This window comes from Lactobacillus kimbladii (assembly GCF_014323605.1).
In the GTDB taxonomy this organism is placed as follows: Bacteria; Bacillota; Bacilli; order Lactobacillales; family Lactobacillaceae; genus Lactobacillus; species Lactobacillus kimbladii_B.
On the sequence record NZ_SCMB01000002.1, the window covers coordinates 1 to 230,686 of the forward strand.

Sequence of the window (230,686 nt, forward strand, 5' to 3'; positions counted from 1 at the left end):
TCTGCCTGATCTATATCTGCTATAGCTTGACTTAAAACTTCTTTAAGGTCATTTTGAACTGAAGAAGATAATTTATCGTATGCATTTTGTATTCGCTTCTTGGCCGCTTCAGCCATCGAACTAATATAAGCCTTTTGCGCAGTCTTATTAGCTTCTAAATCACCTGATCCTCCAGTAATTTCCAAGCCTTTTTCAACTGGTCGAACTCCAGAATCAATTGCATCTGGACTGTACCCTACAAAGTTAGCATTAGGAGTTAATTCAATTTTGTCTTCCTTACTTAGATTTGCTAAAACATCTGACGGGATTCTAACTTCAAAGGATCCGTCAGTATTAATTTTAGATGTAAATACACTTGGTAACTCTTTGATATTATCACCAACGTCACCACGAAAAGTATCATTAGTATTGACATAGGGCTTTAAAGTTTTATCCTCTTGAATTATTCCATTATATTTTGGATTACTAGAAATATACTTAGCAATTATATAACCATCTGTACCTTTTGAAAAGTACTTATAAAAAGCATTTTCTTTACTTGGTCCGTCGTCAGATCCGTTATAATTTTTGACTCTACCTTTAATGGATTTTGAGCCATCTTCATTTTGTACAACCACTAAGCTATCAGTGTCTATATCCAAATACCCACTTGGATTAGCAGGAACGAATTTAACATAATTGTAACTAGCTGAATCCTTGGTACTCAAAGCGGTTTCAAAAGCTGTTTTCATAATCTTATCAAGCAAATTATTTCCTGGACTTGCTACAGCAGCTTTTGCAGCATCCAGAAAAGCGCTAAATCTATCATCATTGAAAATTTCCTTTAATTCAGGGTCATTTTCAATTTCCGCTAATTGCTCTTTAGTCAATACTTTGCTACCATCAAGCATTTCCATATTGTTAACCGAAACGCCTGTACCTGATTTCTGCATTTGTAAAACATGAAATGGTGGTAGTGTAAACTTAGTTCCTGTGATAGTTTGTAGCTCTTGACGAACATTAGTAACAGTAATGCGATTATTACCTATAATACTTGTATCATAATTTTGATTATTATGAGCATCTAAAACAAATGAACTTGGATTATCAACTTTAAATGTGCCACCTTTAACATCTAGTAAAGTTATGGCACCACTACCTGCTTTTTTACCTAAACTAATATTAAAGCCACCATTTTCAACTTCAGCTGAACCGGTAATATAAACTAATGTTCCTGAATAATCACCCATATCATTACCAACAATATTCAGTTCAGCTTTTGGACTAATGGTAAGACTACCATTATTATAAAATAAATTCCCAGTTTTCCTATCAGTGATATTACCATTTGTATTAATATTTACTTGTCCATTTTGTAAAATATTAAATGTAGACGCTGGAGCACTTAAGTATATAGCTCTAGACTTACCGCTATTTCTTACACCTTGATACGGTCGAACAGCATCAATACCAATATTAATATTCAGTGTACCTGATACTGATACATTGCCATTACCCTCCATGTAAATTGCACTAAATGGATAACCCCATTCGCCAGTATCACTGTTACCATCATAATCTTGAACAGGGTTAAGTGTTACTGTAGCATTCCTATTAATCTTTACAGAGTTACCATTACCTTTCATTTCGATAATAGAACCACCGTACGTAGATCCAACAAAATTGCCATCTAAAAATTCTATACTATCATTAGTTCTCCCACTTGCAAATTCAAATAATTGTTGATCATGACGGTTTGGCCATTTAGCTGTATGTGCTTCATTATTTCCAGTGAAACGAATATGTGTATTACTTCCAGCATATATCATTTGTGAACCATTAAATATACAGTCTTTAAAGGTGATCGTAGACTGATATGATCCACTAATGTTTTCAGTACTCCAAACACCGTAATAGTCACCACTAATTAAATTCAAGTTTTGATAAACCACATTTGCATTTGTGCCTGATTTTTGTTTCGGTGAAAAGCCAGTGAAATTCAGGGTACATTTAGAGTTTCCATTAGATCTAATTATTAAGTCTCTTCCTGGAACATCGAATGTGTTGTTTCCATTATTAGATGGGGCACTAATATCATTCATTATAAGAATTTCATTGATATCTTTGTTATACAATGCATTTTGAAAATCATTCCAATTATAAGCTTTAAAAGATAAGCCGTTACTTGCATCCTTTACAAAACTACTTTTATCTTTTACATCTGTAATTTTATCAGCTTCAGTGGTTTGATTATCGCTAGAGACAGTACCATCAACCGGTTTAATCTCACTATCATGAGAACTTTCTGGCAACTTGCTATCATTTGAAGTATTAGTTTCTGAGGCAACGTTAGTATCATTAACATCTTCATTATTTGAATCGGTTTCTGAATGGTTAACAGAAACAGTTTGATCCGAGCCTTTCACAGCCTTTTTTGTCTGATCTTTGACTGTTTCAGAATCTTTTACATCATCCCTATCTTTCAAAAATGATGCCAAACCTGAGAAAGTAGACAATTTAGCGCTTTTTTCAGACTTTTTATTCTGTTTACCACTTTTATCAGATTCAGAAGTCAGCACTTTATTTCCTGATGTAGTTGTATTAGATTCCAAATCATTTGATCCAGATTTTGTTTTTGTCTCTACTTGTTGTGATGGCTCAACAACATCAGCCTTTACAGTCTTGCTGCCTAATCCGAAAAAAGTGAAACCTAACAGAACAGAAGCAGCACCAATAGACAATTTACGAATTGAGAATCGGTCATGTTTTGCCTGCATTTTCATTTTTCTTAGTTGTTCTTTATAGTTATTTTTACCTAGCATGAGTTTTCCTTCCTTGAAAATTTAATTACATTCTAAATTCTATAACTATAGTTATTTTTTGTCAATATAGCTTTGGAAACAAATTATTTTCTACAAATAAGTGTTATTTTAAAATTTAATTTTAAACTTAAAAGATAAAAATGTAAATTTGTATCTAATGCTTTTGATTTAGGATTAAAATAAAAACAACTCAATAGTTGTAAATTTAACTTTTTATTTTATAAATTAATATTTGTTATATTTATAATAAAATATAGTACTTGCTTTTAAAATTAAAATAACATAAAATTTAATAATAATATAAAACTGATATATTAATCTTATATTTTTAATGTTATTTAAAATGATATTTTCTAACAAAATCTATATTCGAATATTTTATTAATTTTATATATAAAAATAGTATCACCTAAATGACACTATTCATGAAATTTACTATTTAGTCCTTTTTTTGAGACTAAATTATCTAAAAGTTTCTCTCTTTATAAATCTCTAATTATCAATAGAGATCTGATTTGCATAGGTTTTGATACTTTATGTCCCTTCATTGTTTTTATATTTAAAAGATCTCCGATTCAGCTAAAGCTCAATATAATTTTGATAGATTGTAACTCTCAAATTTGATTTTTTTAAATTAGCTAATCAAACTAATGTCTTAATTAAAAATTTTAGGAGCAAAAAGACCTCAAATTTATTCTAAATTTGAGGTCTTCCGTGTTTTACCAACTAGTCAATTTTAAAGATTAACTACCTAAAAGTTTGCCTTCTTAATATATTTACCATTTGCTATGACATAGAATTTCTTATGACCAATTTTAATAGGATTACCATAAGTCTTAACAACTTTATGTTTACGCAAAACTCTTTTACCTAAACGATGACCATACTTATTGTATATATAGGCATTATGTTTCAGCTTTAATTTCTCGGCATCAATATTGCCGCTATTTACAAGCAATCCATCTGTTAAAACGTAATAGGTTTTACCACTAATAGTTTTCTTACCAACTGTTTTAATTTCTGAACCCGAGTTGATAATTAACTTATTAGCACGTTTACCACTTTCATCATATAGATAAGCATTATGCATTAGTTTCTTAGTCGTAGTCTCAACAGGTTGAACTGCAGTATTAATAGTTTCTGCAGCAACTTCTTCACCCGCTGATCCCATAGCAGTTACTAATTTTACATTTCCTGCTTTGACATAGCGGTTCTTCGCGATAGTGAAGTATCTTTTACCGCGAATCTTAACGACTCCACCGAATGTATTAAGCTGTTGACCCTTTTTGTAAACTCCTGTCTTCTTAACCCGCTTGCCAAGCTGGTTATAAACATACGCATTGTGAGTCAATTTTTGCTTAGTGGCCTGACCATTTGTTGCAGCAACATAATACTTTTTGTTATTATTATGTGTGTCAACTAGTACATAGTATTCACGTCCTGCAATAGTAACCGTACCGTAAGTTGAAAGAATTGAGCCGGCACCAAGTGTAACTTTGTTAGCACGTTTGCCAGAATCATCATATAGATAAGCATTATGCATTAAGGTTACATTAGTACTTTCGCCTAAATCGTTTGGCGCATCATTTGTGCCGTTTTCTTTATCAGTAGTTGGTTGCTCAGCTGGATTAACAGGGTTAGCAGGACTAGATGAAGTGCTACTGTTATCAGCGGAATTAGAATTGTCACCACCGCTATTCGAATTATCATTATTGCCATTGTTATTGTTGTTGGCACTATCTTTAATAATTTTATCAATGACAGCTGAATCTGAAGATGCCTTATTAATTGCTTCAATACCATCGTCACGCTTGCCGTCAATATCAGTTAAAGTATTATTTTGATTAATCTTTTCCTGAGCATCAGCTAAAATACGATCGATTTCAGTCTTAATCTTGGCTTTTTCATCGTCAGTATAATTATCACCGTTTTCATGCTTTACCCTATTATTATCAATTTTCTTCTTAGCATTAGTAGCAGCATCTGAGACAGCAGCTTTGGCAATTTCCCGTATTCCAGTTATTCTATTATTCGAAACTTCATCGTAAGAATTACCAGATATATATTTATACTTGTCATGCTCACTATTAGTTGCATAAATCCATGCAGAATCACCAAAGTATTTCTGGTTCTGGGCAACGGCTCCTTTGTATTCAGTCTCAATATCCATATTAGCAGAACTCTTAACTGTGTACAATGCTTGCTGCATTAACTGATCAATTGCCTGTCTCGTCATATCAATATCGTGGTTTATCTGATTGGCAATACTTTCATACGATGCATCGGCATGAGCATCCTGAGTAAGCACAGTATTGACACTTCCATGAATACCATCAAGTCTATTTTTGAAATGATCTCTATCTTGAGGAAGTAGACTATCTATATCATTAAGCGTATCCTTTGCTTTTTTGAACATATCATTAACTCGTTCTTTGCCCATCAGTTCATTATAAGCATTGATTCCGTTGCTATACGATTGAGTTGTAGAGTCGATATTAGTTGAATGCTTAATGGCAGCAATTGCTTCACGTATAGTTTGAATATTGCTTTGATAATCAGGATTAGCTTTTTGCTCTTCCGTTAGCCCATTATATCCGGCTTCTAATCCTGTTATTTCATTTCCAGCTCCATTTAAAGCATTTGCTTGATTATATTTGAACCAGTCAGACGTATTTTGATAAGTATCAGTTAGCTTAGTACCGATTTGATTTTCAGCAGTCGGAATTTTGGTGATATCAGTTTGTTGCTCTATGCTTGCTTTTTCAGTTGCATATAAATCATCAACTATCTTGTTTAATGTTTTCTTTTGAGCAGCAGTTAGTTGAGATGAGCCAATAATATTGTGAGTTGTTGAATATTTTCTTTGTAAAATATCCTCTGCCTTTGCTTTGACAGCAGCAAGATCAGTATCTTTTTCAACATCAGTAAATCCAGGAACGTGACTGCCAGAATCGCTATCAGAATATCCTTGGGTTGCATTGTTGACAATTTGATCAACGTCCTTTTTGATGTCATCAGTAGAACGATCATTTCCATTCTTATCCGTTGTTGGAACTGCGTTAATCTTTGCCTTGCTTTGATCGTAAATATCTTGAATCTTCTGCTTTTGCTTTTGTAAATCAGAGTTTACTAAACCAGAATCTTCAAGCTTTTTGTCAGCTTCGGCTTTTTGCTCAAGAAGATTATTAATAGCATTTTGCTTAATTTGATATATTTTTTCTTTATCTTTGGCAGTCTGGTATAGCTGGTCAATTCCAGTTTCACCTAAATTGATTGAGTGTCCTTCGCTATCGAGCCCCTTTTCAATGTTTTGCAGTTTTTGTTTAGCATTTTCGAGATCTGTTGTTGTCGGACTACTTGGTAAAGCAAGTTTACTAATTTCATCCTTGGTCTTTTGAAGCAACTGATTGAGTTGATCTTCTAAGTCAGCCTTTTGCTGATCAGTTAAATCGCTGGCAACTTGGCTAATACTGCCCTTATCTTTGACATACTTATCAATAGCCGCAATTTGCTTATTCTTTTCACTTAGTAAATTGGCTGGAATACCTGCTTGATCTATAGCGGCCTCACCAGCTTTTTCAACTTGACCTAAGTCTGCATTATCATCGGCACCATATAAGTCGCTAACAGCTTTTTGCATTGCATCACTTATTGCAGCTTCATTTTGGCTTATTTCGTTTGGATCAAGTCCTGAACTTGGCAATTTTGCCTTAGTAGCTTCAGCATATTCTTTCAGAGTATTAATTTGCTTGTTCTTTTCTTCGAATCGCTGAGTTAAGCCAGTAATTGCATCATTACCAGCTTGCGCTGCTTGATTCATTGCACTATTGGCGTCAGTCGCATTGTTTTGAGCAGCTTGAACATTTTGGGCAGCTTTATCACGTTCTGACTTAATACGCTCTCTCATCTGATCCGCCAGATTAGGATTATCCTTGGCAATCTTATCTGCAGCTTCATTTGCCTTATTAACTGCATCTTGCAATTTAGTTAACGCGTTATTGACTGACTCTGCCTTGACAATTTCATTATTAACTTTATCCAAATCAGCATTATTCTGACCTTTAACATCAGATAATTGATCCTGAGTGGTAGCAGAATTAATTCTGGTTTCACCAGACTGCCGAATTTGATCAATTTTATTCTTCAAATCATTATATTGGTCTTGACCTAATTTCTTATCAGCTAAGTCTTGATCAATTTGCTGTTGTAATTTATTAGTTGAATTATCAAAATCATTTTTAGCAGAAGTCTTAGCATTCGTGATTTTTTCATCATTTGCTGTATCAACAATTGCTTTAATCGCTTTATCACCCTCATCTTGAGCTTTTTGGACATCATCTTGATTTTGAGCTTTATCAATATTCTCTTTGGCCTTATCCCGCTCGCTCTCAATTGTAGATTTATCTTTAGCATCACCACCAATTGAAGTTTGGGCTTTATCATCTAAAGCAGATTTTGCCTTATTTTTAGCCGCCTGCAGTTTAGCATCAGCCAAAGCCTGGTAAATATTGCTTAGACCGGTATTCTTTTCTGTATCAATATTTTCAGATAGAGCGCCACTGACGTTTGCAACAGCATGATTATAAGCATCTTGTGCTTGTTGTTTAAACTTACCCAGCTGATCAGAGGTTAAATCACTTAAACCATTTATTTCTGGTAGAACACCGGTATCAGTTGAGCCTTTCCCAAGAGCTTTATCAAGTTCTTTAATTGCTTGATCTCTTTGGTTACGGATATCATCAGCATCACTCTTACTTGCATTAGTAACTACGTTACTAATTCCCTGTAAGGTATTATTTTTGATTTTCTCAACTGTAGCGCTATCATTAGCCGCGCCAATATCTTTAATGCCTAAATCAGCCACTGCAAAAACTGCATTTTGGTCTCGTGAATCACGTAGTTTAGCTCGAGCCGCGTATGCTGTATTTTTAATCAAATCGGTGGCAACAACTTTATCACTAGCTAACTTGGCAGCAGATTCAATGTTATTAATTTTATTTAATGCATCTTGATAAATTCCAGTTAGTTGTTCTTTATTTGTGGCTGCGTCAATTTTACTATTTGCATCCGTTGGGATTGACTCAAGCTGACTAATTGCATCATTAAATTGTTTCTTTACTTCATTTCTTTGGTCTTCCGACAATTTGCTATAAATGTCATTTAAGCGATTCTTGGCACTGATAGCAGCATTGGCAATACTATTTTTTGTATCAGTTTTAGATGTATTAAAACCATTACCTGCAGCTTCTGCAGCGTCAATAGCAGATTCACCATTTTTCTCAGCTGTATTAGCATCTGAAACTGCAGCTGTAGAATCAACTACGGATTTTGCATTATCACGTGCAGAAGTAATATTATTAATAGCTGTTGTCTTGGCATCGTTAGTGATATCTGACGAATTATTGATTCGGTCAATCGCTTTTTGAGCATAATCATCAAGCTTTTGTTTATTAAGGATCTTATTAACATTTATGTCACTAATCACATTGTCAATTAATGACTTACCATTCTGGACGATAGCATTAAGTTGCTCATTAGTAGTTGTGTTTTTATTATTGATACCAGTAACGCCAATATCATAAGTAGCATCTACTTTGGCACGCAAGTCAGCTTTGTTGGCACTTGTAATCTGGTCCATATTGCCAATTTGTTCTTTTACTTTATTGCGCTCATCCATTAGGGCTGCTAAAGCTTGGTCTTTTGCAGATTGCAAGTTTGCTGCAGTTTGAATGCTGGCTAAATCGTTTTGACCTTTAGTTAACGCTGCGTCTACATCATTTTTACTTGCGCCTTGAATAGCAGCTTGAGCTTGATTGAAAGCACTTGCAATCTGATTATAGTAGTCATTCTTTTCCGTTACGCCCAAATTAGGGTCATTAGTAATCTGACTATTTACAGAATCGCGCGCACCTCTTAATTTTTCGATTGCAGCTTGACGCTGTTTCGTTAAAGCCTGAGCCTCGAGATCAGGCGAAAGAGAATTAATAACAGAATTAATAGCATCAATTCCCTTCTGCGCATCAGCATTAATATCGGTTACTGTATGGTCATTATTAATAGCTTGGATTGCTTGATCATAACCGTCATCGATTTGATCTCGTTTAGCTTGTACTGTTGCCGGATCAAGTTGTTCATTTTTTTGCGCATTTGCAAGAACATCTTTAGCATTAGCTTTGGCCTGTTGCAATTTACTAATTGCTTGCGCTTTAGTAGCTGTAATTTGGGCAGCGCCTAAATCTTTAAGAATATTGTTTTGACCCTCTTGTTTGGCCGAAGTAATATCAGAAACATTTTGAGCCGAAGCAATTTTTGCCTTTGCAGCCTGGGCATCTTGATCAATTTGGTCTTCATAATACTTTTTATTTGAAGGACTGAGTTGACTATCAGCAATGCTTTCAATTTTAGCCTTTGCATCATTAACAGCTGTATCTACATCTTGAGTTGCATTTGTTCTAGCTTCTTCTACCTCCTTATTTGCAGTACCTTGGGCATCGCTAACAATATTGTCTATACTGTTTTTAGCGTTAGTTACAGTTTCAGCGATTTTAGAACTATCGACCTTGTTTAAAGTATCTATACTGTCAGTAACTACCTTGCTGATTTGATCATGATATGCTTTCTTTTGTTCAGCAGTCAGATTGCTTGTCTGGTCAATTTGTTTATCAGCATTAGTTTGCTCTTGTCTAATCTGCTTGATAGAATCAGCCAAGGAATTGTTACGCTCACCTTTAGCTTTAGCTGAAGCCAGTAAGTTGTTCAAGGCAGCAATACCATCATTACGCGCTGAATCAATTGCAGTTAAACTATCTGCTTGGTCAATGCGCTGGTTATAACCAAGAGGAGTTGTTGAATTATTGAGCAGTTTCTGTGCAGCCGCCACGCTATCATCAATATCATTTGCAGACAAGCCAGGCAAGCTACGCAGTTGGCTTTCAAGATCGTTTTCAGCTTTAGCAAGCTTGATCTTGGAAAGTTGTCTTAAAATTGACCGCTTGGTTGACTCCTCGGTTGTCGAAACAGCAGCAGAGTCACTGGCTTGATCAATATTAGTCAAACCATCAGCTACTGTTTTCTCAATTTCAGAGTTTGAAGGGATGCCTAGCGAATTTTCAGTAGTGGTTGCATAGCCCATAATTTCCGCTTTTGCCGCATTTTGATCAAAAATAGTTTGCGTAGCTGCTTCTCTTTGCTTGATGGCAGTGTTATCAGAAGTGCCGTAAATCGATTTTTGCTCATCATACTTAGCACTTCCTGGTTTAGCAGTTGCAACTTGGGCAGCCTGATCAATTGCGTCTAATAGAGGAACCTGCTGATCTGAACTAATGCCTGAGTTCTGCACTCGCTCTTTGGCAGCCGCAGCTGCAGCAATAATTTTACTTGCTTCTTGGTCAGCATTTATATCCTTAATAGACTCCTTACCCTTGGAACCATCGGGATCATCACCAGTGATAATATTGTGAACTGCTTTATTATAAGAATCCCTTATTTCTGCAGTCTTATCGGCATGGTTGTTAATTTCATCTTGAGCGACTGCCTGTAAGTCTTTCAATGCCTGAATTGTTTTGTTAACTTTATCAATTATATCTTGAGCTTCTTTTTGGTGCCCATCTACTGATACTTGGTCAAGGTCTCTTTCAATATCACCTTCCGGTTGAGCGATAGCCTGAGCGCGCGCCAGACGTTTAGGTAAATTAACTACTTCGTCCTTTTCTTCTTTACTCAAGTTAGGATCGCTTGAAAGCTTGTAAGCATCGACATAGACTTGATCAATTTTTTGTTTAAGATCAGTTTCAATGCTCTCCTTATAGCCATAAGCTGCTTGATCAATCGCATTAATACCATTCTTCTCTGCTTCTGAAATACCTTTATCAGTTTGAAAAGCTTTCACAGTATTTATAGCTTTATCACGTGCAGCATTAATTGCATCTACCATTGTAGGGAATCTCTTTGACTGCAATGTGGCTTCATTATTTAAATTCGTTATTGCGCTATCGCGAGACGACTCGATAGTTGAAGAATTTTGCGCCTGACTTACGATATTCTTAATTGCATCAAGGGCAGCATTCTTACGATTGTTAACCTCGGTTAAAGTATTTGCACTTGAAGCATAAACCGAAGTTTTTTCATTATCGGCATTAATTGTTTTGGATGCAGCAGACGCAACTTTATCTAACTGTTCATTAAAGTCTTTAACTTGAGCTTCAGATAGGTTATTAGGTCTATGAATTTTCGCATCACTAATTGCGTCAGTAATTGCCTTAGCAGCTTGATCTTGTGCATCAGACAAAGTTAAAATATCTAAGTTTTTAATTATTGGGCGACGTCCGATAGCTACACTAGACGGATCATAACTAACAAAATTAGCATTTGGAGTTAATTCTATAGAGTAGCCTTTATCAAATCTGATCGTTTGATCGGCTGGAATAGTAAAACTAAATGAACCATCATCATTTACAATTGCTGCAAATTGTGTTGGTAAAGGGCTCAAAGAACTGTTGCTTGAATCTCTTATGGTGTCTTTTGTTTGCAAATATGGGTTGTCAATTAAATTCTTGCCATTTTGATCCTTTGGTGTCCATGCAGTTTTTACACCCATACTATCAATTAAGTTGGCTATAATATATGCTTTAGTGGCAACTGGTAAAATCAAACTAAACGGATTTTTCAAATTTTCTGGATCTGAATCTGGTCCATCAGTAGCAGAATTATAATTAATTACGCTACCTGCCTCACCGGAAATTGTTTGCGAGCCATCATCATTTCTAGTGATTTTGACCTTACCAGGATCAATATCCAAAAAGCCGCTTGGATTGGCTGGAATGAAACTAATGTTGTTATACCCAAAATTATTGCTATTATTGAATGCTTTTTGAATAATATCCGAAAAGATTTGATCGTAAGTCCAACCGTTTTTAATACCATCAGCTAACGAATTTTGAACATCTGCTGGCAATTTATCAAGTGAAATATGAGCTTTTGCTGCCTGTGCTTTGATTTCTGCCAATTTATCTGCTGTTAGCTTTTTTTGACCATTAAGCAACTCAATATTATCGACTGCAATTGTATTGTCAGTTTTCCTAACAGTTAAAAGGTGAAATGGTGGCAATGTTACTTTACCAACCCCAGTTTGCGTTGAGCTCAAATCAAACTGCTGCCGCACATTTGTTAAGGTAATCGGCATGGTGCCGATAATACTCGTAGCAGGATTGGTATTGCCCTGGACATTCAAAATTAATGAGGTAGGATTATTAACAAATAACTTTCCGCCTTGCACATCTACCAAAAGTATTTGGCCATTACCGCCATCTACGTATCTACCATTTGGACCTGGCGTTCCAAGAATGATGTTAAAACCACCGTTTTCAATATTGGCCGTACCCCTAATTAGGACTAAAGTGCCAGAATAGTCGCCCATATTTGAGCCATTAATGTTTAACGATCCTCGCGGCAGAATGTTAAAATTACCACCATCATAAATCAGGTTTCTGTTGCCCCAGTTATTAGCTATATCACCATTAGTGGTAATATTGACTTTCGCATCACTATTAATATTAAAAACAGAGTTGCCATCATTAATCAGGATTGCACTGGATTGATCGTTGTCATTTGTACCATTATAGTGATCACTACCAACTATGATGTTTAATTCACCATTAACATTCACGGCTTCATTATTACCTAACATGGCGATAGCTAAAGGAAGCCCAGTATGTTCAGCAGCGTTAGAGCCTAAGTTATTATTAGGAACATAGATTCGAGGAACAAGTGTTACCTTGGCATCCTTGGCAATATTAACAACATTGTTGCTCCCAGCCATTTCTAATACGTTACCACCGACAGTTTTACCGGTAAAAGTACCGCTAAAATCAATTGAGTTGTTTGAACCTGTAAATTCAAATAGTTGTTGAACATCACCACTTGATATTGTAATGCCAGGGTATGGTGTATGAGTCACTTCACCATAGTTAGTTCCTGTAAAGTAAATTTTAGTATTGTTACCACAGTGAACCATTTGCGAACCATGGAAATTAACATTATTGAAAGTGATTTTTGAAAAATGACCATCTTGGTTGTAATCATCAGTCATAATGACGCCCCAGATATCGGCACTCCATAAGTCAAGGTTGTCGTACGTTATATCTAAATCCTGCGTACTGCCACTATTTAATTGGAGGTGGTTACCTTTCAAATCCACCTTAAATCTGGTATTACCATTGCCAGCGGATTTGATCAGCATTTTCCTGCCATAGAAGTAGTATGCTTGTGAGCCATTCTCTGGTCCGTCAGTAATATCGTTCATAACGTCAATTTCAGAAATACTATCATTTTGAAATGCAGCTATAAGTTCAGTATAGTTATGGACCTGTGCTACACCAGCATCCCTAGTATTTATTTCTGTGTTTTCAGCAGCATTTGAATCTTCATCTACTACAGCAGTTGAATCAACAGGCTTTGTTGTATCTTTTTTAGGAGATGAAACATCATTGGCTGGTTGATCCTGACTAGACTGTTGTTCCGAGCTATTTGTTGACTCAGAGGTTGTCTTTTCTGATTTTTTCTGACCAGTTGATAAACTGTGACTAGCTTTTGAGTCACTGCCACTATCTCTTAAAAACGAACTTAAGCCAGAAAAAGTGCTTAAATCGTGCTTTGTATTATCTTGACTTGACTGCTTTTCTGTAGTTGCAGTTTTTGCAGTATCCCCAGTTTGTTCTGTTTTAGTTGTTTCATTCTCATTTTTTTGAGAATTTACTTCTTCATTTACCGGATCAACTGTATTTGCTTTCACTGTTTGATTGTTTAAGCCAAAAAATGTAAAACCGAGCAAGACAGAAGCAGCACCAATTGTCAATTTACGAATTGAAAAGTGGTCTTGCTTTGCCTGCATTTCCATTTTACGTATTCTTTCCTTATTGTTATTTTTACCTAGCATAATAATCCTTCCTCAAAATTATGATTACATATTAATTGTAAATCCTGTTATTTTTACTGTCAATTTAGTAACACTATTATTCACAGTATAAATAACTTTTTTGAAATAACATATTTTTAACAAACCACTTTTAATACAGTATTCTTAAAGTTAAAAATAACAATAGCTATATTATTACAAAAAATATTTTATATCTTAATATTATATAAATATTTTTAATTTAATAGTTTTTTGAAATAATTATTTATGCTATACGAATACTAAATTAAAATTACAAATATATATTTAGTCATTTTTGAGATATACTTAAAAGATTTATTATCTAGGGTGAAAATCTGCAGTAATTACCTATAAGAATAATATTTTTAATATAAATAAAAAAACCACAAACTGTTATTTCAACAATTTGTGGCATTTCATTTAAGCTATTTCAATTTAAAAGTTAGCTTTTTTAACAAAACGTCCTTTTGCAGTAATGAAATATCTCTTGCCGTTTATCTTGACTGAATTACCATAAGTCTTAACTGACTTACGTTTCTTCAGTACTTTCTTGTTTGCACGATGACCATACTTGTTATAAACGTAGGCATTGTGCTTTAACTTCAACTTCTTGGCATCAATATTGCCGGCTGCAATAAACATACCATCTGGAAGTTCGTAGCAAACCTTTCCGTTGACAGTCTTCTTACCAACAGTTTCAACTTGAGAACCTGCTTGGAAGATTAACTTGTTAGCACGGGTACCGTTCTTATCATAGAGGTAAGCATTGTGCATTAAAGTCTTTTCTACAGTAACTTGAGGCTTTTCAGTAACTGCACTGGTTGGAACTACTTCAGCCTTTGCAGTACCTGCAGCTACGACACCTTTAGCAAAGTTGGCAGCTTTAACAAAGCGATTCTTGCCAATAATGTAGTACTTCTTGCCACGAATCTTGACAGCTGCACCATAGGTCTTAATAAGTTTGCCCTTCTTGTAAACACCAGTCTTCTTTACCCGTTTGCCAAATTGATTGTAAATATATGCGTTATGCTTCAGTTTACGAGTAACCGCAACAACGTTACCAACAGCAACATAATATTTCTTGTTCTTAGCACCTTTATCAACAAGGACGTAGTAGTCTCTACCATTGATGGTCTTAGTGCCATAAGTAGTTAGGACTGACCCAGCTCCAAGAGTAATCTTGTTAGCACGCTTGCCAGTTTCATCGTATAGGTAGGCATTGTGCATCAAAGTTACCTCTACAGAGTTGATATTATCATTGGTTCCGTCAGTTTTATCTTTGTCAGAGGTGTTAGTAGTTGGGTTCTTAGCCGGCGTTACTGGTTGAACTGGAGCAACTATTCCACCACCGTTATTATTATTGTTGTTATCACCATGAAGAATCTTATCGATTGTAGAAGTGTCAGAGCAATCTTGGTGGATTTGGTGGATACCGTTATCACGAATATTATCAATATCAGTTACTTTGTCAGCTTTATCGATATTATCCTTGGCATCTGTAGCATCCTTATCAATCTGCTCATTAATCTTATTCTTATCAGCATCAGTATAATCAGTGCCGTCTTCATGCTTCAGATGGTTGACTTTATCTTTAGCAATATCAACTGCATCGTCAATTGCGCCTTTAGAAATTTCCTTATCAGCGTTGGTCTTATCAGAGTTGATACCATCTTGCGATGAACTATGAACATGCTTATTCTTTTCGTAAGCATCATCAGTCTTAGGTGTCTTGCTGTCATCACCAAATTCATTGTGAATTGTATCTACCGCATCACTATGGTTCTGGGAAATTTCATTGTTGGCATCAACAGCATCTTGAGATTGGTCTTCAATACCAAAGTCGTTTTCAATGGTGGTAATATCGCTTTGAGCATCATGGGTAATCTGATCAATCTTGTCCTTGTTAGTTGAAGCGTTATCAACAGAAGAATCGATCTGGTTAAGCTTGTCCTTGGTGTCTTCAACAACTTTATCAACGTCACCTTTTAGACGATCTTTAGCTTTATCAGTTAAATCACTATTATCAATATTAGTTTTAGCCTTATTAGCATCAGTCTTAACCTGATCAAGGGCATTCAACTTGTTAAGTAACGTCATACCCTTGTCGTAAGCTGAACTTGCATCCTTAATGTTCTGAGCATTATTAATTGCTGTAATAGCATTATTAATGTCATTGAGGTAATCTTTGTAATCAGGATCGGCCTTTTGCATATCAGTTAATTTATCAAGACCAGCTTGTAAACCAGCTATACCATCTGTACCTGACAAAGCATTATCGTGTTCGTTATCGAACCATTCACTAGGTTTAGTCAAGATAGCGTCGATAGCTTTACCAATCTGATCTTCATCTTTTGGAACATCATTTATGTCGGTCTTACTATCAATATCAGACTTTTCGGTATTAAAGGCATCATCGATAGCTTTATTAGCTTTTTGCTTTTGATCTGCAGTTAATTGTGAGCCGTTAATAACGTCATGCGCTTGAGCACGTTTATTATTAAGAGTTTTTTCAGCTGTTGTCTTAGCACCATCAAGTTGAGCATTGTTAATAATATCGCTAATTCCAGGTACGTTGTTAACACCATTGTCTTGATCATCAAACCCATTAACAGTGTTGTTAATAATTGTATCAGCTTCGTCTTTTACCTGCTCAGGAGTCTTAACATGACCGTTATCATCTGTGTCAGAAATATTAATAATCTGATCCTTAGCTTTATCAACGAGCTTTTGTACTTGATCCTTCAAAGGTCCTTGATCAGAAGGAGACAAACCTGAATCTTTGATTTTATTATTTGCTTCTTCTTGTTTCTGCTCAAGTTCAGCAATTGCGTCATTTTTGGCCTTAACAACATCGGCTTTTTGTTGGGCAAGTGTTTTAACTTTATCAATTCCAGCTTCACCAAAGTCAACTGTTTCGTTACTTTCAGCAACACCTTTTTCAGCATTATCAACCTTGGCCTTAGCTTCGTTAAAGTCAGTTTGACTCGCACCTTCTGCTAAAGTAACATCATTAATCTTAGAAATAGCCTTATTCTTGGCCGCTTCAACTTGCGCCTTAAGTTCTGCGATAGTGTCTGCTGGCAGACCATTCTTATTCTGATCGGTTTGAGCAAATTTTTCAATATCACTTTCAGCAGCAGTAGCATACTGGTTGATAGCAGCAATCTGTTTGTTCTTTTCTGCGAGAAGTTTAGTTGGTAACTTCGCTAACTCAACCGCGACTTCAGCTTTTTGTTCCGCTGTTTTTGCATCATCTACAGAAGATGCTTGGTAAATATCGCTGATTCCAGTTTTCACAGCGTCGTCAATCTCAGCTTCACCTTGTGCAACATCACTTGCAGTAAGTACAGGGTTGCCATTTTCATCTGTCTTAAGTTTGTTAAGATCGTCCTTAGCTGCATCAGCTTTTTGTTTCAGAGTCTTAATCTGATCAACCTTATCGGTGTAATCATTAGTCAGACCGGTAATGGTATCAACACCTTTTTGACCAGCAGTCTTAATGGCATTTAATGGATCATCTGCTGCGTTTTGAGCATCTTTAATGTTCTTTGCCGCATCAGCACGCTGTTTTTCGATAGCATCCTTCATTTGTTTAGCAAGTTTTTGCTGCTCTTTCTCAGTCTTACCTACTTCTTTAGCAACCGCATCAGCAGCATCATTAGCTTTGTTAACCGCATCAGACAACTTACCTAAAGCGGTGTTAACTGCTTCTACTTTATCAATATCAGTATTAATTCCGCTTAAGGCACTTTCACCATCACTTTCAGCACCATTAATGTTTGATGTACCGTCAGCATTTGAAATGGCTCCGTTTGCTGCAGCAACAGCATTATCTACCTTGTCTTTCAGGTCTTGATATTGATTATAATCTAGCTTTCCACTATCCCTGTCATTCTTCAGACGGTCATAAATCTTATCAGCGGCAGCAGCAAGCTTATCTTTAGCAGTCTGTTTCTCTTTAGCTGATGAGGTACCATTATCAACGTGACCCTTGATTTCTCCTTCACCATCTTGTTTAGCATTATTAACTTTATCAGGTGTGTCGGCATTATCAATGTCTTCTTTAGTCTTGTCACGGTCTTTGTTGATATTATCGATGATATTTTGTTTATCATCTTTATTAATAGTATCGTCCTTATTAACTTGATCAATGGCATCATCAGCGGTCTTGTCAACATCTGCTTTAGCAACATTTTTAACAGCTTGCAGTTTAGCATCTGTTAGTGCTTTATCAATATTAGTCTTGCCAAGGCCTTTTTCAGAATCGATTTGATCCTCAGTAGCACCTTCAATTCTGATATGTGCTCTATCGTGAGCAGCCTGAGCTTGAGCTTTAAATTGCTTCTTTTGGTCGGCAGTTAAATCATTTAGTTTGTCAATAGCAGCGGTAGTATTAGCAAGTTCCTTAGCAAGATCCTCATTGGCCTTGTTCTTTTTAGCCCAAAGAGCGTCATCTTTATCTTTATCACCTGTATCAGAATCTTTAATATTGTTGATACTGTTAAGAGCATTATTCTTGATGGCAAGTATTGTTGAACTATTAGTGGCGGAATTAATATCAGCAATTCCTAAGTTTTCAATCTCTTCAACTGATTGTTTATCTCTATCCTTCGACAATTTAGCCTTAGCGGCATTAGCGGCATCCTTAATAGCTTGAACAGCTGAAATCTTAGTCATTGCAACATTAGCTGTATCACCAGTTGAGTTTATAGAATTGATGGCATCATTAGTTAAACCAGTAATTGTATCCTTGTCTAATGCAGTATCAATTGCTGCCTCAGCTTGGTCAGCAATTTCCGGAATAGCTTTAACAGCCTTGTCATATGCATTTTGAACTTGCTTCTTTTCAACATCAGTTAAAGCATCGTACACATCTTTTAAGTTGTTTAAAGCTGTCTCTCTAGCGTTATCAATTTTAGCTTTTGCTGCAGTTTTAGCCTTTTCTAAATCTGCATTATTAGCCATGGCTTCTGCTTTTTGAATATTGATTTCACCATCTTTTTCAGCTTGATTAGCATCTTCAACTGTTGTTTGCTTGCCAACTTCTGCTTTAGCAGTATCACGGGCTTTTTGAATATTGGTAATGGCTACACTCTTGTCAGTGTCTGTCATAGTTGAACCGTTAATACGGTCAGTTGCTTTTTGAGCAAAATCTTCCAGTTTTTGCTTATCATCAGCGATTGTCTGGTCGATACCCTTTGCTTTGCCCAGAATATTCTCCATAGTGGTAATGCCGTCATTACTTGCCGAATTAATCAATGCAACAGTATTAGAAGTCGGATCTTTAACCTTATTGACAGCATTGTCATAGGCGTTTTGAAGATCAGTCTTGATACCATCTTTACCAGCTGTACTAATATTACCTAATTTGTCAATAGCTGCACTATCAGCATTGAATTCATTTTGTAAATTAGTTAGAGCTTTGTCTCTAGCAGATTGCAAATCAGCATTATTTCTAATGTTGTTTAATTCTTCAATACCTGCATTGTGTGCTGATTTAACGTTATCTTTATCAGCAGCATTAACTGCTTGCTCTGCATTATTCAGAGCAGAAGCAATTTGCTCAAGGTAATCGCTTTTTTCACTGTTAGATAAATTAGGGTCTTCTTGAATATGACCACGCAGTTTTTGAGCTTGATCTCTTAAATCTGCGTTCGCTTTATTCTTAGCTTTTGCTAAGTCGGCCTTGTCTTTATCCTGAGAAATACTGTCAGCAACAGCTTTCATAGCACTGATACCCGTGTTCTTGTCAGTAACAATATCGGATGGAGTATAGTCATTAGATACAGCAGTTATTGCCGTAGTATAGGCATTGTCAATAGCATCGAGGTCTTTCTGCCAATCATCATCAGAAAGTGTGCCGTTCGTGTGGGCTTCATTAACAATTGATTTGTTATCGTTCTTTGCCTGATTCAATTCTGCAATTGCTTGTGATTTAGCAGCAGCAACTTGGGCTGAAACAAGATCTCCGTTTATGTTGTTTTCACCGTCTTTTTCAGCAGTATCGATAGCGTCTTTATTACCTGCTGAATTGATGGCATTAGTTGCTGAAGCAGCATGCTGATCAATCAAATTTTTGTAATATTGCTTGTTACTTGGGCTAAGATAATTGTCATTTATACTATCAATAACATTCTTAGCTTTCGTAGCAGCATCTTGTAAGGCTTTAAGTTGTGAACTCTTTTCATTCTGAAGATCTGCCAAATCTTTACTTGAAGCAGTACTCTTAACACTGTTAATCTTATCAATTGCAGTCTGTTTATCAGTTTTGATTAGATCAGGATCAGTTTCCTTATTGACCTTATCAACACCTTCAGTGGCATCGTCCTTAATAGTGTTAATTAGTAAAGTTCTGTCTTCATCAGTTAAGTTAGGATACTTAGTTTTATCATTAATTTCATTAATAGCATTATCCCGTGCTTGATTTATTTGTTTCTTAGCTGAATCTTTATAAGCAGCTAAAACGTTATCTTGTCCGGCAGTGATGTCACCTTTAATATCATCTAAACTAGTATGACCATCAATTGCAGTTTCAGCTTCTTCAACCGCTTTATCTATGCCTTCATCTGCGTCTACTCCAAGACTTTCTTTGGCTTTATTTGCACTTTCTTCTATCTTGGCTTTAGCGGCTGCTTTGAACTTGTCCTGAACCTTCTTCTTGCCTTCACCTAAGTTAGTATTAACTAAATCTATTGTTCCTGCTTGCTCAATTAGGCTATTTGCATTTTCTACTGCTTGATCAATATTTGGATCTGAATCTACTCCAAGTGCTTCCTTATCGGCTTGGGCTATTTCTGTAAGTTGCTTCTTGGCCGAATCTTTATAGGCAGCTAAAACGCTGTCTTGTCCGGCAGTGATGTCACCTTTAATATCATCTAAACTAGTATGACCATCAATTGCAGTTTCAGCTTCTTTAACCGCTTTATCTATGCCTTCATCTGCATCTACTCCAAGACTTTCTTTGGCTTTATTTGCGCTTTCTTCTATCTTGGTTTTGGCAGCTGCCTTCAACTTATCAAAAATATCTTTCTTGGCTGAATCCTCAGCTGCACCTATGTCAGTTGCTTTATCAATATTAGCTAGTTGGTTTGCCAAAGCTTCGTCAATTTCTGTATTAGGTGAAACTATACCTAAAGTAGTCTCACCTTTTTCAGTATAGCCAGCAACTTCAGCCTTAGCAGCTTCCTTATTAATCTTATCGCTAACTGATTTCTCTATGTTTGTAATATCAGCGGAGGCATTGTCAGGATTATAAATTGAATTCTTGTCAGTTGAAGGATTTTGTAAAGCAGTATCTTTAGCATTGTTAATAGCGTCAATATACTGCTTTTGCTTATCCTCTGACAATCCGGATGTCTTTACACGAGTAATTGCTTCTTGTGCAGCAGTACTGATTGCTTTATTGGCTGCAGCTTGTGCCTTTTTAACAGCACTAGCCTTGCTTGAAGCTTCTTGTGCTGTCTCGAATGCCTGCTCAAGCTTATCTAGAGCAGCCTTTTTACGGTCGTTAACTGTTGGAACGTCTTTAACATCACTAGCATAAACTGAGACCCCGTCACTACCTGGATTAGCAATGGCAGCTTTAGCGTCATTAAGGGCGTCAGTTAATTTTTGTTTTTCATCTGCTGTTAAATCAAGCTCTGCACCTTCAACTTCATTAATTTTATCTTGAATTGCTTTAGCTGCAGTATTTTGAGCTTGAGCTAATATGTTTTCTTTACCAGTGGCAACATCATTTTTAATATCATCTAAACTAGTATGACCGGCAATTGCAGTTTCAGCTTCTTCAACCGCTTTATCTATGCCTTCATCTGCGTCTACTCCAAGACTTTCTTTAGCAGCTTTACCATATTCTTGGATTTGTTTCTTAGCTGAATCTTTATAAGCAGTTAAAACTTCCCCTCGACCTGTAGTAAGATCACCTTTAATATCATCTAAACTAGTATGACCGGCAATTGCAGTTTCAGCTTTTTTAACCGCTTTATCTATGCCTTCATCTGTGTCTACTCCAAGATTTTGCTTAGCAGCTTTACCATATTCTTGGATTTGTTTCTTAGCTGAATCTTTATAAGCAGCTAAAACGTTATCTTGTCCGGCAGTGATGTCACCTTTAATATCATCTAAACTAGTATGACCATCAATTGCAGTTTCAGCTTCTTCAACCGCTTTATCTATGCCTTCATCTGCGTCTACTCCAAGACTTTCTTTGGCTTTATTTGCACTTTCTTCTATCTTGGCTTTAGCGGCTGCTTTGAACTTGTCCTGAACCTTCTTCTTGCCTTCACCTAAGTTAGTATTAACTAAATCTATTGTTCCTGCTTGCTCAATTAGGCTATTTGCATTTTCTACTGCTTGATCAATATTTGGATCTGAATCTACTCCAAGTGCTTCCTTATCGGCTTGGGCTATTTCTGTAAGTTGCTTCTTGGCCGAATCTTTATAAGCAGCTAAAACGCTGTCTTGTCCGGCAGTGATGTCACCTTTAATATCATCTAAACTAGTATGACCATCAATTGCAGTTTCAGCTTCTTTAACCGCTTTATCTATGCCTTCATCTGCATCTACTCCAAGACTTTCTTTGGCTTTATTTGCGCTTTCTTCTATCTTGGTTTTGGCAGCTGCCTTCAACTTATCAAAAATATCTTTCTTGGCTGAATCCTCAGCTGCACCTATGTCAGTTGCTTTATCAATATTAGCTAGTTGGTTTGCCAAAGCTTCGTCAATTTCTGTATTAGGTGAAACTATACCTAAAGTAGTCTCACCTTTTTCAGTATAGCCAGCAACTTCAGCCTTAGCAGCTTCCTTATTAATCTTATCGCTAACTGATTTCTCTATGTTTGTAATATCAGCGGAGGCATTGTCAGGATTATAAATTGAATTCTTGTCAGTTGAAGGATTTTGTAAAGCAGTATCTTTAGCATTGTTAATAGCGTCAATATACTGCTTTTGCTTATCCTCTGACAATCCGGATGTCTTTACACGAGTAATTGCTTCTTGTGCAGCAGTACTGATTGCTTTATTGGCTGCAGCTTGTGCCTTTTTAACAGCACTAGCCTTGCTTGAAGCTTCTTGTGCTGTCTCGAATGCCTGCTCAAGCTTATCTAGAGCAGCCTTTTTACGGTCGTTAACTGTTGGAACGTCTTTAACATCACTAGCATAAACTGAGACCCCGTCACTACCTGGATTAGCAATGGCAGCTTTAGCGTCATTAAGGGCGTCAGTTAATTTTTGTTTTTCATCTGCTGTTAAATCAAGCTCTGCACCTTCAACTTCATTAATTTTATCTTGAATTGCTTTAGCTGCAGTATTTTGAGCTAGAGCTAATATGTTTTTAACGATAGGTCGAAGATTAGTATCTGTAGGTGCTAATGAGAGGGACAGAGGATTGTATTCAACGAAATTAGCATCTGGATATAGTGCAATTGAAGATCCTTTTAATAGTTCACTCGTAGGAATAGTTATGGTAAACTTATATTCTTCAGTAATTTCATCGTAAACAGCTTTACCTGCAAAATGATGTTCTAAAGGGAGTATTTCGTCATCTGTATCCACATATGGATCTTCATTAAATCCTTTAGGAATCAAAGTAGTTTCTTTTCCAGATGAGTCCTTAATAACAATTTTAATATATGGGTCAGTTCCTCCTGGTAGATTAAGAATCGAGTTAAATATGCCACTTGTATCTGGTCCATCTAAACTGTTGTCATAATTTTTAATATAGCCGGTTATTACAGCCAAACTATTATCAGGATTTGATTCATCATCAATATAATCAATTGTAACATCATTTTTGTCTGTATCAATATCTAAAAATCCAGTTGGATTAGCAGGCTTAAAAGCTATATTATTATAACCTGGATATTTTGAATTGCTGAGAGCGATTTTCATCGCATCTGCAAAAATATTGTCAAAGGTTTGTCCTATATAAGAGCCTGAGTCTGGGTCCAACTTAACTGCAATATCAGGATATTCCTTTAATATAGCTTGAACCCCTTGGTCAGCTTTAAGTTGGGACGCCAACTCCTTACTCAAAGTTCTTTTTCCATTGAGCATTTCAACTTTACCAATCTCCATACCATTAGATGTATGTTTAACCTGCAAAACATGAAAAGGAGGTATAGTAAGTTTTTTATTTAAATCTTCTTTATCATAAGTTAAAACCTGCCGAACATTTGTAATGTTAACCTGATTATTACCAAAAATAGTTGTTCCTGGATTTTGGTTCAAATGTGCATCTAATATTAAAGAGGTGGGATTGTTTATAGTTAAATCTCCTGGTGCATCAATTAAAGTAATGGCTTCATTTCCAGCATCACCTTGCAGCTTTACATTAAGAGCACTGTTCTCAAAGTCTCCTTTACCTTTAATGGAAATTAATGTTCCCGAGTAGTCGCCCATATTTTCACCAGTAACATTTAAAGCGGCATTTGGTTTAACTATTAAATTGCCCAAATCGGTAATTAAATCATTTGAATCTTTTCTTGATATATTTCCGTTAGTCTTAACATCTACTATGCCGCCGGTCCGATCGACGTTACTATCTATTACCAAACTACTGTTTGAATCACCTAAATAAATAGCTTTAGCAACTTTGTTGTCACGTGTTCCCTTATAATCTGAACTACCTATGTTAATGGCTAGATGTCCTTTAACATTTACTGAACCACCGCCAATCATAATTCCATAAATCGTCCCATTTTGCCCAGAATCAGGACTAAAACTACCATCACTATTCCTAAGGGGGTTCAATGTTACTTTTGCACCTTTAGCTATATAAACATTGCAATTTTTACCTCTCATTTCAATAGCAGTACCATTTAAAGTATTACCTATAAATTCAGAGCCTTCATCAAAATAAAGTGAATTATCAGAATTGGTAAATTCAAAGATTTGTGAATTATTGACTGCACCATTAGCTTGAGAACCATCAACAGGACTATTGTATGGACTCTTTTTTTGATCAGCAATTACCTTATTTTTTATATGTATTTCGTTATGACTACCTACATATAGTAATTGATTACCATAGAATTCAACGTTATCAAATGTGATTAAAGCAGTATTATCTTTACTTGCATTATAACTATAGTGATCTGTTCTAACTACTCCATACCAGTCTGAGCTCCATATTTTCAAATTTTTAAAAGTTATGTCTAACTTAGAATTACCTACTAGATCAGGATGTCGACCCTTAAAATCAATAATATGTTTTTGATCATCTCCTGATTCAATGACAAGCTTATGTCCCGTAACTTTAAAGCTTTGTTCCGTTCCGGTGCTAGAAGAAACAATATTTTTCATAATACTTATTTTAGAGATATTTGTATCTTGAAATGCCTTCTCAAATTGATCCCAACTGTAGATTTGGGCGACACCGTTTTCAACCTTTAAATCATTACTTTCCTTTTTATCAATCTTGTTTTTGTCTGTTACTCCATTAGTATTATCTTTTGAAGTTGCATTATCAGAATTGTTATTATCCGAATTATCTTTGTCAATTGGATTCTTGTCAGCAGTATCGTCTTGACTTTCTTCTCCGGAGATAGTTGAAGAAATATTTTCATTATTATTATTGTTATCTACTGTTGTATCTTTATTGTCGCTGTCAATCTTATCTTCAGCAATCTGACTATTAGACTTGTTTTTATCATTGGCATTCTTGGGCTTGCTATCCTTAGTGTCTCTTAAAAAAGAACTCAAACCTGAAAAAGTTGACAAATTAGTCTCAGTATTTGAATGATCCTCGTTTGATTTCTCACTTATTTGCTGCACAGATTTAACCGTATCAGCTTTTACGCTTTGACTATTTAAGCCAAAAAATGTAAAACCTAGCAAGACAGAAGCTGCACCAATACTCAGTTTACGAATTGAAAAATGGTCTTGCTTATCTAGCAACTCCATTTTTCTTAATCTTTCATGATAATTATTTTTACCTAGCATATATATATCCTTCCTAAAAGTATGTATGATTATTATTTCCGAATACTATTCTAGGATTGAAAATTTTGATTGTCAATATAATATCTTAAAAAAATATTGTATTTATAAATAACGATTAATAAAAAATTGATAAATTTAAAAATCTTAAAAATACAATTAATGCTAATTATTTCATAAATCTAAAATAATATTTAAAAAAATAACATTATTAAATACAATAAAAACTTATATTTTTCAATTAATATTAAATCACAAAGAAAATCAAATTCATTAAGAAAATTATTAAACTATTTGTTTTTTTTATGTTTAGAGCACTTGCAAAACAAACCTTTTTTTGATTAATAGGTTATATTATTAAAGGTTACAAAGATTGAAAATTTTAGCTAACTGAACTAAGCTCAAAAAAAACAAGTAAAAATAATTCTCTCTCATGCATCTATAGATTTAATAACGTAATATAATTTTTATCTTCCCATCCTTAGCAATAAAAAACAGTTTATTATAACTTATTCGTATTATTTTAAAAGATAATAATAAATAATTAGATAACATTCAACAATAAATAATTATCATTTTTGATTAAAAAATAAAAAACTTTTCACTAAACCCGACAATATTTGCTCTTTCTTGACAAATATCAAAAAGCTTAGTAGTATAATAATTGATCTGAGTCGATCGAATAGCTTAATTGTATAAGGTTGACCGGTCAAACATAAGACATGCGAGATAGTAAATAACTTTCGAATCGGAAGACTATCTTTTGCGATAGGATCCACATTCGTTGCGATACATCTCATTTTTTGAACACTGCGGGTTCAACAAGCATTGTTTTGCTATGTTTCGATGACTCGGATTTCTTGAGAATATTAGGAAACGGTCTGCGGACCGTTTTTTTGTTTGGAGATTTTATGGCTATAAAAGTTGTTATCACTATATATCTTGCAATATTACTTTTGACTGCCTTTTATTTATGGCATAATCGTCACAGTCATTTTTTAATCTATGATAGTAAAAACATTTCTAACTTCAGTTCTATAATGTCCTGGACTGCGATTATCTTGGGTTTAGAAACTTTATTGGGTCTGGTTTTAGTATTTCAGGCAAATAAGTACCTTAATTTAATTACCCTAGCTCTCAGCAGCATCACGATTTTAATTTTTAGTCTTTTACTTAATCAAAAGGGTGATTAATTGCACTAAAATTTGGTAAAATAATGGTAAGAGAGGTGTTTTAAATGATGAAACAATATCACCGTATTCAAGTCGCAGTTGATGGCTCTAAGGAAGCCGACCTAGCTTTTAAAAAAGCTATCTCTGCAGCTAAACGGAATGATGCTGCATTGGAAATTCTGCATGTCATTGATACCAGATCTTTCCAAAATGTTTCCAGCTTTGATTCAGAGATGGTTGAGCAAGTATCAAACGATGCTAAGGAAAAATTGCAGAATTACTACAAGCAAGCTACGGAAGCTGGCGTCAAGGAAGTTCACTACTCAATTGAATTTGGAGCTCCCAAAGCAATCATTGCCCACCAGTTTCCTAAAAAGCACCAAGTTGATTTAATTGTATTAGGAGCTACTGGTCTGAACGCTGTTGAGCGCATACTAATCGGCAGTGTAACAGAATACGTTACCAGAACTGCTGATTGTGACGTCTTAGTCTGTCGTTCAAACGAAAACTTAGCCAAGTAAAAAAGAGCATTTCATTTTTGACGTGAAATGCTCTTTTTGTGTGTTATTAAATTTTTAGAAATCGCCTGCTTGGCTGAACATGTAGTCTTTATTATGAAACTTCATGGACAAGATCATCCCAATACCAATCATATTTCCAATCAGGGCTGAACCACCCTGGGAAATGAACGGCAATGGAATACCTGTAAGTGGCAAAAGATCAATACTCATGCCTATGTTTTCAAACACATGGAAAAGTATCATCATAATTACACCGGTTGAGACATAAGAATAAAATGCGTTTTTAGTATCAAATGTGATGCGTACCATCTGCACGATCAAGTACAAGTAAAGCAGAATGACGGCTACACTACCAACAAATCCGAATGATTCACCAATTACTGAATAAACCATGTCAGACCCTCGTACTGGTACGTAAACACTCAGTTTGCCAAAGCCATTGCCAAAAATTTGTCCAGAACCGATTGACTGCATACTTTGCCACAATTGATATGCGGCTTTAGAAGTATCAGTAGATGGGTTCAGCCATGACATAATACGTCTGAACTGGTATGGCTGGAAAAAGTGACTTAAAATTGATTGTCCCCCGGGTGTGGTAACCATGTAAATGACCACGACTCCCAGAACAAAGACTGCCGCAAACATCGGTGCAATTATTTTCCAGGAAATACCGGAAACTAATATAACACCCCCTACGATTGCAATAAAGACCAGCATCGTACCGAAGTCATTTTGCAACTTTAGCAATATGGCAATCGGTAAGAGCCAAACTAACATTTTGCCGATTAAAATCCAATCATTTTTGATAGTATGAGCAAACTTGTCATTATGCTCGCGCACAACCCGCGCCAGCATCAGTATAAAAGCGGGTTTCATGACCTCAGATGGCTGAAAAGAAATTGGCCCTAGCTTAAACCAGCTTTTGGCTCCAGCATCTGCAGCAATGCTGCGATTGTAAAAGAACAAAACCGCAATCAGGAGCAAGATACCAAGTCCATAAACATATGGCGCAATTCTGTATAGTTGTTCAGCGTCAAACTGAATTACAAAAACAACGATGGCCACTGAAATAATATACCAAAGTCCCTGCATTGCCACAGCTTTTACCGGGCTACCCATGTGACTGGGATCATCAACTGCCGCAAAATAAATGGAATAAAGGCCCACTGCTGCCAGCAATAGCACAGGGACAACAATATTCCAGGCAATCCGATCAAAAAGATTGGTTTTATTTTGTACTTTGACCATTAATTATCACAACCTATTACTTTTCATGTAAAGCAAAGTATGAAAGCAAACCATTAATGCTGCTTTCTAAGCTTTTTGCATACAAGATGCTATTGGTTTTGCCAGTTGTAGCCCGATAACGACCTGCAATTTTTTCAATTACACCAATAGATTTTTTCTGAGGAATTACAACTTCCCAGGTAGAGTTTTCTTTACCCTTGATTTCATTGATTTCAACGTTAATATTTTCTGATTTTTTTGACATAAATTCTCCTACTTTATATTTGGATGAAATTTTTTCGCTATAATTTCATCTTCATATCGTTCTGGATGATGATTGCGAAAAATAGTAAATTTATCTGGTACGGGATCAACTCCGCCGCGCACAAAAGGATTGCAACGCAATATCCGGCAAATCCCCATTATTAGTCCTAAAAATGGTCCAAATTTGGTTAATGCATCAACCATATAGGTTGAGCAAGTCGGATAATAACGGCAAGATTTTGGAAAAGCCGGAGAAATGAATCTCTGATAAATTTTAACTAAATAAATCAGTATTTTACGCAAATCGAGCCTCCAAAAATTAGTGGCGCTGATGCTTCTCGATGTTCTTGAGTAAAATTCCAGTACCAAGTGCTACCGCTTCAAGTGGATGATCAGCTGTAAGTACCGGCACTTTGAGGTAATATGAAATCAGCTTGTCAATATTTCTCAAAAGTGCCCCGCCACCAGTCAGCATGATGCCGCGGTCAATAATATCCGCGGAAAGCTCAGGCGGTGTTTTTTCTAAAACTTCTTTAGTAGCCGCAATAATGTTCATTAGACCGTCATGAAGTGCTTCTTGAATTTCAGGCGCTGTCACAGTAGCCTGCTTCGGCAAACCATCAACCACATCACGTCCACGAACCGAAATGCTTTTTTCTTTTTCTGGTTCATAAGCACTACCAATTTCAATCTTTATTTGTTCAGCCGTTCGGGAACCGATCAGCAAGTTATACTTATTTTTTATGTATGTAACTATAGCCTGATTTAAGTGGTCACCGGCAAAACGAAGAGATTGACTTGTCACTATTTCACCCATTGATAAAATTGCAATATCAGTAGTGCCACCACCAATATCAATCACGATGTTGCCTTGGGGTTTAAAAATATCAAGACCAGCCCCAACGGCAGCAACCTTAGGTTCAAAATCAAGATAGACCTTTCCCCCACCAGATTTTTCAGCAGCCTGAATAATTGCTTTTTGCTCGATCTGAGTTACCCCTGTAGGAGCACATATTAAAATATTTGGTTTGGACATAAAGCCTTTTACATTTAATTTTTCAATAAAATAGGATAGCATTGCTTCAGTAATATCAAAATCCGCAATAACTCCATTCTTTAAGGGACGAATCACGCGGATATTACCGGGAGTTCTTCCCACCATTTTGTAGGCTTCTGTTCCAACAGCTACCACTTTATTTGTACTTGTATTGACAGCAACAACTGAAGGCTCATTTAAAACAATTCCCTTGCCTGAAACGTTTATGAGCACATTCGCTGTTCCTAAATCTATTCCTATATCTCGTGCCACAATAATCCTCCATAATATTCAATTCATATTTTACCACAAATACTTTAAATTTGTAGGCAACTTATTAGTTTTAACAAGTCTTAAAAGAAATTGCTTAACTGCATGGATGTATCAATTAATGTGATTAAAAAATTACCAACAAGAAAACCTAAAGCAATCGCAGCAAAAATCAGCAGCAACTGTGCTTCAAAGACCCTGTTTTTACGAATTATTTTTTCAATGCGGACACTTTTCATAATCTGAAAGGACAAGCCGATCGTAATTAAATAAATTACTATACTAATTAAGGCATGGACGCCAAGTTGAAACATATTCTTTCTCACTTTTCTTAAGTCACAATAAAAGCGGACGCACAAAGCAGTGCATCCGCTTAAAACTTTAATTCTAATTGTCTGAATTGTAAACACTTATTCGATTGATGGCTCTTCTGAGTGCAACCTGTGCCCTCTCAAGTGATCGCTGGTCATGAGCAGCTTGAGCCTTTTTCAGTGCATTTTGCGCACGTTCTCTAGCTGCCTTAGCCCGAGATACATCAATATTGCTAGCTCGTTCAGCACTGTCAGCAATTATTGTAGCTACGTTATTGGAAAATTCAAAGTAGCCACCACTAACAGCAATGTGATTGACAACATTATTCATTTCGCGGCTTCTTTTAACCTTAATCTCACCTATCGCCAGTGGAGTTAAAATCGGCAAGTGATTATACATCACTGAACGTTGACCATCAATTGCCCGCATTTCCACAATACTGGAGTGATGAGAAAAAATCAGTCCATCTGGAGTTACAACATTTACCATAAAAAGTTTTTCTGGATCTGCCATTTGACATCACCTTACTTTTCTAATAATGCTTTAGCTTCTGGATCACTAGGAGTTACACCCATTTGCTCAGCCTTCTTTAAAACATCTTCAATTCGGCCTACACTACGGAATGCATCTTCAGGAAGATCATCTAAGTGACCATCCAAAATCATCTTAAAGCCTTTAATTGTTTCCTTAATTGGAACATAAGAACCAGGCACACCAGTAAATTGCTCTGCCACAAAGAAGTTTTGTGATAAGAAAAACTGTACTTTACGAGCACGGCTAACAATCACCTTTTCCTCGTCGGACAACTCATCCATTCCCAAAACTGAAATGATATCTTGCAATTCATGGTAACGTTGCAAAATGTGTTGCACCCCTGTTGCCACTTCATAATGTTCTTGACCAACAATTTCTGGGTCTAAAGCACTGGAAGTTGACTGCAACGGGTCAACGGCTGGGTAAATACCTTGCTCAACTAGGCTACGTTCCAAGTTGGTAGTAGCGTCAAGGTGGGCAAAAGTAGTAGCTGGAGCTGGGTCAGTATAGTCATCGGCCGGCACATAAACCGCCTGAATCGAAGTAATAGAACCCTTCTTAGTTGAAGTAATTCTTTCTTGAAGCTGACCCATTTCAGTAGCTAAAGTTGGCTGATAACCAACGGCACTAGGCATACGTCCTAACAGAGCGGAAACTTCGGAACCAGCCTGAGTAAACCGGAAAATGTTATCAATAAAGAGCAACACGTCTTGGCCTTCAACATCTCTGAAGTATTCAGCCAAAGTTAAACCAGTCAGAGCTACACGCATTCTGGCACCAGGCGGCTCATTCATTTGACCAAAGACCATGGCTGTTTTGCTTAAAACGCCAGATGCTTTCATTTCAAAGTAAAGGTCATTACCTTCACGTGTTCTTTCACCAACACCGGTAAAGACTGAGATACCACCATGTTCTTGGGCAATGTTGTGAATCAGTTCCTGAATAATCGTGGTCTTGCCGACCCCGGCACCTCCGAACAATCCAACTTTTCCGCCTCGAACATAAGGTTCAAGCAAATCAATAACTTTAATACCAGTTTCAAGAATTTCCTGACTAGTAGTTAGTTCATCATATTTAGGAGCATTCTTATGAATACTGTCACGAGCATGATCTTTGTCAAATTTAGGGCCATTATCGATAGGTTCCCCTAAAACGTTAAAGACACGACCCAAAGTATCATTACCAACAGGTACTGAAATAGGGCCACCTGTGTCTTCAACTTTCATGCCCCGTCTAAGGCCATTGGTAGATTCCATGGCAATTGTTCTTAAAATACCGTCGCCAAGCTCCAATGTAACTTCCAGAACAACAGATTCATCGTCCGACTTAACGACGCGCAAAGCATTGTCAATATCAGGCAGATTTTTGTCAAGCGGGAATTTGACATCGACAACTGGGCCGATTACTTGAACAACTTCACCTTCACTCAAAACATCTACCTCCTTTTCTTAATTATTTCAAAGCATTAGCACCACTGACAATTTCAGTAATTTCAGTAGTGATTTCTGCTTGTCTTGCACGGTTTAATTTAGTAGTTAAACTCGAAACCAAATCATCAACGTTGTCCGTAGCACTCTGCATTGCAGTCATTGAACTGGCATGCTCTGCAGTTTTGGCATCCAAAATAGCACCGTAAATTGTAGAGCGGGCATATTGAGGAATTAGTGTTGTTAAAACGGCATTAACATCAGGTTCGATATCGTATTCTAAGTCTTTATGAGCTTCAGCTTCTTTGACACCAATATCAATGTCAACGATCGGCAACATTTTTTCAACCCGAAATGCAGATGATAACGAATTAATATGGTGAGTATAACAAACATACAGCTCATCATAAACTCCGTTCAAATACATTTTGATCGCAGTTGAAACAATTGGTAAAACTTCATCAAAAGTAGGTACATCAGTAATACTGTCATTTTCATACACAACATTAAGATTGTTTTTCTTGAAGAAATCAGCACCTACTGACCCAACGGCTAAGACTTTAACATCTTTATGTTCCGCTTTTGAATCCTCAAACAGACCCATCATGTTTTTAATAACAGCACTGTTATAAGATCCGACTAGACCACGGTCACCGGTAATAACCAAATATCCGGTAGAGTTGATCTTTTTGCGTGCCTGGACCATATCGGAAACAATTCCCAGGCCAAAGACATTTTCATAGTCAATTTTGCCAATACTTTCTTCGTCAATTGCCACATGCTCTTTATGCAAGTGATTGACTACCTCAGCACTCATCAAACGTGATAAAGTTTGTCGCACATGATCATTATAAATTGTGTAACCTTTATCTCGCTTTTCAGTTTGGTTTAATTTTGATGCCGAAACCATTCTCATGGCCTCGGTAATTTTACCAGTTTGCTTAACTGAAGCTATTTTTTTCTTCAACGCAAGTAAAGATGCAGGCATATAACTACCTCCTATTTATTACTTGGTGAAAAACTATCCGCAAATTTAGAAATTGCTGCCTGTAATTTCTTTTCATCTGGCAGGTCACCAGTCTTGCGAATATGTTCTAGTAAATCTGCGTGATTAGTATCGAAGTTGTCGTATAACTCTTTTTCAAACTTGGCAATATCATCAACTGGAACAGAATCAAGATAGCCGTGAGTTAAAGCATAAAGAATGACAACTTGCTTTTCAACTGGAATTGGCGTATGCAAAGGCTGTTTCAAAACTTCAACAACTCTTCGGCCACGATTCAGTTTGGCTTGAGTTGCCTGATCCAAATCGCTGCCAAATTGAGCAAAGCTTTCCAGTTCATGGTAAGCTGCCAGGTCAGTACGAAGTGTACCAGCAACTTTCTTCATAGCCTTAATTTGAGCACTACCACCAACACGAGAAACTGAGTTACCAGCATCAATAGCAGGACGGGTACCTGCAAAGAATAAATCACTTTGCAAGAAAATTTGACCGTCAGTAATTGAAATTACGTTAGTTGGAATATATGCTGAAATGTCTCCTGCTTCAGTTTGAATAAACGGAATGGCAGTCATTGAGCCACCACCAAGTTTATCACTCAATTTTGCACTACGTTCTAGTAAACGAGAGTGCAGATAGAAGACATCACCAGGATAAGCTTCACGACCAGGCGGACGACGCAGAAGCAAAGAAAGTTCACGGTAAGCAACAGCTTGCTTTGACAGGTCATCGAAGACCACCAAGACATCCTTGCCATTGTACATGAATTCCTCACCCATAGCCGTTCCGGCATATGGTGCTATATACAGCATCGGTGCCGGTTCACTTGGGCCGGCTTCAACTACAATTGTATAATCCATTGCGCCAAAGCGCTTTAAAGTTTCTACTTGTGATCTGACAGTTGATTCCTTTTGACCAATAAAGACATAAATACAAATAACATCTTGTCCTTTTTGACTCAAAATTGTATCAATTGCCAAACTTGTTTTACCAGTCTTACGGTCACCAATAATTAACTCACGTTGACCTCGACCGATTGGCACCAAAGCATCAATGGCTTTGATACCTGTTTGCAGCGGCTGATTAACTGACTGGCGTTCCATAACACCCGGTGCCGAAGCCTCGATTGGACGAGTCTTTGACGTTTTTATTTCGCCAAGTCCATCAACTGGCTGACCTAGTGGGTTAACAACGCGACCAATTAGTGCATCTCCAACCGGCACACGCATAATTTCACCGGTTCTTTTGACTTGGTCACCTTCACGAATATCATCAAAATTGCCCAAAATAATGATACCAACATCATTTGATTCAAGGTTTTGTGCAATACCATAAGAACCATTGTCAAATTCCAATAGTTCGTTGGCCAAAACATTGTTCAATCCGTGAGCCCGGGCGATACCATCACCTATGTATGTAACAACTCCAACTTCATTAATGTCGAGCTTATCATCATAGTGTTCAAGCTGCTGCTTGATTAAAGAGCTAATCTCTTCTGCTTTTATGCTCAATGGTTTCACCTCTTTTAATTTTTATTAATTAACTGCGCACGAATTTTTTTCAGTTTGTTTTTGACTGACCCATCGATTACGCAATCGCCAACTTTTAAAATTACACCGCCAATAATACTTTGGTCAACCACATTAGTGAGAATGACTTTTTGCAAATTATATTTTTGGGCGTAACCAGCACCTAATTTTTGCAATTGCTCTTGATCTAGCGGCACTGCTGAAACAGCAACACCAGTTTCGATCTTTTGACTTTGATTATATAAGTCATTAAAACATTTTATTATTTCCGGCAGTTCCAAAAAATGATCATAGTCTAACAATAAATTCAAAAAATTCTGAACCTCTTTAGTCAGACCCTGCTCAATCGCAGAAAGCGACTTTGCTTTTTCAGCACTGTTAAAAATTGGATCGCTAAAAACTTTCAAAATTTGCGGATATTCTGAGATGGCTTGTGCCAGTTCCTGCAAATCTGCGTGAACTGAAGCCAAGGCATCCATATCTTCTGCATAATCAAATAGTGCAGTACCATAGCGTGCAGCAATTTCTGCTTTACTTAAGGCCATTATTTATTCAGCCCCTTAATAAATTGATCAACCAAATCTTTTTGGTCATCAGCAGATAAATTCTTAGAAATCACTTTTTCCGCAATCGTTACAGAAATATCTGCAACTTGTGCACGAGCTTCATCTAAGGCATCAGCTTTTGCCTGAGCAGCATCAGCTTTTGCTTTTTCATGAATAGAAGCCGCATTATCATTTGCTTCTGCCACAATTTGCGTACTGGTTTTCTCAGCACTTGCCTTTGCGTCAGTCAAAATTTGCGTTGCTTCTTGTCTTGAGTTCTTCAAGGCAGCTTCACGCTCATTAGCCAAAACCTCGGCCTTTTTGCGATTGCCTGCAGCTGAATCAAGATCACTGATTACCTTTTGGCGTCTTTTTTCCATCATGTCGGAAACAGGTCCCCAAGCATAATGTTTAACCAAAATAAGCAAAATTGCGAAAACAATTAAATACCAAAGAGTATTTCCAAGGTAAATGTGACCTGCTGAGGCTGCAAATAAAATTTGAAATGTCATTTACTGCCCTTCTCTCTTTTACCTAAATTATTTTAAATAAAATTAAAGGAAGAGAATCAGGAAAGCAACAACAATCGCCAAAATAGGAACGGCTTCAATCATACCAACACCAATGAACATTGTTGATTTTAAGTTACCAGCGCTTTCTGGTTGACGAGCCATGCTCTCAACTGTTTTAGTAATAACTTTACCGTTACCCCAAGAAGCTGCTAAAGCAGCGATACCAGCTACGATAGCTGCTGAGATATATTTAAAAGCTTGTGACATGTTTAAACCTCCAAAAAATTATTCTTTTGTAACCTTTTTTCCGACATAGACCATGGATAAAGTTACGAAAACATATGCCTGGATAGAGCCAATGAAGACAGAGAATCCTTGCCAGATCATAGCTAACGGTGCTGCTAAAACCAAAGTGATAACACCAAAGCTAGGAGCAAAGCTATTACCTATTAAAGTTAATAACACTTCACCTGCGTAGATATTACCATATAAACGCAAAGATAATGTCAAGAAGTTAGTGATCTCCTCAATCATATTGATTGGAAACAGGAAACTAACAGGTTCGGCATAATTGCGCCAATAGCCACCAGTACCGAATTTTTGCATTCCGAAAGTGAATGAAAGAAGCAAGGTCATCATTGCAAATGACATTGTCGTCACCGGATCTGCTGTGGGAGATTTAACAAAAATATTGTCCCCCGCTTTAACCTCTAGGAAGAGACCCAACTGGTTCATGAACCAAATGTAGATGAACAGAACAAAAGCATAAAGCGAAAGGTGCTTTCGCGCATCAACATCACTGACATTGTCTTTAACAATACCATCAGTGAAGTCTATCAAATATTCCATGATATTTTGCTTTTTATTCGGTTTCATCTCAACTTTTCGTGATAACCATATGCAGACAAACAATACTACAGCTGCCATTAAAGTTGAGCCGATGATCCCAGAAAGATCAAATGTCAAACCCAGAAATTTAAAAACAAATGATTGCTCCAATTCTTCGTGACCTCCCTTCTCGTGCCCAAATTATCGAACACTCATACAATATTAACACCATTCAATAATTTTGTGAAAAATGTAAGCGTATTTTGCGATTAATTTACCTAAAAATAGTTATTTAGTACCAAATAGTCTGTCGCCTGCATCTCCCAAACCTGGCGTAATATAGCCATTTGGCAGCAATTTTTCGTCTTCTGCGGCAGTATAGATATCAACGTCCGGATTTTCTTTTTGAATAGCCTTAACACCTTCAGGAGCAGCTACCAGTACAGCCAGTTTGATAACTTTGACGCCACGCTTTTTAAGCGCACCAATCGCCATATTAGCTGAACCACCAGTAGCAAGCATTGGATCAACTACCAAACATTCGCGTTCGGCAACATCTTTTGGCATTTTACAGAAATATTCATGTGGCGTAAGGGTTTCTTCATCCCGGTACATGCCAATTACTCCAACTTTAGCCGAAGGAATCATTTCCATAACACCATTAAGCATACCAATACCGGCACGTAAAATTGGCACAATAGTCAATTTTTTACCGGCAATTTCTTTTTGTGTGGTCTTGCCAATCGGTGTTTCAATTTCAACATCTTTTAGCGGCAAATCTCTGGTAATTTCATAAGTCATCAGTCCCCCGATTTCACCGACAATACGCCGAAACTCGTTGGAACTTGTCTCCTTACGCCTAATAATTGTTAACTTGTGTTGAATTAACGGATGATTCAAAACCGTAAATTTGCCCATCTTTTTCCTCCTATAAACATAATTACGTTTACGAGTATTTTAATAAAAAAAACAAAGGGTTTAAAGTCCTTTGCTAGTAAATTTTTATTTTGTCTGATAATGGTGGCCTGCAGCTGCCTTATTAAGCCGATTCATGTAGGCTAAAGTGTCCTCGCTGCCGTTAAATCCCTGCACAAAAATTTGTTTGATTTCGGGCTTATCGTCAAAATAACGCAAGCCTCCGAATAAATTATGATCGGCATCCGCCAAATTTTGACCTAGATTAAATTTGTTAGCTCCTGGCAACTTGATTTTTTTAAGCACAGTGACTAAAGCCATCACTCCTGTCGCACTCGTCAATTCTATATTGGCAAAATCCTGCGGATCATCTACAACGACTACAGGAGCACTGGGAGCATAATGGCGGTATTTCATCCCCGGAGCTTTTGGAACATCCTTATCAGAAACCTTGCCGCTGTTAATTAAAACTTTTTCCCCCAAGGCATTGCTCAACTCTTCAGGTGTGATTGCACCAGGACGTAAAACGACTGGAGTTGCAACGGAGAGGTCAATAATTGTTGATTCCAACCCCACTTCTGTAGGTCCGCCATCAATAATCCCTGCAATTTTACCTTTTAAGTCATGATAAACATGCTGGGCAGTAGTTGGACTGGGCTTAGTTGATGTGTTTGCAGAAGGCCCGACAATTGGATAACCCAATTTACTGATCAGTTCATGAGTCAGAGCATCATGAGGGCAACGAAAAGCCACGGTGTCAAGACCACCGGTGACAGCTTTAGGCAAACTGTCAGGTTTAACATATAGTAAGAGAGTTAGCGGACCGGGCCAAAATTTTTTGATTAATTTTTGAGCACGTTCTGGAACTTCTTTGGCATATTTAGACATCATTTGAGCATCAGTGACTGTCACAATTAAGGGATTGTCACTAGGACGACCTTTAGCTGCGTATACATTTTTAACGGCTTGCTCATTTGTAGCAATCGCACCTAAGCCATAAACGGTTTCAGTGGGAAAAGCAACTAACTCCCCTTCAGCAAGCAATTTTACTGCATCATCTATTTGATCTTGTGAAAAAATTTTTGTTTCCATCATTTATTCCACTTTCCCTTAACCATACGCGGTTTCCCGGCTAAATCTTTCTTAAATTCAATAGTAAAATCAGGCAATTCTTGAGCAAATAATTCAGCCAGCTGTTCTTTTTCGCTAAAGCCAAACTCCAGGAAAAATTCTCCGCCACTATTTAAGTGGTCGCGCACCTGTTTAACAAATTTTTGATAAAATTCAATGCCGTTTTTACCACCAAAAAGCGCTTCTTTCGGTTCATTTTGCAGAACATTTTGATCCATCACGTCTTTTTCTGTTTCCTTAATATAGGGTGGATTAGAAATTATTTTATCGAATTTTTCCAGTCCAATTAAGATATTGGCTTTACGGACTGTTACATCCACTTTATGAATCAAGAAGTTTTCTTCGCTTGTTCTTAAGGCGGCATCGGTAACATCGGAAGCGTATAAATCAAGATTCGTAATTTGCTTTTTCGCAGCTTCTTTAGCTAGGGCTACAGTAATGCACCCAGAACCTGTACCTAAATCAAGCACTTTGTCACCATTAGCTAGATCCTGCAGAGTCCATTCAACCAATTCTTCTGTTTCAAAGCGGGGTATTAAAACACCGCGTTTTACTAAAATCTTGTAGCCAAAAAACCAGGAATAACCCAAAATATACTGAGGTGATATTCCTTTAGCCAGCTGGCGGACATCATTTTGTGCCTGTTTAACCTGCTGAGGAGTTAGTTCCATATCTTGTTTTAATTGAAACTCACTTGGACTGAGTTGCAATCTTTCAGCCAGCAAAAAAGCGATGTCTTCCGGCCTTTCTTCTGGTGCCGTTTCCGCAGCCCAAATTCTCAGACTCTTTAAAGTGTCAATCTTAGACATTTTGTTCAGCCAGCTCCTCTAATTGCTTAGTTTGGTTATACAAAATCAAAGCATCAATTATTTCGTCAAGTTCACCGTTCATTACCCGGTCAAGTTTATTAAGCGTCAAGCCGATACGATGATCAGTCACACGGTTTTGCGGGTAGTTATAAGTTCTGATACGCTCTGACCTGTCACCGGTGCCGACAGCATTTTTACGTTTGGCATCATATTGATCCCGATTTTGACTTTCATAATAATCATAGACACGAGATTTTAAAATCTGCATCGCTTTTTCCCGGTTTTGTTGCTGACTACGTTGATCCTGCATTGCGACAACGATTCCTGTCGGCAAGTGAGTCATACGCACAGCACTCGATGTTTTGTTAATATGCTGACCGCCGGCACCACTAGAACGGTAGACATCAACTCTAATATCTTTGGGATCTAAATCAAGGTCAACCTGCTCGTATTCAGGCATTACGGCAACAGTTGCCGTTGAAGTATGAACACGACCTTGAGATTCAGTTACAGGAACGCGTTGCACGCGGTGCGCTCCGTTTTCATATTTAAGTTTTGAATAAACCTTATTGCCAGTAATCATAATGGCAACCCGTTTGTAACCGCCAACTTCGGTTGGCTCACTGTCGACAATAGAAACCTGCCAGTTTTGTCTTTCTGCATATTTTTCATACATTCTGAGCAAATCGCCAGCAAATAAGGAGGCTTCATCCCCACCAGCTGCTCCCCTGATTTCCATGATAATATCCTTATCATCATTAGGATCTTTGGGCAGCATTAAAATCTTGATTTCATCTTCAAGTTTAGCAATATCCTGCTCTAAATCATTATTTTCTTCTTTGGCCATTTCCACCAAATCAGAATCATTTTCATTAGCAATAATATCCTTATTATCAGAGATTTCTTTTTTATCAGCCTTATATTTGCGGTATTTTTCAACTACATCCCGCAAATCTGCTTCTTCTTTAGAAACCTCCATGTACCTTTTAGTATCATTGATAACTTCTGGGTCAGCCATCATCTCTTGTAATTCGTCATAATGAGCAACAAGACTTTCAAGCTGTGCCATAATCTTATCCATGTTGTTCTAATCCCTTCCTATCTTTCTTGCTCCGGGTGAAAATAATGAAACCGACAAACCGGGTAATAACTTTCATCCCCGCCAATTTGAACCTGTTCGCCTTCATAAACCGGTTTACCATTGTGTATCCGCTGATTCATTGTAGCCTTTCTACCGCAGTAGTGGCAAATCGTTTTGATCTCTTTTATTTTATCAGCAAAAATTAATAAATTCTTGGTTCCTTCAAATAAATTATTTTGGAAGTCGTTTTTTAAGCCAAATGTCATTACCGGAATACCTAAATCGTCCACTATTTGTGCGCATTCCACCACATGATGACGCTCCAAAAACTGAGCTTCATCAACAAACACGCAGGCAATCGCGCCATCTCCACGTGCTTTTTCCTGCTCATTCAACTTTTTTATATAAGCAAAAATATCAAAATCATGGTCAATCGGAACTGCATTTCTGTGAAGTCCAATTCTTGAGGCCACAGTTCCAACTCCGCTGCGATCATCAATCCCACTGGTTAACAAAGCGATTTTACGACCTTGAGCTTCATAGTTATGAGCATCCTTTAGTATCTCTAAAGTTTTGCCACTGCTCATCGTGCCATACTCAAAAAATAATTGTGCCATTTTTGCTCCTTTGTTTCATTTAAATTCACCTAACTAATCTAGTATAATGTAAAAATAAAATATGTGTAGTTAAATGGTTAAAAACTCGTTTTCAATTTGTGGCTATGCTATAGTTGATAGTGATTTTAAAGCGAGGGAAGAATATGAGTTTTAAGTCTGTAATAGCAAAAAGCGCGGGTAAATCAAGTTACTGGTTTTTACATAATATTTTAAAAGGCGGTACCAGTTTTCCCGGCAAGTTGGCAATGGACCTGGATCCTGAAATTTTAAAAACGCTGGCTGAAGGATATGAAACTGTAGTTGTTACCGGTACAAATGGCAAGACCATGACTACAGCTTTGATCGTGGCTGCACTAAGAGAAAAAAATGGAGACGTTTTGACCAATCCATCGGGTTCCAACATGCAACAAGGAATTGTGACGGCCTTTTTAGCACACAAAAAGAAAAAATCTTCAAGACCAATTGCAGTGTTAGAAGTTGACGAAGCAAATGTCAAAATGGTGACGGAACTGCTTCATCCCAGCGTTTTTGTTTTAACCAATATTTTTCGCGACCAAATGGATCGCTACGGTGAAATCTACACTACCTACGATAAAATTGTTGAAGGAATCAAACTGGCACCCGAGGCTATTATTATTGCCAATGGTGATGCCAGTATCTTTTCTTCAGTTGACTTACCTAATCCTAAAATTTTTTATGGCTTTAAACTGCCTAGAGATAAGCCGCAAAATGACAGCAAGGCTCCTGTCAACACGGATGGCATCTTATGCCCTAAGTGTGATCATATCTTACATTATCATGAACGTATTTATGCCAACCTGGGAGATTTTTTCTGTCCTAATTGCAACTATCACAGACCCGAATTAACCTATTCTGTTAACAAAATTATTGAGCAGTCACCAAATAAACTCAAATTTCAAATGGGCAAAAAAGACTACAGCATCAACATTGGCGGAACTTACAATATTTATAATGCTCTAGCTGCCTATTCTGTGGCACGTTATTTTGACCTGAGTGAAGAAGAAATTGCTCAGGCTTTTGCAAAAAACAAGCGGATTTTTGGCAGACAAGAATTAATTAAATATGAAGGAAAAGAAATTGACCTGATCTTAGTTAAAAATCCGGTTGGTCTAGATGAAGTGCTGCACATGCTTAACACTGAAAAAGATGATTATTCATTAGTAGCCTTGCTTAATGCCAATCACGCCGACGGAATTGACACTTCCTGGATTTGGGATGGTCAGTTTGAAGATCTCAACCATAAGCAAATTAAAAAGATTCTGGTTGGCGGCGAGCGCTGGCACGACATGGGCTTTCGTCTGGAAGTTGCCGGTTTTGACCCGGGTAAAATGGTTACCTGCAACGACAATGAGGAAGTAATTGCCAATATTGCTAACTTACCAACGAAAAAGGTTTACATTTTGTCTACCTATACTGCTATGCTCTCTTTACGCAAGACTATGGCTGAGAAAAAGATGATTAAGGCTGGGATGTAAAAAGTAGCAATAATATAAATTAAAAACCCGCAAAGTGTGCAATGAAACATTTTGCGGGTTATTTTTATTTTGTATTTTGTGCTAAGTTAAAGATCTTGACGTTGTTTTCTTGTGCTATTTTTTTGTTAAAGTTGTGAGCCACTTCAATAACAATTGAAGGCAGTTGGTAAACTAAGCGGTGTACTTCATCAGCATTTTGATGATCCAGGCTAGAGGTAATTTCATCTAGTAAAAAGATCTTCTTATGACGCAGAAGTCCTCTGGCAACAGCCAGTCTCTGCGCTTGTCCACCGGAAAGGTTTTTGCCTTGTTCCTTAATTTCAAAATCCAGTGCTTTGCTGCCTAGCTCTTTGTATAAACCTACCTTTTTCAAAGAAGCAACTAATTCTTCGTCTGTGAAATTTTGCAAAAGAGAAAGATTTTCCCGAATCGTTCCTGCAAATAACCAAATATTCTGTGAAATAAATACAAAATCTGAATATTTCAATTTGTGTCCGCCAAATTTCACATCACCCATTTCAATTGGAATGTATCCTGCTATGGCATTTAGCAAAGTTGATTTGCCAACTCCCGAAGGTCCTGTAATAATCATTTTGTCGTTTTCATTTAGACTTAAAGACAGGTTTTTAAAAATTTCTCGGTCACCATGTTTAACCGACAGGTTTTCAACAACCAGTTTATTGTCAGCGACTGGCTGAGCAATTTTTTGATCTGTTTTTGTTTCAGTCCAAGAAATCTTTCTAATTCCTTCTGTACTTTGAATTTGAGTTTCAAAATTAGTTAGCTGCCGAAAGCCACCAACCACGTGATCCGCAGTAAGAGTCAAGGTAAGAATCGTACTTACTGTGACCCCTAAGATGCTGTTTTTGGCCATCCAAAGCCCTATGAAAATCGGAGTTAAAGTTATTAATATGGCAAATAACCAGGAAATAAATTGCAGAACATATTGGAAAGCATTCAATTGGTAATATCTTTGTTCCTCATCGTGCAAAGAATGATCAAATTTCTGCATAAATAGTTTTTTAACTCCAAAATTCGTAATTTCAAAACGCCCTGCAAATAAGTCACGCGTAATCGCTAAAAAAATGGAATTAGAATGGCTCCACATGTCTGTCTTAATTTTCATCTTTTCTTTACCCATATAACTGGGAAGAAGCGACATGAAGGAAAGAGCCAAATAAATCAGACCTAAAACTGGATTAGTCATTAATACTACAACTGTAGAAGATATGACCGTCATCAAACTTTGAAAAAGCAATAAAAGCGGTTCAAAATACTTTTCTTCTATCTGTTTGGAAATACTAGTCATGTTGTTCAAAACTTCAGATGAATCCAAGTTAGGATTGTTAAATGAACTGGCAAAATTTGCCCTAAAATAAATGCCTTTTATCTTTTCATTTAAAGTCTGAATTGCTTTTTGCATTAACAGGCTAAATAAGAAAAGAGAAACATAAACGGTTAAATATGATAAAACTGCGGCTATGCCAAATGCGATCAAACTGTTTCCGTCTTTGACGTTAAGTCTGGGAATATAACCTAATATATAACCATTTAGTACTCCTTCAAAAGAACTGGTAACGCCAAAGATAAATAAACAAAGTATCATCCATGGATTAAGATTGCTCAAAACCCATTTTAGTGTGACATTTACCTCTTTTTTGTTCATGCTTTTACCTCATCTTAGCTTAAGTTATTTAGTTTGTAATTATAGCAAGATTAAAAACAAATGACTATCAGATGTGAGTAAGAGGCCGATTTTTTCAGCTAAGAGGCTTAAACAATAAATGGAAGTAGTATGAACATAAGTGCTAAATGCAGATGTTTTTAAACAAAGTACTCGTCAAGCAAGATTTTGCTATTGGCAAATCAAGCAACTAGTCAAAAGCAAGTGGCGAAAAAAGAGCTTATTGACCTAATTTTTGCAACTTAGTTTTTAAAATTTACAATTTATAAAAGCGCTTGCATAATTGAAAAACTTCTGCTATATTAACCTTGTTAATGATAGCGTATGTAACTGGTAATGCAGGCAAGACTACATTGATGACTAAAATTTAGTTTTAAATCTTAGTTATTATTGTTGTTTTTGTCTGCTTTTTTAGTGGCAAACAAAAATGAATAAAATAAAGAAAATACTTAACGTTAATGTTGTGGTTATTGAACAAGATGGTACAGAGTATATTGCTTTTGGGAAAGGAATAGGATATCATGCAAAAATCAATCAAGTTATACCCGATGAAAAAATAAGCCGTATTTATACTTCAGTAGACAATAGTAAGCAAAATGAGCTAATTCAATCTTTGAAAAAAATACCTGCAAATATTATTAAAACAACAGAAGAAATTGTTGAATTTGCGGAGAAGTTTTTAAATGAGAAGCTGGATGCAAGTATTTTCTATTCACTTTCAGATCACTTATATTTTGCCACTCAAAGATTAGAGCAAAATTTAACTCTGGGAAATAGAATATACTTAGAAATGAAAACCTATTTTAAAGATGAATTTAAAATAGGTATATTCTCGCTAAATATTATTGAAAAAAATTTAGGCATCAAAATGCCACAAGAAGAAGCAGCAAATATAGCTTTTCACATTATAAATGCATCAAGCAAAGATGAAAGCAGTAATGTCTTAGAAATTTCCAGAATGATTGATAACATTTTACAAACTTTACGAGTTATTAGTCACGGAAAGTTAAAGTATGAGGGAATAAATTACGATCGCTTTGTGACACATATAAAGTTTTTTGCAGAAAGATATATAAATGATCAAATGTTTGCGGATGACCCTACTTTACTCGAAAAGGTGTCTGATTTATATCCTGAAGCAAGTAAAATTGCTTTTAAACTGAAGCAAACTTTAGAAGTGATATATACCAAAAGAATTTCAAAGGAAGAATTAGCTTATCTTATTATTCATATTCACAGAGTAATGATGTATTAAAGGAGAATGTATATGAGAAGCAATAAAGAAGTGACTGATTTAATAGTTGAAAATATTGGAGGGGCAAATAATATTACAAGTATGTATCATTGTGCTACCCGCATTCGTTTTTACCTAAGAGATAAAACAAAATTTAACTATCAGTTTTTAAGAAAACAACCAGAAGTTTTAGGGGCGGTTCAGTCCGGGGAAGAGTCGCAAGTTATAATCGGTGCAAAAGTTGATGAATATTTTAGGCAAATTCAAAAAGATTACCATATTTCAAGTGAAGATGACAAGACTAATAAAACCGAAAAAAATAAAGTCGGCTGGTTTAGACGATTAATTAATGTTCTAGTGGGAATAATGGCTCCAATCATCACTGCTTTAATAGCTGGTGGTATGTTTAAAGTTATTATTTCTATTTTAACTACTTTTAATTTAATCTCACTAAAATCTCAAAGCTACGCCATTTTGAGTTTTATGGCCGATGCAGTATTTTACTTTTTACCCGTAATGCTGGCAGTAAGTGCTGCTGAATATTTTAAAACCAATAAGTTCTTGTCCATTGCAATTGCTGGTGTGCTATTGCATCCCAACTGGGCGGCTATGGTAGCTGCAGGCAAGCCTGTTGCACTTTTCGGCATTCCTGTTACTTTGGCTTCATATAGCAGCACTGTAATTCCAATAATTCTCTGCATTTGGATTCAGTCATATGTTGAAAAATTTGCAGAAAAAGTTTCACCAAATGTTATCAAAACTATGCTAAGGCCATTACTAATATTCTTAATTATGGCACCTCTTGCTTTAATTCTAATTGGACCAATTGGATCTTGGTTAGGTGATTTATTAGCACTTTTAGTTAACTCACTTAATAAATATGTACCTTGGCTAGTGCCAACTCTTATGGGTACCTTTACTCCACTTCTGGTTATGGTAGGTATGCATGTAGCCTTAACACCTTTAGCCTCTTTGGGATTTGCCAGTGCAGCAAGAAGTGAAAACGTGCAAGGACCTGGTATGCTTGCATCAAATATAGCTCAAGCTGGCTGTTCTTTTGCAATTGCGGTAAAAGACAAAACTCCTAGAAACAGACAAATTGCAACGTCTGCAGGAATTACTGCCCTTTCTGGTATTACCGAACCCGCACTTTATGGTGTCACCTTAAAATACAAGCGTGCTCTATATGCTGTTATGGCGGCTGGTGGAATTGCCGGTTTTTATGCTGGGATTACCAAAGTTGTTCGCTATTCTTTTGGCTCGCCTGGTATTTTCACTATCGTAAACTTTATTGGTAAGCCGGGGAATTTCGTTAATGCAATTATAACTGGGGTTTTAGGCTTTGTATTAGCTTTTGTTTTTACTTACCTATTTGTCAAAATCGATCAGCCTGTGACCAAAAGCAATTTAGAAAATAGCACAGGAAATATAATAACTAGTAACAATATTGATAATTCTGAAGAAGTTGTCAGTGCACCAGTTGATGGTAAAGTCGTTGCTCTAGATCAAGTGAATGATGAAGTCTTTTCTTCTGAATCTTTGGGTTCAGGAGTTGGAATTATTCCAATCAGTGATTTGATAGTCTCACCAGTAAACGGAAAGATCACAGTGGCATATAAAACAGGTCATGCCATTGGAATTACCACCCCTCTTGGTAATGAATATCTAATTCACATTGGCATAAATACTGTTAACCTTAAAGGAAAGCACTTCAAAGTTCTTACTAAAGAGGGACAAGAAGTCAAAAAAGGTGATCCTTTAGTTCAAGTTGATTTTGAAGCTATCAAAAAAGAGGGCTATGATCCAACAGTAATGGTCATTGCTTTAGACAAAAAGAATGATCAATTAACCTTCTTTTCTAAAGATAATGTCACAATTGACAATGAAATTTTCAAAATCAATTAAAATGTAATGTAACGAACACAAAAAAAGCATAATTCTTAGAAGTGAATTATGCTTTTTGATTATCTTAAAAGTTTGCTTTCTTAACAAATCTATTTTTATCTACAATGTAATATTTTTTATTTTTAATTTTGATGGGATCACCATATGTTTTTGCTGTTGAACCTTTTTTCAAAACTTTCTTATTTTGGCGATCACCATATTGATTATAAATGTATGCATTATGTTTTATTTTACGGACTATAGAATCAACATTACCGGCAGCAATGTAATAATTTATTTTGCTATTGCCTTTACCATTTAGAACGTAAAAATTGCGTCCGTTGATAGTCGTTTTACCATATGCCATTAGTTTCGAACCAATTTTTAAAATAATTTGGTTTGCACGAGTACCAGTATTGTCATAAAGATAAGCATTGTGCATCAACACTACAGTCTTTTCGCTACTTGAACCGTTATTATTGCTTTCGTCTTTGTCCTTATTTTCATCATTATTCTCCACTGGATTTGTTGGCTCAACCGGAACGGGATTAGGAGCAGGATAATTATTGTCGGTATCATCTGGTGGTGTTACTAGTTTTTTCCAAGTATAAGCGCCCGGCTTAAGAGATCCATCTTGACTTTTTTGAATTAATTCAGCAGTAGTTAGTTGAGGTTCGCTATTATTATTGGTCAATCGCCATTTGTTGATAAAATTTTCTTTATTCGGTGTTTTTTCAGGATTTGGTTGCCCCAAAGCCACATCGGTACTTAATTTTGTTTTTGTGCCTAAAACTAAAGTAGTTATACCTGGTGCGTATTGGTATACAACCTTGCCGTTCACAATAGTCCCCACTGGTAGAGTCAAATCATATGCCAGCATATTTTTCATATTGGGACTTTGGGTAGTATCTAACGAACTCAAATCCAAGTAGTTGAGGCTGATCAAATAACTAAGCATATCTGCCATGTTAGTCACTTTTTCAGTATTGAAAAGACTTAAATCAAGTTCAGTTAAATTATAATCACCATGAAACATATTTTTCATTGAAGTAACAGAACTGGTATTAAGATCTTTGACTCCATCAATTTTAGTAAGATTTGCACAACCATTAAACATAAAAGTCATATCTTTGACATTTTTTGCATTGGAAGCAAAATTACCGCCAATATTTAATGATCCGTCATCACTATCTATGAACATATCCGTAAACATGTAACTCATATCAGTAACTGCAGAAGTGTCCCAGCTTGATAAATCAAGAGACTTAATTTTACTGGCATAAAACATCCCTCTCATGCTAGTTACTTCTGAAGTATCAATGTTACTCAGACCACTAATCTCTGTGAGATTTATTAAACGCTCATCCTTTACATATCGAAACCAATAGCCAAAGTCGCCTACTAGTTTTAAATGCTGGTCAAATTGGATCCTCTTTACGTTTTTTAATATATCTGGGTCTGCAAATGCGCCCGCACCATTGTCTGCATCCTTAATTGTACCGGCACCCACTTTTAATGTGTTATTTGAAGGATCATAACTCCATTCAGGACCGTCAGCTCCCCATTTGCCAGACTTGACAACAGTTGATTCATCTTGAGTTTGTACAGAATTTTTTTGTATCTGAGAATCATCATCTACTCTTGTATCCAGTTCTTGATAACCAATTTTAGTAGATCCATCAATGCTCTTGCTGCTTCCTAATTGTATATGATTTTCATAATTTTTTAATCTATTAGCGCTAACAACGTTAACATTGACGATAATAAAAAGTGTAAAGGTTGCAACAGTTAAACTGCTTTTTTTAAGAGAATTTTTTAATGCTATATTCATATGTATTATTTTCCTTATATTAAACATTATACAAAGTTATTAACATTTACTATATAATATAAGATAATAACAGAGGAGTTTAATTTTACTTTTTATTCTGCTTGCTAACATGATTAATTTTACTGATATTTAAGTGTTATTTATCTAATAAACTAATAAGGGTATTGGAAATAAACCTCCAATACCCTTATTACCTCAGCATAGAGCATTATTTTTAAAAGCAAAATATCAATTACTTACGCAATTCTTACTCTTTAACTCTTTAATTATTTATATATTTTTTCAAGAACAACCCTTGATGTGATACTAGTTGATCAATCATCTTAAAAGAACTCTTGGAAAGATTTTTAAAATATGTATCATATCCATCTTCGATTACCATTATTGAAAACTGATTACCATCATCGAAAATTATATACAAAGCAGACCAATTTTCAATAATTATTTTTTTTATCAGTTTAGCTAATTTATCTAAACCAATTCGTCGTAAATCTTTATTTATCAGTTTTGGATAAAGTGGCTTCTCGTCAGTATCATCTAAAAAAACGTGTGAATCATAGTAGTAAAGAATTGTGAAAGCAATAAAAATAATTTTTTTAGCAAAATGAGGTTTAAAATCTTTGTTTAAATATTCTGATAGTTCAGAATAATCTTCATTGGGAAAAGTTATTGGTACAAAATCTATATAATAATAGTTTTTTGGATTTATTTCTGTATTTAATAATTTGTCTTTTATTTTATTGGCATTAGCCTTTTTTCGATTCATATTTTTATTTCTCTAATTTCTCAGGATTTTTCCATTAGCAGACAATATAGCTTGTCTGATTCCTTTTCTATTTTTGAGTTTCCATTTACCATGACCATGACCATTTTTGTCTATAATTATTCTCCAGCCCTTGTCTTCTTTATAACCATAACCCTCAGGACCTAACAGATTATCTATGATAACATGGGCTAATTCAGAGTTCATTTTCTTCCTCCCAATTTTTTTAGATTTGATTCCAATTTTAATTATTTATAAACTGATTCCTACTTAAAAATACCACTAATATTGCCTTACTTCAGTTTCGCTTTTATTTAATTTAGAAAACAAAGTCTGAATCAGAATAAGTGTTTTTCTTCAAAAACAGTCCTTGATGTTCTACTAATTTGTCAATTATTTCTAAACCTTTTCCAGTAAGATTGTAAAAATATGTACTATACTCATCTTCAATACTCATTAATGAAGTCTTACCATCATTCTTAAAAAGTATATTAATTCCTTTGCTATTTTCCATAACCATCATTTTAATCAAAGTAGCTATAGCATTTAAACCGACATGTCTTATATCTTTAAACACTAAATCTGGATAAATAGGTTTAGTATATTTATTCTTTTTTAAATAAGTTAATGATCGAGGATCAGTATCTTTATCCCATTTATCTATAAAAACTTGCGAATCATAATAATATAGAATAGTAAAAGCAATAAAGACTATTTTATTTGCAAAATCAGACTTATAATTTTTTTCTAAATAATCTGCCAGTTCTGAATAATCTTCATTGGGAAAAGTTATTGGTACAAAATCTATATAATAATCATCTTTATGGCTTGGCTTTGGACTTCCCAATTTTACAATTAACTCATAGGCTTTTTCGGGTTTCATTTTGATGACCTCATTTCTTTTTTATATTTGATCCCAATTTTAATTACTTAAAAGGGATTTTTACTTAAAATTACCAATAATATTGCCTTACTTCAGTTTTGCTTTTACTTAACTTAAAAAACTCAATCAGAATAAGTAACTCACTTCTAAAATAGTCCTTGATACTCTACTAAATTGTCAATCATTTTTAAGGCCTTTCCTGTAAGGCTGCAAAAAGAAATATTAGAATATTCAATGCACATTAACGAAGTCTTACCATTGTTTTTAAAAAGTACGTTAACTATTTTCCATAATCATTATTTTAATTAGAGTAGCTATAGCATTTAAACCAACATGTCTTATATCTTTAAATACTAAATCTGGGTAAATAGGTTTAGTATGTTTATTCTTTTTTAAATATGCAAATGACTGAGGAACATCATCTTTATCCCATTTATCTATAAAAACTTGCGAATCATAATAATATAGAATAGTAAAAGCAATAAGCACAATTTTATTTGCAAACTCATAATTTTTTTCTAAATAATCTGCTAATTCTGAATAATCCTCATTGGGAAAGTTATTGGTACAAAATCTATATAGTAATTATCACGCGACTTTTGACTTTGCAATTCTGCAATCAATTCATAGGCTTTTCAGGTTTCATTTTCATTCTTTACTTTCACACTATTTATTTCTATACACAACACAATTATAATAACATATGTTACTTTTAAATCAATATGAACTTGTAAAATTGTCTAATGGAATTATTTTTAATCCCTTTATACAAAAACTTAATTAAAATCTATCACTAGTAATGAGAAGAATAATAATTTACTCATCTTAGAGTTGAAGGAAGAGACAATGCAAGAATTATACTATCACTGAAAATTTAAATTTTCTTGTTTGTTTTATTTTTTCTCTTTCATTATAGTTGTCATTGATAAGCTTTATAATCTCCACCAGTTTGTTTTAGGATTATATGTTAATCTGAACTTACCAATAGTCATTTTATAGCCAGTAATCATTACAATTTAATTTTTCATAGAAAAAATGTAGAAAGAAAATAAATAGTTACCACTCCCAGAGGTAATTTATAATAGTAATTTTAATTCCAAACTCTTCTAATTTTGACAGATATATCAAAGATTACTCCGTCTTTACTTTACAAAAAATATGGCGTCTAAAATATGTCTTTCAGGTAATTTGGAAAAAATTCGATAAAACAAAAATGCCTTTATACCAGCGTTTAAGCAACCTGATATAAAGGCAAAAATGTAATTATTGGGATATCCGGGCTCGAACTATTAGACCCGTTATGCCTTTTATATCAGTATTTTAAACAGGTTGCTCGGAATATGAAGTCTGATATGAAGTCGATTTTAGCCTTCCATATACCTTTCAAATTCTGTCACGGTTTCCTGTTCGCTTTGTTTTGTTACATGAGTGTAAATATCCATTGTGGTTTTTATGGATGAATGCCCAAGCCTTTTTTGTACATCCTTCATTGATGCACCAGAATCAAATAGCAGGGATGCATGAGTATGCCTAAATCCATGAACTGTAATATGTCTAAGATGGCCATGCTCACAGATGCTATTATTCCATTGTGTAGGCTGTGTTGGTTGATTAAGCTTATTTTGCCAAGTCGGGAAAATCAAGTTATTTGTACTAATAAAATTATACCCCAGTTTCAGCATTTCTTTTTGTTGACGTGTTCTCCACTCTTTTAACATACCCATAGTCTGCTTGTCCATTTGAATGGTTCTCACACTACCACGTGTTTTTGGTGTAGAGATATAAAGTCTATTATTAATGCCCTTGCTTACCGATTTATCAACTTTTATTTTATTATGCATAAAATCTATCCTATCCCATTTTAAAGCCAATGCCTCGCCTTTACGCATCCCTGAATAGGCTAATAATCTAAAGAATACATAATACATAAAATTTCTTTTCTTAGCACAGCATAGAAATTGTTTTAATTCTTCCTTAGAATAAAAATTATCAAATTCCTTTGGTTGCTCAATATACTTTGGTCTTACAACTTTTTTCATTGGGTTCTTATCAATTAATTCAAGATCAACAGCATAGTCTAGCATGCGGGATGCATAACGTATATACCGCTTATAAGTTTTATGAGACACTTCAAACCATTTATTTACAGCACTTTGACACTGGAAAATGGTAAGCTTATCTATATAAATATTACCTAAGTCCTTAAGAATATGATTATCGAAAATTCTAAGTGCGGTAGCATACGTACTTTCCTTAACCGTAGTTTCATAGGTCTTAGACCATAATTTAAACAAGTCCTTCATGGTGTAGTGCCTTTTGGTAAGTGGTTCATATTCACCATTAAGGACTTTTATTTTGTATTCATAGTATGACTTTTCTGCTGCATCCCTGGTCTTAAAGCCTTGTTTTTTTATTTGAATCGTATGACCGGTCGTATCATTTTTACCTACATAAATATTAAATCCGTATCTACATTGACCACTAGGTGTGGTGTACTCTTTAATTTCATTATTCATGTTTAATTAATTCCCTTCTAAACATTAGAAGGCGTGCAAGTGAACTAATCTTAAATATTTAGCATGTGGTTATTATATTTATGCGGGTAACGTTTCGTGACGGCCTATCTAGGGATGCTATTTATTACCTATAATTTCATCTCTTTCTCTTATATATTCATCAGTATCAGTCGTATCTTCTCCTCGTTCTTTCTTATAGTTTCCATAAACTTCAATAAAATCCGAATTACTATGTTCAGCCATATAATTACGGCAATCTATATCACCTGCTTTAATTCTACTTATTAACTCATTTACAATCTTTTCAACAAGTTCATCAGAAGATAAATTCATCATGTAAACTTGATTTTTAATATCTTGAATAAGATCTTTATCATAATCATTTTGATTAAAGCTGTCTTTTTTAAAGCCGTTAACCTCATCTCTTAATTCATTTACCAGCTTTGCGTATTCATTAATGGCCTCTTTAGCAGACGACAAATCTAAATATTTTATTTTTTGTATGGTTTTATCATGCAGTTCATTTTCATTTTTAAATTTATCTTGATAGAGCTTCCCTAATAAAGTTAGCTTATATGGAGATTGAAACTTAGCTATATATTTTTCAACTTCACTATCAAAATAAACAATCACATCATCTTTATTACCCTTATTAATATCTTGTAGCCGTTGACTATCCAAAATATCTTTAAAATGATCTAGCCAATATTTCTTTACCTTTTTGGTTAAAGGAAAATCTTTAGTTTCTTTCTCGTATAAAGCTCTTGGTACGGGATCATAACTTGTAAGTCTAATATATAAATTTATATTCTTTACAAACTCATAATTGAAAGTACCTATTTGCTCTATTACATCCTTTTCAAAATAATATTCATGGACGATTTTAATTATTTCATCAGTGGTATAAGTGAAACCCTGTAAATATGGAACTGAAACTTTGAAGAAGTCTGCAAACTTTTGCCAAGTTTCTATTTTAGGTTCCCTATCTCCTCTTTCATATTTCGCCAATGCATCAGCGGTAACAAATAAGGATTCCTGTACTTTCATTTTTTTGACTGTATCTTTTAGAGTTAATCCTTGGCTTTTTCTTAATTCTCTTAGTCTATTCATGATTATGTCTCCTTATAGTTACAAATAATAACACTTTATTCCAAATAATTATACAAAATGTCTTGATTTTGTAAAATACATTTTGTATAATTATTTCTGTAAATCAAAAAATACATTTTGTATAAAAAGGAGAATAAGTTTATGACCGAGTACTTTTCATTAAAACAAGCAATGCACTACTTAGGATTTAATTCTTACAAATCTCTAAAAGAATTGACTAATGCTGGATTACCAATTATTCAAGTTGGAAAAACTAAAAAGATTAGCAAATCTGCAATTGATGAATTTATGAATGAGCATCAACAAACAGTTAATGATTAAGGAGAAAATCTATGGAAAGAAAAATCAAAGTAACTAGTGAATTCGACAATAAGTTTATTCAAATAGCAACAGAAAGCTTGGATATTTTTTATTGTCTGACTATCCTTTCAGACAAAATAACTGAAATAGAAAGTCCTAGCGACTTAACACTAAATCAGTTAAACGAAATATCTGCTTTAACAAATGTAATTAAGAGTTTTACTAAGCGTTACAGCGACTTAGTAAATAATTCATACACGCTAATTTATCGTGGAGAGGAATAAATCATGGAATTTAAATTAGACCAAGAACAAAAAACAGACCTGCAAAACTATGTTTGTGGTCTGATTAAAGACAGTATTAAAAAAGCAGCATCCCCTCAGCAGCCATATTTAAACCGTGTAGAGATTGCAAAGTACTTTGGTGTAGCTCCATCTACTATAACTTATTGGGCCTCTCTGGGCATGCCAGTGGCTATCATTGATGGTCGCAAACTATATGGTAAGCAATCCATCACTAAATGGATTCAGAGCAAAGAAAAAACCGTTTCTTAGACAACCACGAAAAAGAAAACGGTATTTAAGTAATTATAACATCTAGAAACGTGCAAGTGAATTAATCTTAGGTGTTTAACTGAAAAGGAAATAAATTATGAGTCAAGACAACGAAGAATTAATCAAATGTTTAAATGAAATAAACCAAAGTCTGAAAGATATAAATAGCTCACTTAAAAGTCTGAAAATTATAACAGCTTGTGTCGATTATTAATACAGTATTCTAGAAAGAGAGGTTTCAAATTTGTCTGATAATAAACCACGAGCAATTACCATAGACCCTAAGTTAAAGGAAAAATATGAACAATTAATCAACAAAACCGTTTGTTGGATAATAATTGATAAGGATGGCAAACCTAAAGTCAATATTTCTGAATTAGGTAATACTATTCTCAAAGCACACGATTGCATTATCGTTGAGAATGGCAATAAAGACGATTTTTACGAGTATAACAAAGCTAAAGGGTACTGGGAGCTTAGGAACATTAAAAGCATTAAGAGCGCCATTACAAAGCTTTTAAACAGTCATAACATGTGGACTGATCGAGTGGCCAGGGATGCTTTTCACTTTGTTAGTGACAGCATTAAACGAGTTAAATGGATAGATACATTTGGTAAAAAACAAGGTAACTACTTTAACTTTAAAAATGGTATTTGGAATTGGGATGATTTCAAATTGCAAGAGCATTCGCCTAAGTACTATTTCAAATCATGTGTTGATTATGACCTGGTGGTTGCTGATAAATATCCGAACGCACAAGCCGTTATAAATAGTTGGAAAAATAAAAATAGTTGGTTAGAAACAGAGAAATGGTTAGCACTTTCAGTAGGTGAAAACATGCAATCATTGATGGAATTCATAGGTTACATATTTTATCCAAGTTATGAACCAATTCAATTATTCGTTATCCTGTTAAGTCCAGGTGGTGACGGTAAAACCACCTTTATGAACCACCTAACCACCCTTGTAGGCAATGAAAATACTTCTTTTGTTTCTTTAATTGATTTAGCAGACAAGCGTCCTAATAATTTTAGTCATTCAGAATTATACAATAAGTATCTAAATGAATATGACGATATATCAAACGCGTACATCCCTGATACTACTGTTTTACAGAAGTTAACCGGTGGCAGTTCAATAACTGCACCAGTTAAAAATAGGCCAGGTATTACATTATTTAATTATGCTAAATTACTATTTGCATCTAATGACTTGCCTAGTTTTAGTAATACAACCAATGCATTCTTACGCCGAATTAATGTAATTAAGTTCTTTAAAATAAACAACTTTAAACAGACTATAGATATGAAAAAAGTTAACAAAGAACGTGGTGAGTTTGTTTACAAATGTATGGTCTTAGCCAGGGATGCAATGAAAAGAAAAGAAATCAAACAAACTGAGTCAATTATTGCACAGAGAAACAATTGGATAGAAGATAACGACCCCATAAAGCAATTTATTAATGAAGATTGTACCTCAGCTCCAACGGAAGAAGTTGATGAACATGATTTATACAGTGCCTATAAAGTTTGGTGTATTAAATATAATTTCAAACCAGTTAGCAAAACAAAATTCAAGAAAGAGCTTGAGAACAAAGGAATTTTTAGAAGTGTTGAAAACAAGCGTATTGATGGAGAAAAACGAAAAAGGCGGTATTTTTATAAAGGTATCAGCTTAAATTAAAGACAGGTACAAACCACAGACTTTCAATAAACCCTTATGAGAGTAGCCACGGTGCAAATGGAACTTTCAAGGTTCAGATAAAAAACATGCCTAACTCGTTGAGAGAGTAAGTAAGGTACTAGTGGTACACTCTTTTTTAAAATAAATAAAATAATATATATATATATATATTGGACTACATACCCCTATATACAATCTCTATCAAGCTCAAAAAAAGTGTACATTTTGTGCCAAGCATACAGGCTGTAGGTTAGAGGGGTATTTCCCGATTTGTACCAAATGTACCACGTCCGCCAAAAAGTTAGTATACAAAGGATTTGTTGAATCAGTTATTTGTGCCATGCCTTTGTACCATATCACACGTATTAAGCAAAGGAATTAAATTTATGTATTACTCACTTGAAGACTTAAACAACTTCGATAAATTAAATTTTGTTATGCAGATTGAAAGAAAGTCTGGTAAGCAAGCCGCAATTCATTTCTGTGATTGTATGACATTAATTTTAAATAAGGCAAAGCATAACAATTACTTTGATGAAATGAACGATAAGCTAAGTTGGTCAAGAATAGCCGTTGAACATGATGGTACCCCTACACTATTCTGTGGTTCCTTTTCAACTAAGACATTTTATATCTATACCATCAAAGATAATCAAGTTAAACGTGAGCTCAAGCTACTAGTAAATGACTAATTACAGCCGTTTATGTTAATAAATGGTAACGCTAATACATATCGTTTTTAGTTATCCTCATTTCAATATACTCACTTAAACTAAACTAGCTTTAATGGCTAGTTTTTTGTATTATTTTTTATGAGGTGAATGTAATGAAGAACTGGTTTAAAGAATATTGGGTGTATGTTGCCATAGCTATATTTGGAGGAATTATAGGTACTGCACTTAGTTTAACTATATGGCACCAAAATAACATAGGTACACTTGCAGATTGGTAAGTGGCATCGGATCTGTGGTAGCTATTGTATTTGCATATTGGCAAATTGATGAGCAAAGAAAAGAATATGAGGAAGATAGAAATTATGAAAAAGAAAAAGAAAAATTCAGCAATAGAGCATATTTCGGAATAACATACGGTAATTATGTTATTGAAGGAGAAGAAATTGTCTATAATTGGAATTATTGTATTTCAGAAAATTTTTTTGATTATAATTCTGATAGAAAAATCTTTTTTGTAAATGAGACAATGACGGGAAATAGTTTAATTATAGTTAAAAATTATAGTAGTGCTAATGCTATAAATTGCCTTTTAAAAGTTGAATACAATGATAATTCATCTGATACTTTTGATTTTGAAAATTTGCAACCAGGTGATAAAAAAACTATTATACCTAACAAATTAATAGATAAGCCTTCGTCACATATCCCACAACTAATAAATAGTATAGAAATTCATTTTGATTCTATTCGTAACGAACACTTCGTTCAGCGCTGGGATAAAAAAGGAATGAATAATATGCTGGATCTTTCTGATTCTGAAATTAATGATGCAGAAAAAGAAAATAATTTTCATAAAGGTTCATATTATTGTTTAACAGAGACTTAAATACCATGACGGCCTGCTAAAAAGATTATAGAGTTTAGTGCCATGTTGCTAAAACCAATTATGAATACCAGGTAAGATTGAAGACTAAACAAAGACACATAAATGTCGATATAAAGGACATAAATGTGTCTTTTTGTTTGCTCTTATTAATAAGATACTGATTGGCTTATTGTCTAGGATTTATATTTGTATTCGAAAGGGAGTTAGATAAACGTTTAATAATATTTGGAATGCACTATCAAATAGCGTGTGGCCATTCACGGTTGCAGTATTTAATCTCTGGGCAATTGGCAAGGTCGGTGGTTTCTTTATTTCTATAACTATCCGAGTTCTTGCTGATAGTTATCACGACATGCATCCCTTGGATTAGTGGTGATCCGTATACCACCGTTCTCTACCCTGATAATAATTGACCCCCGCCCCCAATATCGTTAGTCCAGGAGCCGCAACAAGTGGTGTTCGCTTGCGTGACAGACCTTTTTTTAATTTTTTTGAAAGGGGGGGTCTACTATGACAAAGGTTAATTTAACGGCATCTGAGGTGCCTGAAAGTGCATCAAAGGGGCTTAATAATTATGGGAAAAAGCAAAACCTTATTTAGAGAAAATAACTAAGTCCTTAACACTTTTATAGATAAGTGATTATGCTAACAAAAGCTAACCATATTTGTGATTTACTTACCTGTGTACCCAAAACAGGTATGCAGCTTATAGCATTGCAAAGAATGACAGACTTTTTCATACAATGAATAATACAAGTCATGAGTGTATTAGCTGCAAAATTTTCGTGTGCACTTTGCGCACCCTTTTTTTAATTGCATTAATCCCTATAAAACGGTCTTTGTAGCTATTATCTTTACACCCTAATTGTTGGAAAATGTTGGAATCTTTTATTTTCAACACTCGTGGCTAAGCGTGCAGCATTACCACTACCAGGGATGCAGAGGCACCGATTCAGTGCTGCAGCTATAATTTTATAGCCCCTCCTATTTTCGCCACAGAAGAGCCGCTACAGTGTCATTTCCTTGCATGATACAACAATTTTTCAAACTTTTTTAATAGGGGAGTCTAAGAACACTAAACATTAATATATCAAGCTTAAAAGCTTTTGTTTAACCATTGAAATACCTTAAGGATTACGGAAAGATATAGCTATTTAAACAAGTAATTAAAAAAGCCTCCCAGGCGGTGGCTTTCTAATTTATTATTGTATGAATAAGTTTAACTAGCTATTTTTTTGCTTACGGTATTGTTCGTACAAATAATTCTCTTTGCTAATAATATCTAATGTCATGATGTTAGCAATTTTGATTGGAGTGGATCTAACCTCGTCCAGCAAGCCATAGTCTTTACAATATTCTTTTTGATCAATTAGTACCTTTTGCGTGTCAACAGAAATTATTTTTACAGTTTCCTCATAGTCATCTTCAGATTCAGCTATAGTCACATAAAAACCGTGATCGCAACAATATTTTAATATAGTAATGATATCCTTTTGGGGAATGTCGTTATATGCTTTTTGTAAATTTAATCTATCAAATTCATCTTGCTTTTTTAAGTAGTCAATGTAGAAATCAAACATTCTTGTATGACTATCGTCACATACCAATTTTTCAATTTCTGTCTTCTTATATAAAACATAACTATCTAAACTACCAACATCGTCTACAACTTCAAAAATATAGTATTGTCCCAAATCAGCGATCATATAACCTAGTGCAAATATATAACTGTCTTGCGATTTCCCATAAATCTTGACTAACTCTTTCTTATTAAGATAGCTATTCCAATCTTTTCTTTTAATTATCATAATAGTCCCTCTCTATTTATAATGTTTCCAACTTTTTCTTAATGTTTTCTTTTCAGGCTTATATTTCCTAGCTTGTCCACGTTGATGTCTATTTTTATTCGACTTAGACCGGTGGGTTCTGTGATCTTTATTCCTTTTATTTGCTTTATATCTACCACTGTTTTTAGCAAATAATTGGACAACCTTTTTGTACAAAGCGGAGCCAGCTGCTAGGGCCACTCCGCCTATAAGGATAACACCACCTGCAGTAAGAACAGCTTCACCTACGCCCGGAATTGCCATAGCTGCTACTGCTGGAGCAATTCCCACTCTTCTGACTCCAGTTTTCTTGCTATGTTTAATTTTCTTGGACGGCTTTACTTTTCCACCTTGTTTTAAGGCCTTATCTATTTCTTCCCTATTGGCAAAATATACTACCTTGGCTTTATTCAGTCTACGTTCAAACTCTTTCATGGTCATCTTAATGCCATTAATCTTAACTATTTTACTCTTACCAGTCGCATAAACAGGTGTTGTTGTTGGCGTTACTGCTGCGCCTATTAAACTAGCAGAAATTATCACAAGCCCAATTTTTTTAATATTCAATTTCATTATTACCCCCTATATTAAAAAGTATCTAAGAATTATTATATAACTTTTTGCACCAAATCAATAATAAGAATTAAATTATTTAATAATATTAGATAAATGATTATAACCTAGCCGGTCGTGTTTCGCGACAAGCCTAATATATCAGAATTAATGCGTTAAGCATCCCCCGCCCCGTTGATCTGAAGAGAGAAACCACATAATGGTGTCTTCTCTTTCAAAAACTGAATTCGAAATACTTTAAGGGAGGGGGACTGTGGATAATTGCATTAAGAGATTTCAGTGCTTTAATTTTATAGGAAGTACGCACACGCACCCCCCAGTCTATTAAACTAAAGGGGTCTTTGAATTACCGACCCCTTGTCACAAAAATGACGCCCCAATTTAGGGCCCCCTTAACGACGTAGTTACAACTACACTCATTAAAAGAAATGCTCTAAGTGGCTCAGGCCCACTTAGAAAATCCGTTATGACTGTGACCCATTTCAAAATCGTTTCAATGCATCAGGTCAAATAATCACGATCAATCAAAACTTGGCCAAAGAGGGGGTCCATTTTGGACCTCCCTTAAGACTAAATAGAATTGAATCATCGAATTACAAAATTCACTAGAGCTGCATGATGTAACAATCATCATACTCTAAAGTATGCATATGCCCAATCCACATTTGGTTTGGGGTATAAAACAAGTTAAACAACCTATATTTTAGTTGTAATTATAAAATGTTAAAACACTAGGATAATCCAATTTTGGTTTTTCCTACTGATAAAAAGTGTGCAGTTTTCAAAATAGTGTGCATTGACATGATAGCTTATATATCAGCTTTCTTACCGATTTTTATCAAATAACCACCTTAGTAAATGCTAGTATTTGCTAGGATTCATTCCTTAAAAATAATCACCTAATATTAGGTTAAAACTTGAAAAAACCTGAACACTTTTCTTAAAGTTATTGTTAAAACCAATCTCTATTTTACTAGCTTGATAAAAGGTTCTATATCTATCTTCTTTTGATATATAGCAAAGTTCTCCATAAACTCATTCATAGCTATCTGTTTTAATTCCCAATACCTGGATTTACTATAACCCATTTCTTCCATGACCTCTTTATTCGTATGACCAAATAAATAAACGCCTGTAAGAATTTTCTTTGATTTAATAGAACATGCTTGAATAGCTTTGCCCACACACCAAGTCACGTTCTCGGCAAATGCTATTTCTTCAGTAACTATTGTCTTATCCATTGTAGTAAGGTTATCTACCTTATCAGCTGTTAAATCAGTTTTAAATCTGGCTGAGTGCGCCACAAGCATATTTAAGTCTTGTTTGAGAAATACTTTTAGATTTTCTGTTACTTCCATGGGATGCTTTCCTCCATACGTGCCCCGCTCTATATTAAGAGAGCCAATTTATTTCCGCTAATTGTAAGTACACTATTATTTTCTTACTCTATAAATAATGAAAAATTTTGTACCGATTTTAGCCGTTTCAAACAAAAAAAGAAAGTCCAAAATGGACTTTCTAAGGTAAATAAACTATAAATTATTAAATCTCTGAACACTTGATATTATAGCACTTTTCAGTACTTAACTATACCAATTTTAAGATATTTTGACTAATCCACCATTGCCAAAAAATTTGCACCGAATTTTGCACCTATTGGGCTAATTTCAGTTAATTTCAAAAAATGGCAAAAAATAAAAATGCCTTAGTACCAACACTTCAAGCGAGTTGAAACTAAGACAAATTACAAAAATTGGGATATCCGGGCTCGAACCGAAGAAAACTATAGTATTTTATAGAATTTTAAAAATATAAAACGCTGATTTAATAGGAAATAGCATTTTATAAATTTATAAAAACTATATCACTGATGGGCAAATTGATGGGCAAATTTTGGTTATGCTTTTATCTGAATATTATTGATATTACTAAGTTCCACGTCAATATTATTTATTATTATCTTATCACCATTGTATCCTTTTACCAGACCAACAATGTCAGGCTGTATTTTCTTGTCTATAGTTTTCTCTTTGAGCTGTACAGAAACTATTTTATTATTTGCGAATGCTTGTAGCAAAACCTGGCTGATCTCAACTTCAGACATAGAGTCTTTCTCGGAATATTCTTTAGCATTGTTTTCTTCGTCTTTATTAAGAGCAGCAATATGGTCACTAAGCATGAAACCTTGCCATTTTTTCATACCTCTGTCTTGATAATTTTTAAAAAAGTTGTTTACTGTATCGTTAAAATTATTTTCCATCTTTTCCACCAAACATTTGTTTGCAATTATTATAAAATGATGGTGCTGAGAGTGCAATTTTGAAGGCTTTAAACTTTTAAAAAATGATTAATTATTTTGCTTTAACTCTTTTCGTCTCATCTTTATGTATTCTAAAGTTTTATCTAGATCTTCTTCATCTGCATATTTAAGAATGAAATTTTTAGAATCTGATCTTCTCCTAATATAATTCATTCTTTTTTTATGCGCATCGTTCCACTTTTTATTTGCTCGCTTTTGAGCCTCAGTTAGTTTAGCCATTTGATCACTCCTGAAATTAAAATAATTGCCATAGCTAAAACTAATAATGTTTTACATATTGTTTTAGGTCTTAAGTCGATCTGTGTTTTAATTGTCAAATTTCCTTTTTTAGTTTCAAAGTTATAAATTTTACTCATTGTAATAGTTACCTTTCTATAATATAATGTTTTTATAAACAACAAAGAAGGGAAGTCCCTTCCCTGTTGTTCATCTTTTATAGATGATTTCGAAAGCTATTATTCCGAGACTCAGTTTGAAATGTATCTCGATAGTAGCTTTTTTCTTTTCCTTTTCCTTTTTTTCTTCATCTCCTCACCTCCTTATAATTATATAATACACCTACGGTTGTATATTGTCAACAATTTTTTGTATTTTTATCAAGGTTTCTTAAATATTTTTTGGACAAACAAATAACCACCCTAGCGGTTAACTAGAGCGGTTTTATATAGTTTTATTCTCTTTTTTAAAAATCTCGAGAAGATCTCTAGACTTAATCTTCTTTCTTAAAAAATTAGGATAAGTTTTTGCGACTTCTTTGTCAAAGTTCTCAATATCCATGTACTCAGGATTTCCTATTTCATCTGGATCGTTAACCGGGAAATAGTCAAAATAAATTTCTTGACCATTCTCCATTACCTTCCAGTATGCCCAAACTTCTGTATTGCCAAACTCGGCAATATCTTTTTCTAATTCATTAATTAAACTTGTTGAATCAAATGAGTAGTACATGGAAATTACCTGATAGCATCTGTGTATTCGTCAATTAGTGCTGATAGATTACTATCTTTTAGATTTAGGTCACGAGTCCAGAACTCGCTCATATCGAATTCTTGTGGCAAACCATCACCTTCAGTGTTCATCTTAAAGGTAACGTCAACACGCTGACCTGAAGGATAATCCTTAGAATCATCATCAAAAATGGTAATTACGTCACGCTGATCAGCATCGTTTAAGCCGTAATCAGCAACATACTCATTAATCTCGTCTGCATATTTCTTGCTAATTGTTCTTAATTCTGAATTTTTCATTTTAAAAGTTCCTTTCTTTATTCATTTACCTTACATATATTATAATATACGTTAAAACGTATAAAGTCAAGCATTTTTCTGCTTTTCTTCAATTAATTTTTGTAATTTTTCTAGATCTTCTTCGGTTGCAAGTTTGTTTACAAATCTTTTAGCTTGAGATCTGGCAACGATGTATTTTTTTCGCTCCTTATGTGCTTCATCCCATTTTTTACTAGCCTTTAATTGAGCCTCACTAACTTTGCTCATTAAGTCATCTCCTAATCCTTTGCAACTAAGACCAGATTATCTTCACTGATCATTTTTTGCTGATCTTTAGCAATTTCAAGTGCATCATCCCAGGTTAACATATCGCCCTGGCTTACCATGTCTTCAAATGGCTCTCTTGCATCAGCAACTTTGAAGTAATTTTTATCTAAAAGAATATAGGTGCCATAATAGCCTTCAAAGTATTGCCAGTTCTTTAAGAACATGCAGTGGTCACGATCAAGCTTAAGAACGTAGTTCCTCCAGCCATTGTTATAGTTAACGTAACTGAATACATTGTCACGGTTGACTCTGATAAGAGCCTTGCTTTCGTCATCATTAACTTGTTGCTCAAAGTCCCAGTACTTATGAGATTGATCTTGATATTTGAATCCTTTAAATCTGTATTCGTTAAAACTTGTAGTAGACATTTTAGAAGTTCCTTTCTTTCTTCATTCACCTTACATATATTATAATATACGTTTTAACGTATAATGTCAACTACTTTTTGCAATTTTTTCTAAAAAAAGTTAATATTAATTTAGAAGTTTCGATCAAACTTCTTTTACCTTATAGCTCCCAAAAGGGAGTTTTTTTATTGCACAAAAATAAGCCACCCCAGAGCAATGCTCCAGAGTGGCTTATTTGATATATTATTTAAATTGTCCCATTGCTTTACCGTACTTATCTTTGCCGACAATATAGCCGTAGCCATTAGCTCGTGGCTGCCTTAGCCACAAACGCTTAGGACCTTGCAGAACAGCATCATATTTAATTGCGCTGCCCTTTGGCAATTTAGCAATTGCAGGAGCGCTGATATGTGGTGAGGTATGCAGCTTGAGTGCTTTGCCTAAAACAAAAGTTCCTGGTTTCTTAACCCAATTAGATTTTTTGCCAGAACTCTTAGCTGGTGCTTTTGCTGCAGAAGCTTTACCGCCTATACCATGAGCAATGTCGTGTGCGAACTGCGCTTTGCTAATACCGATGCTTGAAAGATAGCCATAGGGATCGCTGTGGTCTGTATTGCCCAAATTATGCGTTACCCAGTTATGCGTCTTAACGCCACGTTTAGATCCAGTATCAAGCGTCAACGGAATACCGTACTTTTTAGCATACTCACGGATCAGACCGATATAGTTACGATAGGCTTTTAATGCACGTGTCTTATTACTGAACTCACAGAGTTCGATTTGCATAGGTGATAATTGATTACCATAATAGCCACAGCCCCAAGCGACATAGCCTAGGCCACCTACCAGGTAGCAATCTTTATCATCCACTACCAAATGGACATAGGTTTGTGCCGTGTTAATGCCAGCCTTCATGTTGTGGGCAATTGCCCAGGCTTCACCGTTTGTCGTGGCGGTTGAGTGAGCCACAATAATATCTCTTTTAGCAAGAGCAGAGGCACCCTCATTAGCCGCCAATGCATACTTCTTATTTAGTTTCATTTTTTGCTGCTCCTTCCTGGTAAGCTTTTTCGATCATGCCTTCAGCTGTTTCTTTCGTTATATTTGCTTTTGAAGCCTTGGCTTGCTCAAGCAATGCATCGGTAGCTGCCTGCTTTTTTTCTGCTCCAGTAGCATCGGTATGTGTTGCCTGTTGCGTGACAATATATTGGGCCACGTCATACAACCATTCCATTTTCTTTGCAAAATCAGGATTATGCACTTTTGCGTATTGATAGACAGCTACAATGCCGACTGCTAATAGAACAACGTATGGTAATAATGAATTAAATAGATTAATAATTTGAGTCATCTTAAAAATCCTCCAATAAAAAAAGAACACTATTTGGTGTTCTCTAACTTTTTCTTTAGTTTTTCGTATTTTTCTTCAATCTCTATGCGTCTTTTTCGCTCGTTTTCATAATCTTCTAAAAGATTATCTCGCTCTTGCTGGAGCGCTTTAAATTTATCTCCATAGTTTTCGTGGTGACTGGTATGAAGTGAAGCAAGTAGTGTAGTTACAGCTCCAATCAGGGCAGTTAATACAGTTATTGCGCTGACAAATATGTTCACCAAACCACCCCTTTAAATTTTCCAAGCTGCTCTAAGTATGAGGATAAAAATTGTTCCCTCGCTAATAACCGTATGTGCCATTTGCGTTTGACCGGCTAATTTAGCATGCCAGAGCTGGATAAACCATAACATACATATTACTGATCCACATAAGATTAAAAATATCTGTACCCAAGACTTATTTTTATTACCAGTAATTGCCATAATTAATAATCCCAAGCCTAGGACAGTGATAATAATATCTAATCGTTGATCATTCATGGCCTGAGTTAATTCAGGTGGCCAGAAAAAATACTTGCGATCAATCCAAAGTGAAATTCCGATCGCAACGACACCAATAGCAGCTGTAAACTGTTCAAAATTATTATCAATATTATGACAAAGTCGGCGCAACATAGTTATCACCCGTTATTTTTTGGTAATCTTTATCTGTTAACCAACCTAACTGCACAAAATAAGCCACATCAGCTTTACCATACATTTTAGCCTCATAAAACTGTGTGACTAGCGCTCTATAAATATCATTAAGCATTAGTAGTACCTCCATCCTGTTTGTTATCGGTAGTGGTTGGAGCCTTAGGACTAGTGGCACTGCCAATTAGTTTTAACATGTCCGCTTGTCCTTGAACAATAGTGTTAAGTTTATCCTTAATATCATCATTATCCTTAGTTACTTGTTCGTCAGTTTGCTTCAAAGTTTTGACAGCTTTTTCAACTTCATTTAAACGATAGCTATTATTAGTAGCATCCTGTTCAAACCATTGGTGAGTCCGCCAATCATATTTTGGGTTAGTAAATCCTGTTGGTTCACTAACAACAATTGGCCATACATCATGGTCATATTTTTTTGTTAACAACATAGGTTCACAATCGGCGCCATCTATGCCATCGCACGACTTGTAACCAACCTGCACCCACATGCTATCGTTATCAATACGTTTTTTTAAGTTATTTGCTACATCTTGCCAATTTTTATTTTCTGTAGTATTAGTTGTTTCGTCTGCCATAATTTTCTCCTTTTATAAAATACTTACATCACTATCTTTTACCCAAGTATCACGATGGGGATCTGTTGGTGAATAAGCCAACGGTACTATGAATAGATTATCTTTACATTTAGCTAAACAAATACATTCTTCGCCAACTTTAATTTCAGTTGCTGATTCTGAAACTACATAAATATTACCTTCACTATCTAAATGTCGATTTGTAAAAATGTTTTCCGAAATAATTTTTGCGTGGACCCCAAACCAGCTTTGATCAAATTGCTGACCTTTTAAAAATAAATGGTTAACTTCATTGTCATTGATTATCATTGCATCACTTCCTTATTTTGAGCCAACCAATACTTGTGGATTGCTTTCTGAATAGGTTTTGGCTTCGCTAATTGAGCTTGAATAGTGAAATGTTTCGCGAGCTTCAAGTGCTGTTATTTTGTTAAGGGCTAAATTAATGCTATTTTGCATTGTTGTTATTGGAAGATTATTAATTTTAGCGGTTAGCGTACTTTCTAAAGTTTCTGCATCAGCTTTAGTCTCATACTTTGACAAATCAGGATCAGGAACAGTTAGTTTAACCAGGCCATCATCATCTGGCTTAACTGAAGTTGCACCGTTAACGCTAATTTGCTTAACACGAGAATATATATCTTTTAGATTTATAAAAGTATAAGTATATGTCAGGCTACTACCTGTCTCGTAGGTAATTCTATGCCAAATTTCGTAATTACCAACATTAGGTTGAAAAGCAAATTGATGCCAATACGGTTTCCCAAGATATGACAATTCTCCAGCGATCTGTAAAAGATATGTTAGTTTACCAGCGACATATCCCTGGGGTGCCTTATAGGGCCCAAATGCTAAACCGTTTTTAGCAATATAAAAACCGGCCTTTGCTATTTTGTCAGGATCGACCGTATTGTCAATATCCACAGGGCTATTAATAGTATTAATATTAGCAATGACTTTGTTAAAATCTTCTTTTTTAACATATTGTGTAAAATCAACGTCTTTAATTTTACTAATTGCATTGTTGGCTGCATCTATTGCTTGTTGAATAGAATTCTGTGTTTCTTTATCATTTTTTAGCTCTTTCTGAAGCTTATCCAATTCGTCTTGAAAATCAGTAACAGTTGAATTTTTCCAGTTAACATAATCAGCCTGTATTTTATTAAATTTGTTTTGTAAATCTAAAGTTAAATCTAAAATTGCAGTCTGTTTATCGCTTTCAAGTTTAGCAAGGGCAGTATCAATAGCCTTCTTATTATCAGCTAATTGGGTATTAGCGTCTGTTTGAATTGCTTTCTTTTGTTTTTGATAATCCGAATTAATTTGATCAGTTTGTTTTTGCCAATCATTTTGCAAATCAGTTAAGTCTTGCTGTTCATTGCTTAATTCAGTTTTCCATTTAGCAATTAATTCATTAGCTGAATCAATGACTTTTTGAATATTATTATTACCATTATCAACAGCATCCTTGATTTGCTGATTAAATTTAGCTAATAACGCCGCATTATCGTCTTCTGTGCGCTGGATAATTGACTTATAGTGAGTTTCCAGAGCTGTAAGTGTGGACACATAGTTATCGTTATTAATATGGATAGTGGCGTCTTCAATGACGTCAATGTTAAAGCTCTTGGTTGTATCAATAACATCCCCTGACGGTGTGCTAATGCTAAACCATGCTTCGCCACTGGCCGCATAGACGGAATCCGCTAACTTATATCTGAACCGCCCAGCCGTATCGTTGAGTCGCTCGAAATTTTCCTTCGCACTGTCAACAACAATTTTTCCACCTACTTTATTTTCAGAAAAAGTGATTACTTTGTCTGTCAAATCGTAGCCAGAACTATCTGAGTCCGTGACGATAACTTCTAACGTTAAGCCTTTTTCGCCTTGACCTATTTTACGGACATGGTCGCTAACTGTACTTTCTGTCTTATTGGTTGGTAAGTTGATTACCGCTAGACTCATGCTTATGTACCTCCTTTCTTAGAGCCGTATTATCTTCTTGCAATTGAGAATTGCGTTTTTTTAATTCTATATTCTCAGCTTGTGCTTGTGCTAATTGAATATTTAAATTGCCGATTTGTACTGACATATTACTTGCCAGCTTACTTAATTGATTGTCCATTATGACTCCTTACATAAAGTCCCATTGAGAAGATTTGCCATTCCAATGTCTCCGCACCCAAGCTTGAATTGAGTAAATTCCCAAATCCTTTGTTTTTAAAAATCCACCATTAGCATCAAAAATATGACCATTACCGTCAAAAGATAATCCACTAATTAAACTCGTTCCCTCACTAGAAACACGACCATTAACTGTACCATCTCTTGCTAGCCAAAGTCCTTTACTATTGATAACGACCGCATCACTACCATTTGTAACAACTACTCCATAGGCTCCGGTAATTGATGAACTAATTGACGATGGTAAGCCATCATTTATTGCACCAACAGTTAAGGTAGTTCCACCAACATGTGTCACTAGAGAACCGTTAACTACTAAGTTTTCAGCATTTAGTGATCTAACAATTCCAGCATCAATTTCTTCAGCATTGATTTTTCCATCTGATCTAATAGCTGTTCTAGTGTTACCGTTTGGACTAAAAAAGCCCAAACCATGATTGTTGAATCTAAGTGATCCTTCGGAATTAACTGCTCTAATTTCAACAGGATTTTTATAAGTTTGATTTCCAGAAGCATCTACAAACTGTAAAACTGCAGAACCACCAGAAGCTATCCAAGCTTGTGCCTCTTGCATTTCAGCATTATACTGCTGTAAAGCTTGATCAAACTGATCAGCCTGTACTTCAAGTTTTCCAGTTCGATCACTAACTATACCGATTTGCTTACCAATCTCCAATTCTGCTTCTTCACGCTGCTTACCTTCAAGCTTTAACGCTTTGGCTACAGAATCTGTAAGGCCGTAGGCTTTTTTGATTTTTTGATTGGTTCGTTTAAATTTTTCGTTTGATTTATCTTCAATTGCTTGTTCCATTAGGTGCAGATAACTTTCCGGTGGCTGTCCCAGTTGTATCTGTTCATAATGGTGAGCTAAGCAATCATAAACTGTTCCGCAAACCTCAGCTGTTTCCTGTATATCGTAAGGTTGGAACCTAACATAAACACGATCGTACAAACTTAATTGTGTCCAGTCAGCATTAATGCCAGACATCTCGGCATAATCAACAGTAGTGGATACATCAACATGCCCATAACGATGTTCTTTTAAATAGTTATTGCCAAGTTGTGTTAATTGGTCGATATCCGCTTGTGTTGCAACAAAAGACCCATCAGGCTGTTGTCCTGATAGGTCTTGATCGTCATGTTTAAAATTGCTGCTTAAGTCAACTGTGTTAACCTTGTCAATATTAGGATCAATGCCAAAACCTTCTGCGTACAATGGTCCAACTTTAACAGTTACTTGTTTTTGCGATTCATCAACGCTGGCATCATAACTACTGCCATCATCTTCGCCATCACTATCTTCAGTATCATCAGGGGCGTGTAGAGTTGAATTAGTTAAATTATCCTCTGGTATCCAACCTGTGTGGCCCTTATAGGTAACTTCGACATAAGTTTTGCCATCGCCACCTTTGGCTTCATGGCCACCAATAGTAAAATCGCCATTAGCTGAACTAGCGCCTGAAGGTATCGACCAATTAGATGCATTTCTACTGTCAGGAGTATCATAAATCTCAACTTTAGAGTGGTCTTTCAGCTTTTGCTCTAGGATTTGATCCCAAGATTTAGGTTTAACACTACCGTCTTTGTGGTAGTCGATTGAGCCAGAAGCTATCCAGCCATATTTGGTGTGGTAATAAGTCTTACCACCTTGAACGATTGTTTTATCAATTTCAGCCATACCTGAATGTGCTTTAACTTTGACCTTCTTTTTCTTTTCTTCCCAATATGCCTTATTGGGAACCTTATGTCTATTTTTACCAGTACCTACCCAGCGATAAGGCTGTTTGCTGCTGCCGTGGGTATCAACTGTAGTGGTAGTCGGGATCATCTTATGGTTTTTAGCATCCCATTGGTATTTGATGGCACCATCTTTGATGTAACCGTAACCGTTGTTTGTGTAGGACTTATATGCTCCATCTTCTGTTAACGATAAATGTGGTCCGTAAAGCCATTGGTGGTCGCCTATGCGATACCATAAATCTCCATTTTGATTGCGTTCGACCATGTCATAGTGGACAATTGCACCGTTTTTATAGGTTTTTCCAGTTGGATAATGATCAGGACCAATTTCAGGGGAATAAAATACGCGAATTGAGCCACCAGGCTTATAGGCTACAACTGCTGTGCCTGATACGCTAACTCGTGAACCTGCACCGTCTTCGTCATAAACATTGCCAGCTTGAACAACACCATCGCCAGTAACCTTATTAACAAGGTAATCTCCGCTTTGATCAAAGTTAAGCCAGTTAGCGTCAATCCAGCCTCCACCTTTAATGGGATACCAGTCATCACCATTGACAGTATTAATTTGAAACTTGCCGTCTGGAGTAAAATCGCCGTCATGAACTGGGTTACCTAAGTTAATTTTGTTGCCATTTGTCAAAGTGTCAATTAATTTTTGGCCTTCAACTGGCGAATCATAAATGTTAACAGAACCACCAGCCATATAGACTGTGGCTACATTGGAATATTCTGTGTCCCAATTGTTCCAATCCGTATTATCTTCAGTCGCAATGGCTTGCCCAGGTTCATAAGTAACTACAAATACTGCACCAGTCCACATATTTTCAATGTTGCGTTCTTGAGAAAACGTTTTAATATTTTTCCCGTAATCAACAATTATGCCAGTGTCTGAGCCAGACTGCGTTGAATGGTGAATATCAAAATTATCAAATTCCAATTCTCCACCAAACAACCCTAATAATGACTGAACAGCAGCATCACCTTCCTGGTCAGGACTGATTAGGATAGTACCGGCTTGCTGGCCTTTATCAATATTAATGTTACTGACACTTAAGACATCACTATCAAAAGTGAAGCTTTTAGCAGGTTGCATTGTATTCAGCACTTGATTCATAAGATCCTGAGCAGAACCTGAAACAATTTGAATGGTATCAGAAACAGTAGCATCATTTAAGGTCGACGCTATATGGTTAGCATCTATAACTACCTGAGTACCTTCTTCTTGTGTATGGACGATTTTGAATAGCTGATGAACAAACTTGAAGTTAGTATCCGTTAATATATAAGTATTTTCTTTTAAACTGTTAACATGTAATCCATTTTTAGGATACATCATCTGCAGAGTTGGAAACTGATTATAGTTCCAAGATACTTTACAACTAGTTGCATCCCTTAAGGTTAGACCAGGAGTTGTAAAATCACTGTTAACGCTAGGATACCAATGTGGATAATCTAGCAGGTAATCATATTGTTCAAAATTTATCTCTGGTATTTTACCAATTGTAATTTTTGCCATTAAATTAACCGCCTCCATCTTGGCATATATTCGATTTGGGTAATTGTCCCTGCTTCTGCAGTAGCTGAAACATTATTATGACCTGGTGGCAATTCTGGTGGTAGTAAATTAGGAAAGTGAGTTTGATTGTTAAACAAAGTGCCACTGGCATCAGTAGTATCACCTGTATCGCCATTGAGCCAAAATTCGCCATTTAAATTGTCAAATTGATAGCTTAGATCATTAACAGTTAACATAAATGAGCCCTTTGTTACAAAATGCCAATTCGGTATGGCAATTCTAGATTCGGCATTATAAACATCACCATTTTTTGGCAAATCAATATAATTAATACCATCAACACGATATTCAAATGGCTCGCAGTAGAATGTTATTTGCCCAGTGCCTAAATTAGGTGTTTGTTGATCCCAACTAATTGTAGGTGGTGTCGTTACAATAGCGTTATAGGCATATTGCGGATCGATATCAAACTGTAAATATCTATACTGCCTTTGACCCTGCACTATAGGGCTTGCTAACCAGTCAATAAACTCACGCTCCCAGTCGAACTGCGTAACATCTAGCGGACGGTTAATAATGATATTGAATGTCTTAGTAACATTTTGATAAGAATTGTCGTCTTCAATAAAATCACCCGAGCGACCAGGTATATGTGTGGGATTAAGATCTGGTACTGCAAAGACAGGATCTGCAGGATATTGCACCATTATGCCTAGATCTGCCGAGTTTTTTCCCTGATAAATCAAACCTGAAAAATTACTAGTAGTTGCCACTTAATCCCCTCCTTTGTCTGACTTGATTAGAACGTTGGTTTTCTTTGAAAAATGGTTCAACAACTTGCCATAACGTACGTCCATCTGGTGTCGTTAAGGTGATATTTGCTGAACCATCTTTGTTTACTAATTGTTGCAGTAGTAATAATACTGCCTGTCTGAATTCGTGTTCTTCTTTCTTTTCTTTCTGATCAACTACAGGCTGCTGTGTATTAAAGCCAGTTTGGTTGGATAATATGCCAACTGCTTTGCCAATTAATTCCCAAGCACGGGTAGCTTTGGTTGGAACTAAAGGTATTGCCATTTCTGGACCTTTTTCGCCAAAGATTGCAGGCTTATCAGTAATTCCACCATTGGCAAACTTGATAGAAGGAGCTAATTGTTCAGCGCGAGCAATATGGCCAGCGTTATAGCCTCCACGTTCCCATTCAGCTGAGAATTTACCAGCAAGGGAAGCAACACTGCCTTTGCCCTCCAAAACTGACTTAAAAGTGGCTCTATCAGCTGGATCATCACCATGCAGGGCAAACTCTAATTGTGTTGCTGCATCTTGCCAACTTTTATGGTGCTTTTTAGCGTAAGCTTTTAAGGCAGTTTGACGACTGTCTAACCATTGACCCAAGCCACTTGCGCCACCATCTGGATTAACAGAACTTGGATCTAGAGTTGATTCAAGCGACCAATTACCTAAAATAGCTGTAATACCATTCTTGGTGGCGTGTGAATCGAGTTGCTTTAAAGCTTTGGCCAACACATTAGCACGCGTGCCAATATCACCAGTGATTTTGAATGAGCTGATAGTTTCACTAAGATGCTTTTTAATCCAGGCAATAGCCTTTGAACCAAGCTCTTTTTTCGCCAGTGCTAAAAGTTGTTTGGTTGGACCTTTATGCTTTTTGCTATTGGCGTTATGAAGTCCTTTTACCCGGTAGAAACCATAACCCATTGACTTATTGTCTGAGATACGAGATACACGTGCACTAGGTGTTGTCTCGTTGAACATTGTGTCCCGTTCAGGATCTTTAACAATACCAACGTGACCTGCTGCGCCGGCACCATGTCCAAAAATTACTAAGTCACCTGGTATCGTTTTAGCAATATCCTTGCCCAAATATTGGACACCTGCCGAGTTTTGCATTGCAACAGTTGTACGGCCAATGTCAAGACCGAAGTGTTTAAGTGCCTGTGAAACCATACCTGAGCAGTCACTGGCTGTTTTAGAAGCAGCACCCATAACATACTTAACACCTTTAAAAGTTTCTTCAGCGTAGCGTAAGAAGGCTTCTCGAGTGCCGCCTTTTCCGATACCATCTCCAATAGCATTTTCAATAACTGTCCAGATAGCCTGTGACCAGGGTTCACCATAATGAGTGCTTGAGCGCTTGCTCAAATTAGTAAAGTCTTTTTCGATGCCATGGCCTTTAGTATCAACGTTCTTTGTAAACATTGATTTAAAGGCCTGAGCGAAGTTTTTTAAACTCTTTTCAGCAAGCTTACGCAATGCACTGTGGCTGACGCCTGAACCTTTGGCAAAGTGTGGCAAACCTAAGCTATGTGCCAATTCTAGTGTTTGATCACCGTTAAGGACTTTATCGCCAGCTTGCAATTTAACAATCTGGTTGTCGTATTGTGGTAACAATACATCATTGCCACGGATAACAGCTTCTTGTTTTGGGCCATATTCGGCATCATTGACCATTGCTAAGGTATCGTGGGTTAAAGCACCATTGACAGTACCTCGTGCAAATTTAACTGGCTTAATGACCGCTGTATTTCCGCCAAATTGTGATAAGACTTTATTAATGCCCTTAATACCACGATTCAACTGGGAAATAGTGCCTTTCATATCAGTGCCGGCATAGCCAATCATCTTGTGCAAAGCGTTTTTAAAACCAGTAGCTGTGCTGGTGGCAAGCTTGACTACGCCATTGTGAATTTTCTTCATGGAAGCTTGAATTTTCTTTTCCATTGATTCAAATTCACTAGTGGCGCTCTTCTTCATGGACTTAATGTCCTTTTCGACATCTTTGACCATTTTATTGAATGTCTTAGAAAAGTCGCCTTTGCCTTTTAATGATTTGGTAGCTTTTTCGGCCTGTTTCGCAATCTCTTTGCCAAACTTATTCTTCTTAACTGCTTTTTCTAGCGAAGTAACACGCTTATGTGTGGTCGTGATACTCTTTTGCAGTTTCTTAAGATTAGACGTACCAGTTACTTTGACTTTGATCTTAGGCTTTTTGCCTTTGACCTTTTTAATAGCTTTAGTTAATTTTTTAACTGAAGCCTGACCACTAACTTTTGCGGTAACCTTTATAGTCTTAGATTTAAGCTTGCTCAAAGATTTGGCTAATGAACTAGTTGCTTTTGAATTAGTTTTTACTCTTGTGACAGCACTGCTAGTCCCCGTGCCTAAACTATAGCTAGAACTACTACTTCTACGTCTGGTAGTCGTTGTTTTGCGTCTGGTAGAAGTAGTCTTTTTCTTTTTGGCTTTCGGAGCTGTTGTCAGCTTTTTAAACAATGAATTACTGATCCATTGTGAGTGACCAATTCTATGGCTTGCGCCAGTTAACAATCCTTGATCAACTAATGTTTGACCAGCATGTTTCTTTGGCTTTTTAGCAGCCTTTTTGGAGGCAGAATACTTCTTGCTTAATTTATTGAATTCAGCAGTTAAATTTTTAGCACGATCTGCTTGCCCTTTTTTAAGAGCTTTAGAAATACGATCGCCAAGCTTATCCAGCTCTTTTTTCTGCGATTTAGCTCTAGCTTTGGCTTCAGCACGCTTTTTCTCAGCTGCTGAATCTTTTTTATCACGTCTCCTGTCTAATTTATCCCGATGATCTTTGGATTCCTGGTATCTGTGATCCCGTTTTTTGATTTCAGAATCAATTAATTTGATTAATTTGCTATTATCAGAACCAGCCTTAATGACACGCTTAGTACCATTAGCAAAGTGGTAGGCTTTGCCAAACATAGTGGCCATATCGTGAGCATTAATTACATCCTGCCATGGCATAAGCCTGCGTTTAACATTACGACCACTAACTACTTCAATAGTACCGTCAGGATTCAATACACCTTCACGATTGCCAGTTTCTGGGCTATCGTTACCATCGTTAAGGACAGCTGGTACGCCATAACGTTTATGCCAATCAGTCCCATTGGCAAAGTGGAATGCATCGGCAATATCTAAATTATCGGTAGCATTTTCAACAGCAGAGGTAATTTTAGCAATGCCCTTGTCTGCATAGTTAGGTATGTCAACTTCAAAAGTGTTTTTAAATACTTTTTCTAGGTATGATAGCCAAACATTGAAGTGTGAATTAAAGGTTTTAGCATTGCTTTCAAAATTATTAACTAGATCCTTAAAACCGCTATTTTGTTTGCTACGTGACTTTTTGAGTGAATTAGCAACCTTTTTCGGCAGGCCATTCCAAAGATTAGTCCAGTTTTTCTGGTACTGTTTTTTAAACTTACGCAGAGCACTCTCAGCACGTTTAAATTCTTTTTCAAGCTGTACAACAAAGTCATTCTTATCACGATTGGAGAAGGCTTTATCAGCTTTTTTAATCTGACTAGCAATTTGTTCACCAAACTTGTTTTTCTTGATCGTTTTGCTTAATTTTTTAATGCTTGAATCAAGCTGACTGATTGAACCTTTTTTACCTGATAGCTTGCTTAATGCTTTTACGAAACTGGAAATAGGTTTGATATGCTTGGCAATATTACTAATGTCCTTATTAACGTCATTAAGGGGCTTCCTGACCGACTTAATCTTATCGATCAAACCACTGCCCTTTTTGCCATTTAATGCCTTAGTAATCTTGTTTACATTTTTGGTAATTGCTTTAGTATCAGCCTTCAAAGTTTTATTAAACTTATCCAGACCTTTGGCCATGTTGGCAAATGGATTATTTTTCTTATTTGTAAACTGCTTGGTGACTTTGCCAATCTCTTTAAAATCTTTGGTGGTGTCATCTAGTTTTTTGTTTAAGTGATAGATTTTGGTATCAAGGTTATCAAATTGTTTAGCAACGTCTTTAACTTTGCTGTAAATACCATCTTTTTTACCGCCAAAGGCTTTATTCAGATCTTTTAAACCACTAACAATGCCTTTTTTGCTTTTATTTAAAGACTTTTCTAATTTAGGCAGGTCTTTAGTGAGAGCTTTAAACGCATCGACCTTAGCCATTGACTTGGCAAAGGTGGCTAAATATTTAAACGCATCCCCAATAGGCTTAATGTCTTTGCTTAGCTTTTTCCAAGTTCCCTCATGTTTAGAAAGGGCCTTGCTGACACTGTTTAATTCTTTTGATGGATCGTTCTTTTTAATCGTCTTTTTGACAGTGCCTAAGCTTTTAGCATATTCTTTTAAAGCCTTAGACATAGATTTGACGTTGCTAATGGACTTCTTTGATACGTCCATAGCAGAAGCCATAACCTTCTGGTCAGTAGCACTTAATTTAGACTTCTTAGGTTTTTTCTTTTTGGAGGCATTGTAATCGCTATTAAGCCAATTACCGATGCCTCCCCAAAAGTTATTCCAGCCTTTTTGAAGACCTTTAGCAGCTTTTTCCTGGTCTTTTTTACTTGTGCCTACATTATTCCAATAAGCGCCTAGTTGAGCCCACCAACTGCTAGAATTGGCGCCTTTGTGACCATTTGTAAAGCCACTGAACAAGTTCTGGGCATTTTTAACGAAACCATTCAAACCACTTTGTAATCCAGGAACAAAGCTTTTTTTCCAGTAATGAACAAAACCGTCTGCCTGGTGTCTTAAGCCAGCCCAAATTTTTGGAGTATAATCTGCAAATGCTTTGCCAAGAGAGGCTCCTAATGTTCCACCTGCTACAGTACCTATGCCTGGGACCACAGAACTAACAGCTGCACCTATTCCTGCTCCAATAGACATACCTGCTGCTTGTCCTTTAGCATGCTGTTGTTGTTTAGCTTTGTGAGAGCTTAAACCTCGAAAAATATCAATCGCATCAAATGCTGCTGTGGCTCCTAATGCTACTTTGCCAAAACCTTTAACCGTTATCGGTAAAAGCTTGCCAATTAAGCCTTTACCACTGGCTGCACCAACATCTTCTGCAGCTGTTGTTGCTGGATGAAATATACTCATCCATTTTGATTTGCCAAGAACTCGAGCATTACCTATTTTACCGACCAACTTGCGAGCCCAGCCAAGCCCTGAAACTGCACCTGCATCCTCAGCTGCTTTAGTTCCATATTTAAATAAGGCACTAAACTTAACTTTGCCTTTAGAATTTAGAATATTCTTAGAAACGCCAGAAACATACTTCTCTGCATCTTTTTTACCAGCGTTTTCTAGAACAGATTTTCCAAGCCCAAGTGATGAGGAACCACCATTTTCTGTTTTGTTTAAAACTTCTTGAGCAGCAATATTGTCCTTAATTAACTTCTTGGTAGCAATTAAAGCGGCGTTATACTGATCCTGATTCTTCTTTCCAACTAAGATTCCAGTGAACAAATCGGATAATGTACGTTTAACAGAAACAATACCTTTAAGTAGTTTCCAACCTGCAAAGGCTTCTAGTAAGTGTTTGCCAAGATTGGTAACTTTGGAAACGTTATTGCCTTTTCCAAGCCAGGTAATGAAATCAGCCACTTTATTGGCAACTTTTCCAATTCCAGCTGAAATTTCCTTTAATCCCTTGACCGTTTCAGGTTTATTAAAGGCTTTAACCAATGCTGTAGAAGCTTTAGATAAAGCTGGCATCATTGCACTACCAATGTCTATTCGTATTGCATCGACTGCTTCGTGGAACTGCTTCTCCTGGTTCTTAGTCGCCTTCATGTTCTTTTGAGCAAGTTTACCGACATAGTCGTTTTTGTAAGCACCAGCGACTTGTTTGTTAACTTCTCGAAGCTCTTTAGTATTTGTCGCTAAAATAGCAGCAGCATTCTGTCCGGTCGTTCCAAAAACATTATGAAAGAAATTAGAACGATCAGCCTTTGGCACAGCGTCTGCTATTTGCTTAAAAATAGTGGCAATAGGCTTTAGCTTGCCACTTTTATCTTTAAAATCGTTAACGGATAAGCCAAACTTTTTGAATGCTTCAGCACCACTTTTAGAAGGCGTTTGCAAACTAATTAAGATCTTACGCAGACCAGTACCAGCTTGTTGTGCTTCCAGACCTGAGTTAGAAAGCACACCCATTGCACTGGCCGTCTGTGTTAATGTGATACCCGCTGTCTTGGCAGAAGTACCAACATAGTTCATACCAATACCGAGTGACTTAAAGTCAGTGGCAGTCGCATCGGCAGCCATGGCTAACTTGTTAGCCACAATTCTGGTATTTTGCAGCATACCAGCTGTTGATTTGGTACGCATGCCGAAAGCTTCCAAAGTGGAAGTTGTAACTTGCATAGTATCGGCAAAGCTATCACCTGAAGCTTTAGACGCTTGCAGTATAGCCTTCATGGCGCCTAATGATTGACGGCCGGTATAACCACGCTTAATTAATTCCTGATAGCCGTTCGCAATGTTTTGTTGCGACTCTGCATATTGGATGGAGTATTTACGACCATCTTTCTGCATACCCGTTACTTCTTTAGTAACGTCTCTCAGTTTTTCGCCAGAAGTAACTAGTAGGTTAGTGTTTTCTGTGTATACTTTCTGCAGTGAACCTGCTTCTTTTGCACCATTAACTGCAAATACACCAAGTGAAGCTACAACAGCTGTGGCTCCCACAGCAGCCGTTTTTACCTTTGCTAAAGAAGACTTTAAAGCAGTGCTTAACTTGGAAGTACTCTGTCTAAGTCTAGTAATACCTTTATCTGCAACACTAATACCTGTTGGGTGAAACCTGTTAAACTCAGCACGGACCGCTTTCTGATTATTTTTTAAATCAGCAAGCGACTTTCCAGTCTTATTAACTCGGTTCTCTTGCTTTCTGTAAGCCTCGCTATTCTTACCTGACTCCTCAGCAACACGCTTTAGCTCAATTCTTTGCTTGGTTAATTGCTCATTTAGGTTAGTTAAAGAAGACTTATAGCTGCGCATCTGAACCTTGCTTGCCTGGAACTCATTGTGTTCAGCTTTTAGCCTAGCAACATAGTTTTTAGTGACTTCAGTTGTGCTTTTGTACTCTTTTTGTAAGGAGGCAAGCCCAGATTTGTAGTATTCTAAAGAGCTTTTAGCTTTGGTTTGCTGACTAGTTAAGGACGCTAAACGTGTTTCAGCACGTTGGATCTGACCTTCATTCTTAGCAATTTGTTCGCCATATTTGCCAAATTCTATTTTCCCGTCTTTGGTCGAACGGTCGACATTTTTTTGGGCTTCTACTAAGTGCTTTTGCTCTCTGGTAAGACCTGCAATATAGTCTTTTTGCTTATCAATAGATTTTTTCAAGCCATCATATTTAGCTTTAGCAATTTCCGCTGACTGACCTGAGGCTTTTAATTGAGCCACTTGAGCTTTTAAAGCCGTAGTTGAATTAGTTACCGCTTGGCGAAGTTCTTTCAACGTTCTAACTGGCTGGCTACCGTCTAGAGTAATATCGGTTTCCATACCTCCAACAGGAATTTTACCTGACATCTGGTTACCTCCTTCCTTGTTTGTCTAAATCTGCTGCAAAATCCCACAATGACTTAGGTCTGTCATCACGTGGACGAGCATTCATTATTTCTATTAATCTTGAGAAATCAGTGTTTTCCGCATCCTCAGGAGACATATGGCCAAAGACTAATAATTGTTGGATTGTGTAATCATAATCTTCGATCATTTGATCATATTCACTGACTGGATTCTGATCACTTAGTGTCTGTGCTTTTGCTAGAATCTAGTCCCAAAACTTTTGCTATTACTTCATTGGCAAGATCTACCACGTCCTTAAAATCGGAATCTTCCAATTTTTGTGTTTGTTCATCTGATAAATTTAAAATTGGCTGTAAAAATTTTGAATATGTATCAATTAACTTAATCTGAGCATCATAAAGGTCGATCAAGGTTTGGCTATCCAGTTCTTCGTCTTTTTTGAGAGCATCAACTTTTTTATTAAAAGCATCGAAACTTTCGTTTTCTTTTGCTAAATCACGCTGTGCCACAAGACACATACGCATATTCTTGCCACTAGTTGGTACCTCAAAGGTTGTTAAATGTAATTTCTTACCGTTAATCTTTACTGACATTGTTATTAATCCTTTCGAAAGAAAAAGAACGGCTGTCATACCGTTCTTTAATGTTTATATAATTTGCCTACCACTACCCACCCTGCTTATTTAATTATTCACCAGCTGTTGAACTGTTTCCTGAACCAGGTGTAACAGGATTACCATCAGCATCTGTTGGATTCTTGCTACCAGCTGTATTATCTGTCGTGGTTTGGCCACTAATGTATTTGAGCATATTTGCATAATCGAATTCTTTTTCGTTTGAATAGAATTTTTCATAAAGCAACAAATCTTGAGGTCTAGCCTGTGAATTTAAGGTTAATGTGTCATGGACCACTACTGGATTATCAGCATTGGTCCCCATATTAACTTCTCCCGTAATAAATACTCCGAGTGGAAACGCAAAATAGAGATCAATATCATAGTTAGTGTTGTGAGAGTGTGCGATAAGTCCACCTTGAGTTGGATTAGGTCTCCCTTTACGAGCATAGCCACCGTACTTATCTTTGGTTAAACCACTCAAAATATCATAAACAACATGTGGAATATCGTTTGCACCTAGAGCGATAGAAGGCTGCTCATTGCCGACTTCAACCTCAGCCACTTGGTTTGAGCCATATACTCTCGAAACAGAAGGAGCTAGACCAGTAATATTTGCTTGAGTAGCACCTTTTGAAGAGGCCAAATCAATTTTAAAAAAGCCTTTAAGCTCTTCTCCAGTAACTGGATCAAAAACTTTGCCTTGATTTCCGTTATAACTAAAGCCTCCTTTTTCAGGATCAGTATTAATTACGCCATCTTTACCATAAGGCCATACAACAATGTCGTCAATTCCTTTAATTTCCATTTAATTTTCTCCTTTAAAAAATAAATCGGTCTCTAATCTGCTCTGTTCATCGAGATAGTGACCGTTATCTGGCTGTCTGCGCCAATTTTTTTGCATTAAAAAAGACGCAATTGATTTTTCAAAATCATCTGCGTCAATTTGACAATTTGCTGGATAACAAATTTTAATTTGTATTTCTTTTTCAATCTCGGTATAAGTATTACTTCCGTATTCTGTGGGGAGTTGTGTGACCTCAGAAACGGCAATTAAAGCTTTGGTTTCTGAATTAAGAGAACTTGCTGGTATTAAGTAGGAATAGGCTCTCCCTAAACCATCTATGCCAGCTGAGTTCAGCGCATCAACTACCCGTTTTGCAACGGTCATAATCCCATCACTTCCTTCAGTGCTTTAGCTTCAGCTTTCAAAACTGGATCCCTTGCTTGCAACTGTGATTTTTCAATGAAATGCATGTTTCTGACTTCTTTAGGTGACATCCCAGCAGTACCGTTATTAACATATCTAGCTATCATTGCCTGGTATTTATTTTCAAAGCCCACTGTGGTGTCCCCAGCCATTACTTTTTCGCTAGTAAAGCCAGGTTTAAACGTGATTGAATCTCGCAAGTGCTTAGTTTTCCTAGGCCTAAGGCCATGTTTGGTATTAATATGGCCAACCGATCGACCTGTCCGATAATGCTCTGAACTAACTGGCGTGTTTCCTTTTAACACTTCAGCAAAAACTGCTGCTCCTGCTCCAGTTACCTTGCTTTTTTGAGCAGGTGTTAAGGTGTAGGCTTTAGCCACCTGTTGATACCAATCTTCAAGCTTTCTATCTAAATCATTGGTCATTGGCATCACCAACCTTCTTTAGGACAATCTGATCATAGGCTGTTGGATTGTTGTATGGATCTTGGTAGATATTTGCAACATTGTATTGTTCGCCACTCAGTTCTGCATGAGTAATGCCAGACCAGCTTTTTCGATGGTGAACGATAACAATAAAACTTTGCTTTTTATCCAAACCATCCATTTGAATGATCTGATTGGTTGTTAATTGCCAGTTACCACATAGAGTTGGTTTGCCTATTTGGACGAACTTTTCAACGGGAGAGCCGTTAATATCTTCCCCATCTTCAATCGTGCCAAACTTAATTACCTGGTTCAGTCGATCCGGATTCTGAAGTTGAACCATTTTGCTGCTCCTCCTCTTCGTACGAAGCAAATTTACCTCGCAACTGACCAATAATAGCCATTGCAGTTGTACTAGCCGTTGCAGATACAGGATGATTAAACCAATTAGCAGCTGTTGCATAGCATGCTAATTTGTATAACGCTTTAATCTCTTCTATTTGGTAAAATTTATCATCTTCGCCAATTGCATTCTGAACATAAAGTTCAGCACCAACTAGCAGGCTTTTAAGTCGTTCCTCTGATTGAGCATCGAAAGCTTCATCATCTGGCAAGAAGCCTAATGTACGTTTAAGCTCGGCATCGACTTCCAAAAAGGTTGCCATAATTACTTACCAGTCTTTGTATCAGTCGATTTTGAGCTAGTAGTAGATTTAGTATCAGCTTTGCCATCAGCACTTGCATCACTATCGTTTGTACTGTTTGCTGCTCCTGATCCACCAGTAATTACTCTTGATTCTTGGTCTTTAATTTTAGTAAACGTGGATATTACGTATGCTCCTTCATCAAGTAGTTCAACATCAAATCGATCAATAGCTCTAATTTTGGTTAAATCTTTTTCGAAAGCTCCACCACCAATATTAGTTGACACTAATGTCATTCGTTGATAGTCATACAAAGTAATAGCCATGTGGTAGTCACCAAAGTATAACGGGTGAGCACCGTCTATATCTGGTAAAAACTTATCTGTAATGACAGTTACATTATGACCCAAAATTTGCTTAACATCTGGAAGAGTTGGACTTGGTTGAATTAAGTATCTACCCTCAGCATCTTTAACTTTTGATAAAACATTATAGCCTGACTGATTGGTGATAAAACTTGAAGTAGCTTGGATTAAAGGATCAAGTGTATTATTTTCTAGATCCTTAATGCTATCGAAGTCAGCAATTGATACCTTAGTCGGTGTTTTTCCATCCTTACCATTATTCAATACTTTTAAAATTTCAGTATTGCGAGTAATAACATCTTTTCTGGCAATCCAGTCTTCAATCCAAGCTAAAATATTTTCAGCTGAATCTTTAAGCAGAGTATTGGTAATTGTAGAAATACCAGCGTAACGGTGAATGGCAAATCTAACAATAGTTAATTGTGGGCTGTCATTTTCGCCAATTTCAGCAGTTTCATCATCCAGATTGGTAAATGGTGTTACATCGCTTAATTTTTCATAAACACGTGAGCCAGATATCATAGATACATTTTCTATCTTTACCAAGTTTTCAAGTGAAGTAAATGAACGCTTGAGCTTATTAATAGCAGTTTGTACATCAACTGGAATAGTCAAGCCAGCATTAGGTCCTTCTTTGTCAGACCCTTCGGGCAAAACTTGTGAAGTAACCATATTTTTAAAATCGGATACGAATTTATCGCAAATTTCTTTTGATTTCTTGGCTGCTATTACTTTTTCAGATTCACCAGGGTGATCACTGCCGACCACTGGCTTTGGCGTTTTTAGATTTTTGCGTGCGTTGTCTAAAGCAGTTTGTGCAAAATCTCTCACTTTAATAGCTTTGCTTAGATCATTTTTAATTTTTGTAATGTCTTCATCTGAATATGCTTCAGGATCAGCTACTAACTGAATAGCAATTTGATTTTGCTTGTTTTCTAATTCTTCTACCCTGCTCCCTGCCGCATCACGTGCAGTAGCAAGTTCATTAATAGATTCCATTTAATTTCCTCCAAACAAAAGGCCAAGTTTGTGATTAACAAGCTTGGTCTTATCTAAGTTTTCAGTTTTACTTTTCGTTTTTGTATTTTCGTCTTTTACTTTTATTTTTTGCTTCTCAGCAATTAAGTTTTTGAATTCTAAGATTTTCTCTGCATTAAAGTGTGGTATAGCAACAGCTGCGTTCATCATTGGCTCTGCAATTTGATTTTGTTTAGCATTATCAAACTGCATAATGCCGTCTGCAAAGCCTTCCTGAACAGCAGTTTTTGCATTCATCCAGGTAGTTTTAGACATAAGATTATAAATATCTTGTTTATCCTTACCTGTCTTGGCTGCATAGGCATCGACAATATTTTGGTCAAGTTCATCTAAGGCTTGTTTCCCACTGGCAAAATCATCAGTATTGCCATCAGCAGAACTAATGGCTCTATGGATCATCATCATGGCCATTGGCGACATTAATACTTTGTCACCAGCCATTGCAACAATAGAAGCAGCTGAATCTGCCTCACCAACTATATGAACTTCTATATTTCCTTGATAGTTTTTTAAATCTGTATAAATTTCAGCAGCTGGAGCTGTATAGCCACCTGGACTATTAATTTCAACAACCACATCTTTTTGGTTACTATTTTCCAAATCATGCTTAACCTTGGCAGGATAGGCATAACTATTTTCACCAAAAAACGACATGAACTCACCGTTCATATCGTCAATTATCGGTCCTTTGATTTGTATTGTTGTCAATTATCTCACCTCCTTTACCGCCTATACTTGCTGCTTTAGGAAGCTTTTTGGGCAAATAACCAATTTGTTGCAAAATGTATGTGGCCTGATTACCTGCTAAAGCGTAATTCTTGGTCAAGCCCGCCAAAGTATCAGCATATGCATCCCCAGTGGCATCAATAGCTGGCCTAATATCAGCTGTAATTTTTGCATTCATTTTTTTGTTTAGTTCACTAACAATAGGATTAACAAACCTATTTAGAGCTTGCGCATATTGACTGCCCATCATTTTCAAACTCGATTGTTGATCACCCTGACCATTTAAATAACTGTCAGGAATACCATATACTTTGGCAATTTGCTTACTAGTCCAGTCTACCTGGTTTAGCAACTGAGCTATATTAGATTTTATTTCTAACGGCTGATAATCTTCTAGATCATCAATAACAGCTGGTCCGCCATCACTATGGTGTAATTGCCAAATAAATTTACGAGAACGTGCAGCTTTATCTTTTTCGTCTAATAAGGCACTTTTAGTAACTTTTAAAATACCAGGTGTAGTTACAGATTGTTTCAAAGCTGACATTGTCAGATCGTTAGAAGCATCTTTAATGTCTAGTTCATTAGTAAGAGCAGTTAACGGAGATATTCCAGTCATACCACCATTTTTAGACATTAAGCGAATATGGATCACGTCTACCTGTGGTACATTTTCAAAGGTTCCGTAAACAGGTTCATCAAAATTAATGTTATAGACTAGTCCTGAACCATCTTCTAAAAGCATAGGCTGCACCTGTGAAGGTCGTAAATATTCCCAATGCAAATCAACACCATTAATATTGCGCCAGCGGTATGCATAAGCATTACCATCTAGTAAAAGTTGGGCATACATGCTTTGCCAAAAAGAAGTTCCATTAGTTGTTGTACTTGGATTATTAATAAGTGACTGAACTCTTTCGCTACTAGCTTGCAATGAAACTAAGGCTAAATCTCCCGACAATTGCATAAGAAGTGAAAAAATATCAGAGTTGTGAAGAGCCTTATCGGCTGACACATATTTTTCAGACTTGGCTATTAAAAAGTTAATGTCATCCTCGTTATCATTTAATGAATATGCAGGCTTGGGTGCTGCCCTAGAATTTGTTGCTTTCCAGTTGAATATAGGCATTAATTATCACTTCCCTTCTTAGTGGCGAGAACTTCAGTTAAAAATGCTGTAACAAGAGTTATAATTCCTATGCTTATAAATCCCATGCTTTTATTAATTAAAAAGCAGCCATAGGCAATAGCTACTACACCAACGATATAAAGAATTACATCAATAAATTGCCATATAATTTTCAAAAGTTCTTTAACCATTTTTTCTCCTTTACGTTAATCCAGATTTTGGATTTCTAAACCAATCTCGTACTTGTTCTGCTGTCATTCGATCAACAACAGTTGATTTATCATTAGTCAATCCATATTCTTCAAAGTGATCCATCGCTCGATACATTGCATCAATAATTGCATCAACAACATCAATCTTAAAAGTTGCCTTGTCTTTTTCAATCTGTATCCCGATTTTATCTTCTTTAATAGTTGCATTTAGTAACGCTTTTTCCATAATTGGATCATTAAATCGTGTTATTTTCCCTGTAGCAAAGCTCTCTTGCAAAAATTTAGTGGGATTACCCAATTCACTAGTTCTTTGTGCAATATCTTGAATTAACCAGCCTTCACTACTACTCAAACTTTCGGTTATGTTTTTAACCTGAAAACTACCATAATGATCGTATCCCAAAAAAACAACTTGAAGCTCATTGTCTTCAACATATTGCACAAGCCATTTGTAAATTTGTTCCGGATTAATTATCCCTTCAGGAATTGAAGTGATAGTACAAAATTCAGGAAATTCACGATATGCTATTCCATCTAATTTTTCTTTTGCTTCAATAGAACCTGCTTGTTTAAAAGGAATAAAGCTATGCTGTGTAATATGCCAATGTGGTTTGCCTTGCTGATCACGATATGGAAAAATGAAAGCTATAGCCGTGTTATCTGAATACATGGAATAATCTAAACCAATGTAAACTTCTCGACCCTTGATTTTAAAACCATCATCAATTGCTGCTTCAACATCTTTTAAATTTAAGTAGCTAGAGGTAGATTGCTTTAGCCAAATGTTTAAATTTTTGTTTTGAAAATCATAAATATTTGCTGTTAGTAAATCATTATCTCTTTTATCTTTTAAACCAGATAGCAAATTTTCTTTTTGATCTTCTAAATTAAGTAATGGATTAGATTTGGACCATGTCTCTGGTTCGTAGGTTTCTTCTAAATCATCTTGTGTCCAAATCAATCCTAAATAAGAATCTGCTTCTCGTTTAAAATCTTGCTCCATGGCCTGAATTACCATTTTTTCATCTTCATGAAAGGGAACTGTAGGATCAGGATAGGCTGTTGAAATTTGAACAAACTGGTGATTTTTAACTTTAACCTGACCAGAAATTATTTTTGAAATTCTTTCTCGTGTAGTTACTTCACCAATTTCATCAAACACAGCAGTTCTAAAGTGATATGAGTCAAATTGTCCAGCTTCATGTGATATAGCTCGAAGAATATTATTAGTTTTCTTTTCTATAATTTGCTCTGATTGTAATTCTAGCTGTGCATCTTTAGCCAAATCTTTAAAAGGTTTAATCTCTATTATTTTGCGTAGCATTGACTTAATGTAGCCAAAGATCTTCATCGTTTGCTTGTAATTTATAGAAGCAACTAAATAATCTTGGTTCTGAAGATCTATAGATTCAACTAAAAAGCTAAATGCTACCAAGATCGCCATTAAGTAGGTCTTTCCTTGACCACGGGCAACACTGACAATGACTCTCGTAAACCTCTTTAAATTATCTGCATCACGCCAACCTATCATTTGGCAGAAAATGAATTTTTGCCAATCCATTAATTTTGTAGGCTCACCAGTATCAACATTTGGTGCAATTGCAGCAAATTTTAAAAGTATGTTAGCTGCTTCTATATCATAATGATATGGAAAATCCTTATTTCCTTGTCGTTGAAGGTCTCTAAGATGACGAAAGCAGGCTAACTTTATTAAGTAGCCTGCTTGTATTTTTTTATTTAATACATCAAAACAATAATTGGTGCCTGGATCTTTATATTTTTCTCTAATTTTTGACCAGTCAATAGCTTCATATGAGCCATCAACATCATGAGTTTGTGTTAAATCAACTTTCATTGTTTAAAAAACTCCTTTAATTGATCCGTAACTGATTCCTTCTTCTTGTCACTAGGAGAATTCAACTCCATCATTTGTGACCTTGCTCTTGGACTCAATCCTAATTCTCTGCCTATTTGATTCATCTTTGAAAGTGAGTCGGACATCATCTGATAGGCAGGATTTTTTCTGAATCCTTGAAAATCTTTAGCAGCTGGTTTACCAGTAACTGGACTTAGCATAGTTTTAAATACTTTTTGCTGAATACCATCTTTTCTGATTGAATCGTAAGCCTTGCGATAAACGTCATAAGCTGAACAATATTCTTGCAACAAATATTCATCAGCTCTTAAAACTTTTGAATTTTTGTTCAAATAATTCGCAAGCTTTGGCCATAGACGTTTTCCGTAATTATCGAGCCATTTTGGAGCTTGCGTAGGCACTTTCGGCCTTGTTAAATCAACGTTTGTCAGTTTTACCCCCCCTATCAAAAAAATTTCAAAATTTGGTCTGTCACACAAGCGAACACCACATGTTGCGGCTCTTCCCTACGGACATATAGCCCGGGGGGTTATTATTTTTTGCTTTTAATTCTATCACTCAACTCTGATATTGATTTAATGTCAGTGAGTGGTGGATTGTCTGTTGGTGTGCCATGTAGTCCAGTGCCATAGTATTGCTCTTCGAACCTAGTTTTCCAGTAGTGACAGTTCTTGCAGCACGTTACCATGTTGTCGATGTCACGTATCTTATTTGGAAAGCGTTCAACTGGTAGCACATGATCAACAACGTTTCCTTCTTTGATTACACCACGAGCCTTGCAATATTGACACAAATGGTAGTCACGATTAAAAACTACCTTACGAAACGATTGCCACTCCTTAGAGTGATAGAACTTATTCTGTTTAGCCTTAGTCTCGTTGCGATAGCGTGAGATATGATTGTATTTCCAACGTGATTGCTTGGACTGCCTGGTTTGATATCTATGTTCAAACTTGGCTCGCTCTGCTCTATACTCTGCCTCATGCGCAATGTGCTGTTGACAATAATGATTTGGCACGAACGCTGGTGCTCTGCAACCACGCACTCTGCACTTTCTAATTCTTGGCATTGCTCGTTACCGTTTTACCAGTTAAATCATCTACATGAAATGTCTTATTAATTATCTTTTCTAAATCAGAAAAGCTATAAAATTTATTATCACTTTCTGAATAAAAGCCAGGATTATCTGAACCAAATGTAACTATCATCCCAAGTTTATCAGCTGCAGCTTTTAGCATTTCTTTATCAAGCATTGCATATCTCACCTCTATGTCTCACTTAGCTTTTTAATAACTTTCATCAATGGCTTGTTATCCCAAAGCTTCTTGTCACAATAGTTATGAATTAATTTTGTATCACATATGTTTTGAGTAGCTTTTACATTTGATAACCCTACTAATACTGTTTGCTGAAAGTCTTTTTTCCAACTAGATTTTAAAAGCTTTTCTGGTGGTATTTTTGAATTCATTTGTACAAACCTCTTTCTTTAAATAACATTTTTTATTGTTAAACATTTCCTGAAGGACTCGAACCTTCATCTGTGGTTTTGGAGACCACTATGCTACCGTTACACTAAGGACATAAAAATATGGATCACTGATTAGTAATCCACATTATATTTTTAATATAATAATTAATCTTATTAAATAAGCTGTTAATATTTTATTATGGTAATAAAACTAATATTATTAGCCTGTGCTGAACATTGTCATGCCCCAGCTATAACTACATTCAATTGATTTTTAAATTGCTTAGACGAGCATTTAAAGGGCAACTTTTTCCTACACTTTAAAAAATTTGATATAAAACGCATCCCTTCACATTTTTGTTTCTATAAAATAAAAAGCTGGAATAAGTTCCAGCTTAATTAAATATTTTTAGCCTCTTGGCTATAAGAGCGTGTGGGGATTTGCACCCCAATTTTTCGGCATTAATGGAAGTTACCATAGACAATGTTTTGTGCTTATTAATTACTAAAACACACGCTCCTAACACGCTCGCTTGATCAGCTCACTTGAATAATAATAAACTCTTGAAACTTATTAAATATCAAATCAAGGTCATCGCATGTCTATAGGAAAGTCAGGATTCAAACCTGAAACCTGTGTTAACATTTTCCACATGAAGTTATCAATTACTTCCACTTTCCTATAATCAATGAGTGCAAGACTCATCGTGCCAAATAATGCACATGCCATCTTCTCATACATTCCCTGCTGATCATTGTGCGCGTTGGGAAAGCCACTCATTGCTATTGCGGTGTTGGGAATCGAACCCAGCTACAACCATTACCGCAACTACTTTTTGAGAAGGATATAGTAAAAAAAACTTAAGAATTGTGAACAATAGTTTAACGTCATTTCGGACGGTTTTAATAGCTATCAAGAATTATCCCCAACTCTCGACACTATCATAATATAACGAAAACACTCCGCTCGGACTTCGCTCATTCTTCGCTCATTGTCCGCTTTTGAAATTTTCCCTGTTGTTCATCTTCAAAGATTCTCAAATCTTCAATTGAAGTATGATCTCGCTTGCGATATAACTCCATTCTTTCCGCAAACTCAACTAAAGCTCTGTTTTTTAGTTCATAATATCGTGTAGTCTGATAACCCAATCGTTGAGCTATAGCATAATTACTAATATTTTTGATGTAGGAAAGATAAAGGATAGTTCCATACGGCTTATCACCTGAATTGCTGCAACTGCTAATGGTGTGATCAACTGCTAAAACGCAATTATCTGCATCAATATTAACTGCCATGCTTTCATCTTGATGGTTAACTCCGTTGTGTGCTGTAATTCCAGTTATATCCATTTTTGGACTAGACAAATCCGAGCGATGCTTGCCCGAAAGGTTCAAATAATGGTCAAAGTCATGCTCAAAAAAGTATTTAACATTTTGCGCTGTTCTGACTGTATCAATTTTGGTGCTTTTTAAAAAACTCAATTGAACAACTCCAATCATTACCATCAACCTTACTTTTTTACAAAGACTTCAGTGTCATTGCCAGCTACCATGTACTTTTCACCGGGCTTTATATCGCACCAATGATATTTCTTAACTATAAACTCATGGTGAGTTTTCCTCTTAGCTACTTCAGTATTCTTAGCTACAATGCCCCAATATTTTAAATTGCTTAAATTAACGATATAAACATCATCGTATTTTCCCTTAAATATATCCCTAGGCTTAATTCTATAGTAAAGCAATATCCTGTTTATTGTTGACCTGGTATGATTTAACTTTGTTGCAATTTCACCTACAGAAAAACCCATTTTTACCATTCTTATGACTTCATCATCATAATAATGTGGAGTAAACATCTGACCAGTCGCATTTCTTTTCATCTTTAACCGAGGCTCTGCCCCTGTTGCTTTGTGCAGTTTTATCATCAGTGGATTATCATCAGGTATTGCCAGTGTGCCATACTTGTCCTCTATTTCATGGATAATGTTATAAGGTATATTAGCCACCTTGGTCACTCCACATCGCTGTTATCTCCACTCTTGGTTTGTCTGAATAATATTTATCCACCTTGAGCGACACCACCTGCTTGTCATCCCGATATAGTCCCTCATGGACGCAAACTGCTTTATGCTGCACATGATCCACTTTCATTTTTGGATTCAGTCCGTCAAGAACAATTTTCGCTATGTTGTCGCTGTCAGGCTTTTTGCTCGGTCTTTCTTCACCATTAAGGCACCTTTCTTTGCGCTTTTTAGAATAGGTTTTCGGAATTTTAAAGTAGGCTCTGATAGCCAAGCTAATGTCAGTTGAGATAGGCTTAGTAATGCCGTTTTTCTGCCGTACTGCTAAGGCACTGTATCTTACCTGTTCCTCATATTTTTGCGTAGCAGATGGCGTGTAGGTACTGACAAGCTTGCCCCTGCGAGCAAACCTGGGTCTTTGTTTGCCCTGCGGATCGCCGAGAACACCAAATACCAAGCTGTGATAGTTTGCTTTATCTTGCTGCATTAATTAGCCTCCTTTCATTTTGCTGTCATATTTGTCCTATTACTTACTCTAAATAGCCATCAAAAGACCAATAATCCTTTCCTAATTGGTCCTGAATATTTTTACACATAAAACATTGCTCTGACTTAATTGAGTTGATTTCATGATTAACTTTTGGATCTTTAGATGGTCCAGAAAAGTCAATTAATTTATTTTTATTCATATGTAGCGTTCCTTTCTAAAACGGCAAATCATCATCCGAAATATCAATGGTGTCTCCTGAACCGTTAAATGGGTCTTGGCTGCTGTTATCGTAGTTGGCACTATTATCGCTCTTACTGTAATTGCCGTTGTTACTGTTACTTGCATAACTGCCATTATTGTTATTCTGGCGGTCTTTCTTTGACTCTAGCAAAGCAAAGTTATCAACAACTACTTCTGTTACATATACTCTCTTGCCGTCTTTATCGTCGTAATTTCTAGTTTGAATTCGTCCATCTATGCCAACAAGTGAACCTTTAGACGTAAAATTACAGAAATTTTCTGCAGCTTTGCGCCAAATCACACAGCTGACAAAGTCTGCATCTCTTTTGCCTTGTGAATTGCTGTATTGCCGATCTACTGCTAAGTTAAATGCTGCAACAGATAGCCCACTCTGTGTTGTTCTTAATTCAGGGTCTTTAGTCACCCTACCAGTTAATACTGCTCTATTTATCATGCATAGTCTCCCCTTCTTTTTGTAAATCAAACTAGTTCCAATTCCATAAAAAGAAATCGTCGTCTAATCTGTGCAATACTCTAGTCATGGATACACCTATTTACAATATTGTCGGTTAATTTTCTATCAGCCAATCTATGACTATAAGAAATACGGATATTAAGATTAATAGTAAAATGCTAAATACAAATTTGTTGTTCCCAGTAATTAGCAAACCTATTACGAATAAAAATATTCCTAAAAAAATTAACCCCATTGCAACCCCAAAAATATCTGTAGCTATATCAGCTGTCTTGTTCCAAATTTTTTTTAAAAAGTTCTTTAACCATTTTTTCTCCTTTTCTCTTCTTTGCAACTTTTTCAAATGCTTTACCAAGTTTTTCTGCAACATCAATTGTTACTATGTAGTCGCCAATTAATGCACCATCATCATTCCAGATATCAACTGTATATATATCGCTTGTTTTGATTTGAGCTATTTCTGCATAATCAAAATCATCCAGATTAATAGCACATCCTTCGCCCTTTGTATTATCAAAAGTGATTACATTCTTTTTAATTTTGTTTTTTGTCATTGCTTTGGTCATTTTCTGCTCCTTTGATAAACACTGACCAGCGTGTACTACCTCTGCGGTCTCCTAAAATTGGTTTTTGATCAATCACGTTAAAAACTTTGTTAAACGGAATCTGATTGTTTGACCATTTAAAAAGCAAAGTACCTGTCGGCTTAAGCACTCGCATGCATTCGTCAAATCCTGACTTAATGTATGTTGACCAATCTTTAGGCAAACATCCGTATTTAAGCTTGAGCCAGCTATTATCACCTGCATGAATTAAATGTGGTGGATCAAAGACTACTAGGTCAAATTCATCATTTTTGAAAGGTAACTTTCTAAAATCTGCGATAATGTCAGGACTGACAACTATATCTCTGATATATTGACGATCTTTGACCTGATCCTTTTCGCTTCTATTGTCTATATATGTCGTATGTGGCTCGTGCTTGTCGTACCAGAACATCTTAGAGCCACAGCATGCGTCTAGTATTTTCATCAATCATGCTTTTTATTAGGCAACTTTTGAAAAAACTCGTTGTCCTTTAATTGATACTCAGGAGGCACATGCCCCACGTAAGTAACCTTGCCATCCTTATTCTTCCGATATACTGCTCTTGCCATTAGCTAACTCCTTATCCAAATTTTTTCAAATATTCATCGACTGTCATTTCTTCTAAGTCTTCATAATTTTTCAAATTCTGAATTAAACATTCGGGACTGCAGAAAATGTCAGAGTCAAAAACAATAACACCCTCTTCACCGGATAGGTCACGTTTACATGTTTGACAATATACGTTTTCAGCCATTTTGAACCTCCAACTTTCTGCCACAAACTGGGCAATAGTTAATCTTTTGACTATCTCTAATTATTAAATGATTGTAATAAGTCTCTTCAACCAGTATCAATTGACATTTTGCCGCATCAATCTTAACGGTCGAATCAGCAGACCATAATAGGTTTGAGCCATATTGGCAATATTCACACATGGTATTTGCCGCCTTACTGTGTAACCTGCTCTATCTTTTTAGTTTCTGGATTAACTTCAAACAGATCCATCTTTTCTCCTTCATCGTTGTTATTGTCTTCAGGTTCATCATTGCTGCCTTCTGGAACATCACCAATATCTACTGGTTCTTCTGGCTCTTCAGGCATTTGCAGTTTAAGATTCTCGTATAAGTCCTCAGCTAGCCCGTAAACACTGCCATCTTTAGTTGTGGCCGTATATTTGATTTCTCTTTGGCCATTAGCATCTATCCTGTGTAGCTTGTCTAGCATTGCTATATCGGTAACTTCAAATTCACCATCTAGTTCTTCAATAAGCTCCAGTTGGCTCGACTCGAGATATACAGTGATCTTGCCGTCCGCAATGTCATTCAGCTTGTCTAGCGATAGATTGTCTGTCGTTGTCTTAATTTGGATTGTTACGCCCTTATCTTTAGTTTTGAAATTGTCCAAATCTCCGCTAAATGTTATTTTCTTGCCGTTCATTTCTATTTCTCCTTACAAATTTTCATAAAACTTAATCCACGCCTTTGCGTTTTCTATATCGCTTTTATAATTATCATCAGTAGCTGATTCTGAAGATTCTCTAATATAATTGAGTTTAGCTTTTCCTTTTATCCCTAATAAATTAGCGTTTTTGCCTACAATTTCTTCAAATTGTTTGTTATGATCCAAATTCAATACCTGATACATTAAAAGCATTAGTTCCGTAGCAGCTATAGTTCTGCTATTTTCTGTATTGTCTATCGTCTCTCTGTCAGAACTCATTGGAATTCTGTTGCAAATAATTAAATACATAGTATTAATTATTTTGGTCAGCATTTCAGTCTTTGTCTCGCCCTTTATATATGTGACAGATACACCAAAGTATTCAGCTAATTTCTGCAATGTTTCATTCTTTGGCTCTCTTTTGTCATTTTCGTAATAGCTAATAGCTTGCCTCGTAAGCCCAGTTATTTTTGCCAAGTCACCTTGACTTACTTTATTTAACTGTCGCAATTCTTTAATTCTGTTCATTTTGCTCATCGATCTTATTCGTTAGCCTTTCAACACTTTCAGTCAAAGTCACCAAGTTTGCTGCAATGCAAAGCTGTGCCATTGCAGATAATGACTGAGCGTACCATTCTGCAAAGTTATTACTAGGAACATAATCACGTTCAGTCATGTCAATTCCAGATTGGGCCATCTGTTTTAGCTTCTTACGGTATTCAAGTTCTTCTTTGCTCAATTCTTTAATTCTGCTCATTTTTATGCCTCTACCTCAATATTTCTTAAAATCTCTCAAAATGTAATATTGAATTAGCCGATAATATATTTTCATCAAAGTAGGAGTAGGCCATTTGCCATACTTATTAATGTCTTCTTTTTTAGTAACTTTGTTTTGGGAATATTGAACATAAAAAGCTTGTTTTTCATCGTCCCAAGATAAGTCTGTGCCTAAAACCTTAATATTATCTGGCGCTGGGTACATACCGTATATTCTGTCCGCAATCTCGTCAGATAAAGAATACTTAATTACTACCTCAGCAATATCAGGCTTAATCATTTTTTCTAGCTTGTTGTATAAATAAGCAAGCTCTAAAACGCCTTCTTTAGAGTCTTCAAGTAACACTAGCTCTAAATATATTGAAGGAATTCCCATTTGATTGAGTTTCACATTCATCTCGCCGATATCGGCTAATTTTGGACTGTAATTTAAAAGTTCGTCCTTTATTTTTATTGATTTGGTAAATGTTGCATACATTTCTAATCCTCCATAAATTCCATCTGTTCTAGCGTTGGTCTGATACCATCTTTCGCTAATAGATCGTAAATAAATTTCTTGCCTTTTTGAGTCCACTTTAAATTGTTGTGCATTCCCTGTTTACCGCCATTTTGATAAGTAAACGGCTCATACTGGGTATAGCCTCTATTGGCATAGTCGCGATAAACTACCCAAACTTTACGGTGGCCACTGCCTTGTTGGTAGATAATGCCACGCTTATGCAATTCCTGATTAAGTTTGGCAGCACTCCAGCCGTAATCTTTAGCGATTTCTGTTGTAGTCATCAAACCTGGGTTCCTCATTTGTGAATTGAAATAATCGACCTTGGGCTTCTGCTTTTCTAGTTGCTCTGCTTGTTCGGTAGCTAACTTTAGAGCACCTGCAAAGGTAGTCGGGATATTCCATTCCTTGTAAGCCATTTGAATACGACTATTCTCTCTCTGCTTCATTCGATTAAATAGCGTCACATATTCGGCAGTGAACTGATTGCCCTTCTTACCTGTAAGTTTATTAGCGACAAATTCGCAGCCTTGTCTAGTTAGCAAATAGCAAGGTCTAATTTGGTTGTTTTTGTCAGTGTAAGTTGACTTAATAAAAAAGTCAGCCGAACCATTGCTATTATTGACCTTGCGAGCCGAATCCAATTTTGGATCGGGCTCATTATCATCAATATCTCTGATGTATCTGTCGATGTCTCTGCTCAGATGTGCGTGGGACTTGCCTATCATGCTTGCTACATCACGGCTATCTATTACTTCTTCACCATTAAATGTAAATAACTGAACGTCCTGCATTACTGTCACTTTCTTTCTCAATTTTCACGAAAAATTGATGTAATTCTTCTAGTTTTTCTTTTTCTCGTCTATCAAAGGCTCCTATGCCATTGGCAACGTCATAGTTAAATCTCTCTAGTGCTCGTTTCTGGAACATTTTGTTGTATATCTTGTCCCAGTCACTAAATTTTTCTATTCTCTTAGTCATATCTTTGGCCTTTTATCAACTATTTTCGAAAAGTCGATGACCTTGCGTCTGTCGCTTTCTTGCATCCGACTAACTAGCCTTGAGTGATAAGTCCTATATAGCTCGTCCAAGCTCAAGTTAGTTGTGGTAATGATCCGTTGATTGCTTTCGTATATGTCGAAAATTGTGTCCTGCACAAAGCTAGTAGCCATATTGTTGGCACTCTCTGCTCCTAGGTCATCTAGCACAACTAGGTTAGCTTTGCTGACTACATCGGTTACGTGCTTTGGCGACCAGATACCTGTCTTGTCCTGAAACCAGTTCTTCATCTCTCGGATCAACTTATTAACGCTGATGAACAGACATCTCACCATTGGGTCTGCATTGTCGTTAACTGCGTTAAGTATTGCCATAGCAAGATGTGTTTTTCCTGCACCTGCATTGCCATACAGCAGGCTGTTGCCCTTCTTATCTGGGTATTTGAGATATTCGCCAGCAATAATTCTTGCGCTTTGCTTGGCTTGGCTCTCAACAGAGCCTGCTTTAGCTTTGAAGCTATTAAACCTGTAATCAAATACTTCATCACGATCGACTAATGATTGCCGTTTAAGATAGCCTCTAGTTTGGCTTGTCCTTAAGTTCTGTGCCATCTTTTTTAATTGAGCCTGATTTTTCTCGTATTGACATTGCTCACAGAACGGCTTCATTTTTTTAAATCCATCCAAGTATACTAGGTGCTCGTGATGTTTAGGACAAATCTGATCAGTTGTTCTTGTGCGATGTGCAATTATATTTACTGCTTTGCCATTTATTTTCATAGCTCCTCCAATCGCCTAAAAGGGTAGGTCATCTTCATCCACACCATCCATTGTCCCGTTTGCGTAGGCTTCTTCCCCGAAGTCAGCGTGTGGTGGCACAGTGGGCGCTCGCTCGTTCAGATAGCTCTCGAACTTGGTGCCAAATAAGGTCTGCGGTCGCAAATATTTGCTCATCTTTTGATCATGTGCCCAACTTGCCACTTTGTTGTCTATCACTCGCTTGAAGTCGTCTAGCTTGTACCCCTCTTTGACTCGTGCATCAATTAATCTTTTGTTGATAGAAGAACTTGCTTTGTATCTAGCACCTATCTTTTCGTTAAGGTAATCAATTACATCTTGATGAATGGAACTAGGTTCTGCTTTAGCTGAACCATTATTTCTTGTATTTGATATTTCTTTATATTGATAATTCTTATTATTGTTATTTCTTAGTGGGAGGTTTTGCGCTGGACGCTTTTCACGCTGAGCGCTTTTTACGTCAGGCGTGTTTTGTCGGTTTTTTGGCGGTTTTGCCTCCTTTTTACCGTTAACGCTGTTTTGTGCTTGACGGTTAAGCCTACCCGTATCATCTAAAATCCAATCTAGTCCATCAAAGCTGCCGTTTTTTGAATGACGGTTAACCCTTTTCAAATAACCATGTTCTTCTAACTCTTGTAAGCCTGACTGCAGAGCCTTTTCTCCATCCTTTGAATGACTGGCTATTTCTTTCACATAAAACTGCCATTCATTAGCTTGGCTCCAAAGGTAATTAAAAATACCTCTAGCCTTCCAGGTTAAATCGTCATCTCTTACTAGCTGATTATTAGTATTGGTGTAATTGCCATTGTCTTTCTTAATTAAACGCACCATGTTAAAATCCTCCTAAAAGAGATTAAGTGTTTGTGTTTCGTCATCAGTATTATCACCATCAACTAATTTCTTAATTTCGTTGTTTTTTTCTGTCTCAGTTTCCTTTTTTGTACCAGTCTCTTTTTCATCAACTGGCTCTACTTCCTGAGCTTTTTTTGCCTTTTTGTCTTTTGCTTTATCTAAAAGCTGTTTCATTTTGTACTGATCATTGAATTGCTTGATTGCCTGCAATGTTTGAGGGTCTTTTTGATCCATTAACCAATGTAATGTCTCAGGATCTTTGTATTCTAAATAATCATTCCAAATATCTTTTAGCAAATAGCTTTTGCCCATGACATTGACCTTAAAGCTGTTTAGTTCATCAACATCTAATACCATTACTCGCCTATGATTATCTTGTGACTTAAGGTTTTGTGCATCATCGTCTTCCTCACTAGCAATGCCGAAGGCAGCACTTAGGCTGTACCTCTTTGCGTAACTGATTAAGCCTGCTGTCTGTTGTGCATCTCCACTATTCGTATTGCGGAACCAAACTTTATCTGTTATCATTTGAGCACCTGAAGTATCTACCATTACGGTCTGTACACATACTCCTTCATTACTGTTGTCGATGTCGAAATAATAGGCAAAAACAACATTGCCATCTTTGTCCTTAACAGCCCGACATGCGTCCATTACTGCCTTGTCCACATCTGCCAAATCAGCATATTTGTAGCCGTATCTTTTCCCACGCTTTGTAACTGTATCAACGACATGTGTGCGCTTCGGTTGCTTTATCTTGCTTTTAACTTGGATAAAGTGCTGGTTCCAGATAGCTCTGCTTTTCTCATCTCCGATAAATTCCATCACTTCACCTTCTCAATTTTGAACCCCATATCTTTCAGATATTGAAGCAATTGATTAAATTGATACTGAGTACCGCCTAGCTTAATACGTGCCTTTTTGGTGATTAGATAGGCTATGTGATAGTCTGCTTGGACCTCTCCAGTTTCCTTGTTAATAGCTTTGCCATTTTTTTCAACAATGTTTTTTTGAGCTTCCAATTTAGCTTTTTTATCACGTTCAGCAGCTTCTTTTACTTCCTGAGAGTATTTATCCATTTCACCTAAAACATCGCTCAGTGGCGCATTATTTAGTTGTTCTACCCAGTGCTGATATGGCAGCCCTAGCTCGTTAGCTTTGGCTGTGACAACTTTGATATTTTCGGTTAGTTGCTCTTTTTCTTTTAGTAAAAAGTCAATCTGCTGGTTGACTTCTTTTTCGTATGTTGCATAAGGTTCTGACTTGTTGTACCATTTCTGATTGATCTCAATTTTTGATGGATCAACTCCAACCTCTTTGCAACGTTTATTAATATCTGCATTAATATTTGCCTCACGTTGCTTCTTAGCATTGTCTTCAAACACTTTAATCTGATTTCCAATGTGGTCGGAAGCCTGACCTATTTCATCCAGTAGGTCTTTAATTTGGTTTTTAAAGACCAATACTGGCTTGTCAGCTTCTTTAACAATCGTTATCTTCTTGTCATTTAGCGCTTTGGCTAGTTTATTAAGCCTTGCTCTTGCTTCTTTAGCTGACTTGAAATTATTAGTGTCTACGTCATACTTAGTAAATTCAGCATTAATTGCGTCAACACTGCTTTTCATTTGCTCGTATTCAGGAAAATCTATTTTAGCAGGGGTAAAAGCAATGCCATACTGTTTACTACCTAATGCAATTATCTCTTGTTCCTTTTTTAATTTTGGGTTATCAACCATCACAATGCCTCTATTTCTTTGTCAGTTATTTCATGGCCATCGAAATAGAACATTGCTACTTCGTACCACCATTCTCCGTCAGGATCGTCCCACCAGGATGCAAAATCTTCCAACATATCCTCGTATGTTTGCATTCCTCGGGGATTTTTTGGCGAGTAGCCAACTGCTTCAGTATATTTTTTTAGATCATTCATTAAAAATGCCTGAGCAACTACAAAGTCCCTAGCTGTGTCGTAGTCGCAGCCATATTCGCCATAGGTAGCTAAGCCACCATTAGCTTCTGTTCCAATACACTCCATAATGTGCTATAATCTCCTTAGTATTCTTTATTATTTAATGGTCCGATTGCTGTCGGACCTTTTTATGTTCCTGGGATGTATTCTCGTAAGCTGAGAACGTAAATCGCTGACACCAGCCCAACAATAGCTACTATTAATGAGATTAATAATGAGCTTTTGCTTTTCAGTTCTATGTCTGTGTAGGTATTTAAAAAGTGTTGCCATTTTTTTAATATCCTTTCTATTAAATTTAAACTGCGTTCCAATCTATCTCACCTCGATGTTTGTCCATCCATTCAGCAGCTGGCTTTTCAAAAATTGTGAAACCCCGACCTGTTCCAGGATGAATGTTCTGACACCAATCTGGTTTAAATTTATAAAGAATATTTTCTTTAACCCAAGCTGGTCCATGTGGATAACAATATTTTTTGGCAAATTCTTTAATACCAATAGTTTTTCCGATAATACTATCTTCAGGAACATAGCCACGGCTTTGCATAATTTTGTCAACTGTTTCTGTTAAACTATCTATTGGTATTGATAGTTTCATTTCATTAGTCAATTAATATTCGCCTCCTTTCTCAGTTGATCTAAGCTAATATCTAAGGCATCTGCTATTTTGCACGCATTTTTAAATGACATTTCAGAGCCATTTTTATAATTCGCAATGGTGCTCCATGGTAAACCTGTAAGCTTAGATAATTTGTAAATGCTAATCTTTTTTGCTTTCATGATTTTTTGAATTTTATTCCACATTTTGTGTGCCTTGTTTCTTGCAAGTACTATATACAGTGCTATACTTATAGTGAATTGCCCCTTGATATAGTGATATATCAAGTGAACCGAGTGAATTCAGGGAAAACCTAAGTCATTTTGATAAGGCAACCCTGAGCCAAGCTTAATTGAAGGTGCAACGCATAGGAGGATATCCCACGAGCGCTCGGCAACTCGTTTGAGTTGAAGATATATGCTGAACTGCTAGAAAACTAGTAGAAGCTAAGGATAAAAAGCCTTAACGATAACAAAATTGGTAACTAAAAAGAATGAGGTAGGCCCGATAGAAGATATGCAAAATTTGCAAAAAGAAATAAGTGATAATTTCAATAATTTTGATAGTTTTGATAGTCTTGACAGTATTAATGGGGTGAATGGTATAGATACTTTAAGTGATTTAAACCTGAAATCTAACTTCTCAACGCCGAAAGGTAATTCAATTCACTAACCATCACTAAATGATGGTTTTTATTTTTCTTTGTTAAAAAACTCCTCTAAGCCTTCTAGTTTTGCTAATATGCTTTGCTCAATTTCTGTTTGATAATCTTCAATCCTGATTTTTTTAAATGATTTCCATTCATCCGTATTTTCTACTTTTTGAAAAGATTGTCTGCAATTTTCACTTCCTTTGAAGTTTTCAAAACTTTCTTCAAAACAACTTTTTGCCTGTTCTTTGATATGAGTTTCTAACCAATCCTTATCCATAATTTCTTCTTTCTAGTAACTTGAATCTTCATTGTTTCTTATGAAAAAGATAAACAGCATCATAATTAGCAATAGTTCCATATTTAGGTTTTAATTCAAAAGGCTTATATATGCCTGTTTCAATTTTTTCCAAAATCTTTCTTTTAATCAGCTCTTTTAGTAATTCATCAGAGCTGATTTTTTCTAATTCAAGCAAATTTCTCACTTCCATAATTAACCTGTTAAACAGAATTTATTTTTTCTTAGCTTTTAATATGTTCGCTTCTATTCGCTCTTTTTCTTTCCGCCTTTCTGTTAATTTGTAATATATGAATTGCAATTCTATAAGATCAATTCCAAAACAACACAGAAATGAAAGCGATAAAAATCTCGATAAATCATTGTGCCATATAACATAAGCAACAAGTGCGATTGTCATTAATTTAAAGTTAATTAATATTCGTTGGATTAACTTTTCGTAAATTTTAGTAAGTTTCTTATTTCGTTCATATTCATACATTCTTGTCACTGCCTTTCTCTGGAACCACATACCAATCAACTGAAACTAAATCATCATATCTAGGTTCCCAACGTGGTACTTTTTTCCATGGTGTGCAAATAATACAGCAATCAATAGTATTTGTTGGCTTAATTATTGGACCTTGTTTACGATAAATATATTTAGCACCAACTCTGGTAGCTTCAAGTATTGCATCCCTAATATTCATCTAATCACCTCTTTTTTAATAAAATTAACTTATTACGCTAAAAGCGGTATTTGGACCAAAAAAAATATAGTCCGTTGGAATCTTATAAAAATCTGAAATACGATTAATATCACTTACAGACAATTTTGTTGGATCGTTTTCCCACCTTTGTAATGTTTGACGACTAACACGCATTCCTTTAGCCGCTTCCATCTGTGATAAACCTGCCCTAATTCGCAAATCTTTGATTGTATGCTTAACATCCATAGGAATCATATAGCTTTCCATTTGTTTCCTCCTTTCTCTTATCAAATATACTATAACACGCTTTTAGCGGAATGCAACAAAAAGTACCGCAAAAAGCAAAATTTTTGTTTCCAAGTAATCGCAAAAAGCGGTATAATAGCAATAATAAGGAGAGCAAAAATGGAAGATTTAAAAAGTGTTTTTTCAAATAATTTAATCAAACTCATGTCAGAACACAATGAAGGAGTTAAGGAATTAGCAGAAAGTATAGATACTGCATATTCGACTGTATCTGATTGGAAATTAGGCAAAAAAATGCCTCGATCAGGAGGACTCCAAAAATTAGCTAATCATTATAATTTGAATATTACTGATCTTTTGAGTGATAATTTAAGTAATAAAAAAACTGATATATCTAGTAGTTCTTTTCTTAATTTAAAGAAGAGAGATAAATCTACTCAACTAATGCACATGTATCCTTTAGGCGGTAATCCTACAGATCCAATTAATATTAATGACATTGAAAAAATAACTAAATTAGAGCCTCACAATTATCAAGTTCGAGTACCTATATTAGGAACAATAGCTTGTGGTGAGCCAATTTTTGCTGAACAGAATATTGTTGGTTATCGTGATTTGACTTTTGATCATAAGCCCGATGGAACTTTATTTATTTTAAAATGTAAAGGAAAATCAATGCTTCCCATTATTCCTGATGGTGCATTCGTAACAATTAGAAAACAATCAACTGTAGAAAATGGTGAGATAGCAGCAGTTTTAATTGAAGATGAAGCAACCATTAAGCGTGTGAAATTTGTTGACAAGGATGTTTTCTTAATTCCTGAAAATCGAGATTATCAACCAATAATATTAACACCTGAAAATCCCGGTAAAATTATTGGTAAGGTTATACATGTTGATTATGATATTAAATAATTCTAAACTATATGTAGTTATATGTTTATTTAAGGAGGAATAATCATGAAATTAAATAAAATAATTGCTACAGGTTTAGCTTCACTAGCTCTATTAAGTACAAGTGTAACTACGGTAAGTGCTGCTAAACTTCAACTAATTAGAAAATCTTACGTTTACAATGTTAAAGGCAAGAAAACTAAAACTTTATATCGTAAAGGAAGAAAAATCAAAGTTTTAGGTACTAAAAAAATTAAGGGTAAGAAATATTACCGCATTGGCAAAAATAAATATGTCTTAGTTAAAAACTTTAAGAAAAAAAAGACTAATTATAAAACTGTAGTTATTCCCAATGCAGAAAATTCTAAAAAGCCTCAAGCTCCAGTTTGGGAATCTAATCACTTAGTAGACACGTTACCTAGTTTAACTGACCAAATCAAAAAGGCTCTGACCTTGTCTGGTGACGATCGATTAGAAGCTGATAAAGAAGTCGCAGTTAAATTAGGCATGTCAGCTGATTCAGTTACCTCGTCAAATCAAAAATCATTTGAGCAAAGTTTAAATAAGTATATAGATTCAATGGATGAAGCTAAATCATGGATTGAACAGGGCGGACCTAGCCTTGACCAACATATGAAAGACGAGCAACAGAAATTTGGAGATTATATAAAGAATGGCAATTAAATATGAATGAAAAAGAATTTGAAGAAAAATATAAAAAAAACATAAAAGAGGCAGCAAATACTTTTATTCAAATGAATAGTGAAAAATTTAGAAAAGACATTTCAGAATATTTAAAAAAAGATAAAAATAACCCCACTGAATTTTCTATAGATATGTCTATGGAAGTTTTGCAATTTTGTATTGAATATATCGATGAATTAAGTTTGGTTATTGGTGATATGTTAGTAGATAAAAAATAATAAACAAAAAAAGCTTTTAAGAAATTGCCTGGAAAACTAATTCTTAAAAGCTTTGAATAAGCAAGAGAGCAACGCCCTTTTGCAATGCCTATTATAGCACATGAGAGGAAAAATAAGAATGCCGGTTAGGAAACGTGGTAAATTATGGTCCGCTAGAATTAATTGGCGTGATAAAGATGGTAAGCTTCGACAAATTGAAAAAGGTGGTTTTAAAACTAAAGTAGAAGCTGAACGGTTTGTTACGGAGCAGCAGTATTTACATAATAAAGGTGTAGATATAGATAATAATCCAATTTTTGCTGATTATTTTCATAAGTGGTGGACTACATTTAAAAAGCCGCATATTAGACATGAAACTCAAAAAAGATATGAAACTAATGATCATATTGTCCATGAATACTTTGGAAATATGAAAATTAAAAAAATTAAGCGACTTCAATGGCAGGAATTCATAAATGAGGTTTGTAAAACTCGTTCTACTACTACTGTTAGGCTTTTAAATCGTCAATTTAGGGCCTGTGTTAAGAATGCAATAGCGGATGGCATAATTACACTAGACTTTACTCAAAACGTAAATATCAATGGAAATGATTCTAATACACGCAAACCAATTTTTCTTTCATACTCAGATGCACAGAAATTATTAAAAACGGCTATTGAAGAAAGAGATTCAAAAGTTCCATCTACATATATAATTATCACAATAATTCTTACTGGAGCAAGGGTTGGAGAAATAAGTGCTCTTAAATGGCATAATTTAAATATTAGAAAGCATACAATTTCTATCCATCATTCGTATAATAGTGATATAAAAGAATTAGGACCAACAAAAAACACTTCTTCATATCGCACAATTAGAATAAATAAAAAACTGATCGATTTATTGAAAGAAATTAAAACAGACGATAAAGACGGATATATTTTCCAAGAAGTAACAACCAAATTGCCCCCTGCCAATCGAACTATTAACAGTAAACTGCAAGTAATTATGCGACATGCTAAGTTAGATAAAAAGGATTTTACCATCCACAGCCTTAGACATGTGCACGTTGCTATTCTCCATCATAAAAATGTGGATTGGATGGCTATATCAAAAAGACTTGGCCACAAAAATTTATCTATGACATTAAGTGTTTATGCTTATTACATTGATGAAGATAAACGAAAAAGTGATAAAGAAATAGAAAAAAAGCTAGACGATTTATTCATCTAGCTTTTTATTTTTTTGGTAACTCTGATGGGCAAATGATGGGCAAATTTGTTTTTTAACTCTCATAAACCTTGCTGTTGAGCTATTTTTATTGGGATATCCGGGCTCGAACCGAAACATGCAGGAACCAGAAACCTGTGCCTTACCATTTGGCTATATCCCAGTGTTAAATCACCCGCACGAGAATTGAACTCGTAACTCCACCTTGAGAGGGTGGCGTCTTAACCATTTGACCAGCGGGCAAAATCAACAGTAATTATTATGCTTGAAGAGACGCTTATTGTCAAGTACTTTCAGTTCAAAAACTAAATTTAACTAATGAGTATTTTTAGCACAAAGAAAAACTCCCGAAAAGCTTTTCAATCCGGAAGTTTTTTATTATTGCTCATATTTTTTGCCAACTACACTTTTTTGCAGTTTTCTTCAACTACTTTGTGCAAATGAACAATTAAGTATATTTTCTCCTGTTTAGTAATCCTCAATCTGTTTTTTTTCCTAATAAACTCATCAAAAGCATTAATAATTTCAGCCTCCTTAGTCATTTTGGCAGCCAAGTCCTGGTAAAGTCCTTCCTGATCTTCATCAGAAAACAGTTTATTTTCATACACCCTTTCACAAAAATAATTTAGATGAGTCAAAAATCGTGAATAAGTGAAAGTGTTTTGGTCGATATTGCCACCAATAATCCTTTGAGCTATTTTCTCGAGACTATTCACCAGCTCAGCTATTTTCCTATTTTTCTGTTGGTCACCAACGTCAACTTCCGCATCCACAAAATGTAAACCAATGCCTGTTGCTTCGCTATCCGGTAATAAAACATGCATTTTTTTATTAATCAAATTAACTGCAAATAAACCTATCTGATATTCATTTCTATGGTGAAGTAAGACATCAGGATAGTTGAAATTTTCACCAATATTTCCCTCTTTAAATCGCTTTACCACAAAAGAAATATGATCAGCTAACGATAAATAAAGGTAATCTTTAACTTTGATTTGATATTTTTTGGCGGCAAAATCTATTATTTCCCTAACCATATTTAGATAAGTTTCGTCTATTGTACTGGCTAGCTGAATAAAGTTTTTCAGCATTTTATTATCGGTTAAGACAAAAATCTTTTGAATTTCCTCTTTTTTAACAGGATAACCAATTGCTTTATGATAGCTTAGACCCTTGCCCATTAGGATACACTCTGCTCCTGATTCATCTAATGCTAAAACAAGCGAATTATTCAAAACTTTTAGCACTTTCATCAGCTCACCACCTAGTTGCATACTATTGTTTAGTTGACCAAACCATTGTTTGTAATAACCTTTTGGTACCAGTAAAAACTATCCTTGGGAATTCGACGTAGATCTTTTAAATCATTATCAGTTCTATTAACGTAAATAAAGCCATAACGCTTTTTAAATCCTTGATGTGAACTTAACAGATCCATAACCGACCAAGGACAATAACCAATTAGTTTTACCCCATCCTGAATTGCATCATAACAAGCCTTGATATGATCAGCAAGATAGTTTATGCGGTATTGATCATGAATATTGCCATCCTTTGCCATAGTGTCTGGAGTACCTAAACCATTTTCAGTAATAATCATTGGTAAACGAAACTGACGATAATATTCATTTAGGACAATTCTCAAGCCCATTGGATCGATTTGAGCACCATATTCCGTTGCGGACAAGTTAGTATTTTTTTCGATCTTAAAATAGCCATACAGATCAAAATCCACATCATTTTTCCTTGTACCAAATGGGTGCTTGGCATCGCTCGGCAAGTAACTAGCAACGAGCGTACGGTAATAATTGACTGCTATGAAGTCAGGCCGAGCATCGCGCAATACTTGCTCATCTTGATCTTGCATTGATGGCAAAATGCCCACTCTTTTAAGGTAATTGCTATAGTACCCTGGATATTGACCGTGACAATACATTTCCAGAGCATAATTTGTTTTGAAATTGTCATTCATTTTAGCAGCCCAAACATCAAGTGGCTTGGTAGATGCTGGATAAGTCATGGTGGATGATATTGCTGGTCCTATTTTACCGTTGGGCACCATCTTATGACAATCTTGCATAACACAGGCACTTGCTACAAACATATTGTAATCCATTTGAGCTCTGACACGTTCTTTATTCTTAGCTTGAACATGATACATGTTTAAGCGCTCGTCTACACGAACCATTAGGTTTTGTTCATTGATCACCTGCCAGTTCTTGACTCTGTCACCAAATTCCTTAAAACATATTTGGGCGTATCTTCTAAAAGCTGAAATGCAAGATCTGTTTTCCCAACCGTTGTATTTTTCTACCAGGGCTAGGGGCAAATCAAAATGATATAGAGTTACAAACGGCTCAATCCCATTTTCAATCAGGCAATCAATCACTTTATTGTAAAAGTCTATCCCCTTTTGGTTAACCTGATCATCACCGTCAGGAATAATTCTCGACCAGGCAATGGAGAAACGATATACTTTAAGACCTAATTCTTTCATTAAAGAAATATCTTCTCGATAATGATGATAAAAATCACTGGCCACTTTGGTATCAGCTTGCTGAGGACCAGCATGAACAAAAGAATTATAATCTGCTACTGATTCTCCCTTACCATCTTCGTTCCACCCGCCTTCAATTTGAAAGGCTGATGAAGATGCACCCCATAAAAAGTCTGGGTTAAATTTTTCCATATTTACTCCTCTAATAATCATATCTTAGATTTCGATAACAGGTATAACAACTGGTCGTTATTAGTGACGTTATCCTTGTTCGTCGAACCAATGGCTGCATAGTTTTTCGAATTAGTCACTACAACGGTCGTGGTTAAGTCATAACCTGCCTGCTCAATCTTTTGAATGTCAAATGAAACTAGCAGTTGCCCCTTCTTGACATGATCTCCATCTTGAACGTGCTTTTCAAAATACTTTCCATTTAGTTTAACAGTGTCGATACCAATATGGATCATCATTTCAATTCCAATGTCTAATATTAAACCAATTGCATGTAAAGTCGGATATATCATGCTGACTGTGGCATCTGCAGGAGCTAAAATTTTTCTTGAAGCAGGTTGAACTGCAATACCTTTACCCAAAACTCCGGATGCAAAAACTTCATCTGAAACCTGATTTAGAGGTATCGTTTTACCTTCGACAGGAGAATTTACAGATAAGTCGCAATCATCTGCAACTAAATCTTCATCAATCGTTTTAGCAGGATTTTCTTCCTGATCATCCTCAATTTGATCCATCTTTGAACTACTTTTTTCTACAAGAGTTTCATCACTAGGTAAATCATTAAATCCTAATATAACTGTTAAAATGCAAGCTCCACCAAAGGCAATTAAGCAACCCAAAATGTAGCAAATGAAAGCTTTAGTTCCTGCAGAAGCATATACGGGAATGGTCAAGACACCTTGATTTGCAAAAGCATTCCCATAAGAGCCTCCCCAACCCATTAAGGCACCGCCTAAAGCACCACTAATTTCTGCATAAACCATAGGCTTTTTCAGACGCAAGTTAGCACCATAAATAGCCGGCTCGGTAATACCAAACAATGCAGTCACTGTAGCTGAAGCTGCCACAGTTTTCAGATTTTTGTTTTTAGTTTTGAAGAAAACTCCCAAAGCCGCACCAGCTTGTGAAAAGTTTGCTGCACCAGCAAAGGCAAGCAGGTTTTGCCGCCCCGTTTTAGCAACATCGTTTATACCTATCGGAATAATTGCTCTGTGAGCACCAAAAATAACAAGTACACACCAGATACCACCAACAAAGGCACCTAATAAAATCGGACTCAAGTTCATGATATAGTGATATGCCCAGTTAACTGCGTTACCAATATAAATACCAATTGGACCGAAAATCATTAAGGTTGCAGGTACCATAATAAGTAAAGACAAAGTTGGTACCATAATAATTTTGAGCACATCCGGCATTATTTTTTTAACAAATTTTTCAACGTATGCCAGTACAAAAACCGCTATGATGATGGGAACAACTGAGGAAACATAATTTGCCTTGGTAATTCCGACCCCAAACAGCGTTACTGCTTTGTTTCCCGTCATCAATTCTACCAAAGTGGGATAACATAGCGTTGCTCCCAGAGTCATAGCTATGTATTCATTTGTTTTAAAAACTTTAGCAGCCGATCGAGCCAAAATCACTGGCATAAAATAAAATAGAGCATCTGACGCAGCATTCAAAATAATATAAGTATTAAATGTCTTTATATCAACATGGTAGACATTTAAGCCAATTAATGCTGCAACAGCCAAAATACCCTTTAACATTCCCGAAGCGGCAATGGCCGGAATAGTTGGCGTAAAAATAGCAGTTACAACATTTAAAATCTTTGTCCCAATACCAACTTTTTTGTCTTGCTCATCATCTTCCGTAGCGGTATTTTCAAGCAGCGGCATGATTTCATCATAAATTGCTTCTACTTTATTACCTAAAACTACTTGAAACTGACCACTGGCCTCTACAACCTGAATCACTCCCTCTATACTGGAAACTTTGTCTTTGCTTGCTTTACTTTCGTCCTTTAAAACAAATCTCAATCTGGTAAAACAATGCGTTAAACCAGAGACATTTTCTTTTCCGCCCACTCCATCTATGATTTGCAGCGCGATTTTATGATTATCCATAATTTTCCTCTTTTATTTCAATAAAAAAGACCAAACATACGTAAATAAAACCGTTAATCTCGGTTATTAATTACATACATTTGATCTTGCCTGCATTACCAGTAACACGTCGAATAAAAGTTCTTTTATTTTACAAACTTAAATCTAACATTAGAATTCCATTTATGCAAGCGATTACATAAGATTTACCATTAAATCTGTTTTTTAACATTTAAAATTTCATTCACACTTATTTGCAAAAATAAATCAATGAATTGTATATAATAGAGTAAGAAACTTTTAACAAAGGATAGTTTATATGATTGACTACTCAAACACCCAAAATTTAATTGAATCAATGGTTACGGAACGCATTGTACCGGGCGTTAACTATGCTTTTTTTAAAAATGACCAAGTTTTCACTTCAACTGTCGGCTTTGCAAGTACTTATCCGACGGTTACGCAGCTTAGCCCTTTTGCCATTTATGATTTAGCCAGTCTGACCAAAGTACTTATTACTGAAAATATTTTGCTTAAATTATATCAAGAGGGACAGCTCAATTTTACTGAACCACTGCACGACTTTATTCCTGAATTTAAAGATGAACGTGTCCGCCTTTTTCATCTGCTTACCCACACCAGTGGAATCCGTGGCTGGATTGAAAAGCGCGATCAGTTATCTCGCGACGAATTAATCCATGCCATCGTTCATTTACCTGTCACAGACGAATTTGAACACAAAATGCGCTATGCCGATACGAATTTTATCTTGTTGGGGTTGGTTGTTAAAAAAATATTTGGTCAGCCAGTTCAAGAAGTTGGTCAAAAATTAATAATTGAGCCTTCTGGTTTAGAAAACACGACTTTCCATCCCCCTAAGAACTTATGTGTCCCAACTGCTGTTTACCAAGGAAAAGTTTTGCAAGGAGAACCGCACGATCCGAAAGCACGCCAGCTTGGCAGTGATTGCGGTTCAGCAGGACTCTTCTCCACAATGAATGACTTGGTTAAATTAAGTAAAGGATACTTGGGTCTAGATAAGCACATCCTGCCCTTCAGTCAAGAACTTGTCGCAATGTTATTCGATAATAAAAATCCGGTGGGTGTCAAGCCACGCTCATGGGGCTGGGACTTGCGCTTTGACCCTCAGTTGCATTATCCCATAATTCTGCATACTGGCTTCACTGGTGTTCTTATGCTTCTTGACCGTGTAAAAAAGTCGGGTCTAATTCTTTTAACCAATCGTATTCACCCTACTGGTCATAATCAGGTCTTTCTAACTATGAGGGAAAGAATTATTCAGAGCTTTTTAAAAGAAAATGACGAGTAAAAAGCAGCTTCATATAAAAGAAGCTGCTTTTCTAGCACTTTTTACGATTTGGCCAAAAATGATAGACAAGGTCAACTACTGCTTGTGCCAGCATACCGCCTGCCATCCAGTACATCCCCATCATCATGTTGCCGGTAAAGGTATAATAAGCGGTAATAGCGTAAACGACTACCCACAAAATTTTAAAAAACAAATTATCACACATCATTTGTAAAAAAAACTCCCTTCAATTCATTTCAAATTATACCTTGTTTTAGACAAAAATTGGGGCTTTTTTTAGTTATTTAATCCCTGAAAAGTCGAATTGCTAAAATTATTTACAATTATTGTTATTATATAAAAATGTTTACATTCGTAAGCGTTAATAAACTTTTTTGAAAATAATTTTTTTGATGAAAGCATTTTAATGCTTTTTATTCGTTATGTAATTTATTTGCTTTTCAAACTATAAAAAAAGACTTTAATTTCATCATTTTAAAGTCCTTTTACTGTTATGCAAAATAATTAGAAACGGTAATCAATGCGCATGATTATGGCATTAGTTCAAAGTTAATCTTGTCATCTTGTATTTTTATGCTTTCCACTTTTAGAAGTGAAGTAACACAAAATTTTCCAAGCTGGCTCTATGACGTTAATTTGGATGCCACTACTATTTGGAAACGCTGGAATTCAGTCTTACCTGAAGGCTCAAGGTCAACCTCAGTATTCCTTTTGGTCAAAGAGTAACCGTAAAATTACCTAGAATGAAGGATAAAGTAGAAATTAATGGCAAGCAAGCATATTTACCTTTGGAATTGACTAACGGTGATTTTACAATTTCTTATGTGCCTGAAAACAGTTATATTGAATACTACAATATCAACATGCCAGCCAAACTAATAATGGGTGATCCGGAACTGGTTAAACAGCTAAGACCAATCAATACTGTTTTTGTCTTTTTGCAAGATCCCGATAATCTTAAAAAATTTGGTGAAAATTCTATGGTAGAATTGAATAGTCTGTTGCCATTTATTAACATTTCAGACGAAGATTTTAACCAAATTAAGAAAATACTTGATACTACGCCAGTAACAAGTGAAAGGAAGTTTTTAAATGAAAGGCGTTCTCTTTGATCTAGATGGAGTCATTGCAGATACATCCGTATACCATTTCCAAGCTTGGAGAAAATTAATCAACATTCATTTTAACCTTGAATTGCCAGATGAACTTGAAAAACAAACAAAAGGTGTCAGCCGAACAGATTCTTTAAAGGCAATCTTAAAATTTTTAAATATCTCCGTGTCACAAGAAAAATTTAATGAAATGACCACTGAAAAAAACAATATTTTTCGGAATTTACTAGCTAGTTTAACCCCTGCTAATATCTTACCTGGAATTAGTGAATTAATTTCAGCCCTTAAGAAAAATAACGTTAAACTATCTTTGGCTTCTGCTAGTTTAAATGGTCCATTCATACTAGAAAAATTACAGTTGACAGATGCATTTGATGCTATTGCAGATCCCAGTATAGTTGCCGCTGGTAAACCAGCACCAGACATTTTTATTGCCGCTGCTGAAGCAATTAATCTCAAACCACAGGATTGCGTAGGTATTGAAGATTCAATTGCAGGTATCACTGCTATCAACAAGTCAGGCGCTTTGTCGGTTGGCGTGGGCTCTAAGACGGATCTAAAAGATGCCAAATTACTTTTTCCTAAGACAGCAGCATTAAATTATGATCAAATCGAAACTGCATGGGAAAAATTTAATTTAAATTAGGAACTGGTTTAAAAATAAAAACTCGTGAATAAAACAAAATTTGTTTTCACGAGTTTTTTGATGCTTAAAATAAATTGGTGTAAACAAGGATTGGTTTTTTTATGACAGAATTAAATAATTACAATTATTCACCTAGATAAGCAAAAGCTACCTTTTCATCATAAACATGAAAGACCTTTTCAAAGAGGAAACGGCAAACCATTGCTACTAGAACTGGGAATACTATCCAGACAATTAGCGCCATTACAAAATTAATGCTTGCTTTGCCAGCATCTAAGGATGCCAGAGGCCCTACCAGGCCAACGAGACCGAAGCCTGCAGAAGCTGGCGTGCCACTAACGTGAAATAGAGCCACTGGGATAGCGGAAAGTGCTGCTGTAATTAATGTTGGTAAAACAATAATTGGATGTCTGAAAAGATTGGGCATCATCATTTTCATTGCTCCTAATGCAATTGCAATAGTAACTCCCGATTTATTAGTTCGCCAAGAATGAACGACCAATACGAGTGTCGTTGCCGCGACTCCCATTGCTGCTGCACCTGCAGAAATACCATTTAATTGGATAGCCATTCCAATTGCCACAGTTGATATTGGTGAAATGATTAGAATTGCAAACATACAGGAAATTAAAATACACATTAATATTGGCTGTAAATTAGTAAAGGAATTAATTACTGACCCCAGCCATGTGGTGATCTTGCTTACATAGGGCAAAATCATCATGCCGATCCAACCTGCTCCTCCACCAACAACAATCGGTGCGGCAACGATTTTGACAGAGCCAAAATGTTGACCAACCATTAATAAAAGACCTACGGCTAAGCCTGCCGTAATCATGGTATTAATAAGATCGCCTGTTCCTGCCGAAACAAAGACACCTTGAGCTTTAGTAGCAGGGTTCACAATTTGTGGTACAAATTTTGTAACACCAGAGCCAACATAAGCGGCGGCACCCACAATTGCAACGTCCAGTGGAACCATTTTAAATTGAATGGCAATTAATGCCCCAATTAGCAAAGGTGTAGCACACTGAAAAATCAATAATGCTTGATTAATAGATGCCGTCACCGGATTTTGACCAAATAACTTTAAAATCGCACTGACAACTGCATTTGGAATCAAGCCTACGATAATTCCAGTTGCAGTCCCAGCTAAAATGTTGTTAAGAAAAGTTTTTACTGTTAGTTTGTTAGTATTGGTTGTATCAGCCATATTTGTACTCCTTTAATATAATAGTGCTTAGGTATACATTGTCGGCAAAATGATTTGTGACAAAATCGAAATATGCTGATTGCTAATTCGTCTCATTGCTTTTTCCTCCTTAAAATTAATTATTAAGTATTTTATCATCTTATTTAAAAAAGTACACAAAAAAGTTAAAAATAATTTAATTTTATACTAAGTAACAATAAAAAAGTATAACTAGATGCTTTTGCGTCTAGTTATACTGCACAAATGTATTTTTTACTTTTATAATCTCAATAATAATATCATTAAGATTTTAAAATTTCACCATTTTAGCCAGAAACATAGCTAACAAGATTGGTATTTGCTAAAAAACTTAAGAAATTTGCCTTCACTATTCTCCAACATCTGACTCATTTATATATATTTGCCATTCGAGCTAATTACTTGTTTGTACCAAAAGTAGCTATCCTTTAAATAGCGTTTTCTACTTCCGTGTCCGTTGTCATCAATATCTACATAAACAAACCCATAACGTTTTGACATTTGTTGAGAAGAACACGAAACGATATCAATCGGTCCCCAAGCGCAATAAGCTATTACCTCTGCTCCATCATGTATTGCCCTTCCTACTTGTTCAATATGCATACTCAGATAGTCCGAACGATAAGGATCATGTATTTTTTTGTCATCTTCTAATTTGTCATATGCACCTAAGCCATTTTCAGCTATAATAATAGGTTTTTGATAGCGATCATAATATTGAGATAAAGTGTTATATAGCCCTTGAGGATCAATAGCCCATCCCCAACTACTCTGTTTCAGATTCGGATTTTGTAAATTATCTGCTGGTTGCATTTTATTTTTTGTTGAGTTAACCATACGAGAATAGTAATAAGAAATAGCCAAAAAATCCATATGATTTTCGTTAATTAACTTCAATTCATTTTGAGTAATATCAAGTTCAATATTCTTATCATTAAAATAATTTAGGGCGAATTGGGGATATTTTCCTCTAAATTGAACATCTGTCACAAAATATTGCATACGATTTTGCTGCATCGCAAGGATAACATCGTCCGGCTTACTACTTGCAGGATAAACAGTACCATCAGCAACCATAGTTCCTATGTGTATATTAGGATTGTTCAAAGAACGTGCATAATTTTTTATTTCGGCTGCTGCCACAATCTGATTATGCATAGCTTGATAAAGGGCTTGCTCTTGATTCGCATATTGGTCACTAGTTACACCAACAGAAAGCCAAGGCTCTATTTGAATCATATTAATTTGATTAACTACAATCCAATATTTTACACGATCACCAAACCAATCTAATAAAACTTTGCCAAATTTCACAAAAAGAGGAATTACTTTTTTATTAGGCCAACCTCCATATTTAAGTGTAATACTAATCGGAGTTTCATAATGATTCATTGTGATAATTGGTTCGATTCCTAATTGCACCATACAATCAATCATGTTTGAGTAATGCCTTAGTGCCTTTTCATTAGGTTTTTCATCGTCTCCATTAGGAAAAATTCTTGACCAATCTAGTGAAGTTCTAAAAGTTGTAAACCCGGCATTAGCCAAAAGTTGCAAATCTTCTTTATAAGTATGGTAAAAGTCAATGCCAAAACGTTTGGGATAATAATTTTCAGTATCTTGACTGTTTTTCTTAACTTCGTTTAGCGTCATTCCTTTTGATTCTACGGCTTGCAATTCTTCATTTGACAATCCTTGAAGATAGGGTTGTACGTCTGAGGAATTTAATCCTTTTCCATCTGCTTGAAAAGCACCATCTGCTTGACTTGCTGCTTGAGCACCACCCCATAAAAAATTTGGGGGAAAATATGGAAATTTATTTTTTCTCATTCTGATCACCTTTACATTGACAATCACGTTTTTCAAATATCTTTATTAAATGATTTGCCAAATTATACTCGGTGTTAATTGTCATCAATGTATCTTGAGCATGGGTAAATAATACAGAATATTCTATAGGTTTACCTTCAGCTTCTTCCTGAATTTTCTTGGTTTGCAAACGATGAGCTTTTACTAATTTTTCGTTTGCTTTCTTTATGTTCTCTTTTGCGTTATCGTAATTAAAGTTTGCGACATCATCCAGGGCTTTACTAATAAAATCCCGCGCATCGCCAGCGTTTAAAATAATGTTCATTGTATTTTTGACATTTTCTTCACTGAACTGTTTACCATCTTCCACGTCTATGCCTCACTTTCAGTTTCTTGTTTAACCAAATTTCTGTCATAAACTTTGAAAAATGGATAATAAATTAAACCGCCAACTATAAAAAGGATTACTAATAAAATCATAGAGCTGACTGCTGGACTAACAATCCAAGTAACAAAAGGAAATGGAATATACCACATTTGCATTAATGAATGTGGTACAGGAGAAAGACCGGCTTTAAACCAAAACGCAGTAATTAAAGGCAAAACAATGCCATTGATCCATAATGGAATCATCAAATAAGGGTTCCAGACGATTGTGCCAAATACAACTGGTTCATTAATATTAAAAATAGTCGGTAAAACACTGGCTTTGCCAAGAGCTTTAAGTCGATTCGATTTCGCTAAAAATAGCATCATTAATACTAGTGGCATAGTACAACCAATCCCACCAATCCAAGGAAAACTATAAATAAGTTCACTAGTGAATATATGTTTAGCTGCATGTCCTAAGGAGTATGCACTTGCATTGGCAGCTATACCAGCCAGCATTACTGGCTTATCAATTCCAGATAATACCCAGCTAGAAATTCCCATTGAATAAATAAAGCACTGTAAAAATAAATAAAAAGTAAAACCCCACCAAGTATCTAAAGATGTCGCTATAGGTGAAAAAATAGCTACAATTAACTGATAAAGATTGAAGTGCAAAACATCTGTAAGCAACCAACCTGTTCCTATTACAACAACAATAGGCAACATTGAATCAAACCATGCTGTCACAAAATCTGGCATTGAAGTATCATCACTGAAAAAACTAAATTTAGCAAATAGTTCCATAATCAAAGCAACAAAAACACCAACAACTAAGGCAACAAACATCCCTCCTGCACCGAGCTCTGAAAATTGATATGAGATTATATTACCTGTCTTATCCCAAGACGGATTGGCCAACATCAGAAAAAGTGCAACTGAAGATAAGCCTGCAATTATTCTTTGCTTATTTATTTTTTTAAATTCCATAAAATTAAACGGAACTAAAAAGGCAACAAAAATTGAGGTCAAGCCAAAAGTGAAACTATTAATTGGCGAAAGGTTTGGCCACCATTTCCAAAAGTTTGTCGGTATATTTAATAATGTAATTAGTGAACCAACAAAAATAAATGGTAAAACTTCCAAAATAGAATTTTTGATAGTGATAATCCACTGATTATTAGCAACTTTTTGTGCTTTAGGAGCAAATTTTGTATTTAAAAAAGTCATGAAGCCATTCATTCTCAAATTTTCCTTCTTTCCTTATTGTTCTAATTCTTTTTCCAAATGATCTATTGCACCCTTACCATCAAGAATTGCATAATATTCTGGCTTCATTAATATTACTTTTACCTGTGAGGGCACTCTTTCTTTTATTGCATTAAATTCAGCTTTCAAGTGAGGTCCAACCATTAGTGCATCAATATCATTAGCATAATCCGAGAGCTCTGCTTCGCTTCTTGCCTGAATCTTAAAATCCAAACCTGCTTTTTTTGCAGCTTTACGCATATTTGCGGCCATAAAGCCAGAAGATGCTCCGGAACCACAAATTAATAGAACATTTTTAGTCATTATTTCTTCCTTTCAATTATTTTTTAATAATACTTCTTGACTATTTTTTAAACATACTTTTACTATGCTTTATTTATATGGTATTTTCACTTTTTCTCCTCAAAACATAAAACGACTTTTCTACCAAAGCCATGGTAAAAAAGCCGTTTTAAAAACAGAAATTAATGTTTTAAATGCTGATTTATCCATAGTTCGGAATTTACGGTTCCGAGTAGAAACTGTCGTCCGTATTACGACAATATATAGATATCTATATCTCCTGTATTTTAGCAAAGCTTTACATTAGGTGCAAGATTACCAAAAATAGAAAAAGGGAATATTTTTGTAAATATTCCCTTAATAGTTCATTTTCATTCTTGATATTTATTTTTTTATTTTATTTCAATTTCTTCTCAAGTCTGAATAAGTTTAAATAACTGAGCAAAATTATCATACTGACAAAAGTCAAAAATAAGAATGCTTCCTGACTGCCTTGTGCCGTAAGTGCTGCATAATTACCAGTTCTTTTTTGCCAAGATGAAATAATAGCGGCCATTACGGTTGTTCCCATTGATCCAGCATATTGCTGGCCAGTTTGAAAGACTGCAGTCGCATCGGTATGCAATTCTTCAGGTTGCAATTTCGATGCTTCCGCCATAGTGTTATTAAACGCCATCTGGCGACCAATAATCATAATGCCATAAAAAACGCCGACCATCAGCGTACTGATTTTCAAACTAAACAAAGAAAAAAGCAAACAGGCCGTTAAGCAGAATATTGTTCCAGTAAGTAGTGGCAATGGTGCACCCTTTTTATCATAAATATGGCCAAACCAAGGGTTTAAAATGCCACTGATAATACAACCGGGAAGCAAAACCAAGCCCCCGATTAAAGAACTGGCATGATTAACTATTTGCACATAATTTGGTACCGCAAAACTGGTGCCGATATTGATAAACTGCAATAATAAATAAGATATCATGGCAAAAATGAAGGGCTTATTTTTAAAAATATTCAAGTTTATTAGTTTCTTTTTGCTCGTGCGTGACAGTTTAATAAACGTGTATACCAAGATTGCCACGATAATCATGCTGAGCCAAAAACCAATATCAGTAAAACCATTACTAATTCTATTAAAACCCAGGTTAAAAATTACCATCGCACTGGCTATAACAATATAACTTAACCAGTCAAAACTAGGATGCTTTTTCTCATGATATTGTTCTATTACGAATAAACCCAAAATCATAATAACCACAGCAATTACCGCTACAATTTCAAAAATTAATGGCCAGCCAAAATAGTAAACAACTGTGCCGCCAAATGTAGGGCCTAGAGATGGTGCAAGAATAATGACTAAACCAGTCAAACCCATATAAAAGCCCCATTTTTCTTGCGGCATTAGTTCTACAACCATATTAAACATTAATGGTATTGACAATCCTGCCCCAACTGAAGAAATCAACCGACCTGCGAGTAAGACCCAGAAATTAGAGGCAAAAGCAGCCACAATTGAACCGGCAATAAATGCAATTGCAGCAGTTAAAAACAGTTGTCTTGCTGAAAAGCGCTCATTTAAATATGAGCTTGCAACCATAATCACAGAAATTGTTAGTAAATACCCTGTTGTCGTCCACTGAACTAATCCTAAACCAATATGAAATTGTTTCATCAATGTGGGAAAGGTAACGTTTAAACTTGTTTCTGTCAAAATGGAAACAAAAGCCATTAAAGCACAACTGATAATTGCCCAAACCCGCTTTGGTGTTTCTTTCTTTTCTGCCATAAAATTAAATCTCCTTAATAAAAAAAGGCTAAAAGCCAAAAACTTTTACCCTTTCCATAATGGTTAATATGAATAAATACAATGTACAGGATGATATGTCTTTTTCTTATATAAACATAACTCATGTAAAGTAAGCATATATTTATCTTAATCTTATTTTAAAATAATTTCAATAATAAAAATTATTTTTCCTGCTTAAATCTATTTGCTAAGTCATCGTGTAAATCTTCATAACCTGGTTTATTAAGCAAACCAAACATGTTCCGTTTATATTCTTCAACACCAGGTTGATTGAACGGATTAATGCCATTAACATAACCAGAAACAGCAATTGCCAGTTCAAAGAAGTAAATTAGGTAGCCCAAAGTGTGTTCTGTTTGATCAGGAATATTAACTGTCATAACAGGGACACCACCATCAGTATGGGCCAGAACAACTCCTTCATAGGCACGTTCATTTACAAAGTTTAAGCTTTTACCAGATAAGAAATTCAACTGGTCTAAATTATGATCATCAGAAGGAATTTTGACATCATTTGCCGGATTTTCAACTCTAATAACTGTTTCAAAAAGATTTCTTCGGCCTTCTTGAATATATTGACCCAATGAGTGTAAATCAGTCGTAAAGTTGGCGCTGGCCGGCCAAATACCTTTATTATCCTTTCCTTCTGATTCTCCCATTAATTGTTTGCACCATTCACTGAACATTCTTAAAGTTGGTTCATAGTTTTCAACAATTTCAGTAGTATAGCCTTTGCGATAAAGAATATTACGCAGAGCAGCATATTGATAAGGAGTCGCGTTACTTAAATCAATATCGGTATACTCTGCTCTGGCATCAGCAGCGCCTTTCATTAATTGGTCAATATCAGCACCAGAAACTGCAATCGGCAACAGACCAACAGCTGACAAAACGCTGTAGCGACCACCAATATCATCTGGCACAACAAATTCTTCATAACCTTCAGCATCTGCTTCAGTTTTTAAGGCACCTTTAGCACGATCGGTTGTAGCAAAAATTCTATTTTTAGCCTCATCTGCACCATACTTTTCAATTAATTTATCTTTAAAAATGCGAAAAGCAACGGCTGGTTCAGTAGTAGTACCAGATTTAGAAATGACATTAACACTAAAGTCCTTGTCACCGAGCCATTCAATCAAATCATGCAAATACGAGCCTGATAAGGAGTTGCCGCAGAATACAACAGTAGGATATTTTTCTTTACCCTTGCCATAAAATGCACCATTTAAAAACTCAATAGCTGCTTGAGCGCCTAAATATGAACCACCAATACCGATACAAACTAAAACTTCAGAGTCACTTTGAATCTTTTGGGCTGCTTTTTTGATTCTGGCAAATTCCTCTTTATCATAATTAACGGGCAAATCGACCCAACCCAGAAAATCATTGCCTGCACCTGAACCATCTCTAAGTTCCTTGTCGGCAACGCTAACTAAAGCTTGCATCTCGCTTAGTTCATTATCGTGAACAAATGGTGTTAGTTTTGTGCCATCAAATTTAATTAAACTCATAAACACGCTCTCCTTACTGAATTAAATATGTATTTCACAAGAACATTTTAGCAATCTTATTTTACAAATACCAGTGCTTTTAGTTAGTTTTACGCGTCTTTCTCCTGATTATCATTACAAGCCAATAGCAGAAATATCCAATTACCGTTCCACAACTGTTAAAGAACACATCATCAATATCTGTAACTCCAGTTTCCAGTAAAAACTGCATCCCCTCAATAAAAACTGAAAAAATGATACCAGCGAGGACAACACGCCAGAAGGTTTGCTTTTTGGAAAAAACAAATGGTGATAAAAATCCAAATGGAATAAAGCACAGAATGTTACCCAAAGAATTGTATACAAAGTCTAGCCTGCTGGGGGCATGATACATTTTCCAGGTTTCCCTCAAAAAGACAAAATTTATTTCGTTTAAAGGTCTGTGCAGATTAAGGGTCAGGTTCCATGGAAAATAAGTGTTACGAAAAGTAGTTAACATCAGCACTAAAATTAAATAAAAAGCAAATAACCATACTGACGCTTCAGATTTAATTGTACGCCGACTCCTAATAGTCATTAGCCAGATTAAGCGTATTACCATAAAAAACAGGAAATAAAAGATAGTTTTATCAAGTGCCAGTACAATCAACTTAATCAATGCAAAATGATTTATTTTAGTAGCGTAAAGTTGCGAAAGCAGGTTATATAATGGTCCTAAAAATATCATTCTGATTCAATTCCTAAAATATAGTTCATTTAAATTATACTCAAGTTTCTGCAATTAATTATTAAAAAAGGTCTAACAAAACAGAAAAGATTGTCTAAAAGGACAGAAACTTTTAAAATAGTCTGATAAGGGAGAGTTCATTTTGAATAAAAAAAATCTGACTAACTTCATTCAGACTCGTATAGGCTTTTTCTGCCTTCTGGTTGTTTTATTTGCGCTCAAGTACATTTTTGCAGCCTACCATGATTTCAATTTGGGTATTTCAGATCCTTATCAACATATTATCATGTGGTTAAGTCCTGTCGGTAGTGCAATTTTACTAATGAGCATTGGATTATATTTTTCCAAGCCTCTTGTTTCATATTGTGCAATGGTCCTGCTTGATGTAGCAAATTCGGGACTGTTATTTGCTAATGTTCTTTACTACCGTCAATTTTCTGATTTTATTACGGTGAAGACCATTACTAATGCTGGTAAAGTTGCACCTGGCTTAGGAAAAAGTGCAGTCGCACTGCTTCAACCTTCTGACTTGTTGTTGTGGCTTGACCTTATCATAATTATCATATTACTAATTTCGCACAAAATCAGAATTGATCAAAAATCTTTTGGCCTCCTTACACCTTTTGCTGTTACTTCAGTTGGTGCTTTAATTTTAGTGCTAAATGTTTTTTTGGCTGAATCTTCCAGACCACGCTTGTTAGGTACTACATTCGATCGTTCATACATTGTTAAATATCTTGGTATTGATACCTACACGGTTTATGATGCTGTTAAAAATGAACAAACCGAACAGGTAAATAAAAATGCCAATACTGCTGATTTAAATAAAATTTTAGCTTATACCAAAAAAAATAAATTACCAGTAAATACAGAATATTTTGGTAAAGAAAAAGGCAAAAATGTAATAGTAATTCATTTGGAAAGCTTTCAACAGTTTTTAATTGATTTAAAAATTAATGGTAAGGAAGTTACTCCCTATCTCAATTCACTTTATCACAACAAACATACATTAAGTTTTGCCAATTTTTACCATCAAGTTGGAATTGGCCGAACCAGTGACGCCGAAAACATGCTGGAAACCAGCACCTATGGTATTTCTGACGGATCATTATTCACTGCCATGGGCAGCTCAAATACTTTTCAGGCTGCTCCTCAAATTTTGCGTCAACATGACAACTATACTTCTGCTGTATTTCATGGAAATGTTGGCACTTTTTGGAACCGTGATGATGTTTATAAAAATATGGGTTATAACTATTTCTTTGACCAAAATTACTTTAGTCATGATAAAAATGACCATATTGGCTATGGCATCAAAGATAAAATTATGTTTGCTGAAAGCATCAAATATTTAGAAAGGATGCAGCAGCCTTTTTATACTAAATTTATTACCGTTACAAATCATACTCCCTTTGACATGGACGAAGAGGATCTGGATACGAGTTTTAAAACCAGTGATACTTCAGACAATTCAATTAATAACTACTTTGAAACAGCCCATTATTTGGATCAATCTATCCGCGAATTTTTCAATTACCTGAAGAAATCAGGTTTGATTAAAAATACTATGGTTGTAATTTATGGAGATCATTATGGATTAACAAATTCTGAAAATGAAACTTTGGCACCAATCGTAGGTGAAAGTTCTGACACTTGGAATACTTATAATAATGTTCAAATGCAACGTGTACCTTTTATGATACATGCTACGAATTTAAAGGGAAAAATCAAACAGGAAGTTGCAGGTGAAATAGATGTATTGCCGACTTTGCTCCACCTTCTGGGAATTTCAAATCGTAATTATATACAGTTTGGCAGTGATCTGCTAGCTCCAAAATATCGCCCGTGGCTTACTTTTAGGAACGGAACTATTGTTAGTCAGAAATATGTTATTACTGGAAGTAAGGGCTTAAAGGGCATTGTTTACGACCGCAAAAGCGGTAAGCAGATCATTAATTTTACAGAACAAGAAAAATATGAAATTACAAAGTTGGCAAAAGAAGGCAAAAAGTCGCTGAAATACTCTGATTTATTAAATAATCATAATTTATTGCGTTTTTACACTCCTGGCGGTTTTAAACCTGTTGACCCCACTCAGTTCGACTATTTAACCAATTACAGACAGATGGAAGACCTCCGACAGAAATTGAAAAATAAATCCACAGCCCTTATAAGCAAACAACGCAAATCTACTACCAGGTTATACAAAACGGACGCTACAGAGCTTAAGGGTCGTGAAGATGAAATCACAACAATTCCAGAATCTGTTTCTGGCAATCATTTAACTGAAAAGCAGAATAAACCTAGAAAAAAATCGTAAAAAGTCATATAATCAAGGAATAACCATAGTTTTTTAATTCTGGAGGTTTAAATGAAATTTTTCATAATTGTTGTGCTGTTTTTGTTTTTATTACTCTCGTGCTGCCGGGTCGTCCCGCAAAACAATGAAGGTTTAATAGAAACATTAGGAAAATATTCCAGAACAGTAAAAGCAGGTTTAGTGCTAATCATTCCGGTAATACAGAGGTTGCGCAAAGTTTCCCTGGCAATGTTTCCGGCAGAAATTTCGAAATATTCGATTATTACCAAAGACAACGCAGAAATTACTACCAGCTTAACCTTAAATTACTTAGTAACTGATTCATATAAGTATTTTTACAATAATACCGATTCAGTTAAATCAATGGTTGAACTTATCCGTGGCCATTTAAGGGACATTATTGGACGGATGGATCTGAACGATGCTTTAGGCTCAACAAGTAGTATAAATAGTCAGCTTTCGGAGGCTATTGGAGATTTAACGGACGTTTATGGAATTCGTGTAGTCAGAGTCAACATTGACGAACTTTTGCCTAGCACTGAAATTCAAAAAGCCATGGACAAACAGCTAACTGCTGACCGAGAGAAAATAGCTGCTATTGAAAAGGCTGAAGGTGAAGCTAAAAATATTGAATTGACTACAAAGGCTAAAAATGATGCTTTAATTGCAACAGCTAAGGCTAAGGCAGAAGCTGTTAAAACAGGAGCAGATGCTGAAGCATATCGTATAGATCAATTGCAAGCGAGTCTGGCTAAGGCTAGTGATGGCTACTTTAAAAATCAGAGTCTGGACAGTTTCAATAATTTAGCCAAGGGACCTGACAACCTAATTGTAGTTAATAAAGACGACCTCACAAATCTGGGAAGCATTCCAGCAACTGCAAAGATTTGGCATGAGACAATTAAAGATAAAGAATAAATTTTGAAAACCAAAAAATCATTTCCGCATTTGGAAATGATTTTTTTAGTTTTCGAGGTATTGCTCATAGCCGCGATCAAATAAAATAATTGTAAATTCAGCCCCATGATTTATTTCTGACTGCACGCTTATTTTGCCTCCATGTTGTTTGATCAAAGAAGAAACGATTGCCAATCCTAAGCCATACTCTCCTTTACCAGAGCTGCTACGAGAAGTATCAGCTTTAAAATATCTTTCAAATACATATTTAATTTGTTGTTGATTCATCCCAATACCATTATCTTCAACAATAATAGTTGTTGCATGAGCAACGCGATAGCCACTTATTTGAATTTCGCCATCGGAAGTAAACTGAATTGCATTTTGAACCAAATTAACCATTATCTGAGTAAAACGATCTTTATCAGCATAAATTGGCAGATCCCTGGGTGCATTGATAGTAAGTGTATCATTGACCTTGGCAGCATTTTGTTTAAGCTGCATTGTTACATCATCTAGCGTTTTTCTAGCATTAAAGGTGGTCTTAACTAAGTTTATTTGATTATTACGAATTTTTTCATAATCCAAATTTTCGTTAACTAATCGAATCAGACGCTTAGTTTCCCTATTCATCAAGGCAATAGATTTGGGCTTAGCTTTATCGGGAATAGCATCATATTGTAAACCTTCTAGAATACCATTAATAGTAGTCAAAGGCGTACGCATTTCATGAGCCGCATCAGCCATAAATTGATCACGCCTTTTTTCCTGCTCCTTAACTTCTTGGTTTGATTTTTTTAAAACGCGAACCATCTGATTGAAGTTGTCAGCCAGCTGAGTTATCTCATCATTTCCACTATAATTTGTTTGGACGTCAAAATCACCAGCAGCAACTTTTTTAGTAGCACTTGACAGCTTTTTTATTCTGTCCGTTGCATAAAAAGAAAGAATCAAACTAAGCATCAAGCCCACAATAATTGCTGAAACAAGAGCACTAAACAAATTTTGCTTAGCTATTGTCACCGGTCTTTCCACTTTGGCAACTCGGACGCCTAACCAAATCGCTCCAATAAATTTACCTTTGTCTTTCCATGGTAAAAGAACGCCAGTACAAGCAGCTTTTTTATGCCCTAAGCTGGAAAGAGCCTCATTATTATTTTTGATGTGAAGCTTCTTTCCCTGTCTTAATTGCATAACGCGTTTTGAAGTTAAGCTTATGTTTTCACTTTTCTCAGGATAGATTTGGGTTCCATGCTTATCAAAAACACTAAGATAAACCCTATCACTATGGAGAACGAATTCTAATTTATGCAAAAATTTGGGGTTCAACATGGCCGAGCCATTTTTTTCATCGCTTACGGCTAAAGTACCTAAAGCTGAGGCAAAATCCTCCATTCTCTGATAATTATATTCATATGATTGTTTAGTTGCGTTATTTATTTCAGAAAAACCGATTATTGATACCGTAGTAAGAATGATTAGTAAAAAGCTAAGCATATGCTGATAAATTAACTTCATGTGAAAACCTACGAATCATCAAATTTATAGCCAACGCCCCAAACGGTTTGGATGACATTTGCACCTACTTTTTCCAATTTTTGGCGCAATTTTTTAATATGTGCATCCACGGTGCGATCTTCGCCATAATAATCATAACCCCAGACAGACTCTAACAATTGTTCACGAGAAAATACTTGTTTGGGCTTCTGTGCCATGGTATAGAGTAAATCAAACTCTTTAGGTGTAATATTTTCAACATATTGACCATCATAAAGCACCTCACGCCGACTTTTAGAAATTTTTATGTGATCAGTTTCGACATCAAATTTTTCAGTATTCTCTGCTGATTTTGTTTGTTCCTGCTTATCATCAATTCTAATCCTACGTTGTAAAGCTTTGATGCGGGCTATTAAAGCTAGTGGACTAAATGGTTTAGACACATAGTCATCAGCACCAGCATTAAATCCTTGAATCTGCTCTTCTTCACTACTACGAGCAGTCAACATGATAATTGGTATGGTAGGTGAAATTGCACAAACTTCTTTAGCAACTTCTATGCCATCTTTTTTTGGCAAATTAAGGTCTAATGTTATTAAATCATACTGATCAGGATTTTTAGCAAACATTTTAACGGCTTGTTCTCCATCAGTTGCAATATCCGTTGTCCATCCTTCTTTTTCAAAGAATATCTCCATCATTTCTGCAACCGACTGATCATCCTCGACCATTAAAATTTTCAGTTTCATTTTCGGTCCCTAAATCCTTTTGTTCTCTCCTTTTTTACTTTGTCAGGGTCTATGTAATCTGCTGGTAATTCATGGCGTTTTTGCAAAAAGCTTTTTAAACTTTTCTCCGTAGCCATGATTGGAAAGATAATGAAAAGATAAAATGTCAGCAGCCAAAGTAAAAAATATCGATCCCATTTAAGTAAATGGATTCCAATCCCCAATACTAATTGGATTAAACCAAATATAATAAAATAGTAACTTGCCTTGTGCTGGGCAAATTTGAAACTAGCTTTATTAACTTGGGCCAAGTAGGAATAATAACTATAAAATGGACGTGGTCTTTTGGGAGGCGATATCAGCCATAACAGTCCAACTACCATAATAATCGAACCGCACGCAATATAAATCATTCTCTTTTCCTTTCCATCTTAAGACTTAAGAATTAATCCTGATTGCCAGGAGTAGAAATAACCATTTTCATATTACCTAAAAATTTAAATTCCTTAATATTATTCGGAATTATCATATTTGTACCAATAGATAAATTAAAAGTCTTGTTTTCACACTCAATTGTACCTGAACCATTAATAATTGTTACTAATAAGAAAGGATGCCCATTTAAGCCAGTATTCCACTGACCATTTAAATCTATTTGCCACAAGTAAAAATGAGGAGACAGTGGTGGCTGCACCAAGGTCTTAATAATGGCATCTTGCTTTTTGCTAGTTGTTATTTTAAGTTTAGGATCAACGTGAGGTACTTGAGTGACATCAATAGACTTCTGGGTGTGCAGCTCCCTTTTTTTGCCAGTCTTTTGATCTACACGATCATAATCATATAAACGGTAGGTAACATCACTTGACTGCTGCGTTTCAATAACTAAAATACCTTTAGTCAGTGCGTGAATCGTTCCCGAGGGGACATAGAAAAAGTCTCCGGCTTTGACAGGAACCTTGCGTAATAATTTGTCCCACTCGCCTTTGTGAATCATATCTGCAAGTTCTGAACGTGTTTTAGCAGTATGACCATATATTAGATATGACCCTGGATCTGCCTGTAAAACATACCAGCTTTCTGTCTTTCCACTGTCATTTTCTACTTTGCGGGCATAATCATCGTTGGGATGAACCTGTACAGATAGATTATCATTGGCATCCAAAAATTTTACAAGAAGTGGGAACTCTTCACTATCGGGGTTACCAAATAGTTCCGGATTTTCGTGATACACTTTACGTAAGCTTTGTCCTTCAAAGTCACCATTTGTAATAGTTGAAGCATCATCTTTATAACCGGAAATAACCCAAGCTTCACCTACTTTACCATCTGGTATATCATAATTAAAAATAGTTTTTAATTTGCGTCCGCCCCAAATTTTGGGTCTAAAATATGGGGTAAGAAAAAATGGTTCCATTATGATCACCTCACTATTAGTTTAATCTTTTAAACTATAAATTTAAAACTATTTTTTCAAATATGAAAACAATTGTTATTATTTTAAGAGCTAATTTCCGTATAAAATACTTATAATGAATAATATCGCTTATTTTAATATATCGGTTTAAAAAGGCCAAAGAAAAAACCTGTCAGATTGATTTGACAGGTTTTTAAATGGGGAATAATTTACTACTATTTTTATTGTTTTCTTCTACTTTCTTTTGCTCTTTAATCCCTCCAGTCTTGATTCTGCAATTTCGTCTTCTAACTCGTTTTCATATTGTCCTCTTTGAGCTTTATCCCAGCCATAATAATCAGACATGTGTTTAATCACGCCATTCTTTACCTGGTCTAAGGTGTCACTCTTGAATAAAATATGATAAGTACGTCTTAATAGATAATCAACTGGTGTTAAGGTCATTTCCTCTGCAAGCGAGTAATCAAGAGCTGCAGTTTCACCTATACTCAATCCTTTTTCTGGCTTGATTGTTTGGGCATAATCATAAATTTGCTCCGCCTGAGAACCAAATAAGTTTGCAATCTCTTTTGCATCATCAGCTGCAAGACCGGCAGCCACACCATCTTTAGCAATGCGAGCAAGTTCTGCTTCTGCATTGTCAGAATCGAAATCGCCACCAGCAACTTTAATTTCTGCTGAATCTTGCAAAGTAAAGTTTTTAGAAAACTCATCATGAAATTTTTGCTGGATTTTCTTCATTGCACCATTGGCCATGATGCGGTAATCTGTCAGCTTACCGCCGGCTAAGGTGATCAATCCATCTTCTGCTTCAGTTAAGGAACTACCACGTGATACTGCAGATGGCGCTGAAGTACTATCAGAAACGCTGGCACCTGTTGCCGCATCTGCAGCTTCATTACCCTCCACTTCAACTTCGATTAGAGGACGTACACCAGCCCAGCTGGCTTCAATATCGTTAATTGTTAAATGAGCCGCAGGATACTTTTTATTAATGATATTTAACAAGTAATCTACATCGCTTTGTTCAACTGTTGGATGAGCATAATCACCGGTAAAATCAGTATCCGTTGTACCAAAATAAGTTTTACCCTCCCGAGGGATAGTGAAAATCATTCGGCCATCAGCCGTACCCGAACCAAAATATGTTGGTTGTGGCACGGTCAAGCGAGATTGATCAACTACCAAGTGGACACCTTTTGTAGGACGCAAACGCGGTTTTTTGTAAACTTCTTTATCTTCTTGTCTTATTAAATCTGACCAAGGCCCAGAAGTGTTAATTACAATATCAGCATGAATTTCAAATTCTTCACCAGTTAAATTGTCATGAACACGAACACCATTAACTTGTTTTTGATCATTATGTAAAATTGCTATACACTTCAGGCGGCTAACAGCAAGACACCCTAATTCATGGGCCTTTTTAACGTTTTCTACTACCAAGCGGGAGTCATTATTTTGATAATCTAAGTAAACACCTGCGCCCTGTAAGTTCTCGCTATTTAATTGTGGCTCTCGTTTTAAAGTTTCTTCCTTATCCATCATGTAGTTGGCATATTTAATTAAAGGTGAGTCTCCTTCGATACCAGCCAAATGATCATAAAGATCCATTGCTACTTTTACCGAGAACATAGTAAACGTTGTCCCTGGTTCGTCATAAATTGGCAAAATCATAGGATCAGGTTGGGTCATATGTGGGGCAATATGCTGGATAACCGCACGTTCCTTGACTGTATCAGAAACAACTTGAACATCAAATGTCTTCAGATAGCGAATACCACCGTGTACAAGTCTGGTAGACCGTGATGACGTACCTCCACCAAAGTCTTGCATATCAATCAAGCCTGTCTTCATTTTAGCTGCACTGGCCTGAAGAGCAACACCTGCTCCGGTAATGCCGCCTCCGATAACCAGCAGATCTAATTTTTCATTTTTTAAACGTTCAATTTCTTCTTTTCTGGTTTCAATTGAAAACGCCATGATTTAGCCTCTTTCTTTTTTATAAAAATTTCTAATTATTTTTCTGGTATGGCTTATATGAAAAGCTTTGAGCAGCTTTAACAGCTGATTTCCAGCCTTCGTACAGGTGATCTCTTTCTGCATTGCTCATTTGTGGTTTAAAGGTTTTGCCTACTTTTTGAATTTTCTTGATTTCATCAAAGTCCTTCCAAAAACCAATAGCTAAACCAGCAAGAAAAGCTGCACCTAGTGCGGTTGTCTCGAGGTTAGCAGCACGTTCAATTTCGATGCCTAAAATATCAGCTTGGAACTGCATTAAATAGTCATTATTGGCGGCACCACCATCAACCTTTAATTTTGGAATTTGAATTTTAGTATCTTCGTGCATCGTATCAATAACATCACGACTCTCATAAGCCAAAGACTGTAACGTGGCTTTGGTAAAGTCATCACTGGTTGTTCCCCGAGTCAGACCGAAAACAGCTCCCCGGACATTAGAATCCCAGTACGGAGCACCTAAACCGGTAAATGCAGGGACAACGAAAACTTCATTATTATCTTTTGAGCGCTTGGCAGCTTCTTCTGATTGAGGAGCGTCATCAATAATTCCTAGTTGATCACGCAGCCACTGAATAGCAGAACCAGCTACGTAAATACTACCTTCCAAAGCATAATTTACTTTGCCGTTTATGCCATAAGCCACAGTAGTTAACAAATTATTAGCTGAAAACTTAGGTTTTTCACCCGTATTCATAACGGTGAACGCACCAGTTCCATATGTGTTTTTAACCATTCCCGGCTCAAATGCCAACTGCCCAAACAAGGCTGATTGCTGGTCACCTGCCATGCCGGCAATTGGTACTTGACTACCATAAAAGTGATATTCAGCTGTAGTGCCATAAATTTCGGAGTTAGAACGAATTTCAGGCAACATTTTTCTTGGAATGTTTAATAACTTAAGAATCTCATCATCCCAGTCAAGTTTGGTAATATTAAACAGCATTGTCCGGCTGGCATTTGTATAATCTGTCACATGAACCTTGCCGCCAGTTAACTTCCAAACTAACCATGAATCAATAGTACCAAATAACAATTCACCGTTTTCTGCGCGTTCCTGAGCACCATGAACATGATCAAGAATCCAGCGAATTTTGGTTGCTGAAAAGTAGGCATCAGGAATTAGTCCCGTTTTTTCATGGATCATATCCGTATAGCCATCGGCAATAATTTTATCGGCAATATCCGAAGTCTGACGGGATTGCCAGACAATAGCATGATAAATTGGCAAGCCGGTCTTCTTATCCCAAATAACAGTCGTTTCACGCTGATTGGTGATACCGATAGCTGCAATTTGGTTAGGTTTAATCCCTGAATTAATAAAAGAATTGGCAATTGTAGATAAAACTGAGTTCCAAATTTCGTTGGCATCATGTTCTACCCAGCCAGGTTTAGGAAAATATTGATTAAACTCTTTCCGTGAGTCAATTACTTTTTTACCAGAATGGTCCAAAATAATTGCTCTTGTACTAGTAGTGCCTTCATCAATCGCTAAAATATATTTTTCAGCCATTATACTTTCTCCTTTTTAGTCTTAAAACTAATTTAGTAAAGGTAACTGTCGTTACAATTCAATTTTACCCTCGCTTTTTGGGAAGCGCTAACATATAATGATAATAACTTATTAGTTAAAGTTATAAGCAAAAGGACAAAGTGTGATGAAATACAGTTTATTAACATATAAGTACTTTATTGACGTCGTTGAAACTCAAGGATTTACCCCTGCTGCAAAACGAAATTTTGTCTCTCAAACAGCAATTAGCAATGCGATAAAAAATTTAGAAAAAGACCTGGGTGTTCAACTTATTGATCGGTCAACTTCTCATTTTAAGGTTACTTTGGCCGGAATTAATTTGTACCATTGTGCAGTGCCCGTGCTAAAAAAATATTACGAATTTAGTGAAAAAATCAGTCAGTTGAACAATTCTTTTCAAACTTTAAGGATACATTATTTGCACGCTTTTGATTATTGGGCTATTGAACTGGCACATTCTCTTGCTAAAAACAATCCTGATTTACAATTACAACTTGATACTGAAAATTTTGCAGCTAGCATACCTAAACTAGATGCAGGAGATTATGACGTATTGATCGGGTTTTCTACTGCCGTTAGTAAAATTAAAAACATCCATATCAGAAAAATTGGCACTGCCAATTTTGGTATTTTATTGAATAAGAATTCTTTTGATTCTAATGGAAATCTTAAAAAAGACCTACTAAAAAAGCAGCCCCTTTTTTTACAAAAATGGACTGCTACTGATAATAATGACGTACAAACGAAAATTAAAAATATTCTGAAAAAAGTGAATATCAATTATGACCAAATAATTTACTTAGACAGTTTCGATGCCGCTCTAGCCAACGTTGTGTTAGATCATGGTATGGCAATTTATCCGGAAGAACTGCCACTGCCGAAAATATATGATAATCATGTTACTTTTTTGCCCAACTTGCCTAAACTAAAATACGATGTTGTCGCTATATATAAAAATCCGGCTATTACCAATATTTTAGGTCACACACTTGATTAATGGACTTTTACAGTAACCGACAATCATAGCTACTACCATTTAAATAATAATTAACCTGTTATTTTTATTGCAACTTGCCTAATTTGCTTAAGCCGCTAAACAAAGTGATTAATATGGAACCTGACATACAGACAGCGGCAACAACGAATATTGAATGTACTTCTGCTTTGATTAAAAACCCACTAATTAAAGACATAATTGGTCCTATAATCCTGGTTAACGAAGTTGAAATTGAAGTTATTGTGCCTTTAAATTGAGATGGAGTTTCTGCTTGAATTATAGTAAAGAAGTTGGCTTGCGACCATACGCTACCAAACGAAACCAATGCGTAACCAAAAGTAACCCAAATAAATGACTGGACATCAAGCATAACTAGGAAGCCTACCATTATCAACAATGCTATCAGAATCATTTGCGTACCTAGTCTCATGTTTTTATTAATACGTAAATAAATAAAATTGCCTAGAATACTTGCAATCGCTGCTACCGTGAAAAAGATGCTGACCAAATTAACAGAAACTTTCATTTCTTGTTTTAACAAAAAAGTAAGCATGGGAACAACTGCTTGAAAGCCAACGTTTGCCACGAAAAAACTTGCGATCAGCCATTTAATATCATGAGTTCTAAATAAAAAAGTGATTCCCTCTTTTGCACTTTTATTAAATGACTTTTCTTCTTTCACTGACTTTTTTTCTGTATGTAAGGGTTCATAATCTTTAATAACATAAGTTAAGTAACCAAAGCTTAAGGCATCCAGTAAAAAACCACCTATGTAATCAATTAAATTAATAATGACAGCTGCAATACCTGGACCAAAAGTTTTTTGAATCGACAAAATTAACCCCATTTGTCCTGAAACGGATGATAGTTCTTCTTTTTTAACCGATTCGGCTATGAAAATTTGATATCCGGTCCAAGTAATTAAATCAAATGAACCAAGTATAAAGACTACTAATAAAAGCCAATATAATGAAATATTTTTGATAACCAAAAGTGGTGCAATTATAATTAGCACCATTTGCATTATTAAAGAAAAGAGCATGATTTTCTTACGAGAATATATATCAAAAATGGGTCCAATTGCTAGTCCAAATAGAGCTGTCGGCAGATATTCAACTGCCGTTAACAGTCCCATTATGACTGATGAATGAGTTCTAGACAGCATCAGCAATGGAATTGCAAAAGTGTAAAATTGATCACCCAGTCCTGAAATGGCATAGCCTAAAAGTAGTTTGTTTTTTTGTGTTAAATTTTTCATTGTGACTTCTTTTTAATTTTACGACAGACTATGTACTTAACTATTACAACGCACATAATTTGCCGTTTTTAAGTTTAAATTAATTTAAGTAGTTTTATTGTTAGTAAGATAGTTTTTAAATCAGATCGTTTTTTGATTTATTTTTAGTATAATAAATATATATAAATAGAATAGCAAATTTTCTTAAGATTTGTCCATAAAGCCAGCGACAAAAAACCTAAGGTAAATGTTTTTAGGAGGAAATGATGAATAAGAAATTACTAGTAATGACTACTACAATTTTAGCAGCAGTATCATTAACGGCTTGCAGTAGTTCTAATAACGACACTCAAGGCGGAACAAAAGTAACTAAATCTTCAAAGAAAAAGGCACAGCCTAAAATTAAGTTCTACAAAAAAGGTGATACTGTAAAAGTTGGTAAGGTGGAATACACACTCAAATCAGCAGCTAAAACTAGTGAACGCAATGAATTTGAGGATAGCAAGCCTAAAAATGTAATTAAAATAGTCTACCATGTGAAGAATGATAGCAAAAAAGATCTACCTATTGGTGGCGATGTAGATGCATATGGCCCTGATAATTCGAAACTTAAAGATTATCCAGTAAACGATACTACACTTGATTCAATTGCTCCAGGCAAAGAAGCAGACGTTATAACTGATTTTGGAACAAAAAAGCTTGGTTCTTTTGAGTTGCATTTTAAACCGTTAACTGATTTTGATTCTAAATCAGCTAAATTTAAAGTTAATATAAAATAATTTTTTATTGTAATCTAAAAAAGCTACTAAGAACCCGTCTAGAAAACTAATTCTTAATAGCTTAATATCACAACAGGGTTATGCCCTTTTGCATACCCTATTATAGCATAGGAGATAAAATTTAAAGTGGCTTATATAAAAAAGCGTGGTAAATCTTGGCAAGCTCAGGTATCTTGGTATGATGAGCAAAATAATCGTAAATATAAGACTAAAAGCGGCTTTGCTACCAAAATGCAGGCTAAAAAATGGGCTAATGAATTTGAAGTCCCTAAAGATAAAAACTTAATATCAGATCAAGATCCAATTTTTGCAGATTATTTTGAGGAATGGTATAAACGTTACAAAGCTCCAGGAAAATCGAATAACACCAAAAATAGATATGCCCATATTTACCTACTTTTAAAAGAAAACTTTGGCAAAACTAAGTTATCAAAAATGTCCCGTAATAAATATCAGGACTTTCTTAATGATTATGGTAAAAATCATGCAAAAGATACAGTTCAGAAAACTAACGGTACAATTAGAAGTTGCGTAAAGGATGCTGTTAGTGATGGCTTAGTTAGAATTAATTTAACTTGGAACGAAGACAAAACAAGAAAAATAGAATATCTCAGTTTTAAGCAAGTTCAGCAATTAAAGACTCTGTTACTTAAAGATATTAGGTCATCATATGTCAGTCGGTATATGCTATTAACAATTATTTACACTGGCATGAGGCCAGGAGAAATAAGAGTTTTAACTTGGGACGATATAGATTTTAATCATCTTGAAATACATATTACCAAATCCTGGGATTATGATAATAATAAAATTATTAATTATGATTCTAATGAGATCAATAAAGAAACCAAAAATAAAACTTCAACTAGAGTAATCAAAGTTGATCAGAAATTATTAGACATATTAAAACAATTAAAAGTGAATAATCATCAAAGATTGTTTATTAATGGTGCAGGTACCATTCCTACTTCAAATGCAGTTAATAAAGTTTTACGAAAACAATTAGATAAATTAGGAATTAAGAAGAAAGGTTTCCATTTCCACAGCCTAAGACATACCCATGTAGCATTACTTTTATTTAAGGGAGTAGATCTATACTCTATTTCAAAGAGATTAGGTCATTCAAACATGAGTATTACAGCTAATACATATGCTTACATGCTGGATGAACTTAAACAGAAATCTGATAGTCAAATTGTCAAAGTGCTTGATGAAATATAACAAGTCAGCGAACATTTAGCGAACATCAATAATCAAAAAGCCTCTAACCACAACGGTTAGAGACTTTTATTTATGGAGGTGAGGGGAATTGAACCCCTGTCCAAACGCATTCCGTCACTGACATCTACGATCATAGTTATATTATTTGAACTTCACTAGTCCAAAACGCCATATAACAGGGCTAGATGGACTAGCTAACCTGGAATGACTCTTTTTAACTATTCAGATGAGGTAGTTAAACGTAACTCACTAAGTTGATACTTGAATTCAGACGTGAGTAATCCGAAAACAAGCAACACATGCGCCTAAATTAGGCAGCTAATGCGTAAGAATTTTCTTTATTTGCAGTTATAAAACTGTGACGTTTTTACGTAGACGTGACCTACGAACCGCAGTCAATGCGAATCTACACCTGTCGAATCCCAAAACACCCCCGCTTTGGGTAAAAACAATTATAGCATAATATAGCAATCTTGCCTAATAATAAATCAAACGCAGAACTATAAATTTAAATTTGATTAAAACTATTTTTTAAACTTTTATTTACACAACAAATTATACTTGATAAAAACTGTTATAAAATATATAGTATTTTGTCTTAACTGTGCACTAAATTACTATTAAATATTGGCCAGAACAATACTATGAAACCTAGCCTGCCATAAAATGCCAATTCAAAGTAAAAGAAAACCGCTAAGAAAGTTTCTTAACGGTTCATCTATTTTTCTACATTATTAATTTAAATGTGCTAATCGAACAACATCACGTTCAATCATTAATTCCTCATCAGTTGGAATAATTAGAGCTTTGATCTTTGAATCTGGTTTAGTAATAAATTTCTCGCCATTAGATTTATTAGCTTCTAAATCTGGCTTTAAGCCAATGAATTCAAAAGATTTCATAACATTTTCACGAATACCAGAATCATGCTCCCCTACACCAGCGGTGAAAATAATTGCATCTGCACCCTTCATTTCCACCATATAAGAACCAATATATTGGATAACATGATTAACAAAAATTGCTCTTGCAAGATCAGCTTTTTTATCAGAATTATTCTCTAAGTCACGCATATCAGAAGAAATTTCAGAAATTCCCAGCAGGCCAGACTTATCATTTAAAACGTCAATCATTTCGTTGATATCAATATGGTCTTTATTCATGATATACTGCAAAACAGACGGGTCAACATCACCTGAGCGAGTACCCATAGTGATACCTGCTAATGGAGTGAAGCCCATAGATGTATCAAAAGACTTGCCATCTTTAACTGCAGTAATTGAAGCTCCTGAGCCAAGGTGACAAACAATCAGCCTCAAATCTTTGGCATCTTTACCAAGCATTTGAGCAGCACGAGCAACAATATAACGAACAGAAGTGCCATGAGCACCATACTTGCGCACACCATATTTTTCATAATATTGATAAGGAATTGAGTACATATAATGTACAGGATCCAAAGTCTGATGGAATGAGGTATCGAAAACGCCTACTTCCGGAACACCAGGTAGCAACTTCATAAAGGCTTCAATTCCTTTACCTTCAGCTGGATTATGAAGTGGTGCATATTCCTTTAAATCATAAACTTTTTGTAGATTTTTCTTATCAATCAGAGCAGAATCTTTAAAGTCTTCTCCCCCCGCAACTATTCTATGACCAACACCTACAATTTCACTCAAATCGCTAATCACATGATATTCTTTTAAAGCCTTAAGCAGCAAATTAACTGCAGTTTCCTGATCTGGAATTGCTACATCCTCAGCGTGTTTTTCACCATTAGCCAATTCAATTTCAAAGGAAGAGCCATCAATACCAACTCTGTCAGCAAGTCCACTTGCTAAAACTTTTTCTTCAGGTAAAGCAAACAACTTATATTTAAATGAAGAACTGCCTGAGTTGATTGCTAAAACTTTTTTCATAAATCTAATTCCTCCATAAACATGACTTTATAAATTTCACAAATCAATCAATGTTTTTAGTATACCACTCATTTAGTTTAACATTAAGCTTTATTAGGTCCTGTTCACTTTTAAATGAGTCTAACTTTGTGAGAAAAACTTCACTATTTCTGATATCTTTTCCATGATTTTGAAAGACTACAATTGATTTTTGATTAAATTTATTCTGAAAGGCACTGTCGGGTAACTCAATTATTGCACGCAGAAAAACCTTATCACTTAGCCATGGCATAAAGTCACTACCACCTTTGCCAGACAAAATATTTTGTGGCACAATCAGGAAAGCATAACCGCCGGCTTTAAGATTTTTAATAATCTGTTCAATAAATAAAAGATGAGCAAGCGAGTGACCAATTTCAGATTTGGTAGCAAAATTTTTTGCATTTTTATCAAGTGGATAATAACCAACTGGCAAGTCACTTACGACAACATCAGGGCTGTTAAACATCCAGGGAGTTAAAGCATCCTGGCAAAACAATTCAATATCAACATTACTCAAATGAGCTTCAATATCAGCAAAGCTCAACATTTCTTCATCATTATCAATACCATAAAGTTCAAAATCAGACTTCGAATGATTTGCACTTTTCAACTGATTAATCACAGAAAATAATAAATTCCCAGTTCCAATTGCTGGATCAGTGATTATCAATTTTTCTTTTGGTAAAAGTTTTAACATAAACATTGCAATCACTGTTGAAATCGCTGGCGGTGTTGGCATTTGATTGACATCTAGTCCATCTTCATTAACCGCTTTTAAAGTTAAATAAGTAAAAATCTGCAACTTTAATTTATTGGAAAGTTTATTATATTTTAATCTTGCATATTTGTGACTCAATTCTTGAATAGTTTTTTTATCGGGAGCACCCAGCTCAACTTTAATTTGTTTATTTTCAAGGTTATCAAAAGTTTCTGTCAGAGCATCCCCAAAAGAGACATTCAATGCCTCTTGTAAACACTTAACACAGTCTAAGAAATCATTAAACAGTTTTTCAATTTTATCCATTGCTTATTCCCCTTATCTCTTAAACATTTTAATAGAAAAAAGGTAATTAGAGCAAGAGAATCAATCATTAATTAAATATTCAATTAATAAAAAATCATTTTCCATACTTTCTTGATAAATATCCAGATAAAATTGAATAAAAATTAAACAAGTGATTAATACCAGAATGCTGCTAAGAAACGCGTTAGCTTTTAGTCTTAGGCTTTTGTTTTTGCTCATTTAATTCCTTTTCTTTATTTTTTGGTCTAGTGCCAAATTTGAAATATAACTCTGATTTTCTGCCATCTGCTTCCGTAACATTTATTTGCAACATTTTATCTCTAGTGGTAAAACTGGACTTTTTTACATTTAATAATAGCGGCATGTGTCCACCTTCAGGAGTAGTCACACGTAACATCTTTTTATATTGTGTCAAACGATATATTGTATCGTTTCCTTGCGCATCAATTTTTTCAAAAACTGCTTTTTCAGAATTGGATCTCTCTGGTAAAGTAAATACTCTTTGGCTACCTTTGCCCTTAATAAACCGGTTTAGCTGCACGTAAGAAAATACAATGTCGTCAGTGCGATGTTGAACTTTATTTGCTAATGTAAGACTTTTTAATAAATTCTGTAGAATCAGTACTACGATCAATGTTATAAAGACCGCAAACACAGCTTCTGCCAAAATAAAGCCTTTAGTTTTTAATTTTGTATATCTTTTCTTCTGTTTTATCATAAATGCTATTTTTACCACTAAGCTCATAAATGTGATCATGAACTAATATTCTTTTTATTTCATGCTCTTTTAAAACGCGCCAAGCATATGCTCGATCTGTTTTTTGCTCTATTCTGCGCTCGATTATTCTACTTTCTCTCACAGTTAATGCTAAAGTTGCAACACTTACTAATGCAATTATTAAACCAACCATACTCTCTGCCATCAAAAAACCGCTTTTTTTCCTATTTGTCATCAATTGCTCGTCCCCAGGTCATTTGCAGCTTCACTCTTCGAGTATCTTGATGGTTTCTAACAGTGATTGTGTGTGGTGGTAATGAACCACTAATTGAAATTTTCAATAGGCTTAAGTTGCTTATACTTATTTGTGGTTCTATTTTTATTATCTGCGGCTTTTTTCCTCCGGTAATTATTATTTCTTTTAAAGAAGGATAATATCTAACTATACTTGTGCGATTTTGTATTGCTGATCTTCTTGCTGCATGTTCAATAGAGCTCTTAATTTCTTTAACTGTATTTTCAAGTATTAGTTTTTCTCTATATTCATTTATTTTTAGAGCACCTAAACCGGCTAAACCAAGCGTAATAGTGAGGGTAACAACCATTTCAACTAGAGTAAAACCCTGTAGTTTGAACTTATTTAGCATTTCTTTCAACTACACCATCAGTAACCGTATAGTTTTTAGACTTTGTAAATTGTTTTTTAGTTAAATAGCCATCATCAAACATATTTTGAAAATTAATTTCTTTACCATTACGATCTTTGTCATCTTCGTAAAGTGTAGCTTGAGTTTGCAAGGTTGTTTTAAAAGCATCATTAGTCCTTTCTTTAGCACTATTTTTTTGCTTTGTTAAATTTGGTGCAATGATTATAAGCAGCATAACTATAATTGCAACCACTACTACCATTTCAATTAAAGTAAAACCTTTTACCTTGCGTTTCTTAGGTGTAAATTTTGTCAAAATGTTTTTCACTTTTTCCTCCTATATTTCTTGCATCATTGCATACATTGGCAATAAAAGTTTCAAATATAATCCAATAATGCATAAACCGATTAAAATAAAACAAATGGGTTGAACATTTACTATTAATTTCTCAATCTTTTGTGTTAAATCATTAAAAAAAGAACGTCCTAATAATAAAAACTTTTTACTCAAGTCATCTCTTGTTGCTCCGGCTTTTACCAGCAATAAAATTTCATTAGGTAAAAATTGCTCTTTTTCTATGATTTCTTCAGGATTCATCCCCTGAGCCAGCTGTCTACCGACTTTTTTCCCTACATATTGTTGTAAAGATCCCTTAACTTGCATGGCTGAATAGTCACAAATTTTTTGTAAGGAAAAACCACTAGCTAGTAGTAGTCCGGTATCATAGATCAGGATATATTTCACATAAATTTGAATTAACGGCCCGATAATTGGAAAGCCACTAAGTCTCTTCAAAGAGCGATAATCTTGTTTTCTTAGTAACAGAAGTATTCTGCTCATAAAATAAACTAAACTTAAACTCAAAATTAATAAAAGCAATAGCAGATAGTCTCCAGTATGTTCACCTGTTTCAGCAAACTGATTAGATACAAAAGTCTGCATAAATAATAGAAGAAAAATCATCATTAACACTAAAATAAAAGGGTATGTCATTTCAGATTTCAACTTTTTTATTTGCTCATGTTTCAAACGAGTAAGAGTTGCAATTTGGGTTAAACATTCAATTAGGTTTCCCTGTACCATCGATAGCTCAATCTGAGTAGCAATAGTCTTGGGAAAGCCCAAATTCAACATTTCAGAACTTAGTTTCTTTCCAGACTGAATTCTTTTACTCAAACTATTAAATAAAATTTTCTTTTGAGGCCATATTATTGGCATCATTTCCAAACTCGTATTTAATGAAAAGCCATTTGACAAACTATTTTGTAAATATTCAAGAAATTCTAAGCGCTCTTTATTTGATAATTTATCCTGCCTGAAATTTTTCAAAGACCTGTTCACTAATTTGATTCCTCTCCTTTAGCTTGACCAAATTTTGGTGCCAATTAACATAATCACCTCGCTTATGCTTGCTTATGTCCGCTTGTAATTGGCTTCCACTATCAATGTCCATTAAGCAGGCAAAACCTTTATCATTTGGCAATAGTCGTTGATAACTGACTGCGGTCAAACAGTTATAGAGATCCGCCGTGTTAATCTGCAGACTTTCTAATCTCGAAATGGTCTGCAAAGTACTTTTAGCATGGACAGTTGCTAAAACAAGATGACCACTTAAAGCAGCATCTACTGCAAGCCTTGCCGTTATCGCATTTCTAATTTCACCAATTATTAAAATATCTGGTCTATGACGCAAAGCTGCTTCAAGCAACCTGGAATATGTAATTTCTGCCGTGAGATTAACCTGCGTTTGCAAAAAATTTATTTCATGTATTTCCACTGGATCTTCAATTGTCATGACCATCTGATTCTGACCAATCATTTTGGCCAAGTTATACATAGTTGTAGTCTTACCAGAGCCAGTTGGACCACTAGTGACTATTAATCCTCTTTGATGCGCCAAAGTTTTCAGAATTTCTATTTGCTCATCAAAAAAATATTCACCTGTATTTATTTGATAAATAATTCTAATTACCAGTGATTCACAGTCATTAAAGTCTCCAATACTGGATAAACGCAGATAATATATTTGATCATGAAAATGATACTCAAAAGCTCCTACCTGTGGCCTGCGATGTTCGGCAATATCCATTTGAGCAGCAAATTTCAAAAAATTGATCATTTCTTTGCCTTCATTTATGGAATATTCAGCTTGATTTTCTAAGCCAGTTATTGTGCGAAATTTAACAACTAAATTATCACCAACTATTAAAAAGAAAATGTCGCTCGCATGCTCATTTATCGCATCTTCAATTAAAGAATTAACAGCTTCTTTGATTTTCATAAAAACCTCCTTTCCTTGCTACCATAATTAATTACGCAAAAAAGCAAATTTTTTTCAGATATATTCAAAAAAGACTGGAGATCTTCACAATTAAATTTATAAAATAGATATCAGAAATTATTCAGGCTTTGATTATATTTTATTTACTCAAACAAAAAAGCCGTACGTTAGTGCTGCTTTTACTCATTAAATACTCATTCATAATACGATTTAAAAACATACTTATTAAAGAAAACAAGGCAGAGAAGTTGAAAAAATAATTTTAGACATAAAAAAATTCTCTAAAACCGAATTTTCGATTCTAGAGAACCCATTAAATTAAATGAATATTTTCTTATTCTTCGTCAGCTGCAGCTGTATAGACATTCTGAACATCATCGTCATCTTCTAGAGCATCAACTAAATGGTCAAATTGCTCTTTTTTGTCATCTGGCACAGGCGTGGTATTTTCAGGTATCATTGTCAACTCTGCATTGGCTAATTTATAACCATCTTTTTCAAGTGCATCCCGAACTTGTGCAAATTGTTTAGGATCTGTATAAATTTCATAAGCATCATCGCTAGTTTGCAAGTCATCTCCACCAGCATCCATAACGTCAAGTAACATCTGATCTTCATCAGCATCAGTGGTTGTGCGATCAATGACAATATAACCTTTACGATTGAACATATAAGCAACAGAACCGGTTGCTCCTAAAGAACCACCATTACGAGTAAACGCTACTCTAACTGCAGAAGCTGTCCGATTTTTATTATCAGTTAAAGCTTCGACAAAGATAGCCACACCACCTGGTGCATAACCTTCATAAGTAATTTCATCATAATGTTCTTCTGAATTGCCTTCTGCCTTTTTAATAGCACGGTCAATATTTGACTTAGGCATATTGTTAGCATGGGCCTTGTCCATTACCATGCGCAAGTTAGGATTTCCGGAAGGGTCAGGACCACCATTCTTTGCAGCCATGTAAATTTCACGAGATAATTTTTGGAAAATCTTACCCCTCTTTGCGTCTTGTGCATTCTTGCGGCCTTGAATATTGTGCCATTTTGAGTGTCCTGACATTTAAGAATCCTTCTTTCTTTTCTTATCATTAACGTTATTATCTTACCGCACAGGACCATAAATTTCAATACAAGCAACTATTTCTCCTGCTTTTTTAATTAAATATGAATGTGCTTTCATTAAAATAAGTTTCTCTAGCCTCTGGTCATCTTTTTATTTAATTAGTAAAATAAAAACATTAGTTGTTTTTCAAAGGAGAGAACTTTAGTGGAAGAAATAAATGCAAACAAAAAATATATTTCTTGGCCCGTTTTAACCTTGATGGCTTTTTGTACCGTTATTGGGTTAGACGATATAATGTACAACTTCCAAAACCAAGGAATGCCAGTTGTTACTTCATGGATTATCATGTGTTTATTCTATGTTATTCCTTATTCTTTAATGGTTGGGCAACTGGGATCTGTTTTCAACAGTGAAGGTGGCGGTTTATCTTCTTGGGTTCGTGGAACTAATGGCGAATTTCTGGGATATTTTACAGCCTGGACTTACTGGGCTGCTTCCATTCCCTATGCGGTTGATTCTGCTAATGAAATTATCGTTGACATTGGCTGGGCACTGACAGGTTCGGAAAAGTTTCAAAGTCAAATCTCTAACACAAAATTTGCTTTAATGACATTTGCCATGTTTATTATTTTCATTATTGTTGAACATTATTTTTCTCACTCAATGGAAGTCTTATCTACTATTGGCGGTGGACTCATGCTTATTATGACCTTGATGTTTGTTTTCCTGGCATTTCTAGGACTGGCAAAATCAGGAGGTCATATGGCTACCCAACCATTTACCTGGCGGACATTAATTCCCAAATTTGACATGCATTATTGGACAACTATCGCAATGCTCATTTATGCCTTAAATGGCTGTGAATTGGTTGCTCCTTATGTGACCAAAATGAAAAAGCCTAAGTCTGACTTTCCAAAAGCAATGATTGCACTTGCTTTAATGACTATTTTTTTAACAGTTTTTGGTTCATTTGCACTGGGAATATATTTTAACAGTTATCATATTCCTAACGATTTAAAAATGAACGGAGCTTATTACGTATTTGACATGGTCGGACACCAATACGGCTTAGGCAAAACTTTGCTTTATGTCTGGGCTTGGACTTCTGTTTTCTACAACGCTGCTTTATTAGCAGTACTACTTGACGCGATGACCAGAATGCTCATTTCTGATACTGGTGATAAGTACATGCCTAAATTTTTACAGAAAAAAGATAAAAATGGTCTGCCTATCAATGGTTACGTATTAACCGTTTCTTTATCGGCATTTATCATGCTCTTAGGTATCTTTTTACCAGACATGAACGACATTTTCAATTGGCTGCTAAACCTGAATGGCATCATCTCACCGGGAGTAACTTGCTGGATATTTTTCTCCTTCATGCAAATTAGGAAAAACTCTAAAAAGTTTACTTCAGACTATGTCTTTATAAAAAATGATAAATTAGGATATCTGGCCGGACTATTTTTATTGATAGTTACTGCTGCAGCTACTATCTTAGGCATTGCCCCACAAGATATTAAAAAATTCAGCGGTTATTGGTGGTATGAACTAATTATCAACATTGTTGCCATTATTGTCTTAATCGGCTTGGGAGTGATATTACCAAGCATTAGGCGTCGTGAAGAAGAATACGGCATCGCATTTAATCGCAGACAATGGATCACTATGTTCATCCTGATCATTGGTTCCATTATCTTTGACCTTTATTTAGGCGAAAAAAATGCTTTATTTAATAATGCAATTATTAATTTCGGTCAGGTAAAAATCGGTATCAATATCTTTTTGATTATTATTGAAACAATATGTGCAATTTTAATTTGCTGGTTAGTTGGTAAAAGAAAGCCCATTACAACTAAATAAATATAGATAAAAGCAGAAACGTTGCCAGCAACATTTCTGCTTTTCCTTTTAAATTAATGAATATCTGGAGGTAAACCTCACGCTATTTACTATATAATATAACTAGTAACACTTATTAAGGAGATTAAAATGACACATATTCCCTTTAAAGCTGTAGCAGTAGACATGGACGGTACTTTTGAAAATGATGACAAACAATATGATCATCAACGCTTTGAAAAAATTTTAACCAAGTTGAGGCAGCACCACGTTCACTTTATAGTTTCCAGTGGCAGACCATTATCACGTTTGCGCCAAGATTTCTTTGATTTCTTGGACAGAATTGATATTGTAGCTGATAATGGTTCAATTCTCACTCAAGACAATAAAATAATTGTTCGTCACGTTTTTACCTATAAAACGGGTATTAAACTGATCAGTTTTATTGAAAATAATTATCCACAAGTACATATTGCTGCTAGTGGGTTAGATCATTCTTATATTAACAAAAAAGCCCCGACTCAATTCAAAAATATGATGCATTTCTTTTACCCCAATGTAGTCGAGATTGCAAAATTAGTTGATATCCCTACAAGCGATAGTTTAACAAAGCTAACTCTAAACTGTTCTTCCAAGCTCGCTGGCGAACTAGAAAAAAAGTTCAATCAAACAAACCCTGAACATATTCACTGTACTACCAGTGGTTTCGATAATATTGACGTTATGCCCAACAATGTTAATAAAGGGCAAGGCATTAAATATTTTTTGAGGTATTTTAATGTTAAGCCAGAAGAACTCATAGCGTTTGGAGATGGCATGAATGACCGTGAAATGATTGAATTGGCCGGGTACAGTTATGCGATGAAAAACGGTCATGAAAAACTTAAAAAGATTGCAAAATATGAAGCACCATCAAATAATGACATGGGCGTTTTACAAGTATTAGAAAGTTTTCTAGATTAAAATAAGTTTATATCAGTTATTTTAAAAATCAGTAAGGACAGATTTTCATGAGTTATATTGACGTAAGACACAATTATAAACGCTATCAAACTGGAGATACTGAAATATTGGCTAATAATGATGTCAGTTTTACCGTGGAAAAAGGTGAATTGGCTATTATTTTAGGCGCATCAGGAGCAGGTAAGTCTACAATTTTAAATATTTTAGGTGGAATGGATAACAATAGTTCTGGTGATGTTATTATCGATGGTAAAAATATTGCCAAATATAATAAAAGACAATTAACCAGTTATCGTCGTACTGACATCGGTTTTGTTTTCCAATTTTATAATTTAATTCAAAACCTAACAGCAAGAGAAAACGTAGAATTGGCTTCGGAAATAGTGCCAGATGCACTCGATCCGGTCAAAACTTTGATAGATGTTGGTCTTAAAAACCGCATTAATAATTTTCCTGCAGAACTTTCAGGTGGTGAACAACAAAGAGTGGCAATTGCTCGGGCAATTGCCAAGAACCCCAAAATTTTACTTTGTGATGAACCAACAGGTGCACTTGATTATCAAACTGGAAAAAGCGTTTTGCAAACCATTATCAACATGAGTCGTGACAATGGTACTACAGTAGTGATAGTTACTCATAATAGTGCTTTAGCTCCCCTTGCTAACCGTGTGATTCACTTTCATGACGGCAAAGTTACTCAAATTGAAGAGAACACGAATCCAGCAGGTGTTGCCAGTGTTAAATGGTAGAAAAGGCTAATCATGAATAAAGTTATTCTGAAAGATTTTTGGCGCTCGATTAAACATACCAAGGGACAATTTGTTTCTATTATGGGGTTAATGATGATTGGTGCATTTGCCTTAGTTGGTTTAATGGTTACAGGACCTGACATGCGTGATACCGGCAATCACTATGCGCAAAAGCTCAACACGGCTGACCTGACTGTTATCTGCAATTACGGTCTAGACCAAAAAGATACCCACAAAATTAAACAGACTAAAGGTTTGCAATCCGTTGAATTTGGCTACATGACAGATACCGTCATTAAAAACAGTCAGGAAAGTTTTCGTATTTTTTCAAAACCAAAATCGGTGGGCAAATTTGAACTGCGTAAAGGTCATTTACCAGTAAAAACAAATGAAATTGCTTTAGCAGACTACTATTCAGATAAATATAAAATTGGTCAAAATATCAGTTTTACAGAAAAGAAAAATGTTTTAGGAAGTACTCTGCTAAAACGTAAAAACTTCAAAATTACAGGTTTCGTTCGCTCCAGTCAGATTTTATCAAATGTAAACTTAGGGCAAAGTAACAGTGGTACTGGAGAGCTTAAAGGTTATGCAGTAGTCAGTCCTAATGCTTTTAATCATACGGTTTATATAGTGGCCAACCTAAGATACAAGGACTTACGTGGCCTCGACTCTTATGGCAAAGTCTACACTAGTAGAGTTAAGCACCATAAAAAAGGTTTACAAGATACTCTGAAAAACACCGCGCATCAAAGGCAGAAAAGAATAATGACTGCCGCTAACAAAAAAATTGCACCTCAAGAAAAGAAAATTCAACAAGCAGAGCAGAAATTACAGGCTGCAAGTGAGCAAATTAGTTCCGCAGAAAAACAACTAGCCCGCAAAAAAAGTAAATTAGATGCGCAAATAGCGCAGGCCAAAAATGCTGGAGCTAATTTACCACAAGCGGCAAGAATACAACTACAACAAGCTCAACAAGAAATTGCTGCAGGTGAGCAAAAATTGCAGCAAGAAAAAAAGATTTTTGCCCGTAAATCTGCCAGCGCCAATAATAAAATTAAAAGAGGCAAAGAAAAAATCAGCAAAGCTAAAAAGCAATTGCGGAAATTGGCTCTACCAAGCTATAGCGTATACAATCGGCGCGAGCTACCAGGCGGTGAAGGAAATTTAGTTTATACAACTGTTGCACAAGTGGTCGAAGACTTAGCTAAAGTATTCCCTATTTTTCTCTACTTCGTTGCGGCATTAGTTACCTTTACTACAATGAACCGCTTTATTGATGAGGAAAGAATCAATTCCGGTACAATGAAAGCCCTAGGCTATAATGATCAGGTCATAATTAATAAATTCATCGCTTATGGCTTTATTTCAGGTACAATCGGCACTATTTTGGGCATTTATTTGGGACACACTTTGATGCCGCAAATTGTTTATCATGCCTATTACAAATCTATCACGATACCGCCAATTGAATTACACTTTCACTGGCAAATCAGTCTGATTGCTCTAATACTATCTTGGATCAGTTCCGTTTTGCCCGCTTATTTGACCGCTAAAAATGAATTTAGGGAAAAACCGGCCGCATTACTACTACCTAAGCCTCCTGCAGCAGGTTCTAAAATCTTACTGGAAAGAATACCTTTTATTTGGAACCATCTCAGCTTTACTCATAAAGTTACTGCCCGTAATATTTTTCGTTATAAAAAGCGCATGCTGATGACTATTTTTGGTGTTTGTGGTGCCGCTACCATGCTCTTTGCCGGTTTTGCTGTAAAAAATTCGATTACTAATATGAATAATCGGCAATTCAATGATCTCATTCACTACAACATGATTGTGGCCCAAAAGCCTGATATTTCACCCCACCAGCACAAAACTTTAAATAACAAGTTAAAAGAAAACAGCATTAAGTCAGAAACACCAATTTACTATGAGTCAATGTCTAAAACTGCTGGTAAAACTGGTGATACACAAGATATTACCTTAATCGCTCCTTCTTCTAGCAAAGTGCTGAAGAACTATGTTCATTTAAATGATCGTAAAACTAAGCAGACGTTGCACTTATCAAACAACGGGGTTATTATTTCAGAACGCTTGTCAACATTGCTCAAGGTAAACAAAGGTGACTATATATCTCTAACGGATAAGAATAACCGTCCTCGGAAAATGAAAGTAGCTGGCATCACTGAAATGTACATGGGACACTTCGTCTTCATGAACAAAACGCAATACCAGAAAGTTTTTAACAAACGGTTCACATCAAATGCATACCTGGTTAACTTAAAAAATTCCACTCGTAAAAACACGAGAAAAATTGCTGCGCAATTTATGGCTCTTAATGGTGTAGCAGGTGTGGTGCAAAACACTACAATTAGCCAAGAATTGGACGTAGTGGTAAAATCTCTGAACTTGATTATGGTTGTTTTGATTGTAGTTGCTGGACTTTTAGCAATTGTAATTCAATATAACCTTACTAATATTAATATTGCTGAAAGAATTCGCGAACTCTCAACTATCAAAGTTTTAGGTTTCTTCGATAATGAAGTAACGATGTATATTTATCGCGAAACTATTCTTTTAACAGGTATTGGCATTTTAGTCGGTTACCTCACAGGGGATTTACTTTACCGCTATATTCTTTACGTGGTGCCACCAGACAATGTCATGTTTAATCCGGCGTTATCTGTCTCAAGTTTTCTGTGGCCATTAGGAGTTATCGGTATCATTACGATAGTTCTAGGATTTATTGTTAACAAAAAATTAAAAGACCTTGATATGCTTGAAGCTTTAAAATCAGTTGATTAAATAAATAGAACTGTTCATCATTGAGCAGCTCTATTTATTTCTGCAAAAATTAAAAACTAAATAAAAATATGTTATACTTTACTCATTAGATTTAATGCTCACAACAAGATCTTCAAATTAACGTGTATAAAGAACTTAATCATCCTTCCTTTTTAATTGATAAAGTTCCAACAAATTAATTTTGGAGATAAAATTGAATAATATTTTACAAGTTAAACATTTAACAGAAACTTATAAAGATAAAAACATAGCATTTCAAGCTCTAGATGATGTTTCTTTTACAATTGATCAAGGAGAAATATTAGCTCTATTAGGACCTAATGGCGCGGGGAAAACTACCACTGTCTCAATTATAGGTGGCTATTTGCTCCCTACTTCTGGTCAGGTAATTTTAAACGGACAGGATATTACTACTGCTCGTAAAAGACCTAGCATCGGCGTTTCTTTTGGTGGAGATCTAGGGTTTTATCGTAACGCTACAGCAAAGCAAAATTTACAATTTTTTGCGGATCTGGCCAAAGTACCCTTTCGTAAGCAAAAAACTGAAATACAGCGAGTTCTGTCTATTGTTGAGCTGGATAATGTCGCAAACAAAAAGGTAGGGAAATTTTCTAAAGGAATGACGCAAAGGCTGCATATCGCTCGTTCCTTGTTAAATAATCCAAGTTTATTACTTTTAGATGAACCTACTAGTGGTTTAGATGTTGAAATAGCGCAAAGCGTTCAGAAGACTATTAAAAAATTAGCAGATTCCGGCATTAGTATTTTATTAACAAGTCACACCATGTCAGAAGTTGAAAAGCTAGCTAAAAATGTAGTTATTCTAGGTGCAGGAAAAGTTTTTTTCACTGGCACCGTTTCTGCTGTTTTGGGTTTGGCTGAAAAAGAAATCAACCAAAAACCTAAAAATTTGGAAGAAGCTTATTTGGCAATAGCTCCTAAACTAAGGAGGAATTAGATATGCGTTTTATTCGTCTTTTCCTCTTTCATGTAAAAGATTATCTTTCCGATCAGTACTTTGTCTGGTTAACAATCACTAGTACTGTCTCCATTTTTTTGATGCAATATATTATGGCCTATGCTTCTCACGATTTGAATAATCCACAATTGTGGCTGCAAAGTGGTATTTTTGGCATGTGGACCTCGTGTACAACCGTTGCCGGCTGTATCGGTTTTGAACGTTACAAAGGAACGCTGCCATATTTGCTAAACAGTCAATATGACGAGCGAGCTTCTTTAATTACTTTACTTTTACCTGCTTCGAGCTATGGTTTATTTTCATTTCCTATTGCTTATATTCTTGCAAAAATTTTAGGAGTAGCTACTGGTAAAATTTCTCTGTACCAGATTTTGCTAATTTTTCTACTGTGGATCGGATGCTCAGTAATGGGAATTTTAATTTCTTCATTTCTTACTCTTTCACCTAATGCAATGGTTTATGAAGGCTTAATTGGCACTCCTATATTGTTATTAGCAGGATTATTTGGCAATGAGACCATTTTGAATCCCTTAACCATCTTTTCTCAGTGGTTTATTCCTATAACTGGACCAATTGCTTCTTTGTCCCATAATAAAAGTCTCAACTGGACTGCTTATTTTTGCAGTTTACTTCTTTGGCTTTTGTTAATTGTGATTATTGTGAGAAAAATTAATGACCTTGTCAGAAAGAAAGGAGCTCTGAAAATTATCTAATGTTTGCTACACAATTCTCTGGCCTTTCTTTTCTCAATAATTGGCGTACAAAACTAACTTATTTCTTTATCACACCAATGATAAATCTGGCCCTGTTAGTATTAATCAATATGCAGTATTCTAATCAATTTAACTGGGATGTTGCGATCAATTCAATTGCAATAGATGCTGCGGTACTTGCTCTTGAAACATTTTGTTCTGCCGTGATTAATGATGCAGACTTAAAAATTGACTTTGAATTAATTGCCAAAAGACCTTTCAGTATCAAGTATTGGCTTTCTAAATGCATTGTTGCCATTATTATAGGTTGCATTTTAGCATTAATTAACCTATTTTTATTGTACTTAGCCGGCTCTCCCATAGTCATTATTGAACGAGCTTTACTCATGCTACCGCTCTTATGTATTTATGGCTGCGTTTTAGGTTTTGTATCTTGGGCCATCTCATGGCAAATGAATGATCCTTACTTTTTGGAGAATATTTTTAGCAGTTTAGCCCAATTAGTATCAGGAGTCCTAGTTGTAATTTCAGCTTATCCTGAATGGTTAAAAGCAATTGCTGTATTATTCCCTTTTGCAGAACCTGTTACTTACATCAAAACTGGTAGCGCCAATTTGATGTACAGTGCATTAATTACATTTATTTGGCTCATTATTGGAATTTTAGCTTATATTAGCCAAATCAAGCCAGTTCTGGCTAAAGGTAAACACCATTATTAAAGCTTACACAGTAAAATAGCAGTCGCAAGATTTGCGACTGCTATTTTTATATCTATATTTTTGTTTTTCCTAACAAAACTGAACTGAATACAACCGATAATGAACTAAAGGCCATTGCTAATCCTGCTATTTCCGGACTAAGTGTGAGACCCACACCTGCAAAAACGCCAGCGGCAACAGGAATACCCAGTACATTATAAATGAAAGCCCAGAACAGATTTAGCTTTATCCTATTAAAAGTCTTGCGACTAAGTTTCAAAGCGCGAACAACATCTTCCAAGTCATTTTTGATAAGCACGATACCACCTGCATCGATGGCAACATCCGTACCTGAACCCATGGCAATTCCTACATCTGTCTGGGTTAGAGCTGGCGCATCGTTGATCCCATCACCAACAAATGCGACATGGTGCTTCTCTTGCAATTTTTTAATAACTGCTGCTTTATCAACCGGCAAAACCTCAGCAATTACCTGATCGATATCCACCTGTTTTGCAATAGCCTGGGCTACTTGTTGATTATCTCCAGTTAACATGACAGTTTTCAAGCCTAAACGATGTAAGTCGTTTATCGCATTTTGGGCATTCACTTTAGGAGCATCCTGAATTGCAATTAGACCCAGCACTTGATTATCTTGAACAACAGACACTACTGTTTTTGCCTCACTTTGCAATGCCACTATTTGCTCTTCTAATTCTGGAGCAATTTTAATTTCTTTTTGTTTTTTGGGACTGCCGACCGCAACATTTGTACCAGAAATTTTACCAGTGATACCCCATCCCTCAATTACAGTAAAATTTTCTACCGTTTTTAACTGCAACTTTGCCTTTTTAGCCGCAGCTAATACAGCTGGAGCGAGAGGATGCTCAGATAATTTCTCTAAACTGGCAGCATATTGTAGGACATTTTCTTTATCTCCCACAATATCTGTTACTTGTGGTTGACCTTTGGTAATCGTTCCCGTTTTATCAAAAACTATAGTATCAATGCTGTTTGCAGCCTCTAAAATTTCTCCATTTTTAATTAGGATTCCCATTTTGGCACCACGACCAGTTCCAACCATTAATGCAGTTGGTGTTGCCAGACCTAAAGCACAAGGACAGGCAATAACCATAACCGCAACGGCAAAAACTAATGCAGTTGCTATGCTTTTACCTAAAAAAATATACCAAACTAAAAATGTTACAATTGCAATAATCAAAACTGTGGGAACAAAAATATTTGCAACCTTATCAGTTAATTTTTGAATCGGTGCATGACTGTTCTGTGCCTTTTTAACAATCTCAATAATTTGCGCCAGCATCGTTTCATTACCAACTTTTTGGGCTTGCATCACAAATGATCCCGTTTGATTGATTGTTGCTCCTATTACCTGATCGCCTGTCACTTTTTTAACCGGCATACTTTCACCAGTTACCATAGATTCATCAATGCTTGAATTGCCAGAAACAATTTTGCCATCAACTGGTACTTTTTGCCCAGGCATTACTTGTATGTAGTCGCCCTTCACAACTTCAGTGATAGGAATACTGACAAATTGCTTATCGCGCTTTACTAAGGCATTTTTTGCACCTAAATTAAGCAATTTCCCCATAGCGTCAGAAGCAGTTGCCCGCATTTTTTCTTCTAAAACCTGCCCTAATAAGACGAAAGTAATAACAAAAGCAGCACTTTCAAAGAAAACAGGTCTTTTAGTAAACATCGCATAAATACTGTAAATATAAGTTATCGATGTTCCTAAAGCAACGAGGGTATCCATATTTGAATGGTGCTTTTTAAAGGCAGACCAGGCACTAGTAATAAATGGACCTGCTGAAATCAACATAATTATTGTTGTAAAAATAAGCATGATCCATTCGCCACCTGGCAACATCCATCCAGTAAAAGGGTGAATAATCATTTCCAGAAGCATTGGCAGTGATAATATTAGCGACGTCCAAAAACGTGTTGTAATTTTCATTGTTTTTCCTTAGCTATTTGACAATTACCTTACCATGAAACATGTTCATACTGCATTCCCATTGATATTCACCTGGTTTTGAAGTATCTATTTTAACCGTTTCTACTTTGCCTTCAGGTAATTTCTGATTTATGCCAAAATCTGAAAATACAACATGATCTAAACAATTGGATGAGTCTGTTCTCTTAAAGTTTAAAGTAGCGGGTACTCCCCTTTTAAGAACAACTCTTTCTGGTGAATAACCACCTTTAACTTCAATATCAACACTCTGTTTGTTTGACTTCATAGTGGCTTTCTCCTCTTCTACTTGATGGCTACCAAAGAACCACCATGCAATAAAAGCTATTAGTGCAAGACCCAAAGCTAAGATAATAATTTTATTCATGATAATTCCTCCCATTTGAAGCCTATTATTAATGTCTACATTTGTAAACTAAATTTAGTATAAATTATGTATCTACAAATGTAAACATAAATGCTCAAAAAAAACTTACTGATTTTTTTCAGTAAGTTTTACCTTATTAATCTGCATCTAATCGCTTTAACCATTGAGTCAGATCATTTTTGTCCACCATTATTTGCTTAAATTCGGCCTTATTATCTGCGGCCAAAAACAGCATTAACTGCAGATACTTTGCCACAGAAAGTCCATAATTTTCCAGATTAGCCTTAGCTGCTTTTACTACTGTATCATTTAAACTAATTGTAAGAAGTTCGTCTTTCAAAGTCTATCCCATTTCCTATATTCTAAATAAAACTAACAGGATTATTTTAGAAAAGCCTCTATAGCTATGCAAGTATTTAATTCAAATTCATAATTCTTTTTATCTACCTGCTCCATTATATTTCCTCAAGCCTAAATTCCATACCCAATGGTCTAAAAATAAGAATACTAAGGCTATCAAAAGTTGCAATAACATTATTTGCCATTGCCGTGGTCTTATTAAAATAATTGTTGCAGGACAAGCAATTAGTCCAAAAGGCAGGATGAAATTAAAAATAATATTTCCCAATCCCCGATAAATACTTGCAGGATAGCGACTCATTTGTATCATACTTAAAAATAAATCATTTCTGGCAAAATTTGTGGGAAACCAAAATGCCGAAATTGTCCATAAATACCAAAGAGAATAGTATAAAATGCAGCCAAAAACGCAAGAAAGCAAAAAGAACAACACCTGGCCTATATTAATACTTATACCCTGACATGCATAAATAATTACAAATAGTCCCAGGACCGAATTAATTAATTGTGTAAATTCAATTGCACTAAAAAAGTAATATACCTTAGCGTTAATTGGTTTTAATAAAATTGAATCTAAGGTTCCTTCTCTAATGTCTTTTTCCATTTTAGGCATTGATTTGACCAAGAAAGCCATTAAGAAGCCGTCAAGCATAGTATAAACGCCAACTAGCAACAGACATTCTTTGTAGGTCCAACCACCGATAGTATCAACATTTAAATAAATTACCTTAAAAAAAGCTATAGGAATGCCTAACCACAATATAGAAGAGATTATCCCAAACAATGTGTCTAACCTGAAACTAATAGTTTGCAATAAGGCAATTTTAATTAACGATTTGACTACTTTAAGTTTACTTTTCATAATCAACCCATTACATCAGAGTATCTCTGAAGCCCTTCTTTATTAACTATTTTTACTATTAAATAAAAAACTATCATCCATACAATTTCAATGATTGTCTTTTTAAGCCATATATTTAATGGTAATGCTTTAACAAGCGTATCAATTGGAAAAGAGCTGAAATATTGAAATGGCAGTAGTTTAATTATTTTTACCAAAAAAGGCGGCAAAATTTCTAAAGGAAAGTAAAAGCCTGCCAGCAGATTGACTACAACTTCTTTTACCAGTAAAACAAAGAAAAGATTGTCAAACCAGTATGCTACACTACCAATAATATAAGAAAAAAGAAACCATAATATGGCTGCCATAATTAAACTAAATGCAAATTCAAGTAGCACGAGTAAAGAAATATGAATTAAATTACGCGCAACTATATAGACAAATCCAATAATTAAAATCGGAGCAAGCAAAATTAAATTTGCCAGTCTATCGCCCAGCATTTTAGCAAAATAATATTTTTCAACTGTAATTGGTCTATGGATGATATTAGACAATTCTCCTGAATGGATATCATCATTCAATTCCCAGTCAACTGCATACCATACAAAAGAATTAATAAAATTAACCCCAATATAATAAATTACCATTTGATTTTTGCTAAAACCACCAATAGTTTGACCATGATTCAATATTAATGACCACAAATAAAACATCACTAAACTTGGTACCAGTGCTTGCAGAAGCAAAATTATGACGCTGCTCTTATTGGCTAATATAGACTTCAATGAGACCTTGCTTACTGAAAAATAGGTTTTTATCATTTTTCTTTCTCCTCAGCAAATAGCTCTAAGATAATATCTTCAAGCTTCAGGTCATTTATTTGATAGTCGGAGCCTTGATTATCCCGTGCCAACCGAGCGATTTGGTCATCTACCTTTTCTACAGGAACCTTAATTGTCACGGTCAAATCATCCTGATCAATAATCTTGGCGCCCAATTTACTTTCGTTGAAGTTCTCCGATTTAATAAAAGTAATATATTTATTCTGATTAAACCTCTCTAATAAATCTGTTTTTGGTCCATCCCACATTATCTGACCGCTATTTACAATGATCAGGTGATCACAGATAGTTGCAATATCTTCCATATCATGAGAGGTAAGAAAGACAGTCAATTTTTCTTCCTTGTTCAGCCTTAACAAAAACTTACGTATATCCCTTTTTGCCAAAACGTCTAAGCCAATAGTCGGTTCATCTAAAAAGAGTATTTTTGGTCTGGTTGCTACGCCGGCCAGAAATTCTACTTTCATTCGTTCTCCCAGTGATAATTTGCGGGTTTGTACATCTAATTTTGAAGTTACATTTAATATCTGAGCCAGATCATTGACCGTTTTTTGAAAAATTTCTTCCGGTATATCGTACATTGACTGCAATAATTTCAAATAATCTCTAGGGGTTAAATCAGGAAAAAGCTGCGATCTATTTCCCATAACGACTGAGATTGACTTTTTGAAATCATTTATCCTTTTTGTAGGATCATAGCCATTTACCCTGCAAGTTCCGGCTGATGGAAACAAGGTCCCAGTCAGCATCTTAATGGTCGTGGTCTTACCTGCCCCATTTTTGCCAATAAAGCCAACTTTTTCACCGTTCTTGATAGTAAAATTGAGCGATTTTACTGCTTGCACTGCCGTCTTTTCAGGCTTAAAAATATTTTTAACAACTGCACGCCAGTTTTCACCCCTGCTGCTAATAAAATAATCCTTAGAAAGATTATGAACTTCAATCGCATTTTCGTTCATTTTTGACCTCATTTAGTTATCTAGCCAGCACAAAAAAGCAATTTTTAAAAGGACAATCCTTTTTACAAAATTGCTTTAAGTTTTGAACAATAATCATCATACATTTAGAAACTGTCATTGGTTTAACCTTATTACTTATAGTTTTTAAATCAGCAACAATTAGATAAATTCTACCATATTTTTAACAGTTTTTAAATATAATTTTAATTTTTGGCACAAAATATATTTTCTATTTAGAAATATCACTTTTTACTTGAGATGTATTCTTCTATTTGGGCAAGATAGTGTTCTTTTTCCTGCTGACTGATCCAAGAGGTTTTAAATGAATTTTGTGCTATTCGGATCAGTTCTTTTTCACTCCAATCACACTTTTGGGCAAATTTATAGTAAACATCATTAATATAATTACTACCCTTATAAGCCGGATCATCGGAATTAAAACTAATCAGTGCACCGCTATTAAAAAGCTCATTAATGGCCTCCTGTTCCATAACTTTGCGGGTGTAAAAATAAGCCATGGGACATGCTGTAATACCAATTTTTTGGTCTATTAAAAAAGCCATTAAATCCTCATTATCAACTATATTTAAGCCATGATCCAAACGATCTACCGTGATAATTTCTAAAGCTTGTTTAATATGATCAACTGTATCAACTTGGTGCAGATCACAATGCATTGTTAAATAGTAACCTTGGTGTCTAGCCTTAGCAAAAACCAGCATAAACTTCAACGGTGGGTTATGATGCTCATCTGAATCAAGACCAACACCTAATATCCAGCCTTTTTTATGATATGGCTCAGCTTCTTTTAAAGTTTGCATTGCTGATTCTTGTGAATACTCTCTTAAAAAGCACATTATTAATTGTACATCAATGTCTAATGGTGCTGCATCAACAATCGCTTCATGAATGCCCTCAATTACTGTAGCAAAAGGGATTCCTCGACTAGTATGAGCTTGAGGATCAAAAAACAATTCAAGGTGCTTAACATTGCTGTCAGCTTCTTTGCGCAAAAAAGCTGCAGTTAAATCATAGAAATCTTGTTTAGTCCGCAAGACCTGCATCCCTTTATAGTACGCCTTTAAAAATTCGGGCAGCCCTACGCCATAATTCCTGTCAATATCCGCTGGCGTCTTAGCACCGATATCAATCTGGTTTCTCTTAGCGATCGCAAATTCCATTTCTGCTTCTAGTGTTCCCTCTATATGAACATGCAGTTCGGCCTTGGGCAATCCGTCAACAAACTTACGAGATAATTTTTGGGTCATCTTTTTCTCCTTAACAAAATCACTATAAATACGAACATTTTAAGCGAATTCTAATTACCTTCTTTATCATCAAAGCTTTTATATAGCTACAAATCAATATTAAAAATCATAACATTTTTATTTATTACTTACAATAACTATTTATATTGTGCTTTTGTTCGATTTTTGCATTGAAATACTTCGGTAGTAATATTATAATTTTAACAATACGATCTATAATTTTATCTTGACCAAGGTTAAAATCACTAGTAAAGTGTAATCAATTTAACTTTAATATTTTTGAAAAGGAGAGTGCATTAAATGTCAAATTGGACAACAAAATTTGTTAAAGAGGGCTTAACGTTTGACGATGTGTTATTGATTCCAGCGGAAAGCCATGTATTGCCAAATGAAGTAGATCTTCATACTCAATTAGCGCCTAACCTGAAACTTAATATTCCTATTATTAGTGCTGGAATGGACACCGTGACTGAAGGCGCAATGGCAATAGCAATCGCCTTGCAAGGTGGTTTAGGAGTGATCCATAAAAACATGTCCATCACTGCCCAAGCTGGCGAAGTTGCAAACGTCAAAAATGTTGTTGTTCCATCTAACATTACCAAAGCAGCTGTCGATGACAACAATCACCTGCTTGTTGCTGCTGCTATTGGAGTCACAAGTGATACATTTGAACGTGCTGAAGCACTTATCGAAAAGGGTGCTGATGCAATTGTCATTGATACTGCTCACGGTCATTCAGCTGGTGTTTTGCGTAAAATCAAAGAAATTAGGGATCATTTTCCTCATGTTACGTTAATAGCCGGAAACATTGCAACTGGAGATGCTGCTAGAGCTCTTTTCGATTCTGGAGTTGACATTGTTAAAGTAGGTATTGGTCCTGGATCCATTTGTACCACTCGTGTCGTTGCTGGTGTCGGAGTTCCGCAAATTACTGCAATTTATGATGCAGCTACTGCTGCCAGAGAATACCACAAGCCAATAATTGCAGATGGTGGAATGAAGTATTCAGGTGACGTTGTTAAGGCACTCGCTGCTGGTGGAAATGCCGTCATGCTTGGAAGTATGTTGTCAGGTACAACAGAAGCACCTGGTGAAGTGTTTGAAAGCGATGGCCAAAAGTATAAGACCTATCGTGGTATGGGATCTGTCGGAGCAATGGCTCAAGCCCATGGATCCTCTGACAGATACTTTCAAGGCGGCGTCAACGAAGCTAATAAATTGGTTCCTGAAGGTGTTGAAGCACGCGTGGAATATAAAGGTGATGTTTCTGATATTATTTTCCAGATTATTGGTGGTCTGCGTTCAGGCATGGGCTATGTAGGTGCAGCCACTATTGCTGATTTACGTGAAAATGCTCAATTTGTAAAAATTACTAATGCCGGTTTAAGAGAATCTCATCCCCACGATGTCCAAATTACTAAAAAAGCCCCTAATTACGAGAGATAAATAAAGTAAATTAAAAAATAGTTATTACTTTCATGCAATAACTATTTTTTTGATCTATTTATCAGATATGGCTTCATTCAGCTTCTGTAAATTTTTTACTAATTCATTCTTCGTATCGGCTCCTAAAATTTCAGCATAACTATTCTCAGAATTAACAAAATAATAAGTTATTTTTGGTCCCAGCTTGATAGCTTTCTCAGTTAGGATTATTGCCTTTAATCGTGTATCATGTTGATCAACTTTTTTGGTAATTAAACCTTTTTCTTCCATTAAGCGTAATACATTAGTAGCAGTAGATTTCCTAATGTTAAATTCATGCTCAATATCCTTTTGATAAATTGATTTGTTTTGGGCAAATGAAGCCAAATATTCAATGATTAGCATCTGTGTTCCGGTTAAGCCAATTTTTCTAGCGTAGTAATCAACATTACGATTAAAAGTATTTTGTATACGCTGTAAGGCTAATCCTAATCTGTTCATTAATCTTACTCTATTCCTTTGTTTTTACCGATTTTGTAGCTTGATAAAGTAAGTATACACCAACAAGAACAATAATCAGAATAAAAATAAAACCTACCTGAGCAGCTTCAATATATTTTCCAGTAGTAGTGCTTTGACCACTCATCTGTTCCACAAATTGCATAATAGCTGAAATAATTGCCGTGCCGACGGCTCCAGCAAATTGCTGCGCCATATTGAACAGACCATTGCCATCTGTATTTTCTTTTTCATCTAGCTGACCAATGGAAGCAGTCATAGTATCACCCATTACCAGGCCTATACCCATCATTGTAATAGCATAGAACAGAATAATTTTGCCAGATGATAGTGAAGAAGCAAATATACAATAAAGAATCCCACCGATTATTTCCAAAACTGCGCCTGTCATTATTGGTTTTCTGGGACCATAATTGTCGAGCAATCTGCCACTAATTGGTGAGAGCACCGCTCCAACAAGTCCACCGGTTAAAAGCAGAAGACCCGCAGTCATTGCTGTAGAATTATTAACAATTTGAACATAATTTGGCAAAATGAAAGACAATCCTAAGGTATTAACTTGAAAAATAAAATAAGCCGTGATGCCTTGGGTAAATTTAGTATTTCTAAAAACTCTAATATTAATTAACGGAGTAGCAGTATTTAAAGAATGCTTGATAAAAATAATTAAGCAAATAACGCCGACTGCTAAAGGCAAAATAAACATAAAAGGTTTTTGTAAGATAGTAGACAAATTGCTAAAAGCAAAAATCAAGCCGATAAATGTTAAAGCAATGCTCAGAAAGCCCGCTGTATCAAGTTGCGTATGTACAATTTTCTTAGATTCGTCATTAATTGAAGCTATACCCATTAATAGAGAAATTATCATCACCGGAATTATAAAAATAAAGATATAACGCCAACCTAACGTATTGACGACTAATCCGCCAAACGTTGGTCCTAAAGCTGGAGCAACTGCCGTTATCATTGTTCCTATTCCCATAAGCAATCCAATTTTATCTAAGGGTGTCCGTTCCAAAATAATATTAAACATTAATGGAATAGCTATTCCCGCTCCTGCTCCTTGAATAACACGACCAAGTACTAGAAAAATAAATTGGTTTGCTACTGCATCAATCACTAAACCACAAATAAATAAAGTAGCGGCTGTAACAAAAAGTTTTCTTGAACTAAAATTTCTTTTTAAATATGCAGATAATGGCATAATAATAGAAGCAACCAATAAATAACCAGTTGTCATCCACTGTACGGTAGCCATATTAACATGAAAATCCTTCATCAAAACAGGAAAAGTAACGTTTCCCGCTGTTTCAATTAGCACACCCGAAAAAGACATTAATCCGGCTGCGAAAACGGAACAAATTAATTTTGCGTCTAATTTTCTTTGCATTCAAATTCCTCCTGAATATTTAGTTAGCAAGCTAACTAATTAACCATAGTAACTCACATTTTTTTGAAATGCAATAAAATAGAGCAAAAAAAAACACCTGAAACTCAGATGTTTTTCTTATAATTAAATATTTATTTATCAGTATCAATCACATATTTCTGCCAATAACGCCAGACATTTTCACTTGAAAAGCGTTTAGCATTTTCATATGCGCCATCGTTCATTTTCCTGCGTAATTTTGGACTAGCAAAAAACTCAGTAATTTTGGCAGCTAAATCATCTATATGACCACTTGGTACAATAAAGCCACTCTGACCATCAGCGATTAAGTCCTCTACTCCATAATTAATATTATATGAAACTACTGGAACGCCGTGAGATTGAGCTTCAAGTACAGAAAGATTGAAACCCTCATACCTGGATGTAGCAACAGCTAGCTGCGCATCATCATATATATGATTCATGTCTTTCGCATAACCCATAAAATGGACTACATCATCCAAGCCCAGATCCTGCACTAATTTTTTTAACTTTTTTTCTTCCTTGAAATTATCAGCACCATTACCATAACCATAGATATCTAAGGTCAGCGAATCATTATTTTGATAAGCCTGATTAAATGCTTCGATGGTGTCATCAATACGCTTTTCATAAAATAGTCTAGCTACTACTATTATTTTACCTTTAGTGCGCTCACTCATTAGTATATGCTCAACATGCAGCTGCTCATCTGACACTATTCCAACAGGAATAGCAACGATTGGTACTTGTGTCCGTAGCCTTTTACGCATATCATCTGCTTGTTGTTTTGTAGGAGTAATTACTAAATCGGTTTTACTAAGTAGCTCATTATTAGAAATTGAGTTGTAAGTAAGAGGTGAAGTAGGATCCCAATAATCTCTAAAATGAATACTATGAAAATGCTCAATTTTTCTGGCAGGCGTTTTCATATTAATCATTGGTACATTAGTAATATTGCTACGGTCCGAAATAAATGTTGATCTTTCATCCCCATCTTGTTCGTTCAATTCATCAAGCATAATGGTAAAGGCTTGACCATTATTCATTAGTGAGTGGACATTGCCATTAGTGTCTGTCATTTGAATGTTAGTAGCTGGATAGACATTTGGTTTTCTTTCATATGAGATTTCATAGTAAATGGTATTATTTGGACGAAAGAACAACTCATAAATCAAATGACCATCAACTGTATCATAAATTTGGGTCATACTCTTAAATCCACGTGTATCGTAAAATTCTTGTTTAATACAGTGGACATCAGCATTAAAATATTTAATTGTATCGATGCTGCCATTAGGCAACATAATAATAGTCATTGTTTTACGTTGACCCTCATAGACTTCATAACCATTGTCAATTTGTTTTACATTATTGTCACTCGGAATCGGCAAATCTTTTATAGTTACAATACGACTAGCAAACTTTACTGTACCGGCAAAAAAGTCAAACTTATTAACATAATCATCATCGGTCATGTCATACAAAGGTAAATTTCGGTGAGCAAACCGGTTATATTCCGTCGTCACTATTTTTGCCTCAACGTGATTACGTTTAAAGAGCATTAATCTTTTGACTTCTGCGTGCTCTATTCCTGAACTATTCGCATCTAATCTATTATCTAAAAAGTAATACATAAATTGTCCTTTATTCCTATATTCAAACTGTCATAGTCAATTTTAGCATAAAATTTCTAAATATAAGTAGTGAATTTAAAATGCAAAAAAAGTATTAACCGATCAATATTCGGCTAATACTGCTAATACTTTAGTTAAATTATTTACTGCTGCTTTTTAGTTAATTTTAAAATTAAAGGCCAAATAATTGCAGCAATTATGCCCAAAGCCAAACCGCCCCATAGAATCGGGGAGGTAGTTAATGAAATTCCATTTACAACATTACTTTCAAGCCATTGAACTAATTGGTTTGCTAAAAACTGTAGTGCTCCAAATGATCCTATGGACGCAACCAATAAAATAATTGAAGCCCAATATTTACCAAATAACATCAACAAAGCAGCTAGAATAAAAACTAATATAGTTGCAAAAAGGCAATAATGAAAAATACTAATAGTTTGGTTAACTTTATCCTTGTTTTCATCTAAACCATTGTTAATTTTATTTAACAGCAGGTTGCTTACAGCTTTCTGTACTTCATTATTTTCTGGAAAAGACAAATTTTTAGCAGACACTTCTCCATTTTCTTGATAAGTAACACCGAGATTATATAAGCTGACATAAGACATATCATTATGATACTTTTTAGGTAATTGCTCTAAAATTTTATCCTCAACACCGAAATCTTTAGCCAGTTTCAAGGTACCTTTTAGCCTTGAATCACCAGTATCATTTACGCTTTTTTTAATTACTTTCTGTGCCATGCCACGAACATTTTGCACATTAATAGTTATTGGTGACTCAAGTAGCAGAAAGCCAGAAATACAAACCGCTGCAGTAAAAATCACTCGGAATAAAATACTAGCAAATTTTTTCATTAAATTAACCTCCCACATTAATATTAACTATTTAATCTAACAGTCATGTTGACCCGAAGCTAAACAGTTACAATTAACCATTTCAGGAGCACTTTCTTTTTTATAAGCAAGTTCTTTTTCTATCTTAGCGATGTCACCCTGAGCAAGAGGCATATCTTTCAAAATAGCTATCATTACCTGACCTTTATGCATATCACACATATGACTCATCATTTCTTTTGTGACCTGAATCATCATTTCGATCTGAGTAACAGTAGCAGAATAAACGAAACGGCGACCATCTTTACGGGTTTTTAACAAATCCTTTTTGACCAAACGTCCCATCAAAGTTTTGATAGTAGATTCAGACCAGTTCTTTTTTGCCTGCAGCTGCTGAATCACTTCACCAGTGTGAATTTCTCCTAAAGTCCACACTATTCTCATAACTTCCCACTCAGCTTCGGAAATATTATGTTCTCTATTTTTTTCTACCATAATAATCAACTCAACTTTATTTTACTACAGAACAAACTTTTTTATTGCTTTGGCAATTCCATCATGATCATTATCTTCTGTCACATAATCGGCATAATCTTTTATCTCTTCGATTGCGTTACCCATGGCAATTTTCATAAAGTCAGGATTCGTAAACATGGAAACATCATTGCCCTGATCGCCAAACACCATAACTTGACTTGGCTTAATTTTCAATCTTTCAGCTAATTGTAAAACAGCATTTCCCTTGGAAGCATCTTTAATGTTGATTTCAACAATTGAGGAAAAACTGCGAACAATATCATATTTTGCAAAAGCCCATTGGGGAATATTATTCCATAATTTATCAACTTCTCGCTCATCATCAAGAACGCTTAAACCTACTTTATTAAAAGCAAAGTCTTGTGTTATTTCTTCAGCTTTACGCACTTTAAGCACATTATTTGTAAAAGTTGCATTCCTTGCCAGGTTAACTCCTATATCACGATCACATGTCCAATAGCATTCTGGGGTTTCAAAATGAAGGTTAACCTGAGCTAATCTTTGTAATTTTCTCATGTTAGTAAAATCGCGATAGTTCATTTCTTCATTCATTAATATATTGCCTGCCAAGTCTTGGATCACAGCACCATTGAAAACAATGTCATATTGCCTTTTACCCTGCAAACCTAACTGTTTATTAAATTCAATTGTACCTGACAATGGTCGACCTGTAGCCAGAACCACTTTTATACCCTGACTATCTGCTTGTTTAAGAACTCTTTCAGTTTCAGGTAAAATCTGCTTTGTAGTTGTCAGCAAAGTGCCATCTAGGTCAACCGCAATCAACTTTATTGCCAAAATAATATCCTCCTACACATTTTCACTATTTTCTTTATTATACAAAAGAGTCTGGGAAAAAAGTAGGTCATTATCCATACTAAAAAAGTAGACAAGCCTTAATTTTGATATAACTTCTAAATTCTAGGGTCATATCATTTTTAGTGGTTTGCCTACTCTTTTTTTTAAGGATTAATCAATAATATGATTTATTTTTTAACCCTTCTTTTCTGCAAATATCTTTTCCAAAAAAAGCCAAAATATTATTCTACCGTTACGCTTTTAGCTAAATTACGTGGTTTGTCCACATCCAATCCTTTATCTTTTGCTGCATAATATGCAAATAATTGTGCTGCAACCACACTAACAAGTGGCGAAAGATAATAATTAGCTTCAGGTAAAACAATATCATCGGCTGGTTTTGCTAATGATTTACGCGCAATAGTAATTACAGTTGCTCCGCGTGCGATTACTTCCTGAATATTGCCCCGCATCAGATCAGAGGTGACAGAGTCATTAATCAAAGCAATCACAGGTGTGCCTTTTTCAATTAATGAAATTGTCCCATGTTTCAGTTCGGCTGCTGCAAAACCTTCAGTTTGAATATAAGAAACCTCTTTCAGTTTAAGGGCAGCCTCTAAAGCTACTGGATAATCAATCCCCCTGCCAATATAAAAGGCATTACGACTTGGTATAATATTCTTTTGAGCGAGCTGTTCAATTTTCTCCTGGCTGGAAATAACTTGTTCTATTCCTTCCGCAGCTAAAGCAAAATTCTTTTTTAACTCAAAATCTGCGGCGTCTTTAATACCTATTTTTTCTCCTAATGCTTTGGCAACTATCGCTTGAACAGCAACTTGTGCAGTATAAGCTTTAGTTGAGGCTACTGCAATTTCAGGACCTGCTTCAAGTGACATAGCATAATTAGCTTCGCGTGCCAGAGTTGAATTAGGCACATTCGTCAAAGTTAGACTGGGAATGCCCCGTTTGATCGCCTGTTGCAAGACAACACGTGAATCAGCCGTTTCACCTGATTGCGACAAGAAAATAAAGAATGGGTGCTTGGACATCATGGGAAAATGATAGCCCGCTTCTGAAGCAAAACCTACTTCAGTTGGAATTTTAGTTAAATGTTCAAAAAGTTGTTTACCAATTAAACCCGCATGATAACTTGTACCAGCAGCAAAGATATATAATCTGTCTGCCTTTGATAAAGCATTAATAATTTTAGCATCTACTTTAGGGTCACCATTTTGATCAAGATAATATTGATCTAAGTGCCTTAAAACACTTGGCTGCTCACATATTTCTTTAAGCATGTAAAATTCATAGGTGCCTTTAGAAGCGGCATTTTCGTCAATATTTAACTCATATGGTTGATGTTCAATTTTTTGACCAGCAAGGGTTTCAAGCTGATACCCGTTTTGAGTAATGTCTCCGACTTCACCATCTTGTAAATCAACGAAAGTTTTGGTTTGATCCAATACCGATAAGGCGTCAGATGCGATCACATTAAAGCCATTACCAAGTCCCAACATCAAAGGAGATTTATTTTTAGCAATAAAAATATGATCTGGATTTTGATTATCTATTAATAAAAGGGCATATGATCCCTTAATCAATTGTAGGGCCTGCTTTAGAGCCGTAAAGGCATCTTCATTTTTTTCACGAGCAAATTTGCTAATTAATTGAACAATTACTTCAGTGTCTGTGTCAGATTTAAAGGAAACATCTTTGAGATATTGCTTTTTGATGTCCTGGTAATTTTCAATTACACCATTATGAACTAAATAAAAACGTTCGGTTTCATCAAATTGGGGATGAGCGTTAGCTTCAGTGGGCTTACCATGTGTTGCCCAACGAGTATGACCAATTCCAACCATGCCTTGCTCTTCTGGGGTCATTTTGTTCTTCAAGTCCTCGATACGACCAGCAGTTTTAGTTAAATATTCTTTTCCTGCCAAATCATTGAGGTAAATTCCCGCAGAATCATATCCGCGATATTCAAGCTTTGACAATCCATTTAAAACAATTTCTCTAGCAGATTTTCCTACAATGCCAACAATGCCACACATATATTTCTCCTTTGGTCTAGTAAAATCTTTTTGATTTGGGCTAATTAATTATTTCAACTTACGTATGGCATATTAGCCTTTTTTAACTAATTGGTCAAGCCTTAATTTTGCAATTGGTCTATACTATAATGTGAAACTACTGTTGCTAACACAAAAAGCAGGCAAAAATAATTGACGAAGATCTTAATTGAGGACAGTTATACCTTCGTATAAGCATAAACCATCAGATAATAAACAAAAATGATATTCAAGTATTATTCAATATGCAAAAGTAAGCGGGTTTCTTGCTGCCTTTTTGTTTTAGGTAAAATGTAGCCCTTAATAGACAATTTACCAGATAGCTATTAGAATTTAAGGATAAAGGAGTAATTACAATGAAAATTAACAAAAAATTGTTTATTAGCTTATTAGCTGGAATATTGACAACAACTTCATTAGCAGTTACTACAACTAATATTGATCAAGCTCAAACTACTACGTCAAATGTAAATTCTGAGCAAGGCAAGCTAACCTTGAATCATAAGACTCGTGTTTATAACAAAAAGGGTAAGAAAAAGTATTCTTATCTTAAAACTAATGGGTTGCTTAAAAAAGGTGCTTCAGTAAGATACGTTGGCAAAATTAAAGCTTTATCCAATCCAGATACCAAACGTTATTCGTTTAATGACTATGATATGAACTGGTTCTACCTACCATATAAAACAATTAAAGGTAAGCAGTATTACAATATTGGTCATGGTGGTTATATCAAGGCTGTAAATGTTAGAAGCATTGATGGATATATTTTATGTGTTAACTACGATACTGTTCGTATAGCTTCAATACCATTATCTGCTGATAATGGTAATGGGAAAGCAAATCCTGTTAATAATAAAGGTGAATTTACCAATAAGTTTGTCAAAAAAGGTACAAGACTAGTGGTTGATCGTCGTAGTGACAGAGAAGAACTAGCTGGAACGAACAAAATTGATATGCTTGATAATAGAGTTTTAGAAGTATATCGAATAAAAAACAGTAAGAACTTGTTTGTTTTAAGAGATGATATTAAAACGCAGCCTCGTCAAAGTTTGCTGCCATACACTAATATCATGCATATAAAATTTGTAAGTGACGCATATCTTTATAATACAAAAGGAGAATTTGCGGATAGAATAAAGTTTAGGTTAGGTGATAATACTTCTGTTACAGGTCTGAGATATATATGGATACCAGCAGATAAAAAAGCTGAATTATTTTATGAAGTCCTAAATTCACCAGCAAGATCTGAGGAGTGTAATTTTGTGAAAGTATCAACTGCTAAATATCTCTTTGGCAAGCATCTAAAACCAAGTAATACAGCAGCAGATGTAACGCCGGCTGGGTATAGAAAAGGATATAAAAAATAGAATAAGCCCCCAAATGCGCCTTAGATTTGGGGGACTTATTCTTGTTTACCTGCTTTTTGGTCAAAAACAGTGGGGCTAATTTATTTATACTCCCATTTCCGCTTCCACTACATCGGTTATTCTCTTAACGTAAGCGTCAGTTTCCTCTTGAGTAGGTCCTTCAGCCATTACCCGCAGAAGCGACTGTGTTCCGGAAGGCCGCACTAATACTCGTCCCTCATCACCCATTTCATTTTCAACTTCTTTAATGACGTCTAAAATAGGTTGGTGCTCTTTCCAGGATTTTTTATCCTTAACCGGAACATTAACCAAGCATTGCGGATATTCCTTAAAATCAGTTAATAATTCTGTCAAACTTTTGCCAGTTCTTTTCATTACTAACATTAGATGCAAGCCAGTCAACATTCCGTCACCGGTATTATGATAGTCACTCATAATCACGTGACCTGATTGTTCTCCACCTAAATTATAACCGTTTGCTCGCATTTCCTCTGAAACATACCTGTCGCCCACCTGTGTACGAACATTTTTAATGCCACGCCTTTGTAATGCCTTAGTAAAGCCGAGATTACTCATTACAGTAGTGACAATGGTATCTTTTTTCAGTCGACCGCCATCTTCCATATAGCTGCCGAGAATATACATTATGTGGTCGCCATCAACTTCGTGACCATTTTCATCAACAGCAATACAACGATCAGCATCGCCATCAAAAGCGAGACCAAGTTGCGCACCTTGTTTAACGACTTCTTCCTGCAGTTTTTTGGTATGCGTAGCGCCAACGTGATCATTAATGTTCAAGCCATCAGGATGAGTAGCAATAGTAGTGAAATCAACTCCGCAATCAGCAAATAGCCGAGAAATCAAACTGCTGGCAGCACCGTTGGCACCGTCAATAACCACTTTGATACCACCAAGGTCTTCGGGAATAGTATTTTCAATAAATTGTAAATATTTGGCACCGCCTTCATGAAAGTCAGTGACTGAACCCAATCCTTTAGCAGAAGGTCTAGGCAAATTATCTTCTGAAGCATCAATTAGTTTTTCAATTTCGCCCTCCATTTCGTCCGACAATTTCAAACCATCGCTGCCAAAGAACTTAATACCGTTATCTTCTACAGGATTATGGGAAGCGGAAATTTGAACACCGGCATCAGCCCCTTGAGCACGGACTAAGTAGGACAAACCAGGGGTAGTAATTACACCAACTTCTAAAACCTCAATCCCAACGGAAAGAAGTCCGGATATCAAAGCGTATTCCAACATTTGCCCCGAAATCCTGGTATCACGAGAAACTAGAACTTTTGCTTGCTCTTCCTTAGCTTTATTTTTAGTTAAAACGTAGCCACCATCACGACCCAGTTTAAATGCCAATTCTGGAGATAAGTCTTGATTAGCCACTCCACGTACACCATCAGTGCCAAAATATTTCAACATTATTAAACAACCTTCCTATCTTAATTATTTTTATTTTTTGAATCGTTTGCATTTTCCACTTTTACATCAACAGTAATCTGCCTGGGATTTGATCTCACAACCCCATCAGGTAAATTAAAAGTAATTGTTTTGGTAGTAGAAGCCGTAATAGTTCCCAAGTCGACTGGGACCTTTAAATGCTTCACTTTAGCCAAATCTTCTTCACTACCATATAAAGTAACATACTTAGTTTTAGCAGTTAGAGAATATATTTTATTCATTTTCTCATGCTCAGGCTCAAGCTTTATTTTAACTGCTTTTTTGGCTGTTGTAACGGGAATTGATACTTTAGCCGTTGCGGGATCAATAACTACGTTTAGTTGCCTGCCCTTATGATCTTCTGCTATTAAATTGACCTGCCGCTCATATGTGTGGTCAATCCCATTTGGTAAAACTACTTTGGCTACTATTTGGTCAATTTGATCTACTTCAGAACGAGCTCCGGTCACTTCAACCTGCTGCGGATAAACACTGGAGTGACCCAGTTGATAGCCACGAGCAACAGCACTCTTATTATACTCTATTTGTATAGGCATTGTAGTAGATTTTCGTCTTTGAATATCAACTTCAACACTGCGAGGATTAAGCGAATAGGAGATTTGCCTGTTAATGCCGTTAACATGAATTTTAACGTTATGTTTGCCAATACTTTTATTAGTCAAATCGATGTACGCTCTGAAGTTTTGGGTATTAACGGTTGAAGTAACCAATGCAGTTGAACCCTCGAGTGTCACGCTTACTTTTTCAGGATAGCCAACAACATAATACTTATCAGTATCAACCGAAACTTGCAGGGGAACCTTAATGGTTTGGGTTTTATTTGCAGTTTGCTTTGTTTTCTCTGCTTGTCCTTGAGATAAAAATCCGCCCTGAGTAGAGTTAATATAAATAACCAGTAAAACAGCTATTAACAAAGATACCAGTTTAATAAACCAAGATTTTTTCCAAAATTCTCTCATCGATCAGCACCCCATTTCCAGAGCTTGCGGATAATTTTTTGATACCATTTATCGTTATCATTTTTCTTTGGAACTAGTTCTGCATTGAGATATTTTAGATATTCATCACGGGTTAAATCAACCATAAAACGGCCATTACGCGTAATTGTAACCCCTCCAGTTTCCTCTGAAACAACTACAGTAATTGCATCCGTCACTTCAGAAATACCTACAGCAGCGCGATGGCGTGTTCCCAGTCTTTTAGGGATCATGCTGTTATCTGAAAGTGGCAAATAGGCCGCAGCAACTGCAATTTGATGATCATTGTTGATGATAACCGCACCATCATGTAACGGAGTATTGGGAATGAAAATGTTAATAAGCAGTTCCCCCGTAACATCTGCATTTAACTTAATTCCAGTTTCAATATAATCTTCAAGACCGGTTTCCTGCTGAATTGTAATCAATGCTCCAATTCTTCTTTTTGACATGTACTGAATAGCTTTATCAAGCTCATTAATAAATTTAATTGATTCATCCCGAGCACTGTCCTCACGGCCACCAAAAATAGGCAAACGGCCTAAATGCTCAAGTCCACGTCTGATTTCTGGCTGAAAAATCACAATAATACCTACTACGGACCAGGAAACGATTTGATCAATTAACCAGGTGGTAGCATGCAATTGCAAGATGCCAGCAATAATGCGTACAAGAAATATCAGCACAATGCCCTTGGCCAGTTGAACGGCTTTAGTTCCCCGAATCAAAACCACCAGGTGGTAAACAACAAACCAGATAATTAGAATATCAAGAATTGTTGAAAAGGTGCTCCAAGTAAAAATATGGGTACCAACACTTTGCATAAATTCTCCTTCCCATTATGTGTAAACATAATACTTTAATCATTTGGCTTACCAATAATTCTAACTTCTGTTTGTAGGTCAAGTCCAAAACTTGACCTGATTTTCTTTTGAATTAAATGAATTAAATTTAAGTAATCCGTAGCCGTAGCACCACCTTTATTCACGATAAAACCAGCATGTTTAGTTGAATCTTGAGCACCACCAATTTGTTTTCCCTGAAGTCCTGCTTGAATAATCATAGGTCCAACATAATGACCAGCTGGGCGCTTGAAAACACTTCCACAAGATGGATATTCCAGAGGCTGCTTATACTTACGCAAAGCGTTGAGATAATTCATATTTGCCAAGATTTTGCTTTTCTTTCCTTTTTTTAAGGTAAAAGCTGCTTCTGTTACAATATCACCATTTTCCTGCACCAAGGAGTGACGGTAGGAAAATTTCATTTCTGCTTGAGAATAATTTTTATATTCGCCTGCTCGTGTTAGCACCTTTACACTTTGGATTACATTGCAAGTTTCTCCTCCATAAGCACCAGCATTCATGAAGACTGCCCCACCAACACTGCCTGGAATTCCAGCTGCAAATTCCATACCGCTTAAACCATGATGAGCAGCAGTAAAAGCCGTATCAACAATTGTGGCTCCGGCTTGGGCAATAACGCAATTACCTTTAACTTTTATTTTTTCCATCTTGGTTAAAATTATGACTAAACCATCAATTCCACCATCTCGGATAATTAAATTGGAAGCATTACCTATTACCGTTAAGGGAACATTATTTTCGTTAGCAGTAATTACTAATTTCCTTAATTCACTGTCATTACGAGGAAAGGCGAGAAATTCAGCTGGTCCTCCAGTTTTAGTAAATGTGTATTTACTAAGCGGAACCTGCTTTTCCATTTCAATACCATTTTGGGCTAAATCCGCTAATTTCAAAACAAAAATCCCCTTTTTTACTAATCTTTTACTATTTTACCGCATTCAGTTAATTGCTTCATCATATGTTATACTAAAATTAAAATTTAAAGGAGATAATATGAATTTCATCGCGATGGACTTTGAAACAGCCAACCGGCATCCAGAGAGTGCTTGCTCTTTGGCACTAGTGATGGTTCGGGACAATCAAATTATAGATCGTTTTTATACGGTAATTAATCCGCAAATGCCTTTTGATGCTCGCAACATTCAAATTCACGATATTACTGCGGCAGATGTCAAAGATGCCCCAACGATGGCTGAAGTTTGGCCTAAAATTAAGGATTTATATCAACCGGGGATGTTAGTCACGGCTCATAATGCCCGCTTTGATACTAATGTCATGCGACAGAGCTTGGCACGCTATGACATACCTGAACCACACTATTTTGTCATTGATACTTTACGCACCAGCAAGTTATTTGAACCCAAATTACCTAACCATAAACTCGACACTGTTTCAAATGCTCTTGGTGTAGAATTATGGCACCATCATAATGCCTTAAGTGATAGTGAAGCATGTGCCGGTATATTAATAGCGCAAGATAAACAATATGGTGACGAAGCGCTGAAAAACTTAGTTTATCAAATATAGCATAAAAAAGTAGGGTCTTTTAGACCCTATTTTTTAACTTATTTTTTCTATAATATTTTCTGCCCATTGTTTATTCCTACTGCCTTTGGGCGCGAATTCAACTATTCGCTTAGTCGAGTTCCAGCTATCATCTACTCTTTTGATAGTCAGTTGTAAAAATTGCTCAGGAAGTTGTTCTTGCACAATTTCCGGCCATTCAATCACAACCAAGCCAGGTTCGGCCATATAAGCACTTAAATCAATTGATGATAAATCATCATTTTCCAAACGATAAAAATCCATATGAAATAATGGCAGCTTGGCTTCAGGATATTCCCTCACAATAGTAAAAGTGGGACTTTTTACTGGGCGTTTAATTCCCAGTGCCCTGCCAATTCCCTGAGTTAAAGTCGTTTTACCTGCGCCCAAATCACCATTTAACAGTAATAAATCATGAGCTTGTGCAGTTTGAGCAATAACTGCACCCAAATGTTGCATTTCCTGTGTCGAATTGACCTCAAGCTTCATTTTCTTCATCCCTTATTAGTGCCTGTGCAGCAGTTAAAACGGCAATGTTATAAACATCTTGAGTATTTGCCCCGCGCGAAAGATCATTAACAGGTTTGCGCAGTCCCTGCAAGATAGGGCCAATAGCCGCAAAGTTACCTAGACGTTGAGCAATTTTATAAGAAATGTTGCCAGACTGCAATTCAGGAAAAATAAAAATATTTGCTCGTCCCTTAATGACAGATTCTGGAGCTTTTTTAGCAGCTACTTCAGGCACAAAAGCAGCATCAAATTGTAACTCACCATCTGCAGGAATATCTGAATGTTGCTGTTTAAAAATTTCTGTAGCTTGTTCAACTTTAGCAACCATATCTGCCTGGGCTGAACCTTTAGTTGAAAAACTTAAAAATGCGACTTTAGGATCAATATTAATCATTTGTGCAGTCTTAACTGACTGGTATGCAATTTCAGCTAAAGTTTGGCTATCTGGATCTAGATTAATTGCGCAATCAGCAAAGATATATTTTTCATCGTGCCGCTCCATAATAAAACTGCCGGAAACACGTTTCATGCCTTTAGCGGTGTGGATCAATTGCAAAGCCGGTCTTACCGTTGCAGCAGTCGAATGAGTTGCTCCTGATACCATGCCGTCGGCCAGCCCCATTTCAACGAGCATAGTGCCAAAATAATTTGGATCTTTTACTGTTTCTGCTATTTCACTGGGGTCAACTTTTTTCCCTCGTGCGTTGATAAAGCTCTGCACCATAGCTGCCTTGTTCTCATAGTGAGCTGGATCAATTATTACTAACTCTCTAAAAGTTAAATTTTGTTCTTGTACCAAACTAGTTATCTTCGTGGAACTGCCTAATAAAATGGGCTTAACAACATTATCCAAAGATAATTTGCTGGCTGCGTTTAAAATGCGGAGGTCATCTCCTTCAGGAAAAACAATCTGATACTTTCTGTGTGACTTTTGTGCTTTATTTTTTAATAAATCAAAAACGCTCATTTATTTTCTACCTATGCTAAATCTGCTTGTGTAACTTTGGTCGGCAACTGCCAATCAATGGGAATTTCGTTAAAATTTTTTAGTGCTTCGTTGCAGCGTGAAAAAGGTCTTGAACCAAAAAATCCTCTGTCTGCGGAATACGGACTTGGATGAGCTGATTTAATCACAAAGTTTTTATCTTGGTCAATCAAAACGATTTTATTTTGAGCATAGCGACCCCATAATATGAAGACCACTTTGCCACGATCACTTAAAGCCTTAATTGCGGCGTCAGTTACTTCTTCCCAGCCTTTTCCCTGGTGACCGTTAGCATGACCGTAAGGGACAGTTAAAACAGCATTTAATAGTAAAACTCCCTGATCTGCCCATTTTTTTAAATAACCATGATTAACGGGTCTACAACCCACATCATCATAAAGTTCCTTATAAATGTTTTGCAGAGAAGGTGGCAATTTTACACCGGGATTAACTGAAAAGCTCATCCCTGTTGCCTGACCAGGATTATGATACGGATCCTGTCCCAAAATGACTACTTTAGTATTTGCAAATGAAGTTAACTTAAAAGCGGTAAAAATATGATACATATCAGGATAAATCTTTTTGGTCGCATATTCTTTTTTTAAAAATTCATGTAATCGCTGATACTTTTCACTGTTAAACACTGGAGCCAAGATTTCATCCCAGTCGTTTCCAATAAATTTTTTCATCACCTAAACAGCCTCTCTTTCGTTAACTTTTATGTTATCATGAAATTAATAATGAAAGTGGGACAATAAATACTTTTAATTTCTTTTAATTTTCATGTGAAGTTGATAAAAATTAAAGGTAAGGTTTTCTTCATGATGTTAACATGTAAAGTACTCATTTAACTAGCAAAATTGGAGGAGGAGTAATTTTACCATTGATTAAATTAGTAGCTTGTGATTTAGACGGAACTCTTTTTAACAGTGATATGGCTATATCAGACAAAAATATCGCTGCGATTCGTGCAGCACAAAAAAATGGTATTGAATTTTTAGTGGCAACCGGACGTGCGCCGCGACAATCTCGTAAAACTATGCATGATTATGGCCTTAAAACTGGCTTCATTAACATTAATGGTGCATTAGTCTATGATGCAGATGCCAATTTAAAGGTTAAGCACAAACTGCCAAATAAAAAAGCCGGCCTAATTTCAAAAATCCTCAGGGAAAATAATATTTATTTTGAATTAGTCACTGCTGAAAAGATTTTCTCAACGGATACTAGTAAGCGAATAGTTAATTTGGCTCGTTCCTTAATGTTACTTGATCCCAAGGTTAATTTTAAAAAAGCAGTAGCTACTGCTGCAGGTAGTGATGCTATGCTAAGCATGACTTTAGTAGATGATTATGATCACTTGCTAACAAATCCCAAGATTGAAATCATGAAAATTATTGCATTCGATGGTCGCGGTCAAGCTGCTTTTACTCAAGCTAAAAAAGAAATCAATGCTTTAGGTGACGTTGTTGTGACTTCAAGCTCTGCTGCTAACATTGAGATTAATGATGCTAAAGCACAAAAGGGACCAGCGCTTCTTGATTATGCACGTCAAAAGGGTATTAAACGTGAAGAAGTAGCTGCTATCGGTGATAATTTAAATGATGCCAGCATGATTAGAGATGCCGGAACAGGGGTGGCTATGGCCAATGCTGTTCCGGCAATAAAAAAATTAGCACAAGTCAAAACCAAGTCAAATAATGAAGATGGAGTTGCTTATATTTTAAGAAAATTTATCAAGGATAATGCAAAAGAATAGAGGTGCTTAGATGCGCTACTTACTGGAACTAACTCAAAAACAGGAATATGGTCAAATTCCTGTAGCCAACGAACAGAATAAAATTCAGTATATAATTCAAGGCAATTTAGATAATCCCAACCATACTCTGTACTTAAAAAAAGTTAATGGTAAAGAAATCGGACGTCTTTATACCGATGGCAATGGATTTATTTCTTCCTACACAATTGATGTTATCAACCATTCTTTAGTAAAGGTTAAACGCTTAAACAATAAATTGGCAAACCTTTTTTATATTACTAGATTAAATTATATAGTCTCTGGCAGTATCAAAAAGGGAAGTTATAAGTTCCTCTTTGGTATCAAAAAAGTCGCAACAGTGCGTACTGTTGTTCAAAGTGAGGGCGTAGTCCTCATTTGCGACATTGAACGACCTGAAGATGTTCCCTTTATTTTATTATGTGCTACTCTTTTCACCCAGTGGCATACTACACCATTAAGACTGCCAACTTTTCCACCTATTGGTCGTAAATATAATGTTAACTTTAATTAATATAGTTACTAGTATATCAAACTGACTTTACTAGTAACTTTTTGGGCTTTATAATTTACTATTTTGACGTAAAAAATGTTGAGTACTTTTAGGTAATCAATAATTCTTTTACCAGTAAATATGATAAAAACTGGTATCCTTCTGCTCCAAAATGCAAACCATCATTTAATTGTCCTCGACAAAGATTTGTTAAGTCACCACGTTTAATCATAGCTTGAAATAGGTTAATAAAATGCAAATTATAAGTTTCGGCTAGTTTTAATAATTCCGCAGTATAAATAGCTATTTCACGATTGATTCTATTTTTTTGTCTGGTTTCATCAACTGCAGGCGGTGAAATCAAAATTACATTTTGCGGATAATATAAACAAATTACGCTCGAAATTATGAGTGACATATTTTTCTTAAATTGGGTGACGGGAACTTTTTTATGCATAGCCAGGTCATTTGTTCCTAAGAGTAAAATCAATTTGTCACAACGTTCAACTTTTAACACTAAATCTGGCAATAAAGCGTAAAATGCGCCAGAATTAATACCAGAAACTGCCGTATTAACTAATTTGCTTCCTGGTATTTTTTCTTTTATTGCTACGTTAATATGAGGCACTTTTAAGCCTTCTTTGCGTGCAATAATGCTATCCCCTGTTAGCAGTAATTTCACGATTTCCTCCTAACTTTTCATAAAAAAAACTGTAATCACAAATAGCTGAGACTACAGTTTAATATCTTAACGAGGATTAATTTTACTATACTTCATATTTTTAAATTCATATGCATTATATTTATTAGTTAAAGTTTTAGATTTAAAATATTGATTTATTACTAGACCATTTTCAGGATTACCTTGAAATAGTACTTTATGATTTTTACCTGCGATTGATTCTTTTTTAACTATAAAAGCATAGCCATTTTTTAAGGATTTTTCTTGGACTGGGCTTAGAATAATCCATTTGTTACCATTTATTTTCTTACTTGTAACACGCATGTATTTAGCAAGTTCATTTTTGTTACTTTGTTTCCAGGCATTAGGCATTTGCCAAGGATATTTTCTTGTTCCTTTAACAAAACCTGTTTTCACAACTTTAACATAATCATTTGCCCAAGGAGTATTAAACGCAGTCTTGTGAATAAACATGGGGCTCGGTGTGAGATTATTGTTGCTAAACCACTTACCCCGCCAAGTCTTGGGAAATTTAAATTGCTGTCCCAGTCTAAGCTGGTTCTTCTGATTTTGCGCAGCTTTCGCCGTTTGCGGCTCGTTTGCTTTAATTGGAACACCAAGTGATAAAGTGAGAGATGCTATGGCAATTAATGCAGTGATTTTTTTAGACATTTATTTTCTCCTAAAATACTTTTTATTATATAGTAATAATTATAAACTGGCTGCTCAATTTAAGAAATACATTTTTTATGAAAAAAACTGTTTCCATTTAAAACCAGTTTTTAATTCTAAAATATATATTTACTTTTTCTGATATTGATTAAAAACAGGAGCATATGTCTCATTCTTAAAATGATAATTCTGATATTTCTGTGCTAATTTTGGTGAACGGTAAAATTGATCATAGATTTCACCAGTCTTAGGATTAGCTTCAAACATTACTTTCTGGGTTTTACCGTCAATTTTTTTATTTTGTAAACTGAAAGCATATCCTATTTTAATATTATTTTCATCAATCGGACTAAAAACTATCCACTTTTTATTTTTTAAATTTTTAGTTGTTACTCGTCCCAATTTTTTGAATATTTTATTGTGTTTTGTAAACCAACTGTGAGGCATTTGCCATAAGTATTTATTAGTACCTTTAACTTTGCCGACCGAAACTAATTCAACGTATTCTCCAGTCCAAGGAGTGTTGAAACCATTTTTCTTAATAATCATGTTGCTTAAGTGACCATGTGTATTACTAAACCACCTGCCCCGCCATGATCGTGGAAATTTGAAATCTCTTTTAAAGCCATACTTAGTTTTATTACTGATTTTCTTAACGGATTTTTGCACCTTAATAGTCTGAGCTTGATTTGTCTGGCTATTAATAATTCCACCTGCTGCAGCTAAAGCAATTACTGTTGCTGTCCAAATAGCAGTTTTACGAAATTTCATAGTATTGACTCCTTACTATAATTTTTACCTCATATTATGGACAGGTATTTTCCTTATTGCAAACGATATCATTAAAAGTAAACAAAAAGCCACTATGAATAGTGACCTCGATTACTTAGGAAAAATGCATGAAATTACCTTTCTCCGTATCTTTTTAGCTCTTTAGGCTTATGACCTCCATATTTTTTAGCCAGCTTGCGTGTTTTCCAATAAACATTAGTAATTCTAAATGAGGAGGCAGTTCTATCAATTAAAACCTTATGTCCTTTGTAATGATATAAGCCAAGACTCTCACCAGATAAAACCGGACTTACCCACGGATACATGGATATGTATTTTATCCCCTTATCTTTTTTAAACTTTACTGGATAATATATTCTCGACCAGTTCCGCGCCGCCTTTGGTATTTTGGTACCTTTAAAATTAGCTTCTTGCTTATGCAATGGACTCCCGGCAATCGTGTGGGCAGTAATCTTTATCTTATCAATTTTCTTTGATTTAATTCCATTGATGTCAAAATACTTGCCATACCATGTGCCGCGCATTTTTTTAGGTACAGTAAATTTTCCTAGGTCTCCCTTAACAAGTTTTGCCTCTACAACATTATTAAAATCCGCAAAATTACTATTACTTTGACTAACACAAAATCCTAAAATTAGCATTCCCAAGAGTGCTACTAATATTTCTGCTAGTTTAAAATTGACTTTCTTTTTCATTTCACTGCTCATTTTATTATTTATATATTCATTACTTATGAATTTATGGTATTTTATATTTTATTAAAAATCAAGCATAAACTAAATATCTTTTGAACAAACAAAAAAAGTTTCTGCAAATTGCAGAAACTTTTTGTTAAATTGCATTTAAAATTAATCTTGGTAGTTTACTAATTCCAAGAAGGAATCTGGTTTAAGTGAAGCACCGCCAACTAAACCACCATCAATATCAGGTTTAGCCATTAATTCTTTAACATTGCCTGGATTTACAGAACCACCATATTGAATTCTAACATTCTCAGCAGTTTCTTCATTGTACAAATCCTTGACAGTATCACGAATAGTCTTGCACATTTCTTCAGCTTGATCTGAACTGGCAGTCTTACCGGTTCCAATAGCCCAGATTGGTTCATAGGCAATAACTAAACTGGCAACCTGATCCGCAGATAAGCCAGCAAGTGTAGCCTTGATTTGACTAACTACCCAATCTTCTTGCTTATTAGCCTCACGTGTTTCAAGTGATTCGCCACAGCAAATAATTGGGGTAATATCATTAGCAAATAAAGCTTTAGCCTTCTTATTAATGTCTTCGTCTGTTTCGTGGAAATAGCCGCGACGTTCTGAGTGACCAATAATACAATAATTCATGCCCATTTCTTTTAAAACTTTAGGTGAGGTTTCACCAGTGAAGGCACCTTCATCTTCGAAATAAGCATTTTCGGCACCGACCCTTAATTCAGAGCCTTTTGCAGCTTGAGCTAAACTTTCAAGGTCAACAGCTGGAGCACAAATCAAAGCTTCAACTTTACTTGCTTCTGGCAATTTATCCTTTACAGCAGCAACAAATTCCTTTGTTTGCTTTGGATTCATATGTAATTTCCAGTTACCAGCAATAATTGGTGTACGCATGTAAATAATGTCCTTTCTTAAAGTTTATTTGTCTGAAATGCAGGCAATTCCTGGTAATTCCTTACCTTCAAGGTACTGCAAGGAAGCACCACCACCAGTTGAGATGTGGGTAATCTTAGGAGCAATACCAAGTTGTTTAGCAGCAGCAGTAGAATCACCACCACCGATAATAGTAGTAGCATCAGTTAAATCAGCAAGAGCCTTACCAACTTCTAACGTGCCTTCAGCAAAGTTTGACATTTCAAAGGCACCCATTGGTCCGTTCCAAACAACAGTCTTGGCATCTTTTAAAACATCCTTAAACTTAGCAACAGTTTTAGGACCGATATCAAGACCCATCATGTTTTCTGGGATATCATCACCGACAACTTTACGGGCAGCATCGTTTGAAAATTCAGTTGCTGCAACGTTGTCAACAGGTAATACAATCTTGCCATCAGCGTCTTTTAACAATTTTTTAGCAAGATCAACCTTATCTGGTTCAAACAAAGATTTGCCAATTTCATGGCCTTGGGCTGCTAAGAATGTATAAGCCATGCCGCCACCAATTAAAATGTGGTCTGATTTAGGAATAAGGTTAGTAATAACATCAATCTTGTCTGAAACCTTAGCACCACCTAAAATGGTAACAAATGGGTGTACAGGGTTAGCAACAGCATCACCTAAGAACTTGATTTCTTTTTCCATTAAGAAACCGGCAGCAACAGGCTTGCCATCCTTCTTCATGGCTTCAGCGATACCAACGTTAGAAGCGTGACTTCTGTGAGCAGTACCAAAAGCATCGTTAACGTACATGTCACCTAATGAAGCCCAGTATTCACCTAACTTAGGATCATTCTTGCTTTCACGTTTACCGAAATCATTGTCAATATCTTGGAAACGAGTGTTTTCCAAAACAGCAACGTCACCGTCTTGCATCTTGGCAACAGCGTCTTCAACTTCTTTACCTTCGTTAGCTGGAACAAAGGTAACTGGCTTCTTTAAGAGCTCGCTTAAACGGTCAGCAACTGGTTTTAATGACAATTCTTTCTTATCATCATCTGACTTTACACGTCCCAAGTGACTGAGTAAAATTGCCTTACCACCATTTTCAATGATGTAGTTAATAGTAGGAAGTGCAGCAACAATTCTGTTGTCATCGCCAATCACACCATCTTTAATTGGCACGTTAAAATCAACACGGACTAAAACCTTTTTGTCTTTTACATCAAGGTCAGAAACAATTAATTTAGCCATCTATATCCTCCGATAACTTAATTATTTTTAATTTTGAAAAAAAGGCGGAAGGAAGAATTTCCCTCCGCCTTCTCTTTTACCACTTAACAGTAATCAAATATTACAGATTAAAGAGTAGCAAATTTCAACAAAGTACGAACCATTTGGCAAGTGAATGAGTATTCATTGTCATACCAAGCAACAGTCTTAACTAATTGATTGTCACCGGCAGTAGTTACCATAGTTTGAGTTGGGTCAAAGATTGAACCAGCAGTCATACCAACTACATCACTTGAAACGATTTCGTCATCGTTGTAAGCAAATGATGGGCTTTCGTACTTCTTCAATGCTGAGTTAACTTCGTCAGCAGTAACTTTCTTGTCAAGGATTGAAACTAATTCAGTTAATGAACCATCAGTAACTGGAACACGTTGTGCGTGACCATTAACTTTACCATTCAATTCTGGAACAACAAGACCGATAGCCTTAGCAGCACCAGTTGAGTGAGGAATAATGTTAACAGCAGCAGCACGTGCTGAACGCTTGTTACCACCACGAACAGGACCATCCAAAAGCATTTGGGTTGAAGTGTAAGCGTGGATAGTAGTCATAGTAGCTACCTTGATGCCAAACTCTTTTTGCAAAGCATCAACCATTGGTGCTAATGAGTTAGTAGTACATGAACCAGCTGAAACGATCTTGTCGTTTGCATCCAAAGTGTCATCGTTTACTGAGTAAACAATAGTCTTCAAGTCATTGCCGGCAGGAGCTGAAATCAAGACTCTCTTGGCACCTGCGTCAAGGTGAGCTTGTGACTTAGCCTTGCTTGTGTAGAAACCAGTACATTCAAGAACAAAGTCAACACCATCATTCTTAACCCAAGGAATGTTTTGAGCTTGAGGTTCTGCGTATACACGGTATTTCTTGCCATCTACAACAATTGAATCTTCAGTAGCTGAAACTTCGTGGTTGAAAGTGCCATGAGTTGAGTCATATTTTAGCAAGTGTGCCAAAAGTGCTGGAGTAGTCAAGTCGTTAATAGCAACAACTTCAATATCCTTTGACTTTTCGCCCAAATCCATAATGCGACGGAATGCCAAACGACCAATACGGCCAAAGCCGTTAATACCAATTTTAACTGTCATATTCTAAAGTCCTCCTTAAGAACTATGTAAGAACTGTAAACATCAATTTATTTTAAATGAGAATTAATTCTCCTTTAAAATCTTCTCTGAGGCTCCTTCATCGGTAATTAACCAGGTTTGATGAGGAGCATTGGGCATATAAGCCTTGATTGCTTTAGCCTTGCGACCACCGCAAGCAAATGCAAATATGTGAGGTATTTTATTTAGATTCTCAAACTGCAAGCCAACCTGATGCACGCGGTCAACAATCTTTCCTTCGCCATCGAAAAAACACCCAAAACACTCGGTGACTACTTTTTTTTCACGCAACTCGGACAAACGAACTGAATCGTATCCTCTTCGTCTTGCCATGTCGTGAGCTAGTCCAATTCCGTGAATTACAACATCGGTTTGTGAAATATCTTCAAGGACATCAGTAAATGTAGATTCACGAATTAAAGATTTGTATGCAGCTGATGAAATCTGTTCTGGTAAATATAACGTTTTATATTTACCACCTGTTTCAGCAGCCATTTCTTGAACGATAGTATTACTTTGAATAGCAACATTTTCGCCCAAAGCTCCACGACCCGGTACAAATACCAGTTGTCGATTTTTACTTAAACTTTTAGACAAATTCCTAGTCGATTTTGCAAGAGCTTCACCGCCAAGAACAGTAATAATTGAATGCCCTAACGGCAAAAGAAGATCCAGAGCTGCATTAAGCTCTTCACCCATTCTCTCATAAACCAAGTCCTGTAAATCGCTATCACCCGGTACAATAATTGTCCGTTCGATACCAAGTTTACGCGCCAAATCAATTTCTGTTTTGCGAGCGTTAAACAAACGATCTATCAGTGGAGCAGCCTCCTGCAATATCTTTTTGCCCTTTTCTGTCATAAACATGCCAAAACTTTTGATCTCAATCAAACCATGATCACGAAGATATTCAGTTTCTGTTCGCACATTTCTTTCAGAAAGTCCTAGTGACTGAGCCACACTTCTGCGTCCTACTGGTGCATTAAGTGATATTTGCTCAAGAACAAGATATCTTTGTCGAAAAACTTTTAAGATGTCAGGAACGAGAGCTTCAAGCACGGGAAATTCCGAGTACATCAATATCTCTCCTTCTTCTGGGACCAAATTGACCCATTTATTGTCATTAGGTGTCCCAGATTGTCTAAAAATATATGAGAAACGTGACCTGACGCTAATCAAGTTACTCATTTCTCAATCGACAACTATAGTATAGCAACACACAAAAAATAATTCAAGTGAAATCAAACCAATTAGAAAGTCTTAATATTTTACCTAACTTTTGTTTTAAAATGTCTTACTGTCTTTTTAGTTTATCAAAGAAAAAACAATTCAATTTTTGGTTTTTTTCTGTTATACTTGTTGTTGTGCCAATTCTGGGTCCTTAGTGTAATGGATCGCACGTAAGATTCCGGTTCTTAAAATCTGAGTTCGACTCTCAGGGGACCCATAAGTAAAAAAAGAGTACCTGTTGCAATTTTCCAACAGGTACTCTTTTAGCTTTAAGCTAATAAATTTTGTAAAGCTTTTTGGCTTTCATTATTAAGTTGGCCTTTAAGCAGATAAGTGAATACTGCCCTCATCGCTGTTTTTTTGTTGGCAGCTTGCTGCCAGACAATTGATTTTTCACCGTCAAGCACAGCAGCTGTCACTTCTTCACCTCTGTTTGCAGGCAGACAGTGCATAAACTTAACAGCGGGATTATTTGTTTTAGTTAATAACTCATCATTAACTTGGTATTTAGGATAAAAAATCTTCATGTATTCTTCTTTATCAAGCTCTTGCTCATACAGACCATACCAGACATCTGTATATACAAAATCAGCATTTTCTAAAACTTTTTCGTCATCAGATAGTGTAATCGTGCCACCATTTTCCTGCGCTAACTTCTTCGCTTTATCATAAACGGCTGAAGGAACCCACTTTGATCTTGGACCATATTGGACAAAGTGCATCCCCATTTGTGCACACAAAAATAGAGCAGAAACAGTAATTTGTGTGGCATCTCCTACAAAAACCAGCTTAACATCAGATAGTTTCTTTCCTTGAGGCAAAAATTCCTTGATTGTAATTAAATCTCCAAGGGCTTGTGTTGGATGATCATTATCACTCATAAAATTAACTACGGGTGCAGGCGAATTTTGAGCAATTTCAACAATATCTTCATGACTGGCAGTTCTAACTCCAATGATATCAACCAGATCACCTAGGGCATGACTCGTATCAGCTAAGCCTTCATGACCATTTTCTCCCAATTGAATTTGACCAGGTGCTAAATACAATGCGTGACCTCCAAGTTCAGTCATTGCAGTTTCAGCTGAACAGCGTGTTCTTGTAGACACCTGATCAAAAATCATACCCAGACTTTTTCCTTTTAATAACGATGGATAATATCCATGATTAATGGTTGCTTCAATTTTAATACCGAGTTCAGCTAAATATTGCATTTCTTCTTTTGAAAAGCTACAAGTATCAATAAAGTCTCTTTTAACCAAAAAATTCTCCTTAAAATAACTTCTATTTATGTTGTTGCGTACCATAATACAGGAAACTGGTTTCTTTTGAAATTAATTGGGGTCGAATATAGAAAGTCTTAATTACTTTTAAAACATTTTAAAGTAAAAGTTGAAGTATAAATTTTAGCACTAAACTCATAATTGATAGTATTTTTCATTTATATCAAGTTCAAAAATGATAGACAAAAAAGCAGCTTGATAATCAAGCTGCTCAGTAAATAATTTTAATTCGTATTACCGGCTGTTAATTCTCCTCTTTGAGCAAACTCAACATAAAGCTTATTGCCATATGAGGACAGCCCTTCAATTTCACGTCTAACATTCAAATGATGGGTCTTCTTAAATGTACCATCTTTATCAACTTTGAAGATGTAATCATTAAAGCCAACATAGAATTGACTGTGCTTTTGATCATAAGTGAATCCTTGAACTGGCGAATGATTGCTTACAAAGTTGCCTTTCGTAGCGCCAACTTCAACTGGAGTCCAAGTGTCACCACTGCGAGTAACTTTCCAATATTCATAATAACCGTGGCCACCATTATGGAACAGGCAATACATTGTATTGTCACCGGCAAATGTAGCATTGTGAATGTATCTTGGATTACCATAGTTAGAAATTCTAAAGGTCCAAATTTGATTAATCTTCATGTCTGACTTACGGATTTGTAAGATTTCTTCAGAAGCATCTGAATTGCTTGAAGTATTATTATTGGCAATTACGTAAACATATTTAGATGATGAACCAATAGCCTGGCCATGTCCTAATTTAACATAAGGACTGACTTTAATATGTGATGCATATTTCTTAAAAGTTGACCAGTTTAGGGTTAATAAGTTTTGAGCCTTAAACTTGTTAATGTGTTTTAAGTCATAAGAAACTAAGTGACCGTTTTGAGCTTTGCTAGAGTTAAAGACCGCAACAGTAAAGTTTGAGCCATGAACAGTGATGCCTTCTGGAATAACACCTACTTGCCCCATTTTGTCGCCAGCCTTGTGATAGTCAAGACTTACAAACCGGGGCTGGAACAACTTGGTTTTTAACGTTAATCCATTAGCTCTAAAAGTATTGGATCTGGTTTCAGGGGTATAGTGATGAGCTGCATTCCAATTTCTGGATGAAGACTTGGAACTACCCTTCCAAGTTGTAACTTCCTTTGGACCCTTCTTAGGGGTTTTATTGGCTCTTGCGATACCTTCGTTTTTGTCAGAGCGAACAGTCACAGCAACACTGGCTTTAGCCTTGCCATAACTGTAATTAACAGTAGTTTTTCCTGGTGTGCCCGAATTAATCTTAGATTTAGATACATTAACTTTACTTGCGTCAACGGCTGTTCCGGCACTATCAGTCACATAATTAATCGCATCTTTAGTATTAAATGAATATTGATTATTTTGTACTAAACTAACTTTATTAGCTACTGAAATTTTATTTCTAGCAAAAAAGTTTTGGTTAACCCAGCCAACTGTACGACCATCAACAATTATTTTCCAAAACTTGCCCTTTTTAGTGTTAATTGACTTCTTTGACTGAATCTGTGCATGTTTGAAATACTTCGTCGATGTAAATTTTCCAGATGGTCCTTTCTTCGAAGCATGATGATAAACGGCATAGTTGCCTTTACCAGCTATCTTAGTGACAGCCTTATGATAACTTTTAGCAGAAATGTATGAATTATTACTCCCAACAAATAAACCAACTGCGGCTATCGTTCCAGCAACCAGCAGCGTGTTTTTAAATCTTTTTTTCATTAAAGCTTACAACCCTTCTTTTATAATATAATAACAGTTTTGCACTCTTTCAGGCATAAATCAATAATTACCGCCGTTATAAAAAATAAACTACTTTTTATTAGATTTTTAGAATCATTTAAGCTAAAATAATAAAATTGTTATCTTATATAAGGGAGTAGTTTCATGGGTGAAACACCAAATAATTCTAAAAAGATGATGTGGACAACACTGGCAACTATGGCTTTCTCGATAGTATGGAGCTTTGGTAATGTTGTCAACGGATTTATATATTTCGATGGCACAAAGGTAATTTTTAGCTGGATAGTTATTTTCCTGCTTTTCTTTATCCCTTATGCCCTAATGGTTGGTGAACTAGGGTCTGTTTTTAAAGATTCTGAAGGTGGTGTGGCTTCTTGGATTAACGCCACCATTGGACCAAAATGGGCCTATTATGCTGGTTGGACCTTTTGGGCGGTTCACGTAGTTTACATTTCCAGTAAAGGTACAGGTGGCTTAAGAGGCATGGCCTGGGGCATATTTGGAAATACTAATTGGTATGACAGCCTGCCAACTGCTTGGACACAACTAGCTACACTAGTAGTCTTTTTATTCTTCTGCTGGGTAGCCAGTCGAGGAATTCCAGTAATTAAAACTTTGTCGACAATTGCTGGTACTTCAATGTTCATCATGTCAATTTTATTTATTATCATGATGTTTGCGGCGCCAATGATTAATCCGCACGCTAATTTCAATACTGTAAACTGGAATTGGCAAAACTTTGTACCAGATTTTAACATTAAGTATTTTACTTCTCTTTCTATTTTAGTATTTGCTGTCGGTGGCGCAGAGAAGATTTCGCCATATGTTAATAAATTAAAAAATCCTTCAAAGAATTTTCCAAAAGCGATGTTGGGCTTGGCCGGAATGGTAATGATTTCTGCTATTTTGGGCACAATTGCTTTAGCATTAATGTTTGATCCAAAGACCGTTAATGGCAATTTGAATGAATACATTTCAAACGGTCCTTACATTGCCTTTCAAAAATTGGGTGAATATTATGGCGTTGGTGGATTATTCCTCTACATCTATGCCTGGTGCAATGTTATCGGTCAATTTTCCGCACTGGTTATAAGTATTGATGCTCCTTTAAGAATGCTGTTAGGCGGCAAAGAAGCTAAAGACTTCATTCCTAAAAAGCTCTTAAAAGTCAACAAACATGGTGCCTACATTAACGGTATTTGGATGATTGTTATTCTTTCTGGTGGAATTATAGCACTTCAAGCCGTTATGCCTGATGCACAAGCAGTAATGGCGCAATTGGTTAAACTTAATTCAATTGTAATGCCAATGCGGTATCTATGGGTTTTCATTGCATATTTGGCCTTACGGAAACAACATGAAAAGTTCCACACGGGTTTTGATAACTACCAAATGACCAAGCACCAATGGCTGGCATATATAGCTGGCTTTTGGGGACTAGCTGTTACGATTGCATGCTGTTTAATGGGGATGTATTCATCAGATCCGTTCACGCTATGCTTAAATATTGCTACACCGGTAGTACTACTGCTACTTGGATTGATTATGCCGACTATCAGACGCCACCAAGAAGAAAAAATTAATTAAATAAAATCGCCTTGCTTAAGGCGGTTTTTTCTTCACCAAAAATGCTAAACTATAACTAAATAATAAAGGAGATGAGAACTTTGCCTAATTTTCATGATGATGCTGAGGACTTGCTACGTAGCCACCACTTAAAAGCTACTAAGCCACGCTTAAGAATATTAGAATACTTAATGGCACATCACAATCATCCTACTGCCGCCACAATTTTTACAGCTATTAGTGGAAACGAACCTACTTATCGTGCTACAGTTTATAATACTCTAAACAAATTGGTTGATGCCGGAATTGTAATTGAAATAAAAAATGGTGATGATTCTCTACACTACGATTATTTTGTCAAGCCCCACTTTCATATTATCTGTAAAAAGTGTGGCAAAATTGCTGACGTCTATTATCCTGAATTTGATACAATTGAAAACCGCATGAGAACAGAAGCCGAAAAGCAAACTGGGTTCGTCACATCCTCTAGCCATGTTGAAATATACGGTATCTGTCCTGAATGCCAAAAGAAAGAAAAAAAGAGCTGAAGCTCTTTTTACTTATGCCTGGAATTAGTCGGGTCACTTTCTCTATTGAGGTATCTTAGGGTTAAATACGCTTGCTTTTTGGAGCCTGTATTACATATAAATTTATTAGTAAATAAGCAAAAAAATAAGAGCATTTTAACTCTTATTTTGAATAATTTTTGTTCTAATTAATATTTGTGCTTACGAGTAACTCAGCTCTTTGAGCTAAATTAACATATAACTTATTATCACTTACTGATAGTCCCTCGATTTCACGACCAGTATCAAATGAATAAGTATCCTTTATTTTACCGTTGCGTCCAATCTTAAAGATTAAATCATTAAAGGCTAAATAAAAGTTTTTGTTTTTAGCATCATAGGTAAAGCCCTGTACTGGAGCGTTGTTATTAACAAAGTTGCCATCAGTTTTTCCTACTAACTTTGGATACCAGTTATCACCGGTACGAGTAAATTCCCAGTATTCATAGCAATTATTTTCTGTGTCATGATAAATTGTATACATATCATAGTCAGAAACTATTACACCATTTTGGAAATAACGCGAACTCTTTCCATCATCGATCCAAGTTTTAATTGTCCAAATTTTATTAATCTGCAAGTCACTTTTACGTATTTGAATTAATTCTTCAGAATCATTTGTATCTTTCAAAGTATTGTCATTGTTTAAAACATAAATGTATTTGTCACTTGAGCCCATAGCTTGTCCGTGACCGATTGGAATATACGGACTAACTTTGATATGTTTAACGTAATTGTTAAACTTCTTCTGGGTCATATCAAGCAAATGTTGTGAATTATAGGGATTGGTCAATTTGTTCAAATCATAACCAACAATATGACCTGACATTAAATCTGTATGGCTCAAAAGACTTGTGTATGTCCAACCATCAGAAACGGTTACTCCTTCGGGAATATGTCCGACACGGTTAATGTTATCATCAGTTGGATCGGCAACACTTAGTAAAACCGGTTGATAAAACTTGGTTTTCAGTGTCAAATTGCCACTAGTTAAAGTATGTTTACTATCTTCTGGACTATACTCTGTTGGACTAAGATAGTTTAAGGATGAACCATAATGAGTTTTCCATGCTTGATAATCATTTGTGCCTGGCTGAGCTTGGAAGGAATTAAATGTATCTGCATCAACAACACCCTCTTTAGTGCTCTTCCTAACCGTTACTTTGACTGTGACAGTTGTGCCTCCATAAATATATTTCACTTTATATGTTTTAGGAGTACCACAATTTATACTATCTTTAGAAACAATTACCTGACTATTGTCAATTACAGTTCCCATGCTATTTGTAACATATGAAATTGCATCTTTTGTTGAAAAGTTATAAAACTCATTGCGAACTAAAGTAACAGTCTTAGGAACAGCAATTTTGTTTCTGTCAAAGTAATTTTCATTTACATAACCTACTTCACGACCATTAACATAAATACGCCAATAGCGATATTTCTTGGTTTCGATCAGTTGATCCGACTGAATATGGCTGTACTGAAAATTAATGCCATCAGCTACTTTAGTACTAACTTTGCCGTCTTTAACTTCTTTCCAAACCTTATAGTTTTTGTTACCGGCAACTTTTGTCATCATAGCAAAACCAGTAACAACCTGTTTTGGCTTAGGCTTAGGTTTAGTATTATCTTGGTTATCTGTACCATTTTGATTAGTTTGACCAGATTTATTGGTATCAGTATTATCAGAATTTGCATCAGTTGAGCTGTTCGATGATTTATTATTATCATCTTGAACTGGCGGCTGAGTGCTACTGGAATCTGCCGCAACTGATGTAGTTGAAAAACCGGTATAGATCAATAGTCCGGCAACTATAGTCAGCAAATAGGTTATTATTTTCTTACAAAGCTTCAAAATATATCCTCCAATATTTAAGTTTACCTTTAAATTATATAATAAAAACCTCATTAAAAAGAATACAAAATTAATACACTTTCATTGACAGCACGTAATGTAAGTGATTTAATTAGCACTGTACTTGATAGAGTGCTAATTATATTTAGGAGGTAGAAAGATGCTTGTACCTACAGTTATTGAACAAACTGCTCGCGGCGAACGCGCATATGACATATATTCACGTTTATTGAAAGACAGAATCATCATGCTAAGTGGTGAAATTAACGATGATATGGCAAATTCAATTATTGCACAATTACTATTTCTTGATGCTCAAGACAACACCAAGGACATTTCACTTTACATTAACTCACCTGGCGGTGTAATCACTTCTGGTTTGGCAATCATGGATACCATGAACTTTATTAAATCAGATGTTTCAACCATTGCTATCGGTATGGCAGCCTCTATGGCTTCCATTTTACTGACTAGTGGTGCAAAAGGTAAACGTTTTGCATTACCTAATTCAACTGTCCTAATTCACCAGCCTTTAGGTGGTGCTCAAGGTCAGCAAACTGATATTCAAATTGCAGCCAATGAGATTTTAAAGAGCCGTGAAAAGATTAATCGTATTTTACATGAAACTACTGGCCAACCTTTAGAAAAGATTCAAAAGGATACTGAGCGCGATAACTACATGACAGCTCAACAAGCTAAAGACTATGGTTTAATCGATGAAATTATGGTTAACCAAAAGAAATAAACGTTAGCAATCAGCTTGTATTAAAGAAGAAGTCCATCCGCATGGATGGGTTTCTTTTTTATTTCTTTATGTTTTCTGCTATATCATGAATTTTTTTAAAACGATGATTGACTCCTGATTTTGATATTGGACCGTCCGGAACTTGCTGTGCTATTTCTTTGAGTGAAAGTTCCGGTTCATCTAATCTTAGTCTAGCTAAACCCCGCAATTTTTCAGGAATATTCTCTAAGCCAATTTTGCGCTCAATTAGTTCAATGTCTTCAACCTGCTTGGCTGCAGCATTAGCCGTCTTTTTTAAATTGGCTGTATCACAATTAACAAGCCGATTGACAGAATTCCGCATATCACGCATAATACGCAGATCCTCGAAAGACAGCATTGCATTTAAGGCTCCAACGATATGTAAAAAGTCACCAATTTTTTCGGCTTCTTTTAGGTATACAATATAACCCCGTCGCCTTTTCGTACTTTTAGCATTTAAATTAAAGCGATCATTCATAATCTTGAGTAGGTCATCATTATGATCTTGATAAATAGAATAAATCTCTAAATGATATCGACTGGTATTAGGATTATTCACACTACCACTGGCTAAAAAAGCGCCCCTAAGGTATGACATTGCCCCTTCACGTGATTTAATAATCCTCTCTGGAATTCTAGTAATTAAATTTAACGTAGGCGATAAAATTTCTAAATTATTCAGTATTTCTTTAACATGATTTTGCAGTCGTACCAAATACTGGTTATTTTTCTTAAGCTTCATTTTGCGTGAAACTATTAGTTGTGGTTCCACTTTATACGCAGTCTTTATTAGTGAAAATATCCGTCTGGCAATTGCAGGGTTTTCAGTAGTAATATCAAGGCTAAACTGATGCTCGTGAAAATTTAAAACGCCATTCATACGCAAACAAGCAGCCAATTCTGCTTTAGCATGTTCAGGGTGAATTGGCAATGAGGTCAACTCTTTTTTCACATTACTTGCATAGCTAGCCATTATTCTTATTCCTTCCTGCGAGTCATTGCGGCATATGCCAAATTGATGATTTCCTTAGCTACTTTCCTGCCATCATGAAAAACTAAGCCACTATGTTGGTCAATAAAATCATCAGTGATCACGCGGCAACCCTGCTCACGTAACCCCTTGAAATCGTTTTTAACGGGTTCAAGATAGGCATCATAATCTTTAGGATTAAACTTGGACATGTCTATTTTGGCGCCGTTGACCAATGTCGTTTTAATATAATGTCCCCCGAGATGGGCATTGATTACTCTGACATGGTCACAATCTGAAAAGTGATCCGTTTCGCCTAGCTGAGTCATGATATTGCAAATATATATTACTTCTGCATTTGTTTTTTTGACTGCTTCTGCTAAATTAGGAATCATCAGATTAGGCAAAATTGAAGTAAACAAACTCCCAGGTCCTAAGACTACAGCATCAGCATTTTTAATTGCCTCTAAAACAGGTGGTACGGCTTCTGGTTCAGACTTGGAGTTTGTATTAGTAACCCACACCCGTTTAATTCTTTTATCCTTATCAGTAATTTCTTTTTCACCAGCTTGAATGGAACCATCAACAAACTCAGCGTTAAGCGTTAAGGGCTCATTAGAAGCTGGGAAAATATGTCCGTCCACTTTCATCATTTTAGATAAAGACTGGACAGCATCAAAAATGTTGCCGTGCATTTCATTCAAAGCGGCAATAATCAAATTACCAATGGCATGACCAGAGAAAAAGGAATCGGAAGAATCAAAACGGTATTGAAAAACGTCTTTTTCTTCTTGGGATATTTCACTTAACGAAACCAAGACATTACGGATATCACCCGGGGGAACAACGTTAATAAAGTTGCGTATTGAACCAGAAGAACCACCGTCATCTGATACCGTTACAATTGCTGTGATATCAGCATTTTGCTCTTTGAGTGCATTCAAAACAACAGGCAAACCGGTACCGCCACCAATAACCACAACCTGGGGTCTCCTGCTTTTACTGGTATGATTTGCTTTTTCATCAAATGTCATATAATCACCTATTTCTAGTGTAACGACTGATTTCGCGATGGGTTAGGTCAACCGTGTAATCTTCAGCCAAATCTTTGGCTAATTGGTTTGCAATTGCAACGCTACGGTGCTGTCCACCTGTACAACCAATGGCAATAGTCAACTTGCTTTTACCTTCTTTGATATAACCTGGTAAAGCATCTTTTAACAAGTCCAAAAATTTTTGATAAAAGCTGCGCGTTTCCTTTTTTTCCATCACATAATTGAAAACTCTCTTATCAAGGCCAGTAAAAGGGCGCAATTCCGGTATGTAAAATGGATTAGGCAAAAATCTGACATCCATCACAATATCAGCATCAATCGGTATACCATATTTAAAGCCAAATGATAATACTTCAATTGAAAAAGGTTGTTTATGCTGTTTGCTAAACCTATTTGCCAGTTCTTGTTTCAATTCTTTAGGACTTAAATTAGAAGTATCAATTATGTCATTTGCCCGACTCTTAATGCTGGTTAAAATTCGTCTTTCTTCCTGAATACCATCAAGTAAGCGACCATTATTGGCTAATGGCGGAACACGCCTTGTTTCTTTATAACGTGCAACTAAAGTATTATCTGCAGCATCTAGAAAAATAATTCTGGTTTGGACAGTACCATTGTCTTCCAGCGAATTAATTTCATTATCAAGATCTTTATAAAATCGTCTAACACGTAAATCAATTACAACTGCTACTTTAGTAAAATCATCCGAATTAACAATTAAGTCCCAAAAACTAGATAAAAGCGATGGAGGTAAATTATCAACCACAAAATAGCCCATATCTTCTAAAGCATGAGAAGCCACGGTTTTCCCTGCACCACTCATGCCTGTAACAATCAGTAGCTGCTTTTTATGCTTAGCCATTTTCGCTGACCTCCTATTACTAAAATTATAACATACCAGGTGTTTCATTACTTTTTTGGCAAAAAAAAAGTTCAAATGAACTTTTTAAATTTATCTGTTGACAAATGCTGCAATTATCTGATTAATACCAAAGATTAGCAACCAGAAGGAAACTAGCCAAATCAATGTTAAAGCTGACAACGCTGGATTAAACATCAAACTAATTGCTATCAGTAGCCCTAAGATATTTAATATTAAATTGAGCCAAAAGAAAAAGGTAGAAATCTTTCTCATATTCCATGAAAAAATGATCCCGGAAATTGAATCAAATAAGAACCAAAAGGCAAACAAATAAGCAATTGTTAAGCCAGCAGCATCGTAGGAATAGAGAAATAAGATTCCGACGATAATATCAAGCACCCCTGAAACAATCGACAACCAACTGGAAGGGATAAAATACCGAAAACGACTGTAGAATACCAACCACACGAATCCCTGAACAATAGACACAATAGCAAAAAGCAATACAAAGGCATGAAGTGCTTTACCAGGGTGACGCAATAAGAACAGCCCGGCAATTACCATTAAAATACCAGAGATAAATGCTGCCCAATTAAACCCGCGATTTTCTCTGTAACTAGAAAAATTATCCATTTCTATTCCTCCTTGCGCTTTATTGTACACTTTATCGCAATAAATTAATACTATTTACTTGGCTTTTTATTAGCCTTTTCCGTTAATGACGTGTCACGCTTAAGCACAGGTTTTAAGTATTGACCAGTGTAACTTTCCTCAACTTGTGCAACCTGTTCCGGAGTTCCAGTAGCAACTATTTTGCCACCACCTTCTCCTCCTTCAGGACCTAGGTCAATTAACCAATCAGCATTTTTAATCACATCAAGATTATGTTCAATTATCAAAACGGTATTTCCTTGATCAACCAATCTTTGCAAGACTTCCAGTAACCGCTTGATATCATCTGTATGCAAGCCAGTTGTCGGTTCATCGAGAATATAGAAATTCTTTCCCGTTGATAACTTTTGCAGTTCAGCAGCAAGCTTCATTCTTTGAGCTTCCCCACCAGAAAGAGTAGTCGCAGACTGACCTAATTTGACATAGCCTAGGCCGACATCTACAATCGTTTGCAATTTTCGGGCAATTTTGGGGATATTCTTAAAAAAGTTGCATGCTTCGCTAATTGTCATATCCAAGACTTGTGCGATATTTTTCTTGCGGTAGGTAACCTCTAAAGTTTCAGAATTATAACGACTGCCATGACATACTTCACAAGGAACATAAACGTCCGGTAAAAAGTTCATTTCTATTTTAATAATGCCATCGCCGTGGCAAGCTTCACAACGGCCGCCTTTAACATTAAAAGAAAAGCGCGCCTTAGTATAACCACGAAGTTTGGCTTCATTTGTTTGGGCAAATAAAGCTCTAATATCATCAAAAACACTGGTATAGGTAGCAGGATTACTGCGAGGAGTGCGGCCGATCGGACTCTGGTCAATATCAATGATCTTTTCAATGTTTTGGTAGCCACTGATGCTCTTGTATTTGCCAGGCTTTGTTTGGTTACGATTTAGTTTTTGCGCTAGAGCCCGTTTTAAAATCATATTAACTAATGTTGATTTGCCAGATCCGGAAACTCCAGTAACCACAATTAATTTGCCTAAAGGAAATTCAACCTTTAAATTTTTGAGATTATTTTCAGCTGCACCGGTAATTGTAATTTTTTTACCATTACCTTTGCGTCTTTTTAACGGAACTGGAACAAACTTTTTACCTGCCATATATTGTCCAGTTAGAGATTTTTCATTCTGTTCAACTTCTTCAGGCGTACCAGCAGCCATGACTTCACCGCCATAAGTCCCAGCACCCGGACCCATATCGATCAGGTAATCGGCTTGTCTCATAGTCTCGTCATCATGTTCAACTACAATTAAGGAATTACCTAAATCACGCATGCGCTTCAAAGCAGCTATCAGCCGGTCATTATCACGCTGATGTAAACCGATTGAAGGCTCATCTAAAACATACATAACACCTGAAAGATTAGAACCAATTTGAGTCGCAAGTCGGATTCTCTGAGCTTCCCCACCAGATAAAGTATTAGCAGAACGTGACAAGGTCAAATAATCTAGGCCCACACTATTTAAGAAGGTGAGCCTGTCACGCACCTCCTTAAGTATTGGCTTAGCAATGACAGATTCCTGCTCGTCAAGTTTGATATTATTGAAAAATTCAAGGGCATGACTGATTGCCAAATCCGATGCCTCAGCGATATCCTTGCCATTAACTTTAACCGCTAATGCTTTACGATTTAATCTTTTGCCATGACAAGTTGAGCAAGTAAGTTCTGTCATATATTTGCCCATAACATCTCGCATAAATTTGGACATCGGATGATAATAGCGCCTTTCGACGTTTTCCATAGCACCCTCAAAAGGTGCTGTAGTATCATTGACCCCAAAATCACCGGTAACATGAAATTTAATTTTTTTAGTTGAGCCGTGTAAAATTGTTTCTTTTTGCTTCTTAGTCAGCTTAGAAAATGGTTTATCAAGCGGAATTTTCAGTGCCGCACATGCCTGTTCAAGCATCTCCCCGTAATACTTGGAATTTTTCCAAGGTGCAATTGCACCTTCAGCCAAGGTTTTGCTTTTATCTGGAACAACTAAATCTTCATCTACTGATAGCTTAACGCCTAAGCCATCACAGTCTGGACAAGCACCAAATGGTGCGTTAAAAGAAAATAGACGCGGTTCCATTTCACCTACAGTAAAACCACATTTAGGACAAGCATAGTACTCTGAAAAATTGATCATATCACCACCGATAACATCAACATTCATATAACCGTCCGATAAACGCAAAGAAGCTTCTACTGAATCAAAAAGTCGCGAGCGAATACCTTCTTTAACAATTAAACGATCGACAACGATATCAATCGAATGACGTTTATTCTTTTCTAAATCGAATTCTTCACCAATCTCATGCATAGTGCCATCGACAATGACACGCACATATCCGGCGCGTTGTACCCGTTTAAAAACTTCTTTATGAGCGCCTCTTTTAGATCTAATTACTGGTGCCAGGATTTGTATACGACTTCGTTCAGGTAAAGCTAAAATACGATTTACCATCTGCTCGACTGACTGGCGCTCAATTAAGGTGCCATCATTTGGACAAACCGGATGCCCAACTCGAGCCCATAATAATCGCAGATAGTCATTGATTTCAGTCACTGTGCCAACTGTTGACCTGGGATTATGTGAGGTAGTTTTCTGATCAATTGAAATCGCAGGATTTAAACCATCAATAGAATCAACATCAGGTTTGTCCATTTGACCCAAAAATTGCCGTGCATAGCTTGATAATGACTGAACATATCTTCTGCGTCCTTCAGCATATAATGTATCAAAAGCTAAAGAACTTTTCCCAGAACCTGACAAACCAGTAATAACGACCAATTTGTCCTTAGGAATTGACAGGTTAATGTCTTTTAAATTATGTTCACGGGCACCCCGAATAACAATCTTATCATTTACCATTTAATGCTTTTCCTTTTTTCTTAATTGGGCTTCTAGTTGAGCTCTCCAATTCCATGATCGCATCCCGTAAAGTAGCGGCTCCTTCAAAGTCAAGTTTCTTAGCAGCCTCCTGCATTTGTTTACGCAAGTCTTTAATCATAGTTCTCTTTTGTTTGGCAGTTAATTCATCAAAATTCAAATCGGCAAAACTGTCAGTTTGAGCGTCTTCATCAGCAACTTTGGTGGCAGAAATAACATCTCTGATTGGTTTAACAATCGTTTTCGGTTTCATGTTATGTTCTTTATTAAACTTGATTTGCAATTGACGTCTTCTCTGCGTTGCTTCAATGGCTTGTCGCATTGAATCAGTAATCGTATCAGCATACATTATTACTGCACCATCAGAATTTCTAGAAGCACGACCCATTGTCTGAACGAGAGGTCTGTAAGAACGCAAGAATCCCTCTTTATCCGCGTCAAGGATTGCAACCAGCGATACTTCCGGTACATCAATACCTTCACGCAGCAAGTTAATACCAATTAGAACGTCATATTTACCGGTTCTCAAGTCACGCAATATCTGCATACGTTCCAACGTTTTAACATCTGAATGCAGATACTGCACTTTAATGCCCAGATCCTTCAAATAATCCGTCAGATCTTCGGCCATTTTTTTCGTTAGAGTAGTAACAAAAACACGTTCATTCTTTTCAATTCGTTTGTTAATTTCGGCAACAAGATCATCAATCTGTCCTTCAACCGGTTTTACTTCAATCTTAGGGTCAAGCAAACCTGTCGGTCTGATAATTTGTTCGACTTTGTGATTTGTTCTCTGCAATTCATAATCACCTGGAGTTGCCGAAACATAAAGAATTTGGTTAACGTGCTTCTCAAATTCAGCGAGTTGCAAAGGTCTGTTATCAAGAGCAGACGGTAAACGAAAACCATAATCGATCAATGTTTTTTTGCGATTACGATCTCCGTTGTACATTGCCCTTATTTCAGGCATTGTAGCATGAGACTCATCAATTAAAATCAAGAAATCATCAGGGAAGAAATCCAGCAAAGTATACGGTGGTTCTCCCTCTTTACGTCCTTCCATATGGCGAGAATAGTTTTCAATACCATTGGTATAACCGACTTCGCCCATCATTTCCATGTCAAAAGTCGTACGTTGCTTGATACGTTCGGCTTCTAGCAATTTACCTTGACCCTCAAACTTTTTCACTTGAATTTTCATTTCTTGTGAAATTGCTTTAAGAGCCCTTCTCATTTGTTCTTCATTAGTCATAAAGTGAGTAGCCGGAAACAGAGATATACTTTCTCTTTCACCAATTACTTCACCAGTTAAGGCATCAACTTCTACAATTCTGTCAATTTCATCGCCAAAAAATTCAATTCGATAAGCATGATTAGAATTACCTGCAGGAAAAACTTCTACAACATCTCCACGAACGCGAAAACGACCACGTTGAAAGTCAATATCATTACGATCATATTGGATATTAACAAAATCACGCAACAGAGTATTTCTATTATATTCTTCGCCTTCATGAACTGTAATCACACTTGCAGCATATTCTTTAGGATCACCTAAACCATAAATGCACGAAACAGAAGCAACGACAATGACATCATTACGTTCCATTAAATCGCTGGTAGCTTGGTGACGCAACTGGTCAATTTCATCATTAATTGCCGAGTCCTTTTCAATATAAGTATCGGATTGAGGCACATAAGCTTCAGGTTGATAATAATCATAGTATGACACAAAATAGTCAACAGCATTGTGAGGAAAAAATTCCTTAAATTCACCATATAATTGGCCAACTAAAGTCTTATTATGAGAAATAACTAAAGTGGGTTTGTTTAATTTTGCAATAATATTGGCCATTGTGAAAGTCTTACCTGTACCAGTAGCACCTTCTAAGATCTGTTCCTTATAGCCTTTTTTAAAACCAGTAGCTAATTTGTCGATAGCTTGTTGCTGATCACCTGCTGGATTAAATTTTGAAACCAGATCAAATTTACGTTCTTCTTGTCGTTTAATCATCGAAAAACCTCTCGTAGAAAAAGTTGGACAAAACAGCCCAACTCTTATTTTGACTTATTATATTTTACACTCTCGAACGTATTTTCGCATCATTTTTGTTTTATTTTAACAGTTTTGCCAATGCTTTTTGATAACTTTCAGCAGCTTCATGTGCAGTAGCAATATCTGGTTTATTTACTCCAACATAAGCTTTAATTACTGGTTCTGTACCTGAGGGCCGCAAAGCCAGCCAAGTTTCATCGGCTAAAAAGTATTTTAATACATTTGATTTAGGTAAGTCTCTCATTGGTTTAGTGCCATCTTCATTAGATTCCTGTTGCTTTAAAAAGTCTTGAATTTTAACGACTGGGATCCCATTTATTTGTTGTAAGTTTTCAGAACGCAATTTCGCCATCAATTCGGCCATTTTCTTTTGTCCACCAATTCCTGGCATTTCTATAGCTTGGGTAATTTCATACGATGTGCCATATTTTTGCCAGATTTCACTCAAACCATCTAAGACTGTCATATTCCTTGAGGCATAATAAGAGGCTACTTCAGCAAACATTAGCGCTCCTTGCATAGCATCCTTATCTCGAGCAAATGGTTTAAAAAGGTAACCATAACTTTCTTCAAATCCCATTAAAAATTTGCCATCATGCATTTTATTCATGCGGTCAATTTCTTCGCCAATAAATTTAAACCCTGTCAAAACTGATTTTGTTTTGATACCAAAATCATCAGCAATTTTAAGTGGCATACTACTCGAAACTATTGAAGTAATCAATTCATAATCACTGATGAGTTGACCATTATTTTTCAAATTAACTAATAAATAGTAAATCATCAACGTAGCGATCTGATTACCTGTTAAAACTTGAAAGCCACCATCTTTTGTTCGCACACAAGCACCCATACGATCTGCATCAGGGTCAGTTGCAATGATTAAATCGGCATTTTTTTCATTTGCCAGCTTAATCCCTGGATCAAAAACATCGCGGTATTCTGGATTTGGCTTTTTAGTAGTGGGAAATTCCGGATCGATGATTGCCTGACTGGGAACGGGTATTACTTTACTAAAACCATTTTGCCTAAAAGCCCGTTCATAAAGTATTTTGCCTGTGCCATGCAAAGGAGTGTAAATAATTGGTAGCCTGTCAGCATTTTGCTCTATAAGTTTAGCATTAACATTTACCGTTTTCAGTTCTGCCAAATATGCCTCATCAATATCTTCTCCAATTAACTGCAAAATTCCCTGAGCTCGCAGTTGAGCTACTGGCGCAGTATTAACAGTAAATATATCAGTTACTCTTTGGGAATAGTTAAAAACGCGCTCAGCATCTTCAGGTCCCATTTGGGCACCATCAGCACCATAAACCTTGTAACCATTATATTGCTTGGCATTATGAGAAGCAGTGATATTAATTCCCGCATAAGAATGCAAATATCGTACTGCAAATGAAAGTTCAGGAGTTGGTCTTAAATCATCAAAAAGATAAACATGGATATTATGAGCTCCTAAAATTTGTGCTGCATGCTCCGCAAACTCGCGAGAGTGATAGCGAGAATCAAAAGAGATCACTACACCCCTTTTTTGAGCTTTGTCACCTTTTTCATCTATCAGACGAGCCAAACCTTCCGTCACTCGACCTATAGTATATAAATTAATACGATTAGTCCCTGGCTCAAGTCTGCCCCGCATTCCAGCAGTTCCAAAGTTAATATCCTGGCCAAATGCATCCGCAATCCATTTAGGATCTTGGCTCAGCTTTGCTAACTGTTCTTGCAAGTAATCAGGCATGTTGTGGGCATTTTGCCATTCTTGAAATGTTTTTTCAGCTTTCATTTAGATAAGGTACCCCTTTTTCTAGCAATAAATTCGGTTTCATAGATTCTATTCTAGCATTTATCATTATTATCATCCGTAAAAATAAAAAAAGAATTCAATTTAAATGAATTCTTTTTTTAATCTTTATATTTAACGATCATTTAAGTCTTGGAGATAATTATAAGCTTCTTGACCAGCAATGCTGCCATCACCAACTGCATTAGCAATCTGACGCAGATCTTTAGCACGCACATCACCTAAAGCAAAAATGCCATCAACTTTAGTTCTCATGTGTTCATCAGTTGGGATCCAGCCCTTCTCGTCAGTTATTCCCAAATCTTTAAATGGAGCTGTTTGAGGAATAACCCCAACATAAATAAAGACACCTCGAGTTTGCAAATGCTTTTCTTCTCCTGTTTCTTTATCTTTGTATGTGACTCCGGTAACCTTTTCGCCATCTCCATCAATAGATTCGGTCAAACCATTCCAAATAAAGTGCATTTTGGAATTAGCGAAAGCACGTTTTTGTAAAGTCGGCTGAGCCCGTAATTGATCACGACGATGGATAACCGTGACTGATTTAGCACTTTGTGCCAAATAAATTCCTTCTTCAATAGCTGAATCACCACCACCTATAACAGCAATGTCTTCGTCCTTAAAAAAGGCAGCATCACAGACTGCACAATAAGAAACACCTTTACCGGAATATTCTTCTTCACCTGGAACTCCTAAATGACGATGATCAGCTCCGGTAGCGATTATTAATGCAGGAGCGCTATATTCACCAGTGTCTGTTTTTACGATTTTCTGGTCTCCGTCTATAGTTACCGTTTGTACATCGCCATACTCAAATTTTGTACCAAATTTCATGATTGAATTATACATTTTTTCACCTAGTTCAGGTCCTTTTATTTCACTGAAACCAGGATAATTATCAATCGCATCGGTATTATTCATTTGCCCGCCATACAAGCCACGATCAAGCATTAGAACTGATAAATTTGCACGAGAAGCATAAAGAGCGGCAGTTAACCCACCTGGTCCTGCTCCTATAATGATCACATCATATTTTTCCGTCATAGTTTTACCCCCAGTACTTTCTTATTTTTCGTAAGTAATGTTACAACGAATTGATCGCTAAAGTCTAATTTCTTGTTTAGGACTCCTGCCCATCATCTTGGTAATTTCATCATCAACGTTGGAATTTTGGTATAAAACTCGATAAATTGCTTCACTGATTGGCATATCAATTTGCTTTTCCTGACATAATTCATGCACAGCTTTTACCGTTGTAGCACCCTCTACAACTTGACCCATATTCTGCAATATGTAGTCAAGACTCTTTCCTTCACCTAATTGTTTACCACAACGCCAATTACGCGAATTAACTGAAGTACAGGTAACAATTAAATCACCTATTCCGGAAAGTCCACTGAAAGTCATTGGATCAGCACCAAAATAATTAACTCCTAAACGCGTAATTTCAGCTAAACCACGAGTCATTAAAGCTGCTTTGGCATCATCACCATAATGTTTTCCTACTAAAATACCAGCTGCAATAGCAATAACATTTTTAACTGCTCCTGCCACTTCAACGCCAATTAAGTCATTGTTAGTATATAAGCGGAAATAATCATTTGAGAATAATTGCTGGACTTTTTGGGCATTTTCCCTGCTTGTTGAGGCACATGAAATTGCAGTTAAATCTTTTTGAGCTACGCTTTCTGCATGACTCGGTCCTGAGATTGCTACAATTTTGTCCTCATCATCTGGATAGATTTCTTCTGTCAATATTTCAGAAATCAATTTTTTAGATCCCGGCTCAATACCCTTAGTCGCTGTCACAATAAGTGGCTTAGCATTAGTCTTTTGTAACACCTTGCTTACATTTTGAGCAACACTGCGAATAGCCTGAGTAGGCAGAACAAATAAAACGATTTCTGCATCCTTTAGTGCTTGATTTAAATCACCCGTTGCAGTAACCGTCTGATTTACCTTCCAATTCTTCATGTAATGTTCATTAGTATGGTGTTGATTAACTTCATCATTAACTTTTTCGTTATTGCCGTACAATACGATTTCATAACCTTTGTCAGCAAGCATAGATCCCAAAACAGTGCCCCATGAACCTGCTCCTAAAACTGCAATTTTTGTCATCTTTAACTCTCTTTCACTTAAAACAATTATTTAATCCCTACTATAAGGATACTTCAAGCCGCTACCGTCAAGATACCATTTCGGTTTAACTACTTTTCTGCGATAAATAAATAATCCTACGACCACAGCAAATAGTATTAAACTAAGCATTTGTGAAACGCGTATCGAACCCATTAAATAAAGGCTGTCAGTCCGCATCCCTTCCACAAAAAAGCGCACCACAGCATACCACGCCAAATAAAGCATGAATATTTCACCTTGTTTGAATAAATGCTTTTTATGTCTCAAAAACAATATTATTAACAAACCAATTAAATTAAAAAAAGATTCGTACAAGAAAGTAGGTTGGTAGTAGATTCCACCGATTTTCATTTGGCTAATGATAAAATTAGGCAAATGCAAGCTTTGTAAAAATGCTAATGTTGTTGGTTCACCATGGGCTTCCTGGTTAATAAAATTACCCCAGCGTCCCAATATCTGAGCTGCCATTACACCTGGGGTAATAACATCCAACATCAAAAATGGGGGTAGCATTCTTTTATAACAAAATACCAAAAGAACTGCCAAACCAGCTAGCAGACCACCATAGATAGCGATGCCGCCATTCCAAATAGCAATTATCTGATCAAGATGCTGGGAATAATAATCCCATTCAAAGATAACATAATAAATTCGTGCGCCAACATATCCAATCGGAACAGCCCATAACAGCAAATCCATGAAGTCATCACTTTCAATTTGCCGTTTGCGTCCCTCAACAATTGCCATTGATACGGCTAAAATAATTGCCACTGCCATGATGACGCCATACCATTTGACACTTAGGTTTCCTAATTTAAATGCTACTGAACTAATGGTCAATGTCATTTATTCTTATCCTTTGCTGAATCTTCTTTAGAATTTTGCTTAATTAACTTCGTTAGGTTATTATCAAAAGTTCTTGTAGCGTTATAACCACTTCTCTTGGCACGGAAATTCATTGTAGCGATTTCGATAATGTCTTCCATGTTGCGACCTACTTTAACTGGGATAGTAATTTGCGGCACTTCAACATTGCAAATATCACGTTTGCTTTCTTCAAAACCTAAACGATCGTAATTTGCCTTATTATCCCAATTAACAAGCTTGATTACTAGTTGAATACTTTCACGGCTTTTGACGGCACCAACACCAAACAAATCCATGACATCAATTATGCCAATGCCGCGAATTTCCATTAAATGCTTCAAAATGGCCGGTGCTTCGCCCATCACCGTTTCAACATCTTTTTGATAGACATCAACCCGATCATCGGCAATTAAACGATGACCACGATGAATCAAACCCAAGGCAGTTTCAGATTTCCCAACACCGGAATCACCAGTCAGTAACACGCCCATACCTTTAACTTCAACTAAGACGCCGTGAATCGTATCACGGACAGCTAGTCGTTCTCTTAAATATTCCGTTAAAATACTAGAAACATAAGTGGTTGATTCAGGTGAAGAAAGGATTGGAATTTGTGCATCATCAGCAGCTTTAACTAATTCAGGGGGTACACGCAGAGAACGTGACACAAAAAAGCACGGCGTATCAGGTGTGCAAAGCTTAGTAAAAACATCGACCAAGCTATCGTGATCTAACCTGGCAGCATAAGAAATTTCTGTTCTACCCAATAACTGAATACGCTGGCGGGGGTAAAAGTCAAAGTAGCCTGTTAACTCCAGTCCTGGTCTGTAAATATCGGATACTATAATTTCTTTATCGTTAATATATTGTTTTCCGTGCACAACGTGGACAATTTTATTATCACGAATTAAATTTTTTAATTTGACCGCATTTGTCATTTTAAAATGCCCCTTTATTACTTGTCGACATCTTTAGTTTTAGCATCACGTACTTTTTTACGCTTTGGTCTGGTTTCATTGTTTTGACTCCAATTATTCCAGTCATATGGACCAGAATCAGAGTGCATGCTCTTATTTTCATCATTCTTAGTAAAGTGGTTGATCAACCATATGATACCAATAATTACTAGAGCCGCGGGCAACAACAGAATAAAAGCATGAAACAAAGCATAAATCACACTTAAAATGACTACAGCAAGTAAAACTAAACCAATAATTCCCCAAAAACTCATCTAATCACCTACTCCGGATTTTCCTGACTTAAAAGCCATTGTAAATATGCATAAACGAATGGTTGCAACTTGCCATCCATTACACCACTTGTATCGGAAGTTTCATAGCCCGTACGCAAATCTTTAACCAAATTATAAGGATGAAAAACATAGGATCTTATTTGTGAGCCCCAACCAATTTCTTTTTGGTCACCTTTAAGTTCCTGCTTATGCTTACGCTTTTTTTCTTCTTCTAAATGAAACAATTTTGCTCGTAATTCATTCATCGCAGTTTCCCTGTTTTGCAGTTGAGAACGCTGTGCCTGAGATGTAGTTACAATTCCTGTTGGCAAATGAGTAATTCTAACCGCACTGGAAGTTTTATTAATATGCTGACCACCAGCACCACTTGAGCGGTAAACGTCAATGCGAAGGTCCTTGGGATTGATGTCGACCTTAATACTGTCATCAATTTCTGGAATAACTTCCACAGAGGCAAAGGATGTATGTCTCCTCTTGGCCGAATCGAAAGGAGAAATTCTGACTAACCTGTGAACACCATTTTCTGACTTCATGAGGCCGTAAGCATTTTTACCTGTAATTTTTGCGCTGACACTTTTAAGACCGGCTTCTTCTCCGGGCTCATAGTTATTAATTTCAAACTTAAAATTTCTAATATCAGCATAGCGCTGATACATTCTAAGTAGCATTTGCCCCCAGTCCATAGCTTCGGTACCACCAGCACCAGGATGGATTTCAATCAGGGCATTATGACTATCGTATTTACCAGCTAAGAGCAAATCTAATTCGTAATCATGAAATTCAGACTGCAACTCTTGTAAATCAGCTTCAACTTCTTTTTGTAAGTCACTGTCTGGTTCCTCCCGCAACAATTCTACTGCTGTTATTTCATTTTCATAATCAGACTTTAATTTGTTAAAAGAATTGCGTTTTTCTTTTAACAAGTTTGTCTCACCAATTAGGCTTTGCGCTTTTTCTTGATCATCCCAAAAAGAGGGGTCCTGCATCTTATTTTCATTAACAATAATATTTTCAGTTATTGAATCTAAGTCAAAGAGACCCCCTAAAGTGGTCTAACCGCTTATTTAAACTATCTAATTTATTTTGAATTTCACTTATTTCCATTTTTTAGCAATAGCTCCCTTATTTTTCAACAAAATTTCAGTAAAAAAGAGAAAGCAGCTGCTTTCTCTTCATCTTAACTATTAACGACTAAGATTTTGTCTGATTTCAGCTTTCATAAATAAACGAGTTACGTCAAACTCAATATTTGAAACCATTTCTTCAAACATGTTGTAACCAGAATCTTGGTATTCAACTAATGGATTAAGTTGACCGTAACCACGTAGACTAATTGATTGCCTTAATTGGTCCATTGCATCTATATGATCAGTCCAGCGATCATCAACTACCCGCAAGATAACGACTTTTTCAAATTCAAGCATTTCGGAAGGATCAGCTAAAATTTCTTCTTTTTCTTCGTAATTGGCTTCAACAAGATCATATAATTTTTGCTTTAAGTCAGATACGGTAATTGTTTTGAAATCAATTGCATCTGTTTCTTCTTCATTGGTTAAGCTTGAAGAAATAAAGTCACGCAGAGAATCAAGACGCCATTTGCTGCGATCACCTTGCGTAAACATATCTACTTGACTATTAATGGTGCGCCTAATCATTGGAATTAAAACATCCTTAAGTGACTTTTCTTCACCAATAACCTGCATCCGTTCACCGTAAATAATTTCACGTTGAATACGCATAACATCATCATATTGCAGAGTTTGCTTACGAGTATCATAGTTATTACCTTCAACCCGCTTTTGAGCTGACTCAACTTGTCTGGTAATCAAACGACTTTCAATTACCTTGTCATCATCATTATCAGATAACCGGTCGAGGAAATCTTTGACTCTATCGCCACCAAAACGTTTCATCAAATCGTCTTCAAGTGAAAGATAAAAACGCGTAACACCAGGGTCACCCTGACGACCGGAACGGCCACGGAGCTGATTATCAATTCTGCGTGATTCATGGCGCTCAGTACCGATAACAGACAGTCCACCTAGTTCTTTGACACCAGGTCCTAGTTTAATGTCAGTACCACGACCAGCCATGTTAGTCGCAATAGTTACGGCACCACGTTGACCAGCATTCATAATGATCTGAGCTTCTTTAGCATGGTTTTTGGCATTTAAAACTGCATGCGGTATTCCTTCTTTGTCCAGTAAATTACTGAGTCGTTCAGAACTTTCAACCGCAACTGTACCAACTAGCACTGGCTGTCCTTTTGCATGACGCTCTTTTATTTCATTAACAACTGCCGCAAACTTCGATGACAAAGTTGGATAAAGAATATCAGGATTATCCTTTCTAATTAACGGGCGGTTAGTTGGAATCGTAATAACCTGCATATTGTAAATTTCACGAAACTCTTCTTCTTCCGTTTTAGCTGTACCAGTCATCCCCGCAAGTTTTTTATACATTCTAAAGAAGTTCTGGTAGGTAATTGTAGCCTGAGTCTTGGATTCTTCTTGAATCTTTACTCCTTCTTTTGCCTCAATAGCTTGGTGCAAACCATCAGAATAGCGCCGTCCCTGCATAACACGACCAGTAAACGAGTCAACAATTAAGACTTCACCATCTTGAACAACATAGTCAATATCTTTAAGCATAATGTAATTTGCTCTCAGAGCCTGATCAATATGGTGTACTAGTTTTTGATTCTCAACATCGTATAAATTTTTAAGTCCAAAATGATCACAAGCTTTCTGAATACCAGTTCTAGTTAAAGAAATAGTCTTGGTAGGCCAGTCAATCTTATAATCACCATAGTCTTTATCATCGTCTGCATCATCATCACTCTTATCCTCTTTAAGGGTTTTGACAAAACGGTCTGCACGAATATAGTCACCATTAGCTTGTTCGGCTTCACCCGAAATAATCAATGGCGTTCTAGCTTCATCAATTAAAATTGAGTCGACCTCATCGATAATAGCATAGTTAAGCTCGCGTTGAACCATTTGTTCCTTGTAAACAACCATGTTATCACGTAAATAGTCAAAACCAAGTTCAGAGTTAGTTGAATAAGTTACATCACAACTATAAGCTTCCCGTTTTTCATCTGGCGACATCGCATTAAGATTAAGACCAACTGTTAAGCCTAGCCATTTATATAGCTGACCCATTTCTTCTGCGTCACGACTGGATAAGTATTCGTTGACAGTAACAACATGAACACCTTTTCCTGTTAGTGCGTTCAAATATACAGGCATGGTTGCAGTCAAAGTCTTACCTTCACCTGTCATCATTTCAGCGATGTTACCATAATGCAGCGCAATTCCACCCAGAACCTGCACATGAAATGGATAAAGGCCTAAAACTCTTTTAGCTCCTTCGCGAGCAACCGCAAAGGCTTCAGGTAAAAGTGAGTCTAAGCTCTCACCATTTTTTATCCGGTCACGAAATTCAGGCGTTTTTGCCTGCAATTCTTCATCAGAAAGTTGGCCATACTCTTCTGCATGACTTTCAACTTTACTGGCAATTTTTTCAAACTTTTTCAGTTCTCTTTTATCGTTATTGTATAGTTTCTTTAAAATGTTTACCATTTAATCGATCCTTATATGTAGTTAAAGTATAAAAACACATGATAATTTTACCATGATTGACGCCAAATGAAAAATAAACAAAACAAAAACCTCACACTAAATGTGAGGCCCTTGTTTGATAATACTGTTCTTATTTTGTTTCAATCAAACCATAACGGCCATCATTTCTACGATAGACAACACTTGTGCCGTTAGTTTCACCGTCTTGGAAAACAAAGAAGTCATGCTCAAGCATATTCATTTGCAAAATAGCTTCTTCAGGACTCATAGGTTTTAAGCCGATTTGCTTATTGCGCACAATAGAAAATTCTTTACTCTCTTTGTCTTTGGTTTCTTCTTCGGCACTTTCAACAAAGAAGTCATTAATGCCTTTTTCACGACTCTTACGGTTCACACGGGTCTTATATTTTCTAATTTGTCTTTCAAGTTTTTCAGAAACAAAATCAATACTGCGATACATGTCGTCAGTAGTTTCTTCAGCTCTCAATACTAAGTATGGCAGTGGTATAGTTACCTCAACTTTAGCCTTGTGATCACGATACACCTTTAAATTAACGTGGGCAATCATATCTTGATTCAAATCGAAATACTTCTCCAATTTTTTCAAGCGCTTTTCAACATAACTTCTTAAAGCATCAGTTACCTCAATATTTTCACCACGGACATTATACTTTAACATATGAGATTCTCCTTTCAACTGCTTTTGCAGTCTTATGTTACCTATATTATAGCAAAATTATAACAAAACATGAAAGCGCTGAACAATTTAGTTTTATCTGCATAAGGTAAAACTACTAATTTTTGCATTAGGGAAAACTTCTGCCAGTGCATCCCGTGCATGATAAAGCGTTCTGCCCGTAGTATAAATATCATCTAATAAAAGTATCTTGCATTTCTGAAAGTTAATCGTAAAGTTTTTCTTAACAAAAAAACTTTGCTCACTTCTCAATCTTTCCGCGCGATTTTTTTCTCCTTGTGCTCCTAGTCCTGCCTTCTTACCCAATACATGGGTTAATGAAACAAGATTACCATAAATTGAACTAATAGTATCAAATTGCCTTTGTGCAAGATGCTCTGGAGAAGTGGGCACAGGAACATAGAGATCGGCTTTAAATTTAGTTAGCTTTTCCCGACATAATTCCTGTAGTACTTTGTGCAAAGCATAATCACCATACCGCTTATAATTAACCATTAGATCATGAAAAGCCCTATTATATAAATATACAGAATGATTTTTTAATAATTTTTGTCCATATATTTTCTGCCAATTAATGCAATCTGAACAAAATTTATCTTGGCTCAATTTGCCAAAACAAATTGGACAGTGTTTATCAGGTATTCTCATATATTTACTTTGACAATTAGAACAGATGCATTGGGCCTCCTGTTTGTTCCAAGAGAATAATTCTACAAATGACACTTTAGCAACAAAAAGCTGACCACACAGTATGCATTTTTTCATTTGTTCATCTCACGAATTTGTTTCATCGCATCACGAATACTTTTAGTGTATTTATGATAACAAAATAAAATCAAACCACTGGGATCAGTTTTAGCTCGACCCACTTTGCCAGCTATTTGTACTAGGTTCGATGCAGAATAAATTTTATCATCCGCTTGAACAACAATTACCCAGACATGGTTAAAAGTAACGCCTCGTTCTAATATTGTAGTTGTCACTAACAGCTGAATTTTTCCCGCCCGAAACTTTTCAACCTTTTCAATTCTATTAGTATCATTTGCATGAACTCCAGAAATCCTAATCTGACTAAATTTCGGCTCTTTTTTCAAGGCATCAATATAAATATTTATTTGGTCAATCCGAGGTACAAAAAGCAGTAATGGGTGGCCTGCTTCTATAACTTTCACAATTTCTTTAATGAGTCTGACATTAATTTTGTTTTGGCTCAGAAAGGGACGGAGAAACAATTTTTCTTTTGGTACAGGTAAAAGATTTCCATGGAACCTTCTTTTCAACTTTAGTTTTCGCAATTTACCTTTTTCTACAGATACCAATAAATCTTTAGTAGGCGTTGCGGTTAAGTAAACGCGTTGACCGCCATCATTAACCGCATTCTTTGCTGCAAAATGTAATTCTGAATTATGGACATAGGGAAAAGAATCAGCTTCATCAATCACAAGTAAATCAAAAGCATGAAAAAATTTTAATAATTGGTGTGTTGTACAAATAGTTAATTGCTCCAGTCCTGGCTCTTGATACTCACGCCCATGATATTTACCGATCTTAATTTCACTAAAAGCTTTTTGAAAACGCGGATATAATTCGTTTACCACATCAATTCTTGGCGTGGCTATACAACATCTTTTTCCTTCTGCCAAACAATGTGCTATTAAAGGAAATAACATTTCTGTTTTACCTGCACCGGTTACAGCATGAACTAGTGAATCGCGACCATCAACATAATTTTCAGTTAATTTACGTGCAATTTCAGCCTGTAGTGAGGTTAGTTTACCCTCCCAGGTTAATCCACCATTTGCTTTGATCGAGAAATTTATTTCTTGTTCATTGCGAACTAAATAATCGCCTTCCACAATTCTTCCGAGACCAATGCAAGCTCTGCAATATTTTTTGCCACTTGGCAATTGGGCATAAACATTAGCATTGCAGCGCAAGCAACGACCATTTTTAATTGCCTCGACTTTGGTTAAACCATCCTTTGTGCTAAAATCCATTTGACTACTAAGCCATTGGCGGCCTGCAAGATTTGAAATACTTTCCATTTTGTCCTCCAATGATAAATACGCAAGAAGGGCTGATTTTTTTGAATGAAAAAGAAAATTATTTGACCATTAAAGAAAATGGCAATCACGAATTAACGATTAAAAAAAGTCGCTTTATTACGACTTTAATACGGACCTCAACTATTGAAGAAGCTGAAAAGGCAATTGCCACTGTTTCTAGCAAATACCGTGATGCCACTCATAATACGTTTGCTTACACCATTGGTTTAAACGATGAGCATGTTAAAGCCAGCGACAACGGTGAACCTTCTGGTACTGCGGGAGTACCAGAATTAAAAGCCTTGCAGTTAATGAAGCTTAAAAATGTCACTGCAGTAGTTACACGCTATTTTGGCGGAATAAAACTGGGAGCTGGAGGATTGATCCGTGCATATTCTAATAGTGTGACTAAGGCAGCCGAAGCCTTGGGTGTAGTTAAACGCGTTCGGCAACAAGGTGTTAAATTCGAAGTCGATTATAATAAATTCGATGAGGTCCAGCATTATCTTAAACAACAAAAAATTTTTATTGCCAATATTGACTATGGCGTCAGCGTGACAATTTCAATTTACATTGATGAAGACAAATTAAAGGAATTAGAAAATGATCTCACCAATATTTTGTCTGGCAAAGTACAGTTTATTTTTCTTCCCAAAAGATATAACGAAGTCGTTGTCACTCAACATAACTATCATGATCAGTAAAAACATAATTCAATAACTATACAAAAGAAGAAGACAATCCACATTTAAGTAATTTGTCTTCTTTTTTCTTGTTAATTTCGGCAATAGTCAAATTGACCTTTAAACTAGTATCTTTTGTCAGTATCTGCCAAGCTTAATCTTTCTTTTTCTTTTTTAATTGTTCAGGTTTGTCCTGCCCAAGGTGCCAAACTTCCACCGTGGGATCTTTTTTACTGCGAGAATTAATTAATTTTTGGGTCAAATTCATCAGCGGTTTATATTTTTCTCCTAAAAGACCAATGGATTCCACAAAAAACTCTAAGGCAACTGCCAGACCTGCAATTAAAACCCACATTCCCCACATTGGTGATAACAAAAACAAGAGAGAAATGAATGAAAAAATAAGTGACAAAGCATAAATCGTTAAAACAGTTTGTCTGTGGGTCAAACCCATTTTCATCAGTTGGTGATGCAAATGATGCTTATCGGCTTGTGAAACGGGACGGTTATTTAGTTTGCGCCGAATCATGGCATAAATTGTATCCGTAATTGGAACACCTAAAATAGTCACTGGCACTAACAGAGAAATAAAAGTCACATTTTTTAAACCTTTAAGTGAAAATACCGCAATCATAAAGCCGATGTATAACGCCCCTGTATCACCCAAAAATATTTTGGCGGGATGGAAATTATATGGTAAAAATCCTAAAAGACATGCAGCAAGCATGAAACAGCCAATTGGAATGTAAAGTTGACCAGTATGCAGAAAGAAGTAACCAACAATTCCCATCGTTATCAATGAAATCATTGAAACCCCATCGGCCAAGCCATCAAGACCATCAATTAAATCAACTGCGTTAGTTAAGGCCAAAATCCAAAAAATAGTAATTGGTAAACTCCACCAACCTAAATGTATTTGTTTATTGAGAAAGGGCAAATTTAAGACGTTCATCCTGATGCCGGCAAGAAAATAAATTACCAGAGCGCCAATAAAAATACCCAACATTTTTTGCCTTGGTTTTAGCTCCATAATATCGTCAATTATGCCTGTCAAGACAATCACACTGGATCCTAAAAGTATGCTAAAAGCCTCATGCGTTGGGAATTGCTCCCGCAATAAAACAAAAGCACCAATATTAAAGGTCACAAAAATACCCAATCCGCCTAAAGTTGGCATTGGCTTCTTATTTACCCTTCTTTTATTTGGAATGTCGACTGCACCTAATACAAAAGCCAATCTCCTAATAAAAGGCGTGATCGCAGCTTGTATAATCACTAAAAAGAATAATTCAACAATAATTTTAAACATAGTCGGCTACTTTCATTTATAGTTGTCTTAATTATACAAGGTGGAATAAAAATGCACAAATTAGGTTAATTGAATACAAGTATTTTTTAACAAAAAACTGTTATTTATAATTAAAAAGAACTGGGTTCAAATGAATCCAGTTCTGATTAATCTGTAAGATATAAAAACTAACTTTGAGAGACAGCTGAACTCGTATCAGCCTCTACTTTGACATTAGTTGCCGCGCTTTCTCCAGCTATTTTTCCAAAAACAACTGCATTAGTAATGCCCATTCCGCAACCAGGGTAAGTCATTCCGCGCCAGCCACCTGTAGTACCTCCTGCAGCATAAAGATTGTTTATCTTGTGATCAAAATTGTCCAAAACTTCTGCTTTGGTGTTAATAGCTAGTCCACCTGCCATGTCTGGTGTTGATGGAGCAAGTTTAGCAGCATAAAATGGCGCTTTAAAAGCTGTTAAATCTTTTTGACGATCAAATTCTGTGTCTTCACCTTTAGTGACATCATTATTCCACTTTTTAATTGTTTGCTCTAATACCTCTGGATTTAGGTTAATCTGCTGGGCTAATTCTTGTATCGTATCAGCTTTCTTAAAGTAGCCATCTTCTACCTCACGTTTTAAATGTGGTGACGGAGCTGGTGCTGAAAAAGCAGCTGGCATTTCATTTGCCATGCCTTCATCAAAAATTAACCAAACGTAACCTTGATCAAGACTTGCAATTTTTTTAGAGGCATATTCAAAATACATATCTTCCCTAAAGTGTCTTCTAGCATCTGTGCCTACCCAAATATAAGGCTTTGTCCAGGCAGTACACAGAGGACCGATACATACATTATCGCCGGATTGAGTACCAATTGAGTTTGCTATTGGCATCCACATATCTTTTAACTTGGCGCCAATTTCAGCACCCATAGTGATACCATCACCCATTTGTCTGATTGAACCATACGATTCTCCAACAGCAAAATCAGGCGCAAAACTCTTAAGCATTTCTTTATTACGAGAAAAGCCTGCTGTAGCAATAACAACACTTTGAGCTTTGTAGTTACCCTTATTAGTATGTACACCAACTACATTATTATTCTCGTCAGTTATTAGGTTCTCAGCTGTAATATTAAAAATAAATTTTGTGCCAACTTCTTTCGCCTTATTGTAAAGCGGCTTTGACAAACCATAGCCACTTTTTTCGACAGTTAAATGAGATCTAGCTGCTGGAGTCGCATAGTCTTTCATTGCTTCTTCATTGCCAATTTCTTGGACTTCTTGAAAATTGACACCAACTTCACCAGCCAGCCATTCATAATCTTCTGCGCCATGTTCAACAATTGTTTCTCTCATGCCCGCATCTTCATAGCCTTGACCAACTGCTTTTAAATAATTATTCCAGTTTTCCTTGGTATCAGCTATTCCTTGGGCTTTTTGCAAACTAGTGCCCCCACCAGCGTTGTAATAACCGCCAGACAGAGTCATGTCGGACAGCATATAACTTGAAGTATATTCCAAGCAAATTACTGCAGCACCTTTTTGCCTGGCAGCAATAGAAGCTGAAAGACCAGCAGCTCCCGCTCCGATTACCAAAATATCTGTTTGATCTTCAAATTGCAAATCATCTGGATTAACGTTACGGTTGTCCTTACCATTAACCTTTTTTGCAGTATTTCTCAAATCAACCTTTTTATCAAGACCACTGGGATCGCCAGCCTTTGAAACAGCGTCTTTAACTGCTTTTTGGACAGCTTGAAAACTAATAGTTGCACCAGTGACTGCATCAATATTATATGACTGATGCTCAACAATTAGCTTTGGTGCTTTTTTTAAAGCAGCAGTGCTTATACCAGAAGTTTCATCCTGTTGATCAATTGTTACATCCGTAATTTTATTGTCTTTGACTGTTACCGAAACCTTAACTTCACCGCGATTACCAGAACCTTGTCCCTGATAAACGCCATCTTTTAAATTTGCCATTTTTTATCCTTTCGTTAAAATCTAAGCCTGCTTCAACGCAGATTCAACTGCTTCTTTAAATGCACGACTTGATACAGAAGCTCCTGAAACAGCATCTACGTTAGTTGTTTTCTGAGCTAGCATTTCTGTCTTCATTTTCTTAATTGCTTTTTCACCATAGTCAGGTGATTCGCTTTCTTTTAAAACTTCAATATTGCTGGGACGCTTATCGCTGTCAACTGTTACTCGCACTATAATTTCGTTGCCCATACCACTTGAAGATTTACCTATGTATTGATTTTCAGCAGTTGAATAGCTTTCTTCTTTAACATCTGATTCTGGAAATGCAGCATCAGCATTATTTTCACTAACACTAGCACCTGAAACAACTTGCTCATCTTTAATTTTGGCAGCATTTTCACCAGCTATCTTACCAAATATTAAGCAGTCAGCCATGTCGCCACCGCCATTATATTGATTTGCTCCTATATGACCCAGTTCACCAGCGGCATATAAGTGTGGCAAAACTTTCTGATCTGTATCTATGACTTCAGCATTTTTATTTCGACGTGGGCCACCCTGGGTGTTTAACATGGTGTGCTGTTGAGCTAACGAATAAAATGGACCTGTAAGTGAAATTTTGGTCATTGACTCTGGCTTGCGGCCACATTGGTAATCAACTCCGCGATCAACGAAGAAATTATATGTGTTCAAAGTATTTTCTAAAACTGCCGGATCAACTTTTATTTCTTTAGCTAAGTCAGCGATAGTTTCTGACTTAACTACTTTAGTTAAAGCTTCCTTTTGAAATTCATCATTCTCAGCTGAGAATAGTTCATCATATTTCTTCTGGTCAAAAATCATATGAGGATGCACTTGGGCTAAAGGAATTCTCCAAATACCATGATTATAGCGATGACCATGACGGGTTGGATCGTCTTCTGCTACATAACGCGTACCATCATCGCCAACTGTGATCAGTGAACCGGCAAATAATGCTTTCCAGGCCATAATATTATGAGCTCTTTGACCTTTAGGAGCAGCTAAATTAACAGTTCCACCAGGTTCATAATTATTCATATGCCATAAATCCGCACCAACTTCTATAGCCATTTTGATGCCATCACCATTGTTATAAAGCGTTCCGTATGGCAGTAAATTAGTTTCACCTAAATAGTCCTGCACCATTTGTTCGTTATTTTCAAATCCACCTAGCGCTAAAACTACACCGTTTTTTGCTTGCACGTTGAACAATTTGCCTTTATTTTCAATCTGTACACCGATAATTGTCTTATCAGGATCCTGGATTAAATGCTTTGCTGGTGTTGAATAAAGTACATCAATCTGATCGCTGCGGTCTAAAACGTTTTGGCGCAGCTTTTTCCAAAGAGCTGCATCGAATATCTGATCATGCACCAGCAGGTCGTCATTGGTATCTGCCCCTTCAAATTCAGGATATTCTGCACTCATATATGCCAACATAGCAACATTTTTGTTACCTGAATTATTTTTTACGCTAAATGCTTTACCACCGAGATATTTTTCAAAGTAATCCGGTAAATTAACCATCCCTTTTACAAAAGTTTCAAGCACCTGCTCATCTAAATCAAGTGGAGCAGTCATTTTTTGATAATACTTTTTGAGCTTGTCATAATCATAACCTGCTTCAACAATCTGACCACAGTATCTGGTATTACCACCTTCATGTCCTTCTGGCGCACTGTCAACTAGAAGAACTTTTGCTCCTTTATCTGCGGCAAAACGCGCTGCTGTAGCACCTGCTCCGCCAAAACCGATTACCACGACGTCATAAGTTGCATTCCATGATTCGTTATCTTTTAAAAACATTTTTTCTCCCAAATTTAATTGCATTAATGCTATTAGATTGTAAAATTTTTTGCAGTCGGTACTCTCTGATTGTTACCCCGGACCACTTCTTAAAAGCCTTATAAAATGAGGCAACACTGTTAAAACCAACTAAAAAACTTACTTCAGCAGTATTTAAAGTTTTATCTTGAAGCAGATTTTGTGCCAAAATTTTTTGCACAATACTGAGTTGCTTTTTAAATGTAGTGCCCTCATTTTGCAGCCATCTTTGCAAGGTCCGTGAAGAAATACCCAGTTTATTTGCTACATCTTTTAGCTGAAAATTACCCCCAGCAATCAGCTTAAAAAGAGTATTTTGCACAACGGCTGAAATTGGAGGATTAATATTTAATTTTTTAATGTACTTTTTCAAACCGGGTTCAATAAAGTTCCACATTACATCATTCTTAGTTATAAAAGGTTGTTCTAAATCACACTTTCTAAACACCAAATAATTGTCTAAACTATTTTGACCTTTAATGCCTAAATAACTATTAATTTTTGATCCATATTTGTATTTACTACCAATAGACACAGGTATAATAGTTTTATTTGTTCCTGCTCTAATCAAACTAACCAGAGAAATTTGATCAACCAGTAGACTAAATCGTGAGTATTTACGATATTGATCTAAATATCTAATATGGATTCTTAAATTTTCACCTTCTTTAAATCTTCCCATTTCGATTGGTCCTATAAGCTGCTGGTAAGTTGCCAAACGGGAAATTGCTTGTATTCCGTTTATGCTTGATAATGCAGCAAAATATGGAGGAACAAACTGGTAAAAATTTCGGACATCGCTGCAAGCCAGCAACTGCTCATCACTTGCTTTTCTATCAAGCACCTCAAATACATGCGAATTCTTAATCCACTTGGCATTGAGATATTTGTCCATAACGCTGGAATCAAGTAACCCCGAAATAGAATCAAATGGATATCCTAGCTCTTGCAAAAAATCTTTCAGCTCAATTGTTATTTTTTGATTCACAGCAGTTTCCTCCATTCAATTTCAATTGTATACCCTTTCATTTTAGCAAAATATGTCTCTTTACGATAATATATGTCAAAATACGCCACTTTTTAGTCATATTTATAAAAAAGAAATAAACAAAAAAGGCTGAATTTTTAAAATTCAACCTTATACTTTATTTTGCAATTGTTACAGCACGCTTTTCACGAATAACTGTTATTTTAATATTACCCGGGTAATCAAGTTCTTTTTCAATTTGGTTACGAATGTCTCGTGCCAATACTGTAATCCGATCATCTGAAATCTTATCAGGCTCAACCATTACGCGGACTTCACGTCCAGCCTGAATAGCATATGCCTGCTTAACCCCCTCATACCTGTTAGCTATTTCTTCCAGGTCAGTAAGTCTTCTAATGTAGTTTTCCAAACTCTCGCTTCTAGCACCAGGTCTTGCAGAAGAAATTGTATCCGCTGCAACTACCAGTTCAGCAATAAATGATAGCTTTGGCACATCCCCATGGTGTGCTGCAATTGCATTAACAACCACATCCGGCTCATGATATTTCCTGGTCAATTCCACGCCTATTTCAACGTGTGAACCTTCAATATCATGGTCGACTGCTTTTCCAATATCGTGTAATAATCCCGCGCGAACCGCTAATTTTTCATTTAATCCAAGCTCCGCAGCCATTGTTCCAGCTAGTTTTGCAACTTCAATCGAATGACCCAAAACGTTTTGACCGTATGATGTCCGGTACTTGAGTCTACCCAATATTTTGACCAACTCTGGATTCATTTTGTGAATTCCCAGTTCCATTAGAGCGCTTTCGCCAGCTTCGTAAATATCATCATTAACTTCTTTACGAGCTTTATCAACTGTCTCTTCGATTCTAGCTGGGTGAATTCTTCCGTCTTTAATTAAACGTTCCATTGCCCTTTTCGCAATTTCACGTCTAATGGCATCAAAACCACTTAGTGTCACAACTTTAGGAGTATCATCAATAATTAGATCCACTCCCGTTAGCGCTTCAAAAGATCTGATATTGCGCCCTTCACGACCGATAATTCGGCCTTTCATTTCCTCATTAGGCAAATCAACTACTGATACCGTAGTTTCGGCTACCGTATCAGCAGAACTGCTTTGGATAGCATCAATAATTATTTTACGTGCATAATGGTCAGCTTTAGCTTTCACTTCTTGATTGCTATTACTAATCATTTCTGCTCGTTCTTTAACTAATTGGTCTGACAATTGATTTAAAACAAGTTTTTGTGCCTGCTCCTTGTCCAAGTGAGCAACTTCATATAGCTTTTGTGTAGTCTGTTCGACTAATTCATCTGCCTTTTGCAACTTAGTGGTTAATTCAGTTTGCTTATTTTCTAGCTGTTGGTCTTTTTTAGATAAATCATCCTCTTTTTCTTTTAGCAAAGAGTTTTTATGATCAAGAGTATCCTCTCGTTGCGTTAAGCGATTTTGATCACGTGCTATTGTATCACGTTTGTCGTTTAATTCATCTTCAACTTTTTGTCGATAATCTTGAATTTGTTCTTGAGCTTCAAGAATTTTTTCTTTTTTGGTGTTTTGCGCACTTTGTTTGATAGCGTCAGCTGCCTGCTTTTGTGCATTGACTTCTGCCTTAGCAGCATCGACTCGTGCTTTTGCTTCGGTTAAAATATGATCGGCATCGTTTTGAGCATTTTGGGCTTTCTTTTCCCAAATGTTTTTACGTATAGCGTATCCTACAACTATGCCTACTATAATTGAAATAATAGCAATCGCGACGGGAATCAAAAATTTACTCATCATGATTTCTATCGCCTTTTTTTATTTTTTTAGATTATTCACACAATATTAATGATAAAGAACCACAGGGATTATGTCAAACGACAAGAAAAAAACCTCAACCAGTTTTCACAGGTCAAGGTCTATTTCCTCATAATTAACTACTTTTGCTGTCAGCTTCTTTTTTAGCAGAAACTTCCTTTTCTTTGCTTGCAACTTCTTTAGCTTTTTTCTCTTTTATTTTTTCTGGATCTTCTCTTTCAGCTACGGATTCTTCATCAATGCCGAAAGCCTGACGAACTTGTTTTTGAACATCATCATAAACATCAGGATGATCTTCAAGATACTTTTTGGCATTTTCTCGTCCTTGCCCAATTCGTTCATCATGATATGAATACCAAGAACCAGCTTTAGCAATAATGTCCTTGTCAGCAGCCATGTCTAGAAGTTCACCACTTTGCGAGATACCTTTGCCGTACATCATATCAACTTCGGCAACTTTAAAAGGTGGAGCAACTTTATTCTTAACAACTTTGATTTTTACGCGGTTACCAGTGATTTCACCACCAGTTTGTTTAATTTTTTCTGCTCTCCTAATTTCTAGCCGAATAGTAGCATAAAACTTAAGTGCACGACCACCTGGTGTAGTTTCAGGATTACCAAACATGATCCCAACTTTTTCACGGATTTGATTAATAAAAATTGCTATGGTTTTGGTCTTATTAATATTACCTGAAAGTTTACGCAATGCTTGACTCATTAAACGAGCTTGCAGTCCAACGTGACTGTCACCCATCTCGCCATCAATTTCAGCTTGTGGCACAAGTGCAGCAACTGAATCAACTACTAAAATGTCAATCGCACCACTCGTAATCAATGTATCCGCAATCTGTAATCCTTCTTCACCAGTGTTAGGCTGGGATAAAATTAACGAATCAACATCAACACCTAGTGCTTCTGCATAAGCAGGATCCATGGCATTTTCAGCGTCAATATAAGCAGCGGTGCCACCTCTTTTTTGCACTTCAGCGACCGCATGTAAAGCAACTGTCGTTTTACCAGAAGACTCTGGTCCATAAATCTCTACAATTCTACCACGGGGATAGCCGCCAACTCCCAAGGCCGCATCAAGAGCAAGCGAACCTGAAGGAACAGTCGAAATTTTGGTGTCGGCCTTATCGCCCATTCGCATGACGGCGCCTTTACCAAAATTCTTTTCAATTTTCTTAAGTGCATTTTCCAATGCAGCTTGTTTTTCATCTTTGGCCAAGACTCTTGTCCTCCTATAAATAGTTTTATCATTTTAATACGTAATAATTATACTTTGCTTTAGTGTATATTTGCAAGAAAAAAGGCGAACAAATGTTTATTAATTTTATTCACAATAATAATTACGTAAAAATTGTCAAAAACTTTTTTAGTTTGCCTTTTTTAATCCCTTGGGTTGTAATATTTTCTGCAAAAAATTCAAAATGACATCTGCCAAAATAGCCATTAATGCTGTAGGAAGGGCACCAGCCAGTATAATTGCACTGCCGTTAGTAGCATTAGTGCCGCGAATAATAATGTCCCCTAAGCCACCTGCTCCAACGAACGAACCAATTGAAGTGATACCAATAGCTATGACCAAAGCATTTTTTAAACCAGCTATAATAACTGACATTGATAAGGGCAAACGGACCATGTAAAGCAGCTGCAACTTTGTCATACCCATTCCTTTCCCGGAATCAATAACGTTTTTATTAACATTACTCATACCAGTATATGTGTTTTTAATAATAGGCAAAAGTGAATAAAGCGTAACAGTTACGATAACAGTCATAACGCCCAAGCCTAAGCCAATCATTACGATGGATAAAAGAGCCAAAGATGGGATTGTTTGGATAAAGTTAGCAATTTCAACAACAAAATCACCTAAATGGCCATTGCGAGAAATAAAAATTCCCACTGGAATACCTATAATTGCAGCAAATAGAACCCCATAGATTGAAATGAGGAAAGTACGATTAAATTGTTCTAATACATAACTGCCATTATGGACATAATAATAAATAAATTGCTGCCACAATGATAAATGAGACATTATTTCTCCCCCCTAAAGTAATTATGTTTTACTAAAAATTGATGTGCAACAATAGACGGCTCAAGCAACTTGTCATCAACTTGAAAATTCATTTTACGAATATCATGCACACTCACATTGCCAACTAGTCTGGTCAGTATTGGTTTTAATTCAGGATGCTCACGCAATAAATAATTATTGATTAACATCCCACAATTATATGGTGGAAAGAAATGCTTATCATCTTTTAGGAGATGTAAATTATAGCTGTCAATTCGACCATCTGTTGAATAGCCCAAAATAACATCCATTTTCCCACTATTCAAAGCAGAATAAACTAAACCAATGTTCATAGGATGGGCTTTAGCAAAAGTCATACCGTAAGCTGTTTGGAAAGCTGGATAACCCACTCCTGGAGCATTTACCCACTCGGATGCTACACCAAAAGAAAATTTGTCTTTAACTTTCTTTAAATCTGAAATTTTATAAAGATGATATTTCTTTTGATCTTTTGCTCTAACCATAAAGGCATAATTATTAGCAAAACCATAGGTATGCAAATAGGTTTGGTCCCATCTCTTTTTTACTTCTCTGCGAACTGTATCATTTGCCTTTTTGGAATCTTTAATCGCAGGTAGCAGCAAATTAGCTGTTAACTCGCCACCATCATACGCAGCTGCTTGAATATCAGCATCATGACGATACAAAGCCTGGTGCTGCATCGGTGCAGACCCCAAATTATTAACAATAGAAGTCTTATATGAAGTCTCGTGCTCAATTAATTGGGCAACAATATTAGCCATAATTTGCGACTCAGTGGTTGTCAGGGCCGTAATTCTAATATTTTTTTCACTGCCCTGACTATCAGAAAGTCCGGGTAAACCACAAGCACTAGCAGTAAGCATTATGAGCAAGGTGGTTATCATCAACAATATTTTTTGCAAATACTTTTTCACAATAAACACCTCCTTATATTCCCTTTGGAGTCAGCTTACGTTCCAGCTTACCCAATAGGTAATCCGTAAGAAGTGCCAAAATGATTACTGGAATCGTTCCTCCAAAAATCAAATCCGTTTGGTAGAGGCTAAGTCCGTTAAAAATAAAATCTCCTAAGCCGCCAGCTCCGATATACGATGCCAGAGTTGCCCAGGCAATTACATAAATAGCAGAAAGTCTGATTCCTGCCATAATTACAGGCATGGCTAAAGGAATATCAACTTTTAAAATAAGCTGCATATTAGTCATGCCTAACCCGCGTGCAGAATCAATTGTATCTTGATTAACATCAGTTAGTCCTACATATGTGTTACGTAATATGGGCATTAAACTATAAAGAAAAAGAGCAATAATTGCTGGTACTTTACCAACACCAAAAAATGGTATCATAATTGCCAGCAAAGCCAAAGCCGGTATAGTTTGTAACATACTGGCTATTGCTATTACCACTTTAGCAATTCGCTTAAATTTCATTAATATAACGCTCAGTGGAACTGCAACTAGTATTCCCAGTCCTAAAGAAATAGCAGAAATATATATTTGTTGCCAAGTTTTTACTAATAACTCTGAACCGTGTTGTGCAAAAAAGGCTGACATTATTATTTCGCCTCTTTTTCTGAAGAACTTTGCAGGTGACTTTTATCGCCCCATATTTTTTCATAAACAACATTTACCAAACTAGCTCGAGTGACGATTCCAACTAATTTTTTATCTGAATCTGTTACTGGTATATAACTCTTATTACGACTCATAATCCGACTAAAATTATCACGTAGATATTCCTCAGGACCGACAGTCCCCAGTTTAGTAATCAATATATCGCTGACACTACTTACTTTAGGGTAATTTCTTTGCAAATCATCAATTGAAATGTAACCTTTGAGGTGGTCTCCATTATCAACGACTAAAAGCGTATCAACGCGATGCTCCTTCATCATAGTTAAAGCATCAGTGAGTGAAGCACCTAAATCAATTTTTGTTGGATTGGTCAACATTACATTTTTAACTTTTACAGTTTCATATTTTGCTTCTGACAAGCGCTCCTCACCAATCAAGCTCTTAACGTAGTCATTTGCAGGATGATGTAGAATCTGGTCAGGTGTTCCTACTTGGATCA

The 230,686-nt window shown here is 35.8% G+C and carries 222 protein-coding genes, 2 tRNA genes, 1 other RNA gene and 1 riboswitch (1 of these 226 cut by a window edge); of the genes, 41 read left to right on the forward strand and 184 right to left on the reverse strand.

The window, feature by feature from the left end; genetic code table 11:
- The 3 genes from ERK18_RS03205 to ERK18_RS03215 all read right to left on the reverse strand — a co-directional run.
- The coding region (locus ERK18_RS03205; RefSeq protein ID WP_187154275.1) for a pectate lyase-like adhesive domain-containing protein at nucleotides 1-2,801 on the reverse strand (2,801 nt) is incomplete at its 3' end.
- Between the two features lie 751 nt (nucleotides 2,802-3,552).
- Entirely contained in the window at nucleotides 3,553-13,734 is a 10,182-nt protein-coding gene (locus ERK18_RS03210; RefSeq protein WP_187154276.1) for an SLAP domain-containing protein, read from the reverse strand.
- A gap of 435 nt (nucleotides 13,735-14,169) precedes the next feature.
- Nucleotides 14,170-25,674 carry an SLAP domain-containing protein gene (locus tag ERK18_RS03215; protein WP_187154277.1) on the reverse strand — a complete coding sequence of 3,835 codons (11,505 nt, stop codon included), beginning with the start codon at nucleotides 25,672-25,674 and terminating at the stop codon, nucleotides 14,170-14,172.
- Between the two features lie 908 nt (nucleotides 25,675-26,582).
- Between ERK18_RS03215 and ERK18_RS03220 the strand changes: the two genes are divergently transcribed.
- Together ERK18_RS03220 and ERK18_RS03225 are read left to right on the forward strand one after the other, a co-directional pair.
- Nucleotides 26,583-26,864, forward strand: coding sequence for a hypothetical protein (locus tag ERK18_RS03220; protein ID WP_046331989.1), 282 nt, complete (start codon nucleotides 26,583-26,585; stop codon nucleotides 26,862-26,864).
- Between the two features lie 44 nt (nucleotides 26,865-26,908).
- The gene (locus ERK18_RS03225; RefSeq protein WP_187154278.1) at nucleotides 26,909-27,364 is read left to right on the forward strand and encodes a universal stress protein; all 456 of its coding nucleotides are present in this window, start codon (nucleotides 26,909-26,911) and stop codon (nucleotides 27,362-27,364) included.
- A 54-nt stretch (nucleotides 27,365-27,418) separates the two neighbouring features.
- Here the strand turns inward: ERK18_RS03225 and ERK18_RS03230 are convergent, their stop codons facing one another.
- From ERK18_RS03230 to ERK18_RS03315, 18 genes are all read right to left on the reverse strand, one after another.
- A complete protein-coding gene (locus ERK18_RS03230) occupies nucleotides 27,419-28,612 on the reverse strand; it encodes an FtsW/RodA/SpoVE family cell cycle protein (protein WP_187154279.1) in 1,194 nt (397 codons plus the stop codon).
- Nucleotides 28,613-28,628: 16 nt separating this feature from the next.
- Nucleotides 28,629-28,856: a DUF2969 domain-containing protein gene (locus ERK18_RS03235; protein ID WP_187154280.1), complete on the reverse strand. Its 228-nt coding sequence runs from the start codon at nucleotides 28,854-28,856 to the stop codon at nucleotides 28,629-28,631.
- A gap of 8 nt (nucleotides 28,857-28,864) precedes the next feature.
- A complete protein-coding gene (yidD, locus tag ERK18_RS03240; RefSeq protein WP_187154281.1) occupies nucleotides 28,865-29,158 on the reverse strand; it encodes a membrane protein insertion efficiency factor YidD in 294 nt (97 codons plus the stop codon).
- A 16-nt stretch (nucleotides 29,159-29,174) separates the two neighbouring features.
- The gene (gene mreB / locus ERK18_RS03245) at nucleotides 29,175-30,164 is read right to left on the reverse strand and encodes a rod shape-determining protein (protein ID WP_187154282.1); all 990 of its coding nucleotides are present in this window, start codon (nucleotides 30,162-30,164) and stop codon (nucleotides 29,175-29,177) included.
- An 80-nt stretch (nucleotides 30,165-30,244) separates the two neighbouring features.
- Entirely contained in the window at nucleotides 30,245-30,475 is a 231-nt protein-coding gene (locus tag ERK18_RS03250) for a DUF1146 family protein (protein WP_187154283.1), read from the reverse strand.
- A 73-nt stretch (nucleotides 30,476-30,548) separates the two neighbouring features.
- Nucleotides 30,549-30,986, reverse strand: coding sequence for a F0F1 ATP synthase subunit epsilon (locus ERK18_RS03255; protein WP_187154284.1), 438 nt, complete (start codon nucleotides 30,984-30,986; stop codon nucleotides 30,549-30,551).
- Nucleotides 30,987-30,997: 11 nt separating this feature from the next.
- Nucleotides 30,998-32,437, reverse strand: coding sequence for a F0F1 ATP synthase subunit beta (gene atpD, locus ERK18_RS03260; RefSeq protein ID WP_046331978.1), 1,440 nt, complete (start codon nucleotides 32,435-32,437; stop codon nucleotides 30,998-31,000).
- Nucleotides 32,438-32,459: 22 nt separating this feature from the next.
- Complete coding sequence (locus tag ERK18_RS03265; protein ID WP_046331977.1) at nucleotides 32,460-33,422, reverse strand: F0F1 ATP synthase subunit gamma; 963 nt, start codon at nucleotides 33,420-33,422, stop codon at nucleotides 32,460-32,462.
- Nucleotides 33,423-33,433: 11 nt separating this feature from the next.
- Nucleotides 33,434-34,945, reverse strand: a complete 1,512-nt coding sequence (atpA, locus tag ERK18_RS03270) for a F0F1 ATP synthase subunit alpha (protein ID WP_187154285.1) — start codon at nucleotides 34,943-34,945, stop codon at nucleotides 33,434-33,436.
- A 14-nt stretch (nucleotides 34,946-34,959) separates the two neighbouring features.
- A complete protein-coding gene (gene atpH / locus ERK18_RS03275; protein ID WP_187154286.1) occupies nucleotides 34,960-35,508 on the reverse strand; it encodes an ATP synthase F1 subunit delta in 549 nt (182 codons plus the stop codon).
- Entirely contained in the window at nucleotides 35,508-36,020 is a 513-nt protein-coding gene (atpF, locus tag ERK18_RS03280) for a F0F1 ATP synthase subunit B (RefSeq protein ID WP_187154287.1), read from the reverse strand. The genes atpH and atpF overlap by 1 nt, the downstream gene beginning before the upstream one ends.
- Nucleotides 36,021-36,062: 42 nt before the next feature.
- On the reverse strand, nucleotides 36,063-36,287 hold the full coding sequence (gene atpE / locus ERK18_RS03285) for a F0F1 ATP synthase subunit C (protein ID WP_187154288.1): 225 nt from the start codon (nucleotides 36,285-36,287) through the stop codon (nucleotides 36,063-36,065).
- 18 nt (nucleotides 36,288-36,305) lie between these two features.
- Nucleotides 36,306-37,019 carry a F0F1 ATP synthase subunit A gene (gene atpB, locus ERK18_RS03290; RefSeq protein ID WP_046324709.1) on the reverse strand — a complete coding sequence of 238 codons (714 nt, stop codon included), beginning with the start codon at nucleotides 37,017-37,019 and terminating at the stop codon, nucleotides 36,306-36,308.
- A gap of 117 nt (nucleotides 37,020-37,136) precedes the next feature.
- The gene (gene upp, locus ERK18_RS03295; RefSeq protein ID WP_187154289.1) at nucleotides 37,137-37,766 is read right to left on the reverse strand and encodes a uracil phosphoribosyltransferase; all 630 of its coding nucleotides are present in this window, start codon (nucleotides 37,764-37,766) and stop codon (nucleotides 37,137-37,139) included.
- Nucleotides 37,767-37,850: 84 nt separating this feature from the next.
- Nucleotides 37,851-38,855: an L-threonylcarbamoyladenylate synthase gene (locus ERK18_RS03300; protein WP_187154565.1), complete on the reverse strand. Its 1,005-nt coding sequence runs from the start codon at nucleotides 38,853-38,855 to the stop codon at nucleotides 37,851-37,853.
- Entirely contained in the window at nucleotides 38,855-39,703 is an 849-nt protein-coding gene (prmC, locus tag ERK18_RS03305) for a peptide chain release factor N(5)-glutamine methyltransferase (protein WP_187154290.1), read from the reverse strand. The genes ERK18_RS03300 and prmC overlap by 1 nt, the downstream gene beginning before the upstream one ends.
- Nucleotides 39,696-40,784 carry a peptide chain release factor 1 gene (gene prfA / locus ERK18_RS03310; protein WP_045927960.1) on the reverse strand — a complete coding sequence of 363 codons (1,089 nt, stop codon included), beginning with the start codon at nucleotides 40,782-40,784 and terminating at the stop codon, nucleotides 39,696-39,698. Before prfA ends, prmC begins: the two co-directional genes overlap by 8 nt.
- Before the next feature lie 17 nt (nucleotides 40,785-40,801).
- Complete coding sequence (locus ERK18_RS03315) at nucleotides 40,802-41,401, reverse strand: thymidine kinase (RefSeq protein ID WP_187154291.1); 600 nt, start codon at nucleotides 41,399-41,401, stop codon at nucleotides 40,802-40,804.
- A 143-nt stretch (nucleotides 41,402-41,544) separates the two neighbouring features.
- Between ERK18_RS03315 and ERK18_RS03320 the strand changes: the two genes are divergently transcribed.
- Nucleotides 41,545-42,897, forward strand: coding sequence for a Mur ligase family protein (locus ERK18_RS03320; RefSeq protein WP_187154292.1), 1,353 nt, complete (start codon nucleotides 41,545-41,547; stop codon nucleotides 42,895-42,897).
- A gap of 64 nt (nucleotides 42,898-42,961) precedes the next feature.
- Here ERK18_RS03320 and ERK18_RS03325 read toward each other — a convergent pair whose 3' ends face one another.
- Nucleotides 42,962-44,563 (reverse strand): ATP-binding cassette domain-containing protein, encoded by a 1,602-nt coding sequence (locus ERK18_RS03325; protein ID WP_187154293.1) that lies wholly within the window; start codon nucleotides 44,561-44,563, stop codon nucleotides 42,962-42,964.
- A gap of 445 nt (nucleotides 44,564-45,008) precedes the next feature.
- Between ERK18_RS03325 and ERK18_RS03330 the strand changes: the two genes are divergently transcribed.
- Both ERK18_RS03330 and ERK18_RS03335 read left to right on the forward strand, forming a co-directional pair.
- A complete protein-coding gene (locus ERK18_RS03330; RefSeq protein WP_034981220.1) occupies nucleotides 45,009-45,836 on the forward strand; it encodes a PRD domain-containing protein in 828 nt (275 codons plus the stop codon).
- A 12-nt stretch (nucleotides 45,837-45,848) separates the two neighbouring features.
- Nucleotides 45,849-47,720, forward strand: a complete 1,872-nt coding sequence (locus ERK18_RS03335) for a beta-glucoside-specific PTS transporter subunit IIABC (RefSeq protein WP_187154294.1) — start codon at nucleotides 45,849-45,851, stop codon at nucleotides 47,718-47,720.
- 64 nt (nucleotides 47,721-47,784) lie between these two features.
- Here ERK18_RS03335 and ERK18_RS03340 read toward each other — a convergent pair whose 3' ends face one another.
- From ERK18_RS03340 to ERK18_RS03365, 6 genes are all read right to left on the reverse strand, one after another.
- The gene (locus tag ERK18_RS03340) at nucleotides 47,785-49,530 is read right to left on the reverse strand and encodes a BspA family leucine-rich repeat surface protein (RefSeq protein WP_187154295.1); all 1,746 of its coding nucleotides are present in this window, start codon (nucleotides 49,528-49,530) and stop codon (nucleotides 47,785-47,787) included.
- Nucleotides 49,531-49,792: 262 nt separating this feature from the next.
- The gene (locus ERK18_RS03345; protein ID WP_187154296.1) at nucleotides 49,793-50,296 is read right to left on the reverse strand and encodes a hypothetical protein; all 504 of its coding nucleotides are present in this window, start codon (nucleotides 50,294-50,296) and stop codon (nucleotides 49,793-49,795) included.
- 12 nt (nucleotides 50,297-50,308) lie between these two features.
- On the reverse strand, nucleotides 50,309-50,500 hold the full coding sequence (locus tag ERK18_RS03350; RefSeq protein ID WP_187154297.1) for a hypothetical protein: 192 nt from the start codon (nucleotides 50,498-50,500) through the stop codon (nucleotides 50,309-50,311).
- A 112-nt stretch (nucleotides 50,501-50,612) separates the two neighbouring features.
- Complete coding sequence (locus ERK18_RS03355) at nucleotides 50,613-51,176, reverse strand: hypothetical protein (protein ID WP_261982424.1); 564 nt, start codon at nucleotides 51,174-51,176, stop codon at nucleotides 50,613-50,615.
- Between the two features lie 1,364 nt (nucleotides 51,177-52,540).
- A complete protein-coding gene (locus tag ERK18_RS03360) occupies nucleotides 52,541-53,692 on the reverse strand; it encodes a tyrosine-type recombinase/integrase (RefSeq protein WP_187154298.1) in 1,152 nt (383 codons plus the stop codon).
- A gap of 117 nt (nucleotides 53,693-53,809) precedes the next feature.
- The gene (locus tag ERK18_RS03365; protein WP_187154299.1) at nucleotides 53,810-54,802 is read right to left on the reverse strand and encodes a helix-turn-helix domain-containing protein; all 993 of its coding nucleotides are present in this window, start codon (nucleotides 54,800-54,802) and stop codon (nucleotides 53,810-53,812) included.
- A 141-nt stretch (nucleotides 54,803-54,943) separates the two neighbouring features.
- On the opposite strand from ERK18_RS03365, the gene ERK18_RS03370 reads away from it, so the two are divergent.
- The 7 genes from ERK18_RS03370 to ERK18_RS03395 all read left to right on the forward strand — a co-directional run bounded on the left by ERK18_RS03370 (nucleotide 54,944) and on the right by ERK18_RS03395 (nucleotide 58,900).
- Nucleotides 54,944-55,123 (forward strand): helix-turn-helix domain-containing protein, encoded by a 180-nt coding sequence (locus ERK18_RS03370; RefSeq protein ID WP_187154300.1) that lies wholly within the window; start codon nucleotides 54,944-54,946, stop codon nucleotides 55,121-55,123.
- Between the two features lie 11 nt (nucleotides 55,124-55,134).
- Entirely contained in the window at nucleotides 55,135-55,386 is a 252-nt protein-coding gene (locus ERK18_RS03375; RefSeq protein ID WP_187154301.1) for a hypothetical protein, read from the forward strand.
- Between the two features lie 3 nt (nucleotides 55,387-55,389).
- Nucleotides 55,390-55,656: a DNA-binding protein gene (locus ERK18_RS03380; protein ID WP_187154302.1), complete on the forward strand. Its 267-nt coding sequence runs from the start codon at nucleotides 55,390-55,392 to the stop codon at nucleotides 55,654-55,656.
- A 244-nt stretch (nucleotides 55,657-55,900) separates the two neighbouring features.
- A complete protein-coding gene (locus ERK18_RS03385; protein WP_187154303.1) occupies nucleotides 55,901-57,340 on the forward strand; it encodes a DNA primase family protein in 1,440 nt (479 codons plus the stop codon).
- Between the two features lie 386 nt (nucleotides 57,341-57,726).
- The gene (locus ERK18_RS03390; protein WP_187154304.1) at nucleotides 57,727-58,032 is read left to right on the forward strand and encodes a hypothetical protein; all 306 of its coding nucleotides are present in this window, start codon (nucleotides 57,727-57,729) and stop codon (nucleotides 58,030-58,032) included.
- Nucleotides 58,033-58,166: 134 nt separating this feature from the next.
- Complete coding sequence (locus ERK18_RS09485) at nucleotides 58,167-58,292, forward strand: hypothetical protein (protein ID WP_261982425.1); 126 nt, start codon at nucleotides 58,167-58,169, stop codon at nucleotides 58,290-58,292.
- 14 nt (nucleotides 58,293-58,306) lie between these two features.
- Nucleotides 58,307-58,900, forward strand: coding sequence for a hypothetical protein (locus ERK18_RS03395; protein ID WP_187154305.1), 594 nt, complete (start codon nucleotides 58,307-58,309; stop codon nucleotides 58,898-58,900).
- Between the two features lie 1,223 nt (nucleotides 58,901-60,123).
- Here the strand turns inward: ERK18_RS03395 and ERK18_RS03400 are convergent.
- The 66 genes from ERK18_RS03400 to ERK18_RS03720 all read right to left on the reverse strand — a co-directional run bounded on the left by ERK18_RS03400 (nucleotide 60,124) and on the right by ERK18_RS03720 (nucleotide 105,275).
- Complete coding sequence (locus ERK18_RS03400) at nucleotides 60,124-60,708, reverse strand: hypothetical protein (protein ID WP_034977755.1); 585 nt, start codon at nucleotides 60,706-60,708, stop codon at nucleotides 60,124-60,126.
- 12 nt (nucleotides 60,709-60,720) lie between these two features.
- Entirely contained in the window at nucleotides 60,721-61,299 is a 579-nt protein-coding gene (locus tag ERK18_RS03405; RefSeq protein ID WP_187154306.1) for a hypothetical protein, read from the reverse strand.
- A gap of 965 nt (nucleotides 61,300-62,264) precedes the next feature.
- Nucleotides 62,265-62,657 carry an ArpU family phage packaging/lysis transcriptional regulator gene (locus ERK18_RS03410; RefSeq protein ID WP_187154307.1) on the reverse strand — a complete coding sequence of 131 codons (393 nt, stop codon included), beginning with the start codon at nucleotides 62,655-62,657 and terminating at the stop codon, nucleotides 62,265-62,267.
- Nucleotides 62,658-63,196: 539 nt separating this feature from the next.
- Entirely contained in the window at nucleotides 63,197-63,559 is a 363-nt protein-coding gene (locus tag ERK18_RS03415) for a hypothetical protein (RefSeq protein ID WP_187154308.1), read from the reverse strand.
- Nucleotides 63,560-63,646: 87 nt separating this feature from the next.
- Nucleotides 63,647-63,838 (reverse strand): hypothetical protein, encoded by a 192-nt coding sequence (locus ERK18_RS03420; protein WP_187154309.1) that lies wholly within the window; start codon nucleotides 63,836-63,838, stop codon nucleotides 63,647-63,649.
- The gene (locus tag ERK18_RS03425; protein WP_187154310.1) at nucleotides 63,826-63,975 is read right to left on the reverse strand and encodes a hypothetical protein; all 150 of its coding nucleotides are present in this window, start codon (nucleotides 63,973-63,975) and stop codon (nucleotides 63,826-63,828) included. The genes ERK18_RS03420 and ERK18_RS03425 overlap by 13 nt, the downstream gene beginning before the upstream one ends.
- Before the next feature lie 304 nt (nucleotides 63,976-64,279).
- Nucleotides 64,280-64,567 (reverse strand): hypothetical protein, encoded by a 288-nt coding sequence (locus ERK18_RS03430; RefSeq protein ID WP_187154311.1) that lies wholly within the window; start codon nucleotides 64,565-64,567, stop codon nucleotides 64,280-64,282.
- A 5-nt stretch (nucleotides 64,568-64,572) separates the two neighbouring features.
- Complete coding sequence (locus tag ERK18_RS03435; RefSeq protein ID WP_187154312.1) at nucleotides 64,573-64,866, reverse strand: hypothetical protein; 294 nt, start codon at nucleotides 64,864-64,866, stop codon at nucleotides 64,573-64,575.
- 66 nt (nucleotides 64,867-64,932) lie between these two features.
- On the reverse strand, nucleotides 64,933-65,112 hold the full coding sequence (locus ERK18_RS03440) for a hypothetical protein (RefSeq protein WP_187154313.1): 180 nt from the start codon (nucleotides 65,110-65,112) through the stop codon (nucleotides 64,933-64,935).
- A gap of 11 nt (nucleotides 65,113-65,123) precedes the next feature.
- Nucleotides 65,124-65,540 (reverse strand): hypothetical protein, encoded by a 417-nt coding sequence (locus tag ERK18_RS03445; protein WP_187154314.1) that lies wholly within the window; start codon nucleotides 65,538-65,540, stop codon nucleotides 65,124-65,126.
- 222 nt (nucleotides 65,541-65,762) lie between these two features.
- On the reverse strand, nucleotides 65,763-66,560 hold the full coding sequence (locus ERK18_RS09405) for an N-acetylmuramoyl-L-alanine amidase (RefSeq protein ID WP_222710099.1): 798 nt from the start codon (nucleotides 66,558-66,560) through the stop codon (nucleotides 65,763-65,765).
- Entirely contained in the window at nucleotides 66,547-66,870 is a 324-nt protein-coding gene (locus tag ERK18_RS03455; protein WP_187154315.1) for a phage holin, LLH family, read from the reverse strand. The genes ERK18_RS09405 and ERK18_RS03455 overlap by 14 nt, the downstream gene beginning before the upstream one ends.
- 29 nt (nucleotides 66,871-66,899) lie before the next feature.
- Nucleotides 66,900-67,130, reverse strand: a complete 231-nt coding sequence (locus ERK18_RS03460; RefSeq protein ID WP_187154316.1) for a hypothetical protein — start codon at nucleotides 67,128-67,130, stop codon at nucleotides 66,900-66,902.
- 12 nt (nucleotides 67,131-67,142) lie between these two features.
- Nucleotides 67,143-67,526, reverse strand: a complete 384-nt coding sequence (locus ERK18_RS03465; RefSeq protein WP_187154317.1) for a hypothetical protein — start codon at nucleotides 67,524-67,526, stop codon at nucleotides 67,143-67,145.
- On the reverse strand, nucleotides 67,504-67,662 hold the full coding sequence (locus tag ERK18_RS03470) for an XkdX family protein (protein ID WP_187154318.1): 159 nt from the start codon (nucleotides 67,660-67,662) through the stop codon (nucleotides 67,504-67,506). The genes ERK18_RS03465 and ERK18_RS03470 overlap by 23 nt, the downstream gene beginning before the upstream one ends.
- Nucleotides 67,655-68,137 carry a hypothetical protein gene (locus tag ERK18_RS03475; protein ID WP_187154319.1) on the reverse strand — a complete coding sequence of 161 codons (483 nt, stop codon included), beginning with the start codon at nucleotides 68,135-68,137 and terminating at the stop codon, nucleotides 67,655-67,657. Before ERK18_RS03475 ends, ERK18_RS03470 begins: the two co-directional genes overlap by 8 nt.
- A gap of 12 nt (nucleotides 68,138-68,149) precedes the next feature.
- The gene (locus ERK18_RS03480) at nucleotides 68,150-68,446 is read right to left on the reverse strand and encodes a hypothetical protein (protein ID WP_187154320.1); all 297 of its coding nucleotides are present in this window, start codon (nucleotides 68,444-68,446) and stop codon (nucleotides 68,150-68,152) included.
- Between the two features lie 12 nt (nucleotides 68,447-68,458).
- A complete protein-coding gene (locus tag ERK18_RS03485) occupies nucleotides 68,459-70,102 on the reverse strand; it encodes a hypothetical protein (protein ID WP_187154321.1) in 1,644 nt (547 codons plus the stop codon).
- Nucleotides 70,068-70,262 carry a hypothetical protein gene (locus ERK18_RS03490; RefSeq protein ID WP_187154322.1) on the reverse strand — a complete coding sequence of 65 codons (195 nt, stop codon included), beginning with the start codon at nucleotides 70,260-70,262 and terminating at the stop codon, nucleotides 70,068-70,070. Before ERK18_RS03490 ends, ERK18_RS03485 begins: the two co-directional genes overlap by 35 nt.
- A gap of 9 nt (nucleotides 70,263-70,271) precedes the next feature.
- Nucleotides 70,272-73,580, reverse strand: a complete 3,309-nt coding sequence (locus ERK18_RS03495) for a phage tail spike protein (protein WP_187154323.1) — start codon at nucleotides 73,578-73,580, stop codon at nucleotides 70,272-70,274.
- On the reverse strand, nucleotides 73,580-74,353 hold the full coding sequence (locus ERK18_RS03500; RefSeq protein ID WP_187154324.1) for a phage tail protein: 774 nt from the start codon (nucleotides 74,351-74,353) through the stop codon (nucleotides 73,580-73,582). The genes ERK18_RS03495 and ERK18_RS03500 overlap by 1 nt, the downstream gene beginning before the upstream one ends.
- The gene (locus ERK18_RS03505) at nucleotides 74,340-81,920 is read right to left on the reverse strand and encodes a phage tail tape measure protein (protein WP_187154325.1); all 7,581 of its coding nucleotides are present in this window, start codon (nucleotides 81,918-81,920) and stop codon (nucleotides 74,340-74,342) included. Before ERK18_RS03505 ends, ERK18_RS03500 begins: the two co-directional genes overlap by 14 nt.
- A 4-nt stretch (nucleotides 81,921-81,924) precedes the next feature.
- Nucleotides 81,925-82,107, reverse strand: coding sequence for a hypothetical protein (locus ERK18_RS03510; protein ID WP_187154326.1), 183 nt, complete (start codon nucleotides 82,105-82,107; stop codon nucleotides 81,925-81,927).
- A gap of 28 nt (nucleotides 82,108-82,135) precedes the next feature.
- Entirely contained in the window at nucleotides 82,136-82,513 is a 378-nt protein-coding gene (locus tag ERK18_RS03515; protein ID WP_187154327.1) for a phage tail tube assembly chaperone, read from the reverse strand.
- 94 nt (nucleotides 82,514-82,607) lie between these two features.
- The gene (locus ERK18_RS03520; protein WP_187154328.1) at nucleotides 82,608-83,342 is read right to left on the reverse strand and encodes a phage tail protein; all 735 of its coding nucleotides are present in this window, start codon (nucleotides 83,340-83,342) and stop codon (nucleotides 82,608-82,610) included.
- Nucleotides 83,343-83,705, reverse strand: coding sequence for a DUF806 family protein (locus tag ERK18_RS03525; RefSeq protein ID WP_187154329.1), 363 nt, complete (start codon nucleotides 83,703-83,705; stop codon nucleotides 83,343-83,345). It abuts the gene before it with no gap.
- On the reverse strand, nucleotides 83,702-84,175 hold the full coding sequence (locus ERK18_RS03530; RefSeq protein ID WP_261982426.1) for an HK97 gp10 family phage protein: 474 nt from the start codon (nucleotides 84,173-84,175) through the stop codon (nucleotides 83,702-83,704). The genes ERK18_RS03525 and ERK18_RS03530 overlap by 4 nt, the downstream gene beginning before the upstream one ends.
- Nucleotides 84,159-84,512 (reverse strand): phage head closure protein, encoded by a 354-nt coding sequence (locus ERK18_RS03535; protein ID WP_187154330.1) that lies wholly within the window; start codon nucleotides 84,510-84,512, stop codon nucleotides 84,159-84,161. The genes ERK18_RS03530 and ERK18_RS03535 overlap by 17 nt, the downstream gene beginning before the upstream one ends.
- Nucleotides 84,469-84,834, reverse strand: coding sequence for a head-tail connector protein (locus ERK18_RS03540; RefSeq protein WP_187154331.1), 366 nt, complete (start codon nucleotides 84,832-84,834; stop codon nucleotides 84,469-84,471). The genes ERK18_RS03535 and ERK18_RS03540 overlap by 44 nt, the downstream gene beginning before the upstream one ends.
- 2 nt (nucleotides 84,835-84,836) lie before the next feature.
- Nucleotides 84,837-86,177, reverse strand: coding sequence for a phage major capsid protein (locus ERK18_RS03545; protein ID WP_187154332.1), 1,341 nt, complete (start codon nucleotides 86,175-86,177; stop codon nucleotides 84,837-84,839).
- Nucleotides 86,178-86,924: a head maturation protease, ClpP-related gene (locus tag ERK18_RS03550; protein ID WP_187154333.1), complete on the reverse strand. Its 747-nt coding sequence runs from the start codon at nucleotides 86,922-86,924 to the stop codon at nucleotides 86,178-86,180.
- Entirely contained in the window at nucleotides 86,890-88,071 is a 1,182-nt protein-coding gene (locus ERK18_RS03555; protein WP_187154334.1) for a phage portal protein, read from the reverse strand. The genes ERK18_RS03550 and ERK18_RS03555 overlap by 35 nt, the downstream gene beginning before the upstream one ends.
- Nucleotides 88,071-88,262 carry a DUF1056 family protein gene (locus ERK18_RS03560; protein ID WP_187154335.1) on the reverse strand — a complete coding sequence of 64 codons (192 nt, stop codon included), beginning with the start codon at nucleotides 88,260-88,262 and terminating at the stop codon, nucleotides 88,071-88,073. The genes ERK18_RS03555 and ERK18_RS03560 overlap by 1 nt, the downstream gene beginning before the upstream one ends.
- A 10-nt stretch (nucleotides 88,263-88,272) precedes the next feature.
- The gene (locus ERK18_RS03565) at nucleotides 88,273-90,138 is read right to left on the reverse strand and encodes a terminase large subunit (protein ID WP_187154336.1); all 1,866 of its coding nucleotides are present in this window, start codon (nucleotides 90,136-90,138) and stop codon (nucleotides 88,273-88,275) included.
- Nucleotides 90,135-90,608, reverse strand: a complete 474-nt coding sequence (locus tag ERK18_RS03570; protein WP_187154569.1) for a phage terminase small subunit P27 family — start codon at nucleotides 90,606-90,608, stop codon at nucleotides 90,135-90,137. The genes ERK18_RS03565 and ERK18_RS03570 overlap by 4 nt, the downstream gene beginning before the upstream one ends.
- 83 nt (nucleotides 90,609-90,691) lie before the next feature.
- Nucleotides 90,692-90,952: an HNH endonuclease gene (locus tag ERK18_RS09575; RefSeq protein ID WP_315984344.1), complete on the reverse strand. Its 261-nt coding sequence runs from the start codon at nucleotides 90,950-90,952 to the stop codon at nucleotides 90,692-90,694.
- Between the two features lie 262 nt (nucleotides 90,953-91,214).
- Complete coding sequence (locus tag ERK18_RS03580) at nucleotides 91,215-91,412, reverse strand: hypothetical protein (RefSeq protein WP_187154338.1); 198 nt, start codon at nucleotides 91,410-91,412, stop codon at nucleotides 91,215-91,217.
- 14 nt (nucleotides 91,413-91,426) lie between these two features.
- Nucleotides 91,427-91,627, reverse strand: coding sequence for a hypothetical protein (locus ERK18_RS03585; protein ID WP_187154339.1), 201 nt, complete (start codon nucleotides 91,625-91,627; stop codon nucleotides 91,427-91,429).
- Nucleotides 91,628-92,219: 592 nt separating this feature from the next.
- Complete coding sequence (locus ERK18_RS03590) at nucleotides 92,220-92,369, reverse strand: hypothetical protein (protein ID WP_187154340.1); 150 nt, start codon at nucleotides 92,367-92,369, stop codon at nucleotides 92,220-92,222.
- Nucleotides 92,370-92,605: 236 nt separating this feature from the next.
- Entirely contained in the window at nucleotides 92,606-93,109 is a 504-nt protein-coding gene (locus ERK18_RS03595) for an ArpU family phage packaging/lysis transcriptional regulator (protein WP_187154341.1), read from the reverse strand.
- 29 nt (nucleotides 93,110-93,138) lie between these two features.
- Nucleotides 93,139-93,636 (reverse strand): hypothetical protein, encoded by a 498-nt coding sequence (locus ERK18_RS03600; protein ID WP_187154342.1) that lies wholly within the window; start codon nucleotides 93,634-93,636, stop codon nucleotides 93,139-93,141.
- Nucleotides 93,629-94,138: a RusA family crossover junction endodeoxyribonuclease gene (locus ERK18_RS03605; RefSeq protein ID WP_187154343.1), complete on the reverse strand. Its 510-nt coding sequence runs from the start codon at nucleotides 94,136-94,138 to the stop codon at nucleotides 93,629-93,631. The genes ERK18_RS03600 and ERK18_RS03605 overlap by 8 nt, the downstream gene beginning before the upstream one ends.
- 43 nt (nucleotides 94,139-94,181) lie before the next feature.
- Nucleotides 94,182-94,340 carry a hypothetical protein gene (locus tag ERK18_RS03610; protein WP_187154344.1) on the reverse strand — a complete coding sequence of 53 codons (159 nt, stop codon included), beginning with the start codon at nucleotides 94,338-94,340 and terminating at the stop codon, nucleotides 94,182-94,184.
- 15 nt (nucleotides 94,341-94,355) lie between these two features.
- Nucleotides 94,356-94,835: a single-stranded DNA-binding protein gene (gene ssb, locus ERK18_RS03615; protein ID WP_187154345.1), complete on the reverse strand. Its 480-nt coding sequence runs from the start codon at nucleotides 94,833-94,835 to the stop codon at nucleotides 94,356-94,358.
- Nucleotides 94,836-95,119: 284 nt separating this feature from the next.
- Nucleotides 95,120-95,422, reverse strand: a complete 303-nt coding sequence (locus tag ERK18_RS03620) for a hypothetical protein (protein WP_187154346.1) — start codon at nucleotides 95,420-95,422, stop codon at nucleotides 95,120-95,122.
- The gene (locus ERK18_RS03625; RefSeq protein ID WP_187154347.1) at nucleotides 95,391-95,888 is read right to left on the reverse strand and encodes a class I SAM-dependent methyltransferase; all 498 of its coding nucleotides are present in this window, start codon (nucleotides 95,886-95,888) and stop codon (nucleotides 95,391-95,393) included. The genes ERK18_RS03620 and ERK18_RS03625 overlap by 32 nt, the downstream gene beginning before the upstream one ends.
- Entirely contained in the window at nucleotides 95,888-96,013 is a 126-nt protein-coding gene (locus ERK18_RS09490; protein ID WP_261982427.1) for a hypothetical protein, read from the reverse strand. The genes ERK18_RS03625 and ERK18_RS09490 overlap by 1 nt, the downstream gene beginning before the upstream one ends.
- Before the next feature lie 11 nt (nucleotides 96,014-96,024).
- Entirely contained in the window at nucleotides 96,025-96,198 is a 174-nt protein-coding gene (locus ERK18_RS03630) for a hypothetical protein (RefSeq protein WP_187154348.1), read from the reverse strand.
- Nucleotides 96,191-96,379, reverse strand: coding sequence for a hypothetical protein (locus ERK18_RS03635; RefSeq protein WP_187154349.1), 189 nt, complete (start codon nucleotides 96,377-96,379; stop codon nucleotides 96,191-96,193). Before ERK18_RS03635 ends, ERK18_RS03630 begins: the two co-directional genes overlap by 8 nt.
- Before the next feature lie 13 nt (nucleotides 96,380-96,392).
- On the reverse strand, nucleotides 96,393-96,881 hold the full coding sequence (locus ERK18_RS03640) for a hypothetical protein (RefSeq protein WP_187154350.1): 489 nt from the start codon (nucleotides 96,879-96,881) through the stop codon (nucleotides 96,393-96,395).
- A gap of 12 nt (nucleotides 96,882-96,893) precedes the next feature.
- Nucleotides 96,894-97,412, reverse strand: coding sequence for a helix-turn-helix domain-containing protein (locus ERK18_RS03645; RefSeq protein ID WP_187154351.1), 519 nt, complete (start codon nucleotides 97,410-97,412; stop codon nucleotides 96,894-96,896).
- Nucleotides 97,399-97,641: a hypothetical protein gene (locus ERK18_RS03650; protein ID WP_187154352.1), complete on the reverse strand. Its 243-nt coding sequence runs from the start codon at nucleotides 97,639-97,641 to the stop codon at nucleotides 97,399-97,401. Before ERK18_RS03650 ends, ERK18_RS03645 begins: the two co-directional genes overlap by 14 nt.
- 15 nt (nucleotides 97,642-97,656) lie before the next feature.
- Nucleotides 97,657-98,139: a hypothetical protein gene (locus ERK18_RS03655; protein ID WP_187154353.1), complete on the reverse strand. Its 483-nt coding sequence runs from the start codon at nucleotides 98,137-98,139 to the stop codon at nucleotides 97,657-97,659.
- Between the two features lie 2 nt (nucleotides 98,140-98,141).
- The gene (locus ERK18_RS03660; RefSeq protein WP_187154570.1) at nucleotides 98,142-98,954 is read right to left on the reverse strand and encodes a Rha family transcriptional regulator; all 813 of its coding nucleotides are present in this window, start codon (nucleotides 98,952-98,954) and stop codon (nucleotides 98,142-98,144) included.
- Nucleotides 98,926-99,141 carry a hypothetical protein gene (locus ERK18_RS03665; RefSeq protein WP_187154354.1) on the reverse strand — a complete coding sequence of 72 codons (216 nt, stop codon included), beginning with the start codon at nucleotides 99,139-99,141 and terminating at the stop codon, nucleotides 98,926-98,928. The genes ERK18_RS03660 and ERK18_RS03665 overlap by 29 nt, the downstream gene beginning before the upstream one ends.
- A complete protein-coding gene (locus tag ERK18_RS03670) occupies nucleotides 99,138-99,938 on the reverse strand; it encodes an ATP-binding protein (protein ID WP_187154355.1) in 801 nt (266 codons plus the stop codon). The genes ERK18_RS03665 and ERK18_RS03670 overlap by 4 nt, the downstream gene beginning before the upstream one ends.
- Before the next feature lie 15 nt (nucleotides 99,939-99,953).
- Nucleotides 99,954-100,787, reverse strand: a complete 834-nt coding sequence (locus ERK18_RS03675; protein WP_187154356.1) for a conserved phage C-terminal domain-containing protein — start codon at nucleotides 100,785-100,787, stop codon at nucleotides 99,954-99,956.
- Between the two features lie 12 nt (nucleotides 100,788-100,799).
- A complete protein-coding gene (locus tag ERK18_RS03680; protein WP_187154357.1) occupies nucleotides 100,800-101,633 on the reverse strand; it encodes an ERF family protein in 834 nt (277 codons plus the stop codon).
- Complete coding sequence (locus ERK18_RS03685; RefSeq protein WP_187154358.1) at nucleotides 101,633-102,544, reverse strand: DUF1351 domain-containing protein; 912 nt, start codon at nucleotides 102,542-102,544, stop codon at nucleotides 101,633-101,635. Before ERK18_RS03685 ends, ERK18_RS03680 begins: the two co-directional genes overlap by 1 nt.
- Nucleotides 102,544-102,843, reverse strand: coding sequence for a hypothetical protein (locus tag ERK18_RS03690; RefSeq protein WP_187154359.1), 300 nt, complete (start codon nucleotides 102,841-102,843; stop codon nucleotides 102,544-102,546). The genes ERK18_RS03685 and ERK18_RS03690 overlap by 1 nt, the downstream gene beginning before the upstream one ends.
- 229 nt (nucleotides 102,844-103,072) lie before the next feature.
- Nucleotides 103,073-103,384: a hypothetical protein gene (locus ERK18_RS03695; protein ID WP_315984345.1), complete on the reverse strand. Its 312-nt coding sequence runs from the start codon at nucleotides 103,382-103,384 to the stop codon at nucleotides 103,073-103,075.
- Complete coding sequence (locus tag ERK18_RS03700) at nucleotides 103,381-103,578, reverse strand: helix-turn-helix domain-containing protein (protein WP_187154360.1); 198 nt, start codon at nucleotides 103,576-103,578, stop codon at nucleotides 103,381-103,383. The genes ERK18_RS03695 and ERK18_RS03700 overlap by 4 nt, the downstream gene beginning before the upstream one ends.
- 486 nt (nucleotides 103,579-104,064) lie before the next feature.
- Nucleotides 104,065-104,301, reverse strand: coding sequence for a hypothetical protein (locus ERK18_RS03705; RefSeq protein ID WP_187154361.1), 237 nt, complete (start codon nucleotides 104,299-104,301; stop codon nucleotides 104,065-104,067).
- A 28-nt stretch (nucleotides 104,302-104,329) separates the two neighbouring features.
- Nucleotides 104,330-104,497 carry a hypothetical protein gene (locus ERK18_RS03710; RefSeq protein ID WP_187154362.1) on the reverse strand — a complete coding sequence of 56 codons (168 nt, stop codon included), beginning with the start codon at nucleotides 104,495-104,497 and terminating at the stop codon, nucleotides 104,330-104,332.
- A gap of 295 nt (nucleotides 104,498-104,792) precedes the next feature.
- On the reverse strand, nucleotides 104,793-105,008 hold the full coding sequence (locus ERK18_RS03715) for a hypothetical protein (RefSeq protein WP_187154363.1): 216 nt from the start codon (nucleotides 105,006-105,008) through the stop codon (nucleotides 104,793-104,795).
- 24 nt (nucleotides 105,009-105,032) lie between these two features.
- Nucleotides 105,033-105,275, reverse strand: a complete 243-nt coding sequence (locus tag ERK18_RS03720) for a helix-turn-helix transcriptional regulator (RefSeq protein ID WP_187154364.1) — start codon at nucleotides 105,273-105,275, stop codon at nucleotides 105,033-105,035.
- A 138-nt stretch (nucleotides 105,276-105,413) separates the two neighbouring features.
- Between ERK18_RS03720 and ERK18_RS03725 the strand changes: the two genes are divergently transcribed.
- From ERK18_RS03725 to ERK18_RS03740, 4 genes are all read left to right on the forward strand, one after another.
- Nucleotides 105,414-106,169: a helix-turn-helix domain-containing protein gene (locus ERK18_RS03725; RefSeq protein WP_261982429.1), complete on the forward strand. Its 756-nt coding sequence runs from the start codon at nucleotides 105,414-105,416 to the stop codon at nucleotides 106,167-106,169.
- Nucleotides 106,170-106,214: 45 nt separating this feature from the next.
- Nucleotides 106,215-106,832 (forward strand): SLAP domain-containing protein, encoded by a 618-nt coding sequence (locus ERK18_RS03730; protein WP_187154365.1) that lies wholly within the window; start codon nucleotides 106,215-106,217, stop codon nucleotides 106,830-106,832.
- Between the two features lie 2 nt (nucleotides 106,833-106,834).
- Nucleotides 106,835-107,071: a hypothetical protein gene (locus tag ERK18_RS03735; protein ID WP_187154366.1), complete on the forward strand. Its 237-nt coding sequence runs from the start codon at nucleotides 106,835-106,837 to the stop codon at nucleotides 107,069-107,071.
- 118 nt (nucleotides 107,072-107,189) lie between these two features.
- A complete protein-coding gene (locus ERK18_RS03740; RefSeq protein ID WP_187154367.1) occupies nucleotides 107,190-108,284 on the forward strand; it encodes a tyrosine-type recombinase/integrase in 1,095 nt (364 codons plus the stop codon).
- 88 nt (nucleotides 108,285-108,372) lie between these two features.
- Here the strand turns inward: ERK18_RS03740 and ERK18_RS03745 are convergent.
- From ERK18_RS03745 to ERK18_RS03765, 5 genes are all read right to left on the reverse strand, one after another.
- Nucleotides 108,373-108,444 (reverse strand) — tRNA-Gln (locus ERK18_RS03745).
- An 8-nt stretch (nucleotides 108,445-108,452) separates the two neighbouring features.
- Nucleotides 108,453-108,524: transfer RNA gene (locus ERK18_RS03750), tRNA-Glu, on the reverse strand.
- A gap of 158 nt (nucleotides 108,525-108,682) precedes the next feature.
- Entirely contained in the window at nucleotides 108,683-109,534 is an 852-nt protein-coding gene (locus ERK18_RS03755; RefSeq protein WP_187154368.1) for a PRD domain-containing protein, read from the reverse strand.
- Between the two features lie 29 nt (nucleotides 109,535-109,563).
- Nucleotides 109,564-110,970: a glycoside hydrolase family 1 protein gene (locus ERK18_RS03760; RefSeq protein ID WP_187154369.1), complete on the reverse strand. Its 1,407-nt coding sequence runs from the start codon at nucleotides 110,968-110,970 to the stop codon at nucleotides 109,564-109,566.
- Nucleotides 110,971-110,987: 17 nt separating this feature from the next.
- Nucleotides 110,988-112,922, reverse strand: coding sequence for a beta-glucoside-specific PTS transporter subunit IIABC (locus tag ERK18_RS03765; RefSeq protein ID WP_187154370.1), 1,935 nt, complete (start codon nucleotides 112,920-112,922; stop codon nucleotides 110,988-110,990).
- 298 nt (nucleotides 112,923-113,220) lie between these two features.
- On the opposite strand from ERK18_RS03765, the gene ERK18_RS03770 reads away from it, so the two are divergent.
- A complete protein-coding gene (locus ERK18_RS03770; protein ID WP_187154371.1) occupies nucleotides 113,221-114,231 on the forward strand; it encodes a serine hydrolase domain-containing protein in 1,011 nt (336 codons plus the stop codon).
- A 31-nt stretch (nucleotides 114,232-114,262) separates the two neighbouring features.
- On the opposite strand, the gene ERK18_RS03775 is transcribed toward ERK18_RS03770, so the two are convergent.
- A complete protein-coding gene (locus ERK18_RS03775; RefSeq protein WP_162833769.1) occupies nucleotides 114,263-114,439 on the reverse strand; it encodes a hypothetical protein in 177 nt (58 codons plus the stop codon).
- A gap of 365 nt (nucleotides 114,440-114,804) precedes the next feature.
- On the opposite strand from ERK18_RS03775, the gene ERK18_RS09625 reads away from it, so the two are divergent.
- Genes ERK18_RS09625 through pgmB form a run of 3 tightly spaced genes read left to right on the forward strand, consistent with a single transcriptional unit; the run spans nucleotide 114,805 to nucleotide 115,989 of the window.
- The gene (locus ERK18_RS09625; protein ID WP_390885857.1) at nucleotides 114,805-114,957 is read left to right on the forward strand and encodes an alpha-L-rhamnosidase-related protein; all 153 of its coding nucleotides are present in this window, start codon (nucleotides 114,805-114,807) and stop codon (nucleotides 114,955-114,957) included.
- Nucleotides 114,958-114,974: 17 nt separating this feature from the next.
- Nucleotides 114,975-115,343 carry a hypothetical protein gene (locus tag ERK18_RS03785; RefSeq protein WP_187154373.1) on the forward strand — a complete coding sequence of 123 codons (369 nt, stop codon included), beginning with the start codon at nucleotides 114,975-114,977 and terminating at the stop codon, nucleotides 115,341-115,343.
- On the forward strand, nucleotides 115,324-115,989 hold the full coding sequence (pgmB, locus tag ERK18_RS03790; RefSeq protein WP_187154374.1) for a beta-phosphoglucomutase: 666 nt from the start codon (nucleotides 115,324-115,326) through the stop codon (nucleotides 115,987-115,989). The genes ERK18_RS03785 and pgmB overlap by 20 nt, the downstream gene beginning before the upstream one ends.
- Nucleotides 115,990-116,113: 124 nt before the next feature.
- Here pgmB and ERK18_RS03795 read toward each other — a convergent pair whose 3' ends face one another.
- The 8 genes from ERK18_RS03795 to ERK18_RS03830 all read right to left on the reverse strand — a co-directional run bounded on the left by ERK18_RS03795 (nucleotide 116,114) and on the right by ERK18_RS03830 (nucleotide 124,973).
- The gene (locus tag ERK18_RS03795; RefSeq protein ID WP_187154375.1) at nucleotides 116,114-117,202 is read right to left on the reverse strand and encodes a PTS sugar transporter subunit IIC; all 1,089 of its coding nucleotides are present in this window, start codon (nucleotides 117,200-117,202) and stop codon (nucleotides 116,114-116,116) included.
- A gap of 390 nt (nucleotides 117,203-117,592) precedes the next feature.
- Nucleotides 117,593-119,050, reverse strand: coding sequence for a glycoside hydrolase family 1 protein (locus ERK18_RS03800; protein ID WP_187154376.1), 1,458 nt, complete (start codon nucleotides 119,048-119,050; stop codon nucleotides 117,593-117,595).
- Nucleotides 119,037-119,399: a PTS lactose/cellobiose transporter subunit IIA gene (locus ERK18_RS03805; RefSeq protein WP_315984346.1), complete on the reverse strand. Its 363-nt coding sequence runs from the start codon at nucleotides 119,397-119,399 to the stop codon at nucleotides 119,037-119,039. The genes ERK18_RS03800 and ERK18_RS03805 overlap by 14 nt, the downstream gene beginning before the upstream one ends.
- A gap of 2 nt (nucleotides 119,400-119,401) precedes the next feature.
- Entirely contained in the window at nucleotides 119,402-120,640 is a 1,239-nt protein-coding gene (locus ERK18_RS03810; protein ID WP_187154377.1) for a PTS sugar transporter subunit IIC, read from the reverse strand.
- A 21-nt stretch (nucleotides 120,641-120,661) separates the two neighbouring features.
- On the reverse strand, nucleotides 120,662-120,970 hold the full coding sequence (locus tag ERK18_RS03815) for a PTS sugar transporter subunit IIB (RefSeq protein ID WP_187154378.1): 309 nt from the start codon (nucleotides 120,968-120,970) through the stop codon (nucleotides 120,662-120,664).
- Between the two features lie 168 nt (nucleotides 120,971-121,138).
- A riboswitch (purine riboswitch) is annotated at nucleotides 121,139-121,236 on the reverse strand.
- A gap of 110 nt (nucleotides 121,237-121,346) precedes the next feature.
- Nucleotides 121,347-122,735 (reverse strand): MFS transporter, encoded by a 1,389-nt coding sequence (locus tag ERK18_RS03820; protein WP_187154379.1) that lies wholly within the window; start codon nucleotides 122,733-122,735, stop codon nucleotides 121,347-121,349.
- Nucleotides 122,736-122,917: 182 nt separating this feature from the next.
- A complete protein-coding gene (locus tag ERK18_RS03825) occupies nucleotides 122,918-124,267 on the reverse strand; it encodes a glucose-6-phosphate isomerase (protein ID WP_187154380.1) in 1,350 nt (449 codons plus the stop codon).
- A gap of 79 nt (nucleotides 124,268-124,346) precedes the next feature.
- Nucleotides 124,347-124,973 carry a VanZ family protein gene (locus tag ERK18_RS03830; protein WP_187154381.1) on the reverse strand — a complete coding sequence of 209 codons (627 nt, stop codon included), beginning with the start codon at nucleotides 124,971-124,973 and terminating at the stop codon, nucleotides 124,347-124,349.
- Between the two features lie 142 nt (nucleotides 124,974-125,115).
- Between ERK18_RS03830 and ERK18_RS03835 the strand changes: the two genes are divergently transcribed.
- Together ERK18_RS03835 and ERK18_RS03840 are read left to right on the forward strand one after the other, a co-directional pair.
- On the forward strand, nucleotides 125,116-127,293 hold the full coding sequence (locus ERK18_RS03835) for an LTA synthase family protein (RefSeq protein ID WP_187154382.1): 2,178 nt from the start codon (nucleotides 125,116-125,118) through the stop codon (nucleotides 127,291-127,293).
- A 51-nt stretch (nucleotides 127,294-127,344) separates the two neighbouring features.
- Entirely contained in the window at nucleotides 127,345-128,211 is an 867-nt protein-coding gene (locus ERK18_RS03840; RefSeq protein WP_187154383.1) for an SPFH domain-containing protein, read from the forward strand.
- A 45-nt stretch (nucleotides 128,212-128,256) separates the two neighbouring features.
- On the opposite strand, the gene ERK18_RS03845 is transcribed toward ERK18_RS03840, so the two are convergent.
- The 6 genes from ERK18_RS03845 to glpK all read right to left on the reverse strand — a co-directional run bounded on the left by ERK18_RS03845 (nucleotide 128,257) and on the right by glpK (nucleotide 135,358).
- The gene (locus tag ERK18_RS03845; RefSeq protein ID WP_187154384.1) at nucleotides 128,257-129,708 is read right to left on the reverse strand and encodes a sensor histidine kinase; all 1,452 of its coding nucleotides are present in this window, start codon (nucleotides 129,706-129,708) and stop codon (nucleotides 128,257-128,259) included.
- 8 nt (nucleotides 129,709-129,716) lie between these two features.
- Entirely contained in the window at nucleotides 129,717-130,436 is a 720-nt protein-coding gene (locus tag ERK18_RS03850; RefSeq protein ID WP_187154385.1) for a response regulator transcription factor, read from the reverse strand.
- Nucleotides 130,433-130,828 (reverse strand): SdpI family protein, encoded by a 396-nt coding sequence (locus ERK18_RS03855; RefSeq protein ID WP_045927923.1) that lies wholly within the window; start codon nucleotides 130,826-130,828, stop codon nucleotides 130,433-130,435. The genes ERK18_RS03850 and ERK18_RS03855 overlap by 4 nt, the downstream gene beginning before the upstream one ends.
- Before the next feature lie 32 nt (nucleotides 130,829-130,860).
- Complete coding sequence (gene manA, locus ERK18_RS03860; RefSeq protein ID WP_187154386.1) at nucleotides 130,861-131,829, reverse strand: mannose-6-phosphate isomerase, class I; 969 nt, start codon at nucleotides 131,827-131,829, stop codon at nucleotides 130,861-130,863.
- A 234-nt stretch (nucleotides 131,830-132,063) separates the two neighbouring features.
- Nucleotides 132,064-133,809: an FAD-dependent oxidoreductase gene (locus tag ERK18_RS03865; RefSeq protein WP_187154387.1), complete on the reverse strand. Its 1,746-nt coding sequence runs from the start codon at nucleotides 133,807-133,809 to the stop codon at nucleotides 132,064-132,066.
- A gap of 31 nt (nucleotides 133,810-133,840) precedes the next feature.
- Nucleotides 133,841-135,358 carry a glycerol kinase GlpK gene (gene glpK, locus ERK18_RS03870; RefSeq protein ID WP_187154388.1) on the reverse strand — a complete coding sequence of 506 codons (1,518 nt, stop codon included), beginning with the start codon at nucleotides 135,356-135,358 and terminating at the stop codon, nucleotides 133,841-133,843.
- Between the two features lie 145 nt (nucleotides 135,359-135,503).
- Between glpK and ERK18_RS03875 the strand changes: the two genes are divergently transcribed.
- Nucleotides 135,504-136,376 (forward strand): LysR family transcriptional regulator, encoded by an 873-nt coding sequence (locus ERK18_RS03875; protein WP_187154389.1) that lies wholly within the window; start codon nucleotides 135,504-135,506, stop codon nucleotides 136,374-136,376.
- A gap of 64 nt (nucleotides 136,377-136,440) precedes the next feature.
- Here ERK18_RS03875 and ERK18_RS03880 read toward each other — a convergent pair whose 3' ends face one another.
- Complete coding sequence (locus tag ERK18_RS03880) at nucleotides 136,441-137,634, reverse strand: MFS transporter (RefSeq protein ID WP_187154390.1); 1,194 nt, start codon at nucleotides 137,632-137,634, stop codon at nucleotides 136,441-136,443.
- A 245-nt stretch (nucleotides 137,635-137,879) separates the two neighbouring features.
- On the opposite strand from ERK18_RS03880, the gene ERK18_RS03885 reads away from it, so the two are divergent.
- On the forward strand, nucleotides 137,880-138,392 hold the full coding sequence (locus tag ERK18_RS03885; protein WP_187154391.1) for a hypothetical protein: 513 nt from the start codon (nucleotides 137,880-137,882) through the stop codon (nucleotides 138,390-138,392).
- A gap of 126 nt (nucleotides 138,393-138,518) precedes the next feature.
- On the forward strand, nucleotides 138,519-139,613 hold the full coding sequence (locus tag ERK18_RS03890; RefSeq protein ID WP_187154392.1) for a site-specific integrase: 1,095 nt from the start codon (nucleotides 138,519-138,521) through the stop codon (nucleotides 139,611-139,613).
- Nucleotides 139,614-139,683: 70 nt separating this feature from the next.
- On the opposite strand, the gene ssrA is transcribed toward ERK18_RS03890, so the two are convergent.
- The 10 genes from ssrA to ERK18_RS03940 form a co-directional block, all read right to left on the reverse strand.
- Nucleotides 139,684-140,048: a transfer-messenger RNA gene (gene ssrA, locus ERK18_RS03895) on the reverse strand.
- A gap of 299 nt (nucleotides 140,049-140,347) precedes the next feature.
- Entirely contained in the window at nucleotides 140,348-141,532 is a 1,185-nt protein-coding gene (locus ERK18_RS03900; protein ID WP_187154393.1) for an acetate/propionate family kinase, read from the reverse strand.
- Between the two features lie 43 nt (nucleotides 141,533-141,575).
- Nucleotides 141,576-142,577 (reverse strand): class I SAM-dependent methyltransferase, encoded by a 1,002-nt coding sequence (locus tag ERK18_RS03905; RefSeq protein WP_187154394.1) that lies wholly within the window; start codon nucleotides 142,575-142,577, stop codon nucleotides 141,576-141,578.
- Nucleotides 142,578-142,761: 184 nt separating this feature from the next.
- On the reverse strand, nucleotides 142,762-143,244 hold the full coding sequence (locus ERK18_RS03910; RefSeq protein ID WP_187154395.1) for a ComGF family competence protein: 483 nt from the start codon (nucleotides 143,242-143,244) through the stop codon (nucleotides 142,762-142,764).
- Nucleotides 143,245-143,254: 10 nt separating this feature from the next.
- On the reverse strand, nucleotides 143,255-143,530 hold the full coding sequence (locus ERK18_RS03915) for a hypothetical protein (RefSeq protein ID WP_187154396.1): 276 nt from the start codon (nucleotides 143,528-143,530) through the stop codon (nucleotides 143,255-143,257).
- Nucleotides 143,520-143,942, reverse strand: coding sequence for a pilus assembly FimT family protein (locus ERK18_RS03920; protein WP_261982436.1), 423 nt, complete (start codon nucleotides 143,940-143,942; stop codon nucleotides 143,520-143,522). The genes ERK18_RS03915 and ERK18_RS03920 overlap by 11 nt, the downstream gene beginning before the upstream one ends.
- A complete protein-coding gene (gene comGC / locus ERK18_RS03925) occupies nucleotides 143,932-144,270 on the reverse strand; it encodes a competence type IV pilus major pilin ComGC (protein ID WP_315984347.1) in 339 nt (112 codons plus the stop codon). Before comGC ends, ERK18_RS03920 begins: the two co-directional genes overlap by 11 nt.
- A 9-nt stretch (nucleotides 144,271-144,279) precedes the next feature.
- Entirely contained in the window at nucleotides 144,280-145,284 is a 1,005-nt protein-coding gene (locus ERK18_RS03930; RefSeq protein WP_187154398.1) for a type II secretion system F family protein, read from the reverse strand.
- Complete coding sequence (comGA, locus tag ERK18_RS03935) at nucleotides 145,250-146,224, reverse strand: competence type IV pilus ATPase ComGA (protein WP_187154399.1); 975 nt, start codon at nucleotides 146,222-146,224, stop codon at nucleotides 145,250-145,252. Before comGA ends, ERK18_RS03930 begins: the two co-directional genes overlap by 35 nt.
- A 334-nt stretch (nucleotides 146,225-146,558) precedes the next feature.
- Nucleotides 146,559-147,287, reverse strand: a complete 729-nt coding sequence (locus tag ERK18_RS03940; RefSeq protein WP_034977621.1) for a YebC/PmpR family DNA-binding transcriptional regulator — start codon at nucleotides 147,285-147,287, stop codon at nucleotides 146,559-146,561.
- A gap of 261 nt (nucleotides 147,288-147,548) precedes the next feature.
- On the opposite strand from ERK18_RS03940, the gene ERK18_RS03945 reads away from it, so the two are divergent.
- From ERK18_RS03945 to ERK18_RS03975, 7 genes are all read left to right on the forward strand, one after another.
- Complete coding sequence (locus tag ERK18_RS03945) at nucleotides 147,549-149,153, forward strand: APC family permease (protein WP_222710105.1); 1,605 nt, start codon at nucleotides 147,549-147,551, stop codon at nucleotides 149,151-149,153.
- A gap of 129 nt (nucleotides 149,154-149,282) precedes the next feature.
- Nucleotides 149,283-150,095: a Cof-type HAD-IIB family hydrolase gene (locus ERK18_RS03950; protein ID WP_187154401.1), complete on the forward strand. Its 813-nt coding sequence runs from the start codon at nucleotides 149,283-149,285 to the stop codon at nucleotides 150,093-150,095.
- Nucleotides 150,096-150,142: 47 nt separating this feature from the next.
- Nucleotides 150,143-150,844, forward strand: a complete 702-nt coding sequence (locus ERK18_RS03955; RefSeq protein WP_187154402.1) for an ABC transporter ATP-binding protein — start codon at nucleotides 150,143-150,145, stop codon at nucleotides 150,842-150,844.
- Between the two features lie 12 nt (nucleotides 150,845-150,856).
- On the forward strand, nucleotides 150,857-153,649 hold the full coding sequence (locus ERK18_RS03960) for an FtsX-like permease family protein (protein WP_187154403.1): 2,793 nt from the start codon (nucleotides 150,857-150,859) through the stop codon (nucleotides 153,647-153,649).
- A 193-nt stretch (nucleotides 153,650-153,842) separates the two neighbouring features.
- Nucleotides 153,843-154,607, forward strand: coding sequence for an ABC transporter ATP-binding protein (locus ERK18_RS03965; protein ID WP_187154404.1), 765 nt, complete (start codon nucleotides 153,843-153,845; stop codon nucleotides 154,605-154,607).
- A gap of 2 nt (nucleotides 154,608-154,609) precedes the next feature.
- On the forward strand, nucleotides 154,610-155,341 hold the full coding sequence (locus tag ERK18_RS03970; RefSeq protein WP_187154405.1) for a multidrug ABC transporter permease: 732 nt from the start codon (nucleotides 154,610-154,612) through the stop codon (nucleotides 155,339-155,341).
- On the forward strand, nucleotides 155,341-156,060 hold the full coding sequence (locus ERK18_RS03975) for an antibiotic transporter permease (protein WP_187154406.1): 720 nt from the start codon (nucleotides 155,341-155,343) through the stop codon (nucleotides 156,058-156,060). The genes ERK18_RS03970 and ERK18_RS03975 overlap by 1 nt, the downstream gene beginning before the upstream one ends.
- A gap of 52 nt (nucleotides 156,061-156,112) precedes the next feature.
- Here the strand turns inward: ERK18_RS03975 and ERK18_RS03980 are convergent, their stop codons facing one another.
- From ERK18_RS03980 to add, 7 genes are all read right to left on the reverse strand, one after another.
- Nucleotides 156,113-158,020, reverse strand: a complete 1,908-nt coding sequence (locus ERK18_RS03980) for a copper-translocating P-type ATPase (protein ID WP_187154407.1) — start codon at nucleotides 158,018-158,020, stop codon at nucleotides 156,113-156,115.
- Nucleotides 158,021-158,033: 13 nt separating this feature from the next.
- Complete coding sequence (locus ERK18_RS03985) at nucleotides 158,034-158,405, reverse strand: cupredoxin domain-containing protein (RefSeq protein ID WP_187154408.1); 372 nt, start codon at nucleotides 158,403-158,405, stop codon at nucleotides 158,034-158,036.
- A gap of 136 nt (nucleotides 158,406-158,541) precedes the next feature.
- A complete protein-coding gene (locus ERK18_RS03990; protein ID WP_187154409.1) occupies nucleotides 158,542-158,745 on the reverse strand; it encodes a hypothetical protein in 204 nt (67 codons plus the stop codon).
- A 99-nt stretch (nucleotides 158,746-158,844) separates the two neighbouring features.
- Nucleotides 158,845-159,627 carry an ABC transporter permease gene (locus tag ERK18_RS03995; RefSeq protein WP_187154410.1) on the reverse strand — a complete coding sequence of 261 codons (783 nt, stop codon included), beginning with the start codon at nucleotides 159,625-159,627 and terminating at the stop codon, nucleotides 158,845-158,847.
- A gap of 2 nt (nucleotides 159,628-159,629) precedes the next feature.
- Nucleotides 159,630-160,427, reverse strand: coding sequence for an ABC transporter permease (locus ERK18_RS04000; RefSeq protein WP_187154411.1), 798 nt, complete (start codon nucleotides 160,425-160,427; stop codon nucleotides 159,630-159,632).
- Nucleotides 160,424-161,407, reverse strand: coding sequence for an ABC transporter ATP-binding protein (locus tag ERK18_RS04005; protein WP_187154412.1), 984 nt, complete (start codon nucleotides 161,405-161,407; stop codon nucleotides 160,424-160,426). Before ERK18_RS04005 ends, ERK18_RS04000 begins: the two co-directional genes overlap by 4 nt.
- A 242-nt stretch (nucleotides 161,408-161,649) precedes the next feature.
- Entirely contained in the window at nucleotides 161,650-162,675 is a 1,026-nt protein-coding gene (gene add, locus ERK18_RS04010) for an adenosine deaminase (protein ID WP_187154413.1), read from the reverse strand.
- A 300-nt stretch (nucleotides 162,676-162,975) separates the two neighbouring features.
- Here add and guaB point away from each other — a divergent pair, with 300 nt between their 5' ends.
- The gene (guaB, locus tag ERK18_RS04015) at nucleotides 162,976-164,121 is read left to right on the forward strand and encodes an IMP dehydrogenase (RefSeq protein ID WP_046331914.1); all 1,146 of its coding nucleotides are present in this window, start codon (nucleotides 162,976-162,978) and stop codon (nucleotides 164,119-164,121) included.
- Between the two features lie 54 nt (nucleotides 164,122-164,175).
- Here the strand turns inward: guaB and ERK18_RS04020 are convergent, their stop codons facing one another.
- The 7 genes from ERK18_RS04020 to glmS form a co-directional block, all read right to left on the reverse strand.
- On the reverse strand, nucleotides 164,176-164,601 hold the full coding sequence (locus ERK18_RS04020; protein WP_045927845.1) for a MarR family winged helix-turn-helix transcriptional regulator: 426 nt from the start codon (nucleotides 164,599-164,601) through the stop codon (nucleotides 164,176-164,178).
- A 10-nt stretch (nucleotides 164,602-164,611) separates the two neighbouring features.
- Nucleotides 164,612-166,009: a DHA2 family efflux MFS transporter permease subunit gene (locus tag ERK18_RS04025; RefSeq protein WP_187154414.1), complete on the reverse strand. Its 1,398-nt coding sequence runs from the start codon at nucleotides 166,007-166,009 to the stop codon at nucleotides 164,612-164,614.
- 131 nt (nucleotides 166,010-166,140) lie between these two features.
- Nucleotides 166,141-167,664 carry a glycosyltransferase gene (locus tag ERK18_RS04030; protein WP_187154415.1) on the reverse strand — a complete coding sequence of 508 codons (1,524 nt, stop codon included), beginning with the start codon at nucleotides 167,662-167,664 and terminating at the stop codon, nucleotides 166,141-166,143.
- Nucleotides 167,665-167,807: 143 nt separating this feature from the next.
- Nucleotides 167,808-168,521, reverse strand: coding sequence for a hypothetical protein (locus ERK18_RS04035; protein WP_187154416.1), 714 nt, complete (start codon nucleotides 168,519-168,521; stop codon nucleotides 167,808-167,810).
- Nucleotides 168,522-168,557: 36 nt separating this feature from the next.
- The gene (locus ERK18_RS04040) at nucleotides 168,558-168,995 is read right to left on the reverse strand and encodes a CopY/TcrY family copper transport repressor (protein ID WP_187154417.1); all 438 of its coding nucleotides are present in this window, start codon (nucleotides 168,993-168,995) and stop codon (nucleotides 168,558-168,560) included.
- Between the two features lie 24 nt (nucleotides 168,996-169,019).
- The gene (locus ERK18_RS04045; RefSeq protein WP_046331909.1) at nucleotides 169,020-169,835 is read right to left on the reverse strand and encodes a Cof-type HAD-IIB family hydrolase; all 816 of its coding nucleotides are present in this window, start codon (nucleotides 169,833-169,835) and stop codon (nucleotides 169,020-169,022) included.
- Between the two features lie 242 nt (nucleotides 169,836-170,077).
- The gene (gene glmS / locus ERK18_RS04050; RefSeq protein WP_187154418.1) at nucleotides 170,078-171,889 is read right to left on the reverse strand and encodes a glutamine--fructose-6-phosphate transaminase (isomerizing); all 1,812 of its coding nucleotides are present in this window, start codon (nucleotides 171,887-171,889) and stop codon (nucleotides 170,078-170,080) included.
- A 374-nt stretch (nucleotides 171,890-172,263) separates the two neighbouring features.
- On the opposite strand from glmS, the gene ERK18_RS04055 reads away from it, so the two are divergent.
- Nucleotides 172,264-173,274: an SLAP domain-containing protein gene (locus ERK18_RS04055; protein ID WP_187154419.1), complete on the forward strand. Its 1,011-nt coding sequence runs from the start codon at nucleotides 172,264-172,266 to the stop codon at nucleotides 173,272-173,274.
- 84 nt (nucleotides 173,275-173,358) lie between these two features.
- Here the strand turns inward: ERK18_RS04055 and glmM are convergent, their stop codons facing one another.
- From glmM to murB, 4 genes are read right to left on the reverse strand one after another with little or no spacing between them, the layout of a single operon-like run.
- Nucleotides 173,359-174,711, reverse strand: coding sequence for a phosphoglucosamine mutase (glmM, locus tag ERK18_RS04060; RefSeq protein WP_187154420.1), 1,353 nt, complete (start codon nucleotides 174,709-174,711; stop codon nucleotides 173,359-173,361).
- A 20-nt stretch (nucleotides 174,712-174,731) separates the two neighbouring features.
- A complete protein-coding gene (locus ERK18_RS04065; protein WP_187154421.1) occupies nucleotides 174,732-175,709 on the reverse strand; it encodes a CdaR family protein in 978 nt (325 codons plus the stop codon).
- Nucleotides 175,706-176,551, reverse strand: coding sequence for a diadenylate cyclase CdaA (gene cdaA, locus ERK18_RS04070; protein WP_046331904.1), 846 nt, complete (start codon nucleotides 176,549-176,551; stop codon nucleotides 175,706-175,708). The genes ERK18_RS04065 and cdaA overlap by 4 nt, the downstream gene beginning before the upstream one ends.
- 35 nt (nucleotides 176,552-176,586) lie before the next feature.
- Nucleotides 176,587-177,486 (reverse strand): UDP-N-acetylmuramate dehydrogenase, encoded by a 900-nt coding sequence (gene murB / locus ERK18_RS04075; protein ID WP_187154422.1) that lies wholly within the window; start codon nucleotides 177,484-177,486, stop codon nucleotides 176,587-176,589.
- Between the two features lie 100 nt (nucleotides 177,487-177,586).
- Here murB and ERK18_RS04080 point away from each other — a divergent pair, with 100 nt between their 5' ends.
- Nucleotides 177,587-178,120: a 3'-5' exonuclease gene (locus ERK18_RS04080; protein ID WP_187154423.1), complete on the forward strand. Its 534-nt coding sequence runs from the start codon at nucleotides 177,587-177,589 to the stop codon at nucleotides 178,118-178,120.
- Between the two features lie 33 nt (nucleotides 178,121-178,153).
- Here the strand turns inward: ERK18_RS04080 and tsaE are convergent, their stop codons facing one another.
- The 3 genes from tsaE to ERK18_RS04095 are packed head-to-tail and all read right to left on the reverse strand — an operon-like array spanning nucleotide 178,154 to nucleotide 180,322.
- Nucleotides 178,154-178,627, reverse strand: coding sequence for a tRNA (adenosine(37)-N6)-threonylcarbamoyltransferase complex ATPase subunit type 1 TsaE (gene tsaE / locus ERK18_RS04085; RefSeq protein WP_046331901.1), 474 nt, complete (start codon nucleotides 178,625-178,627; stop codon nucleotides 178,154-178,156).
- Nucleotides 178,617-179,615: a phosphate acetyltransferase gene (gene pta, locus ERK18_RS04090; RefSeq protein WP_187154424.1), complete on the reverse strand. Its 999-nt coding sequence runs from the start codon at nucleotides 179,613-179,615 to the stop codon at nucleotides 178,617-178,619. Before pta ends, tsaE begins: the two co-directional genes overlap by 11 nt.
- A gap of 11 nt (nucleotides 179,616-179,626) precedes the next feature.
- Nucleotides 179,627-180,322, reverse strand: a complete 696-nt coding sequence (locus tag ERK18_RS04095) for a uracil-DNA glycosylase (protein WP_187154425.1) — start codon at nucleotides 180,320-180,322, stop codon at nucleotides 179,627-179,629.
- Nucleotides 180,323-180,516: 194 nt separating this feature from the next.
- On the opposite strand from ERK18_RS04095, the gene ERK18_RS04100 reads away from it, so the two are divergent.
- The gene (locus ERK18_RS04100) at nucleotides 180,517-181,392 is read left to right on the forward strand and encodes a Cof-type HAD-IIB family hydrolase (RefSeq protein WP_187154426.1); all 876 of its coding nucleotides are present in this window, start codon (nucleotides 180,517-180,519) and stop codon (nucleotides 181,390-181,392) included.
- Nucleotides 181,393-181,402: 10 nt separating this feature from the next.
- On the forward strand, nucleotides 181,403-181,924 hold the full coding sequence (locus ERK18_RS04105) for an LURP-one-related/scramblase family protein (RefSeq protein ID WP_046331897.1): 522 nt from the start codon (nucleotides 181,403-181,405) through the stop codon (nucleotides 181,922-181,924).
- Nucleotides 181,925-182,012: 88 nt separating this feature from the next.
- Here the strand turns inward: ERK18_RS04105 and ERK18_RS04110 are convergent, their stop codons facing one another.
- The 10 genes from ERK18_RS04110 to ERK18_RS04155 form a co-directional block, all read right to left on the reverse strand.
- On the reverse strand, nucleotides 182,013-182,585 hold the full coding sequence (locus ERK18_RS04110; RefSeq protein ID WP_187154427.1) for a GDSL-type esterase/lipase family protein: 573 nt from the start codon (nucleotides 182,583-182,585) through the stop codon (nucleotides 182,013-182,015).
- 66 nt (nucleotides 182,586-182,651) lie between these two features.
- Complete coding sequence (locus ERK18_RS04115) at nucleotides 182,652-183,257, reverse strand: hypothetical protein (protein WP_187154428.1); 606 nt, start codon at nucleotides 183,255-183,257, stop codon at nucleotides 182,652-182,654.
- A 129-nt stretch (nucleotides 183,258-183,386) separates the two neighbouring features.
- A complete protein-coding gene (locus ERK18_RS04120) occupies nucleotides 183,387-184,028 on the reverse strand; it encodes a hypothetical protein (RefSeq protein WP_187154429.1) in 642 nt (213 codons plus the stop codon).
- 134 nt (nucleotides 184,029-184,162) lie between these two features.
- Complete coding sequence (locus ERK18_RS04125; RefSeq protein WP_187154430.1) at nucleotides 184,163-184,744, reverse strand: hypothetical protein; 582 nt, start codon at nucleotides 184,742-184,744, stop codon at nucleotides 184,163-184,165.
- Between the two features lie 153 nt (nucleotides 184,745-184,897).
- A complete protein-coding gene (gene tpiA / locus ERK18_RS04130) occupies nucleotides 184,898-185,653 on the reverse strand; it encodes a triose-phosphate isomerase (RefSeq protein WP_187154431.1) in 756 nt (251 codons plus the stop codon).
- A 24-nt stretch (nucleotides 185,654-185,677) separates the two neighbouring features.
- Entirely contained in the window at nucleotides 185,678-186,889 is a 1,212-nt protein-coding gene (locus ERK18_RS04135) for a phosphoglycerate kinase (protein ID WP_174794321.1), read from the reverse strand.
- Between the two features lie 107 nt (nucleotides 186,890-186,996).
- Nucleotides 186,997-188,013 carry a type I glyceraldehyde-3-phosphate dehydrogenase gene (gene gap, locus ERK18_RS04140; RefSeq protein ID WP_187154432.1) on the reverse strand — a complete coding sequence of 339 codons (1,017 nt, stop codon included), beginning with the start codon at nucleotides 188,011-188,013 and terminating at the stop codon, nucleotides 186,997-186,999.
- Nucleotides 188,014-188,076: 63 nt separating this feature from the next.
- A complete protein-coding gene (locus ERK18_RS04145) occupies nucleotides 188,077-189,108 on the reverse strand; it encodes a sugar-binding domain-containing protein (protein WP_187154433.1) in 1,032 nt (343 codons plus the stop codon).
- Between the two features lie 422 nt (nucleotides 189,109-189,530).
- Entirely contained in the window at nucleotides 189,531-190,523 is a 993-nt protein-coding gene (argF, locus tag ERK18_RS04150; RefSeq protein ID WP_187154434.1) for an ornithine carbamoyltransferase, read from the reverse strand.
- A gap of 245 nt (nucleotides 190,524-190,768) precedes the next feature.
- Nucleotides 190,769-192,295, reverse strand: a complete 1,527-nt coding sequence (locus ERK18_RS04155) for an LBA0864 family S-layer associated protein (RefSeq protein ID WP_187154435.1) — start codon at nucleotides 192,293-192,295, stop codon at nucleotides 190,769-190,771.
- 165 nt (nucleotides 192,296-192,460) lie between these two features.
- Between ERK18_RS04155 and ERK18_RS04160 the strand changes: the two genes are divergently transcribed.
- Nucleotides 192,461-193,903 (forward strand): APC family permease, encoded by a 1,443-nt coding sequence (locus ERK18_RS04160; RefSeq protein WP_187154436.1) that lies wholly within the window; start codon nucleotides 192,461-192,463, stop codon nucleotides 193,901-193,903.
- 80 nt (nucleotides 193,904-193,983) lie between these two features.
- On the forward strand, nucleotides 193,984-194,430 hold the full coding sequence (locus ERK18_RS04165; RefSeq protein ID WP_261982430.1) for a Fur family transcriptional regulator: 447 nt from the start codon (nucleotides 193,984-193,986) through the stop codon (nucleotides 194,428-194,430).
- 163 nt (nucleotides 194,431-194,593) lie between these two features.
- On the opposite strand, the gene ERK18_RS04170 is transcribed toward ERK18_RS04165, so the two are convergent.
- On the reverse strand, nucleotides 194,594-196,306 hold the full coding sequence (locus ERK18_RS04170) for an SH3-like domain-containing protein (RefSeq protein WP_390885854.1): 1,713 nt from the start codon (nucleotides 196,304-196,306) through the stop codon (nucleotides 194,594-194,596).
- A gap of 160 nt (nucleotides 196,307-196,466) precedes the next feature.
- Between ERK18_RS04170 and clpP the strand changes: the two genes are divergently transcribed.
- Nucleotides 196,467-197,051, forward strand: a complete 585-nt coding sequence (gene clpP / locus ERK18_RS04175; protein WP_034977497.1) for an ATP-dependent Clp endopeptidase proteolytic subunit ClpP — start codon at nucleotides 196,467-196,469, stop codon at nucleotides 197,049-197,051.
- A 58-nt stretch (nucleotides 197,052-197,109) separates the two neighbouring features.
- Here the strand turns inward: clpP and whiA are convergent, their stop codons facing one another.
- From whiA to ERK18_RS04260, 17 genes are all read right to left on the reverse strand, one after another.
- Nucleotides 197,110-198,045, reverse strand: coding sequence for a DNA-binding protein WhiA (gene whiA / locus ERK18_RS04180; protein WP_187154439.1), 936 nt, complete (start codon nucleotides 198,043-198,045; stop codon nucleotides 197,110-197,112).
- Nucleotides 198,046-198,050: 5 nt separating this feature from the next.
- Nucleotides 198,051-199,076, reverse strand: a complete 1,026-nt coding sequence (locus tag ERK18_RS04185; protein WP_187154440.1) for a gluconeogenesis factor YvcK family protein — start codon at nucleotides 199,074-199,076, stop codon at nucleotides 198,051-198,053.
- Between the two features lie 4 nt (nucleotides 199,077-199,080).
- Nucleotides 199,081-199,959 carry an RNase adapter RapZ gene (gene rapZ, locus ERK18_RS04190; RefSeq protein ID WP_187154441.1) on the reverse strand — a complete coding sequence of 293 codons (879 nt, stop codon included), beginning with the start codon at nucleotides 199,957-199,959 and terminating at the stop codon, nucleotides 199,081-199,083.
- A 90-nt stretch (nucleotides 199,960-200,049) separates the two neighbouring features.
- Nucleotides 200,050-200,592, reverse strand: a complete 543-nt coding sequence (locus ERK18_RS04195) for an HdeD family acid-resistance protein (protein ID WP_046331877.1) — start codon at nucleotides 200,590-200,592, stop codon at nucleotides 200,050-200,052.
- A 50-nt stretch (nucleotides 200,593-200,642) separates the two neighbouring features.
- Nucleotides 200,643-203,495: an excinuclease ABC subunit UvrA gene (gene uvrA, locus ERK18_RS04200; protein ID WP_187154442.1), complete on the reverse strand. Its 2,853-nt coding sequence runs from the start codon at nucleotides 203,493-203,495 to the stop codon at nucleotides 200,643-200,645.
- On the reverse strand, nucleotides 203,485-205,527 hold the full coding sequence (uvrB, locus tag ERK18_RS04205; protein ID WP_187154443.1) for an excinuclease ABC subunit UvrB: 2,043 nt from the start codon (nucleotides 205,525-205,527) through the stop codon (nucleotides 203,485-203,487). Before uvrB ends, uvrA begins: the two co-directional genes overlap by 11 nt.
- 100 nt (nucleotides 205,528-205,627) lie before the next feature.
- Nucleotides 205,628-207,352, reverse strand: a complete 1,725-nt coding sequence (locus ERK18_RS04210) for a phospho-sugar mutase (RefSeq protein WP_187154444.1) — start codon at nucleotides 207,350-207,352, stop codon at nucleotides 205,628-205,630.
- A 132-nt stretch (nucleotides 207,353-207,484) separates the two neighbouring features.
- Nucleotides 207,485-208,414, reverse strand: a complete 930-nt coding sequence (trxB, locus tag ERK18_RS04215; RefSeq protein ID WP_109586079.1) for a thioredoxin-disulfide reductase — start codon at nucleotides 208,412-208,414, stop codon at nucleotides 207,485-207,487.
- Nucleotides 208,415-208,471: 57 nt separating this feature from the next.
- Nucleotides 208,472-209,491 carry an NAD(P)H-dependent glycerol-3-phosphate dehydrogenase gene (locus tag ERK18_RS04220; protein ID WP_187154445.1) on the reverse strand — a complete coding sequence of 340 codons (1,020 nt, stop codon included), beginning with the start codon at nucleotides 209,489-209,491 and terminating at the stop codon, nucleotides 208,472-208,474.
- A gap of 30 nt (nucleotides 209,492-209,521) precedes the next feature.
- Nucleotides 209,522-210,358, reverse strand: coding sequence for a prolipoprotein diacylglyceryl transferase (gene lgt / locus ERK18_RS04225; RefSeq protein WP_187154446.1), 837 nt, complete (start codon nucleotides 210,356-210,358; stop codon nucleotides 209,522-209,524).
- A complete protein-coding gene (gene hprK, locus ERK18_RS04230; RefSeq protein WP_187154447.1) occupies nucleotides 210,355-211,317 on the reverse strand; it encodes an HPr(Ser) kinase/phosphatase in 963 nt (320 codons plus the stop codon). Before hprK ends, lgt begins: the two co-directional genes overlap by 4 nt.
- Before the next feature lie 17 nt (nucleotides 211,318-211,334).
- On the reverse strand, nucleotides 211,335-211,610 hold the full coding sequence (locus tag ERK18_RS04235; protein WP_187154448.1) for a hypothetical protein: 276 nt from the start codon (nucleotides 211,608-211,610) through the stop codon (nucleotides 211,335-211,337).
- A gap of 8 nt (nucleotides 211,611-211,618) precedes the next feature.
- Nucleotides 211,619-212,735, reverse strand: a protein-coding gene (prfB, locus tag ERK18_RS04240) for a peptide chain release factor 2 (protein WP_187154449.1) whose coding sequence is annotated in 2 segments (ribosomal slippage) — nucleotides 211,619-212,662 and nucleotides 212,664-212,735 — 1,116 coding nt in all. Because the reading frame shifts where the segments join, the coding sequence is not laid out codon by codon here.
- Between the two features lie 80 nt (nucleotides 212,736-212,815).
- Nucleotides 212,816-215,215, reverse strand: coding sequence for a preprotein translocase subunit SecA (gene secA, locus ERK18_RS04245; RefSeq protein WP_187154450.1), 2,400 nt, complete (start codon nucleotides 215,213-215,215; stop codon nucleotides 212,816-212,818).
- A gap of 130 nt (nucleotides 215,216-215,345) precedes the next feature.
- Complete coding sequence (hpf, locus tag ERK18_RS04250) at nucleotides 215,346-215,894, reverse strand: ribosome hibernation-promoting factor, HPF/YfiA family (RefSeq protein WP_046331867.1); 549 nt, start codon at nucleotides 215,892-215,894, stop codon at nucleotides 215,346-215,348.
- 93 nt (nucleotides 215,895-215,987) lie between these two features.
- The gene (locus ERK18_RS04255) at nucleotides 215,988-216,677 is read right to left on the reverse strand and encodes a ComF family protein (RefSeq protein ID WP_187154451.1); all 690 of its coding nucleotides are present in this window, start codon (nucleotides 216,675-216,677) and stop codon (nucleotides 215,988-215,990) included.
- A complete protein-coding gene (locus tag ERK18_RS04260) occupies nucleotides 216,674-217,957 on the reverse strand; it encodes a DEAD/DEAH box helicase (protein ID WP_187154452.1) in 1,284 nt (427 codons plus the stop codon). The genes ERK18_RS04255 and ERK18_RS04260 overlap by 4 nt, the downstream gene beginning before the upstream one ends.
- 41 nt (nucleotides 217,958-217,998) lie before the next feature.
- Between ERK18_RS04260 and ERK18_RS04265 the strand changes: the two genes are divergently transcribed.
- Nucleotides 217,999-218,661: a YigZ family protein gene (locus ERK18_RS04265; RefSeq protein ID WP_187154453.1), complete on the forward strand. Its 663-nt coding sequence runs from the start codon at nucleotides 217,999-218,001 to the stop codon at nucleotides 218,659-218,661.
- Between the two features lie 133 nt (nucleotides 218,662-218,794).
- Here the strand turns inward: ERK18_RS04265 and ERK18_RS04270 are convergent, their stop codons facing one another.
- The 10 genes from ERK18_RS04270 to ERK18_RS04315 all read right to left on the reverse strand — a co-directional run.
- Nucleotides 218,795-219,949, reverse strand: a complete 1,155-nt coding sequence (locus tag ERK18_RS04270; protein ID WP_187154454.1) for a glycosyltransferase family 4 protein — start codon at nucleotides 219,947-219,949, stop codon at nucleotides 218,795-218,797.
- Between the two features lie 167 nt (nucleotides 219,950-220,116).
- Entirely contained in the window at nucleotides 220,117-221,913 is a 1,797-nt protein-coding gene (locus ERK18_RS04275) for an FAD-binding protein (RefSeq protein ID WP_187154455.1), read from the reverse strand.
- Nucleotides 221,914-221,934: 21 nt separating this feature from the next.
- Nucleotides 221,935-223,740 carry an FAD-dependent oxidoreductase gene (locus ERK18_RS04280; protein WP_187154456.1) on the reverse strand — a complete coding sequence of 602 codons (1,806 nt, stop codon included), beginning with the start codon at nucleotides 223,738-223,740 and terminating at the stop codon, nucleotides 221,935-221,937.
- Nucleotides 223,724-224,746 (reverse strand): helix-turn-helix domain-containing protein, encoded by a 1,023-nt coding sequence (locus ERK18_RS09580; RefSeq protein ID WP_187154457.1) that lies wholly within the window; start codon nucleotides 224,744-224,746, stop codon nucleotides 223,724-223,726. Before ERK18_RS09580 ends, ERK18_RS04280 begins: the two co-directional genes overlap by 17 nt.
- Before the next feature lie 157 nt (nucleotides 224,747-224,903).
- Nucleotides 224,904-226,532 carry a ribonuclease Y gene (gene rny / locus ERK18_RS04290; protein WP_390885858.1) on the reverse strand — a complete coding sequence of 543 codons (1,629 nt, stop codon included), beginning with the start codon at nucleotides 226,530-226,532 and terminating at the stop codon, nucleotides 224,904-224,906.
- 136 nt (nucleotides 226,533-226,668) lie between these two features.
- Complete coding sequence (gene recA / locus ERK18_RS04295; protein ID WP_187154459.1) at nucleotides 226,669-227,781, reverse strand: recombinase RecA; 1,113 nt, start codon at nucleotides 227,779-227,781, stop codon at nucleotides 226,669-226,671.
- Nucleotides 227,782-227,928: 147 nt separating this feature from the next.
- Complete coding sequence (locus ERK18_RS04300; protein ID WP_045927786.1) at nucleotides 227,929-228,594, reverse strand: ABC transporter permease; 666 nt, start codon at nucleotides 228,592-228,594, stop codon at nucleotides 227,929-227,931.
- Nucleotides 228,594-229,499: an osmoprotectant ABC transporter substrate-binding protein gene (locus ERK18_RS04305; RefSeq protein ID WP_045928912.1), complete on the reverse strand. Its 906-nt coding sequence runs from the start codon at nucleotides 229,497-229,499 to the stop codon at nucleotides 228,594-228,596. The genes ERK18_RS04300 and ERK18_RS04305 overlap by 1 nt, the downstream gene beginning before the upstream one ends.
- Nucleotides 229,500-229,542: 43 nt before the next feature.
- Entirely contained in the window at nucleotides 229,543-230,166 is a 624-nt protein-coding gene (locus ERK18_RS04310; RefSeq protein ID WP_034977425.1) for an ABC transporter permease, read from the reverse strand.
- A 2-nt stretch (nucleotides 230,167-230,168) separates the two neighbouring features.
- On the reverse strand, nucleotides 230,169-230,686 hold the final stretch of the coding sequence (locus ERK18_RS04315; protein ID WP_187154460.1) for an ABC transporter ATP-binding protein. It continues 661 nt past the right edge of the window; only the last 518 of its 1,179 coding nucleotides appear in the window; its start codon lies beyond the right edge, outside the window — the gene reads right to left on this strand; its stop codon occupies nucleotides 230,169-230,171.

Coding starts and splice junctions, on each gene's coding strand:
- ERK18_RS03635 (WP_187154349.1), bottom strand. CDS start 96,379: ATGTGTGAATATTGCCAATATGGCTCAAACCTATTATGGTCTGCTGAT.
- ERK18_RS03940 (WP_034977621.1), bottom strand. CDS start 147,287: ATGTCAGGACACTCAAAATGGCACAATATTCAAGGCCGCAAGAATGCA.
- guaB (WP_046331914.1), top strand. CDS start 162,976: ATGTCAAATTGGACAACAAAATTTGTTAAAGAGGGCTTAACGTTTGAC.
- ERK18_RS03685 (WP_187154358.1), bottom strand. CDS start 102,544: ATGGTTGATAACCCAAAATTAAAAAAGGAACAAGAGATAATTGCATTA.
- ERK18_RS03625 (WP_187154347.1), bottom strand. CDS start 95,888: ATGAAAATACTAGACGCATGCTGTGGCTCTAAGATGTTCTGGTACGAC.
- ERK18_RS04160 (WP_187154436.1), top strand. CDS start 192,461: ATGGGTGAAACACCAAATAATTCTAAAAAGATGATGTGGACAACACTG.
- ERK18_RS03410 (WP_187154307.1), bottom strand. CDS start 62,657: ATGGAAGTAACAGAAAATCTAAAAGTATTTCTCAAACAAGACTTAAAT.
- ERK18_RS03255 (WP_187154284.1), bottom strand. CDS start 30,986: ATGGCAGATCCAGAAAAACTTTTTATGGTAAATGTTGTAACTCCAGAT.
- ERK18_RS03315 (WP_187154291.1), bottom strand. CDS start 41,401: ATGGCACAATTATTTTTTGAGTATGGCACGATGAGCAGTGGCAAAACT.
- ERK18_RS03825 (WP_187154380.1), bottom strand. CDS start 124,267: ATGAGTTTAATTAAATTTGATGGCACAAAACTAACACCATTTGTTCAC.
- ERK18_RS03775 (WP_162833769.1), bottom strand. CDS start 114,439: ATGATGTGTGATAATTTGTTTTTTAAAATTTTGTGGGTAGTCGTTTAC.
- ERK18_RS03735 (WP_187154366.1), top strand. CDS start 106,835: ATGAATGAAAAAGAATTTGAAGAAAAATATAAAAAAAACATAAAAGAG.
- ERK18_RS03645 (WP_187154351.1), bottom strand. CDS start 97,412: ATGAACAGAATTAAAGAATTGCGACAGTTAAATAAAGTAAGTCAAGGT.
- ERK18_RS03795 (WP_187154375.1), bottom strand. CDS start 117,202: ATGGCTGATACAACCAATACTAACAAACTAACAGTAAAAACTTTTCTT.
- ERK18_RS03505 (WP_187154325.1), bottom strand. CDS start 81,920: ATGTCAGGTAAAATTCCTGTTGGAGGTATGGAAACCGATATTACTCTA.
- ERK18_RS03545 (WP_187154332.1), bottom strand. CDS start 86,177: ATGGAATCTATTAATGAACTTGCTACTGCACGTGATGCGGCAGGGAGC.
- ERK18_RS03580 (WP_187154338.1), bottom strand. CDS start 91,412: ATGCTTGATAAAGAAATGCTAAAAGCTGCAGCTGATAAACTTGGGATG.
- ERK18_RS03840 (WP_187154383.1), top strand. CDS start 127,345: ATGAAATTTTTCATAATTGTTGTGCTGTTTTTGTTTTTATTACTCTCG.
- whiA (WP_187154439.1), bottom strand. CDS start 198,045: ATGGCTAGCTATGCAAGTAATGTGAAAAAAGAGTTGACCTCATTGCCA.
- secA (WP_187154450.1), bottom strand. CDS start 215,215: ATGGTAAACATTTTAAAGAAACTATACAATAACGATAAAAGAGAACTG.
- ERK18_RS03230 (WP_187154279.1), bottom strand. CDS start 28,612: ATGGTCAAAGTACAAAATAAAACCAATCTTTTTGATCGGATTGCCTGG.
- ERK18_RS03810 (WP_187154377.1), bottom strand. CDS start 120,640: ATGAATGGCTTCATGACTTTTTTAAATACAAAATTTGCTCCTAAAGCA.
- ERK18_RS04220 (WP_187154445.1), bottom strand. CDS start 209,491: ATGACAAAAATTGCAGTTTTAGGAGCAGGTTCATGGGGCACTGTTTTG.
- ERK18_RS03370 (WP_187154300.1), top strand. CDS start 54,944: ATGACCGAGTACTTTTCATTAAAACAAGCAATGCACTACTTAGGATTT.
- rapZ (WP_187154441.1), bottom strand. CDS start 199,959: ATGGCTAAGCATAAAAAGCAGCTACTGATTGTTACAGGCATGAGTGGT.
- pta (WP_187154424.1), bottom strand. CDS start 179,615: ATGAGCGTTTTTGATTTATTAAAAAATAAAGCACAAAAGTCACACAGA.
- ERK18_RS04095 (WP_187154425.1), bottom strand. CDS start 180,322: ATGAAAAAATTTATTGGAAACGACTGGGATGAAATCTTGGCTCCAGTG.
- ERK18_RS03885 (WP_187154391.1), top strand. CDS start 137,880: ATGAATAAGAAATTACTAGTAATGACTACTACAATTTTAGCAGCAGTA.
- ERK18_RS04210 (WP_187154444.1), bottom strand. CDS start 207,352: ATGAAAGCTGAAAAAACATTTCAAGAATGGCAAAATGCCCACAACATG.
- ERK18_RS04055 (WP_187154419.1), top strand. CDS start 172,264: ATGAAAATTAACAAAAAATTGTTTATTAGCTTATTAGCTGGAATATTG.
- ERK18_RS03700 (WP_187154360.1), bottom strand. CDS start 103,578: ATGTGGAATAAAATTCAAAAAATCATGAAAGCAAAAAAGATTAGCATT.
- ERK18_RS04035 (WP_187154416.1), bottom strand. CDS start 168,521: ATGAAAAAATTTGCTAGTATTTTATTCCGAGTGATTTTTACTGCAGCG.
- ERK18_RS03980 (WP_187154407.1), bottom strand. CDS start 158,020: ATGAAAATTACAACACGTTTTTGGACGTCGCTAATATTATCACTGCCA.
- lgt (WP_187154446.1), bottom strand. CDS start 210,358: ATGACATTGACCATTAGTTCAGTAGCATTTAAATTAGGAAACCTAAGT.
- ERK18_RS03525 (WP_187154329.1), bottom strand. CDS start 83,705: ATGACCGTTGCAAAACGGGTAGTTGATGCGCTGAACTCAGCTGGCATA.
- ERK18_RS03690 (WP_187154359.1), bottom strand. CDS start 102,843: ATGGAGTGTATTGGAACAGAAGCTAATGGTGGCTTAGCTACCTATGGC.
- ERK18_RS04195 (WP_046331877.1), bottom strand. CDS start 200,592: ATGGATAATTTTTCTAGTTACAGAGAAAATCGCGGGTTTAATTGGGCA.
- ERK18_RS03915 (WP_187154396.1), bottom strand. CDS start 143,530: ATGACAAATAGGAAAAAAAGCGGTTTTTTGATGGCAGAGAGTATGGTT.
- ERK18_RS03470 (WP_187154318.1), bottom strand. CDS start 67,662: ATGCTTAATGATATTTATAGAGCGCTAGTCACACAGTTTTATGAGGCT.
- ERK18_RS04000 (WP_187154411.1), bottom strand. CDS start 160,427: ATGATAAAAACCTATTTTTCAGTAAGCAAGGTCTCATTGAAGTCTATA.
- ERK18_RS03900 (WP_187154393.1), bottom strand. CDS start 141,532: ATGAAAAAAGTTTTAGCAATCAACTCAGGCAGTTCTTCATTTAAATAT.
- ERK18_RS03655 (WP_187154353.1), bottom strand. CDS start 98,139: ATGTATGCAACATTTACCAAATCAATAAAAATAAAGGACGAACTTTTA.
- manA (WP_187154386.1), bottom strand. CDS start 131,829: ATGGAACCATTTTTTCTTACCCCATATTTTAGACCCAAAATTTGGGGC.
- ERK18_RS03435 (WP_187154312.1), bottom strand. CDS start 64,866: ATGAAAAATTCAGAATTAAGAACAATTAGCAAGAAATATGCAGACGAG.
- hpf (WP_046331867.1), bottom strand. CDS start 215,894: ATGTTAAAGTATAATGTCCGTGGTGAAAATATTGAGGTAACTGATGCT.
- ERK18_RS03480 (WP_187154320.1), bottom strand. CDS start 68,446: ATGATAATCAATGACAATGAAGTTAACCATTTATTTTTAAAAGGTCAG.
- ERK18_RS04305 (WP_045928912.1), bottom strand. CDS start 229,499: ATGATAACCACCTTGCTCATAATGCTTACTGCTAGTGCTTGTGGTTTA.
- ERK18_RS03920 (WP_261982436.1), bottom strand. CDS start 143,942: ATGCTAAATAAGTTCAAACTACAGGGTTTTACTCTAGTTGAAATGGTT.
- ERK18_RS03415 (WP_187154308.1), bottom strand. CDS start 63,559: ATGGAAAATAATTTTAACGATACAGTAAACAACTTTTTTAAAAATTAT.
- ERK18_RS03865 (WP_187154387.1), bottom strand. CDS start 133,809: ATGGCGTTTTCAATTGAAACCAGAAAAGAAGAAATTGAACGTTTAAAA.
- ERK18_RS04135 (WP_174794321.1), bottom strand. CDS start 186,889: ATGGCTAAATTAATTGTTTCTGACCTTGATGTAAAAGACAAAAAGGTT.
- ERK18_RS03345 (WP_187154296.1), bottom strand. CDS start 50,296: ATGAATCGAAAAAAGGCTAATGCCAATAAAATAAAAGACAAATTATTA.
- ERK18_RS04235 (WP_187154448.1), bottom strand. CDS start 211,610: ATGAGTTTTTGGGGAATTATTGGTTTAGTTTTACTTGCTGTAGTCATT.
- ERK18_RS03340 (WP_187154295.1), bottom strand. CDS start 49,530: ATGAATATAGCATTAAAAAATTCTCTTAAAAAAAGCAGTTTAACTGTT.
- ERK18_RS09485 (WP_261982425.1), top strand. CDS start 58,167: ATGAAGAACTGGTTTAAAGAATATTGGGTGTATGTTGCCATAGCTATA.
- ERK18_RS03720 (WP_187154364.1), bottom strand. CDS start 105,275: ATGGAAAGCTATATGATTCCTATGGATGTTAAGCATACAATCAAAGAT.
- add (WP_187154413.1), bottom strand. CDS start 162,675: ATGACCCAAAAATTATCTCGTAAGTTTGTTGACGGATTGCCCAAGGCC.
- atpF (WP_187154287.1), bottom strand. CDS start 36,020: ATGACATTTCAAATTTTATTTGCAGCCTCAGCAGGTCACATTTACCTT.
- ERK18_RS03590 (WP_187154340.1), bottom strand. CDS start 92,369: ATGTATGAGAAGATGGCATGTGCATTATTTGGCACGATGAGTCTTGCA.
- ERK18_RS03770 (WP_187154371.1), top strand. CDS start 113,221: ATGATTGACTACTCAAACACCCAAAATTTAATTGAATCAATGGTTACG.
- clpP (WP_034977497.1), top strand. CDS start 196,467: ATGCTTGTACCTACAGTTATTGAACAAACTGCTCGCGGCGAACGCGCA.
- ERK18_RS03225 (WP_187154278.1), top strand. CDS start 26,909: ATGATGAAACAATATCACCGTATTCAAGTCGCAGTTGATGGCTCTAAG.
- ERK18_RS03350 (WP_187154297.1), bottom strand. CDS start 50,500: ATGAACTCTGAATTAGCCCATGTTATCATAGATAATCTGTTAGGTCCT.
- ERK18_RS03380 (WP_187154302.1), top strand. CDS start 55,390: ATGGAATTTAAATTAGACCAAGAACAAAAAACAGACCTGCAAAACTAT.
- ERK18_RS03530 (WP_261982426.1), bottom strand. CDS start 84,175: ATGCCAATGACCAATGATTTAGATAGAAAGCTTGAAGATTGGTATCAA.
- ERK18_RS04260 (WP_187154452.1), bottom strand. CDS start 217,957: ATGGAAAGTATTTCAAATCTTGCAGGCCGCCAATGGCTTAGTAGTCAA.
- ERK18_RS04185 (WP_187154440.1), bottom strand. CDS start 199,076: ATGACATTTGATGAAAAAGCAAATCATACCAGTAAAAGCAGGAGACCC.
- ERK18_RS03680 (WP_187154357.1), bottom strand. CDS start 101,633: ATGGAATTTATCGGAGATGAGAAAAGCAGAGCTATCTGGAACCAGCAC.
- ERK18_RS04275 (WP_187154455.1), bottom strand. CDS start 221,913: ATGGCAAATTTAAAAGATGGCGTTTATCAGGGACAAGGTTCTGGTAAT.
- ERK18_RS04255 (WP_187154451.1), bottom strand. CDS start 216,677: ATGAAAAAATGCATACTGTGTGGTCAGCTTTTTGTTGCTAAAGTGTCA.
- ERK18_RS09625 (WP_390885857.1), top strand. CDS start 114,805: ATGCTTTCCACTTTTAGAAGTGAAGTAACACAAAATTTTCCAAGCTGG.
- ERK18_RS03390 (WP_187154304.1), top strand. CDS start 57,727: ATGTATTACTCACTTGAAGACTTAAACAACTTCGATAAATTAAATTTT.
- ERK18_RS03475 (WP_187154319.1), bottom strand. CDS start 68,137: ATGGCAGACGAAACAACTAATACTACAGAAAATAAAAATTGGCAAGAT.
- ERK18_RS03815 (WP_187154378.1), bottom strand. CDS start 120,970: ATGACTAAAAATGTTCTATTAATTTGTGGTTCCGGAGCATCTTCTGGC.
- ERK18_RS04025 (WP_187154414.1), bottom strand. CDS start 166,009: ATGCAAAGAAAATTAGACGCAAAATTAATTTGTTCCGTTTTCGCAGCC.
- ERK18_RS03945 (WP_222710105.1), top strand. CDS start 147,549: ATGGCTTTTTGTACCGTTATTGGGTTAGACGATATAATGTACAACTTC.
- ERK18_RS03845 (WP_187154384.1), bottom strand. CDS start 129,708: ATGAAGTTAATTTATCAGCATATGCTTAGCTTTTTACTAATCATTCTT.
- ERK18_RS04155 (WP_187154435.1), bottom strand. CDS start 192,295: ATGAAAAAAAGATTTAAAAACACGCTGCTGGTTGCTGGAACGATAGCC.
- ERK18_RS03560 (WP_187154335.1), bottom strand. CDS start 88,262: ATGGTTAAAGAACTTTTGAAAATTATATGGCAATTTATTGATGTAATT.
- glmM (WP_187154420.1), bottom strand. CDS start 174,711: ATGTTGAAATATTTTGGCACTGATGGTGTACGTGGAGTGGCTAATCAA.
- ERK18_RS03360 (WP_187154298.1), bottom strand. CDS start 53,692: ATGAATAATGAAATTAAAGAGTACACCACACCTAGTGGTCAATGTAGA.
- atpH (WP_187154286.1), bottom strand. CDS start 35,508: ATGGCCTTAAGTAAAGCAGAAATTGCTGCACGCTATGGTACTGCACTA.
- ERK18_RS03630 (WP_187154348.1), bottom strand. CDS start 96,198: ATGGCTGAAAACGTATATTGTCAAACATGTAAACGTGACCTATCCGGT.
- ERK18_RS04105 (WP_046331897.1), top strand. CDS start 181,403: ATGCGCTACTTACTGGAACTAACTCAAAAACAGGAATATGGTCAAATT.
- atpE (WP_187154288.1), bottom strand. CDS start 36,287: ATGTCACAAGCTTTTAAATATATCTCAGCAGCTATCGTAGCTGGTATC.
- ERK18_RS03490 (WP_187154322.1), bottom strand. CDS start 70,262: ATGGACAATCAATTAAGTAAGCTGGCAAGTAATATGTCAGTACAAATC.
- ERK18_RS03610 (WP_187154344.1), bottom strand. CDS start 94,340: ATGAATAAAAATAAATTAATTGACTTTTCTGGACCATCTAAAGATCCA.
- ERK18_RS03880 (WP_187154390.1), bottom strand. CDS start 137,634: ATGAAAAATTTAACACAAAAAAACAAACTACTTTTAGGCTATGCCATT.
- ERK18_RS04030 (WP_187154415.1), bottom strand. CDS start 167,664: ATGTATTACTTTTTAGATAATAGATTAGATGCGAATAGTTCAGGAATA.
- ERK18_RS03830 (WP_187154381.1), bottom strand. CDS start 124,973: ATGATATTTTTAGGACCATTATATAACCTGCTTTCGCAACTTTACGCT.
- ERK18_RS04120 (WP_187154429.1), bottom strand. CDS start 184,028: ATGAAATTTCGTAAAACTGCTATTTGGACAGCAACAGTAATTGCTTTA.
- ERK18_RS03875 (WP_187154389.1), top strand. CDS start 135,504: ATGAAATACAGTTTATTAACATATAAGTACTTTATTGACGTCGTTGAA.
- ERK18_RS03605 (WP_187154343.1), bottom strand. CDS start 94,138: ATGCAGCAAGATAAAGCAAACTATCACAGCTTGGTATTTGGTGTTCTC.
- ERK18_RS03725 (WP_261982429.1), top strand. CDS start 105,414: ATGGAAGATTTAAAAAGTGTTTTTTCAAATAATTTAATCAAACTCATG.
- ERK18_RS03785 (WP_187154373.1), top strand. CDS start 114,975: ATGAAGGATAAAGTAGAAATTAATGGCAAGCAAGCATATTTACCTTTG.
- ERK18_RS03970 (WP_187154405.1), top strand. CDS start 154,610: ATGCGTTTTATTCGTCTTTTCCTCTTTCATGTAAAAGATTATCTTTCC.
- pgmB (WP_187154374.1), top strand. CDS start 115,324: ATGAAAGGCGTTCTCTTTGATCTAGATGGAGTCATTGCAGATACATCC.
- rny (WP_390885858.1), bottom strand. CDS start 226,532: ATGAGTAAATTTTTGATTCCCGTCGCGATTGCTATTATTTCAATTATA.
- ERK18_RS03515 (WP_187154327.1), bottom strand. CDS start 82,513: ATGTCAGTAAAGATTAACGGTAAGAAATTACATTTAACAACCTTTGAG.
- ERK18_RS03950 (WP_187154401.1), top strand. CDS start 149,283: ATGACACATATTCCCTTTAAAGCTGTAGCAGTAGACATGGACGGTACT.
- ERK18_RS04145 (WP_187154433.1), bottom strand. CDS start 189,108: ATGTACTCGGAATTTCCCGTGCTTGAAGCTCTCGTTCCTGACATCTTA.
- comGA (WP_187154399.1), bottom strand. CDS start 146,224: ATGAAAATCAAAGAAGCTGTTAATTCTTTAATTGAAGATGCGATAAAT.
- ERK18_RS03995 (WP_187154410.1), bottom strand. CDS start 159,627: ATGAAAAGTAAACTTAAAGTAGTCAAATCGTTAATTAAAATTGCCTTA.
- ERK18_RS03220 (WP_046331989.1), top strand. CDS start 26,583: ATGGCTATAAAAGTTGTTATCACTATATATCTTGCAATATTACTTTTG.
- tpiA (WP_187154431.1), bottom strand. CDS start 185,653: ATGCGTACACCAATTATTGCTGGTAACTGGAAATTACATATGAATCCA.
- ERK18_RS03510 (WP_187154326.1), bottom strand. CDS start 82,107: ATGATCGAAGATTATGATTACACAATCCAACAATTATTAGTCTTTGGC.
- ssb (WP_187154345.1), bottom strand. CDS start 94,835: ATGATAAATAGAGCAGTATTAACTGGTAGGGTGACTAAAGACCCTGAA.
- ERK18_RS03660 (WP_187154570.1), bottom strand. CDS start 98,954: ATGCAGGACGTTCAGTTATTTACATTTAATGGTGAAGAAGTAATAGAT.
- ERK18_RS03855 (WP_045927923.1), bottom strand. CDS start 130,828: ATGATTTATATTGCGTGCGGTTCGATTATTATGGTAGTTGGACTGTTA.
- ERK18_RS03215 (WP_187154277.1), bottom strand. CDS start 25,674: ATGCTAGGTAAAAATAATTATCATGAAAGATTAAGAAAAATGGAGTTG.
- ERK18_RS04040 (WP_187154417.1), bottom strand. CDS start 168,995: ATGGTAGAAAAAAATAGAGAACATAATATTTCCGAAGCTGAGTGGGAA.
- ERK18_RS03210 (WP_187154276.1), bottom strand. CDS start 13,734: ATGCTAGGTAAAAATAACAATAAGGAAAGAATACGTAAAATGGAAATG.
- uvrA (WP_187154442.1), bottom strand. CDS start 203,495: ATGGTAAATGATAAGATTGTTATTCGGGGTGCCCGTGAACATAATTTA.
- ERK18_RS03365 (WP_187154299.1), bottom strand. CDS start 54,802: ATGAATAGACTAAGAGAATTAAGAAAAAGCCAAGGATTAACTCTAAAA.
- ERK18_RS04310 (WP_034977425.1), bottom strand. CDS start 230,166: ATGTCAGCCTTTTTTGCACAACACGGTTCAGAGTTATTAGTAAAAACT.
- ERK18_RS03325 (WP_187154293.1), bottom strand. CDS start 44,563: ATGAACAAAAAAGAGGTAAATGTCACACTAAAATGGGTTTTGAGCAAT.
- ERK18_RS03955 (WP_187154402.1), top strand. CDS start 150,143: ATGAGTTATATTGACGTAAGACACAATTATAAACGCTATCAAACTGGA.
- ERK18_RS03330 (WP_034981220.1), top strand. CDS start 45,009: ATGAATAAAATAAAGAAAATACTTAACGTTAATGTTGTGGTTATTGAA.
- ERK18_RS03905 (WP_187154394.1), bottom strand. CDS start 142,577: ATGGATAAAATTGAAAAACTGTTTAATGATTTCTTAGACTGTGTTAAG.
- ERK18_RS03765 (WP_187154370.1), bottom strand. CDS start 112,922: ATGGATAATCATAAAATCGCGCTGCAAATCATAGATGGAGTGGGCGGA.
- cdaA (WP_046331904.1), bottom strand. CDS start 176,551: ATGCAAAGTGTTGGTACCCATATTTTTACTTGGAGCACCTTTTCAACA.
- ERK18_RS03520 (WP_187154328.1), bottom strand. CDS start 83,342: ATGGAAATTAAAGGAATTGACGACATTGTTGTATGGCCTTATGGTAAA.
- ERK18_RS04270 (WP_187154454.1), bottom strand. CDS start 219,949: ATGTTTAAAATTATTGTTGAATTATTCTTTTTAGTGATTATACAAGCT.
- ERK18_RS03405 (WP_187154306.1), bottom strand. CDS start 61,299: ATGAAATTGAATATTAAAAAAATTGGGCTTGTGATAATTTCTGCTAGT.
- ERK18_RS03850 (WP_187154385.1), bottom strand. CDS start 130,436: ATGAAACTGAAAATTTTAATGGTCGAGGATGATCAGTCGGTTGCAGAA.
- ERK18_RS03235 (WP_187154280.1), bottom strand. CDS start 28,856: ATGTCAAAAAAATCAGAAAATATTAACGTTGAAATCAATGAAATCAAG.
- ERK18_RS03320 (WP_187154292.1), top strand. CDS start 41,545: ATGAGTTTTAAGTCTGTAATAGCAAAAAGCGCGGGTAAATCAAGTTAC.
- ERK18_RS03650 (WP_187154352.1), bottom strand. CDS start 97,641: ATGAGCAGAATTAAAGAATTGAGCAAAGAAGAACTTGAATACCGTAAG.
- ERK18_RS03670 (WP_187154355.1), bottom strand. CDS start 99,938: ATGAAAATAAATGGCAAAGCAGTAAATATAATTGCACATCGCACAAGA.
- ERK18_RS03705 (WP_187154361.1), bottom strand. CDS start 104,301: ATGGATAAGGATTGGTTAGAAACTCATATCAAAGAACAGGCAAAAAGT.
- upp (WP_187154289.1), bottom strand. CDS start 37,766: ATGGGCAAATTTACGGTTTTGAATCATCCGTTAATTCAACACAAGTTA.
- ERK18_RS03620 (WP_187154346.1), bottom strand. CDS start 95,422: ATGACCAAAGCAATGACAAAAAACAAAATTAAAAAGAATGTAATCACT.
- ERK18_RS03565 (WP_187154336.1), bottom strand. CDS start 90,138: ATGAAAGTTGATTTAACACAAACTCATGATGTTGATGGCTCATATGAA.
- hprK (WP_187154447.1), bottom strand. CDS start 211,317: ATGACAAATGCGGTCAAATTAAAAAATTTAATTCGTGATAATAAAATT.
- prfA (WP_045927960.1), bottom strand. CDS start 40,784: ATGGATAAGATTATGGCACAGCTTGAAAGTCTTGTTGCTCATTATGAC.
- ERK18_RS03445 (WP_187154314.1), bottom strand. CDS start 65,540: ATGTCTACTACAAGTTTTAACGAATACAGATTTAAAGGATTCAAATAT.
- ERK18_RS03420 (WP_187154309.1), bottom strand. CDS start 63,838: ATGGCTAAACTAACTGAGGCTCAAAAGCGAGCAAATAAAAAGTGGAAC.
- ERK18_RS03730 (WP_187154365.1), top strand. CDS start 106,215: ATGAAATTAAATAAAATAATTGCTACAGGTTTAGCTTCACTAGCTCTA.
- trxB (WP_109586079.1), bottom strand. CDS start 208,414: ATGACGGAAAAATATGATGTGATCATTATAGGAGCAGGACCAGGTGGG.
- ERK18_RS03640 (WP_187154350.1), bottom strand. CDS start 96,881: ATGAACGGCAAGAAAATAACATTTAGCGGAGATTTGGACAATTTCAAA.
- ERK18_RS04065 (WP_187154421.1), bottom strand. CDS start 175,709: ATGAGAGAATTTTGGAAAAAATCTTGGTTTATTAAACTGGTATCTTTG.
- ERK18_RS03820 (WP_187154379.1), bottom strand. CDS start 122,735: ATGGCAGAAAAGAAAGAAACACCAAAGCGGGTTTGGGCAATTATCAGT.
- ERK18_RS03375 (WP_187154301.1), top strand. CDS start 55,135: ATGGAAAGAAAAATCAAAGTAACTAGTGAATTCGACAATAAGTTTATT.
- ERK18_RS03740 (WP_187154367.1), top strand. CDS start 107,190: ATGCCGGTTAGGAAACGTGGTAAATTATGGTCCGCTAGAATTAATTGG.
- ERK18_RS03760 (WP_187154369.1), bottom strand. CDS start 110,970: ATGGAAAAATTTAACCCAGACTTTTTATGGGGTGCATCTTCATCAGCC.
- ERK18_RS03755 (WP_187154368.1), bottom strand. CDS start 109,534: ATGAAAGTGCTAAAAGTTTTGAATAATTCGCTTGTTTTAGCATTAGAT.
- ERK18_RS09490 (WP_261982427.1), bottom strand. CDS start 96,013: ATGGCAAGAGCAGTATATCGGAAGAATAAGGATGGCAAGGTTACTTAC.
- ERK18_RS03250 (WP_187154283.1), bottom strand. CDS start 30,475: ATGTTTCAACTTGGCGTCCATGCCTTAATTAGTATAGTAATTTATTTA.
- ERK18_RS04005 (WP_187154412.1), bottom strand. CDS start 161,407: ATGAACGAAAATGCGATTGAAGTTCATAATCTTTCTAAGGATTATTTT.
- ERK18_RS04300 (WP_045927786.1), bottom strand. CDS start 228,594: ATGTCTCATTTATCATTGTGGCAGCAATTTATTTATTATTATGTCCAT.
- ERK18_RS03335 (WP_187154294.1), top strand. CDS start 45,849: ATGAGAAGCAATAAAGAAGTGACTGATTTAATAGTTGAAAATATTGGA.
- ERK18_RS03425 (WP_187154310.1), bottom strand. CDS start 63,975: ATGAGTAAAATTTATAACTTTGAAACTAAAAAAGGAAATTTGACAATT.
- ERK18_RS03465 (WP_187154317.1), bottom strand. CDS start 67,526: ATGTTGCGCCGACTTTGTCATAATATTGATAATAATTTTGAACAGTTT.
- gap (WP_187154432.1), bottom strand. CDS start 188,013: ATGACAGTTAAAATTGGTATTAACGGCTTTGGCCGTATTGGTCGTTTG.
- ERK18_RS03265 (WP_046331977.1), bottom strand. CDS start 33,422: ATGCCTGCATCTTTACTTGCGTTGAAGAAAAAAATAGCTTCAGTTAAG.
- ERK18_RS03675 (WP_187154356.1), bottom strand. CDS start 100,787: ATGGTGCGTTTAATTAAGAAAGACAATGGCAATTACACCAATACTAAT.
- ERK18_RS03715 (WP_187154363.1), bottom strand. CDS start 105,008: ATGAATATTAGGGATGCAATACTTGAAGCTACCAGAGTTGGTGCTAAA.
- ERK18_RS04125 (WP_187154430.1), bottom strand. CDS start 184,744: ATGAAAAAGAAAGTCAATTTTAAACTAGCAGAAATATTAGTAGCACTC.
- ERK18_RS03440 (WP_187154313.1), bottom strand. CDS start 65,112: ATGAGCAAAGTTAGTGAGGCTCAATTAAAGGCTAGTAAAAAATGGGAT.
- ERK18_RS03300 (WP_187154565.1), bottom strand. CDS start 38,855: ATGGAAACAAAAATTTTTTCACAAGATCAAATAGATGATGCAGTAAAA.
- ERK18_RS03800 (WP_187154376.1), bottom strand. CDS start 119,050: ATGAGAAAAAATAAATTTCCATATTTTCCCCCAAATTTTTTATGGGGT.
- prmC (WP_187154290.1), bottom strand. CDS start 39,703: ATGTCTAAGATTGACACTTTAAAGAGTCTGAGAATTTGGGCTGCGGAA.
- ERK18_RS03485 (WP_187154321.1), bottom strand. CDS start 70,102: ATGAGTCTAGCGGTAATCAACTTACCAACCAATAAGACAGAAAGTACA.
- ERK18_RS03665 (WP_187154354.1), bottom strand. CDS start 99,141: ATGACTAAGAGAATAGAAAAATTTAGTGACTGGGACAAGATATACAAC.
- ERK18_RS04280 (WP_187154456.1), bottom strand. CDS start 223,740: ATGTTTTTAAAAGATAACGAATCATGGAATGCAACTTATGACGTCGTG.
- ERK18_RS03430 (WP_187154311.1), bottom strand. CDS start 64,567: ATGTACTACTCATTTGATTCAACAAGTTTAATTAATGAATTAGAAAAA.
- ERK18_RS09405 (WP_222710099.1), bottom strand. CDS start 66,560: ATGAAACTAAATAAGAAGTATGCATTGGCGGCTAATGAGGGTGCCTCT.
- glpK (WP_187154388.1), bottom strand. CDS start 135,358: ATGGCTGAAAAATATATTTTAGCGATTGATGAAGGCACTACTAGTACA.
- ERK18_RS03540 (WP_187154331.1), bottom strand. CDS start 84,834: ATGGCAACCTTTTTGGAAGTCGATGCCGAGCTTAAACGTACATTAGGC.
- ERK18_RS03985 (WP_187154408.1), bottom strand. CDS start 158,405: ATGAATAAAATTATTATCTTAGCTTTGGGTCTTGCACTAATAGCTTTT.
- tsaE (WP_046331901.1), bottom strand. CDS start 178,627: ATGAAGCTTGAGGTCAATTCGACACAGGAAATGCAACATTTGGGTGCA.
- ERK18_RS03535 (WP_187154330.1), bottom strand. CDS start 84,512: ATGGTTCAACTTCAGAATCCGGATCGACTGAACCAGGTAATTAAGTTT.
- ERK18_RS04020 (WP_045927845.1), bottom strand. CDS start 164,601: ATGAACAGATTAGGATTAGCCTTACAGCGTATACAAAATACTTTTAAT.
- ERK18_RS03975 (WP_187154406.1), top strand. CDS start 155,341: ATGTTTGCTACACAATTCTCTGGCCTTTCTTTTCTCAATAATTGGCGT.
- glmS (WP_187154418.1), bottom strand. CDS start 171,889: ATGTGTGGCATTGTTGGCATTGTAGGAAAATCTGCTAGAGAAATTGTT.
- ERK18_RS03960 (WP_187154403.1), top strand. CDS start 150,857: ATGAATAAAGTTATTCTGAAAGATTTTTGGCGCTCGATTAAACATACC.
- ERK18_RS03400 (WP_034977755.1), bottom strand. CDS start 60,708: ATGATAATTAAAAGAAAAGATTGGAATAGCTATCTTAATAAGAAAGAG.
- ERK18_RS03455 (WP_187154315.1), bottom strand. CDS start 66,870: ATGACTCAAATTATTAATCTATTTAATTCATTATTACCATACGTTGTT.
- ERK18_RS03355 (WP_261982424.1), bottom strand. CDS start 51,176: ATGAAACCCGAAAAAGCCTATGAGTTAATTGTAAAATTGGGAAGTCCA.
- ERK18_RS03555 (WP_187154334.1), bottom strand. CDS start 88,071: ATGCCTATATTCAACTGGAAAGCAACAAATTCTAGGGCAGCACCCAAG.
- ERK18_RS03495 (WP_187154323.1), bottom strand. CDS start 73,580: ATGGCAAAAATTACAATTGGTAAAATACCAGAGATAAATTTTGAACAA.
- ERK18_RS04080 (WP_187154423.1), top strand. CDS start 177,587: ATGAATTTCATCGCGATGGACTTTGAAACAGCCAACCGGCATCCAGAG.
- ERK18_RS04115 (WP_187154428.1), bottom strand. CDS start 183,257: ATGTCTAAAAAAATCACTGCATTAATTGCCATAGCATCTCTCACTTTA.
- ERK18_RS03585 (WP_187154339.1), bottom strand. CDS start 91,627: ATGAATTCAAAAATACCACCAGAAAAGCTTTTAAAATCTAGTTGGAAA.
- uvrB (WP_187154443.1), bottom strand. CDS start 205,527: ATGATTAAACGACAAGAAGAACGTAAATTTGATCTGGTTTCAAAATTT.